241 protein-coding genes and 7 pseudogenes (2 of these 248 running past the window's edge) are annotated in these 227,710 nt (G+C 65.2%); 124 read left to right on the top strand and 124 right to left on the bottom strand.

Going from position 1 to position 227,710, the window contains the following annotated elements:
- The 3 genes from G6N47_RS27220 to G6N47_RS27210 all read right to left on the bottom strand — a co-directional run.
- Positions 1–1,066 carry the 5' portion of an RNA-guided endonuclease InsQ/TnpB family protein gene (locus G6N47_RS27220; RefSeq protein WP_083134011.1) on the bottom strand. It extends 164 nt beyond the left edge of the window, so the window shows 1,066 of its 1,230 coding nt (coding positions 1–1,066); its start codon is at positions 1,064–1,066; the stop codon falls past the left edge of the window.
- 2 nt (positions 1,067–1,068) lie between these two features.
- On the bottom strand, positions 1,069–1,482 hold the full coding sequence (gene tnpA, locus G6N47_RS27215; protein WP_083134010.1) for an IS200/IS605 family transposase: 414 nt from the start codon (positions 1,480–1,482) through the stop codon (positions 1,069–1,071).
- A gap of 297 nt (positions 1,483–1,779) precedes the next feature.
- The gene (locus G6N47_RS27210; protein ID WP_083134009.1) at positions 1,780–3,414 is read right to left on the bottom strand and encodes an outer membrane protein assembly factor BamB family protein; all 1,635 of its coding nucleotides are present in this window, start codon (positions 3,412–3,414) and stop codon (positions 1,780–1,782) included.
- Between the two features lie 102 nt (positions 3,415–3,516).
- On the opposite strand from G6N47_RS27210, the gene G6N47_RS27205 reads away from it, so the two are divergent.
- The 4 genes from G6N47_RS27205 (at position 3,517) to G6N47_RS27190 (ending at position 7,900) form a co-directional block, all read left to right on the top strand.
- The gene (locus tag G6N47_RS27205; protein ID WP_211281513.1) at positions 3,517–3,900 is read left to right on the top strand and encodes a hypothetical protein; all 384 of its coding nucleotides are present in this window, start codon (positions 3,517–3,519) and stop codon (positions 3,898–3,900) included.
- Between the two features lie 298 nt (positions 3,901–4,198).
- Complete coding sequence (locus tag G6N47_RS27200) at positions 4,199–5,422, top strand: DUF4878 domain-containing protein (protein WP_163659921.1); 1,224 nt, start codon at positions 4,199–4,201, stop codon at positions 5,420–5,422.
- Between the two features lie 126 nt (positions 5,423–5,548).
- Positions 5,549–5,782 (top strand): hypothetical protein, encoded by a 234-nt coding sequence (locus tag G6N47_RS27195; protein ID WP_139799688.1) that lies wholly within the window; start codon positions 5,549–5,551, stop codon positions 5,780–5,782.
- Between the two features lie 207 nt (positions 5,783–5,989).
- Positions 5,990–7,900, top strand: a complete 1,911-nt coding sequence (locus G6N47_RS27190; RefSeq protein WP_083134007.1) for a hypothetical protein — start codon at positions 5,990–5,992, stop codon at positions 7,898–7,900.
- 69 nt (positions 7,901–7,969) lie between these two features.
- Here G6N47_RS27190 and G6N47_RS27185 read toward each other — a convergent pair whose 3' ends face one another.
- The 5 genes from G6N47_RS27185 to G6N47_RS27165 form a co-directional block, all read right to left on the bottom strand.
- Positions 7,970–8,518 (bottom strand): lysophospholipid acyltransferase family protein, encoded by a 549-nt coding sequence (locus G6N47_RS27185; RefSeq protein ID WP_232080439.1) that lies wholly within the window; start codon positions 8,516–8,518, stop codon positions 7,970–7,972.
- A gap of 47 nt (positions 8,519–8,565) precedes the next feature.
- Complete coding sequence (locus tag G6N47_RS27180) at positions 8,566–9,471, bottom strand: phosphatidate cytidylyltransferase (RefSeq protein ID WP_083134006.1); 906 nt, start codon at positions 9,469–9,471, stop codon at positions 8,566–8,568.
- Between the two features lie 2 nt (positions 9,472–9,473).
- Positions 9,474–10,085: a CDP-alcohol phosphatidyltransferase family protein gene (locus G6N47_RS27175; protein ID WP_083134005.1), complete on the bottom strand. Its 612-nt coding sequence runs from the start codon at positions 10,083–10,085 to the stop codon at positions 9,474–9,476.
- 34 nt (positions 10,086–10,119) lie between these two features.
- Positions 10,120–10,905, bottom strand: a complete 786-nt coding sequence (locus G6N47_RS27170) for a sensor domain-containing protein (protein WP_083134004.1) — start codon at positions 10,903–10,905, stop codon at positions 10,120–10,122.
- Between the two features lie 252 nt (positions 10,906–11,157).
- The gene (locus G6N47_RS27165; RefSeq protein ID WP_139799687.1) at positions 11,158–12,666 is read right to left on the bottom strand and encodes a hypothetical protein; all 1,509 of its coding nucleotides are present in this window, start codon (positions 12,664–12,666) and stop codon (positions 11,158–11,160) included.
- Positions 12,667–12,881: 215 nt separating this feature from the next.
- On the opposite strand from G6N47_RS27165, the gene G6N47_RS27160 reads away from it, so the two are divergent.
- Both G6N47_RS27160 and G6N47_RS27155 read left to right on the top strand, forming a co-directional pair.
- A complete protein-coding gene (locus tag G6N47_RS27160; protein ID WP_083134002.1) occupies positions 12,882–14,681 on the top strand; it encodes an outer membrane protein assembly factor BamB family protein in 1,800 nt (599 codons plus the stop codon).
- A gap of 85 nt (positions 14,682–14,766) precedes the next feature.
- Positions 14,767–15,795 carry a hypothetical protein gene (locus G6N47_RS27155; protein ID WP_083134001.1) on the top strand — a complete coding sequence of 343 codons (1,029 nt, stop codon included), beginning with the start codon at positions 14,767–14,769 and terminating at the stop codon, positions 15,793–15,795.
- Between the two features lie 27 nt (positions 15,796–15,822).
- Here G6N47_RS27155 and G6N47_RS27150 read toward each other — a convergent pair whose 3' ends face one another.
- The 9 genes from G6N47_RS27150 to G6N47_RS27110 form a co-directional block, all read right to left on the bottom strand.
- Complete coding sequence (locus G6N47_RS27150; protein ID WP_083134000.1) at positions 15,823–16,164, bottom strand: GNAT family N-acetyltransferase; 342 nt, start codon at positions 16,162–16,164, stop codon at positions 15,823–15,825.
- Positions 16,161–17,150, bottom strand: a complete 990-nt coding sequence (locus G6N47_RS27145; RefSeq protein ID WP_083133999.1) for a pirin family protein — start codon at positions 17,148–17,150, stop codon at positions 16,161–16,163. The genes G6N47_RS27150 and G6N47_RS27145 overlap by 4 nt, the downstream gene beginning before the upstream one ends.
- Complete coding sequence (locus G6N47_RS27140; protein ID WP_083133998.1) at positions 17,147–18,526, bottom strand: acyl-CoA dehydrogenase family protein; 1,380 nt, start codon at positions 18,524–18,526, stop codon at positions 17,147–17,149. The genes G6N47_RS27145 and G6N47_RS27140 overlap by 4 nt, the downstream gene beginning before the upstream one ends.
- A 245-nt stretch (positions 18,527–18,771) precedes the next feature.
- Positions 18,772–19,056, bottom strand: coding sequence for a YgaP family membrane protein (locus tag G6N47_RS27135; protein ID WP_232080438.1), 285 nt, complete (start codon positions 19,054–19,056; stop codon positions 18,772–18,774).
- 6 nt (positions 19,057–19,062) lie between these two features.
- Positions 19,063–21,948, bottom strand: a complete 2,886-nt coding sequence (locus tag G6N47_RS27130; RefSeq protein ID WP_083133997.1) for an MMPL/RND family transporter — start codon at positions 21,946–21,948, stop codon at positions 19,063–19,065.
- Positions 21,945–22,373 (bottom strand): MmpS family transport accessory protein, encoded by a 429-nt coding sequence (locus G6N47_RS27125; protein ID WP_083133996.1) that lies wholly within the window; start codon positions 22,371–22,373, stop codon positions 21,945–21,947. Before G6N47_RS27125 ends, G6N47_RS27130 begins: the two co-directional genes overlap by 4 nt.
- A gap of 115 nt (positions 22,374–22,488) precedes the next feature.
- Positions 22,489–22,761, bottom strand: coding sequence for a metal-sensitive transcriptional regulator (locus G6N47_RS27120; RefSeq protein WP_083133995.1), 273 nt, complete (start codon positions 22,759–22,761; stop codon positions 22,489–22,491).
- A 93-nt stretch (positions 22,762–22,854) separates the two neighbouring features.
- Entirely contained in the window at positions 22,855–23,469 is a 615-nt protein-coding gene (locus tag G6N47_RS27115; protein ID WP_083133994.1) for a mycothiol-dependent nitroreductase Rv2466c family protein, read from the bottom strand.
- Positions 23,466–23,870, bottom strand: a complete 405-nt coding sequence (locus G6N47_RS27110; RefSeq protein ID WP_083133993.1) for a DUF302 domain-containing protein — start codon at positions 23,868–23,870, stop codon at positions 23,466–23,468. The genes G6N47_RS27115 and G6N47_RS27110 overlap by 4 nt, the downstream gene beginning before the upstream one ends.
- A 442-nt stretch (positions 23,871–24,312) precedes the next feature.
- Between G6N47_RS27110 and G6N47_RS27105 the strand changes: the two genes are divergently transcribed.
- The 3 genes and pseudogenes from G6N47_RS27105 (at position 24,313) to G6N47_RS27095 (ending at position 27,126) form a co-directional block, all read left to right on the top strand.
- Positions 24,313–25,206 carry an IclR family transcriptional regulator gene (locus G6N47_RS27105; protein ID WP_083133992.1) on the top strand — a complete coding sequence of 298 codons (894 nt, stop codon included), beginning with the start codon at positions 24,313–24,315 and terminating at the stop codon, positions 25,204–25,206.
- A 209-nt stretch (positions 25,207–25,415) separates the two neighbouring features.
- Positions 25,416–25,820, top strand: a pseudogene (locus G6N47_RS27100) (cytochrome P450); the annotation flags it as partial.
- A gap of 175 nt (positions 25,821–25,995) precedes the next feature.
- On the top strand, positions 25,996–27,126 hold the full coding sequence (locus G6N47_RS27095; RefSeq protein ID WP_083133991.1) for a tyrosine-type recombinase/integrase: 1,131 nt from the start codon (positions 25,996–25,998) through the stop codon (positions 27,124–27,126).
- Between the two features lie 86 nt (positions 27,127–27,212).
- On the opposite strand, the gene G6N47_RS27090 is transcribed toward G6N47_RS27095, so the two are convergent.
- Positions 27,213–27,755 (bottom strand): hypothetical protein, encoded by a 543-nt coding sequence (locus G6N47_RS27090; protein WP_139799686.1) that lies wholly within the window; start codon positions 27,753–27,755, stop codon positions 27,213–27,215.
- Positions 27,756–28,199: 444 nt separating this feature from the next.
- Here G6N47_RS27090 and G6N47_RS27085 point away from each other — a divergent pair, with 444 nt between their 5' ends.
- Entirely contained in the window at positions 28,200–28,394 is a 195-nt protein-coding gene (locus G6N47_RS27085) for a YegP family protein (RefSeq protein WP_083133989.1), read from the top strand.
- A gap of 414 nt (positions 28,395–28,808) precedes the next feature.
- Positions 28,809–30,659, top strand: a complete 1,851-nt coding sequence (locus G6N47_RS27080) for a serine/threonine-protein kinase PknH/PknJ (protein ID WP_163659919.1) — start codon at positions 28,809–28,811, stop codon at positions 30,657–30,659.
- Between the two features lie 28 nt (positions 30,660–30,687).
- On the opposite strand, the gene G6N47_RS27075 is transcribed toward G6N47_RS27080, so the two are convergent.
- From G6N47_RS27075 to G6N47_RS29980, 3 genes are read right to left on the bottom strand one after another with little or no spacing between them, the layout of a single operon-like run.
- Positions 30,688–30,888: a CGNR zinc finger domain-containing protein gene (locus G6N47_RS27075; RefSeq protein ID WP_083132796.1), complete on the bottom strand. Its 201-nt coding sequence runs from the start codon at positions 30,886–30,888 to the stop codon at positions 30,688–30,690.
- 34 nt (positions 30,889–30,922) lie between these two features.
- Entirely contained in the window at positions 30,923–31,363 is a 441-nt protein-coding gene (locus G6N47_RS29985) for a hypothetical protein (protein WP_232080437.1), read from the bottom strand.
- Between the two features lie 23 nt (positions 31,364–31,386).
- Complete coding sequence (locus tag G6N47_RS29980; RefSeq protein ID WP_232080436.1) at positions 31,387–31,845, bottom strand: hypothetical protein; 459 nt, start codon at positions 31,843–31,845, stop codon at positions 31,387–31,389.
- A 245-nt stretch (positions 31,846–32,090) separates the two neighbouring features.
- Between G6N47_RS29980 and G6N47_RS27065 the strand changes: the two genes are divergently transcribed.
- Positions 32,091–33,005 carry a hypothetical protein gene (locus G6N47_RS27065; protein WP_139799595.1) on the top strand — a complete coding sequence of 305 codons (915 nt, stop codon included), beginning with the start codon at positions 32,091–32,093 and terminating at the stop codon, positions 33,003–33,005.
- Entirely contained in the window at positions 33,002–33,604 is a 603-nt protein-coding gene (locus G6N47_RS27060; RefSeq protein WP_083132794.1) for a hypothetical protein, read from the top strand. Before G6N47_RS27065 ends, G6N47_RS27060 begins: the two co-directional genes overlap by 4 nt.
- On the opposite strand, the gene G6N47_RS27055 is transcribed toward G6N47_RS27060, so the two are convergent.
- Positions 33,601–34,131, bottom strand: coding sequence for a hypothetical protein (locus G6N47_RS27055; protein WP_139799594.1), 531 nt, complete (start codon positions 34,129–34,131; stop codon positions 33,601–33,603). The genes G6N47_RS27060 and G6N47_RS27055 overlap by 4 nt on opposite strands.
- Before the next feature lie 522 nt (positions 34,132–34,653).
- Here G6N47_RS27055 and G6N47_RS27050 point away from each other — a divergent pair.
- From G6N47_RS27050 to ald, 3 genes are all read left to right on the top strand, one after another.
- On the top strand, positions 34,654–35,739 hold the full coding sequence (locus tag G6N47_RS27050; protein WP_083132792.1) for an alpha/beta fold hydrolase: 1,086 nt from the start codon (positions 34,654–34,656) through the stop codon (positions 35,737–35,739).
- Entirely contained in the window at positions 35,739–35,909 is a 171-nt protein-coding gene (locus G6N47_RS27045; RefSeq protein WP_163659917.1) for a hypothetical protein, read from the top strand. The genes G6N47_RS27050 and G6N47_RS27045 overlap by 1 nt, the downstream gene beginning before the upstream one ends.
- 270 nt (positions 35,910–36,179) lie before the next feature.
- On the top strand, positions 36,180–37,295 hold the full coding sequence (gene ald, locus G6N47_RS27040) for an alanine dehydrogenase (RefSeq protein WP_083132791.1): 1,116 nt from the start codon (positions 36,180–36,182) through the stop codon (positions 37,293–37,295).
- Between the two features lie 121 nt (positions 37,296–37,416).
- Here ald and G6N47_RS27035 read toward each other — a convergent pair whose 3' ends face one another.
- The 4 genes from G6N47_RS27035 to G6N47_RS27020 all read right to left on the bottom strand — a co-directional run bounded on the left by G6N47_RS27035 (position 37,417) and on the right by G6N47_RS27020 (position 42,653).
- Positions 37,417–39,030, bottom strand: a complete 1,614-nt coding sequence (locus tag G6N47_RS27035; RefSeq protein WP_083132790.1) for an AMP-binding protein — start codon at positions 39,028–39,030, stop codon at positions 37,417–37,419.
- A gap of 130 nt (positions 39,031–39,160) precedes the next feature.
- Complete coding sequence (locus G6N47_RS27030) at positions 39,161–40,423, bottom strand: cytochrome P450 (protein WP_083132789.1); 1,263 nt, start codon at positions 40,421–40,423, stop codon at positions 39,161–39,163.
- A 320-nt stretch (positions 40,424–40,743) separates the two neighbouring features.
- Positions 40,744–41,793: an alcohol dehydrogenase catalytic domain-containing protein gene (locus G6N47_RS27025; protein WP_083132788.1), complete on the bottom strand. Its 1,050-nt coding sequence runs from the start codon at positions 41,791–41,793 to the stop codon at positions 40,744–40,746.
- Between the two features lie 14 nt (positions 41,794–41,807).
- Positions 41,808–42,653: a mycofactocin-coupled SDR family oxidoreductase gene (locus G6N47_RS27020; protein ID WP_083132787.1), complete on the bottom strand. Its 846-nt coding sequence runs from the start codon at positions 42,651–42,653 to the stop codon at positions 41,808–41,810.
- Between the two features lie 221 nt (positions 42,654–42,874).
- Between G6N47_RS27020 and G6N47_RS27015 the strand changes: the two genes are divergently transcribed.
- Entirely contained in the window at positions 42,875–43,873 is a 999-nt protein-coding gene (locus G6N47_RS27015) for an LLM class flavin-dependent oxidoreductase (protein ID WP_139799593.1), read from the top strand.
- Between the two features lie 20 nt (positions 43,874–43,893).
- On the opposite strand, the gene G6N47_RS27010 is transcribed toward G6N47_RS27015, so the two are convergent.
- Positions 43,894–46,095 carry an ATP-binding protein gene (locus tag G6N47_RS27010; protein WP_163659915.1) on the bottom strand — a complete coding sequence of 734 codons (2,202 nt, stop codon included), beginning with the start codon at positions 46,093–46,095 and terminating at the stop codon, positions 43,894–43,896.
- A gap of 196 nt (positions 46,096–46,291) precedes the next feature.
- Here G6N47_RS27010 and G6N47_RS27005 point away from each other — a divergent pair, with 196 nt between their 5' ends.
- The 10 genes from G6N47_RS27005 to G6N47_RS26960 all read left to right on the top strand — a co-directional run bounded on the left by G6N47_RS27005 (position 46,292) and on the right by G6N47_RS26960 (position 56,195).
- Positions 46,292–47,926, top strand: coding sequence for a PucR family transcriptional regulator (locus G6N47_RS27005; RefSeq protein WP_083132784.1), 1,635 nt, complete (start codon positions 46,292–46,294; stop codon positions 47,924–47,926).
- A gap of 158 nt (positions 47,927–48,084) precedes the next feature.
- On the top strand, positions 48,085–48,603 hold the full coding sequence (locus G6N47_RS27000; RefSeq protein ID WP_139799591.1) for a Cif family virulence factor: 519 nt from the start codon (positions 48,085–48,087) through the stop codon (positions 48,601–48,603).
- A 29-nt stretch (positions 48,604–48,632) separates the two neighbouring features.
- Positions 48,633–49,454 (top strand): alpha/beta fold hydrolase, encoded by an 822-nt coding sequence (locus tag G6N47_RS26995; protein WP_083132782.1) that lies wholly within the window; start codon positions 48,633–48,635, stop codon positions 49,452–49,454.
- Positions 49,451–50,416 (top strand): DUF1028 domain-containing protein, encoded by a 966-nt coding sequence (locus tag G6N47_RS26990; protein WP_083132781.1) that lies wholly within the window; start codon positions 49,451–49,453, stop codon positions 50,414–50,416. The genes G6N47_RS26995 and G6N47_RS26990 overlap by 4 nt, the downstream gene beginning before the upstream one ends.
- A gap of 121 nt (positions 50,417–50,537) precedes the next feature.
- Complete coding sequence (locus G6N47_RS26985; protein ID WP_083132780.1) at positions 50,538–51,773, top strand: LLM class flavin-dependent oxidoreductase; 1,236 nt, start codon at positions 50,538–50,540, stop codon at positions 51,771–51,773.
- Positions 51,770–52,558: an alpha/beta fold hydrolase gene (locus G6N47_RS26980; RefSeq protein WP_083132779.1), complete on the top strand. Its 789-nt coding sequence runs from the start codon at positions 51,770–51,772 to the stop codon at positions 52,556–52,558. The genes G6N47_RS26985 and G6N47_RS26980 overlap by 4 nt, the downstream gene beginning before the upstream one ends.
- A gap of 18 nt (positions 52,559–52,576) precedes the next feature.
- Entirely contained in the window at positions 52,577–53,524 is a 948-nt protein-coding gene (locus G6N47_RS26975; protein WP_083132778.1) for an alpha/beta hydrolase, read from the top strand.
- A 13-nt stretch (positions 53,525–53,537) separates the two neighbouring features.
- The gene (locus tag G6N47_RS26970; RefSeq protein WP_083132777.1) at positions 53,538–54,056 is read left to right on the top strand and encodes a flavin reductase family protein; all 519 of its coding nucleotides are present in this window, start codon (positions 53,538–53,540) and stop codon (positions 54,054–54,056) included.
- A gap of 23 nt (positions 54,057–54,079) precedes the next feature.
- Positions 54,080–55,330: a bifunctional 3,4-dihydroxy-2-butanone-4-phosphate synthase/GTP cyclohydrolase II gene (locus G6N47_RS26965; protein WP_083132776.1), complete on the top strand. Its 1,251-nt coding sequence runs from the start codon at positions 54,080–54,082 to the stop codon at positions 55,328–55,330.
- Positions 55,331–55,547: 217 nt separating this feature from the next.
- The gene (locus tag G6N47_RS26960) at positions 55,548–56,195 is read left to right on the top strand and encodes a TetR/AcrR family transcriptional regulator (protein ID WP_163659913.1); all 648 of its coding nucleotides are present in this window, start codon (positions 55,548–55,550) and stop codon (positions 56,193–56,195) included.
- Here the strand turns inward: G6N47_RS26960 and G6N47_RS26955 are convergent.
- Complete coding sequence (locus tag G6N47_RS26955; protein ID WP_083132774.1) at positions 56,192–57,403, bottom strand: M20 metallopeptidase family protein; 1,212 nt, start codon at positions 57,401–57,403, stop codon at positions 56,192–56,194. The genes G6N47_RS26960 and G6N47_RS26955 overlap by 4 nt on opposite strands.
- Before the next feature lie 345 nt (positions 57,404–57,748).
- Between G6N47_RS26955 and G6N47_RS26950 the strand changes: the two genes are divergently transcribed.
- The 11 genes from G6N47_RS26950 to G6N47_RS26900 all read left to right on the top strand — a co-directional run bounded on the left by G6N47_RS26950 (position 57,749) and on the right by G6N47_RS26900 (position 69,291).
- On the top strand, positions 57,749–58,507 hold the full coding sequence (locus tag G6N47_RS26950) for an MlaE family ABC transporter permease (RefSeq protein WP_372517561.1): 759 nt from the start codon (positions 57,749–57,751) through the stop codon (positions 58,505–58,507).
- The gene (locus tag G6N47_RS26945; RefSeq protein WP_083132773.1) at positions 58,504–59,358 is read left to right on the top strand and encodes an ABC transporter permease; all 855 of its coding nucleotides are present in this window, start codon (positions 58,504–58,506) and stop codon (positions 59,356–59,358) included. Before G6N47_RS26950 ends, G6N47_RS26945 begins: the two co-directional genes overlap by 4 nt.
- A 5-nt stretch (positions 59,359–59,363) precedes the next feature.
- Positions 59,364–60,818, top strand: coding sequence for an MCE family protein (locus G6N47_RS26940; RefSeq protein WP_083132772.1), 1,455 nt, complete (start codon positions 59,364–59,366; stop codon positions 60,816–60,818).
- Positions 60,819–60,856: 38 nt separating this feature from the next.
- A complete protein-coding gene (locus G6N47_RS26935; RefSeq protein ID WP_083132771.1) occupies positions 60,857–61,885 on the top strand; it encodes an MCE family protein in 1,029 nt (342 codons plus the stop codon).
- Positions 61,882–63,192, top strand: coding sequence for an MCE family protein (locus G6N47_RS26930; protein WP_083132770.1), 1,311 nt, complete (start codon positions 61,882–61,884; stop codon positions 63,190–63,192). Before G6N47_RS26935 ends, G6N47_RS26930 begins: the two co-directional genes overlap by 4 nt.
- Complete coding sequence (locus G6N47_RS26925; protein WP_083132769.1) at positions 63,189–64,523, top strand: MCE family protein; 1,335 nt, start codon at positions 63,189–63,191, stop codon at positions 64,521–64,523. The genes G6N47_RS26930 and G6N47_RS26925 overlap by 4 nt, the downstream gene beginning before the upstream one ends.
- The gene (locus tag G6N47_RS26920; protein WP_083132768.1) at positions 64,520–65,653 is read left to right on the top strand and encodes a virulence factor Mce family protein; all 1,134 of its coding nucleotides are present in this window, start codon (positions 64,520–64,522) and stop codon (positions 65,651–65,653) included. The genes G6N47_RS26925 and G6N47_RS26920 overlap by 4 nt, the downstream gene beginning before the upstream one ends.
- A gap of 1 nt (position 65,654) precedes the next feature.
- The gene (locus G6N47_RS26915) at positions 65,655–67,118 is read left to right on the top strand and encodes an MCE family protein (protein WP_083132767.1); all 1,464 of its coding nucleotides are present in this window, start codon (positions 65,655–65,657) and stop codon (positions 67,116–67,118) included.
- The gene (locus tag G6N47_RS26910) at positions 67,082–67,660 is read left to right on the top strand and encodes a mammalian cell entry protein (protein WP_139799590.1); all 579 of its coding nucleotides are present in this window, start codon (positions 67,082–67,084) and stop codon (positions 67,658–67,660) included. The genes G6N47_RS26915 and G6N47_RS26910 overlap by 37 nt, the downstream gene beginning before the upstream one ends.
- A gap of 83 nt (positions 67,661–67,743) precedes the next feature.
- Positions 67,744–68,451 carry a hypothetical protein gene (locus G6N47_RS26905; protein ID WP_139799589.1) on the top strand — a complete coding sequence of 236 codons (708 nt, stop codon included), beginning with the start codon at positions 67,744–67,746 and terminating at the stop codon, positions 68,449–68,451.
- Between the two features lie 171 nt (positions 68,452–68,622).
- Positions 68,623–69,291: a CAP domain-containing protein gene (locus G6N47_RS26900; RefSeq protein WP_083132765.1), complete on the top strand. Its 669-nt coding sequence runs from the start codon at positions 68,623–68,625 to the stop codon at positions 69,289–69,291.
- A gap of 219 nt (positions 69,292–69,510) precedes the next feature.
- Here G6N47_RS26900 and G6N47_RS26895 read toward each other — a convergent pair whose 3' ends face one another.
- Entirely contained in the window at positions 69,511–69,798 is a 288-nt protein-coding gene (locus G6N47_RS26895) for a HigA family addiction module antitoxin (RefSeq protein WP_083132764.1), read from the bottom strand.
- Between the two features lie 14 nt (positions 69,799–69,812).
- Positions 69,813–70,094, bottom strand: coding sequence for a type II toxin-antitoxin system RelE/ParE family toxin (locus G6N47_RS26890; protein ID WP_083132763.1), 282 nt, complete (start codon positions 70,092–70,094; stop codon positions 69,813–69,815).
- 647 nt (positions 70,095–70,741) lie between these two features.
- Between G6N47_RS26890 and G6N47_RS26885 the strand changes: the two genes are divergently transcribed.
- The 11 genes from G6N47_RS26885 to G6N47_RS26835 all read left to right on the top strand — a co-directional run bounded on the left by G6N47_RS26885 (position 70,742) and on the right by G6N47_RS26835 (position 81,176).
- Positions 70,742–70,894 (top strand): hypothetical protein, encoded by a 153-nt coding sequence (locus tag G6N47_RS26885; protein WP_163659911.1) that lies wholly within the window; start codon positions 70,742–70,744, stop codon positions 70,892–70,894.
- Between the two features lie 143 nt (positions 70,895–71,037).
- Complete coding sequence (locus tag G6N47_RS26880; protein ID WP_139799588.1) at positions 71,038–71,412, top strand: hypothetical protein; 375 nt, start codon at positions 71,038–71,040, stop codon at positions 71,410–71,412.
- Positions 71,409–72,707 carry a DUF7373 family lipoprotein gene (locus tag G6N47_RS26875; RefSeq protein WP_232080435.1) on the top strand — a complete coding sequence of 433 codons (1,299 nt, stop codon included), beginning with the start codon at positions 71,409–71,411 and terminating at the stop codon, positions 72,705–72,707. The genes G6N47_RS26880 and G6N47_RS26875 overlap by 4 nt, the downstream gene beginning before the upstream one ends.
- Positions 72,704–73,918, top strand: a complete 1,215-nt coding sequence (locus G6N47_RS26870) for a DUF7373 family lipoprotein (protein ID WP_232080434.1) — start codon at positions 72,704–72,706, stop codon at positions 73,916–73,918. Before G6N47_RS26875 ends, G6N47_RS26870 begins: the two co-directional genes overlap by 4 nt.
- Positions 73,919–73,925: 7 nt before the next feature.
- Complete coding sequence (locus G6N47_RS26865) at positions 73,926–75,953, top strand: serine/threonine-protein kinase (protein WP_083132761.1); 2,028 nt, start codon at positions 73,926–73,928, stop codon at positions 75,951–75,953.
- 144 nt (positions 75,954–76,097) lie between these two features.
- Positions 76,098–76,769 (top strand): hypothetical protein, encoded by a 672-nt coding sequence (locus G6N47_RS26860; RefSeq protein WP_083132760.1) that lies wholly within the window; start codon positions 76,098–76,100, stop codon positions 76,767–76,769.
- Positions 76,770–76,774: 5 nt separating this feature from the next.
- The gene (locus G6N47_RS26855; protein WP_083132759.1) at positions 76,775–77,299 is read left to right on the top strand and encodes a PIN-like domain-containing protein; all 525 of its coding nucleotides are present in this window, start codon (positions 76,775–76,777) and stop codon (positions 77,297–77,299) included.
- 150 nt (positions 77,300–77,449) lie between these two features.
- On the top strand, positions 77,450–77,896 hold the full coding sequence (locus G6N47_RS26850; RefSeq protein ID WP_083132758.1) for a DUF3887 domain-containing protein: 447 nt from the start codon (positions 77,450–77,452) through the stop codon (positions 77,894–77,896).
- 311 nt (positions 77,897–78,207) lie between these two features.
- Positions 78,208–78,732, top strand: a complete 525-nt coding sequence (locus tag G6N47_RS26845) for a hypothetical protein (RefSeq protein WP_083132807.1) — start codon at positions 78,208–78,210, stop codon at positions 78,730–78,732.
- 340 nt (positions 78,733–79,072) lie between these two features.
- Positions 79,073–80,584 (top strand): neutral zinc metallopeptidase, encoded by a 1,512-nt coding sequence (locus G6N47_RS26840; protein ID WP_083132757.1) that lies wholly within the window; start codon positions 79,073–79,075, stop codon positions 80,582–80,584.
- 376 nt (positions 80,585–80,960) lie between these two features.
- Positions 80,961–81,176, top strand: coding sequence for a hypothetical protein (locus G6N47_RS26835; protein WP_083132755.1), 216 nt, complete (start codon positions 80,961–80,963; stop codon positions 81,174–81,176).
- Positions 81,177–81,201: 25 nt separating this feature from the next.
- On the opposite strand, the gene G6N47_RS26830 is transcribed toward G6N47_RS26835, so the two are convergent.
- Positions 81,202–82,317, bottom strand: a complete 1,116-nt coding sequence (locus G6N47_RS26830; protein WP_139799587.1) for an FHA domain-containing protein — start codon at positions 82,315–82,317, stop codon at positions 81,202–81,204.
- Positions 82,318–82,681: 364 nt separating this feature from the next.
- On the opposite strand from G6N47_RS26830, the gene G6N47_RS26825 reads away from it, so the two are divergent.
- From G6N47_RS26825 to G6N47_RS26805, 5 genes are all read left to right on the top strand, one after another.
- Positions 82,682–83,002: a WhiB family transcriptional regulator gene (locus G6N47_RS26825; protein WP_083132753.1), complete on the top strand. Its 321-nt coding sequence runs from the start codon at positions 82,682–82,684 to the stop codon at positions 83,000–83,002.
- A gap of 205 nt (positions 83,003–83,207) precedes the next feature.
- Positions 83,208–86,486, top strand: a complete 3,279-nt coding sequence (locus G6N47_RS26820; RefSeq protein ID WP_083132752.1) for a sensor domain-containing protein — start codon at positions 83,208–83,210, stop codon at positions 86,484–86,486.
- Positions 86,487–86,640: 154 nt separating this feature from the next.
- Positions 86,641–87,393, top strand: a complete 753-nt coding sequence (locus G6N47_RS26815; protein WP_139799586.1) for a hypothetical protein — start codon at positions 86,641–86,643, stop codon at positions 87,391–87,393.
- Between the two features lie 427 nt (positions 87,394–87,820).
- Positions 87,821–88,198 carry a hypothetical protein gene (locus tag G6N47_RS26810; RefSeq protein WP_083132750.1) on the top strand — a complete coding sequence of 126 codons (378 nt, stop codon included), beginning with the start codon at positions 87,821–87,823 and terminating at the stop codon, positions 88,196–88,198.
- 386 nt (positions 88,199–88,584) lie between these two features.
- On the top strand, positions 88,585–89,001 hold the full coding sequence (locus G6N47_RS26805) for a hypothetical protein (protein WP_083132749.1): 417 nt from the start codon (positions 88,585–88,587) through the stop codon (positions 88,999–89,001).
- 270 nt (positions 89,002–89,271) lie between these two features.
- Here the strand turns inward: G6N47_RS26805 and G6N47_RS26800 are convergent, their stop codons facing one another.
- Together G6N47_RS26800 and G6N47_RS26795 are read right to left on the bottom strand one after the other, a co-directional pair.
- Positions 89,272–90,399: a WD40 repeat domain-containing protein gene (locus tag G6N47_RS26800; protein WP_083132748.1), complete on the bottom strand. Its 1,128-nt coding sequence runs from the start codon at positions 90,397–90,399 to the stop codon at positions 89,272–89,274.
- A 228-nt stretch (positions 90,400–90,627) separates the two neighbouring features.
- A complete protein-coding gene (locus G6N47_RS26795) occupies positions 90,628–91,041 on the bottom strand; it encodes a hypothetical protein (protein ID WP_083132747.1) in 414 nt (137 codons plus the stop codon).
- Positions 91,042–91,349: 308 nt separating this feature from the next.
- Here G6N47_RS26795 and G6N47_RS29970 point away from each other — a divergent pair.
- A pseudogene (locus G6N47_RS29970) lies at positions 91,350–91,638 on the top strand (recombinase family protein); the annotation flags it as partial.
- 272 nt (positions 91,639–91,910) lie between these two features.
- Here the strand turns inward: G6N47_RS29970 and G6N47_RS26785 are convergent.
- Together G6N47_RS26785 and G6N47_RS26780 are read right to left on the bottom strand one after the other, a co-directional pair.
- Complete coding sequence (locus tag G6N47_RS26785) at positions 91,911–92,636, bottom strand: sensor domain-containing protein (protein WP_083132746.1); 726 nt, start codon at positions 92,634–92,636, stop codon at positions 91,911–91,913.
- Positions 92,637–92,786: 150 nt separating this feature from the next.
- Positions 92,787–93,638 (bottom strand): sterol desaturase family protein, encoded by an 852-nt coding sequence (locus tag G6N47_RS26780; RefSeq protein ID WP_139799585.1) that lies wholly within the window; start codon positions 93,636–93,638, stop codon positions 92,787–92,789.
- Between the two features lie 501 nt (positions 93,639–94,139).
- Between G6N47_RS26780 and G6N47_RS26775 the strand changes: the two genes are divergently transcribed.
- The 4 genes from G6N47_RS26775 (at position 94,140) to G6N47_RS26760 (ending at position 97,137) form a co-directional block, all read left to right on the top strand.
- Complete coding sequence (locus tag G6N47_RS26775) at positions 94,140–94,895, top strand: nucleotidyltransferase domain-containing protein (RefSeq protein WP_083132744.1); 756 nt, start codon at positions 94,140–94,142, stop codon at positions 94,893–94,895.
- 146 nt (positions 94,896–95,041) lie between these two features.
- Entirely contained in the window at positions 95,042–95,575 is a 534-nt protein-coding gene (locus tag G6N47_RS29370) for a hypothetical protein (protein ID WP_179966478.1), read from the top strand.
- Between the two features lie 221 nt (positions 95,576–95,796).
- Positions 95,797–96,252: a hypothetical protein gene (locus G6N47_RS26765; protein ID WP_083132743.1), complete on the top strand. Its 456-nt coding sequence runs from the start codon at positions 95,797–95,799 to the stop codon at positions 96,250–96,252.
- A 129-nt stretch (positions 96,253–96,381) separates the two neighbouring features.
- A complete protein-coding gene (locus tag G6N47_RS26760) occupies positions 96,382–97,137 on the top strand; it encodes a sensor domain-containing protein (RefSeq protein ID WP_163659909.1) in 756 nt (251 codons plus the stop codon).
- A 46-nt stretch (positions 97,138–97,183) separates the two neighbouring features.
- On the opposite strand, the gene G6N47_RS26755 is transcribed toward G6N47_RS26760, so the two are convergent.
- The 12 genes from G6N47_RS26755 to G6N47_RS26700 all read right to left on the bottom strand — a co-directional run bounded on the left by G6N47_RS26755 (position 97,184) and on the right by G6N47_RS26700 (position 109,783).
- Positions 97,184–97,591, bottom strand: a complete 408-nt coding sequence (locus G6N47_RS26755; RefSeq protein ID WP_083132741.1) for a hypothetical protein — start codon at positions 97,589–97,591, stop codon at positions 97,184–97,186.
- Positions 97,592–97,771: 180 nt separating this feature from the next.
- Entirely contained in the window at positions 97,772–98,956 is a 1,185-nt protein-coding gene (locus tag G6N47_RS26750) for a DUF4878 domain-containing protein (RefSeq protein WP_083132740.1), read from the bottom strand.
- Positions 98,957–99,214: 258 nt separating this feature from the next.
- Positions 99,215–99,646, bottom strand: a complete 432-nt coding sequence (locus G6N47_RS26745) for a Clp protease N-terminal domain-containing protein (protein ID WP_083132739.1) — start codon at positions 99,644–99,646, stop codon at positions 99,215–99,217.
- Positions 99,647–99,835: 189 nt separating this feature from the next.
- Positions 99,836–101,158: a DUF7373 family lipoprotein gene (locus G6N47_RS26740; protein ID WP_139799584.1), complete on the bottom strand. Its 1,323-nt coding sequence runs from the start codon at positions 101,156–101,158 to the stop codon at positions 99,836–99,838.
- A gap of 139 nt (positions 101,159–101,297) precedes the next feature.
- Positions 101,298–101,432, bottom strand: a complete 135-nt coding sequence (locus G6N47_RS30115) for a hypothetical protein (protein ID WP_264007162.1) — start codon at positions 101,430–101,432, stop codon at positions 101,298–101,300.
- Between the two features lie 622 nt (positions 101,433–102,054).
- Entirely contained in the window at positions 102,055–102,993 is a 939-nt protein-coding gene (locus G6N47_RS26730; RefSeq protein WP_083132737.1) for a DUF4333 domain-containing protein, read from the bottom strand.
- A 163-nt stretch (positions 102,994–103,156) separates the two neighbouring features.
- Entirely contained in the window at positions 103,157–103,525 is a 369-nt protein-coding gene (locus G6N47_RS26725; protein WP_083132736.1) for a DUF4189 domain-containing protein, read from the bottom strand.
- A gap of 79 nt (positions 103,526–103,604) precedes the next feature.
- Positions 103,605–104,342: an LppX_LprAFG lipoprotein gene (locus G6N47_RS26720; RefSeq protein ID WP_083132735.1), complete on the bottom strand. Its 738-nt coding sequence runs from the start codon at positions 104,340–104,342 to the stop codon at positions 103,605–103,607.
- A 472-nt stretch (positions 104,343–104,814) separates the two neighbouring features.
- Entirely contained in the window at positions 104,815–105,033 is a 219-nt protein-coding gene (locus G6N47_RS26715; RefSeq protein WP_083132734.1) for a hypothetical protein, read from the bottom strand.
- 188 nt (positions 105,034–105,221) lie between these two features.
- Positions 105,222–107,240 (bottom strand): serine/threonine-protein kinase, encoded by a 2,019-nt coding sequence (locus G6N47_RS30110; protein ID WP_083132733.1) that lies wholly within the window; start codon positions 107,238–107,240, stop codon positions 105,222–105,224.
- A gap of 16 nt (positions 107,241–107,256) precedes the next feature.
- Positions 107,257–108,468, bottom strand: coding sequence for a DUF7373 family lipoprotein (locus tag G6N47_RS26705; protein ID WP_083132732.1), 1,212 nt, complete (start codon positions 108,466–108,468; stop codon positions 107,257–107,259).
- A 28-nt stretch (positions 108,469–108,496) separates the two neighbouring features.
- Positions 108,497–109,783: a DUF7373 family lipoprotein gene (locus G6N47_RS26700; protein ID WP_083132731.1), complete on the bottom strand. Its 1,287-nt coding sequence runs from the start codon at positions 109,781–109,783 to the stop codon at positions 108,497–108,499.
- Between the two features lie 310 nt (positions 109,784–110,093).
- Here G6N47_RS26700 and G6N47_RS26695 point away from each other — a divergent pair, with 310 nt between their 5' ends.
- The 5 genes from G6N47_RS26695 to G6N47_RS26675 all read left to right on the top strand — a co-directional run bounded on the left by G6N47_RS26695 (position 110,094) and on the right by G6N47_RS26675 (position 114,392).
- Positions 110,094–111,200, top strand: coding sequence for a hypothetical protein (locus G6N47_RS26695; protein WP_139799582.1), 1,107 nt, complete (start codon positions 110,094–110,096; stop codon positions 111,198–111,200).
- 327 nt (positions 111,201–111,527) lie between these two features.
- On the top strand, positions 111,528–112,241 hold the full coding sequence (locus G6N47_RS26690) for a sensor domain-containing protein (protein WP_083132729.1): 714 nt from the start codon (positions 111,528–111,530) through the stop codon (positions 112,239–112,241).
- 109 nt (positions 112,242–112,350) lie between these two features.
- Positions 112,351–112,755 carry a hypothetical protein gene (locus G6N47_RS26685; protein ID WP_083132728.1) on the top strand — a complete coding sequence of 135 codons (405 nt, stop codon included), beginning with the start codon at positions 112,351–112,353 and terminating at the stop codon, positions 112,753–112,755.
- 25 nt (positions 112,756–112,780) lie between these two features.
- Positions 112,781–113,872, top strand: a complete 1,092-nt coding sequence (locus tag G6N47_RS26680) for a hypothetical protein (RefSeq protein ID WP_083132727.1) — start codon at positions 112,781–112,783, stop codon at positions 113,870–113,872.
- A gap of 97 nt (positions 113,873–113,969) precedes the next feature.
- A complete protein-coding gene (locus G6N47_RS26675; RefSeq protein WP_139799581.1) occupies positions 113,970–114,392 on the top strand; it encodes a DUF2628 domain-containing protein in 423 nt (140 codons plus the stop codon).
- A gap of 75 nt (positions 114,393–114,467) precedes the next feature.
- Here G6N47_RS26675 and G6N47_RS26670 read toward each other — a convergent pair whose 3' ends face one another.
- Together G6N47_RS26670 and G6N47_RS26665 are read right to left on the bottom strand one after the other, a co-directional pair.
- Positions 114,468–114,869 (bottom strand): hypothetical protein, encoded by a 402-nt coding sequence (locus G6N47_RS26670; protein WP_083132726.1) that lies wholly within the window; start codon positions 114,867–114,869, stop codon positions 114,468–114,470.
- A gap of 293 nt (positions 114,870–115,162) precedes the next feature.
- A complete protein-coding gene (locus tag G6N47_RS26665; RefSeq protein WP_232080432.1) occupies positions 115,163–115,927 on the bottom strand; it encodes a class III extradiol ring-cleavage dioxygenase family protein in 765 nt (254 codons plus the stop codon).
- Between the two features lie 285 nt (positions 115,928–116,212).
- Here G6N47_RS26665 and G6N47_RS26660 point away from each other — a divergent pair, with 285 nt between their 5' ends.
- A complete protein-coding gene (locus G6N47_RS26660) occupies positions 116,213–117,499 on the top strand; it encodes a DUF7373 family lipoprotein (protein ID WP_139799580.1) in 1,287 nt (428 codons plus the stop codon).
- Positions 117,500–117,994: 495 nt separating this feature from the next.
- Entirely contained in the window at positions 117,995–118,633 is a 639-nt protein-coding gene (locus tag G6N47_RS26655) for a hypothetical protein (RefSeq protein ID WP_163659907.1), read from the top strand.
- Between the two features lie 88 nt (positions 118,634–118,721).
- Here G6N47_RS26655 and G6N47_RS30425 read toward each other — a convergent pair whose 3' ends face one another.
- Positions 118,722–119,021: an EspA/EspE family type VII secretion system effector gene (locus G6N47_RS30425; protein ID WP_372517558.1), complete on the bottom strand. Its 300-nt coding sequence runs from the start codon at positions 119,019–119,021 to the stop codon at positions 118,722–118,724.
- A 218-nt stretch (positions 119,022–119,239) separates the two neighbouring features.
- Here G6N47_RS30425 and G6N47_RS26650 point away from each other — a divergent pair, with 218 nt between their 5' ends.
- Positions 119,240–119,884, top strand: coding sequence for a hypothetical protein (locus G6N47_RS26650; protein ID WP_139799579.1), 645 nt, complete (start codon positions 119,240–119,242; stop codon positions 119,882–119,884).
- A 71-nt stretch (positions 119,885–119,955) separates the two neighbouring features.
- On the opposite strand, the gene G6N47_RS26645 is transcribed toward G6N47_RS26650, so the two are convergent.
- Entirely contained in the window at positions 119,956–120,993 is a 1,038-nt protein-coding gene (locus tag G6N47_RS26645) for a hypothetical protein (RefSeq protein ID WP_083132722.1), read from the bottom strand.
- A 166-nt stretch (positions 120,994–121,159) separates the two neighbouring features.
- Positions 121,160–121,774 (bottom strand): hypothetical protein, encoded by a 615-nt coding sequence (locus tag G6N47_RS26640; protein ID WP_083132721.1) that lies wholly within the window; start codon positions 121,772–121,774, stop codon positions 121,160–121,162.
- 117 nt (positions 121,775–121,891) lie between these two features.
- On the opposite strand from G6N47_RS26640, the gene G6N47_RS26635 reads away from it, so the two are divergent.
- The gene (locus G6N47_RS26635) at positions 121,892–122,314 is read left to right on the top strand and encodes a hypothetical protein (RefSeq protein WP_083132720.1); all 423 of its coding nucleotides are present in this window, start codon (positions 121,892–121,894) and stop codon (positions 122,312–122,314) included.
- Positions 122,315–122,535: 221 nt separating this feature from the next.
- The gene (locus tag G6N47_RS26630; protein ID WP_083132719.1) at positions 122,536–123,396 is read left to right on the top strand and encodes a DUF4349 domain-containing protein; all 861 of its coding nucleotides are present in this window, start codon (positions 122,536–122,538) and stop codon (positions 123,394–123,396) included.
- On the opposite strand, the gene G6N47_RS26625 is transcribed toward G6N47_RS26630, so the two are convergent.
- The gene (locus tag G6N47_RS26625; protein WP_083132718.1) at positions 123,393–123,839 is read right to left on the bottom strand and encodes a hypothetical protein; all 447 of its coding nucleotides are present in this window, start codon (positions 123,837–123,839) and stop codon (positions 123,393–123,395) included. The two genes, G6N47_RS26630 and G6N47_RS26625, sit on opposite strands and share 4 nt — an antisense overlap.
- Positions 123,840–124,502: 663 nt before the next feature.
- Positions 124,503–124,808, bottom strand: coding sequence for a hypothetical protein (locus G6N47_RS26620; RefSeq protein WP_163659905.1), 306 nt, complete (start codon positions 124,806–124,808; stop codon positions 124,503–124,505).
- Position 124,809: 1 nt separating this feature from the next.
- Between G6N47_RS26620 and G6N47_RS26615 the strand changes: the two genes are divergently transcribed.
- Positions 124,810–125,385: a sensor domain-containing protein gene (locus tag G6N47_RS26615; protein ID WP_163659903.1), complete on the top strand. Its 576-nt coding sequence runs from the start codon at positions 124,810–124,812 to the stop codon at positions 125,383–125,385.
- A 211-nt stretch (positions 125,386–125,596) separates the two neighbouring features.
- Here G6N47_RS26615 and G6N47_RS26610 read toward each other — a convergent pair whose 3' ends face one another.
- A complete protein-coding gene (locus G6N47_RS26610; protein WP_083132716.1) occupies positions 125,597–126,166 on the bottom strand; it encodes a hypothetical protein in 570 nt (189 codons plus the stop codon).
- A gap of 63 nt (positions 126,167–126,229) precedes the next feature.
- The gene (locus G6N47_RS26605) at positions 126,230–126,988 is read right to left on the bottom strand and encodes a hypothetical protein (RefSeq protein WP_083132715.1); all 759 of its coding nucleotides are present in this window, start codon (positions 126,986–126,988) and stop codon (positions 126,230–126,232) included.
- Positions 126,989–127,287: 299 nt separating this feature from the next.
- Between G6N47_RS26605 and G6N47_RS26600 the strand changes: the two genes are divergently transcribed.
- Positions 127,288–127,833, top strand: a complete 546-nt coding sequence (locus G6N47_RS26600) for a hypothetical protein (RefSeq protein WP_083132714.1) — start codon at positions 127,288–127,290, stop codon at positions 127,831–127,833.
- On the opposite strand, the gene G6N47_RS26595 is transcribed toward G6N47_RS26600, so the two are convergent.
- A complete protein-coding gene (locus G6N47_RS26595) occupies positions 127,797–128,312 on the bottom strand; it encodes a hypothetical protein (RefSeq protein WP_169717269.1) in 516 nt (171 codons plus the stop codon). The genes G6N47_RS26600 and G6N47_RS26595 overlap by 37 nt on opposite strands.
- A gap of 159 nt (positions 128,313–128,471) precedes the next feature.
- Here G6N47_RS26595 and G6N47_RS26590 point away from each other — a divergent pair, with 159 nt between their 5' ends.
- Entirely contained in the window at positions 128,472–128,975 is a 504-nt protein-coding gene (locus tag G6N47_RS26590) for a TrmH family RNA methyltransferase (RefSeq protein ID WP_211281508.1), read from the top strand.
- Between the two features lie 42 nt (positions 128,976–129,017).
- Here the strand turns inward: G6N47_RS26590 and G6N47_RS26585 are convergent, their stop codons facing one another.
- Positions 129,018–130,052, bottom strand: a complete 1,035-nt coding sequence (locus G6N47_RS26585; protein WP_232080431.1) for a sensor domain-containing protein — start codon at positions 130,050–130,052, stop codon at positions 129,018–129,020.
- A gap of 258 nt (positions 130,053–130,310) precedes the next feature.
- Here G6N47_RS26585 and G6N47_RS26580 point away from each other — a divergent pair, with 258 nt between their 5' ends.
- The 3 genes from G6N47_RS26580 to G6N47_RS26570 all read left to right on the top strand — a co-directional run bounded on the left by G6N47_RS26580 (position 130,311) and on the right by G6N47_RS26570 (position 132,448).
- Positions 130,311–131,513: a hypothetical protein gene (locus tag G6N47_RS26580; protein WP_232080430.1), complete on the top strand. Its 1,203-nt coding sequence runs from the start codon at positions 130,311–130,313 to the stop codon at positions 131,511–131,513.
- A gap of 11 nt (positions 131,514–131,524) precedes the next feature.
- Entirely contained in the window at positions 131,525–132,061 is a 537-nt protein-coding gene (locus G6N47_RS26575; protein WP_083132711.1) for a hypothetical protein, read from the top strand.
- 93 nt (positions 132,062–132,154) lie between these two features.
- Positions 132,155–132,448: a hypothetical protein gene (locus G6N47_RS26570; RefSeq protein WP_232080429.1), complete on the top strand. Its 294-nt coding sequence runs from the start codon at positions 132,155–132,157 to the stop codon at positions 132,446–132,448.
- Positions 132,449–132,623: 175 nt separating this feature from the next.
- On the opposite strand, the gene G6N47_RS26565 is transcribed toward G6N47_RS26570, so the two are convergent.
- From G6N47_RS26565 to G6N47_RS26545, 5 genes are all read right to left on the bottom strand, one after another.
- Positions 132,624–132,893: a hypothetical protein gene (locus tag G6N47_RS26565; protein WP_083132709.1), complete on the bottom strand. Its 270-nt coding sequence runs from the start codon at positions 132,891–132,893 to the stop codon at positions 132,624–132,626.
- Positions 132,894–132,902: 9 nt separating this feature from the next.
- On the bottom strand, positions 132,903–133,676 hold the full coding sequence (locus G6N47_RS26560) for a WD40 repeat domain-containing protein (RefSeq protein ID WP_139799577.1): 774 nt from the start codon (positions 133,674–133,676) through the stop codon (positions 132,903–132,905).
- Positions 133,677–133,837: 161 nt separating this feature from the next.
- Complete coding sequence (locus tag G6N47_RS26555; RefSeq protein ID WP_083132707.1) at positions 133,838–134,353, bottom strand: DUF4304 domain-containing protein; 516 nt, start codon at positions 134,351–134,353, stop codon at positions 133,838–133,840.
- A 288-nt stretch (positions 134,354–134,641) separates the two neighbouring features.
- Positions 134,642–135,106, bottom strand: a complete 465-nt coding sequence (locus G6N47_RS26550) for a YfbM family protein (RefSeq protein WP_083132706.1) — start codon at positions 135,104–135,106, stop codon at positions 134,642–134,644.
- A gap of 119 nt (positions 135,107–135,225) precedes the next feature.
- Positions 135,226–135,882, bottom strand: a complete 657-nt coding sequence (locus G6N47_RS26545) for a hypothetical protein (RefSeq protein WP_083132705.1) — start codon at positions 135,880–135,882, stop codon at positions 135,226–135,228.
- Between G6N47_RS26545 and G6N47_RS26540 the strand changes: the two genes are divergently transcribed.
- The 5 genes from G6N47_RS26540 to G6N47_RS26525 all read left to right on the top strand — a co-directional run bounded on the left by G6N47_RS26540 (position 135,881) and on the right by G6N47_RS26525 (position 139,989).
- The gene (locus G6N47_RS26540; protein ID WP_083132704.1) at positions 135,881–136,216 is read left to right on the top strand and encodes a hypothetical protein; all 336 of its coding nucleotides are present in this window, start codon (positions 135,881–135,883) and stop codon (positions 136,214–136,216) included. The two genes, G6N47_RS26545 and G6N47_RS26540, sit on opposite strands and share 2 nt — an antisense overlap.
- Positions 136,217–136,439: 223 nt before the next feature.
- Positions 136,440–137,243: an LppP/LprE family lipoprotein gene (locus G6N47_RS26535; RefSeq protein WP_083132703.1), complete on the top strand. Its 804-nt coding sequence runs from the start codon at positions 136,440–136,442 to the stop codon at positions 137,241–137,243.
- Between the two features lie 232 nt (positions 137,244–137,475).
- Entirely contained in the window at positions 137,476–137,625 is a 150-nt protein-coding gene (locus G6N47_RS29255) for a hypothetical protein (protein ID WP_169717268.1), read from the top strand.
- A gap of 14 nt (positions 137,626–137,639) precedes the next feature.
- Complete coding sequence (locus tag G6N47_RS26530) at positions 137,640–138,791, top strand: flotillin family protein (protein ID WP_083132702.1); 1,152 nt, start codon at positions 137,640–137,642, stop codon at positions 138,789–138,791.
- Positions 138,792–139,032: 241 nt separating this feature from the next.
- Positions 139,033–139,989: a DsbA family protein gene (locus tag G6N47_RS26525; protein WP_139799576.1), complete on the top strand. Its 957-nt coding sequence runs from the start codon at positions 139,033–139,035 to the stop codon at positions 139,987–139,989.
- Between the two features lie 225 nt (positions 139,990–140,214).
- Here the strand turns inward: G6N47_RS26525 and G6N47_RS26520 are convergent.
- From G6N47_RS26520 to G6N47_RS26500, 5 genes and pseudogenes are all read right to left on the bottom strand, one after another.
- A pseudogene (locus G6N47_RS26520) lies at positions 140,215–140,395 on the bottom strand (YegP family protein).
- 548 nt (positions 140,396–140,943) lie between these two features.
- Positions 140,944–141,339, bottom strand: a complete 396-nt coding sequence (locus G6N47_RS26515) for a DUF7832 domain-containing protein (RefSeq protein ID WP_083132700.1) — start codon at positions 141,337–141,339, stop codon at positions 140,944–140,946.
- 194 nt (positions 141,340–141,533) lie between these two features.
- Complete coding sequence (locus G6N47_RS26510) at positions 141,534–142,160, bottom strand: hypothetical protein (protein WP_083132699.1); 627 nt, start codon at positions 142,158–142,160, stop codon at positions 141,534–141,536.
- A 38-nt stretch (positions 142,161–142,198) separates the two neighbouring features.
- On the bottom strand, positions 142,199–142,633 hold the full coding sequence (locus G6N47_RS26505; protein ID WP_179966477.1) for a hypothetical protein: 435 nt from the start codon (positions 142,631–142,633) through the stop codon (positions 142,199–142,201).
- Between the two features lie 106 nt (positions 142,634–142,739).
- Positions 142,740–142,961, bottom strand: coding sequence for a DUF4926 domain-containing protein (locus G6N47_RS26500; protein ID WP_083132698.1), 222 nt, complete (start codon positions 142,959–142,961; stop codon positions 142,740–142,742).
- A gap of 253 nt (positions 142,962–143,214) precedes the next feature.
- On the opposite strand from G6N47_RS26500, the gene G6N47_RS26495 reads away from it, so the two are divergent.
- Entirely contained in the window at positions 143,215–143,688 is a 474-nt protein-coding gene (locus tag G6N47_RS26495; RefSeq protein WP_139799575.1) for a hypothetical protein, read from the top strand.
- Between the two features lie 66 nt (positions 143,689–143,754).
- Here G6N47_RS26495 and G6N47_RS26490 read toward each other — a convergent pair whose 3' ends face one another.
- A complete protein-coding gene (locus G6N47_RS26490) occupies positions 143,755–144,471 on the bottom strand; it encodes a hypothetical protein (protein ID WP_163659899.1) in 717 nt (238 codons plus the stop codon).
- A 477-nt stretch (positions 144,472–144,948) separates the two neighbouring features.
- On the opposite strand from G6N47_RS26490, the gene G6N47_RS26485 reads away from it, so the two are divergent.
- From G6N47_RS26485 to G6N47_RS26470, 4 genes are all read left to right on the top strand, one after another.
- Entirely contained in the window at positions 144,949–145,446 is a 498-nt protein-coding gene (locus G6N47_RS26485; RefSeq protein ID WP_083132695.1) for a hypothetical protein, read from the top strand.
- A 116-nt stretch (positions 145,447–145,562) separates the two neighbouring features.
- Positions 145,563–145,979 carry a hypothetical protein gene (locus tag G6N47_RS26480; protein WP_139799574.1) on the top strand — a complete coding sequence of 139 codons (417 nt, stop codon included), beginning with the start codon at positions 145,563–145,565 and terminating at the stop codon, positions 145,977–145,979.
- Between the two features lie 61 nt (positions 145,980–146,040).
- Positions 146,041–146,448 (top strand): hypothetical protein, encoded by a 408-nt coding sequence (locus tag G6N47_RS26475; RefSeq protein WP_083132693.1) that lies wholly within the window; start codon positions 146,041–146,043, stop codon positions 146,446–146,448.
- A 10-nt stretch (positions 146,449–146,458) separates the two neighbouring features.
- On the top strand, positions 146,459–146,890 hold the full coding sequence (locus G6N47_RS26470) for a hypothetical protein (protein WP_083132692.1): 432 nt from the start codon (positions 146,459–146,461) through the stop codon (positions 146,888–146,890).
- Positions 146,891–147,013: 123 nt separating this feature from the next.
- Here G6N47_RS26470 and G6N47_RS26465 read toward each other — a convergent pair whose 3' ends face one another.
- The 9 genes from G6N47_RS26465 to G6N47_RS26425 form a co-directional block, all read right to left on the bottom strand.
- Positions 147,014–147,427: a hypothetical protein gene (locus G6N47_RS26465; protein WP_139799573.1), complete on the bottom strand. Its 414-nt coding sequence runs from the start codon at positions 147,425–147,427 to the stop codon at positions 147,014–147,016.
- A 35-nt stretch (positions 147,428–147,462) separates the two neighbouring features.
- Entirely contained in the window at positions 147,463–148,692 is a 1,230-nt protein-coding gene (locus tag G6N47_RS26460; protein ID WP_083132690.1) for an RNA-guided endonuclease InsQ/TnpB family protein, read from the bottom strand.
- 2 nt (positions 148,693–148,694) lie between these two features.
- Complete coding sequence (gene tnpA / locus G6N47_RS26455) at positions 148,695–149,108, bottom strand: IS200/IS605 family transposase (RefSeq protein ID WP_083132689.1); 414 nt, start codon at positions 149,106–149,108, stop codon at positions 148,695–148,697.
- A gap of 188 nt (positions 149,109–149,296) precedes the next feature.
- On the bottom strand, positions 149,297–150,841 hold the full coding sequence (locus G6N47_RS26450; RefSeq protein WP_083132803.1) for a radical SAM protein: 1,545 nt from the start codon (positions 150,839–150,841) through the stop codon (positions 149,297–149,299).
- An 8-nt stretch (positions 150,842–150,849) separates the two neighbouring features.
- Positions 150,850–151,206: a hypothetical protein gene (locus G6N47_RS26445; protein WP_232080428.1), complete on the bottom strand. Its 357-nt coding sequence runs from the start codon at positions 151,204–151,206 to the stop codon at positions 150,850–150,852.
- Between the two features lie 46 nt (positions 151,207–151,252).
- Complete coding sequence (locus G6N47_RS26440; RefSeq protein ID WP_083132688.1) at positions 151,253–151,708, bottom strand: hypothetical protein; 456 nt, start codon at positions 151,706–151,708, stop codon at positions 151,253–151,255.
- Positions 151,705–152,490: a prolipoprotein diacylglyceryl transferase gene (locus G6N47_RS26435; protein ID WP_083132687.1), complete on the bottom strand. Its 786-nt coding sequence runs from the start codon at positions 152,488–152,490 to the stop codon at positions 151,705–151,707. Before G6N47_RS26435 ends, G6N47_RS26440 begins: the two co-directional genes overlap by 4 nt.
- A 60-nt stretch (positions 152,491–152,550) precedes the next feature.
- Entirely contained in the window at positions 152,551–153,102 is a 552-nt protein-coding gene (locus G6N47_RS26430; RefSeq protein WP_083132686.1) for a DUF3558 domain-containing protein, read from the bottom strand.
- A complete protein-coding gene (locus G6N47_RS26425) occupies positions 153,099–153,626 on the bottom strand; it encodes a DUF3558 domain-containing protein (protein WP_139799571.1) in 528 nt (175 codons plus the stop codon). Before G6N47_RS26425 ends, G6N47_RS26430 begins: the two co-directional genes overlap by 4 nt.
- A 152-nt stretch (positions 153,627–153,778) precedes the next feature.
- On the opposite strand from G6N47_RS26425, the gene G6N47_RS26420 reads away from it, so the two are divergent.
- Positions 153,779–154,489, top strand: coding sequence for a hypothetical protein (locus tag G6N47_RS26420; RefSeq protein ID WP_083132684.1), 711 nt, complete (start codon positions 153,779–153,781; stop codon positions 154,487–154,489).
- Positions 154,490–154,521: 32 nt separating this feature from the next.
- The gene (locus G6N47_RS26415) at positions 154,522–155,202 is read left to right on the top strand and encodes a hypothetical protein (protein WP_083132683.1); all 681 of its coding nucleotides are present in this window, start codon (positions 154,522–154,524) and stop codon (positions 155,200–155,202) included.
- Between the two features lie 163 nt (positions 155,203–155,365).
- Here the strand turns inward: G6N47_RS26415 and G6N47_RS26410 are convergent, their stop codons facing one another.
- On the bottom strand, positions 155,366–155,854 hold the full coding sequence (locus G6N47_RS26410) for an ankyrin repeat domain-containing protein (RefSeq protein WP_163659895.1): 489 nt from the start codon (positions 155,852–155,854) through the stop codon (positions 155,366–155,368).
- A 290-nt stretch (positions 155,855–156,144) separates the two neighbouring features.
- On the opposite strand from G6N47_RS26410, the gene G6N47_RS26405 reads away from it, so the two are divergent.
- The 3 genes from G6N47_RS26405 to G6N47_RS26395 all read left to right on the top strand — a co-directional run bounded on the left by G6N47_RS26405 (position 156,145) and on the right by G6N47_RS26395 (position 158,133).
- Positions 156,145–156,303: a hypothetical protein gene (locus tag G6N47_RS26405; protein WP_163659893.1), complete on the top strand. Its 159-nt coding sequence runs from the start codon at positions 156,145–156,147 to the stop codon at positions 156,301–156,303.
- Positions 156,304–156,704: 401 nt separating this feature from the next.
- Positions 156,705–157,655 (top strand): hypothetical protein, encoded by a 951-nt coding sequence (locus G6N47_RS26400; protein ID WP_083132681.1) that lies wholly within the window; start codon positions 156,705–156,707, stop codon positions 157,653–157,655.
- Between the two features lie 16 nt (positions 157,656–157,671).
- Positions 157,672–158,133 carry a hypothetical protein gene (locus tag G6N47_RS26395; RefSeq protein ID WP_083132680.1) on the top strand — a complete coding sequence of 154 codons (462 nt, stop codon included), beginning with the start codon at positions 157,672–157,674 and terminating at the stop codon, positions 158,131–158,133.
- 578 nt (positions 158,134–158,711) lie between these two features.
- On the opposite strand, the gene G6N47_RS26390 is transcribed toward G6N47_RS26395, so the two are convergent.
- The 4 genes from G6N47_RS26390 to G6N47_RS26375 all read right to left on the bottom strand — a co-directional run bounded on the left by G6N47_RS26390 (position 158,712) and on the right by G6N47_RS26375 (position 162,805).
- Entirely contained in the window at positions 158,712–159,278 is a 567-nt protein-coding gene (locus G6N47_RS26390) for a hypothetical protein (RefSeq protein ID WP_083132679.1), read from the bottom strand.
- 817 nt (positions 159,279–160,095) lie between these two features.
- Positions 160,096–161,262 (bottom strand): hypothetical protein, encoded by a 1,167-nt coding sequence (locus G6N47_RS26385; RefSeq protein ID WP_083132678.1) that lies wholly within the window; start codon positions 161,260–161,262, stop codon positions 160,096–160,098.
- 81 nt (positions 161,263–161,343) lie between these two features.
- Entirely contained in the window at positions 161,344–162,051 is a 708-nt protein-coding gene (locus tag G6N47_RS26380; protein WP_083132677.1) for a Clp protease N-terminal domain-containing protein, read from the bottom strand.
- A 52-nt stretch (positions 162,052–162,103) separates the two neighbouring features.
- Complete coding sequence (locus G6N47_RS26375) at positions 162,104–162,805, bottom strand: sensor domain-containing protein (protein WP_163659892.1); 702 nt, start codon at positions 162,803–162,805, stop codon at positions 162,104–162,106.
- Between the two features lie 468 nt (positions 162,806–163,273).
- Here G6N47_RS26375 and G6N47_RS26370 point away from each other — a divergent pair, with 468 nt between their 5' ends.
- From G6N47_RS26370 to G6N47_RS26360, 3 genes are all read left to right on the top strand, one after another.
- Positions 163,274–163,645 (top strand): hypothetical protein, encoded by a 372-nt coding sequence (locus G6N47_RS26370; protein WP_083132675.1) that lies wholly within the window; start codon positions 163,274–163,276, stop codon positions 163,643–163,645.
- Positions 163,646–163,754: 109 nt separating this feature from the next.
- Positions 163,755–164,138 carry a hypothetical protein gene (locus G6N47_RS26365; RefSeq protein WP_083132674.1) on the top strand — a complete coding sequence of 128 codons (384 nt, stop codon included), beginning with the start codon at positions 163,755–163,757 and terminating at the stop codon, positions 164,136–164,138.
- 78 nt (positions 164,139–164,216) lie between these two features.
- Positions 164,217–164,543 (top strand): hypothetical protein, encoded by a 327-nt coding sequence (locus tag G6N47_RS26360; protein ID WP_083132673.1) that lies wholly within the window; start codon positions 164,217–164,219, stop codon positions 164,541–164,543.
- 189 nt (positions 164,544–164,732) lie between these two features.
- On the opposite strand, the gene G6N47_RS26355 is transcribed toward G6N47_RS26360, so the two are convergent.
- Entirely contained in the window at positions 164,733–165,041 is a 309-nt protein-coding gene (locus G6N47_RS26355; protein ID WP_308206291.1) for a DUF732 domain-containing protein, read from the bottom strand.
- Positions 165,042–165,337: 296 nt separating this feature from the next.
- Between G6N47_RS26355 and G6N47_RS26350 the strand changes: the two genes are divergently transcribed.
- The 4 genes and pseudogenes from G6N47_RS26350 (at position 165,338) to G6N47_RS26335 (ending at position 169,646) form a co-directional block, all read left to right on the top strand.
- Complete coding sequence (locus G6N47_RS26350; RefSeq protein WP_083132801.1) at positions 165,338–166,855, top strand: hypothetical protein; 1,518 nt, start codon at positions 165,338–165,340, stop codon at positions 166,853–166,855.
- A gap of 424 nt (positions 166,856–167,279) precedes the next feature.
- Positions 167,280–168,305 (top strand): annotated as a pseudogene (locus G6N47_RS26345) (IS110 family RNA-guided transposase); the annotation flags it as partial.
- A 573-nt stretch (positions 168,306–168,878) separates the two neighbouring features.
- Complete coding sequence (locus tag G6N47_RS26340; RefSeq protein WP_083132671.1) at positions 168,879–169,076, top strand: hypothetical protein; 198 nt, start codon at positions 168,879–168,881, stop codon at positions 169,074–169,076.
- A 399-nt stretch (positions 169,077–169,475) separates the two neighbouring features.
- On the top strand, positions 169,476–169,646 hold the full coding sequence (locus G6N47_RS26335) for a hypothetical protein (RefSeq protein WP_062894593.1): 171 nt from the start codon (positions 169,476–169,478) through the stop codon (positions 169,644–169,646).
- A 1,135-nt stretch (positions 169,647–170,781) separates the two neighbouring features.
- On the opposite strand, the gene nuoI is transcribed toward G6N47_RS26335, so the two are convergent.
- The 3 genes from nuoI to G6N47_RS26315 form a co-directional block, all read right to left on the bottom strand.
- Complete coding sequence (gene nuoI, locus G6N47_RS26325) at positions 170,782–171,306, bottom strand: NADH-quinone oxidoreductase subunit NuoI (RefSeq protein WP_033725479.1); 525 nt, start codon at positions 171,304–171,306, stop codon at positions 170,782–170,784.
- A gap of 200 nt (positions 171,307–171,506) precedes the next feature.
- Positions 171,507–172,655, bottom strand: a complete 1,149-nt coding sequence (locus G6N47_RS26320) for a fatty acid desaturase family protein (protein ID WP_083132800.1) — start codon at positions 172,653–172,655, stop codon at positions 171,507–171,509.
- A gap of 94 nt (positions 172,656–172,749) precedes the next feature.
- On the bottom strand, positions 172,750–173,523 hold the full coding sequence (locus G6N47_RS26315) for a TetR/AcrR family transcriptional regulator (RefSeq protein WP_003876843.1): 774 nt from the start codon (positions 173,521–173,523) through the stop codon (positions 172,750–172,752).
- Between the two features lie 533 nt (positions 173,524–174,056).
- Here G6N47_RS26315 and G6N47_RS26310 point away from each other — a divergent pair.
- The 4 genes from G6N47_RS26310 (at position 174,057) to G6N47_RS26295 (ending at position 176,897) form a co-directional block, all read left to right on the top strand.
- Complete coding sequence (locus G6N47_RS26310) at positions 174,057–174,224, top strand: CsbD family protein (protein ID WP_179966488.1); 168 nt, start codon at positions 174,057–174,059, stop codon at positions 174,222–174,224.
- 49 nt (positions 174,225–174,273) lie between these two features.
- Positions 174,274–174,453: a DUF6131 family protein gene (locus G6N47_RS26305; protein WP_003874699.1), complete on the top strand. Its 180-nt coding sequence runs from the start codon at positions 174,274–174,276 to the stop codon at positions 174,451–174,453.
- A 584-nt stretch (positions 174,454–175,037) separates the two neighbouring features.
- The gene (locus tag G6N47_RS26300) at positions 175,038–176,177 is read left to right on the top strand and encodes a carboxylate-amine ligase (RefSeq protein WP_083132668.1); all 1,140 of its coding nucleotides are present in this window, start codon (positions 175,038–175,040) and stop codon (positions 176,175–176,177) included.
- A gap of 174 nt (positions 176,178–176,351) precedes the next feature.
- Positions 176,352–176,897, top strand: a complete 546-nt coding sequence (locus G6N47_RS26295; RefSeq protein ID WP_007172389.1) for a DUF5994 family protein — start codon at positions 176,352–176,354, stop codon at positions 176,895–176,897.
- A gap of 50 nt (positions 176,898–176,947) precedes the next feature.
- Here G6N47_RS26295 and G6N47_RS26290 read toward each other — a convergent pair whose 3' ends face one another.
- From G6N47_RS26290 to G6N47_RS26265, 7 genes are all read right to left on the bottom strand, one after another.
- Positions 176,948–177,151, bottom strand: coding sequence for a hypothetical protein (locus G6N47_RS26290; protein WP_003874696.1), 204 nt, complete (start codon positions 177,149–177,151; stop codon positions 176,948–176,950).
- 2 nt (positions 177,152–177,153) lie between these two features.
- The gene (locus G6N47_RS29955; RefSeq protein ID WP_081245406.1) at positions 177,154–177,744 is read right to left on the bottom strand and encodes a DUF5994 family protein; all 591 of its coding nucleotides are present in this window, start codon (positions 177,742–177,744) and stop codon (positions 177,154–177,156) included.
- A gap of 513 nt (positions 177,745–178,257) precedes the next feature.
- Positions 178,258–178,449: a hypothetical protein gene (locus G6N47_RS26280; RefSeq protein ID WP_007172387.1), complete on the bottom strand. Its 192-nt coding sequence runs from the start codon at positions 178,447–178,449 to the stop codon at positions 178,258–178,260.
- Between the two features lie 659 nt (positions 178,450–179,108).
- A complete protein-coding gene (locus tag G6N47_RS29250; protein ID WP_007172386.1) occupies positions 179,109–179,267 on the bottom strand; it encodes a DUF6307 family protein in 159 nt (52 codons plus the stop codon).
- 244 nt (positions 179,268–179,511) lie between these two features.
- A complete protein-coding gene (locus G6N47_RS30230; protein WP_083132667.1) occupies positions 179,512–182,016 on the bottom strand; it encodes a site-specific integrase in 2,505 nt (834 codons plus the stop codon).
- Positions 182,017–182,024: 8 nt separating this feature from the next.
- On the bottom strand, positions 182,025–182,369 hold the full coding sequence (locus G6N47_RS26270; protein ID WP_007172382.1) for a helix-turn-helix domain-containing protein: 345 nt from the start codon (positions 182,367–182,369) through the stop codon (positions 182,025–182,027).
- Positions 182,366–183,436 (bottom strand): tyrosine-type recombinase/integrase, encoded by a 1,071-nt coding sequence (locus G6N47_RS26265; protein ID WP_169717270.1) that lies wholly within the window; start codon positions 183,434–183,436, stop codon positions 182,366–182,368. Before G6N47_RS26265 ends, G6N47_RS26270 begins: the two co-directional genes overlap by 4 nt.
- A gap of 222 nt (positions 183,437–183,658) precedes the next feature.
- Here G6N47_RS26265 and G6N47_RS26260 point away from each other — a divergent pair, with 222 nt between their 5' ends.
- Positions 183,659–184,336: a DUF2637 domain-containing protein gene (locus G6N47_RS26260; RefSeq protein WP_083132666.1), complete on the top strand. Its 678-nt coding sequence runs from the start codon at positions 183,659–183,661 to the stop codon at positions 184,334–184,336.
- 12 nt (positions 184,337–184,348) lie between these two features.
- Here the strand turns inward: G6N47_RS26260 and G6N47_RS26255 are convergent, their stop codons facing one another.
- Positions 184,349–184,537, bottom strand: a complete 189-nt coding sequence (locus G6N47_RS26255; protein WP_083132665.1) for a plasmid mobilization protein — start codon at positions 184,535–184,537, stop codon at positions 184,349–184,351.
- 223 nt (positions 184,538–184,760) lie between these two features.
- On the opposite strand from G6N47_RS26255, the gene G6N47_RS26250 reads away from it, so the two are divergent.
- The gene (locus G6N47_RS26250) at positions 184,761–185,141 is read left to right on the top strand and encodes a hypothetical protein (protein ID WP_232080423.1); all 381 of its coding nucleotides are present in this window, start codon (positions 184,761–184,763) and stop codon (positions 185,139–185,141) included.
- A gap of 83 nt (positions 185,142–185,224) precedes the next feature.
- Here the strand turns inward: G6N47_RS26250 and G6N47_RS26245 are convergent.
- From G6N47_RS26245 to G6N47_RS29935, 5 genes and pseudogenes are all read right to left on the bottom strand, one after another.
- Positions 185,225–185,481: pseudogene (locus G6N47_RS26245) on the bottom strand (Txe/YoeB family addiction module toxin).
- Positions 185,427–185,762: a type II toxin-antitoxin system Phd/YefM family antitoxin gene (locus G6N47_RS26240; protein ID WP_083132663.1), complete on the bottom strand. Its 336-nt coding sequence runs from the start codon at positions 185,760–185,762 to the stop codon at positions 185,427–185,429. Before G6N47_RS26240 ends, G6N47_RS26245 begins: the two are co-directional and overlap by 55 nt.
- 112 nt (positions 185,763–185,874) lie before the next feature.
- Positions 185,875–186,507 (bottom strand): hypothetical protein, encoded by a 633-nt coding sequence (locus tag G6N47_RS26235; protein ID WP_083132662.1) that lies wholly within the window; start codon positions 186,505–186,507, stop codon positions 185,875–185,877.
- Positions 186,504–187,475 (bottom strand): ParA family protein, encoded by a 972-nt coding sequence (locus G6N47_RS26230; RefSeq protein ID WP_083132661.1) that lies wholly within the window; start codon positions 187,473–187,475, stop codon positions 186,504–186,506. The genes G6N47_RS26235 and G6N47_RS26230 overlap by 4 nt, the downstream gene beginning before the upstream one ends.
- 226 nt (positions 187,476–187,701) lie before the next feature.
- Complete coding sequence (locus G6N47_RS29935; protein ID WP_232080422.1) at positions 187,702–188,175, bottom strand: hypothetical protein; 474 nt, start codon at positions 188,173–188,175, stop codon at positions 187,702–187,704.
- A gap of 528 nt (positions 188,176–188,703) precedes the next feature.
- On the opposite strand from G6N47_RS29935, the gene G6N47_RS26225 reads away from it, so the two are divergent.
- Entirely contained in the window at positions 188,704–189,465 is a 762-nt protein-coding gene (locus tag G6N47_RS26225; RefSeq protein ID WP_083132659.1) for a hypothetical protein, read from the top strand.
- A 44-nt stretch (positions 189,466–189,509) separates the two neighbouring features.
- On the opposite strand, the gene G6N47_RS26220 is transcribed toward G6N47_RS26225, so the two are convergent.
- The 3 genes from G6N47_RS26220 to G6N47_RS26210 all read right to left on the bottom strand — a co-directional run bounded on the left by G6N47_RS26220 (position 189,510) and on the right by G6N47_RS26210 (position 192,594).
- The gene (locus tag G6N47_RS26220) at positions 189,510–190,187 is read right to left on the bottom strand and encodes a WhiB family transcriptional regulator (RefSeq protein WP_163659890.1); all 678 of its coding nucleotides are present in this window, start codon (positions 190,185–190,187) and stop codon (positions 189,510–189,512) included.
- Positions 190,184–191,404 carry a helix-turn-helix domain-containing protein gene (locus G6N47_RS26215; protein WP_083132657.1) on the bottom strand — a complete coding sequence of 407 codons (1,221 nt, stop codon included), beginning with the start codon at positions 191,402–191,404 and terminating at the stop codon, positions 190,184–190,186. Before G6N47_RS26215 ends, G6N47_RS26220 begins: the two co-directional genes overlap by 4 nt.
- 908 nt (positions 191,405–192,312) lie before the next feature.
- Complete coding sequence (locus G6N47_RS26210) at positions 192,313–192,594, bottom strand: WhiB family transcriptional regulator (protein WP_083132798.1); 282 nt, start codon at positions 192,592–192,594, stop codon at positions 192,313–192,315.
- Positions 192,595–192,779: 185 nt separating this feature from the next.
- On the opposite strand from G6N47_RS26210, the gene G6N47_RS26205 reads away from it, so the two are divergent.
- From G6N47_RS26205 to G6N47_RS26150, 12 genes are all read left to right on the top strand, one after another.
- The gene (locus G6N47_RS26205; RefSeq protein WP_083132655.1) at positions 192,780–193,481 is read left to right on the top strand and encodes a helix-turn-helix domain-containing protein; all 702 of its coding nucleotides are present in this window, start codon (positions 192,780–192,782) and stop codon (positions 193,479–193,481) included.
- Between the two features lie 92 nt (positions 193,482–193,573).
- Complete coding sequence (locus tag G6N47_RS26200) at positions 193,574–193,801, top strand: hypothetical protein (protein ID WP_083132654.1); 228 nt, start codon at positions 193,574–193,576, stop codon at positions 193,799–193,801.
- Between the two features lie 64 nt (positions 193,802–193,865).
- The gene (locus G6N47_RS26195) at positions 193,866–194,366 is read left to right on the top strand and encodes a hypothetical protein (protein ID WP_139799569.1); all 501 of its coding nucleotides are present in this window, start codon (positions 193,866–193,868) and stop codon (positions 194,364–194,366) included.
- 170 nt (positions 194,367–194,536) lie between these two features.
- Positions 194,537–195,004, top strand: coding sequence for a hypothetical protein (locus tag G6N47_RS26190; RefSeq protein WP_139799568.1), 468 nt, complete (start codon positions 194,537–194,539; stop codon positions 195,002–195,004).
- A gap of 69 nt (positions 195,005–195,073) precedes the next feature.
- Positions 195,074–196,165 carry a lysozyme family protein gene (locus G6N47_RS26185; protein ID WP_163659886.1) on the top strand — a complete coding sequence of 364 codons (1,092 nt, stop codon included), beginning with the start codon at positions 195,074–195,076 and terminating at the stop codon, positions 196,163–196,165.
- Positions 196,166–196,225: 60 nt separating this feature from the next.
- Complete coding sequence (locus G6N47_RS29245; RefSeq protein WP_232080421.1) at positions 196,226–197,242, top strand: C40 family peptidase; 1,017 nt, start codon at positions 196,226–196,228, stop codon at positions 197,240–197,242.
- 77 nt (positions 197,243–197,319) lie between these two features.
- Positions 197,320–197,472: a hypothetical protein gene (locus G6N47_RS26175; protein WP_163659884.1), complete on the top strand. Its 153-nt coding sequence runs from the start codon at positions 197,320–197,322 to the stop codon at positions 197,470–197,472.
- 15 nt (positions 197,473–197,487) lie between these two features.
- Entirely contained in the window at positions 197,488–199,431 is a 1,944-nt protein-coding gene (locus G6N47_RS26170; RefSeq protein ID WP_083134645.1) for a DUF4226 domain-containing protein, read from the top strand.
- 63 nt (positions 199,432–199,494) lie between these two features.
- Positions 199,495–199,794: a type VII secretion target gene (locus tag G6N47_RS26165; RefSeq protein ID WP_083134644.1), complete on the top strand. Its 300-nt coding sequence runs from the start codon at positions 199,495–199,497 to the stop codon at positions 199,792–199,794.
- Positions 199,791–200,099 (top strand): DUF2694 family protein, encoded by a 309-nt coding sequence (locus G6N47_RS26160; RefSeq protein ID WP_083134643.1) that lies wholly within the window; start codon positions 199,791–199,793, stop codon positions 200,097–200,099. Before G6N47_RS26165 ends, G6N47_RS26160 begins: the two co-directional genes overlap by 4 nt.
- Before the next feature lie 4 nt (positions 200,100–200,103).
- On the top strand, positions 200,104–201,732 hold the full coding sequence (locus G6N47_RS26155; RefSeq protein WP_083134642.1) for a PPE domain-containing protein: 1,629 nt from the start codon (positions 200,104–200,106) through the stop codon (positions 201,730–201,732).
- A complete protein-coding gene (locus G6N47_RS26150; protein WP_083134641.1) occupies positions 201,729–202,076 on the top strand; it encodes a YbaB/EbfC family nucleoid-associated protein in 348 nt (115 codons plus the stop codon). Before G6N47_RS26155 ends, G6N47_RS26150 begins: the two co-directional genes overlap by 4 nt.
- Before the next feature lie 290 nt (positions 202,077–202,366).
- Here the strand turns inward: G6N47_RS26150 and G6N47_RS26145 are convergent, their stop codons facing one another.
- The 14 genes and pseudogenes from G6N47_RS26145 to G6N47_RS26085 all read right to left on the bottom strand — a co-directional run bounded on the left by G6N47_RS26145 (position 202,367) and on the right by G6N47_RS26085 (position 216,145).
- Positions 202,367–202,885, bottom strand: coding sequence for a hypothetical protein (locus tag G6N47_RS26145; protein ID WP_139799758.1), 519 nt, complete (start codon positions 202,883–202,885; stop codon positions 202,367–202,369).
- Between the two features lie 523 nt (positions 202,886–203,408).
- On the bottom strand, positions 203,409–205,298 hold the full coding sequence (locus G6N47_RS26140) for a M48 family metallopeptidase (RefSeq protein WP_083134639.1): 1,890 nt from the start codon (positions 205,296–205,298) through the stop codon (positions 203,409–203,411).
- Positions 205,299–205,306: 8 nt separating this feature from the next.
- On the bottom strand, positions 205,307–205,897 hold the full coding sequence (locus G6N47_RS26135) for a LemA family protein (protein WP_083134649.1): 591 nt from the start codon (positions 205,895–205,897) through the stop codon (positions 205,307–205,309).
- A gap of 185 nt (positions 205,898–206,082) precedes the next feature.
- Positions 206,083–207,150 carry a GmrSD restriction endonuclease domain-containing protein gene (locus G6N47_RS26130; protein WP_083134638.1) on the bottom strand — a complete coding sequence of 356 codons (1,068 nt, stop codon included), beginning with the start codon at positions 207,148–207,150 and terminating at the stop codon, positions 206,083–206,085.
- Positions 207,151–207,344: 194 nt separating this feature from the next.
- Positions 207,345–207,521 (bottom strand): annotated as a pseudogene (locus G6N47_RS29930) (hypothetical protein); the annotation flags it as partial.
- A gap of 34 nt (positions 207,522–207,555) precedes the next feature.
- A complete protein-coding gene (locus tag G6N47_RS26125) occupies positions 207,556–208,308 on the bottom strand; it encodes a sensor domain-containing protein (RefSeq protein ID WP_163659882.1) in 753 nt (250 codons plus the stop codon).
- On the bottom strand, positions 208,295–209,089 hold the full coding sequence (locus tag G6N47_RS26120; RefSeq protein ID WP_139799757.1) for a hypothetical protein: 795 nt from the start codon (positions 209,087–209,089) through the stop codon (positions 208,295–208,297). The genes G6N47_RS26125 and G6N47_RS26120 overlap by 14 nt, the downstream gene beginning before the upstream one ends.
- A 45-nt stretch (positions 209,090–209,134) precedes the next feature.
- On the bottom strand, positions 209,135–210,673 hold the full coding sequence (locus G6N47_RS26115; RefSeq protein ID WP_083134635.1) for a putative alpha/beta hydrolase: 1,539 nt from the start codon (positions 210,671–210,673) through the stop codon (positions 209,135–209,137).
- Positions 210,674–210,676: 3 nt separating this feature from the next.
- Complete coding sequence (locus G6N47_RS26110) at positions 210,677–210,991, bottom strand: DUF2563 family protein (RefSeq protein WP_163659880.1); 315 nt, start codon at positions 210,989–210,991, stop codon at positions 210,677–210,679.
- Between the two features lie 118 nt (positions 210,992–211,109).
- A complete protein-coding gene (locus tag G6N47_RS26105) occupies positions 211,110–211,799 on the bottom strand; it encodes an LppA family lipoprotein (RefSeq protein ID WP_372517545.1) in 690 nt (229 codons plus the stop codon).
- Positions 211,796–212,785: pseudogene (locus G6N47_RS26100) on the bottom strand (alpha/beta hydrolase family protein); the annotation flags it as partial. The gene G6N47_RS26105 and the pseudogene G6N47_RS26100, both read right to left, overlap by 4 nt.
- Before the next feature lie 487 nt (positions 212,786–213,272).
- Positions 213,273–213,629 carry a PAS domain S-box protein gene (locus G6N47_RS26095; protein WP_139799756.1) on the bottom strand — a complete coding sequence of 119 codons (357 nt, stop codon included), beginning with the start codon at positions 213,627–213,629 and terminating at the stop codon, positions 213,273–213,275.
- A 346-nt stretch (positions 213,630–213,975) separates the two neighbouring features.
- A complete protein-coding gene (locus tag G6N47_RS26090) occupies positions 213,976–214,647 on the bottom strand; it encodes a hypothetical protein (protein WP_083134631.1) in 672 nt (223 codons plus the stop codon).
- A gap of 493 nt (positions 214,648–215,140) precedes the next feature.
- Positions 215,141–216,145 (bottom strand): hypothetical protein, encoded by a 1,005-nt coding sequence (locus tag G6N47_RS26085; protein WP_179966475.1) that lies wholly within the window; start codon positions 216,143–216,145, stop codon positions 215,141–215,143.
- A 328-nt stretch (positions 216,146–216,473) separates the two neighbouring features.
- On the opposite strand from G6N47_RS26085, the gene G6N47_RS26075 reads away from it, so the two are divergent.
- The 4 genes from G6N47_RS26075 (at position 216,474) to G6N47_RS26060 (ending at position 220,733) form a co-directional block, all read left to right on the top strand.
- Positions 216,474–216,980 (top strand): hypothetical protein, encoded by a 507-nt coding sequence (locus tag G6N47_RS26075; protein ID WP_139799755.1) that lies wholly within the window; start codon positions 216,474–216,476, stop codon positions 216,978–216,980.
- 1,592 nt (positions 216,981–218,572) lie between these two features.
- Positions 218,573–219,460 carry a hypothetical protein gene (locus G6N47_RS29925; RefSeq protein ID WP_232080419.1) on the top strand — a complete coding sequence of 296 codons (888 nt, stop codon included), beginning with the start codon at positions 218,573–218,575 and terminating at the stop codon, positions 219,458–219,460.
- A gap of 54 nt (positions 219,461–219,514) precedes the next feature.
- Positions 219,515–219,958: a hypothetical protein gene (locus G6N47_RS26065; RefSeq protein WP_139799754.1), complete on the top strand. Its 444-nt coding sequence runs from the start codon at positions 219,515–219,517 to the stop codon at positions 219,956–219,958.
- Positions 219,959–220,262: 304 nt separating this feature from the next.
- Entirely contained in the window at positions 220,263–220,733 is a 471-nt protein-coding gene (locus tag G6N47_RS26060; protein ID WP_083134625.1) for a DIP1984 family protein, read from the top strand.
- Positions 220,734–221,034: 301 nt separating this feature from the next.
- Here the strand turns inward: G6N47_RS26060 and G6N47_RS26055 are convergent, their stop codons facing one another.
- The 4 genes from G6N47_RS26055 to G6N47_RS26040 form a co-directional block, all read right to left on the bottom strand.
- Positions 221,035–221,358, bottom strand: a complete 324-nt coding sequence (locus tag G6N47_RS26055) for a hypothetical protein (protein WP_083134624.1) — start codon at positions 221,356–221,358, stop codon at positions 221,035–221,037.
- Positions 221,359–221,441: 83 nt separating this feature from the next.
- Positions 221,442–222,134 (bottom strand): hypothetical protein, encoded by a 693-nt coding sequence (locus tag G6N47_RS26050; protein ID WP_083134623.1) that lies wholly within the window; start codon positions 222,132–222,134, stop codon positions 221,442–221,444.
- A 24-nt stretch (positions 222,135–222,158) separates the two neighbouring features.
- Positions 222,159–222,473, bottom strand: a complete 315-nt coding sequence (locus G6N47_RS26045) for a hypothetical protein (protein ID WP_232080418.1) — start codon at positions 222,471–222,473, stop codon at positions 222,159–222,161.
- 413 nt (positions 222,474–222,886) lie between these two features.
- The gene (locus tag G6N47_RS26040; protein ID WP_139799753.1) at positions 222,887–224,206 is read right to left on the bottom strand and encodes a DUF7373 family lipoprotein; all 1,320 of its coding nucleotides are present in this window, start codon (positions 224,204–224,206) and stop codon (positions 222,887–222,889) included.
- A gap of 217 nt (positions 224,207–224,423) precedes the next feature.
- On the opposite strand from G6N47_RS26040, the gene G6N47_RS26035 reads away from it, so the two are divergent.
- Positions 224,424–224,792 (top strand): STAS domain-containing protein, encoded by a 369-nt coding sequence (locus G6N47_RS26035; RefSeq protein WP_372517544.1) that lies wholly within the window; start codon positions 224,424–224,426, stop codon positions 224,790–224,792.
- Between the two features lie 113 nt (positions 224,793–224,905).
- Entirely contained in the window at positions 224,906–225,037 is a 132-nt protein-coding gene (locus tag G6N47_RS30105; RefSeq protein ID WP_264007134.1) for a hypothetical protein, read from the top strand.
- Here the strand turns inward: G6N47_RS30105 and tnpA (G6N47_RS26030) are convergent, their stop codons facing one another.
- The 3 genes from tnpA (G6N47_RS26030) to G6N47_RS26020 all read right to left on the bottom strand — a co-directional run bounded on the left by tnpA (G6N47_RS26030) (position 225,038) and on the right by G6N47_RS26020 (position 226,141).
- Positions 225,038–225,328 carry an IS200/IS605 family transposase gene (gene tnpA / locus G6N47_RS26030; RefSeq protein ID WP_163659878.1) on the bottom strand — a complete coding sequence of 97 codons (291 nt, stop codon included), beginning with the start codon at positions 225,326–225,328 and terminating at the stop codon, positions 225,038–225,040.
- Between the two features lie 172 nt (positions 225,329–225,500).
- Entirely contained in the window at positions 225,501–225,923 is a 423-nt protein-coding gene (locus G6N47_RS26025) for a HicB family toxin-antitoxin system (protein WP_232080417.1), read from the bottom strand.
- Positions 225,923–226,141, bottom strand: coding sequence for a type II toxin-antitoxin system HicA family toxin (locus G6N47_RS26020; protein WP_083134619.1), 219 nt, complete (start codon positions 226,139–226,141; stop codon positions 225,923–225,925). Before G6N47_RS26020 ends, G6N47_RS26025 begins: the two co-directional genes overlap by 1 nt.
- Positions 226,142–226,295: 154 nt before the next feature.
- On the opposite strand from G6N47_RS26020, the gene G6N47_RS26015 reads away from it, so the two are divergent.
- Together G6N47_RS26015 and eccCa are read left to right on the top strand one after the other, a co-directional pair.
- Entirely contained in the window at positions 226,296–226,484 is a 189-nt protein-coding gene (locus tag G6N47_RS26015; protein ID WP_249025622.1) for a prolyl oligopeptidase family serine peptidase, read from the top strand.
- 102 nt (positions 226,485–226,586) lie between these two features.
- Positions 226,587–227,710, top strand: the 5' portion of a protein-coding gene (eccCa, locus tag G6N47_RS26010; protein ID WP_083134618.1) for a type VII secretion protein EccCa. 3,037 nt of this gene lie beyond the right edge of the window; only the first 1,124 of its 4,161 coding nucleotides appear in the window; it begins with the start codon at positions 226,587–226,589; its stop codon lies beyond the right edge, outside the window.

The following is a 227,710-nucleotide window of genomic DNA, read 5'->3' as shown; positions in this document are numbered from 1 at the left end:
GGAATTCCGCTTGGCTCTTACGGTTTTCCTTCACGCTGTGGCCACAGTTGCGGCACTCCAGACTGCTGTACGCGGCCGGCACCTCGATGAGGGTGGTGCCGGATGCGGACGTCTTGTGTTGCAAACGCTGGGCGATCACACCCCAGCAGTTGGCGTAGATACCTTTGTTTAAACCCGCTTTCGCGGCTTTCCCGTTCGGCAGGTAGCGGCCTTCGTTGTCCGGGTCGGGTTTGGGTTTCGGCGCGCGCACCATAGTGCGGGTTGGCAGTTTCTCCACCGCGATCACGCCATAGGTCGCGGTGATCCGCGTCGTGGTCTTCTCGACCCAGTCGCGACGCCGATCCGCCACCCTCGCGTGCAGTTTGGCGATACGGGCTTTCACCTTGCCACGCCGCATACTGCCTTTGCGGCAGTTGGCCAGCTGACGCTGTAGGCGCGCCAGCATCTTCTGCTCGCCGCGGCGCATGACCGGCGCCCGCAGCATCGTGGCGTCCGACAACGCCAGCGTTGTCTTCACGCCCCGGTCGATGCCGACCAGGCGTTCCTCACGCCCCGGCGTGCCCGGCACCTGTGGCTGAGCAGCCGGGAAGCTGACATGCCAGCGGCCCGCCTTATAAGTGATGCGGGCCATGCCGAGCTTGCCATCCGGCACCGGGCGGCAGAGCCGGAACTTCACCAGCCCCAGTTTCGGGACAAACACCTGCGCCCATTTACGATTCACCGTCTCCACACGGCTGTCGCGAACGCAGAATCCCTCGTCGAGATGTTTACGGCGCCATGTCGGCCGATCGTGGGTGTGATTGAAAAACGCCGCCGCCGCGCGGTCGAAATCCCGCAAAGCTTGCTGCTGCACCGCCGAGGATCCCGCCGCCAACCACCCGAACTCCTGCCGGGCTTCAGCAAGTTGTTTCTGCCGGGCCGCCGGACCCGGCCCGCGCCGCCCCCGCCCACCGCAATTGAATTGCTCGACCGCCAGATTCCACACAAAACGGGCATCGGCGCAATGCCGCTCCAACATGAACACCGCCTGCCGGGCAGTCGGATACATGCGGTAGCGGTGCGCCATCGCTACGCCGCCGTCGGCTTTCGGGCGCCGGCGAGTTTCTGGTTCTCCACATAGCAGCGCACCACATCCAGCGGCGCCCCTCCCACGGTGCAGACGAACCACGACGGCGACCACAAGCACCTCATCCGCGCCAGATACGGCAACTCCTGCCGCAGCCGCCGCGAGAAACGGCCTTTCAGGATCTGCACAAATTGCGATACCGCTACCCGCGGCGGCAACTCGACCAGCAGAGCCACGTGATCGGGCATCGTTTCAACCTCGATCACCCTGCCGCCGAACTCACAAACCACCTCGTCGATGATCTGCTCCAACCGCCGTTCGCCTGCGCCGCCCAGCACACGGCGGCGATACTTCGGACACCAAATCACATGGCACTTCACCGAAAACACCGCTATACGCCTCGACCGGTACCGCATGAACCTCACGCTAAACCACACCTACGACAACAACGGCCCGCTACGCAGACCAAAAACCGGGACCGGCTACCCCCCGACTGAAGTCGAGGGCTTGCGCCGAAGAACATTCCGGTCAACAGCAGGGCAACTCAGGGCGGTGGGGTCTATCGGTTGCCGACGCCGCCGCTGCCGCTGACCACTCTCGATGAGCTGCTCGCCGAGACGGTGCGCCGAACCAACGCGACCTAAGCGCCGGTGGCCCGGCGGTCTGAAACGACGGAAGCGATCCTGAAGTTTGATCACCGCCAAGTGCCGTGATCAACGGTGCTCGGGCACCATTCCGACCATATCGCTCGAGCTGCATTGCGCGACAACGGCACCGGCGACAGATTGAATGTCCGCCAGGTATTTGTCGTGGGCGCACGGTGATTCAATGATGCGCGGGCTGCCGCCGGGCCGATTCGGGTCCACGAGTTCGAAACGGCGCGGATGGTCGTATGGGTTGGTGATGAGCAGGCTGTTTCTGAGCCAGACCGTTTCGAGATCCTGCAGTCTGCCCGGGTTGGTGCGAATCAGTACCGGTGTCGATCGATGGTGGTGGTAGTCGCGCAACACCCAGGTGCTACCGCCACCGTAGACCAGTAGAAAACCGTTGTGGGGGACAGACACCGGGTAGGCGCCGGGAACTTCATCGATGATCTTTCCGGCCGGATCCATCACGCGGGTCGCATCCGCCGGTGCGCCGTCCTCTGGTGGCTGTTGTTCGATCACGTACGCGTCTGGGCCTGCTCTCGGGGTGTAGTTACCGGGCACGTCGATGGTGTTGCCGGTGTGAGCATCCACGATCGACGGTTTTGCGCAGCTGAACCCGAATTGGCCGGGCGTCCCGGGGCTCAGAGTCGGATTGCTGCAGGAGATGGGCCGGCTCCAGCGCAGTTCGCCGGTCGCTGGATCCAGTGAGTGAAGGCGAGTCCGGTCGGGGCCATCGCTGGTGGAATCCGCCGTGAATACGGCCATGCCGAGCGCGTCGACTGATCCGGTTGCTGCGGTCACTTCGCCACCGCCGTACTGGCGGCGCCACAGCACCTCGCCGGAGCTGCCGTCAAATGCAATCAGCCCGTAGTACAGGAACACGACGACAATCCCTGATGCGTCGTCGCGATCACGGCGCACCACCAGAAGCCGTCCGCTGGTCCCGTAATCGCCGATGTGCCAACGTTTGGCTCCGGTTGAGCCGTCGTAGGCGGTCAGCCCTTTGCGGGTGTCGATGATGAAACCGTTGCCTGCGGCATAGATGTCGGCGGTGTGGTCATTGGGGTCGAGGGGGATCCGGTAACGAACGGGCCCAATGGCATCGGGAATTGCGGCCGGCGTTGTGGCGGCGGCGGTGAGCTGGGGCCGCCAGACGCCGGCCCTGTAGTGGCGGACCGACCGGTAGGTGAGCGCCGGAATGGCCACGGCGACGACGAGGCAGGCGCACAACGCTGTTCGACTGCTCAGGTAGCGGGTGAAGGCGGCCGTGGCCACGCCCAACGTCGCCGCCGCGACGGCGGCAAGCATTGCGGCAGCCGCGATCACCGTGGCCCCGGTGGAATCCACGAAGGCGAGTGCGTCACGAGACTTGTACAGGCCGAAGACATTCCAGGCACTCCACCCGCCCAACCCCACGGCGACACAGCCAGCGGCTACGCCCATACGCTGCACAGACGGGTATCGCCGCACCAGCCGGCTGGCGACCAAGACAAGCACACACACTCCGGTCACGATGGCGGCAACGCCCATACGGGTCAGGGGCTTCGACATGAAGTCGTGCGGCGACCGCACAGCCCACATGGCGATCGGCGCGATGAACGCTGCCATTGCCGCCGCGATCGCCGCACCGACACCGACGCTGACCACCACCCGACGCACTCGACCGGGCCGCGAGTTGGTCGGGGGCGATTCCTCTGCCATGCGCTAATCGTATTGGCCACCAGCTCAACCGATTGGCGGCAATATTCGGGCCGTGCACGCCGTGTGCTCAGTTCACCGTGGTTGGACGCAACCGGCCGCCACATGGCCGGCGCCGGGCTATTGCAAAAACAGGGGATCGGAACGGTTGATGCACGGCTGTTTTGCTGCCGTCAATGCCGGCCAATTACCAGTGGATTGCCGGACCCTGGTGTTACAGAACGTATTTCAGGCATCGAACACATTAAGCATCGATTCGCTTACTGGGCGAAGGATCTGACGCAGATCTGCTACGTGACTTCCATGTCGCCGCGCTACGCGATCAACGCTTATCGACCGATGCGGGCAATGCATTTGAAGTGCGGTGGTGCTGCCCGATGCGTTGGCGCCTCGGAGGCCCGGCCGGCCGGTGGACCGTTCAAACCGTCGGGCCGCTGGAAGGCTGCGCACTGCGCCCGCCGCGACGTGACGCGGCTGGAAGCGGGTTAGCGCCGCCGACCGCTCCGCCGACCCGGGGTGGCCCCCAACAGCCCCGGGCTTGCTCCGTATACATGCGGTTCCGTGCTTCCCTGTGCCAGCCCCCGGCGGTGTAGCAGCCGCAACGGCAGTTTGCGCTGCCGGCGCCTCAGGGATCGGGTGCCGTCGTCGGCTGGCGATCAAGAAATAGTGCCGGGGTGCCGGTTTGCCGCGGCTTATGATGCCAATGCGTCACCGCAAAGGGTGGCGACATAGCGGTGCGCGGCGCCGCCACGTCGATGATGTGCCGCGTGCCCCCCAGGAGGTTGGTGTGACAGGTTGGTCCGATCCGCGCGGTGGCTACGGCGGCCCGGGTCCGAGCGGCGGTAGCTGGCCGGGTCCCGGTCGCCAGGTCGAACCCGAGGCTCCCACCCAGGCGGCAACACGGCCATGGCAGCAGCCACCGCCGCCGCCCCCGGCTGCGCCGCCACCCCCGGCTGCGCCGCCGCCTGCTGCGACACCACCGCCGGGTTGGTGGCAGGGGCCGCCGAGCACGTTCGGCCCGCCGCCCGGGGCGGCGCCACCTTTTGGCCCGCATCGCCGCAGCCGCAAGCCCTGGATCATCGGGGGTGCGGTAGCCGCGGCGATTATCGTCGTGATCGCGGTGGTGGCGGTGGTCATGTCGGGCGATGAAGGCTCGGGCGCGCGGTCGGGCGGCGATGCGGTAAAGGGCTATTTGGATGCGCTGGCCCGCGGCGACGCCGCCGCCGCCCTGTCCTACAGCCAGGATCAGCCCGCCTCAACGGACCTGCTCACCGACGAGATATTGAAAAAGCAGATCGCCAAATGGCCGATCAGCAACGTCAAGATCCTCGGTGATGATTCCAGCTTCGGCACCAGCAGGGTCCATGTGACGGCCAGCTTCGGCAGCCAATCCTCCGATACCACGCTGAGCGTCAAGAAAACCGAGCACGGGTGGAAATTGGAGCATGGCGCCATCAAGGTTGATCTCACCACCAACGTCGGCTCGGACAACAAGGCGCTGAAAACCGTGACGTTCTTCGGCCGGCCGGGCGCCCAGTCGGCGGTGTACGTGTTTCCCGGCTGGCAGGACGTCGGCTCATCCAACGACAATCTGGCTGTCACCACCAAACCGATGTTGCTTGACCGCCTTAGCTCCTACGGTGTCCCGGTTTTCAGCTCGGACTTCAAGTTCGAGCTCAGCGACGCCGGCAATAAGGCGGTGATGTCGGCGGTGGAGTCTGATCTCGAGCAGTGCACGAAGTCGAACTTGATGGACCCGCCGAATTGCCCGATACGGGTATACGATCCGACGATCGTGGACGGAACTGTGCAGTGGGGTAAACCCGACACCAGCGAACTCAAGATCAATTACGTTGACGCGTTTGCCTTGACCGCGTCGGTGGCCGGGAAGGTCACGTACCCGATTTCGGCCAAAGATGACAAAGGCGGAACAAAGACCGGTTCGGCCACCAGTTTCGTCAGCGCGAAAGCGGATATCTCGAAAAGCCCGCCGCCGATCGATTGGCAATAGCGGCTGCTCGGGCGCCGAACTCGATCACGGTGCGCGCCAACGGTACTGGGCTGGGGTCGGCACTGGCATCTCCCGTCGCGCAGCGCGCATGGATCGTTCGCCGACGATCACCGGTACGGTGATCGGATGCCCGATCATCGGCGCCGACTGCTCACCGTCCTTGCCGGCGCACCCGGCGGACCCCTCGCCTGGGCCACCGCCCTGCTGCGGGCCGCAACGGCCCGGCTTATTGCGGCGAGCCGGCATTCACCGGCACCGCTACGGCGAATCCTGTGGGGGACAGGGCGGCAACCACACAATCGCGACCCCGTGGGCAGCGCCGATCCGGAGTCCGGCGATGGTGCCCCGCCGCGACGGTAATCCAAAGACCCGCCACGCCGGGGCGGCTTAGTGCCGGCGAGGGCGGGCGGGAAGCCGCTGGCGCATGCGCCGCACCGCTGGGTGGGCGGCGGTAGAGTCCGGCAGGTGAGCGCTCCCGCCAACCCGACCACGCCGACGGCAAAGACGTGCGCGTCGGCAGTCAGGGGGGATGGTCGCGTTGGGTAGGCGGATCAGCATCGGAAACCGATGAGCCAACAACAGTTAGCCGATCCGGTGGCCGATGGGCAGGCCTGGGCCTTGCGGCAGCAGGAGGCGTTCCCGCAGTGGGTCGCACGTCACGGCGGAGGCGATCCGGATCGGTGGGATTTCGGGCTGGATTCGCTAAACGTGCTGTCTTACATCGTCTTTGACCGATTTCCGACCCGGGAGGCGATCGACGACCCGGGCAACGCCGAATTCAGCGAGCCCGCCACCTGGTATCTCGGTGAAATCGTGCGGCGCAGTGATCCGAAAAAGCTGCGTTGGTCGCGCCGGGACTTCGGCTTGGATGCCGGTCACTACGTGGTGGAGCCAACAGCCAGGACACAGGCGTGGGCCGCGGAAAACCCGCAAGGGCACCTGCGGTCGGTGGCCTACCGCGGTGATCCGATGTGGTTGCGCTCCTATTACACCCATTACGTTGCGCCGCTGTGGGGTAAGCCGTGGCCGGCCTGGATCCACTCCAGTGAGACCGGTGCGTGGTCGTGGGATGAGACAGCGCAGCGGTGGGTATCGCAGCGTGACCGGTGGCGTCATAGCATCGCGGGTCTGCTCACGGTGCTGGCTGCGCAGCTACCGGATATCGCCCTGGACTATTCGACGGTCTCGCTGCAAGCCGTCGAGATCTTCACCGTCGCCAACGCCGCAGCCCAGGAACCCACCGTGCGCGACGCCGTCATCGCCTACGTGGGCGAGTGCCTGTTGCGTTCGGGTGGCGGCAGATGGATCTGGGATGAGCACCCCGAGCACCTCACCAACGGGTTCCCGGTGGCGCAGCGTTCGTTGACGACCGTGTCGCCGGCCCACCTCATCGAATACGCCCGGGCCCGCCGCGACGGCCAAACCTTCGCCCGCGTGCACCGCGCCTGGATCGCCGACACCGAGGACAACCGCCGGCGCGGCGATCAGCACGCGCTGCAGCGTGAGCCGACGCCGGGGCTTGATCAGAGTTCAGAGCAGCCCACTCCCGCCGAACAATGGGCCAGCCAAAGGCGTAACCGGTTTGCGGACTGGATCGCTCGCTACGGCGCCGGACAGGCGTGGGACTTCACCACCGATTCCCTCGATGCGCTTGCCGAGGTGGTGCTCGAGCACTGCCCGGCCGGCACCTCGCTGCTCGACGCCGCGACCGGGCAGGATTTCGTGGACGGCGCCATCTGGTACCTCGGTGAGACCCTGCACCGGGCCAAGCCGTCGCGGTGGTCGTTCAGCGCTGAAGTCGCCGAGGTTACCGGCCGCGCGCCGACGGGCCTCAATATCTGCGCCAACGTGCCGTTCGACGGCTACCCGGCCGGCTTTCCCCTCGCGGTGTATCTGCTGGAGGAGCTCGACGGTGTCGTGCGGCCCACGTTGCTCTGGGAGCCCGACGTGCCGCAGACGAACCCGAAACGGTTGCGCGACACCTACGATCTGTGGGTCACCGCGTTGATCCGCGAACGAATCTCGCAATCGCAGAAGCGCCGTGAGCAAGCCAGGCGGCGCGCCGGCCGCAGGCGCTCCGACGAGGAAACGTTGTCGCGGTGGCTGACTGCCCGCACCGACGGGTTTCCCGGCTGGGTCGAGCGGTTCGGGTCGGCACAGGACTGGGATTTCAGCGTCGATAGCCTCGACGCGTTAGAAGCGCTCATCAGGCGGCGCGCCTCGGGTCCCGAAGAGTTACTCGAAGACAAGGTCAACGCCGACTTCGTCGAAGGCGCGGCATGGTATTTCGGCGAAGTGTTACGCCGCCACGATCCTGACGGGTCGCGCTGGTCTTTCGAACGCAGTTACCACCCGGAGCCTTACCTGTCCGGCGGGCGCGCGACCCATGTCGCCGAGCATCTGGCGACGGTGTATGCCGGCGACGGCGGTGTGTTGCGCCGCTGGTGGGAGGCTGCACGCACGCTCAGAGAGCGTTAACAGCGGGCGGGCAGTGATCATCCGTAGGAACTTTGCAGTCGGCAAGCCGGTCGCGTCGCGAGGCTGGGATCACTTGTCGCGCAGGGCGATTACCCGCTGTCGCAGCGCGCAGGCGTCGATGCTGCGCGGGTCGATGGGGTCACCGAAGTGGGCCAGCATGGCTCCCCGGCGGAAATGGCCGTTCTTGGGCAGCACCGCTGCGGTGCCCCGCAGCCCGACCGGGATCAGCGGGACGTTGCAGTCGCGGGCCAACCGCAGTGCCCCGGTTCGAAAGTCGCCGATGCTTCCGTCACGGCTGCGGGTGCCTTCCGGATAGATGACCACGGCGCGTCCGGCGGCCAGGGCGGGTTTGGCGGCAGCCAGCAGTGCGGCGTAGGCGCCGCCGGTGCTGCGGTGCACGGGCAGGGTACCGGCGAGGGTGGTTGCCAGAGCCCGCCGGATCGGCACGTCGAACCAGTAGTCGGCGGCGGCAGCGAACACCGGCCGCGTACTGGGCGGCAGCGCCGCCAGCAGGACCGCGGTGTCGGCGTGTGAGCTGTGGTTAGCGATCAGCACGCATCCGCCGGGGGCCGGCGGGCGCCCGCTGATGCGCAGGCCACCGGACAGTGTGCATATCACTCGCCAAAGACAGTGGCGTAGTAGGCAACCGATGATCATGGTGGTCTTCATGCCAGTAGGTGGGCCAGCGGAAGTACCAGTAGCAGCGAGTCGATGCGGTCGAGCAGCCCGCCGAAACCGGGCAGCCAGTCTCCGACGTCTTTGACCTGCGCCTGGCGTTTGACCATCGACTCCAGCAAATCGCCCAGCACGCCGCCGAACGCCACCGCGATCAGCCAGCCGACCGAGATGGTGCCCAGCAGCGTCAGCACAAGAAATGCCCCGATCACGGCGCCGGCCAGCCCGCCCACGGTCTTGTTGGGGCTCAGCGGCGACAGCGGGCGGCGGGCCCAGGCGAAGCGCCGCAGGCCTTTCCCGCCGCACCACGCGGCCACGTCGGTGGCCGCGGCGGCGAAGCAGACCAGAAATGCGTTCTCCCACAGCACCACCAGATGTGCCAGCGACCAGCAGATCCACACCGACCCGAAAGCGGTGAATGCGCTGCGCCGCCCGCCCTCGGCCGCGTCGCCGGCCAGCACGGCCGGCAGCGCGCAGGCCAGCACCACGATCGCGGCGAGCCCCAGCAGCTGCGGGCGCCACAGCGCCGCAACCGGATACAGCAACGCCAGCCCCAGCAGTACCGCGGTGTCGGTGCGACCCAGTTTGGTCAGTCGGGCATATTCCACGACGGCGATCACCGCCAATGCGGCGGCGAGCACGGTGGTTAAGCCGCGGCCCCACCAGATCGGGATCCCGACCACCGGCACGATGAGTACCCAGGTGGTCCACTTTTCGATGAGCTCTCGCCGCCGGGAGGCCAGCACCACGATGCCGGCTGCGGCCAAAATGATCAGGGTCACCCAGAAGAAGAACACCGAGCGGCCGACGATGTGGAAATGCAGTGGGCCCCAGTCGATGTGCATCGGCAGGTTGCGGTTGCGGTGCAGCAGGCGCAGATACTCGTCGACCAGCATCGCTACTGCTCTTCGGACAGTGCGCGGTGTGCGCCCGCCAGCCGGGTGCCGGCGGTGAGTAGCGATCCGGTGACGATCAGCGCCGAGATCCAGCCGATACCGGCCGGGACCGCGGTGGCAACCACGATCGCCAGGCAGCGCTCAGTCTTGCCCAGCGGGCCGCCGTTGGGCCGGGTCGCGCCGGCCGCCGCGCCGGCCAGCGCGGCGAAAGTCGGCAAGCTCGCCGCCAGCGCGGCGAGCAACGTGCCCAGCACCGGCCACGAAAGCCAGTGCAGTCCGGCGCCGCCCTGGCGTGCCGCCCACACCGCCAAACCGGCGAATGCCAGCAGATCGGCGCTGCGGTCACCGATTTCGTTGACGACGAAGCCCCACGGCCGGCTCACGTTGCGGGCCCGGGCGACCGCGCCGTCAAGGTTGGCGCCGGCCAGGCGGATCGCCAAAAAGACGGCGGCGAGCACCCACCAGCCCGCGCCGATCGCGGCGGCCGCGGCGCCGGCGGCCGCCACCCCCACCGCGGTGAACAGGTCGGGCGAAAGTCGGTGGGCGACCGCCATTGTCACGATCGAGGACAGCCGGCGGGTGTACCAGGGCTTGAGCCCGTACAGCCCGTTCATTGCCGGTCTTTCCCAAGGGCGGTGGCCGGGCCGGTCATGCTCGAGACACTTCGTCGGCGATCTTGGTGACCACCGCGGCTGCCTGGTTGGTCACGTCGAATCCGCACCACATCGCGTCGATGATCACGTTGTTGCGTGATCCCATCGCCCGCTGGCATCCCCAGCCGCCGGTGTCTTCTTCGGTTTGCATCATGGTGAGCGTGGTGGGAGTGCTCGCGACGTCGGCGAAATCCCAGGTGACCGGGTCGCGGTCGGGGCGGGTCACGGTGAGCGGCCTGTTGGCGCACTGCGACCAGCGCTGCTTGGCCTGCCCGAAGTACTGCTGGGCCGAATCAGCGTCGCGGAAGCCGACCACGGCCTGCAGGAGAGTGTGCTGGGCGGGGGTGTCATCGGCGGGGGCGTCGTTGAGAAGCTGGCCTCGCACCGCATTCCAGTTGCTGCCCTCATAGACGGCGTCTTCGATCGGCGCGTACGCGTCGAGGCAGTTGACGTCGGTGATGACGTCGTCGTCGCCCATCATCTGGGAGGTCGACTTACGCAGCACCAGCTTCGTTTCGCCGCCGATCGCGTTGACGTCGGCGCCGCTCAACAGCAGATCGTCCAGGCGGGTGGTGGGGATGGGCGGCGGCTGCCAATGACCGATGTCGGGGGCCGCCACCGGATGTCCCGGGGCGGTGACCGTGCAGCCCGCCAGCAGCACCGACATGCCGACTGTTACCAGCGCGATGCCGCGCGCCGCGGCGCCGCGTGTCGTTTTGTGGCCGGCGGAGCGCCGGGGCTCACCGCTAAGCGGTGTGCCCTTCATCGAAGCGATAGCCATGGTGGAACCTCTTAACTGTTGCGCTAACTGCTTCAGGATGGGCCGACCATACCATGCCTAACCGTAGCGTTGCAACACTTATATTTCGGTTTCCTGAGGGCGAGATGTTCCCAGCGCATGGGGGGCCTACTGCTCCGTGCCTGGTTGTGCCCGAGCTGGGGAGCAAAGGCCCGGGTGAATGCCGCTGCGCAGCTGGTCACAGCTTTTGTTGCGTTACTGTTGCGCTGCTACGTGATGCGCTTGGCTTGCCGCTTATCTCGCGGGCGGCACCAGGGAGGTGATTTCGGCGTTGTCGGGCGATGCCTGCACCAGGGTTTTGCCGATCGTCCACATCGGCGGCGAGTGGGGGATCTGCCAGACGACATCGCAGGTGTTGGTGTCGACCGCGATCAGCGGATCGGAGCCGGCGGAATGGTAGAACCGGCCGATCACGATGGTTCCGTCGGAACCCACGAAAGTCGTATCGTCCAGCGGCAGCCCATGACACGACGAGACCCGCGATCCGGTCTTGAGGTCGAATTTGTCCCAGACAGCATCCGGACTGTCGGGGTCGCCGGTGGTCCGCGCGTACAGGTACGGGCCCAGGAATCTGGCAGCGTGACCGGTTAACCGCGTTTGCACCACGGCCATTGGTGCGCCGCGGTGGTCGAACACCAGCTGCGTCTCATCGCGGCGATTCAGGTTGAAGGTCAGCACGGGTAGTTCACCCACATCTGATGCCGTGGCGATCGCATGGCCCGGTGTCCGGTATTGGCCGGCCTTCGCCCCGCGCTGGTCGTAGAACTCGAACAGCTCCGGGTCTTCCTTGCGGTTCACAACATAGCCGCCCATGAACAGCTTGACCCATCCGTCGATCGCCTCGGCCACCACGGTGCCGTCGGCCACGGAGAACACGCTTGGCGGTCGGTGCCCCTTGCTGGTCATCGCGAGGTTGGACGGCGGGTCGCCGGGGAAATCCTTCTTCGGGAACAGGTACAGGCCCGTACCTTGCCCGGCGACGAACCAGCTCCGCTGGCCCTGATCACCGATCCCGTAGGTGCCCACGTCGTATTGGGACGCTATTGCGTAGTCGCCTGCCTGCGTCACCTCGAAATGGGGCGGCTCTCCCTTGTTAGGACGCAGATCGGTGGGCCCGTGCGCGATGACCTTGCCCGCATCGGCGTCGATTACCCACACATCGCCCAAGTCGGCGCCCGAATCGATGTCGCCGATCTTAGTCAGGCAGACGACACGATGCGGGCCGTTGACGTAGCAGTCGGCGTAATCGCCGCCGATCTCCACAGGCGCGAATACTGTTGCGCCGCTGGAGACATCGACTCCCAGCACCCATGTCCTGGTCGGCAGGTCAGCGCGCTCGATTGCTTCGATGGTGAAGTAAGCCTTCTCAGCGACATTGCCGAAATACTCGATGCTCGATACGACCGCGTCCGCAGGCAGCATCGATTTCACGTCGACGCGCCAACCCCGCACGGGCTGTGATCGCAGCGGCGGCAGCAATACCTGGCCGGGCACGCCGGGCCGGCCAGCATAGTTGACCGGCGGCAGGTGCACCCCTGCGATTCGGGGCAAGAAGCCGGGCTGAATCCCGAACACCACGACCCCGACCATGAGCAGCACCACCACAGACGCGGCGCTCACCCCAAGCACCCAGTACCACCGGCGTCGCCGGCGCTGACGCGGATCGACCCCGGGTGGGGGCGCCCAGCCGTATCCGGGTGGCGGGCCCCAGCCGTACCCGCCCGGCCCGCCGCTTGTGTACACGCTGCCCCCTTGGCCCATTGCCGTTGCGACAAAATCTCGAACAGTAAACCAGCAAGTCAGCGCTGCTGATGAAGGAGCGGGGCAAGCCTCCGGCCAAATCCGAAGCGGCCCAGGGCCGAAGCGGTGGCAAACCGGGCGGCCACGGCGCTGTCACTGGGCCGGTGCGTGGGCAATTGGTGCCGGTGACGGTGCCGAACCGCGGTTAGGCTTTCGCAATGACCCAGGTGGAGGCACCGCCGGACGAAGCGCCGAGTGAGGCCGCGCGTGCCGTGGGGCGCGGCATCCGTTGGGCGGTCCTGGGATTCGGCATCGGCTCTCTGATCGCCGCGCTGGCCGTCGCGCTGTACACCGCGGCGGTCGCCACCCGGTCCGCCTGCGCCGACTCCGCCTGCACCAGGATCACACATCTGGCGACAACGCTGGCCTGGGTGGTGGTCGCGGGCAGCGCCGTGGTCCTGATCGGGCTGGCGGGAACGTCACGAACTCGCGGGCCGGTCCGCGTCGCGGGCAGGTGGGCGGTTCGCGTCGCGGCGGCCGCTTCCGGCGCGGCGCTGTGGGCCGGCTACTGGTGGAGCGACTTCCCGGCGCGCCGATCCGAGGCGGCGGGCTACCTGCCGGTGTCGATGCAGATGTGGACGCTTCCCCCCGCGGTGTGTCTGGGCGTGCTCGGATCGCTCGGCGTCGCGGTGGCGCTCAGCCCGGGTGTGCGCCGGCCCGATCGCCTCGGCGCCGTCGGAATCATCGTCGGTGTGGTGATCACCGCAGGCATCGCGGTCACGCTGATGGGACCGGCGCTGCCTAAAGGACGCGACAGCACCTACCTCGACGCGACCACCGCGGCCCCCGCACCCGTCCCCGCTACACCGGCGCGGCTGGGCCCGCAGCGCTTCGCGAAACAGCTGGACGGATCGGCGTGGAACCGGCCCTTTGAGAGTGCCGGCGCGGGATACGTTGTCCTGCAGCCCTATCACGACACTTCAACGCTGGCCGTGGTGGCCTATGACGCGGTAGGCCATGAGCGCTGGCACTTCCGCCGAGCCGGTCCGGGTCGCACACGCGTCACCGACATGGCGGTCTACGACCACGGCCGCGTCGTCGTGGCGGCCATCGAGGCCCCCAACACGATGCTGGTCGGCCTCGACGCGCTCACCGGCGCACAGCTGTGGACATCGAGCGACCCAACGGTGCGGGCCGCCTTCGGTACCCATGACAAAGGACGCTCCCTTTTTCTCGTCGCTCGAGACGACCAGCACTGGACGGCATTCAACGCCCACACCGGCCAACAAAGCTGGCAGATCCCCGATCCCGCGCACTGCGGCCCTGGCGCGCGGGAGCCGCTGGATCAACTCCGGATGCGCGGCGAGCCGAAATTGCGATGGCGCGTGGACACCGATACGCGGCTGGCCACCGTTGTCGACTGCTCGACCGCACAACAGGTGAATCTTCGGCTGTTCGCCGTCGACCCGACCACCGGTGCGGTCGTTACCGACCGGCCCGTCGACATCGCCAACGGGTTCACCCGCCGCGACATCCGCGCCTGGATGGCGAGCCCGGTCGGACAGCTTGGTGTTGCCGTCCAATTCGCTCTGCGGGACGCACCGGGCTGGGCTCTGGTGTACCTCAACTACGACACCGGGCGCCAGGTGGACCTCGGCAAAGACGAACCTGAGTACACCGTCACCTCGGGCGATTTCCTGACCCGATCCGCCGCCGACGGGGTCACAGTCACAGTCCGCGCTCCCGACGGGTCGCCGCGCTGCACCTTCAGGCTGCCGGGCCGCTACGGCGTTCCCCTGGCGTTTCTGAGCGATGAGATCCTCATGTGGGACGTCCCCAAACCGCAACAGCCGGTGATCCACGCGTTCGACCGCACCACCTGCCAAGAACTCGGGCGGCAGCCGACGCCCCTCCTTCCCGGCCAGCGCTTCGAGTTCTTGCGGGTCGTGGCGGGAGCGACGCTGATGGTGCTCACCGATGAAAGTCACCAGACGGCGATTGTGGGCTACGGTGCATAGCCATTCGGGGACCCGCGAGAAAGCCGACTTGCCGATGTATTGCGAGAACGGAACTGGATATCAAGCTGGGTCTGCCGATCACCGAATGCGCACTCTGATCCCGCGTGCTGCGGGTAGTCCCGCAGCACTGCGTCGCAGCGCCGCGCGCCTGATCGCGGGCGTAGCGGCTGCGGTGCTGGTGGCCGGTCTGGTCGGCTGCGGTGGTCCCCCCGACCGCCGGGCCGAAGCCGACCGGCTGCAAACGGCCATCGACGCCATGCCCGGTGTGAAAGTCGCGCACGTCAACTACGCCCACAGCTGGGACAGTGCCCTGCTCGACATCGACGTGTCGGTTCCCGACGCGACACCGCAACAAATCGCCGATGTGGTCAAGCGCATCAACACAATCCGCGGCGACGCGTTCAACGGATACGACCAGAGCGCCGAATTCGAGGTCATGGCCGACAAGCGTGGCACGATCCGCCGCGACGCCGAGCTCGACCCGGACAGCATCGCCGCCGACACCACGCAGGTGCGACGGCTGGCTTCGGCGGTGACCGGCACAGTCAGCCTCGCCCGCGGCGACAAGACGGGAACCTATCTGGGACTTGGGGGCGTCTCCACCCCGATCGATGACACCCTGGCCGCGGTGCGCGCCGAGTTCGGCGATTCGATCCCGAAGGTCGACATCCAGCCGCCCTCCGGCGGCTTCGGCACCGTCGGCGCACCCAAATGGACGGTGATGTTTCCGTTCAGCGCCGACGATCAACGCCGCATCGACCAACAGCTATCCGCAATTCCGTTGGGTGTCACCGACATTGAGGTTGGCCCCGGCGCGGTATTCACCAAACTGGTTGTCGAGGTGAGCAACCCTGCAAACGCTGACGCCGACCTCGCGGCCACCATCGAGGCGACCCGTGCGGGCCCCGCCCATCCGATGTGGCTGATGTTCCATCTCAGCGATGCGCAAAAACCCACCGACTGGCCGGGCAGCGTCGACGTGGGTGGCTGCAGCTACGCCAACAGTGGCTACACCGACAGTGAAAAAGAAAACCATCCTGAAAAGTTCCTGTCCGCACAGACAGTTGCTCTGCAGCAACGACTACGGTCACGGTTCGACACCTGCCGGCACTAAGGCTGCTCGGTTTGCGCCCGGGCATGGTTAGCCCATGGGCAGTGTTTGCGCCCAGCTGCGGATCTCGGGGGTAACCGGGTCAGCGATGTCGTTGAATTCGGGGTTCTTCTCCAGCACACCGGCCACCATCGGGCACACCGCGACGATCCGCTTGCCGTCGGCGCGGGTGGCCTCGAGCGCTTCGCGTACCAGGATGGTGGCCAGGCCGCGTCCACCGAACTCGTCGCTGACCTCGGTGTGGTAGAAGACGCGCTGGTCGCCGCGGTCGGCGACGGCGGCGTGCCCGACCGTCTTGCCCTCGACCGCAATGGTGTATTTGCCGTCTGCGGGGCTGACGGTGGTGGGGGCGCCGGTCTTGTCGGTGGTCATCGGGGGTCCTTTCGGCTGGGCTGCGGGCGGGGCCGCAGCGTGGCGGTCGGTAGCGGGGGAGCGGGCAAGCGTGCGGGCGAGCCGCGGTAGCCCTCGACGGCGCCGAAGCGTGCATCGGCGTCGCCCCACAGTCGACGGTATTCGACGATGTCGTCGTGGCTTCGCCCGACGAAGTTCCACCACATCACTAGCTGTTCGGTGAACGGGGCGCCGCCCAGCAGCAGCGCCCGGGCCGGTCGCTTATCGGTGTTGTGCAGCTGCAGTGACGAGCTGCCCGGGCCCTGGTAGGCCAGCTCGCCGGCGTCGAGTGCCATCCCGGCGATGCTCAGCGGGCCCTGATCGCACAGCACGCCGTGTTCGAACGCCGGGTCGACGTCGAGCACCAGCTGAGCGCCGGCGTCCAGGTCGATCTGTGCCCCGAGCAGCGGGGTGAAGGTGTGCACAGGGGAGTGGGCACCGGCCAGCTCGCCCAAGAACACCCGCAGCTGCGCGCCGGGCAGCGAAACCGGTTCGGGCACATAGTGAGTGAAGTCGCGGCCGGTGTCACGGTCGGAGTCAGGCAGCGCCACCCACAGCTGCGCGCCGTGCAGAATCGGTGCCACATCGGCATGGATCGACACCTCGGAGTGGCAGATCCCGGCGCCGGCGGTCATCAGGTTCAGCTCGCCCGGGCGAACCGTGGCGTGCACGCCGGCGCTGTCGCGGTGCTCAATCTGGCCGCTGAACAGCCAGCTGACGGTTTGCAGCCCGGTGTGCGGATGCGGCGGCACCACCATCCCGGGTGAGGTGCGCAGATCGTGCGGGCCGTAGTGGTCGGCGAAGCACCACGCGCCGATCAGCGAGCGTTGCCGCTGGGGCAGTGTGCGCCGGACCCGGATCGCGCGTGGCCCGCCCAGTGGCACGTCGCGTGGGCGCAGCACCTCTGTGCCCGCGACATGTGCAGTGGCGCAGGCGACTTCGGCCGGCGCGGTCTCCAGGTTGCTCATCGCGGTGGCCGCAATACTTTCATGGCGGCCCGCATGAGTGGCTGGGGGATGCGGTCCTGCACCGACAGCGCGGCGGTGGCCGCCCGGGAACGCAGCGGGGTGCCCCGGCCGAATATCCGGTTCAGCGGCCCGCCGGTCGGCTCGATCTCGATGTGCAGCGGGGGAGCACCTTCGGAGGCGCCCAGTGCCTGGGAGATGACGATGCGCTGGATTTCGCTGGTGCCCTCGAAGATGGTGTACAGCTTGGCATCTCGATACCACTTCTCCACCGGGTGGTCGGTGATGTAGCCCCACCCGCCCAGTGTCTGGATGGCGCGCTCGGTGGCTTTGACCGCGACCTCGCTGGCGGCCATCTTCGACATCGAACCCTCGCCGCGGTCGAATGCGATGCCGTTGGCGGCCATCCAGGAGGCCCGCCAGGTCAGCAGCCGGGCGGCATCGATCTGGGTGGCCAGTTCGGCCAGCGGAAACGCGATACCCTGATTGTCCAGGATCGGCCCGCCGAACGCTTCGCGCTGGGTGGCGTAGCTGGTGGCGTATTCCAGGGCGGCGCGGGCGATGCCGATCGCCTGCGCGGCCACCATCGGGCGGGTCTGCTCGAAGGTGCCCAGTGTGGCCGAGCCGGAATGCTTACCGCCGGCGACGGCCTCGCGGGCCTTGGCGAGCTTGTGTTCGAGTTTGTCTTGTCCGCCAAGTAGATTGGCTTCGGGCACCCTGACCCCCTCGAAGCGCAGCTCGGCGGTGTGGCTGGCCCGGCAGCCCAGCTTGTCGAGCTTGCGCACCAACTGAAGGCCGGCGGTGCCGCCGGGAATGACGAACAGCGCCTGGCCGCGGTGGCCGAGCTCTTCGTCGACAACCGCGTTGACCACGTGCACGTTGGCGATGCCGCCGTTGCCGATCCACATCTTGTGCCCGTCGATGATCCAGTCGCTTCCGTCGCGGCGGGCCCGGGTGCGCAGGTTGCGTACGTCGCTGCCGCCCTCGGGCTCGGAGATCGCCAGTGCGGCCAGTTTGAGGTCGCCCGGTGTGCCGAAGCACTCCGGCGCCCACTGCAGCATCTGCTCAGGCGAGGCGGCCTGGCCGATGGCCGAGAGCGCCAGCGCTGGCATGACGATCGCCAAACCGATTCCGGCGCAACCCCAAAACAGCTCCTCCATGAACATCGGTAGCGACAGCCCGGTCGAATCCCCGATCAGATCGCGGTAGAACAGCGGACTGTAGAAACCGCGCTGGGCGGCCTCCTCGAGCACCGGCCAGGGGAACTCCTGGCGCTGGTCGTAGTCGAGCGCGACCGGCCGGATCACCGTTTCGGCGAACTCGTGGGTGCGCCGCGCCAGGTCGTGCTGTGCTTGCGTCGGTGTCAGGTCGAAACTCATGAATGCGCCCTCGCAGTCACGGCGGTGGCTCCAAGTCGCCGATCGCCTGGTTTCCGACAGTGCAGTTGCCGGTTTACCGCTGCGTCAAACGCCGCCGGCTCGGCGCCGGCGGCGATCACGGTGTGAATCACGTTGAAACAGCCGGTGCGGCGGTGCGATCCCGCCCCGGCTGAGCGGGCAGAACATCGCGAATTGGCAGGTGCCCCTGGGGCGGCGCCGATCGCCGTTCGGGGTCCAGGACTCGCTTACCGGTCTGTGTCGGCGGCGCGTTCGGCCGCTGTGGGAACACCGACCCGATGCAGCACAACGCTCATCGGGCACCAGCCCGCTGCGGCGTTGAGCAGCAGGTTCGCTCCCACCAGAGCGGTCAAGATGCGCCAGCGGGCGCTGTGCCGGCGGCCCAGGGCCAGGCTCGCCAGCACCACCGTTCCGGCCATCAGCCCTACGACGCGCTCAAGCGGCCAGCCTTGCGGTCGGGGCATGCCGAACGCTGCAGTCTCGAGTGTGGCTTGGCCTTGGTCGGTATTCATCGAATTTCACCCTCTCCCTTGACGATTGCGTGCCGAGGCTAGTGCCGCGGGTGAAGCTGGGCGCAGTCGCGTTACCCGACGCGGATGACTGGCGGGGCGCGAGCGGATGATTCGCGGCCACCAGAACCATCGTCCCAGCAGCGCGGCGACCGCCGGTGTCATCAGCGAACGCACCACCAGGGTGTCGAAGAGCAGTCCCAGGCCAATCGTGCTGCCGGCCTGGCCGATCGAACGCACATCGCTGGCGACCATGGACATCATGGTGAAGGCGAACACCAGGCCCGCCGCGGTGACGACGGCGCCCGTTTCACCCATCGAGCGGATGATGCCGGTCTTCAGCCCGGCGCCGATTTCCTCCTGGAACCGCGAGACGAGCAGCAGGTTGTAGTCGGAGCCGACCGCCAACAAGATGATCACCCCGAACACCGGCGCGATCCAGTTCAGCTCCAGGCCGAAAATGTGTTGCCACACCAACACGGACAACCCGAAGGCCGCCGCAAGCGACAGCAGCACGGTGCCCACGATCACCACCGAGGCGACCAGGGCTCGTGTGATGATAAGCATCACAACGAATATCAGCGTCAGTGCCGCTACTCCGACGATCATGATGTCGTATTTCGCGCCGCTTTGGATGTCGTTGTACACCGCGGCCGTACCGGTGAGGTAGAACTTGGCGTTGGCCAGCGGTGTGCCTTTCACCGCCTCGTGCGCGGCCCACAGTGCCGGCTTGACGGCCGCAATGCCCTTCGGAGTTGCCGGGTCTGCGTCGTGGGTGATGATGAACCGCGCGGCCTTGCCGTCCGGCGATAAGAACAGCTTCAGCCCCCGGCGGAAGTCCGGATTGTCGAATGCTTCCGGGGGCAGATAGAAGTAGTCGTCGCTCTTGGACGAGTCGAACGCCTGGCCCATCGCGCCGGCTGTCTCGGTCATCCGCGACATCTGAGTCACCAGCCCCGAAAAGCTGCTGTGCAGGGTCAGAAGGGTGGCCCGCATTGACCTGGAAACCTCGATGATCGGCGGAAACTGCGCGAGCATGTGCGGCAGCACTCGGTCGATGTTGTCGATGTCGCTCAGCAGTGCGTTCATGTTGTCGCTGAAGTGGTCGATGCCGTCGATGGCCTCGAACAGTGATCGCACTGACCAGCAGGCCGGGATGTTGAAGCAGTGCTGTTCGGAGTACAAATAGCTGCGAACCGGACGTGCGAAATCGTCGAAATCCGCCAGATGGTCCCTGATGTCGTCCAGGGTGGCTTGGGTGTTCACCATGTCGCCGGCCATGTGATGAGTGGTGCCGGCCAGCTGTCCCAGCTGTTGATGCAACCGCTGCATCGACGCGATCATCGCGCCGAGGTCGTCGCTCATCGTGAGCAGGTCGGCCATCCGGTCCTTCATGAACTGCAGATTTTCTTGTACCGGAATCGATTGCGTGCTGACCTGAAAAGGGATCGACGTGTGCTCGATGGGACTGCCCAATGGCCGGGTGATGCCCTGTATCCTCTCGACACCGGGTGTGCGGAAGATGTGTTTGGCTATTCGATCCAGGATGATCATGTCGCCGGGATTGCGCATATCGTGATCGCCGTCGATCATGAGGATGTCGGGATTCATTCTCGCCGGGCTGAAATGGCGCTCTGCGGCGGCGTATCCGATGTTGGATGCGCGATGGTGGGGGATATAGAAGCGATCGTTGTAGCTGATCTTCATGCTCGGCACGATGAGCATGCCGACAACAACGCTCAGCAGTGATGCCACAAAGATCGGTCCGGGCCAGCGGACGGTGGCGGTGCCGATGCGCCTCCATCCGTGTACTTTGATCATTCGTTTCGGGTCGAGAAGGCCAAACCGGCCGGCCACGGCGACGACGGCCGGCCCGACGGTGAGCGCCCCGGCGATCACGATGAGCAATCCCAGCGCGGACGGAATGCCCAGCGCCCGGAAATAGGCCAGCCGCGCGAAATGCAGACAAAACGTCGCTCCGGCAATCGTCAGGCCGGAGCCCAAGATGACGTGATAGGTTCCGGCGAACATCGCGTAATAGGCGGCGTCGCGATTTTCGCCGGCCTGGCGTGCCTCTTGATAACGTCCGATCAGGAATATTGCGTAATCTGTTCCCGATGCGATCGCCAACGACGACAGCATCGCGACGACGAATGTCGAAAATCCTAAAAGGTTGTGGTAGCCCAGAACTGCGACGACCCCGCGGGCGGTGCCCATCTCGATGAAGACCACGAAGAGCACCAGAAGTACGGTGCTGACGCGGCGATAGACGACAAAGAGCATGATCATGATGACCATGCCGGTCACGCCCATCATCTTGAACATGCTTTTGTCGGCGCTTTCGGTCATGTCGGTGGACAGTGCTGCCGGGCCGGTGACGTAGGCCGTGATTCCAACCGGCGGCGATGACTCGTCGACGATCTTCTCGACCGCGTCGACGGACTCGTTTCCCAACGTGCTGCCCTGGTTGCCGGCCGTGTGGATTTGCACGTATGCGGCCTTGCCGTCGCCGCTCTGAGCGCCACCGGCGGTGATCGGGTCGCCCCACAAGTCGTGCACGTGCTGCACGTGCCTGGTGTCCGCCTCGAGTGTTTTCACCAGCCCGGCGTAATAGCGGTGCGCGTCAGTGCCGAGTCCGTGGTTGCTTTCCAGGACGACCATCACGATGCTGTCGGAGTCGAATTCCTGGAACTTCGCGCCGATCCGCTTCGCGGCGATCATTGACGGCGCATCGCGCGGCGACATCGTGATCGCATGGGTTCTCGCCACTGCCTCGATCGGCGGGACGAGAACGTTCACCGCGACCGCCAGGCCCAGCCACGCCAGGATGATCGGCACCGCGAACCGGTGAACCGCCCGCATCAGCAACGGGCGCGGCTCGTCGGGGCCGTTCATGCCGCCTTCACCAGACAAAAAGTCTGGGCATGGTGCCCGGTGGAGGTCTGCTCATCCTTGAGCTCACCGTTGACCATGATGCGGCATCCGATGGTGTCGCTGTCACCCTGTGCGACGACGTCGGCGATGACGGCCGGCGTCGTCGTGGTGACGGTGAATGTCCAGGGCAGGCTGGTGAAATCCGCCTTCTCCGGCTGGGCATCCTCATTCAGATAGCTCACCCGTCCCGCGGTGTCGCGCGGCCCGAAAACCTGGTAGGTAACCCGCTTTTCGTGCAGCGACACCAGCGTCTGCGCGCTGGGCGATGTCGAAAATATTTCATCGGAGCCGAAAACGCCGCGGAGCCGATCGACAGCAAGGCCGCCGCCGGTGATTGCCGCGATCACGACCAGCGGTACCCAGACTCGCTTGAGGATGCTGAACATCGAAGTCCCCCTTCGCTATGTGGGGGGTTGGTTGCCTGCACGGCTTTGGTCAGCGGATCGACTGCGGCACAGCGGTTTTCGCCGAGGCCCATTCCCTGGCGGCGTGGGGATCGCCTCAGGCCAAGGACAGGAACAGCTTTTCGAGCTCTTCCTCGGTGAGTATGGCGCCGCGTTCCGCGCCGGTTCCGGTGATGCAGTGGCGCATCCCGGTCGCGACGATCTTGAAGCCGGCGCGGTCGAGCGCACGCGACACCGCGGCCAGCTGGGTGACGACGTCCTTGCAGTCACGGCCGGCTTCGATCATCGCGATGACCCCGGCGAGCTGGCCTTGTGCGCGCCGTAACCGCTTGAGTACCAGATCCATTGCGTCGGCGTCGGTGGAAGCCATATCGGACCTTCTTTCTTTCTGTCGCAGAGGGTTATCGCCGGCGCCGCGGGCACGTCGTGAGCCCGCAGGTCCGGCATACAACGGCGTGGCACATCAGCTGCTCTTTGCAGTCGCGGTCGATGGCGGTCCCTTATAGGGGCGTTGCAGGACGGCGAACCCGGGGACCGACGCCGCGCTCAGCACGGCGTCGAGCAGCGCGGCGCCGGCCACTGGAGCGGGCAGGCTGGTCAGCACCGGCCCGAAGAATCCTTTGCCGTCCACCGCGAGGATCGGGCTGCCGCCATTGCCGCCGAGCGCATCCTGGCTGCGTTGGTGCGCCGCGCGCACGAGGTCATCCCATCCCGGGTCATCGAGTGCATCGAGCAGGGCCGGGCTGCAGTTCGTCGCCGCGAGCACCTCCTTGACCAGACTGTCGGTGGCGTCGGCCGCCCCGTCGTGTGCCCGGGCACCCCAGGCCTCGTAGAGATCGCCGAACGTGCCGGGCCCGCCCGGGTCGCTGACGGCGGCGAACACCCGCCCCACCCGACGCGACGAGTCGAGTTTGGCCCGCTGGGCGGGCGGCACATCGCGACCCTCGTTGAGCACAGCCAGGCTCATTTGCCGCAGTGCGACACGGCGCCCGGTCGCCGTGGCCGCGTCCAGCAACCAGCGCGAGGTCACCCAGGCGAATGGGCATATCGGGTCGACGTAGAGCTCGATCGAAGTCATTGCAGTTCCTTGGCGAGCGCACTGATCGCCGCCTGTAATTGGCGTGTCGCTTCTTCGGCGACGGGCAAGAGTGCCGACTCGTCGATGACCTGCACCATCACCTGGGGATTCATCGCTTCGACGTGCACCCGGTTCTCCGCGTCTTCGCGAACCACAACATTGCAGGGCAGCAGCAATCCGACCTGCTTGTCGGCTGTTAAAGCGCGATGCGCCAGCGGGGGGTTGCAGGCACCGAGAATCACATAGCGCTCCATCGACTCTCCGAGCTTCTCTTTCAGGGTCGCTTGGACATCGATCTCGGTCAGTACCCCGAAGCCCTTGTCCAGCAATACTTCCCGGGTCCTTGACACAACTTTGTCGAAGTCGGCGGCCTCGGCCGATGTGGCTATCGCGATGGACATGTTTCCCCTTCTCAGTGCCGATTGCGTGCTCATCGCACGCAAAGCGCTTGGCGGCCAACGGGTGTTGGCATTCATCGTGGTGAGCAGCCCGCCGCGTGAACCGGCGCACAGCCGTGCACGGCCGGAGCGCCTGCCACGATCCGGCGTGGCGGGCGCGGTGCTGCGAGTGGCAGGCGCCTGGTATTGCCGGCCGCTCTGCGGGCCGCTGACGCATATACCCATAGGGGTATACATGAGGACAGCATAGCGCATACCCGGGCGGGTATATAGGGGTTTAGGGCGACCAGGCGGTGACAAATTTCCGACCCGCCCACCGCATCTCCGGCAGGCGGCGCTTTGCGCCGCGCCGGAATGCGCGCAGGCCACGCGGTCCTGATCTGAGCCGATGTCAACTATTCGTCATAGGATCGGTAATCCGGCGGTAATCGACACCAGGAGCGGGATGGAACGCGGCAAAACCCACAATGCGGACGAGCGCTCCGAGTCGCCGCCGACTGATCGAGTGGTTGCCATCCTGGAGTTGCTGAGTCGGCAATCTGAGCCCAGTTCGGTGGCGTCGATTGTCTCGCGGCTCGAGTTGAACCGGTCCACGGTCACGTCGATCTTGGTGGCCCTGGAACGGGCCGGGTGGGTGGTTCGCCGACCCGATCTGCGCTATGTACTTGGTCCCGGGCTGCTGGGGGTCGCTGAGGCGGTCCGCGAATCGCTGCCGCTGCCGGCTCGCTTCGACGATGCGATCGCGGAGTTGGCGCAGCGCAGCGGATGTGGGGCGTCGCTGGCGCTGGTCGGGACCGGTGAGATGACCTTCCTGAGCGTGGTTCGCGGGCAGGGCCGGGTGCCGCCCGGTGTCGGTGCCGGAGTACGGCTGCCACTGACCGCGCCGGTGGGCGCCGCGGTGATCGCGCACCGAGATGCCCGGACACGCAAGAGGTGGCTCGCCTCGGCCCCCACGTCCCTTCGGCCGGCATTTGAAGACGTGCTCTCGCAGGTGCGCACCCGTGGCGTTGCCGTGTTCGGTCTTGGCGAATCGGACCCGAAAGTACTCGATGTGCTCGGTGAGGTGGCCGAACTGCTCGCCGAGCATCCACGCCGAGTTGCCTTGCGCCAGCAGGTGTTCGAGCTGTTGATCGGCCTGGGCGCAAACCCCTACACGGTAGATCAGCTCGCGACGCGCAAACGGTTGTCGGTGGGTTATCTCATCGCCCCGGTCTTCAATGCCGATGGGCAGGCGGCATATGAACTGCAGCTGGGGCCGCTGCAATCTTCGGCCAGCGCCGCTGAGCGCAAGCGTTACATCGACGAAGTTTGGGCGACCGCAGCCAAACTCAGCGCGTAATAGACCACGCCGCCCCGCCGGCTGAAATCAGAGATCGGGCGACCGGTCGCAAGCCATATCTTTTCCGGCCCGACCGGGGTGCGGCGACGTCGGCACTGCGGGGGTTGTGCTGACCGGGGCGGTCCTTGTGTGCGGTTTCGGCGCGACGTACGATCGTCGATGCACAATTATTCGTCGGTTGAGCGACAAATATTCGTCGGAGGTTGGTGATGAGTGCGACCATGCACGACCAGAGGGTGGCGTTCACGCCTCGCTCGGGCGCCTCGTGGCGTGATCCGTGGCCGATGTATGCGCAGTTGCGTGAGCACGACCCGGTACACCACGTGGTTCCCGCACATGCGCCGGAGAAGGACTATTGGGTGCTGTCTCGCTACGCCGATGTCAGCGCCGCCGCCCGCGACCACGAAACGTTCTCCTCCGCTCACGGTTTGACCGTCGACTACGGGGAGATGGAGCGGCTGGGCCTGACCGACAATCCTCCGCTGGTGATGCTCGATCCGCCGCAGCACACCACCTTCCGCCGGATGGTCGCGAAGGGATTCACCCCCAAGCAGATGGTGTCGATCGAGCCCGCGGTGCGCGACTTCGTGGTCGAGCGCATCGAGCGGCTGCGCACGCGCGCACTGCCCTGATGACCTCAAACCAGCTGCTCGAAGCCAGTTTTCGTGTGAGCTGATCGACTCAGCGGCCGTGCCGCGAAGAGGCGGGATTGATTCATCTGATGAAATATGCGGTACTTTTTGATGGATAAGCGTGATTATCCATCTTTTTTCGGTCAGACTGTGAGACATGGTGCGCAGCAACGACTTCGGCTCCACAGCGACGCCCGCTGGCGCGTCGGCCTGTGCCGAGGCCGCGGCGACCGGGCCAGATACCGATAGCGCCACCGCGGCCGCGATTCCGGACTGGTTCGCCGACTTCTTGATCGATCGGGCATCGCGTAAGCCCTCGGAGCACACGATGAAGGCCTACCGTCAGGACTTCGCCGCGGTGGCGGACCTGCTGACCGCCGGCAGGTCCGGTGACATCGCGCTAACTGACATAACGCGAAGCAAGCTGCGTGCGGCGTTCGCGGCCTATGCCTCGACACATGAGCCGGCCTCGATCCGGCGCTGCTGGTCGACGTGGAATGTGTTGTGCGACTTCCTCTATACCGCCGAACTGATACCGGCCAACCCGATGCCGTTCGTCGGCCGGCCCAAAGCGACCAAAACACTTCCCCGCGCCCTCCCCCAGCCTGCGGTCGGAGCGCTGCTCGAGGCGGTCGAGGCCGACCAGGGATCACCACGGCGCACCGACTGGGCCGAGCGAGACCTGGCGTTGATCCTGACCGGGCTGCTGGCCGGGCTGCGGGCCGACGAGCTGCGCCGGGCCGACGTCGGCGACATCCGCACGACCAGTGACGGCGGGGCGGTCATTCATGTTCGCGGCAAAGGCAGCAAGGACCGCTCCGTGCCGATCGAGGCCGAGCTGTTGGCGATCATCGAAGGCTACCTGGACAGTCGGGCGTCCCGCTTCCCCGCCACAACGAAATCCTCAGGGGCGACCGGGCTTTCGCGCTGGCCGTCGAACGCTCCACTGTTCGTGGGCCGCGACGGCGAACGCATCACCCGCGGCACCGTTCAGTCGCGTGTCCGGCGCGCTTTCCGCCGCGCCGGGCCGGGTGCCCAGCCGGTCCGCGGCGCGCTCATCCATGGGCTGCGCCACACCTACGCCACCGAGCTGGCCAACGCGGGGGTCAGCGTCTACACGCTGATGAAGCTGCTGGGCCACGAGTCGATGGCAACATCGCAGCGCTACGTCGCCGGCGCCGCCCGTGAAACCCGCACCGCCGCCGCACAAAACCCGCTTTACGGCATTGTTCACGACCGGCTGGGTCGACCGAAGCGGCTCGACGGGGAAACGACTGGTAGCCAATGAGATGCAAAACACCAGGCCTCATGCAAGGCAAGTGAGCGACACACTCGGTGAGCCGTTCCACACGCATGCTCATGGATAATTTGACATTATCCACGAAAAACGTCTCCATCTTCGCTATCATATTGGGCTAGCGTCGGGCGAACGACCAACTGGTCGTGGCGGACCCATGCTTGCTGGGCCGGTAGACCGGGCAGGCGCACCAGCACTCCACCAAAAACGGACGGTCCGCTGATGACAACCACTTCACCGGCATCTACCGGTAGCGGCGATCCATCGGGCAGTTCCGCGGGCAGTCCAGCGTCGGACCACAGCAGCCGAAAGCCATTCGGGTAGATTCTTGCAGACTTGCCCGCAAGGTTCGGCTCGTCGTAGCGCACGATCTGCCATTGCCCGGAAATACCGTTCTCATCGGCGATTTCGACAAATTCCGGCAATGACAGCGGGTACTCGATCGTCTCGTCCGGATCGGGCGGTCCCGTCCGAACAGGCGGCAGCGGAGGCAAGGGGCCGCGGATGTGCGGCGTGGTAACCGTGCGCAGGATCTCTTCGTGTAGCTCGTCGCCGGTGAGGCCGAGAGCCTCACATTTGGCCACGAGCACATCCCAATCAGCGTCCGGACCAGAAGTCACGTACCGAGCCTAGGCCGCCCGACCGACCACGAGAAGCGGTGAAGTCACGAGCGAACGAACCGGCCCACGGGCCCCACGACGATGGTCGGCTGCCGCGATCCATCGGGCCACCTGTGCGCCGGAACCCTCTGGACACCGGACGACCGTCCGCCGGGAGAGCGAAGGTGTGGGAGCCGACCGCGTGGCCGCATTTCGAAGTGGACCCCCGACAGGCGGCTGCCGTGTTCAGCGCCGCAGGTCTGAACTGGATGTCTCAGCGGTTCGGCACAGTCGACCCGGCCCGTGCCCGCGCCGGGTCAAGCCGCCTGGTGGACACGTTCGCGGCGGGTGCCGCTGGTTTGCCCGGCGTGGTAAGTGCTTGTCGGCCGCCGCAAACACCAGCGCATGCCCGCCGTCGTTGCTAGCGCGTGATTGCTGACAGTCTCCGACCGGAAGGCTAAGACGATGGCGGCTAAGTTCGAGATCAGCAAGGACCACGCGGGCAAGTTCCGGTTTCACCTCAAGGCGCCGAACGGCGAGATCATCGCCGCCAGCCAAGGCTATGAGACCAAAGCAAGCGCCGAGAAGGGTGTTGAGGCGGTCAAGACCCACGCCCCGACAGCTAAGGTCGAAGACCTCAGCGAGGCCAAATCCACCTAGCCCGTTACCAATTCACTGTCTCGGCGGTCTTGGGCGCCGTGACATTCTCACGCAACCGTGCATAACACACCTGAAAACCAGCATGTCGCATCGCGGGCGGCCGGCTCACCAACCGGGTGCCGCGCGCGTTCTGACCGTCGAGCGGCCACGCCTGGCACGTACTTGCTGATGCCCCAACCCTTCTGGCACTGAGACCCGGTCGATGTGGCACCGAGACGCGTCAGTGGCCGGCGTCGATCGCCGCACCACCGGGTGATCGCGGTCACCGGGTGATCGGCTGCGGGCGAAAGGCTGCGGCCGAAGTGTGTCCGCCGGCCCCGGGGTGGGCGATCACGTGACGGCGACGAGTGACACCGCCGGTGTGCGCGTGCGCGCCGGCACTGCATGGCATGCTGAGTTACCGGTGAGGAATCGATGACGAGCACGCCAGACGATCCACGGCCGGGCACGGGCCCCGGCACGTGGCACTCGGCTGTGCTGGGTGTCGGGTCGGTGGTGGCGGGCTATCGCGTGGAGCGCTTGCTCGGGGTGGGCGGCATGGGCGCGGTGTATCTGGTCGCCAACCCCGAGTTGCCGCGCCGGGACGCACTGAAAGTTCTTAGCGCCGAGTTGTCCTACAACGACGAGTTTCGGGCCCGCTTCACGCGGGAAGCCGAAGTTGCCTCGATGCTGGATCACCCCAACATTGTGTCGATCTATCGGCGCGGCCAGACCGACGACGGGCTGCTGTGGATCGCGATGCAGTTCGTCGATGGCACCGACGCCGACGGGGCGCTGCGGGCGGGGACGATGACCCCGGCGCGCGCGGTCCACATCGTCGGTGAGGTCGCCAAGGCGCTGGATTACGCGCACGCGCACCACGTGGTGCACCGTGATGTCAAGCCGGCCAACTTCTTGCTGTCGGGGCCCGTCGGCGCCGAGGAGCGGGTGCTGTTGGGCGATTTCGGGATCGCCCGCGCGCTCGACGACGTCGGTTTGACGGTGACCGGGTCGCTGGTGGCCACGCTCGCCTATGCCGCCCCCGAGGTGCTCGCCGGGGCCGGATTCGACGGCCGCGCGGACCTGTATTCGTTGGGCTGCACGCTGTTTCGGATGCTGACGGGTAAGACCCCGTACTCCACCGCGAACGGGCCGGGCGCGGTGATGATGGCCCACTTGCAAGCGCCGCCGCCGCGGATCACCGACCAGGTACCCGCATTGCCGCGCGCGCTGGACGCCGTGATCGCCAAGGCGATGGCCAAAGATCCCGCGCAACGGTTCTCCTCGGCGCGCGAACTGGCCGCGGCCGCGGCTTCGGTGCTGCACGACCGCACCACCTCGGTGACGGTGCCCTGGCAGCCGCTTGCGGGTGCTGAAGTGAGTTCCTATCCCGACGCGCACGGCACCGGCGCGCAGTGGTGGCAACACACCGGCGCGTTGCCCACCCATGCGGGCCCGGCCGCCGCACCCACTCAGTGGGGCGCACCGGGTTTCGTCTTCTCCCCCGTCCCGGTCAAGCAACGGCGGCGGCGCCGAACACTGATCCTGGCCACCGTGGCCGCGGTGGTCGTGCTGGCCGCTGCCGGGGTCGGCGCCACCGCCCTCAGCCGGCGCTCGGGTGAACATCCCGAGCCCCCTGCCCCGTCGGCCGCCCCTACCACCACAACCACCGCCCCGCCCACTCCAGTGCCCCCGCTGCCGCCCAAGGTGCTTGATGGCCTGCTGCCCAGCCCCGAACAAGTCGCGCAGATCATGGGCGCTTCTGAGTTGGCTCTTTTCGTATCGGGTGACAACTTGATCGACGACTCGTCGAAACTCGCCGAGAAAAACTGCATCGGCGCTTTCGCGCCGGCGCAGGCCATGGTCTATCTGCATAGTGGATGGAACGCCGCGCGCGTACAAGCCATCCACGAACCGGGCCCGGTCCCAAAGGCATTCGAAATCATCCAAACCGTGGTGCAATTCGCCACCGCCGCCGACGGGCAAAAGTTGCTCGCCGACCAAACAGCCCAGTGGTCGGCCTGCTCGGGAACCGATTTCACGGTGACCTACCCGGACATGGCCCCGCAGAAGTGGAAGTTCGGCCCGCTCACCAAGGCCGACGCGGCGATATCGATGAAGCAAATCTGGAACGGTCCCGCCAACGTCATGCCACAGGGCGGTACGTGTCAGCGCGCCTTACAGATCCACAACAATGTGGTCGCCGACATATGGGCCTGCCGCATCGACATCAACAACCAGGGCGTCGACCTCGCCAACGCCATCATCGCGAGAATCCCACATTGAACAACTCGGGTCGACGGATAGGGCTGTGCTAGCTGTCGGTGATGTCGCGTTGGCGGCTTCGGTAGGCGCGCATGCCGGCTTGCGATTTGCATTGGGTGCTGCCGAAGGTGGCTGAGGGGTTGCGGCTGGTGTCGATGAAGCCGTGATGGCAGTTTTTGCAGGCTTTGACCTTGACCCAGCTTCCGGTTTGCGACAGTGCGGTGACCTCGGCCAGGACGGTGCCGAGCACGCCGGCGAGCGCAGGCTAGCGGTGCGCCGTGCGGCTACATGGGACCGGGCAGCTCACCCAGAGCGGAGAGTTCTGCGTGGACAGGTTCGATGGCTGCCCGGTATTGCTCGTCAGTCAGAGATTTCGTGTAGTAGCGCTGTATGCGCAGCTGGTATTCCTGGTCGCGCAGGTACCGGATGCGGTCGAGCCTGGCGGAGTCGTCCCCCGAGAACTTCAATTGCTCGAGGCTGAGGTGGCCGGCCATGAACTGTTCGATCGGTGAGAGCCGATACCCGTGGTCGGCAAGGAATTCGAAGTACGGCTTGCAATAGGGACGTCCGCTGGCTCGCCAGCTGCGCTGGGCGGTGTTCCACTCGAAAGCTGCAAGCACCATCGCCAAAGTCACGGCGGCGGGGCGCTCATCGATATCGACTATCGCCGGAAGGTCTTCGTAACTGGCTTCGTCGGTTCCCAGCAGCTGTGCGGCAACATCCATGCTGGCGGGACAGTGCAGGTCCGTCAGAAAGTGAAAATTACGGGCGATGAACGTATTGGTCCCCGGCGGTGGCGTTTTCGCCGAGAAAATGTTCGTGCGAATCCAGTCAGCGCGAGCGGACGTCCCATGTCCCAGGTCAGATACCGCGCGTACACGTCAAGGTCCGGGACCTTCGCGCGGCGGGCCAGATCTCCCAAAGTTGTTCTGCCGCTCACCAATCTGCAGATGTGATCCTCTTGCCGGAGGTCATCGCGCGTGTAGATCAGCCCGAGATCGAGGCGGCGGACATAGTCATCGGTATTGACGTGCACGATCCACCCGGCCGGTCCGGCGATTCCGGGCACGTAGCGGGTGGAGATCTCGACCAGCAGGTCATCGACGGTGGCCGACTCGGGGAAGATCCAGAAAACACGATGGGACTCGACATCATCGCCCATCGCGACGCTGCTGCGGTCCAGCGTCACCTTCACCGTGTCGGTCATGCCCGTCATTGTCTCGCAAATCGCGTACTGCACCGGCGGGCCCTGCGGGTCCCGTGTAAGGCCTACCGCCCGAAGGCATTCGCGCCGGCCGCAGGGCCTTTGACCGCAGGGTCGCCCAGCCGTCCCAGTCGAGCCGCGAATGGCGGCCGGAGGATCTGCGATGGGCACAGCCCCGTAGCCAAGGCCATTGTGTCGATCCGCCCGCGGTGATCGGCGTGCGCGTCGGCGGTGCATACACTGCCCCCATGGCGCAGGTCTCAGGCCAGCCGATCAATGTTGATGCCGAAAATGTGATGCACGCCGCGGCGACGGTGGCCGGGCGTCTGGAGCGGGCCGCGCAGCCGGGTCCGACGCCGGTCGCCGCGACGTCGGGGTCGCCGGTCGATGCTGCCGCCCAGGCGTTGGCTACCAGCGTCCGCACGAAGATCGCGGCGATGTCAACTCAACTGGCCGGTAAGGGCCCCGAGCTGCAAGCCACGGCCCAGGCGGCACTGTCGAGGCTGCAGGCCCAAGACTCCGAGAACGCGGCCAAGATCGCGGAGGTAGGCGCCCGATCGCAGGTGTCAACCATCAATGGTGACGCGCGCCGTGGCATCCAAGCCGTCGACCGAACGTGGAAACAGGCGCCCGACCCGCAAGAACCTCAGCCCAAAGACAACCCCGACCCACCATGGAAAGACCAACCCCCACCCAAGAACTGGGAAGACATCAAAAAGATCTTGGATCAGCTGCAGAAAGGCGAAAACAAACCACACCGGCAACTGGACACACCCGAGGAAATCAAAGACTTCTGGGACTGGCTCAGCAAAGGGGCCAAGGGCGACCTGCCGTCGCCGGGCTTCCCCCGCAAGGTTTTTGACGACGGCACCGAGGTCGGTATGCGGCCCGACAGCAAATCCGGCGGCCCCACCGTCGAGTTCACGCCACCCGACTCCAAGCGCCTCCCCAAAGTCCACCTGCCGCTACCGCCACCGCCCGCAGCACCACCCGCGGCGGCACCGCCCGCGGCGGCACCGGAATCACCAGGCCCCTCGGTGGCATCGCAGATAGGACACGATCTGGAAAGCGCCGGCAAGGGCATCTGGACAGTCGTGGTCATTGCCGGCGGCCTGCTCAGCGGGATCTTCGGCGGCACCGGCGGAAGGGTTCCGACCCCATGACCTCTGCAGAATTACCGCCGATCATGCAGCCCATGGCGACGTCGGTACCCGACCTGCTCAGCGACGAAGAAGACGTGCAGGACATCGCCGCGCTGCCAGCTGACGCGACGCCCACCTGGTTGCAGCAACTGAGCGAGGTAACCACCTGGCAACCGGTCAGGCTGCCCCACAACCCGCAGCTGCGCCTTGCCGTCCACGGGACGCCTAGCGATGGCAGCTGGCAGGCTGCCGAGACGTTGAGCGTTTTCCGCTTCACCGGCTCGCCGCTGTTCGCCGATTTACTCAGCAACTCTGCGCGCACCCTGCGGAACCTGCACGCCGCCGAAATCACCACGAAGATGATGCGCGTTCCACCAGTTCAGGGTGTCGCCGCGTTGCGCAGCGCCGGCACCATCACGTTCGGCGAGCGCCGCGTTTGGGTGCAACTCAGCCATTACCTCATCGGCTCAGAGGAACCCCTGGCCGGCCGGCTAATCGTGCACGGCATGTTCGTCGACACTGCCTGGCGCGCCCAGCTGGCCGCCACTGTCACGGCACGCAGCGACGCGGTGCATCGCGGCTTCGTCGCGGCGGTGCGCGACGCACAGCGCAGCGGCTAATCGTCGCTGGCCACCACCAGCGCCACACTTGCGGTCGCGCGGTCGATCAACACGAACTCGTGAAAGCCAGTCGATGAACCGACAACCCCACCCCAGTCGTGCCAGGCACTCCTACCCAGATTGGCCAGCTGATAACAACTGCTCGCCGCCCTGATCCGTGAATACAGCTCACGTTCCAGTTCGTCGCGCTGAATATCCGGCAGCGGCACCTCGTATTCGGCCCAGGTGCGCAACAACGCCTCCGCGTCCTCGGCCGACACCGGCGAATACGCCGCCGAAGTGAGCACCTCCAACCGGTACGGACCGTGAATGGGTGCCTCGTGCTTCTCTTGACTGCCCAAGGCATAGCTGTCCCGATACAGACGGTGACCAATGAGCATCGCTAATACCGCGTCGTCGCCGGCGCCTTCCGGCAATGCGAACAATTTGATGTCCACCCACTGCCGGCTATGCCGGAAGTTGACGAACACCTCGCCGCGGAAGGCAAGCCCGTCATCAGAACTCGGCGTCGATTCTGCAGCGCTCACCGCACCCGCCTCATCCATCGCCGGCACCCCATCACCGGTCCGACCACGCCGAAACACCCGCCATTGTCTACCGCAGCGATCGGTACCCGACTGCGCGTTCACGCAGCGCTCGGGCCAACTTACCACCGCGAACACAGCGCTGATCGCCGATGCGCATAGCCTACGTAAGCACTAAGTAGCCTCCACACACAGTAGGTACTTTCCGCGATTGCCGGGACTTCTCGGGCGGCCTGACACTCGCAGCATGGCAGTGATCAGCCGGGACACCTCAGGTGTCGTCATACAGTTTCCGCCGATCCCTGCCGCCGGGCCAACGGCCCTGGTGTGGAGTCGGACGGCGACGGGTCTCAGTGCCGACTACACCTGTCTATTGCCGGATATCCAGCGCCCGAGCCGGTCAAGTGTGAAACCCGTTGACACGCGCCAAACTCGACAAGAGATCGTTGGCCAGACGGGTGTCGTCTGGCAATTCATGACGCGGCCGCTCTGCACAAATGTCCTCTGTTCCGGCTTGGTGTGGCGATGACGATTCCATTGATTGCGGCGGCTGCTGCGCGATCCGAGCCGAATCATGCTGTCAGCGCTCAGCCGCTAGATCCGTCGCTAGCGCAAAGGGGCCCGCGCACAGCAACGCTGCTGAGCGATCGCGGTAGCGACCCGGTTCGTGGCACCGGTTACACAGTAACGACCAGCGATGGGGTGCGATTGTCGGTCCGTGAATACGGCACTCGCCGCGCCGCCCACACCGTCGTGCTTCTTCATGGATGCTCTCTGAATAAAGACTCGTGGAACATCCAGATCACCGAGCTTCTCCGCCAATGGAATTCGGATATTCGCATCATCGCCTACGACCATCGCGGCCACGGCAAATCCGCGGGCGCGCCAATGCATACCTACCGAATTGAGCGGCTCGGCGCTGATCTCGGCGATGTCCTCACGTCCTTGCACGTGAAACCGCGGTTGACGCTTGTGGGACATTCCATGGGCGGCATGGCGAGCCTGGCCTACCTTGGTCTTCCCGCGAGCCTGCGGCCGGTCGATCCCCATGGGCTGGTATTGGTGGCGACCGCGGCGGGCCAGCTAACTGAGCGCGGCCTTGGCCGACTGCTGGCAACCCCAGCGATCGACATCCTCTACCTACTGGCACAGCACGTACCGCACTCGATCGCAGAGGGGGCCTTTCGGCTCCTCACTCGACCGTTATGCGGGGCATTGGTCAGCCAATGGGGGTACGGCACACGCCGTCACGACGCGCTCGCTGCTATCTCAGCCGCGGCGATCAACGCCACGCCGTTGGCAACCAAAGCCGCTGCGCTGCACGCGCTAAGGCACTACGACCAATATCGAACCCTCAAATCCGTCACCGCCACAACAGTTGTTCTTAGTGGTGGAGCCGACTTGCTAACCCCGCCGTCTCACGCGCGAGACATTGCTGCAGGCATTGCAGGTGCTATCCGCATTCACGAGCCGCAAGCTGGGCACATGCTCCTGCACGAGGCACTCCAGCTGGTCGCCACCGCAATTAACCATGTACTCCATCGCGGCAAACTCGCCTACTCGAGTCCAATCGGCAATGCCGCCTACACCGTCGATTCAGGAAATGGCTGATGGCCACGCATCGGCATCACTACGAGATCTGGGACAGCACCCCTACTGGCGCCGACATCGTCGGGGAGGTTGATACGTTGCGGGCAGCGCTGGCGCTCTACGTGCGTACCCGCAGAGCAACGCGAGGTCACACGATCGACCTGTTGGTCACCCCGATGGCCGAGGGCTAAGCGTCGAACGGACTTTGGTCGCGACCGAGATCTCGCCCATTGCGAAGCCCCGGAAGTGGCCGGGCAAGTCGGCCAGGTCATCCACGCGGTCAGACAGCGTCGGGCTTGGAACCCGAACGACAAAGCGCGCCGTCGAACTGACAACCGATATCGCAGGGTTGGTTGACCATTCGAACAAAACCGGCGCGCTCGAATTTAACGTAAGCGGATTGTAGTCAGCCTGAATGTTTTTCAGACTGTGCCGGTAGCCGCAATCAAGGAGGAGCGCTTATGCGGGTCGGCGTCCCGACTGAGATCAAGAATAACGAATACCGGGTAGCGATCACCCCCGCCGGTGTTGCCGAACTGGTCCGCCGGGGCCACCAGGTCTTAATCCAGGCAGGCGCCGGCGAGGGGTCGCAGATCAGCGACATCGAGTTCAAATCGGCTGGCGCCGAGATCATCCCAGACGCCGAGCAGGTCTGGGAGCAGGCCGACTTGTTGTTGAAGGTAAAGGAACCCGTCGAGGACGAGTTCCGACTGATGCGGCGCGACCAGATCCTGTTCACCTTTCTCCACCTCGCGGCATCCCCCGCGTGCACCGAGGCGCTGCTTAATGCAGGCACCACGTCGATTGCCTACGAAACTGTGCAGGCCGACGATGGCACATTGCCACTGCTGGCCCCGATGAGCGAGGTAGCGGGACGGCTGGCCTCACAGGTCGGGGCTTTCCACTTGATGAGACCGGTTGGCGGCTGTGGTGTGCTGATGGGTGGAGTTCCCGGCGCCCGGCCGGCCGACGTTGTAGTGATTGGGGGCGGCACGGCAGGGTACAACGCCGCATGGGTAGCTGCTGGAATGGGAGCGCACGTCACCATCCTCGATGTCAACCTCGCCAAGTTACGGGAACTAGACGCCAAGTTCGGCGGCCGCGCACAGACCCTGTACTCCTCGACGTTAGAACTGGAAACTGCGGTTAAGCGCGCGGACCTCGTCATCGGTGCCGTGCTGGTACCCGGCGCCAAAGCACCCAAGCTGGTCGCGAATTCCCTGGTGGAGCAAATGAAACCGGGCGCAGTACTAGTCGACATCGCGATCGATCAGGGGGGCTGTTTTGAGGACTCATGCGCAACCACGCACGAAGCCCCTACTTACGCCGTCCACGGAGCAATCTTCTACTGTGTGGCGAATATGCCCGGCTCGGTGCCGAGCACTTCGACGTTCGCGTTGACCAACGCGACCATCCCGTACGTAGTTGCACTGGCTGACCTGGGTTGGCGGGTGGCTTGCCAATCCGATCCGGTAATCGCGCGGGGGCTTACAACCCACGATGGCGCGTTGCTCAACCACCAAGTCGCGTCCGATCTGAGCCTTGCATTCACCGACCGAGAGTTGGTATTGGCATAGATTCGCCTGTGTGGCATCGTATTCCGTGCGGCGGCGACCTGCAGCCAGTTGCGCTGTCGCTGCACACCACATCTCCTCGAGACTGCTTCTCCCATGGCGTTTTGCCGGCCACAGTAGCCTGTTACAGACGAAGAAGTCTGATGCTTTCCTCGCGCATGTCACCTTTGCGGATCTTGCCGGTGACGGTCATCGGAAACTCGTCGACGACGTGGACGTAGCGCGGGATCTTGTAGTGCGCCAGCTTGCCGGTGGCGAAGGCGCGCACTGCCCCGGCGTCGAGCGGGCACCGCCCGGGCTTCATCCGAATCCACGCACAGATCTCTTCGCCGTAGCGCTCGTCGGGCACGCCGACCACTTGCGCCTCGTCGATGTCTGGATGGGTAAGCAGAAACTCCTCGATCTCTCGCGGGTACACGTTCTCCCCGCCGCGGATCACCATGTCCTTAAGGCGCCCAACGACGTTGCAGTAGCCGTCTTCTCGCATCACCGCAAGATCGCCGCTGTGCATCCACCCGTCGGCGTCGATCACTTCGCGGGTCTGGGCCTCGTCGCGCCAGTAGCCCAGCATCACCGAGTAGCCCCGAGTGCAGAACTCCCCCGGCTGCCCGCGCTCCACAACCTCGCCCGTATCCGGGTCGACGATCTTGATCTCCACATGCGGGTGCGCCCGGCCGACCGTCGCCGTGCGCCGCTCGAGATCGTCGTCGATGAGGGTTTGGCACGACACCGGCGACGTTTCCGTCATGCCGTAGGCGATGGCCACCTCGGTCATATTCATCTCGGCCACACAGCGTTTCATCACCTCGACCGGGCATACCGACCCGGCCATGATCCCGGTGCGCAGCGACGACAGGTCGAAAGCGGCGAAGTCGGGATGACCCAGCATCGCGATGAACATCGTCGGGACCCCGTAGACACCCGTGCAGCGCTCGGCCTCGATCGCCGCTAACGTGGCCCCCGCGTCGAACACCGGCGCAGGGATCACCATCGTGGCGCCATGCGCGGTACAACCCAGGTTGCCCAGCACCATGCCAAAGCAGTGGTAGAACGGCACCGGAATGCACACCCGATCATGAGACCCAAGGTTGAGCAGTTGTGTAGCAAAAAAGCCATTGTTGAGGATATTGCGATGCGACAGCGTCGCACCCTTGGGAAATCCCGTCGTCCCCGACGTGTACTGGATATTGATCGGATCGGTGTTGACCAAGGCAGCCGATCGAACCGAAAGCTCCTGTTCAGGCACGAATTCGGAAAGGCTCCGTAACGTTTCCCAGTCGTCAGTGTCGAGAAAGACAACGTCTTCCAGGTGCGAGCACTCCAGACGCGCTCGCTCAGCCAAACGGCGGTAGTCCGAAGACTTGAATACCGACGCCGAGATTAGTATTCGAACGCCTGATTGGTTGAGTGCATAGGCCAATTCGTGCGTGCGGTACGCGGGATTGATGTTGACCAAGATGGCACCGATTTTCGCCGTCGCGTACTGCACGATCGTCCACTCCGCGCAGTTCGGCGCCCAAATGCCAACCCCCTCACCGCGCTCGACCCCGAGCGCCATCAGCCCCCGCGCAATGAGATCGGCCTCGGCGTTAAGCTCGCCATAGGTCCAGCGGCGCCGCCGAGCAACCTCGACCAGAGCCTCGGCGTTCGGGTTTCTCGCCGCGATGCGCTCGAGGTTCGCCCCGATCGTCTCTTGCAGGAGCGGGGTGTCCGTCGGTCCGGCGTCGTAGGACTTCATCGCTCGATGCAGCCTGCTCCGTGCATCCTTTTAGGAGCGGGGCAGGTTGAGCCCGCCGTCCGCCCGCGGCCGCAGCGCGGCCAGCGCCCCGGCAGTGCATGAGCGCCTGCCTCAAGGACCATGCGACTCATTACACTGACGCTGCCGCCGCGTTCACAGCGGTGTCAAACGCGATGGGAACCGATGTCGGCCCGCTGATCCCCACCATCCTCGGTCGCCATTGGACGGGGGCCGCAAGGCGTAGATTGGGCAGTCGATGCGCCATGACGGTGAGCGCCTCGGCGAGCTCAAGTCTCGCAAGGTGTGTGCCCAGGCAATAATGCGCTCCGCCACCGAAGGTCAGTGCGGCCGGGGCACCTTCGCGGGTGATGTCCAAAGTGTCGGGATTCTCGAACACGGCCGGGTCACGGTTGGCGGCTGTAACGTTGGCAATGACGGTCGTGCCGGCGGGGATCACAACCCCGGCCAGTCCCACGTCGTCGACCGCTCTACGCACTATCCCCATCACGATTGGCGAGTGGCGCATGGCCTCTTCGACCGCTTTGGGTGCCAGCTCAGGATGTTCCGCCAGCAGCGTCCATTGATCCGGGTGTTCGAGGAGAGCCCCAACTGCCGCCGCAAGTTGATGACGCGTGGTGTCGGTGCCGGCCGTTAGCAGGGCCGCTGCCAACATCAGTAACTCATCGCGGGTCAGCCGATCACCCTCATCTTCTGCGCGGATCAGGTCTGAGAGCAGGTCGTCTGTAAGGTTTTCGCGCCTGCGAGTCACCATTGCGTCGACGTAGGCGTCAAGGTTCTCCCAGGCCGCGAGGATCGCCGGTCCATCATTGGCGACGTTCCAGCCAAAGATCTTCTCCAGGTCGTCGGCCCAAGCGGAGAAAAAGTGCCAATCCTCCTTGGGTGCACCGAAATACGCGCATATTACCGGTGTCGGAAATCCGCGAGCGATGTCTGCGACCACGTCGCAGACGCCGATGGAACTAACCGGTTCGACTAGGCCAGTGATGATCTCGTTGATCAGATCGCGTAGCCGTTCCACCGATCTCGGCGTGAACGCTTTCGCCACCAAGCGGCGCAGCCGGATATGCTCGGCACCATCGAGGCTCACGATGTACTTGGCGCTGCGTTCCCACAACGGACCAGAAGTGATGCCTTGGGCGTCCAGCCCAAGCCCTCGTGGGGAAACAAAACGCTCGTCGCGGAGCACAAATCGGGCCAGCTCGTAGCTGAGTGCTTCGGGTCCGTGCGGACCCAGTGCGATCGGCGCCCGCTGCTGTGCCTCCCGTAGGAGGCGGTATCCCTCATGGCTATTCTCGACGCGCTCGTAAGAGAGGGTCGGAAGCCCGGCCTGGAACACACTCGGGTGACCGGTGTGGGCTGTATCGACGTCCATGGCGGCTCCAACTGCTGTGACGGTGGAGTGGCGCTATTTGACAACACGCCTTGACACACCAACACTGCGCCGCGACAACGCAGTTGGCAATTGATGGTGCAGTCAAACCCGAGAGTCTGCGTTTGACAGATCAACCAATACGCGTGTCTGAATACCAAACTGTTGAGCACATGGGCGAGTTCGTGTGCGGTATGCCGGATCGAAGTCGACCACGATCTCACCTTCGCGCCGTCCGCATGCTGCTCGATGCTTCCTAGCAACGGGCATTGTGGTCGCGCCGATTCGACACTCATGTACCCAGACGCGAAGCGGTAGATAGTCTAGCGAGCTGGATCGAGAACCACCTTGAGGACATCGTCCTTGCGGTCGGCGAACAACCTGAAGGCCTGTTGGGCCTCAGTCAAACCCATCCGGTGGGTGACGAGTGATTCGATCGTCTTTGCGTTCAAGCGCCCGGTCTCGAGTGCGTCGAGCAGTTCCGGTAGTTGAGCCTGCACCGGGGTTGCACCGGTGTGGAACTCAAGCGATTTGAGAACGCTGGCGAAGACCGGGAAGTCCATCGTCAAAGATTCGGGGACGCCGATCATGGCGACGCGACCACCAAACCGCATCATGTCCAGCGCCATCGCCACGGTGGTCGGCCCGCCGTTCGCGTCGAGCACCACGTCGACACCAATGCCGGCGGTTGCCCCCAGAACGCCTTGCACCGCATCGCCATCATCGATTGGCTCGGCCCCCAAAGCGGCGGCGCGCTTCCGCCGTTCGGCGAGGAGGTCGATGGCGAAGATCCGTTCCGCGCCCAGCGCCGCTGCGGCCAACACGCATTGCTGGCCAACCGGTCCGAGCCCGATCACGGCAACGGATTCTCCCGGCGATACTCGCGCGCGCTTGGCGTGGTACCACGCCGTCGCGAGGTTGTCAGTCAGCATGATTCCGACGTCGTCAGAGATTGCCGACGGCAGTGCGGTCATATTGTGATCCGCTTCGGGTACGGCAACGAATTCCGCTTGGCATCCACCCAGGCCGTGCATACCCTGCCCGAAGATCCGCGGGCCGAAAACCTGGCAGAGTTGGACATTGCCCGTCGAGCACGATGCACACCGGCCACAGCTCAGGATGGCCGACACCAGCACCCGATCGCCTTTCTTGAAAGACGCTACGTTTGCGCCAGTTTCGACGACGATTCCGACGGCTTCGTGACCCATGCAGTACGATCCGACGCCAGGATCCACGTGGTACTGGTGCAGATCGCTGCCACAGATCCCCGACATCGTGACCCGAACGATCGCCCCGTCATCGCCGGGCAGGACCGGATCGTCCACGGTTTCGACCTCGACACGCGATATACCTTTGTAGATCAGCGCTTTCATGAATCGACCTTTGCTCAGGCGTGCGGAATCTTGAATGGGGCGGTGGCGCCGGCATCGACCACCTGGGTACTACCGGTGATGTAGCGCGCGTCATCTGACGCCAGGAACAGCACGACATTGCTGATGTCGATTTCGTCCACCCAGGGCACCTTCAGCGCATTCATGGCCACCAGCAGCTTGGCCGCGTCCTCTCGAGTCGCCCCGGGTACGCCGGTCCAGAACTCGTATCCGATCGGATTACTCAGCATCGGGCTGTCAACCGTGCCCGGATGCACGGAGTTGCAGCGGATCCGGTGCGGAGCGAGTTCCACAGCCAACGCTCGCATCAGGCCAGTCACGCCATGTTTTGCGGCCGTGTAATGACCGAGATGGGAGAAGCCGACTAATCCGCCGATGGAGCTGATGAGTATTACAGAGCCGCCCTCGCCCTTCTCGATCATGAGAGGAACCGCTGCGCGCGTGGTTTTCCATACGCCAGTCAGGTTGATGTCGATCATCTCCTGCCAGACGCGCTCGTCCATGGTGTGCAGCAGATCTGAACTGGCAATGCCGGCGTTGGCGACGACGATGTCAAGCCGGCCCAACTCGGCGACTCCTTCGGCCACGACATCCTGCAGCGCAGTCAGGTCACGCACGTCGGCCGTGCGTGCCACGATGCGCCGGCCCGTCTCCTCGACAAGCTTGACTGTGTGGGCGAGATCATCGGCGGTGGCTGTCGGCGTGATCGCCGTTTCGACTTGCTCGTCGATGTCGACGGCGATGATGTCGGCGCCTTCTTGTGCCAGGCGTAGCGCGTGCGACCGACCCTGACCGCGAGCTGCACCGGTAACAAACGCGACCTTGCGTTCCACGCGTCCCATAACCAGTAGAGTGCTCCGTCGCCACGCACCAAACCATTGATCGCGCCGTCAAACTGCCACACCGGCGTTTGACGGTTCGCCCAATACCGGACCGTGTGGATGGCGAATGTGTTGTGCGCGGTGACCAAGTCGATGCCCGCTGTTTGGCCGCAATTGTTCTGGCGGCGGGCGCCGCTCCGCACCAGAGTGGGGGCACACCGCATATCGCACAGGAGCCAGTCATGTCTATGATCCCCGTCGGCGTTTTCATCGCATCGGCGACCCCCCCGGAGCAAATCGCACCGATTGCCCGCCGCGCCGAACAGCTCGGCTATTCCGAGGTGTGGGTGGCTGAGGACTACTACTTTCACGGCGGACTGGCAGCGGCGGCCGTGGCGCTGGCGGCAACGGAGCGCGTCAAAGTCGGTGTCGGCGTGGTGTCATCGGTCGTCCGGCATCCGGCGGTCACGGCGATGGAGATCGCCACGCTGGTCCGCTGCTATCCCGGTCGGTTTCTGCCGGCAGTGGGACATGGCGCCCCGTTCTTGATCGACCAGATGGGGTTGGCCCCGAAATCTCGGTTGTCGGCGCTCAGCGAGTGCATCGGTAGCATTCGTGCGCTGTTGGCGGGTGAAACATTGAACACCGTCGGCAAGAGCTTCGCGTTTAACGCCGTGGCGTTAGCTCATCCGCCAAACGAGGAGGTGCCGATCCTGACTGGCGTGTTGGGCCCGAAATCATTGCAGCTGTCCGGGCGGATCGCCGACGGGACGGTGCTGAGCAGTATGTCGGGAAGCAAGTACGTCGAGGCGGCACTGGCGCACATCCGTAGTGGCATGGCCGAATCCGGCCGCACCACCCACCTGGTCCCCACGTTCGCGATGTTCAGCTGCCACACCGATCGGGCGGCTGCCAAGAAGGCGGTTCGTCCGCTACTAGCGCATTATCTTTCCGCTTTGGGCCCGCACAACTCCCTGACGAAGCCGTACGGCTACGGCGACGCGCTGGCCAACATGGCCAGCCGCGGCGGCGAAAAGACCGTCCTGCGAGAGGTGCCGGCGGAGTGGGTAGACGAGTTGACCGTCTCCGGAGATCCCGATGACGTCGCCGCGGCCATCCGCGCGTTACTCGGTGCAGGGTCCACCAGTGTGCTGCTCTCCCCCGCCAATTCCGCTACGGCACAACAGGAACTCGAGTTGGTCGCGAAGACGGTGTTGCCAGGCCTCACCGCGCTCGACTGAAGGTCCCCAGCACGCCGCGCTCAGTGCGCCGTCGCGTACCAGGTGGCGATCTGGACCCGACTGTTGACTTCGAGCTTGCGCATGATGTTGGCCACGTGGACTTCGACGGTCCGACGCGCGACGTGCAGGCGTGAGGCAATCTCCTTGTTGGCCAGTCCTTCAGCGATCAAGCGTGCCACCTGCCACTCTCGATCTGTGAGTGGTTGGGTGCCGGCAGCGTCGCCGGATGCGTCGGACTGCCGCGGCTCGTCTAAGTTCGCGTCGGCCAACGCCAGTTCGACGACTCGATCCAGGCTGATCCTGCTTGGACTTTCTGTCAGCCGCCGGTACTGCTGCTCCCCGAGCGCGGCACGGACCCGGTCACTACAGTGATCGCGCTGTTCGATGAGGCTCTTGAACCCCAAGAGCGGCGAGCAGGTGGTCGCCCACATCGGTTGGATAGCAGCTTCGAGTTCAGCGGCATGGCGGACATGGCCCTCGGCGGCGTACGCCCAGCACACTGCCTCGGCGGCAAGCAGCACGCCGGCGGTGTCGTGCAGAGGCTGTTTGGCCCGGATGCTTCGTTGGCCGAGCTCGATCGCCGCCGAGTACTTACCGCGCATGAACTGCGCCAGCGATTGCATCCACAGCCCGTACGATGCCGCCCACCGTTCGTTGAACTGGGCACACATCTGCTCGCACTCCAGCCCGCACTCGAAAGCACTGCCGAAATCTCCTTTACCCCAATCGATCTCAGCCTTGAGGTAAAGGGCGATCGCGATGCCCGGGATGTCGCCGGCGCGCCGTCGGCCGTCCAGGGCACGTCCGATATGGTCGCTTGCGGCATCCAATCGGTCCAGGAAGGCATGGCCGGCAGCCAGCAGCATGGTGGCATAGTCGAGGGCTTCGGCATCCTCGGCCGCCGCTGCATCCTCAGCGCAGCACTGCAGCAGCGACATGGCGTCATCGAGCTGCCCTTCCGCTAGCTCGATCCAGCCCAAAACCCACATCGCCTTGCGCCGCGCTGCCGGAGGCGGTTGTGCTTCCAGCGCCTGCCGCAGCCGCAGGTGCCCTTGACGCACCATGCCCTGCGCGGTCCACAACCGCCACAATTCGGCGGCCATCATTGTGCCAGCTGCCCCGTCGCGTGGACCATCAAGGTAGAAGTCCATGGCGGCGCGCAAGTTTGGCAGGTTCTCCAGCAAGCGCTGTGCCAACGTCGCCTGGTCCGGGCCGAACCAGTCTCGCGCGACAGCCATCACCAGGTCGCGGTAATAGGCGGCGTGGCGGGCCAATACCTCTGTGGTTTCGCCGTGCTCGGCCAGCTTGGCGCGGCCGTATTCCTGCACCAGGCTCAGCATCCGGTATGAGTTGCTGCTGCCGGCCGTGCGGATGAGGATCGACTTGGCGAGCAAGGAGTCGACCAAATCGGCGACCGCGTACACCTGCAGGTCGTCGCCGCAGCAGACCGTCTCGATCGCATCAAGATCAGCAGGGCCCGCGAAAGCACTCATCCGCTCCCAAAGCCTGCGCTCTGCGCCGCCGCACAAGTCGTAGCTCCAGCCGACCAGCGATTCCAAGTCGTAATGACGCGCGGGCGCGTCCCGCACCTGCGAGGTGAACAATCGATACCGGTTGTCCAGGCGGCGCACAATATCACCGGCCGACAGCGACCGCAGCCGCGCCGCGGCCAGCTCTATCGCCAGCGGCAGTCCGTCAAGTTGATGCACGAGCACCTTGACGGCTTCAACGTTATCGCGGTCCACGATGAACGCGGGCTCGACCGCCCGTGCGCGATCGAGTAACAACTGCACGGCTGGATACTGGGTGACCTGTTGCGGGGTGTCCGCCGATTCAAGCGAGGGGGTTTGCAGCGGATAGAGGGGCAACACTTGCTCGCCGGTCATGCGCAGCGGTTCGCGGCTGGTGGTCAGTATGTGTAAGTGAGGAGCAAGGTGCAGCAGTCGACCCGCCATCGCCGCGCAGGACTGGACGAGGTGTTCGCAGTTATCCAGGATGACCAGGGCCCGCCAGCCGGCAATCTTGTCGCCGAGGGAGGAACTCTCGCCGCGGGCCCGGCTGTCATCCACGCCGAGGGTCGAGGCTATTGCCGGCTCGAGCAGCCCGGCGTCGCGTATCGAAGCCAACTCGACGAACCACACGCCGTCCGGGAACCCGGAGAGCACGCTATGGCCAACGTGCAGGGACAGGCGCGTCTTGCCAACCCCGCCCGGGCCGGTCAAGGTCGTAAGCCTGGCCCGGCGGATCAGCGCTCGTAGCTGACGGACCTCGTCGTCGCGCCCAATAAGACTCGTTAAGTTCGGGGGCAAGTTGCCCGGTGTGCTCAACGGATTGCCTCCAAGCGACCGTCGGTCTACGTACACCCTAAGTACTTTCCGTGATTGTCGGAGACGTGCTCGTGCCCAAATACTCGCGATCATGGACGTGAGCACCGTCGATGCGATGGACCAACGTGGCTCTACCGGCATGCCGCTCAGCACTTTGCTCGCTGACCTGGCGCCAGGTGTTCTCGACGTAGTCGTGACGCCGCGGGAACCGCAGCAAGAGGTCACGACCGTTCAGATATGGGAACCCGAATGTGACACCGGCGTCGCGGCCGGTGCGATGGTGTTCGCGGTTGGGCCCTCCAGGCATGAAGTCGAGCGGTTGCTGTCGGCGTGCGAGAGCGCCAGCGCGGCGGCGATCGTTGTCCGCGCAACCGAAACCGGGCTGGCGCAACGTGCCGCCGAGTCCGGACTGTGGGTGCTCGCGCCGGGCTCGGGCATCACCTGGGATCGGGCAGCGGCGTTAGTCCGGGCAGCACTCGCCGCCAGCGGTGACCAGCAGGACGGACATCCATGGGACGGCGGCACAGACCTGTTTGAGCTTGCCGACGCCGCGGCGTTGGCCCTCGGCGCTCCGGTGGACGTGACCGACCACCGGCTGCGGTTGATGGCTTTCTCCTCGATGGATGAAGCCTGTGAGGAGCTTGATGACCAGCTGCGCGTGAAGACAATCCTGCACCGTCGAGTCCCCGAGGAGGTGGGCGCCTGGCTTCGCGCCAACGGGCAACTGACCCGGCTGATCAGAGCGACCGAACCGGTGCCGATTGTGCCGCCGGGGCACCGCCCACGGCTGGCAATGCCGCTGAGGGCGGGGCCCGAGGTGATCGGCTATCTCTGGCTGCTGCCGTTCTCCGGCTCCCTGGACGACTCCGCGACGGAGACCGCTCGCGATATTGCCCGCGTCTTCGCCGGCAGGCTGGCGCGCGCCGTCGTCGCCGACCGGCAACGACACGCCTCGGACCTTTTGCGCGGCGTGCTCGATGGCCGGCTGGTCGCAGACGCGCTCTCGACCGTCCTCGATGCCTCCGACACCACCCAGCTGCGGGTGATCGGGTTTGGTTCGCATGACGACGCTCCGCTGCATCACGTCGATCGCTGCCATCTGGAATCGCTGGTGGCAACGCGCATTCAGTCCCTCGGCAGCGTGTCGGTCACCGCAATGATCGGAAACACGGTCTATGCGTTGGTCGGCACGGGACACGGCCCGATGACGGGGCTGCGATCGCTCTCCGACGACATCGTGGTCAGGGCCGGACGCCAGCTCGGCGTGAAACTTGTCGCTGTCATCGGAGGCGTCAAGACCAAAATGTCCGAGCTGCGCCGAGCCGGCGCCGAGATCGACCGAGCGCTGCGGATCCATGCCCACGCGGGCGGCGGCAATGTCGTCACACTCGACGACATCAGCCTGCACTGCATCCTGCACGAGCTGGCCGAGGTAACCGAGGAACGACCGCACCTGCTCGCCGGCTCTCTTGAGGTGCTCGCGGAATTCGACCAAACCAAGAACACTGCCTACATCCCGACGCTGCTGGCGTATTTCGACGCCAATTGCGATCTGGCCGGTGCGGCCAACGCGATGTACCTGCACCGCAACACGATTCGGTATCGCTTGCAACGGATGCGAGACATCTGCGGATTGGACCTGGACGATCCCCTGGACCGCCTGGTAACCGAAATGCAGTTGCGGCTGTTGATGATCCGGAAAGCCACTGATGCCTCGGCGCACTGACGTTGCCTACTCAGACAAATCTCTGGTTGCGCTTTCAGCGTTCTGACCAATGAGATGCCGCAACGATACTGAAAAGCTGATGTACGTATAGAAATTCGACTACAGGAGAAATTCTCATGCCCGCAGTAGACAGGCAAATCGCCACACACAACCAACGGGTGAACTCTTCGACTCCCGACGCCGATATCGACGCGATATTGCATGCCCATCGGGAATGGTGGATATCCAATCAGGGCGGTGACATTCCGCGCATGGTGCCGAATTTCCCTGTCGGAGAGAACAACTACGTAATGTTCAACCTGCAGGGCCACCCCTACTACGGGATCGCCGAGAAGGTCAAGCTGTGGGAGCACTACAACCAGCAGGTCTTCTCACCCGACGTCCCGGTCAGTCGCATCGTCCAGTTTGTGCTTGAAGGCGACGTCGCCTGGATCGCCGCGGACGTGTTGTTCACCCTGACCGAAATCGGTGATGAGGGTCTGGCGGCCCCCAGCTCCGCATTTCACGTCGACACCAGCATGCGCGTCCGTTCCACCGAGTGCTACCTGCGCGACGACGGTGAGGGCGCGCCCAAGTGGACGATGTGGCATTTCCATTGCTCTCCCGCGCCGGACGCCGACGAGCCTCGGCCCGCTTTCGGCGATACCGCGCGCAGCCGCGGCGAACTCGTCCCCTAGCCCTCTGACACGCTGACAGGGACCGGCCCGTGGACCCCCAGACGGCACCCGAGCTGACGCCGTTCGAATTGACCACGCCGTCGCAGACGTTACGCGGCTGGACCGCCGGAGCGGTCACCGACAGCCCCCGCACCCCGGTGCTATTCGTGCACCCGATCAACCTGCAAGGGCTGGCCTGGGCGCAGGTGGCGACGGCACTGACCGGTGAACGGTTTTGTCTGCTGCCAGACATGCGCGGCCACGGTCGTTCGACCGCCAAGGGGCCGTTCGGAGTAGACGCCTGGGTCGAGGACCTGCTGGCGGTCCTCGACCACTTCGGCGTGACACGCTGCCATGTCGTGGGCGGGTCGCTCGGCGGCACGCTGGCCGTCGCCCTGGCCGACCGGGCACCTGAGCGAGTGGTGTCGATCGCCGCGTTCGGCAGCGCACTGGCCCTGGCGGGCCACGACCTGGAAGCCGTGCTCGACGCCCTGCGTGACAACGGCGTCCGCAGGACCTTCGAGCACGGCATCCCGGAGGTGACGGTCGCCCCCGGGACGCCGCAGCAAATCGTTTCGATGATCGTCGACATGACCAACCCGAACGATGTGCCTACCGTCAGCGCAATCTGGCGGGCAACCATCGACACCGACATCACCAACCTCGCCGAAAGTATCGCAGTACCCGCGCTCGTCGTCACCGGCGAGTGCGACCGCACCTGCCCACCCGACCAGGGCAAAGCGATGGCCGAACGGTTGGGTACCTCGTTCGCCTTGATGCCCGGCATCGGGCACCTGCCCATGCTGGAAGCACCGCAGCCGACCGCCGCATTGGTGCGCGACTTCCTCGACGCGCAGGAGGCGCCGCGATGACCTACTCGGTCCTTATCCGCGATCCGGTCACCGGCGACCTCGGTGTCGCCGTACAGTCACACTTCTTCGCTGTCGGCGCGGTGGTGCCCTGGGCTGAGGCCGGAGTCGGCGCAGTGGCAACACAATTCGTTCCCGACCCGCGCTATGGAGCGCGCGGTTTGGACGCCATGAGAGCCGGCACGAGCGCGGCCGACACGCTGCAGGCGCTGCTGGCCGTCGACAGCCGACCGCAATGGCGCCAAATCGCGATGCTCGACGCCCGGGGCAATGTCGCGGTGCACTCCGGTGCGCGGTGCATACCGGCCGCCGGCGGCCGCACCGGCGACGGGTGGAGCGTGCAAGGAAACCTCCTCGACTCCGAGCACGTCCTCGACGCGATGGCCGCAACCGTCGCCGATTCGGCCGCCAATCCTGCGCTGCCGCACCGGCTGCTGGCGGCACTGCAGGCGGCCGAGGACGGCGGCGGTGACGTCCGTGGCTCCCAGTCGGCGGCGATGCTCGTGGTCAGCGGTGCACGGCGCCCTCCGCCGGACAACGAGGTGCTGGTCAATCTGCGCGTGGACGACTCGCATAATCCGGTGGGCGAACTCGACCGCCTGCTGGGCGTGCACGAAGCCACCACGAAGCTGGGCGCCGCGGTCGGTCTGATCGTCAGCGGCGACCAGAACGCGTCCGCCGCGTTGCTCGACGACGCCCTCGCCGACGCGCACCAGTCCGCATCGGCGCTCGGACCGGATAATCCCGAAATCCACTTGTGGCGCGCGGTGTTGCTGGCACGCGGCGGACGCCTCGACGAGGCACATGCCGAGTTTCGCGCCATGGTCAACTGCCGGCCACAACTGCACGACATGGGGGCGCGCTTGGCCGCGGCGGGAATCGTGTCCGAGGCCACGGCCCGCGCGCTGGCCCACTCACCCAAAGTTACACGACGTGTCGTGGGTGACTCAACATCACGCTATTGACACGACATAGTGTCGTGCGAGATGCTGATGCGACCCGCATCACAGCAAGCCACTAAGAGCCCTGCTAACCGACCGGCCGGGACAGGCCCGCACCGGCCGTCGACAAGAGAGGACGTCATCCATGAAGACAATCTGGTTCCACATGCAGGGCTACCGGGACCTGCCCGACGATTTCGCCCAGCGGTACGAAAGCAGCTGGGTGACAGTGCCCAACCGGGAGTTATGCGATCCCGAGCAGGTGCACAAGTACATCAATTGGAACCTCGATGAGCTCGAATACGCCGATGATCTCGGGTTCGACGGCATCGGCACCAATGAGCACCACTCCAATATCTACGGCTTCCCGATGCCGCTAATCACCGCGGCGACGCTGGCTCGCCGCAAATCCGACGCCGCGATCTGCATACTCGGCTCGACGTTGGCGACGACCACACCGGTGCGGGTGGCCGAGGAGATGGCCTGGGTGGACTGCATGAGCGGCGGGCGACTCGTCGCGGGCATGCCGGTCGGTATCCCAATGGACACCTGCGGCGTCGCGGGTCTACCTCCGACTCACGTGCGCCCGCGCTGGTACGAGGGCATGGAGCTGATCCGGCAGGCCTGGACGCGACCTGGGCCGTTTCCGTTCAACGGGCGGTTCAACAAGGTCCGGTATGTCAACCCGTGGCCCGTGCCGTTGCAGAAGCCGCACCCGCCGATGTGGCTATTGGGCGGGGGATCGCTGGAGACCTACGACTACGCCGCCAAGTACGACCTGCCTTACAACTACCTCAGTTTCCAGGGGGCCAAGATAGCCAAGGCGCAGATGGATGGATTCTGGGAGGTGATCGAAAAAGCCGGCCTCGATGACAACCCGTACCGCGCGGGATTCGCGCAATTCCTCGCCGTCGCCGATACCGACAGCGAGGCGGAACGCTTGTACGGCAAGCACATCGAGAACTTCTTCAACAAGGCCTGGCACATCCCCCCGCACTACATCATGGTGCCCGGCTACATGAGCAAGAAGAGCCTGGCGGCCATAGCCGAGAAAGCGGGCGATGTGAATGCCTTCGCGAAGCTCGAGACCTCCTACGCCCACGCGATCGAATCGGGTTCGGTGATCGCCGGCAGCCCGGACACCGTCGCCGAACGGCTCATCCAGGCGGCGAAGGATCTACGCATCGGTCATCTCATCGCCCTCATGCAGATCCAATCCATGCCGACCGAGCTGACCAAGCACAGCACCAAACTGTATGCCGAAAAAGTCATGCCGAGACTGCGTGAGCTCTGGCCCGACTACGAAGACCGTTGGTGGCCGACCGGTGCAACCCGCAACCAATCCGCAGCCACCGCCCTCGCCACCAAGGAGGCGAAATGACCACCGCGCCCAACCCCGTCGCACTCAGCAGTCCCTTCTCGTCAAATCCGGTGATCGCCGAGGGACAGGGCGATCCAGTGGTGTTCTTGCACGGTCCGCTCGGCCAGGAATGGTCCGGATTCCTCGACGACTTGGCTGCGGACCACCGAGTCTTCGCGCCGGCCAACCCGGGCATCGACGAACCCGCCGAACTCGACCTGCTCGACGGTATGCATGACCTTGTTCTCTACTACGACGAGTTGTTCGACAACCTGGGCATCGGCGTCCCGTTCGATCTGGTCGGGCACTCCTACGGCGGGATGGTCGCGGCCGAATATGCCGCGACGTATCCCCGGAAAGTTCGCAAGCTGGTGCTGATCGACAGCATGGGCCTGTGGCTGGACGACGCACCGGTCGGTGACTTCGTCACCGTCGCCCCCGAGGCACTTGCCGCGCAGCTATGGTTGGACTTCGACAAACCGGAAGTCAAGGAGCGCACCACACTCAGCGACGACCCAGCCGAGGCTCAGGCGCAGGTGATCCACCGGTTCTCGACGATCGCGAGCGCTGCGCATTTCACCGCCCCGATCCCGGAGCGGGGGTTGTCCAAACGGCTGCGGCGCGTTACGGCGCCCACGCTGCTGGTCTGGGGCGCCGAAGATCTGTTGGTCCCGGCCGTGTATGCCGAGGAGTTCCGTTCCCGCATCGATGACGCCCAAGTCGAAATCATCGAGCACGCATGCCATTACCCGTATGTCGAGCAGCGGGAAGCGGTCAGCCGCCGCGTCCTTGAATTCCTCGGGTGAGCAGAAAGGAGTTTCGCGATGACACTCGATCCTGATGCTCAGCAGTTGACCGACGCGCTCGCGGGTCTGCTGCCCGGACCGTTGCACACGCTCGGCGTCGAAGGCGCACGCGCAGTCCTCGCCGGGCTCAGTGAGCAGAGCCCGCCACCGCCGCCACTACATTCGGTCGAAGACCACACCGTTGGCGGCCCAGCCGGCCCCTTGCAGACCCGGGTGTACCGCCCCGGCCCTGAGAACGATCTACCTGTTCTGATCCACCTGCACGGCGGCGGGTGGGCGATGGGCACACTCGACGCGAGCGAAGCACTTTGCCGTTCCCTGTCGGACAAGGCTGGCTGCGTGGTGGTTTCGGTCGACTACCGGCTCGCTCCGGAGCACAAATTCCCCGCGGCGGTCAACGACTGCTACGCCGCGGTGCAGTGGGTCGCGAACCATGCCGACGAAATCGGCGCAGACTCCAACCGGATCGCAATCGGCGGCGAGAGCGCCGGCGCCAACCTCGCGGCCGCCACCACCCTCCTGGCCCGCGATAGCGGCGGCCCACCGTTGGCCTTCCAACTTCTGGCATACCCGGTCACCGAATACGCGGTGGAGCGTCCGTCGTGGCGTGAGCACGCCTCCGCTCCCCTGCTGACCGTCGACGACGTCACCTGGTTCTGGGCACAGTATCTACGGGATCAGGCCGACCGCACCGATCCGCGCGCGACACCGTCGAATGCGTCGTCATTGGCCGGATTGCCGCCCGCGTACATCCTTACTGCCGAGCACGATCCCGTCCGCGACGACGGCGAGCAATACGGCCAACGGCTGCGTGACGCCGGCGTCGACGTGACCGTCAAACGTTACCCCGGTGTATTCCATGGATTCCTCTCAATGGTGGGGATGCTCAACCGCACCGCCGAGGCACTCGATGATGCGGCCGCACAGCTCGCGCATGCGTTCGCCACCGCGCCGGCCACGAACTGACGAGGACCCATCGATGACCGCTTCCACAGCCCAGACGATCGACGTCGACCCGGTTCCGACCGACCCGTCGAAACTCCGAAATGCTTACGGCTGCTTCCCATCCGGCGTGACCGCAGTATGTGCGCTCGTCGATGGCAAACCGGTGGGTATCGCCGCCAGTTCATTCACCCCGGTATCGGTCAGCCCGCCACTGGTATCAGTGTGCGTGCAAAACACCTCGACCACCTGGCCGAGGTTGCGTGGAAGACTTCGGCTGGGGTTGAGCGTCCTCGCCGAGGACCAGGATCTGCAATGCCGCGCCCTGGCTATGAAGAACGGCGATCGATTTGCCGACATCGACTGGGCCCCAACGTCGCAGGGTGCCGTATTGGTCCACGGCGCGGCCGCTTGGCTGGACTGCTCCGTCCACGCCGAGGTGCCCGCCGGTGACCATGTGATCGTCTTACTCGAGATTCACGGGGTGCGGTGCGACCCCGAAGCTGCCCCACTGGTATTCCATGCCAGCCAGTTCCGTCGGCTCGCGGCCGCGTGAGCCAACCGAAGGCGCTAGCGCAAATGTCGGAACAATCCCAGTACATCGGACCGGCGGCCACCGTCGACGACGCGGTCTCCGCACTCGCGCAGGGCCGCATGGTCGTCGTCGTCGACGACGAGAACCGCGAAAACGAAGGCGACCTCGTGGTGGCCGCCGACCTCGTGACGGCTGAGCAGATGGCCTTCCTGGTCGCGCATACCACAGGAATCGTATGCGTGCCAGTTGGCGAGGACCGAGCCGACCGGCTTGAGCTGCCGCTCATGGTTGCGCACAACGAGGACAGGCACGGAACAGCGTTTACGGTCTCGGTCGACCACGTCGAGACCGGGACCGGCGTGTCCGCGCGTGACCGCACCCGCACCGCGCGTGCGCTCGCCGATCCGAGCACGACCCCCACGGATCTACGCCGGCCGGGACATATCTTTCCGTTGCGTGCGCGAGCCGGAGGCGTGCTCGTGCGGCAAGGACACACCGAGGCCGCCATCGATCTCTTGCGGCTGGCAGGACGTCCCGAGGTGGCCGTGATCAGCGAAATCATCGATGACGACGGCTCGATGAGACGCGGTGCGAGCTTGCGAAACTTTGCCGCCGAGCACGGTTTGCCGCTCGTGGCTATCGCAGATCTGGTCCGCTACCGCAAAGCCACGGAGCGGACGATCGAACCGATCGCCGAGTCGGCCCTGCCTACCCGCGCGGGCTTGTTCCGGGCCGTGGCGTACCGAAGCGCTGTCGATGGTCTTGAGCATCTGGCCCTGGTGCTCGGCGACGTCGCCGCCGCCGGGCGGTCGCCTGAAGGTGTACTGGTACGGGTGCACAGCGAATGTCTCACCGGCGACGTCCTTGGCTCGCTTCGGTGCGACTGCGGAGACCAGCTGGAGTGTGCACTGCAAGCCATCACCGACGAAGGCTGCGGAGTCCTGGTGTATCTGCGTGGCCACGAGGGCCGCGGAATCGGGTTGGCGCACAAGATCCGCGCGTATGCCCTGCAGGATGGCGGGTTGGACACGGTCGAAGCCAACATCGCGCAGGGCCTGCCGGTGGATGCCCGCACATACGGAATCGGCGCTCAGATCCTGTCCGATCTCGGTGTCCGCCGGCTGCGGCTCATCACCAACAACCCGGCCAAGTACGGTGGCCTCGAAGGGTTCTCGCTCTCTATCGTCGGGCGCGTCGGCCTGCCCACCGCGGTAACAGACCACAACCTTCACTACCTTCGCACCAAGCGAGACCGGATGGGACACAACATGCCCTCAGCGTTGACGGCGCCGTGACGGGGGCGATTGTGCACGGTCGCGGATCGTCGACACACACTGGTCTCGGTGCTGTGATTGTGGCCCGGCACCGGTGTGGTCGGACAACGTTGGCGCGATCCTCGCCTGTACTGAAACGCAGGGCCGGCGGAGGACCAGGGGCAGGCCGGCGCTCTCGGCAAGCCGTATGTAGAGGAGTGAGCACGCTGCACCGCATTGAATTATCTAGGATATGAGGATGTCCGCCGACGATCTGGCAACCACCAGCCGACGTGGTTGGCAGGGCGGCTCGGTTCGCGCCGAACAGAAGCAGCGCACCCGCGAGCGGCTGGTCGAGGCCGCGCGAACGGTGTTCGAGACCCGCGGGTACGGTGCAGCGTCGATCGCCGATATCACCGCCGAATGCCAGATCCACCGCGCCACGTTTTACATCCACTTCACCGATAAGGCCGAGTGTTTCCTGGCCGTTCTCGACGGAGTGATCGCTCAATCGGCGGAATACTGGCGCGGACTCGACAAGGCACTACTGGCAGACACGCCGGCCGCCATGCGGGAGTGGCTGGCCCAGGCGGTGCATTGGTGGGAGCAGCATGCCGCGCTGCTACCGGCCTGGGAGGAGGCACTTGCCGTCGACCGCACGATCGCGGGTCGATTGGCATTCCAGTTGGGTGGCCTCGCCAACGAAATGCGTGGTTACCTAGCACGATTCGAGACGCCGCAGGAGCGCGAGGACGCCCGCCTAAGGGTCGTGCATCTAGTCCTCATGCTCGACAGTTTCTGGTTTCGGACCATCGTTCAGCAGGTTATGGACAGTGATCGCGAGCACGTCTTGGACCTGCTTACCGACATGTGGTGCGGCGCCCTGCATATCGGCGGATCCAGCTAACTCGAAGCTTCGACGTCGAGCCGTTCGACGGCGAGCGCCGCATACACGGCCGCTGCGTCGGCCAGAACGTCGTCGGAAAACCGCGCGCGCGGGGAGTGATTCATCGGCGCGGATACGGGATCCAGATCAGGCATGCATGCACCAAGGCCCACGAACGCGCCAGGAACGATGTCGAGCACTCTGGAGAAGTCTTCCGAACCGCTGAGCGGCCTATCCATTGGCGCATAGCGATCCTCGTCGATCATTTCCTGGACAACGCGCTGTGCAAACGCGACTTCGCCCGCGTTGTTGACGGTAAGTGGATATTCGACATGAAAATCGACGTCTACCTCGACGCCGTGGGCGGCAGCAACTCCTTGCAGAACCCGCGGGATTAAGGTCGCCAACCGTTCCGCATTCTCGGCCGAATACCGTCGCACGGTTGCCTCGAACGTCGCGATATCGGGAATGATGTTGGCGCGCGCCCCGGCCTGCACGACCCCGACGGTGACCACAACCGGATCGAAGGCATCGAACCCCCGGGTGACCATGGTCTGTAGTGAGGTGATCATTTCAGCGGCGGCAACCACCGGGTCCTTAGCCGAGTGGGGTGCAGAACCATGCCCGCCGGCACCGCGGACGGTGACCGACAGTGTGTGCGAGGCCGACAGCATCGGGCCGGGCTTGCTACAGAAAACTCCCGCAGGCATCGTGTTCGACAACACGTGCATCCCGTACGCGAAGTCCACTCGACGTCCGGCGGCGTCTAACACTCCTTCAGCAATCATCGCCTGTGCGCCGTCCCAGCCCTCCTCGCCTGGCTGGAACATGAAGACCACGTCGCCAGCGATGCCGTCACGATGCGCTGCTAGCAAGTGTGCGGCACCAACCAAGGCAGCCGTGTGCAAGTCGTGGCCGCAGGCATGCATCGCGCCGTTGCGCGATGCAAAGTCCTCGTCGGTCTGCTCGCCGATCGGCAGGGCGTCCATGTCGGCGCGCAACAACACAGTTTTAGGGCGATTTGCATCCCGTCGGCCTCCGCGCAAGACCCCCGTCACCGAAGACACCGTCTCGCCGACCCCGATCTCTAGAGGAAGACCCCCCACTGCACCCAGCACACGTTCCTGGGTGCGCGGCAGGTGTAGGCCGACCTCTGGTTCGCGATGCAGGTCGCGACGGAACGCGACAAGGTCATCTTGCAGCGCCCGAGCATCACTTCTCAGGTTCATGCGGCGATCCGTCCCGGGTTGGGCAGTGTTAATTCGTGTGCAACGGCACCGACCGCACCACGAAGCTTCGAGCTGAAAGTAGGTAGGTGGCTGGCGCAGCACGTTCGCAAGGCCCAGTGCACCAAACGATTACGCGAGGGCAATTGATAGCGCAGTCAAAGTCCGATGTCCGCTTTTGACGGATCAGCCAATGCTCGACCGATGAAGAGTGACCTACCGTTTTCGAAACTGACTGTGTCGCTATGTCACAGCGGACGACCACGAGCAATCGATTCAGCAATGAAGAGGAGCCAATTGTCCATCCCGGTTCGCAGCGAGTACGGCGGCTGGCTGCCCCTGGTGACGATGGACGCGGTCACCAAACCGGCCAATGCACTCGGCGCATTCTTCGCGATGTGCCTGGACACCGTTGTCCAGATGTTCCGGCCGCCATGGGCATGGCGAGAGTTCCTCTTCCAAATGTGGTTCGTGGCACGGGTCTCCATGCTTCCGACCGCCTTGTTGTGTATCCCGTTCGGCGTGCTGTTGACGTTTGACGTTGACGTACTCCTGGTTGAGATCGGCGCAGCGGATTTCTCAGGCGCCGGCACGGCACTGGGGACGGTTACCCAAAGTGGCCCAGTGGTGACCGTTCTCGTGATCACTGGCGCGGGCGCCACCGCGATGTGCGCAGATCTCGGGGCTCGGACGATCCGCGACGAACTGGATGCCCTGCGCGTGATGGGCATTGACCCGATTCAGGCGCTCGTGGTACCGCGGGTGCTGGCGGCCACACTCGTCTCGCTGCTGCTGTCGTCGGTGGTGACCGTCACGGGTGTTGTCGGCGGATTCTTCTTCGCCGTTTACTTCCAGCACGTCACTCCCGGTGCATTCGCGGCCGGCCTCACCCTGTTAGTCGGAACGCCCGAAGTGGTTGTGTCCCTGGCGAAGGCCGCCATTTTCGGCCTGGTCGCCGGTCTCATCGCCTGTTACAAAGGCACCCACGTCGGCGGCGGTCCGCAGGCTGTCGGCAACGCGGTCAACGAGACCGTTGTGTTTACTTTCCTAGCGCTCTTCGTCATCAATGTGATCGCCACCGCAGTCGGTGTGAAGGTGGCGACATGAACACCACCCAACCAAGCGGACTCCACCCCAGGCTTTACCGCACTGCTCACGGCGTGGTGAGCAGCTGGAATCGACTCGGTGCACAAGCACAGTTCTACGGACAGACTGTGCGAGGCATTGGAACTGTCTTCGCGCACTACAAAGTGGAGCTAGTTCGATTGATCGCCCAGATGAGCCTTGGCACCGGCGCATTGGTTCTTGTAGGCGGCTCAGTGGCCATCGTTGGCTTCCTGATGTTGTCGGGCGGCTCGCTCGTCGCAGTACAGGCGTATAGCTATCTCCAGCAGATCGGCGTTGGAGCACTGGCCGGGTTCGGATCGGCGTTCCTCAACGTGCGACTGATCGCACCGCTGGTCGCAGGTATCGGCCTGGCTGCCACCATCGGCGCCGGAGCCACCGCACAGCTGGGGGCCATGCGAATCAGCGAAGAAATCGATGCGCTTGAGGTGATGGCTATCCGTTCAGTGGCCTACCTTACGTCGACACGATTGGTCGCCGGCGTGATCGTGGTAATTCCGTTGTACTGCGTCGCCGTGCTGATGGCTTTTCTGGCCACACGTTTCGGCACCACAGCCATCTATGGCCAGTCGACCGGCGTCTACGATCACTACTTCAACACCTTCTTGAACCCCACCGACTTGATGTGGTCGTTCTTGCAGGCCATAGCAATGGCCGTCGTGGTCATGCTGATACACACCTACTACGGATTCACCGCCTCCGGGGGACCCGCCGGGGTCGGCGAGGCGGTCGGCCGAGCCGTACGGGCATCATTGGTCACCGCGGTGTTCGTCACCGTCTTTGTCTCCCTGGCCATTTACGGCCAGTCCGGAAACTTCCACCTGGCGGGATAGCGGCAATGGAAGCAAGACCAGGAGAAAGGCGACTCCACCCCGCACTGTGCACGCTGATCTTGCTCGCTGTCATCGGATTGTTCGCATTCGTCACGTTTTCGTTATTCGCCGGAACATTCGCCTCGTATGTTCCGGTCACGCTGACCGCAGACCGGTCGGGGCTGGTCATGGAGCTCGGGGCCAAGGTCAAGATGCGCGGCGTGCAGGTAGGTCGTGTCGGAACGATTCACGGAGGAAATAAGCCAGTCACGTTGACCTTGCAGCTCTACCCGGATCAGATCCGACACATTCCCGCCAATGTGCAGGCTCGGATCCGGGCCACCACCGTCTTCGGGGCGAAATATGTCGACCTCGTCTATCCCAAACACCCTAGCGCCAAACGGATCTCAGCGGGATCAGTGATTACTTCGGAGAATGTCAGCACCGAGGTAAACACGGTCTTTCAGAACCTTACTGATCTGTTGAACCGGATCGACCCGGCCAAGCTGAACAGCGTACTGACGGCGCTGTCGCAGGGTCTGCGGGGCGAGGGCCCCACCATCGGACAAGCGACCTCCGATGCCAACGAAGTACTGCTGGCACTCAATCCCCGCGCCGAAACAATGCGTAATGACTGGCAGTCGGTATCGGGATTCAGTGACACCTACAGTGCAGCAGCCCGCGACATCCTCGCCGTGCTCGATTCGGCGAGTACAACTAGTTCCGCCATCACAGACAACTCCCGGGATTTAGACGCCGCTCTGGTCAACGTCATCGGGTTGGCGCAAAGCGGCGTCAACCTAATCGCGTCCAGCAAGGACAATCTGGTGAATGCGGTCAATTCTCTTGAACCCACAACGAGCCTGCTCTTTAAGTACAACCCTGAATTGACCTGCCTGATCGTCGGCGGGAAATACTTCCTCGACCACGGTGGCTATGACGCCGCAGGCGGCGGGGATGGAAAGTCAACGATCGTCGACGCCGCGATTCTGCTCGGCGACGACCCTTACAGGTACCCCGACAATCTGCCTGTGGTCGGCGCCAAGGGCGGCCCAGGCGGCCAGCCGGGATGCGGCTCACTGCCCGACGTCGCAAAGAACTGGCCGCTCCGCCAACTCATCACCAACACCGGTTGGGGAACCGGTATCGATTGGCGCCCCAATCCCGGCATCGGCTTCCCCGGCTGGGCCGACTACTTCCCGGTCACGCGCGGAGCACCCAAACCGCCGAGCATCCGCCACCCCGGAGGTCCGGCCCCTGGCCCAATGCCCTACCCCGGGGCCCCGCCCTACGGGGCGCCGATGTACGCGCCCGATGGCACGCCGCTGTATCCCGGTCTGCCGCCCGCACCTGCGCCCGGTGCCCCGAAAGAACCTGGCCCGCCGCCCCCAGGTTCGGAGCCGTTCTCGGTGCCCGCACCAGCCTCCCAACAGCCGACTCCGCTGCCGCCGCTCCCCACGCCCGCCCTCCCATCACCCTGACCACTTCATAGCCCCTAGTAAGATCGAAAGGTCACCGCGTGAGAAGTAAACTGCCAGGCACCATCTGGCGTCTCACTGCATTCGTGGCTGTCTGCCTTTTCTTTATGTTCGCGATGTTCGCGATCTTCAGCCAGCTTCGGTTCCAGTCGGAGAAGGTCTATAACGCCGACTTCACCAACGTGACTGGATTGAAAGAAGGTCAGTTCGTCCGCATAGCCGGTGTGGAAGTCGGCAAGGTCAAAAGTATTGCGGTCCAGCCCGATACAACGGTGCGAGTCGCGTTCAGCGCCGACGATTCGGTCGTGTTGACGCAGGGCACCCGGGCCGTCATCCGCTACGACGACCTAATCGGCGGGCGCTACCTGGCACTCGAGGAAGGAGTAGGCGGAACCACGAAACTCCACCAAGGAGACACAATTGCGCTGTCCAACACCTCACCAGCGCTGGACCTCGATGCGCTGATCGGCGGTTTCCGACCCTTGTTCCGTGCACTCGACCCCGACCAGGTCAATGCGCTTACCGGACAGCTGATTAGCGCATTCGAAGGCCAGGGTGACACCATCGCCTCCTTTTTCGAACACACCGCGGCACTGACCCGCACCCTCGCCGACCGGGATCAGCTCGTCGGACAGGTCATCACCAACCTCAACACCGTCGTGGGTTCACTCGGCGAGCAACGGACTCAATTCCATAAAGCCATCGACTCTCTGTCCCAGCTGGTAACCACTCTGGCCGAACGCAAGCACGACATCAGCAATTCGGTCGCCTACACAAACGCGGCTACCTCCTCGCTCACCGACCTACTGGCCCAGGGACGTCCCCCGTTCCAAAAGATCGTTCGCGAGGCCGACCGCACAGCCGGTCTGATCGTGGCCGACCGGCCCTACATGGACAACTTGCTGCAAACCCTGCCCGACAAATTCCAGCTTCTCGCCCGGCAAGGCATCTACGGCGACTTCTTCAGCTTCTATCTGTGTGACGCAATCCTGAAAGTCAACGGCAAGGGCGGCCAGCCGGTTTACATCAAGCTGGCCGGTCAGGCCAGCGGAAGGTGCGCGCCCAAATGAAAACCTTCGCCGAACGCAAACCTCTCGTCCTCTGCGTCGTTGGCGTCGCCTTCACCGTGGCCATAGCGGCGGTTGCCCTCAACTACGACAAAGTGCCCTTCATCAATCAAAACAAACACTATTCGGCATACTTCGGTGATGCCGGCGGGCTGATAACCGGTGCCGCAGTGCAGGTTTCCGGCTACCAGGTGGGCAAAGTAGAAAGCCTCGGCTTAGACGGCCCCCGCGTCCTGGTGAAGTTCAACGTAGGCAAGAACATCCACTTGGGCGACCGCAGCGAGGCGGCGATCAAGACAAAAACTCTGTTGGGCGCAAAGATCCTTGAAGTCACCCCGCGCGGTGATGGCCAACAGCGCGGCCCCATCCCGATCGACCGCACCCGCTCGCCCTACCAGCTGCCCGATGCGCTCGGGGATCTCACGTCAACGATCAGCGGGCTCAACACCGATCAGCTGTCCCACTCGCTGGCCGTACTTTCAGACACCTTCAAGGACACCCCGCCAGCGCTGAGGCTGGCCATCGGCGGTGTAGGGCGATTCTCCGACACCTTGGACCAACGTGATGCACAGTTGCGCAACCTCTTAGCCAACGCCAACAAAGTGACCGGAATACTGGCCGAGGACAGCGACAAGATCGTCACCCTGCTCGCCAACACCAACGCTCTCCTGGCCCAACTGCAAAGTCAAAGCGGCGCTCTAGACCAGATCTCCCACAACATCACCTCGGCCGCCCGCCAGCTCGAGGGGTTCATCGCGGAAAACAGCGACACCTTTAAACCTATGTTGGACAAGCTCAATGGTGTGCTGGACATCCTGGATAACCACAAGGAGCGTGTCCAGCAGGCGATCAAGAAACTCAACGCCTACGTGATGTCGCTTGGTGAGTCCGTCGCCTCAGGACCGTTCTTCAAGGCCTATCTCGTTAACCTGTTGCCCGGCCAGTTCGTTCAGCCATTCATCGAAGCGGCGTTCTCCGATCTGGGACTGGATCCTGCCGTCCTGTTGCCGTCGCAGCGAACCGATCCACAAGTCGGACAACCAGGCACCCCGCCGCTGCCGGTTCCCTACCCACGTACCGGCCAGGGCGGTGAGCCCAACCGCACCCTCCCCGACGCCATCACGGGCAAACCCGGCGATCCGCGCTACCCGTATCGCGAACCGCTGCCTGCCCCGCCTCCGGGTGGTCCACCGCCCGGACCGCCGGCGCTGCCACCGCCCGGCCTGCACTCCCTTCCTGAGCCCACCCCATCCCCCATATACGTCCCCGCGCCGAGTGAAGCGTCGCCAGGCCCCAGAGGTGGTCAATGACCAAACGCACAACACGGATCGGACTGGCAGTCGCCCTGACCGCAACCTTGTTTGTCGGGTCATTCGTCGCATTGCGAACCACAGCTACGGTCCACCGCACACATGTGACCGCATACTTCGCCAGCAGCAACGGCATTTACGCCGGCGATGAGGTGCGGATCTTGGGTATCCCCGTCGGCAAGATCGACCGAATCGAACCGCAGCAGCAACGGGCAAAGATCTCGTTCTGGTACGACGACAAGTACCCGGTGCCGGCGAACGCCAACGCGGTGATCATCTCCCCTTCACTCGTCGCAGTCCGGGCGATCCAACTGACACCCGCCTACACTCAGGGACCCGCCATGCAAAACGGTGCTGTGATCCCACTGGAGCGCACCGCGGTTCCGGTCGAATGGGACGACCTGCGCGCGCAGCTGCAGAAACTCACCGAGATGCTGCAGCCAACGCAGCCCGGTGGAGTAAGCACGCTAGGGGTAGCCGTCAACACCGCTGCGGAAAATCTGCGCGGCGAAGGACCCAATATCCGCGACACGTTGATCAAACTGTCGCAAGCGTTTTCCGCACTCGGTGACCACAGCACCGATCTGTTCTCCACGGTCAAAAACGTCTCCACCCTGGTATCGGCCTTGCAAGACAGCAAGGACGTACTGCGTCAGCTAAACCAGAATCTAGCCGCAGTAACCGCTCTACTGTCGGACGACCCGAACGAAATCAGCAACGCAGTATCTGCCATCAACGATGTGGTCGACCATCTGAAAACCTTTGTGGCAGAAAACCGAGACGCAATGGGCACGACCTCCGACAAACTCGCGTCGGTTACGACGGCGCTGAACCAGAGCCTCGATGACGTCAAGCAGACGCTGCACATCCTGCCGAACGTCCTGCAAAACTTCACCAACATCTACCAGCCAGCCCAAGGGGCCCTAACCGGAGTTTTGGCGCTCAACAACTTCGCTAATCCCCTCACGTTTTTGTGCGGCGCAATCCAAGCCGCCTCTCGACTGGGCGGGAAGGACGCAGCCAAGCTCTGCGTGCAATATCTCGCCCCGATCATCAAGAACCGTCAGTACAACTTCTTGCCGCTGGGCGAAAACCTGTTCGTCGGGGCGGCGGCGCGCCCTAATGAGCTCACGTACAGCGAAGACTGGCTGCGCCCGGATTACGTTCCGCCGTCTGGTTCGGCAGCGGCTCCCCACCCTGCCGGTCCGGCCGCGTCTGTTGGCGAAAGGACGGCTGCTGAAGCGCCCGAGCCGACCCAGGTGGCGCCGGCGCCGACAAAGCCGGCGGACGGCCTACAGGGAATGATGTTGCCGCCCGGCGGTGGGACATGAAGTCGAAAAACCAGACGGCGGTCATCGCGGCGGTTTTGGGCATGGCCATTGCGATATCGGGCTGCGGATGGCGCGGTGCGAATTCCCTGCCGCTGCCCGGCACGCAAGGCCGTGGCCCGGGTTCGTTCACCATCCAGGCGCAATTGCCGGATGTGGACAACATAGAGCGAAACTCCCGGGTCCGAGTCGGTGACGTCACCGTCGGCACCGTCAGCAAGATAGAACGGCAAGGCTGGCACGCATTACTCACCATGACCATCAACGGCGACGTGGAATTGCCCGCCAACGCGACGGCCAAGGTTGGACAAACTAGCCTGCTCGGTTCCAAACACATCGAGCTGGCGCCGCCGAAAATGGTCGCGCCCGAGGGCAAATTACATGCCGGATCGTTGATTCCGTTGGCGTCGGGGAGCTCGTATCCCACTACGGAGAAGACGCTGGCCGCACTGTCGCTGGTTCTCAACGGTGGCGGGATCGGTCAGATCCAAGACATCACTCAGGCACTGAGCACCGCGTTGGCCGGCCGCGAGAACGATCTGCGAAGCCTCATCAAGCAGCTGGATAGGTTTATCGGCTACGTCAACAACCAGACCGAAGACATCATCGACGCCACCGAGAGTCTCAACAACTTTGCCGGCCAGGTCGCCGACCAGAAGCCGGTGCTCGACAAGGCTTTCAAGACTATCCCCGATGCACTGGCCGTCCTGAAAGACGAACGAAAGACGTTGGCCGACGCACTTGATTCACTGGGCAAGTTCAGCGCAGTGGCTGCCGATTCCGTGAACAAGACCAAGGATAACCTGGTCACGGAACTGAAAGGCATTGGGCCCGTGCTTGAATCGCTGGCCAATGCCGGCCCGGATCTGACTCGATCGCTGAGCTTCTTCGCCACGTTCCCGTGGCCAAACGAGACTTTGGAGAAGTGGTTCCGCGGTGACTACGCCAACCTCACCGCTATTTTCGACCTTACCCTGAGCCGCATCGACGCCGGGTTGTTCACCGGCACCCGCTGGGAAGGCAACCTGACCGAGCTCGAAATGCAGTGGGGCCGCACGATTGGACAAATGCCAAGCCCCTACACCGCCGGTAATCCGCTGGTCGTGCCATACCACCGGGACCAGGGCCGCTGACATGCGAATGAACAGACGGATTTGGACTCAACTCACCGTCCTGATCGCGATCACCGCGACCGCTTTCATGTTCATGGCGTTCGGTTACATGCGGCTGCCAACCCTGCTATTCGGTGTCGGCCACTATCGGGTCACGGTGCAATTGCCAGAAGCTGCAGGCCTCTACGAGCGAGCCAACGTGACCTATTTAGGCACCGAGGTAGGTCAGGTTAAGTCGGTCGAACTTACCGATAGCGGCATCAATGCGGTGCTCTCCCTGCGCTCCGACGTAAAAATACCCGCCAACCTCGACGCCCGAGTCCACAGCACCTCCGCTGTCGGAGAGCAGTACGTCGAGTTGCTACCGCGCGCAGGCGAATCCGCGCCCCTCAAAACTGGCGATGTCATCCCGCTCAGCCACTCATCTGTCCCACCCGATGTCAACGAACTTCTCAATGCCACCAACCGCGGTTTGCAGGCGATCCCAGGTGAGAACCTCAAGACCGTGATCGACGAGTCCTACACAGCGATAGGTGGCCTTGGACCGGAGCTCTCGCGCATCGTAAAGGGATCCACACGGCTGGCCATAGACGCACGCAAGAATTTGGACGAGCTGACCAATGTCATCGACAACGTCGCACCGGTGCTGAACACCCAAACCGACACGTCGGAATCCGTCCAGGCATGGGCGGCCCACATGGCCGATATCACTCGGCAGCTCAAGGACAACGACGTGGCAGTCCGAAATGTGCTGCACAAGGGCTCCGGAGCCATGGAGGAAGTACGGGATCTCTTCGACCGGCTGCAACCGACGCTGCCGATCGTGATGGCCAACCTGGCCAGCATCGCTCCAGTGCTGGTCACCTATCACGCCGGTCTCGAGCAAATCTTGGTGCTCGTCCCTCTGGGGACAGCGGCCATGCAAGCGGTGACCGTCGCCAACCAAAACACTAAGCAGGACTACAGGGGCGCCTATCTGAGCTTCAACCTCAATTTCAACCTCCCCCCGCCCTGCACGACCGGCTACCTGCCGATCCAGCAACAGCGGGTCCCCACCTACGAGGACTACCCGGACCGCCCGGCAGGCGATGTGTATTGCCGCGTGCCGCAGGACTCGATGTTCAACGTGCGCGGCGCCCGTAACTACCCCTGCGTGACCCGGCCCGGCAAACGAGCCCCAACCGTCAAGTTATGCGAAAGCGACGAGAGCTATGTCCCACTAAACGACGGCTTCAACTGGAAGGGCGACCCCAACGCCACGCTGTCCGGACAAGACATCCCGCAGTTGCCTCCGGGATCAACGCCCGCACAGCAACTTCCGCCCAACGGCCCGGCACCATCGCCGATCGCAGCAGCCGAATACGACCCCGCTACCGGCAGCTACGTCGGTCCGGACGGCAACGTGTACACCCAGTCCAACCTCGCCCAAACCGCACCGAAGGAGCAGACATGGCAGTCGATGCTGATACCTCCTACGGCCCGCTGACCGTCCTGGTGGAATCGGATGTGGACTGCACCGATACCGGCAGCGACATCGACCCGAACAGCCGAGCCAGCGTTCCCGATCCGGCTGAGGCCGAGGCTTGCGTCGATGAGCAGTCCGCGCTTCGCGCCACTTCCGAGGTTCGATCCGCGGTGACTTTAGGCGCCGCCATGGTTGTTGTGTTGGCAGTTGTCGTCGGTTGGCTCGGATTTCGCTTTTACCAATCTCATCGCGATCAAGCGCGGGACGCGCTACTTCTCCAGGCCGCCAGACAAGGGGCCCTGAACCTGACCACCATCAGCTACACCGAAGCAGACTCCGATGTGCAACGAATTCTCGATTCCTCGACCGGCGAATTCTACGACGACTTCCAAAGGCGCTCACAGTCGTTTATCGACGTGGTCAAAAAGGCGCAATCAAAATCGGAAGGCACGGTCACCGCAGCCGGGCTTGAGTCGGTGCAGAGCGACGAGGCCAAGGTGCTAGCGACCATATCGGTGAAAACCTCTAACGCTGGCGCCGCTGAACAACAACCGCGCCTGTGACGAATGCGTATCACCGTGCGGAAGGTCGGCAACACCGCCAAAGTGTCCAACGTCCAATTCGTGCCATGAGTACCCGACATCGCATGACGACGGGAGGAGTTGCGGTGCCTAAAAGCTCGGCGTTCGTCATCGACGGCGCTGCCGCCGATGCCGATCCAACCGGTCGGGCCGTCGAGACTCCGGTCGTTGACAGCGACGATAGCCACGAATCCGACTGCCATCGGCTTGAATCCACCCACGAGGCCGACGATGCTCACGCAGCGGCCGGCGAACCTGCCACGAACGAATCTCAACAAAAGACCCGCCGGCAGAAATGGAGTCGCGTGGTCGGCTTCGGTGCCCTACCAGCGCTTGCCCTGCTATTAGCGCTGGCAGCAGGATATCTGAAATGGCAGGATGGTGCAGTTCGTGAAACAGCGCTCGGCCGAAGCCAATCCGTGCATGCGGCCATTGACAGCACGATCGCGATGTTGTCCTACCGCCCCGATAGCGTGGACAAGGACCTGCACGCCGCTCAGGACCGTCTCACCGGCAACTTTCGGAACGCCTACTCCTCGCTGATCGATGACGTGGTGATCCCCGGTTCCAGGCAAAAGGACATCTCGGCGGTCGCCACCGTCCCAGCCGCCGCGTCGGTGTCGGCAACCGGCAATCACGCAGTCGTCATCGTTTTCGTAAACCAGACAACTGTTGTCGGCAACGATGCCCCGACCAATTCCGCCTCAAGCGTCCGAGTGACGTTGGAAAAGCTTGGTGGACAGTGGCTTATCTCGGACTTCACGCCGGTATGACTGGAAATGAGGGCATTCATGAATACCGGTAGCGGCGGCGGCGATCATCGCGTGGACGGCACGGCTGAGTGGCCCTATCACGGTGGGGGGCGTCCGGCGAACGCGCGCCGACCCGGTGGCGGATCTGTCCACGGGATCGTGGTAGACCCCGATCGAAGACAGCTCGCGTCCATGATTGTGCGACGTGGGATCCAGACAATCGCCTTGGCCGGGGTGATTGTCGCGTTCGTCGCGACGCCAGCCGCGCGCGCCGACAACAAGCGCCTCAACGATGCAGTAGTCGCGAACGTCTACACGGCCCAGCATCAAGCGGGCTGCACCAACGACGTCAAAATCAATCCCCAACTACAACTCGCCGCCGAGTGGCACGCGAAAGATGTGCTGAACAACCGCAACCTCGTTGATGACATTGGCTCAGATGGGTCGGGCCCGCAAGACCGCGCGAACGCAGCCGGCTTCCACGGTCAGGTGGGCGAAACAGTGGCGATCAACCCAGCGGCGGCAATCAGTGGCGTTGAGCTGATCAACCAGTGGTATTACAACCCAGCGCATTTCGCCATCATGTCTAACTGCGCTAACTCCCAGATCGGAGTGTGGTCAGAAAATAGTCCGGATCGCACGGTCGTGGTGGCCGTCTACGGACGGCCACAGCAACTCGTCGACCCGCCCAGAAGGAGAGCCGAAACTTCGCCTATGGCCGCCGCACCTGGCCAATCGGAAAACATTCCGCTCGATCCCAGCCCCGACTACGATGCCAGCGACGAACTCGAGTTCGGCATCAGCTGGTTTCCCTGGATCCTACGGGGCGTCTACCCACCGCCAGCCCATCCGCCGGAATAGCGTGGCTTCCAGGTACGGCAGCCCAACTAACCTTCGGAGGCCGTCTTTTCGCACCAACACTTCCGAGATTTGCTAAGGACTTGTACCCCCCGCGACCGGTAACGATTGGCGGATCCACACCGCCAGTTCACCATTCGACGGTTTTGGAGGTTGCTGCGCCAAGGGTAGACGTTTCCAGAAGCGTCCAGGTAACCGATCTGGGAACGAGATCGGAGCGACTCAAGCGATGCTTTCGATCCGGCTGAGTTGGTCGCCGAGGCCGAGCCGTGCTATGTCAGCGTCGTAGCGGGCCTGCATGTTGATCCAGAACATGTCAGTAAGCCCGAACGCGCGCGAAAGACGGAGCCCGGTGTCGGCAGTAATCGCTCGCCGGCCGTGCACGATCTCGTGGACCCGCGGCAGTGGCACGTCGATCGCCTTCGCCAGTCTGTACTGCGTGATCCCAAGTGGCTCCATGAACTCCGTCAGGAGGATCACGCCCGGGTGGGTCGGCATGAAATCTCCCATGGCTTTTCCCTCACTTAGTGGTAGTCGGTCAGTTCGACCTGCTCGGCACCGTCGTTGGCCCATACGAAGCACACCCGCCATTGGTCGTTGACGCGAATACTGTGTTGGCCTTCGCTGTCGCCTGCGAGCTTCTCCAAGCGATTTCCGGGAGGCACCCGCAGATCGTTGAGGTTTTCCGCCGCATCGATGAGCTGCATCTTTTCGCGAGCTTTCTTCGCGGTTTCTTTGCTGAAGCACTTCGCAAAGGTCAGGTTCCACACTTTCTCGCTATCCCTGTCCTTAAAGGAGCGGATCACCTCCCCAATGGTAACGTGGCTAGTTAGTAACGTCAAACGTAACCATCGGCTTATTGGGGGGTCCTAGATCCCGTCACCGGGACGGCGTGCAGCGGCGGGCAACGTGGGCCAGTCCGCTCTTGTCGGGTGCACCGGAGTCGCCGCCGAGCACGGCAACAGCGGCCTGGCATGAAATTCGGTTCTATCTCGATCTATTTTGCCGTCGCTCCGATGTTTACGCTCTGCCGTAACAGAGCCGCCGGGACCGTCGCTCCGGTTGGACGCGAGCCGTTCACGGCTGTTGGCGACGAAACATTAAGCGCACCGATGCTTAGCCAGGCATTTCGCGCATCGAGCGCCGTGACCGTTACTACGCTGGAGACTCAGCCTGACGGCTGTTGTACCGCAACGACTTACGAATAATATGCGGCTAATCCATCACTCCTGCAGTTCTCCCCAGCACCTGCCGAAATGGACCCGTGCTCACCTCGCGCGGCGAAGCGGGCGGTGTAGCAACTTGTCCGAGGTAACACGACATGCGATATCCGACCACGTCGCGAGGCTAAGGTGGTGTCGGGGCACATTGCTGATCACTAGTTGCCGCAGTACATTCCGGAATTCAATAATTGTTTGTTGGTGCCGCTCAGTGCCGTTCGTCGAGGTCAGACATGGCCGCAGCACCGACAGCCGACCCGGGCTTCCACAGTGAGATCAGCGATGTGGGCGTCGCCGGTTCCGTCCCGGAGGCCACCGTGGAACAACGGATGCAGGACATTCCGGTATTCGCCGGAATGGCGCGAACAACGTTGCCGGACAGATGACCGAGAAAACCCGTGAACGAAGCTGACGCCCTGGTAGCAGCGACTACCATCTTTCTGGTCTGGTCGGGATCGCCACAGGTACCGGCGCGGGGCACACAAAAAGAAGGATTGAACATGGGAACGCAGCCCGTCCCGAGGGGTCGGTGAGTGAACCGGTGGCCGGGCTCATGAGCCAACCGCGGGCCCGCCTGCAACGCGCGGCACGGGATGCAGCGCTGCCGTATCCGACAAATCCCGACTTGCAGCAGTGCGCCGTCGACGCCGCGATCCACCTTCTGTGCGACACAGCCGACTTGAACACCGCCGGGGCCGAATGGCGCCGAATTCAGCAAGAGGAGAAAAGAATTCGCGCCCGGGTACGACCGCTGGCGGTGATGTCAGTCGCCGACAAGATCTTCTCCGAACGGTGGGTCGCCCGCGCAACCTTCGTGGATCGCATGCGGTTGCGCCGCTGGTCGGGCAAAACAACCAGCGCGCGCCGAAGTCAATCAGTGCCGGCTCAGAGAGCCTCCCGGTGAAAACGGAACACCGACGCCTGCCTCGCGTTGGCGGCGTGTGTGCGCGCCGGACCTCGGCGGCGCTGCGGATCGCGGTCATCGCCGTGGCGATCGCGCTGAGCGGCGGCTGCTCGACGGTGGTAACCGGCAGCGCCATGAAGTCCGGCGGCCCGGGCCCGGAGGCGGCCAACGTGGCGCTGCTGGACCCCGGCAACTACCCGCGCCGACCCCGACCACCACTGGGAAACGTCGCCGACGAGGCCGCGGGGCGCCGCGTCGAAGCCCAGCGGATGGCCGAGATGGTGGCCGGACCCTGGGAGGTCGACGGGGCGTTGAAAAGCCCGACGCAGGCCGAAGTTGCACCCACGACCGCCTTCCCCGACCCCGGGCGGCTGTCGGTGCTGGTGCGGGGCGAGACCATCGCCACCCTGGCCGCTGATCATCACTTCGTCGCCGGCTTCGTCAGCGGGCGCGCCACCCCGCCACCACCTCGCGGGCAGCCCGGTTCCGCCGAGAGCCCCAAGGTTCTCGATAACGGGGTGTTTCGCTTTCCCAGCCCGCAAGAGGCCACCGACGCTGCCGCGGCCATGGCCGCATCCGACATGGCCACCATCCGCCCGGGCGACGTGCCGGCGACCCGGCTGCCCATCCCCCGCCACCCCGACACGGTGGCCAATGTGGCACCGCTGTCGGGAGGTTTTGAAGCCGAAGCCTTCACCGCCCACGGCCCCTACGTATTTTTCCAGTTCGCCGGCTCCAAGGAGAGCGCCGACGCGGTCGCCGACATGATCGCCAAAGCCCTTGACCTGCAAGGCCCGATGGCCGACCACTTCCAAGCCACGCCGTTGGACCATCTGGCCACCCTGCCCGCCGACCCGACCGGGCTGCTGGCCCGCACCGTGCCCGCCACCGACCCCGGCGTCAACCAGGCCGCGGTCTATGGTGCGCACGGCTCCCTGCACTTTCGGGCCGACCCGGTGGCCACCGTGGCGATGTACAACGACGCGGGCATCACCCACGTGGCCGCCGAACGCACCACCGTCTACGAGGCAGTCGACGCCACCGGCGCCCAGCGGGCCGCCGACGGGCTCGTACGCATGGACGTGCCCTTCTTGCGCTACCACTCCGCACCCGGCATCAACGGGCTGCCCTCGGCGCGCTGCTTTGACCGCGGACCCGACATCACCGACTTGGGAGCCGTACGCTACCTGTGCATCGCCACCGCCGACCGCTACGCATTCAAAGCCACTGCCGCCCAAGAGCTCGAAGCCCACCAGATCATCGCCGCCCAATACCTGATGCTGACCGCCCCATGACCCGCCACCCCCGCCGATGGGCCCTCGCCGCCGCGGCCGCCGCCGCGGCGGCGACGCTGGCGTGCAGTACCACAATCGCGGGCACCCCTGGCAAAGAGCCGGCGGCGGGTGGCTCCGACGGCGTCGATGTCGCCCTGCTCGATGCCGGCAACTTCCCCACCGCCCCGCGCCCGCCGCTGGGGGCGGCCGGCGACGCGGTGCGCGGCGGGTGGGCCGAGGCGCGCCGCCTGGCCAGCGCGCTACTGGGTCCCTGGGAGGCCGATGCCGACCTGATCGATTACTCCCAGTTCGAGTCCGGCGTGGTGAAAAACACCGACTCGGTGAACGCGCTGCTGGGCGCGCCGTTGGGCGCGGCCCTCGACGGACACCACTTTGTGGCCGGATTTTCCAGCTCGCGACACACCGAAAAAGGTACCTACAAAACGTTGCTCAACATGGTGCTGGAAATGGCCGGCCCGGCCGACGCCACCGAGGCGGTGGCCGCCATGGCCGCCAAAAGCGGCGCGTTGACACTGCCCCTCGACACCAACCCGGTGCCGACACAACAGTTTTCGATTCCCCGTTACCCCGCAACAACCGCGCTGACCTACAGCTGGACCGAACAATACCCCGCGCCGGGCGGCCCCCGCTTCGCGGTGACTGCCCTGACCGCGCACGGCCAATACGTGCTGGCGCAGACGGCGGTCTCGGCAGACAATGCCGACGCCGCGGCCCAATTGATCGCCACCACACTGGATCTGCAGCAGCCACTGATCGACACGTTCAAGCCCACCCCGGTCAATCAGTTGCCCCAGCTGCCGCTGGATCCCGACGGGCTGATGGCACGCACGATGGCGCCCAGAGCCGAAAACGAGACGGTCAGCGACGGGATCTATGACGCGCACGGGGCGCTGCACCTGGCCAGCGACGACCCGGTGCACCTGCAAGCGCTGTTCAAATCCACTGGTGTGCAGCAGGCTGCGGTGCTACTTGAAACCAGGGTGTACCGAACCCCCGACAGCGCCGCGGCGGCGCGCATTGTGGCCGACATGACCGGGCCGCACCAAGTGGCCGGGATCAGCGGCATGCCCCAGGCGAAATGCTTCAACGAAACATTGGCTTACTGGTGTGTGGCCAGCGCAGAGCGTTACGCCTACCAGATGCAAAACGAGCAAGAAAACGCTCTGCACCAAATGATGGCCGCCCAATACCGCATGCTGACCGGGAAATGAGCCACCGATGCCGCTGGCCGTAGGAACCATGATCGCGGGATACCGCATCGAAGGCGTGCTGGGTTCGGGCGGGATGGGCACGGTCTATCGGGCCCGCCACCCGACGCTGCCCCGCAGCGATGCGCTGAAAATTCTGTCCGCCGAGCTGTCGGTGGACCGCCAGTTCAGGACGCGTTTCACCCGCGAAGCCGACCTGGCCGCCACCCTGAACCACCCCAACATCGTGCGGGTGTACAACCGGGGCGAAACCGACGACGGGCACCTGTGGATCGCCATGGAGTACGTCGAGGGAACCGCAGCAATCGATTTGGCCCGCGCCGATCTCACTCCGGTGCGCATCGTGCGCATCATCACCGACGTCGCCGCCGCACTCGACTACGCGCACTCGCGGCGGGTGTTACACCGCGACATCAAACCCGGCAACTTCCTGGTGTCGGCGCCGGGCAGCGACCACGAACGAGTATTGTTGGCGGACTTCGGGATCGCGCGCGCGCTTGACGACGCCACCAGCCTCACGGCGACGGGCGCCATGGTCGGCACCGCCGCCTACACCGCACCGGAGACCATCGAGGGCCGACCGGCCGACCACCGCACCGACATCTACTCGCTGGGATGCGCGCTGTTTCGGCTACTGACCGACCGCGCCCCCTATGCGGATAATTCACTGTCTGCGGTGTTGGCCGGGCACCTGATGCGGCCTGTCCCCCGGCCCAGTGAGTTCAACCCCGCCCTGCCGGATGAGATCGACGACGTGATCGCCCACGCGATGGCCAAAGATCCCGCCGATCGCTTCCAAACCGCTAACGAACTCGCCGCCGCCACCCGCGCCGCGCTGACCGACGAGCATGCGCCGTCGACCACCACCGGTCCTGGCGAGCCGAAAGCAACCAACCCGACCAATCCCACCCTGACCTATCCACCAACCGTGCCGCCGGCGGGCCCTGCGGTGTGGCCGGGCTACGACCCGCGCGGCGGCGGCGCACCGCCGAACGGCGGTGCGCCGCAACAGGTCATCGGCGCGCCCCCTGCGCTGCCGCCGGGCGGCGTACCCCACGATGGGGCTAAACTTAAGCGCCGCAAGCGTATTCGCCTCATGGTAGGCATAACTGTTGGCGTGGCCGCGCTGGTCGCCGCGACGGTCGCGGGAATCCAGCTGGTCGGCCGCACCGGCGGCGGGCCGGGCCCCTACGAACCACAAACGCTGAGCACCAAATTCGGCACCATCAAACTTCAGCACCGGCCGGTGGCGATCGCTGCGCTCGGGCCCGGTGATGCCGACGCGGTGCTCTCACTGGGCACCCAACCGGTTCTCATCAACGCACCCAACGCGAGTGTGCCCACCTGGCTGCAGCCGTTAATCCACTCATCTCCACCGGTATTCGCCGCAGCCGACACCGGCGCGATCGCTGCCGCCAAACCTGACCTGATCATCGACACCGCAGACATCGACCAACACACCTACGACTCGTTGGCGGCGATCGCACCTACCCTCGCCCAGCCCGCCGACACCACCGAAGACTGGTCCTGGCAGACGCAGCTGAACTGGATCGCCACCGCCCTCGGGCGCACCGGTGCCGCCAAAACCCTCCTCGCTAAGGCGCAATCCGAGCAGGCGACGATCCGCTCCGAGCATCGCAGCTTCTCCGGGAAATCCATCATCGTGGTGAATTACACCGGCGACACCACAACCGCCGACGCGACTCCATCACCGCCGAGCAGCTACTTGCAAGGTATCGGCTTCACTTACAGCACCCACTTCAAACGCAGCCCCGGCGGCCCGCCGGCCGTGCCGTTCAACATCAACGACGTCGACTACGCCGTTCAGCGCACCGACATCATGCTGCTGCTGCGCACCGATCCCGCGGCCGGCGGCGGAGGCTATGCCGGCCTGCCCGCCAGATACAGCAGCTTCGGTGGCACCCTGGTCATCGTCGACGACCCCGCCACCATCACCGCGCTCAACACCGGCGGTCCGGCAGCCACCACCTACCTCAACACCGCGCTCATCGCCAAGCTCAGCAACCAAATCCATTGAAGCCGCCGAGATCGGCGTTACCACGCCTGACCGCCACTCAGACGGCGACGCGGTGACGGATTCGCCGGTGCGCCTACCTCGCAGGTCAGCATCGTTTTGACGAGCCTAGCTCCGAACGTCGCTACCCTCTGCGACAATCGCGACATGTCAACGGTCAGCCTGCTTGAGCGCGAGATGTACTCGGAAGCAGAAGCGGCGCGACTGCTTCGAGTTCACCAGCCGACGCTGCACTATTGGCTTGAGGGCAAGAAGTGGCGCGGGCGTGAGTATGCCCCTGTCATTCGTGAAGAGCCGACTGGCAAGAAGACCGTGACCTGGGCGGAGTTCGTAGAAGCCGGTCTGCTCGCTCAGTACCGCCGTCAAAGCGTGCCGCTTGACGAGGTGCGCCGATTTATCGCGATCCTGCGCGAGCAGACCGGCGTACCCTACCCGCTCGCCACAGCACGACCCTGGGTCATCAGTCGGCGATTGGTGATCGAGGCACAAAAGGCCGCCCATTTGCCCGCGCAGTACTGGCTGTACGCTCCGGTTGGCGACCAGCCGGTGATGCTTCCGCCCGCAAAGGACTTCCTCGATCGTGTGAAGTTCGAGAACGACGAAGCCGTCCTGTGGCGTCCTGAAGGAGAACGTTCACCGGTTGTGATCGATCCCCAGCAGCGATTCGGTCTGCCGTCCGTGGGCGGTATCAGCACGTCAGTCCTCAAGGAATACTCCGACGGTGGCTACAGCTATCAAGAGATCGCAGATGAGTTCGGCTTGACCGTGCGTGAGGTCGAGATGGCGGTGGCATACGAGTTGTCAAGTAAAGCTGCCTAACTCGCATGACGGCGACCGTCCGCTTCTACTTCGACGCGGACATCCTCGGCTTAGCGCACGTTATCTGCGCGCTCCGCCCCGACTGTAGCTATCCTGGCGACCCCGGCGCGACCATCAAACGCCGAACGCGACCCGCTTGTGTCGTCGAAACGCCGAAAGCCAAAGATCGCGAATGGATTCCGGTTGTTGCAGAGCAAGGCTGGATAGCGATAACCCGCGATAGCAACATCCTGGATCACCTGAGCTTGCTCGAAGCGGTGAAGACGCACCGTCTGCGACTGGTCACCCTAAGCGGTAGGGACGGTAGCGACAAGTGGGGCCAGCTAGAGATTGCCATGAGCCAATGGCGGCAGATCGAGGCTCTGCACGACCGGAATGGCCCATTGATCGTCTCCGCGACGCGGACCACGTTCCGCGAGATCGAGATAGACGAGCGTTTAGACGAACTTCGAGGGTTAGCAACCAAATCATCGAGGCGGCGGGTTCGAAAGCCTGCGCCGGGCACGGGCGAAACCGCGCCGCTGTGGTGAGTTGAAGTCACGAAAAGCTTCGTAGTGTCTTTTCGGAGGCCCGGCACGCAGCAGAGAAACCTCTATCGAACGGCCACCTGAAAACAGCTACCGCGCAGCGGATCTGCACAGCGCCGAATAAACGGCCAGGCATCCGACTATGATTTGCCCATGGGGCTACGTGATGGGGATGGATATCAGCGGAGCAGCGCACTTAGGCTGGCAGCCGGCGCTGTGGTGTTCGCCGGCGGCCTGACCTTGATCGGGATCAGCGCCGCACCGGTCGCGATCGCCTCCCCTACCCCAGATGAGCTCGCGCTGGCAACGTTGGACAACATCGTGCAGGGCGACGACACCGCGGCCACCGCCCATTTCGACCCGAGGATGCAAGCGGCTCTGCCGGCCCAGGCCCTCGGGCAGGCATGGACGAACTACCAACAAACGTTGGGTCCCTACCAATCCCACGGTGACCCCGAGGACCTTCAGCGCGGCGATCTGACCGTGGTCAACGTGCCCTTACAGATGGCACACGCACCCGGTCAATTCCGACTGACTGTGCACCCCGACGGCACCATCGCAGGCTTGTTCTTCCTCAGACAGGGAGTACCGGTCCCCTGACTCCGTAATCGCCCGACGTCATTGGAATGCTTCACCACGGCTGACATCGCTGGTGGTTCAACGAAGTTCGTGAATGCAGAGCCAGCAGTGGGCTGGCCAGTAGAAGTCTCTATCTTGGCTTTCTTTGCGGCAGAACACTTTTTCGACCGCGCGCGTGTTCGACTCTGGGTAACCTGAGCCTCGTGGAGCACCGCGATGGTCAGTGGCTTGGCGCCGAAGCCGCGCGCCGGCTCGCGAAATGCGATGGCCTCGAGGCTCGCCCGCCACGCGCTGACGTCGAGGGCACGCGTGCACAAACCCGGCTCACGAAACTGCGCGGCGTCGTGATTCAACCGGCGCTGACTGACGCGGAAATCCGGCGTACCGAAGACCGGTTCGGATTTGAGTTCGCTGATGACCATCGGGCGCTTTTGTCGGCCGGGTTGCCGACCGGTGAGCACTGGCCGGATTGGCGAGGCGGAAACGCTGACGACTTGCGCAAAGCACTGAGCTGGCCCGTCACCGGGGTGCTGTTCGATGTCGAGAACAACGCCTTCTGGGATTGCAGATGGGGCGAGCGACCCGCCGATAATGCCGGCGCGGTGAAGCTGGCGGCTGCCGCGCTTGCCGACGCCCCGCAAATGGTGCCGGTTTACTCACATCGGTACTTACCTGCAGGGCGCGAAACATTCGGTCATCCCGTCTTGTCGATCCACCAGACGGACGTCATCTGCTACGGCACCGACCTCGTCGACTACGTGTTCCAGGAATTCGGCGTCGGGCCGGGCATCGAGCGGAGCGATCCGCGCTGGCGTCCGCGACCGACCGTCGCGTTCTGGTCAGACTTGCTCGAATAGCGTGAACGACGCGTCTGCCAGCGGACGGCTTCATCGCTCATGAGGCTTCCCGGCATTGGAATGACCCGCACGGCTGCCAGTGCCCCAAGGCGGGCCGGTCGAACCGGTGCTGGAGCTGATCGAGATTGCCGATTGGGCCAGTACGTGAGCGACGGTGCAACACTGCCAGATCCGAGCACGACCGGTTAGGTCGGTCATAGCTGCGGCCGAAGGGATCCCGCTGCCAGGGGCCGTCGTCGGCGCGAAACTGATGCTCAGAAGCTCGGCGGTGTGACAGTATTCTGAGTCCGTTAGTTGGCGGTCACGGCGCTGTCCAGGCCGGTCGAGACGAGGTTGGCAGATGAATCATCGCCGTGAGCAGCGCGGCCCTGCACGCGATGCCCGGCCGCGCCGGCGGTTCGGCGTCATCACCGCAATAATCTGTTGCGCCTGTGCAGTACTCGTGCTGGCCGGTTGCCAGACCATGGTCGTGGGCCGGGCACTGTCGCCGCTGTATGACCCGTTCGAGGTTGGCGGATTGCCCGCGCAGGACGGGCCCAGCGGCGTCCGCGACAACGCTCCGCAACCAACCGGCGACGTGCGCAATACCGATCACGGTGACAACGACAAGCTAGCGGTGTTGGCGGTCAACGACGTTGCGGAGTTTTGGAAGCAGTACTACAGCGACTCGTTGAAGGGCAGCTTTTCTCCCGTTGCGAATTTGCTCTCCTATGACTCCAGGGTGAAAACCGGCAAGAAGGTCTGCGGCGAAGACACCTACAAGGAGCCCAATGCCTTCTACTGTCCTCCCGAAGACCTGATGGCGTGGGACCGCGGCGTGTTCGTGCCGATCGCACGTCGCTACTTCGGCGACATCACCGTCGCCGGTCTGATCGGGCACGAGTATGGCCACGCCGTACAGCACATGGCCAAGCTGGTCGGCAAAAAAACACCCGGCATCGTCTTCGAGGAGCAGGCCGACTGCTTCGGCGGCGTCTATCTGCGCTGGGTCGCCGAGGGGCAGTCCCCCCGCTTCATCGTGAGCACCGGCGACGGCCTCGATCACGTGCTCGCCGGCGTCATCAGCAGCCGTGACCCGGTGATCACTCCCAAGTACAAAGCCCTGATCAAACAGGGGCACGGAACGGCGCTTGATCGCGTCAGCGCCTTTCAGGTGGGCTTCGTCAACGGCGCCACGGCGTGTGCCGGCATCGACATGGACGAGATCAAGCAGCGACGCGGCGATCTGCCCTTGGCCCTGCAGCCCGACCCGGAAGGGTTCCTGCAGACCGGTGAGGTGCCGATCAACGAGGAGACCCTGTCGACTCTGCTGGAAGTGCTGAACAAGATCTTCTCTCCGGCCAAGCCGCCGACGCTGTCGCTCAAAGCGGCCGATTGCCCCGACGCGCACGGCGGGTCTCCGGCGGCGTACTGCCCGGCCACCAACACGATCACCGCCGACCTGCCGGCCCTGCAGAAGCTGGGCAAACCCGCCAATGAATCCGACTACGTCCTGGTTCAAGGTGATGACACCGCCTTATCTGTGGTCATGTCGCGCTATGTGCTGGCCCTGGAGCACGAGCGCGGTGTGCCGCTCGACTCGGCGACAGCAGCGCTGCGCACCGCATGCCTGACCGGGGTGGCGCACCGCAAAATGGCCGACAAAGTCGAGCTGCCGTCGGGCAAAAGCTTCGTGCTGACCGCGGGTGACCTCGACGAGGCGGTTGCCGGTCTGCTCACCAATCGGTTGGTCGCCAGCGACGTCAACGGGGCAACCGTGCCCGCCGGGTTCACCCGGATCACCGCCTTCCGTTCCGGCGTGACCGGTGATGAGCAGCTGTGCTACGCCCGCTTCCGTGACGACACCGGCTAACCCCGCGGTCGGGCCGGTGAGCCGCGGCATGGGTTGATCGGCGACACCCTGCGCGAGCGGGAGGAAACATATGAACTTCACCGACACTCATTTCTCGAGGGAAGGCAGGTACTGGCTTGGAAAGGAGACCGATTCGGGCCGGTCTTATCTGGGAATCCCGATCTCGAACAGGATGGTTGATTACATAGAGTTCTACTGGATCAACGACGCGCAATACCGAAGCTTTGCCGAAAACCAGGATTTAGCGTTCGAATTCGCTGAGGCCTGCCGTCGGCGTGAGCACGACGATCTACTGGTTTTCACGCCCGGAACGGATCGGGGAACCCCGAGGTAGCCTCGGTTGTGGCGCGGTGGGGCAAAACACACTGGAGTCGCCGTGAGTGAGAAGAAAGCCGGAAAGACTTTCTCAACACCGGAAGAGGCCGGTGTTCATCCGCCGACCGACGCGGAGCTGGCGCGGGCGCGAAGATTATTCGACCGATTCCAGCAGCGAATAGACGCTGTTTTTCCCGACGATCGTGCGAGCGAAGTCTCGCCGAAATTCTGGGACGATATTTCAGGCACCGAATACGAGCATCCGCGGCAAACCTGACCAGCGAACTATTCGTATGGTGACGTCAATTGATCGACAACTGCGCGATCAGGGTCTCCAGCGCCCTCGCGGCGTCGGGGGGAATCGGGCGCTCCGATTCGGCGTCTTGCAGGACGGCGACCGGTAAACCGGCGGCGTTGGCGGCCTCCTCGATGTTCAGCTCCGCGCTGTGCCGCGCCCCGTAGAGCCGCTGACCCAACGTGGCCGCCGGCGACCGCGCGGCGCGCAACATCAGCTCGTTGTAGGTGCGGCGCACGGTGCTCAACGCGAGCACCACCGACGGAGCCCCCTTGGCGCCCCGTGCAGCGTTGGCGGCCACCGTCTCGAGCTTGCGCAGGTCCGCCAGGATGGTGCTGGCTTTCGGCGTGAAGTCGGGGTCCGTCGGCTTCGGTAATGCGGCCAGAGCGGCGCTGATGGTGTGCATCGCCAAGTCCACCGCTTCGGCCATCAGCGGCGCCTGGACCGTGTCGGTCATCACCTCGGTGCTCTCAGGGTCCTGGGCGGCCGGCGGCGCCCCGTTTCTGATGCGCGCGATGGTGCCCGGCGGCCAATTCAGCACTTCTTCCAGCTTGGCCAGCGTCCCCCGGCGCGGCCAACTGCGACCCTTCTCGAACGCGATCAGGGTGCCGGCGTTAATGATCTTGTCCCTGGCCAGGCTGCGCTGGGTGATGTCGAGCTCCCGTCGCCGGGCGGCTACCGCGCGACCGGCCCGGGCAACGTCGGGATCGATCTCGCCCTGCTCGTCCCACCGTTCCTCTTCGTCGGCCTCGGGCGCCAGGCCCGGTGCCCCCGGTGCGAGCCCCGTCGCCTCGAGCGGATCACTGGGCGTCAGAGTCACCGGGATCCCGTCCGGGGCTCCCAGGTGGATGGTGGTGGCGGCGGTGACGAACACCGAGCTGCGCCGCACGCCGTCCACGAACATGCCGTTGCTGCTGGTGTCGATCACCTGCCAGCCGTCGCGGTATGGCTCCAGCCGAAGGTGCGAGCGCGAGATCCGGTCGTCGTTGAGCCGCACCGTGGCCGTGGCGTCCCGGCCCAGCACGGCCACGCCGGCCACCGGGTCGAGGGTCCGCGACTCGTGTCCGATGCGTACCGCCAATGTCGGCGCCGGCGCGGAAACGGGGTGATCAGTCGTCGTCACTGTGTGCTCCCTCAGCTATGCCATATCCGGTTCGTCGCTACAGCCCGGCTTACCCAAGTCCTCCTAGATGCTACATCTTCGGCACGGCATTTGGTGCGGCCGGCAGTCACGGATTCGCTTCGGTTTCCGCTCCGCCTGGAGGGACCGTGACGGCGGTGAAGCGTGGCGAGGTGGAGCCTCCGGGACCGGCACCCATCGCTCTTCGCAGCTATCGCCGCAGCTCATAGCCATGGAACCACGACTCACGCAGCGGCGCTCCCGTATCACCGTAGCGCGCTCCGCTTTAGTTGTTGCATTGCAGCGATGCTTTGGTTACAGTCGTCGCATACCGGTGCAAGTGCACCGAAAGCGAGAGGAAAGAGCTATGACTGCAAGTGTCGCGCTGCGATCGCGGCCGGTCGAGGAATACGTGCCTGCCTGCACGAGCGACCCGGAGCGCTGGACGACCACCGAGGCCGACGAAGAGGCCAAGGCGCTCTGCCGGGTCTGCCCGCTGCGCTGGTTGTGCGCCCGCGAGGCCTGGGAGACACCGGGTGCCTTCGGGCTGTGGGCGGGTGTGGTGATACCGGAGTCGGGGCGTCCGCGCGAATTCGCACTGCGCCGGTTGCGCACCCTGGCCGAACATGGCGGCTATCCGGTGCGGCCCTGGCGTCGCTCCCGGCGGCACCTGCCGATCGCCGACTAGTACGCCATCGGCCCGCACCGCGCCGGTACGCCGAACTCGGCGGCCCACGCACTACGTCGCGGTGCTCGATGTCAGGATGTGTTCGCCGCAACGCGTGGTCTGGCGAGCTTTGTCCGCCCGTGGATTTGGCGGGCGAAGCGGGCGCCGATGATGCAGAGTTGACGGGCGACCGGCCCCGCCCGGCGAAGAAAGGACGACGCACGACATGGTGACGGACACCACCGCGCCGCCGTTGACGGTGTGGCTGGGATCAGCGATGTACACCTTCCCGTCGGATCGGGAGGCCACCATCGGTCGCAGCCGCCAATGCGACATTTGCCTCGACGACCCGGAAGTCGCGGGATGGATATCGCGGGTACACGCCGAGCTGCGCGTTGAGGGCGCGCAGTGGGTGGCCGTCGACCGTAGTCGTAACGGCATCTTCGTCGACGGAAAGAAAGTGGACACCGCGCCGATCCGCGACGGCACACAGATCACCGTGGGCAACCCGGCCGGGCCGAAGCTGGCCTTCCGGATCGCGCCGCCGGCGGCAGCGGGCCGGCCCGCGCCCGCGGCACCGTCTCCTGCGGCGTCGCAGCCACGCCGCGCCGCGCCGCAGACTCCCCCACCGGCAGCACCCCCGGCGGGGACGTCCACCGGGCGGCCGGCCTCCGCGCCGCCACCCGCCGCCGGTGCACCGCCCGGCCGACCCCCGGCGCCGCCGGCACCGCCCGCGCCGATCGGACGAGCGCGACCGGTCCAACCGGCCCCGAGCGAACAGGATCTGGTGGAGCGGCTCAGCGGCGTCGTGAAAAAGATGGTGCCGCTCCGGCTGGCGCCGACGCCGTCGGGATTCACCACGATCGGGCGCGGCGAGTCCAACGCCATCGTGCTCGACGACGCCCTCGCGTCGCGGGTCCACGCACTGCTGCAGGTAACCCCCGCCGGTCTGGAAATCCGCGACAACCGCAGCAGCAACGGCACATTCGTCAACGGTCAGCGCATCACCAGCGCCCTGCTGCGCGAAGGAGACATCGTCACCGTCGGTAACACCGACCTGGCGGTGTCCGGCACCACCCTGGTGCCCCGCCCGGCCCCGCCGCGCATCGGCGGAGTGCAGGCATATGGCCTGGGCCTGGTGATCGACGGCCGCCCGCTGATGACCGACGTGACGTTCACCGCCCGGCCCGGAACCCTCACCGCGGTGATCGGCCCCTCCGGGGCCGGCAAGTCGACGCTGATCAAGCTGGTCGGCGGCTCCACCCCGCCCAGCACCGGAATGGTCACCTTCGACGGTCACGACGTGCACACCGAATACGCCTCGATGCGCTCCCGGATCGGCCTGGTGCCCCAGGACGACGTCGTGCACAGTTCGCTGACCGTCGATCAGGCGCTGCGCTACGCCGCGCAGCTGCGGCTACCGCCGGACACCTCGCGCGCCGATCGCCGCAATGTGGTCGAGCGGGTGCTGGCCGAGCTGGAACTCACCGAACACAAAAAGAAACGGATCGACAAGCTCTCCGGCGGGCAGCGCAAACGGGCGTCGGTGGCGATGGAACTGCTGACCGGCCCGTCGCTGCTGATCCTCGACGAACCCACCTCGGGCCTGGACCCGGCGCTGGACCGGCAGGTGATGACGATGCTGCGCCGCCTGGCCGACGCCGGGCGGGTGGTCATCGTGGTCACCCACTCGCTGACCTACCTAAACATGTGCGACCAGGTGCTATTGCTGGCGCCGGGCGGCAAGACCGCGTTCGCCGGGCCGCCCAACGGCATCGAAGCAGCGATGGGCACCACCGACTGGGCCGACATCTTCGCCCGGGTCAGCACCGATCCCGACGGGGTGCACCGCGAATACCTGGCGCGCCACCCGGCGCCCCCGCCGCCCGAGCAGCTGCCGCCGGGCAGCGCCGCGGTGGGCACCCCGCCGCACACCAGTCTGTGGCGTCAGTTCTTCACCGTGGCGCGCCGCCAGACCCGGTTGATCGCCGCGGACCGCGGCTACTTCGCGTTCCTGACGATCCTGCCGTTCCTGTTGGGCGCGCTGGCGTTGGTGGTGCCCGGCAGTGTGGGGCTCGGCCAGGCGGATCCGCACGGACGCTCCCCCAACGAGCCCCAACAGATCCTGGTGCTGCTCAACCTGGCGGCGGTGTTCTTGGGTGCGGCGCTGACGATCCGCGACCTGGTAGGTGAGCGCTCCATCTTCCGCCGTGAGCAGGCGGTGGGTCTGTCCGCCTCGGCGTATCTGGGCGCCAAGGTCGTCGTCTACAGCGTCGCCGCGGCCATTCAGACCGCGGTCGTGGTCGCCATCGCCATCGCCGGCAAGGGCGGGCCGGTGCGCGGTGCGGTGGTGCTCGGCAACGCCGACGCCGAGCTGTGGCTGACACTGGCACTGACCGCGATCGTCTCGGCCATGGTCGGGCTGGCGTTGTCCTCGCTGGCCCGCTCCAGCGAGCAGGTACTGCCGCTGCTGGTCGGGGTGATCATGATCTCGATGGTGTTCGCCGGCGGCCTGGTGCCGGTGACCGGGCGAACCGGGCTCGAACAGGTCTCCTGGCTGCTGCCGGCCCGCTGGGGGTTTGCGGCCTCGGCGTCGACCGTGGACCTGCGCAAGGTGGCGCCGCTGGTCAGCGCCGACAAGCTGTGGACACATTCGGCGCCGTGGTGGTGGACCGACGTCGCGGTGCTGCTGCTGCTGGGTGTACTGGTCACCGCCTTCGTGCGGTGGCGGCTGCGGCTCGCCGCTGCCGGTGACCGAACCCCGGCTGGCGGGGGCAGCCGGCTGCGCACCGCCCTTGTCACCGGTGTCGTCATCGTGGTGCTGGCGGGGCTGGCCGCCGCGGTGATCGTCACCAAGCATCCCAGCACCCAGGCCGCCGGCGGGCCGCCGGAAGTGCCGCGCGGTGGGCCGCCGCCGGTGCCGACGACCCAGAACACGGTCGCGCCCGCCGCGCTGGACGGTGCGCTGCTGCGACCCGACGCGGTCAACCCGATCGTGGGGGCCGACAATCTCGTCGCCACCTCGCTGGCCGCGCCGAACAAGGACGAAACATTCACCCCGGCGGAGTGCACCGGCGCCGTCCTACCCGCGCAGTCCGCCACCTACGACGGCAGCGCCAAGACGGCGATCTCCGCGCAGGTGCTGCACGAACCGGATCAGCCGTGGCAGCACTGGGTCATCGAAGCGGTCGCCAGCTTCCCGGGCAGCACCGACGCCGAGGACTTCCAGGACAGCCAGACCTCGGCGTGGACCAACTGCGAAGGAAAGACCGTCACCTCCGATAAATCCGACAGCATGGCCAGCCGCTCGGTGATCGGGTCGACCAACACCGACCACGGCATGCCGGGGTTGTCCTACACCAATCCGGACCGGCCGGGTTGGACTTGTCAGCGGGCGATGACTACCGCCGCCAACGCGGTGATCGACGTCAGCGTGTGCGGCACGTCGGTGCCCGCCGACTCCGCCGCCCAAGTCGCCGGCAAGGTCGCCGCCAACATGCACTGATCAGCGAACCCGAACGGCCCAGCGCCCCAACGCATGCCGCACCCCGGCCGGTCGGCACCGTGCACGTCGCCCCGGCTACCCGCGGCCGGGCATCGCATCGTGGCCGGCGGGTCGGGGCCGTACCGGATAGCGTGCACCGAGCACTCGAAGGCGGGTGATTGTCGAGAACATGGAAACAGCAAGGACATTCAGAATATTTGCCCGGACTTTCCTGGCCGGACTAGCTGCCTTATGCCTCTGGTGGATGATCCACTCGGTGAAGAATGGTGAATATCTCAGTGCGATCATGGCGCTCGGCCTGGCCGCGTGTTGTTGCGCTATTTTCGGCATCTGGCTGACCGTGGGGAACCCGGTTCCCCGCGGAACCTTCGATTCCGCGGGTACCACGATCCGCCCCGATCGCCGCATCGAATTGCTGATGATCACGGTGACGCTGACCGGCATCTTCGGTATGGGCATGTTCGGGGCTTTGCAGCTCACCGGCAAACTGGACATCCCGATACGCCGTGACGCCTACCCGCTCTTGGCAGCTTCGCTCGGCGCGGGGGCAGTAATCCTGCTGCTCTGGCTTGGTTGGGTGATCAAGCGCGGCGGCAATAGCTACCTGCGGCTGACTGTTGACGGGTTCGAATTTGCGAGCGGCTTTCGCTCACCAAAAGGCAAGTGGCACAAGGTGGTCGCAGTCACCGATGAAGTGCCCGACAAACCTAAGGTGTGGAGCCCGCTCGTTATGGTGATGGCGGACGGAACATTCCGGACTTTGGAGGCAGCGGGCACCTACACACCGGGTGGCCGGGCCTTACGCGAGATGGTGCGCTTTTATTGGCAGCATCCCGATTACCGCTTCGAACTGACCGACGGTCGAGCACTCGAGCGGCTGCGCAACGAGGAGTTCGAGGCCGTTTAGACATCCCGGGGCTGTAAGTCGTCAAGGCGCTGCGGGTAGGCGATGGACCACGTGCCGCGACTTTTGCCATCGGCTCGGCGGTAACCGGGGTAAAGCGGATCTAAAGGCCGTCAGATGACGCGAAACCCGGCCCGCCCACCGTCCGGAAGGCTGCCGGGTTCACTTCCTGAAGCTCACCGCAACAGGCTCCGTGATGATAGCTCATATGAACGATATCGGGCGATGAGTTCCATATGAGCTCATGAACGTCGCGCGAAGGTGCGGTTGTCACGACAACGAACGGCTTTTAGGGCTGCTGCATGCACGGTATTGACAGATGCAGGATCATCCCGGCTCGGGCCACCATTAGATTCTGAGGGTGCGGGATACCGAAGGTGGTGAACGTGGGTAGTTATTGTCCAGTGAACGTACGAGATTGGGTGGGCCGGTGACAGTGATCGTTTCTCGCGTGGCCAACGCGCTGATCGAGAATGTCGACGTCACCTTTCCGGCGGCGCCGGCCGCTAGGGGCGTCCTGGGTCGTTACCGGCGCCGCTACGGCGGCCTCTGGGTTGGTGGCCGGCTTACTGTTACCAGTACCGATGTTCAGTTCCACGCCAACGCCCTCAACCGGTCGATCCAGTCGGGCCAGCTGGACATCGTCGTCGACCTCCGCTCGATCGAATCGGTCGAACTGCTGCCGGGTGTCCTCACCAAGATCGTCGCCATACGCACCGATGAAGGGGTGACCAAATTCCGCTGCTTTGGCGCAGCGAAGATCGCTGAACAGATTCGCGCTGCAGCGAGCTCAGCTTCGCAGGCATAACGTGCGTCCGGTGAAGGGCACTCACTCAACCGGGCGATGAGATCTAAACCGCATCGTCGGTCACGGGAACCCCATCCAGATGAGCTCGCAACAACCGCTGCCCTGCTTGCCGGCGCAATATTTGAAAAACTGTCGAACTGACCGGCAATTCGATCGTGCTGCTCCTTGGCATCCGACATCTTGACCGAACCCGCAAAGTCGGGCGTCACCCGAACCATCGCCAAGGGACCGTTGGTCTTTCAGCAGCGGCGTCCACACTTGCCTTGGCGCGAGCCTCGCGCGCCCAAAACAATCGCTTTCCAGGCACGACTTCGTAGGACCACGGGAATCAGGCCAACAGCCAACGACTTTGGCCACTACCATTTATCTGAAGGTCAGAAAGCAGGGTGCTGATGAGCGTGATTCATGCCGAGTTGGCCGAAAAGTTGTACTTCGGCGATGACGGCGCGCTATTGGCTATGGACGACGCCGGCGTCAGCGAGGTGCTGACAGCGGTGACACAAGCAGTGCAGCTCGGATCGGCTCGCCTGAATCACGGCGCAACGACCCACCACTTCGTGATCGAAACGGGCACCGCAAACGTTGAATTCCACAACGGCGCCGTACTGTGGCGGCTCGACCGCGCCGTTGCCGCAGAAATCATCGAGCTGTTGACCGAGATGCACGATAACCCCGGCTCGGGCCACCACTATGTGGACCTCTCCAAGCCCTCCGGACTCGTCCTCTCGCTCAACGAATACCCACTCAACCTGCTACCGCCCGAGGCCGTATTCCCCCCTCCTCCCACCCCAACCGGGCATTGAGGGGACAGGGATCCCGCCGGATTTTCGACGACGGCCTCAGCCGCGCGAGGTAGCGGTTGGCGGTGGCACATTCGATGCTGAACTCAGCGGCGAATTCGCGGTGCGGGGACCAAGACCGCAACCGGCGCAAAATGCACGAATCATCAGGCCTACGACGGCTTTTCACGCCACTGGGCGGCGCTAAGATTCCGTCGGCCGCCACCGGTGGAGGATTCTTGCTGAGTTTGGTGTGTCGCATCTGCTGCCACTTCTGTGTCTGCTCATCGTCCCCTAGGTCGGTGCGACTGCGAGCGCAGTCGGCTCGACGTTGGCGATGTAGACTAGCCGCCCGTTGTCGCGAATGAATAGACTTGGGACGGTTGATCGTTCGTTCGGTTTTTGCTCATTAGGCGGCAGCTCCCGTTGAGCGATCACTGCGGCCCGGCCATGTGGCATTGGGAAGTCGCGGTAGGTTCCGGCCGGGTCGATCTGCGTCCATTGAGAGTCCTTCAGCTCCCACACGCCGCCATCGTTGGTGGGCTTGGACTGGTCCTTGGGGCAGCTGTCGGCGCTGCCAGTGGCGCGTAATTTCCCGTCCGGCGTCCACCACAAAGCAGCCTTGTCATTGCCATAGAAATATGGCCTGGGAGTGAGGTTGAACGGCCCGGGGGGAAAATCGGCTGCCGGTCGCCCTGTTACCGAGTCGAATACGGTGACCTGGTGTATGTCGCAGTGACCAGATTCGCCTGTCTTACCGGTCTCGTAGGCGAAATGGGTTCCGTCGGGGCTGAACACCGCGTTGGCCCAGGAGGTGGTGGGCAGGTGACCTAGGTCGCGGACTGCGCCATCAGTTTCGACGAGGAATAGGCGGTCAGCGGTGACGCCGACGTCGGCGCCGTCTTTGCGGGCGATCGCCACGCGTCCGTGACCGGCACCGACCACTTTTGCGGTGAAATCCCGATCGAGGATCGGCGGTGGTCGGTGTTCGCGGCTATGGGCGGGCAGCTGGATGGTGCGCCACGTGCTGGGGGCCGCCGTGGGTTGGCTGAGATCTAGTTGCATCACCGTTACGGGCCCATCAGCGGTGTCGGGCGTGACTGGGCCTTGCCAGACCACTGTGCTGCCCTGCAGCGCGTACGGGGCTCCCGGCCGGGACGGCTGCTGATCAGGTGTTCGGGATCGGGCCGGGATCGGCGACTCGTGCACTTTCGCGCTGGCCACCTCCACCCACACCAACTCGGCGTGGATATCTCCGCCGTCGTAAGGGGATCGGCCGGCCTGCTCATCGCTGTACTTGGCAAAGGCATACTTTCCGTCCGTCGTGAATGACGGGCTGCTGAGACCAACGAACCTGGACCCGCTGACCTGTTTGGTCCAGTTCGCGATTCGGGTCAAGCCCTGCGCCACAGTGAAACTCACCTCACCGGGCTGCCACCAAGGAGTTGACCTCGGACTCGTGTAGGCCATCAGCGAGTCATGCACCTTCGCCGGTGAAGTCGTGGCCGCGGGCGGGTTGTTCGCCTGGCACGCGGTAGCTGTCAAAACGAGTGCACCAAGTAACGCGACGAAGCGACCTACTCTGAGGGCTCGCGCGCAGTCATTCATGGCTCCTCCTGCGCCGCACTACCGGGAGATCCCTCCGCTCCCTCAACACGTTGGGGTGGGAGGGGGGAATACAGCGTCAGGCGGAAGCAGGTTCGGTGGGTGTTCATTTCGCGAGAGAACAACCGTCTCTGTTGGCGTGGACATACCTTCGAGGTAGTGGTGACCTTCGGGAATCCCGGAATCGACCATCGAATTCAGCAATTGGATGAGTTCTGCGGCTTTGGCGGAGTCGAGCCGCCACACTACGGCGCCGTCGTGGAACTCAACGCCTGCCGCGCCCGCTTCGATGCGGAATAGGTGAGTCGTTGCGCCGTGGTCCAGACGAGCTGATCCGTCCTGGGCCGCCTGCGTCACCGCAGCCAGCACCTCGTTGACCCCGGCGTCGTCCATAGCCAACAGCACTGCGTCATGACCGGAGTCGAGCTTTTCGGCCAGTTCGGCATGAATCAAACTCACAAGCACCTGCCTTCACCGTCAAATAAATGGTAATTGCCAAAAGCTGTTGGAGCGCCGCAAGCGCGCCGAGCGGGCGCTGAACCAGCGTGGGGGGTCGCCTGCCGAGGCTATCGACACGGCGGATGGAACGTCTTGTCGAAACACTCAGAGTGACAAGGCCTTCCAAGTCGCAGGCTGCCACCCTGATCGCCACCGGCGTCAACGCCGAGGGCTGCCGGGAGAAGATGGACTCTGCAGTCGGGTTGTGCTGCCAGATGAGCCAGTGCAGAGCAGAAGGTTCCCATAGTGATGCCCACCGATGGGACGCCGGCGACACCATCGTGGTTGCGGCAATCGATCGACTTGGCCGCTCCCTCGCCACGGTCGCGCGCACTATCGCCGAGCTCGGCGGAGCGGCGAATCCTGCTGCGCACCTTACGCGGAGGAATCGACGCCGCCACGCCCACGGGGGGCCATAGCCGCCATCATGGCCACCCTGGCCGAGCTCGAGCTGGAGCTCCGCCGTGAACGCCGCGCTGCATCACGCGAATCCGCCGCAGCAGACGACGACCAGCTACCAAGCCCCCCAAGCTCCCCGCTGACCGACAAGAGCAGGTATCTGGTGGAACGGAAACGGCCGACTAGAGAACAGGTTCACGCCCCGCTGCCGTGATCCCAAGCTCGGACTGCCCTGGAGTGCGGGTGTCATCGTCCTGGGCATGGCGGTCCTTGGGAATCCCGTCAAATGACGGCGCGCAGTCACGGCGAACTCATAGTCAGTGGCGCGTGGGTGACGTTCGCGCTTGGGCTCATCGCGCTGGGCCGTCGTCGTCTTTGCGATGGGCATCTGGGGTATCACGGTGGCGTTCAAGGAGCTCAAACGGGAAGGCTCACTGCGGGATTCGGTCGGTGATCGTCTGGACGATGGTCTGGGCGATGTCTTGCGAATTCGGGAACCCCAGCGCCCAGACCTGCATGAGCACTGAGGATTTCACCCGAAACATCGATGACGTTTCCGGATCCGGGTAGGTGAGTACCACCGTGTCGGGGTCCGGCATGTTCACCGTGTAGTCGTGATAGCGCACATGCAGCGCAGCGCAGGCTTTCAGCGTCGGAATCAAGCGTTCGAATGCGGCCCGCGCGGCCGCCGGCGAATAGACACCGACGCTCTGCACGACATCTAGCATCTTGTTGGCGCCCGGGTATAGCTTGCCGTCGACCACGGAGCTCGGCCCGGCCACGACCGCGGTGTAGGCGGCGGAGCGAAACTGCTGCCAGTCAGTGCCGAAGGTGGCTTGCTGGTCGTTGGCCGCCTGGCAGGGCGGCGGAGCATCCGAATCGAAATGCGCGGGCCGATGCGCCACGCCCGAGTCGGCCTGCTGCAGGCTGTCGTTGTTGGCGATGCGCCGCGTGTCCTCGACGCTGACCAGCAGCGTGTCGGCGTCGAGCTCCGGCGCAGGCGCTGCGGGCGTGCCGGCGCGCGTCGAGGGTGCGGGCGGGCTGGGGCTCGCCGACGTTGCTGCGGGTCGAGAGCACGCCGACATCGCGATCACGACACAGCACAGCACCGCGGCCGACTTGCTTACCGCGGACAAGGCACTTCGGAGCGCAGACATTCGCGCCACCTTTCCTCGACGTGACGGCGGCCCGCGAAGCCCCCGGTCACCGATCCGAACAGTACCGTTCGGCTGCTTCGCGCGGCGCAGAATCCGTCGCGCTCGCCCGCAGCAGGGCGCGGCGCCGTCGTCCGGCGCGCGCTGACGAGCTCAGGCGGCTGAAACGGGTTGCGGCGCGCTGCCTTTGAGGGGCGCGGGGATGAATGGCTGGATCAGCAGGCGGATGAAGCCGAGATCGTGCGAGTAGTCCAAGCCGATCCGCCAGCGCGGGGTACGCGAACGCGTGTTGTATGTCCCGAACATGCGGTCCCACCACGGGAAGACGAAGCCGAAATTGGTGTCGGTGTCGTGGATCTGATCGTGGTGGTGGGCCACGTGCAGTACCGGAGTGACGATCAGCCATCTCAGCGGTGTCTCGATGTTGGCTGCGATAGCGATGTCGGCGTGCAAAAACAACGACACAAAAAACGCCAGGGTTGAAAAGACTCCCAGGTAGGCGGCCGGGATCCCCAGCGCCGCGGCCAGTGCCACCAGCACAACCTGGTTGATCATCGAGTCCACGGCGTGGATCCGGAAACCCAGAGTGAAATCGAAATCCTCATCGAGATGGTGGACCTGGTGGAACCGCCACAGCAGCGTGCTTCGGTGGCTGAACCGATGCACCCAGTACCCGGCAAAATCAAAGACGACGATCGCCAACGGCACCCCGACGTAACCAGGGAGGGCGCCGACCCCGTGGCCGGGACTGCCCGCGGCGAGCCAGTGCACACACCACAAACCCACCGGCGGCACCAGCACATGGTTCACCAGGGCGAACGCCACGTTGCGCATCCGGCGCCGGGCGCCGGACATCCATGCCGCCCGGCTGCCGGTGAGCAGCTCCGCCATGCCCAGCACCGCCACCCAGCCCACCTGCAGGGCAACCCCTAGTGAGACGGTCCGGGCGACGATTGCGAGTAGGACCCCAACCACCAGAGCCGCCAGGGCGGCAGGCAGCGCCACCGCGCGGCAGCCACGGCGGTCCGGCGCCGGGCGTCCCGGGGCTGCCGGCAGCCGCCGGCCGCCGGGTCGCGATGGGCACCGCCGGCCAAACCGGCAGGGCGTCCAGTCGCCAGGGTCGCGGTCATCGGGTTCCTTTCATCGCGAAGCCGTCTCTATTGCGTTGCAGTGCGATATATAACTGTAGCAGCGCTACGATTCGGTCGGTGCGCGCGAATTTTGGACCGCGCCCTGCCGGACAGGCGCAGCCGTGGCGTGTCAAACGGCGTTTCCCCAGCTAAATGCGCATATCTCAGCGACGGGACGGGCTGCGGAGCGGATCTCCTCCCCACCCGGGACTCACGGGCCTGCTATGAGAGGGGCGCAGCTGATCTGGTGCTGTGCAACGATTTGATCGCGGGCCGAGTTGCCGACGGCCAGGGGTGGGTGGTAGGCCAAACCGGTGGTGGGTTACGCGCGGCACCGGCTCGACGGCTCCGCCTGCCGGGGCTGTCAGGGCGTGCGATGAAGCACGACACCCGCGAAAAGCGCGCTATCGCCGAGGCGAACACCGTGTTGCGTGTTCAGGTCGGGTCGGGACTGCACGGCGTCACCGTCGATAGCCAGGACGACCGCGACGAGATGGGCCTGTGCATTGAACCGCCCGAGTACGTGATCGGTCTGCGCCGCTTCGAGCAGTACGAATACCGCACCCAGCCCGAACACGTCCGGTCGGGTCCCGGCGACCTGGACCTGGTCGTCTATTCGCTGCGCAAGTGGGCCACACTGGCGGTCGCCGGCAATCCGACGGTGCTGCTGCCGCTGTTCGCGCCGGCCAGCGAGATCGTCGAGATCGCTTGGCCGGGAAGGGAACTGCGTGCTCAAGCGCATCTGTTCGTGTCTCGCCAGGCCGGCACCCGCTTCATCGGCTATCTACAGCGCCAGCGCGACCGTGCCTTCGGCGGCTCGGGGCGGCCGGAGCTGGTCGAAAAGTACGGCTACGACACAAAATTCGCATATCACGCGGTCCGGCTGGGAATGCAGGGCATCAAGCTGCTTAGCACCGGCCGCATCACGCTGCCGATTCCTGAGCCGTCGCGGTCGCGCCTGCTCGATATCCGGCATGGACGGCTCGCACAGCACACTGTTGTGGACGAAATCGAAGCTCTGCGTGGCGAATTGGCAGAGCTCACGATGGGCGCCGACCTGCCTGAGCGGGCCGATTACGATGCGGTGAACCGTTGGCTCACCCGCACGTATCGGGCCTGGTGGGGCGGCTAATGAGGTTCGACCAAGCTCACCAACGTGAAAGGGGCCCGGGCAAAGGTGCGCGTCGGGGCGCCGGCGGCGCGTTAGGCTGAGTGCGCGCAGCTCCCGAGCGGAAAGGCCAGGCGGACATGACCCCGAGCCCGTCTCAGAAGCACGCTATGCGACGGCGTCGCGGTAGTGGGCTCATTACCGGGATCTTGATCGTGGTCTTGTTCGGCCTGGTGCCGTTGGGCAGCTACGTCATACTGCCCAGCGACAGCGCCCTGTGCACCTATGTGGTGATCCATCCCGGTGACCATTGCAAACACGGTCGCGGTAGGGGGCCCGGTTCGACCTTCGAGCAGACGAGATCATGGAACCTGTGGTCGGGCATGGCTATTACGGTCGTCGGCTTCATCGTGATTGCGGGCATGGTCGCCTCGCGCCGGGCCGCCGCGCAGGATCCTGAAAGGTGGGGCGTACCCGAAGCCCCGGGGCCCCGACGTTACGGGCCTCCGCCGCCCGGCTATGGCCCTGTACCCCAACAGGTTCCATTCGGGCCGCAGTACGGGCCCCCGCCGATGGGTGCGCCTCCGCAGCCGTATCCGGATCCGCAGCGCTACGGCGCCCGCCCGCCGGGCCCTCCCCCCAATTTCTGGCCGGCACCGCCGACTTACCGGCCGCCCTCGCCGCAGGAGCCTCCCCGCTGGTAGCAGGCGTCTGGCGGTTGGGCTTCCCATCGCTGTAACGCTGCGCGCAGACACCCACCCGTACACCGTAATTCAGCGGCTGGGTCTGGGCGGACGCGATGTCGCCGCAATGCCGGCACCGGGCGCCGGTCGGGGCCGGCCGACCCTGCGGAAAAATTGGTGCAGCCCCGCACCTCAGGGGGCCGTTATCGTGTATGTGCCCAGCCGAACCCGGGAGAACCGCGATGACCGACCCCTACTACCCCCGACCGCCCTATCCTGGGCCGCCGCCCGGATATCCCGCGCCGCCGGGCCACTATGGGCCGTCCGCCTACCCGGCCCCTGCCGGCTACGGCACCGGCGTGCACTACCCCGCCCCGGCGGGCTACCCGGCTGCGGCGCCGCACTATCCGATGCCGCCGCAGGGCGGCGGTTCCGGCCCGTACTGGATCTCGCTGGTCAAGCACACCGGGATGCTGTTGCTGTGGCACAACCGGACCTACCGGGTGCACGGCACGCTGGCCGACTGTGAGCGCGCCTACCGCGACGCACAGACGCACAACCTGACGGCCGGCTGGTGGAGCCTGACGTCGGCGCTGCTGATGAACTGGATTTCCCTGGCGCAAAACGCATCCGCCATTCGCAAACTGCGCCGGATCGCCCGCCGGCAAGCCGAGCCGGCCCGGCCCGGGCAGGCGTGAGGTGTCCCACGAAGCCGAATGCCGTTGTCGCTTAACAACGGTAGCCACATCGCCGCCCGCAGAAGCCGCCTGCGGGCCGGTCGGCTGAGAGCGCCTCAGTCTGAACCCAGAACAACGGGAATCCACAAGGTGGTCAGTGCCGCCGGCCGGATGGTGTCGTCGATGCTGGTGGTGCTCGCGGTGGGGACCGGCTGCACGAACGTTGTCGCCGGCGCGGTGCGCCCGGCCCCGGGCATTACACCGCGCCCGCTCACCGGCGACACCGTCAAGCAGGTGCTTCTCGACAATCAGCAGCTGGGCAAGATGTTCGACCAGTCCTACAAAGACAATCCGAACCTGCCGCCCCGGTTCGGCGGCGCCAACCTGCTGTACGAATCGGCTGCTTCGCCGCCCGAATGCACCGGGGTGACCTCCATGCTGACCAAGGACGCCTACGCAGACGCAAAGGTTGAGCAGGTCGCCGACGAGAGCTGGTGGAATGCCAGCGGCTATGAGGAGAACCCGGCGATCATCGCCGTGCACGAAGCTGTCATCGCGCTACCGGGCGCCGGTGCCGCCGACACAGCCTTCGCGACAGCCAGTGAGCAGTGGCACCGCTGCGACGGCCGAAGCGTTCGTGACCGCAATTTTGATTACCAGGTCAGCAACGTGCGGGCGGTCAATTCCGTTGTGGCAGCGACCGTGGCGGATACCCACATCGTGTTGATCTGGAAGGCGCGTGCCGTCGGTGTGCGGGTGAACTGCCTCGTCGACGTCGAGGTGACCTTCTTCAGCGAAGGCCCCGGCAATGACAAGCAGCCCCGGCGCAGCAAGTCCGCCGACATCAACACCGCCGCCATCGACGTCGCGCACGCCATGATGAACAAGGTCAGCGCGCTGAGCTAAGGTCCCTGGGCGCCACCGTGCGGTGAGGGCCGCAAACGGTCGGGTGTCAGCTGCGCGGCGCCGCGTCGGGACAGGACTTGCGCAATGCTTCGGCGCTGCCGAACAGCAGGTGTCCCGCCTCGACGGCGTCGGCGAGTTCATCTGGTGGGAGCGTGATCTCGGCTGGCCGGTTGCCCGAATCGCGCTGCAGCCGAGACATGATTGCCATACCGTCCGCCCACTTGTTCAAGTGGTCTTTGATTGCGGGTGAGGAGACAGACTTTGCCATGGCGCGCACGTGGTCACCTATCGCCACATAACGGTCGGCGATAGTGAGCGGGTCGTCGGTGTTGTCCTCGGCATTGACCGCACCGACGGATTCCGTCCAGTAGCGGAAGAATTTCGCCACCACGGCACAGTCATGCCGCGGTCCGACCACCCCGAAGTGGTTGAGCGGCAACCAGGCTGATGCCATCAGGCCACATGCGAGGAGAATTACGCCGGCCAGCGCCCGGACGGCACGGCGGGAAGGCGGTCGGCTTGCGGTGCTTTGGCGGGGGCAGTCGCCGTGGTCGCGCCGCAAAGGCTCCACTATGGTGTGTGTATCGCTTGCACCGCTGGACATTTCGCCGCTATCTCCATCACTGTTGAGCGTCTACCGCGCCGTGATCTGCGGTGGACTCGTGGACACATCTGCCGTGGCCGAAATGAAACTGGTGGTAGTGGCCTGCTTGGTGCCGCCGGCGCGGGCCTGCGCGGTGAGCGGGAAGACGATCGGGCCGGCGATCGTCGCCTGCAGCCGGTACGGGTCGAAAAAGCCGACCTTGACGCCGCTTAGGTCCGGCGTGCCCCAGACCACGGTTCCGTCGACGATCGACGGGTCGTAGTCGTTCTGCGGGCAGTTCGGTGGTGCCAACATCGGCGATGCCGTGCATCCTTCAAGGCTTTTCGCCAGTGCGGACATCACCGCGGCCTTGCCGGCGTCACTCAACTCGAACGTGACATCGGAAAGGTACAGGCCCCCAGTACTACGAAGGCTGTCCAGCAGCATCGGTTTGGATTTGACGGCCAGGTTTGCGTTGGACGACCCGAGGTCGACCCAGCCGGGGAACACGTATGCGGCGGACTGGCCTGCGGGTCGGCCGAAGATGGTGAGAGTCTGCAGGGCCTGGTTGTCCATCCCGCCGGGATTGGACAGATCGAGCTTGATGGTGGCGCTGTCAAGCTTCCAGTGGCCGTCGACTTTCTTGACGCTCAACGTCGTATCCGACGTTTGGTCGCCGAAGGTTGCCACCGCGTGCACTTCTGCGAAGCCGAAGCTGTGATCGGCGTCGGCGGCGTTGAGGATTCGGATGTTGGTGATCGGCCACTTGGTGATCTGTCGTTTGAGCACGTCGTCGGTCAGGAACTCCTTCGACGCCGGCTGATCATTGCTGTAGGACAGGGCGGTGTCGGCATCGCCGCGCGACAGCGCCTCCAGATAGCCCTTCACCGTGTCGCTGGGCGATCCTTCACCACCGATGCCGAGGCCAATCGCACGGACCGCGATCACCGCTACCACCATCACGGTCACGGCCACCGCGATCACACCCAGCGTGATCACCAGTGGTGCGCGGGATTTGCGGGGCGGGCCATAGTGCGCCGGGGCGAATGGGGGCCAGCCGCCCTGCGTTGGAACAGCCTGCGGCACGACCGTCGGCTGCGGGGGCGCCCACCACTGATCGTGCGCGCGGTAGTGTTCGCTTGCTGCGAACTGCTGATCCGGCTGGGGCGCTGCGGCCAAATCCGTATCGGACGGGGCCGGCGCGTAACCATTGCCCTCATAAGACCATTCGGTCACCGCATTACCTCCCGTATGAATGGCGCCCGATGGCGGGCGCCGGTGGTGTCAGCCCGGTGGGCACTGACCAAAAATCGTAAGTCGCGCCGCAGCCGCGTCTCGGCACCAATTTCCATGCACTCGACGCGATTGCATCGCGGTCGGCGAAATCTCGGCAGCATCGCCGAGAAGCTGTGTATTAAAACGACTGGGCCGGAGTAGCTTTGGATAGCTGTCAGCAGATGCGCGGGCTCGCGCGATGACACCGTCATGTCCATCTCAGGTGGCCCATCGCTGGGACAGAAGTTGGCGCAATCGTTCCGGCTGCAAGCCCAGCTCCAGCAGCAAATGCCCTGCGGTGCCTTCGATTTCGATCAGCGCAAGCAGAAGGTGCTCGATGTCGACATGATAGTGGTCCCGCCGATTCGCTTGGGCAACACAGTTTTCCAGAACTGCTTTCATATTGGGCGTGAACGGGATGTAGCCCCGTCGTGTCCGCTGGCCGCGGCCCAATGCCGAGTCGACCCTGTCCCGCACGTCGTCGGAGGCCACACCCAGTGCGGCCAGCGTTTCGGCGGCGATGCTGTCTTCGTCGCGAAGCACCGCCGCGAGCAGATGGGCAGTGCCGATGTGGTCGTGGCCCCAGGCGCGAGCGGACTCCCCGGCCAACGCGACGGCCCGGCGCGCTCGAGGGACAAATCGCTCGAACATCGCCTATTCCTCCTCGCTGCGCGCAGGGGTCGCCGACACCTGGAAAGCCGAGTTATGTTGCATCACTACCGTAGCATCTCTACGGTTATATCGTAGCATATGCGCGTAGACCGTTGCACTGCGCCGGTAAGCGGGGTGGCGGCGTCGGCCGGCCTATCCCGTTGGCACAGGTGTGCGGTGAGCCAGGCTCTATTTGCCGGCCAGGATCCGATACTGCGCCGAGACTTGCTGTTTGACGTCGGTTTCGGTGTCGGAGTAGGCGATGTAGGCGTAGCGGTCGGCGCGGGCGACGCAGGCAAAATGCCACTTCGATGTCTTGTAGCCGCGTTCGGCAAGGTTGGTGATCGGCTCCCAGCCGACGGGCTGTTCGAAGCAGCTGGCCACCGGCAGGCCGGCAACCGGGGCGCTCGGTTCGACGCCGGGCAGCGCACTCAGATCGCCGGCGAAGCGGTCAACGATGCGGGCCGCCCCGGCGGCGTTGTGGGTTTGATACACCTCGACCAGCAGTTGAGATACCCATTCGACGCCGGCGGTCTCGAAGAGCCGGGCCGATTCGATCGGGTCGCGTTCGAAATGCAGGGCACCGCGCGGTGCATACACCCCGGTGTTGAGGACCGCGTACTTGCGGTCCGGCGCGGCCAGGGTGCGCGCTTCAAGGTATCCGCTTGGGTCGATCGGCAGATCGGCCAGCTTGGCCGGATCGGTCGGTTCGAAACGGTCGATCGCGGGTTCTTGCACATCGAGGGCGGATGCAGCCATCAGGGCCGCATGGTGCGGCTCGCGGGAAATCCGCACGAATTGGTAGAGCACAAACGGTCCGTGGGCGGTGAAGCTTTGCACCACTGACGATCCGGCCGCGTCGGTGTACGTCGATGCGGTCGACTCGGGGTGGCTGGGCACGGGAATGGGTTCTGCCGGGGCGGTGCCGCGTTGAGGATTTTTGGCGACCAGCTCGGCGGCAGCCGCCGCGGCAGCATCAGCGTCGGGGAACCGCAGCACCGCGTTGATCATTGCCTGCGGCGGGTCGGGAGGTTGCGAGCTGCGCGCGGTGGAAAACCCCGCGATAAACCCATGCGCCGCAGCGATATCCGGCAGCGGGCCGCCGTCGACCCGGTGGAAAGGATCACCGAGGACCAGCGTCAAACTTTTTGCATCGGGCAGCGGTCGGGTGGGCACGGCCTCCGGCTTGTTCAGCGCGCTGTCTACCACCCATGGGCCGGTGACATAGGGCGCCATGCGCATGGCTTCCAGGGCGGGCCCGGCAATGGCGTTCTTTCCCGCCTTCCCGATCGGGGGACCTGCGGTGGTGCGGTAGTTGCCGGTATCCATCAGCGCCACGTCGGCGTGATCGGCGCTCGGCGATTCGGTGAGCGCCACACCGGTCACCGTTGAGCTGCAGCCAACCAGAGCCGCTGCACACGCCGCCGCCAGCAGCGCCCGAGATGTCGACGTGGCCATGTTGGTTGCCGCGGTCTCCGATTCCAGCACTGAAGTGTTCGGTCTCTGCGTCAAATCAGCAGCGTAGTAACGGTAGCGCGCTGGGTTGGCGCTGGTGTGCCGAGCGGGTCGGCGGCGATGGTGGCCAGTCCGTCGGCGGGCCATGCTGGCTTAAGTCGATCAATGGATTGGGTTGTGGCGGGGCTAGCATCGATCAATCGGTCGCGGAACCGACCACCTCGATTCGGCAGGTCGGGCCGTGCGCGCGGGCAAGCCGCGCGTCCAACGTCAGCAGCGCCGCATCGAATGCCTCGGCCAGCGCGACGTAGAAAGCATCCCAACCTCGCACCGAGTCCCGTAATTGCCACGCCCGCCCGAGCAGCCACTGGTGTCCGAACCGCTCGCCCGGGCCACTCGCGCAGGTCGGTCACCGCTTGTCCGGCGGCAGTACCGTCCAGCTGGCCACGCAGATGCTGAGCGCGGATCACTCCCGTTACTTCCACGTCGATCACATGCGGCGCCGTATTAGTGTGGCGATCCCGACTGCCCAGGCGTGTCGGCTGCGCGACCGATGGTCGTGCCGCTAGCCGAGCGGCTTCACGGCGCAGCAGTTCAGGGACCGTGATCCCTTCCTCGCCGGCGCGACGCACAACCCTGCATACACATCGTCATCGATGCCACGGATCTGCACGGTCTTCGGCATATTTACATGGTGTCATGCAGAAACGCAGGGCCGGTGCAGTGTGCGATCGGTGCGTCTTTGCGAGGTCACGGCCCTTGCTATCTGCGGCTGGTCCGCCAGCCCCGGCCGGTGAGCACTATTCAGCCTGGAGCGTAGGTCTATTGCTATCGGTTGCGTCCTACCGAGGTATTCGCCAGTGAGGACCGGGCAAGCCGGGCTAAAGCCGGCGTGTCACAACACCTGAGCGGCAACGTGTTTCGTCACCTGCCGACAGCTGTCGAGCGGGTGGTCACTTGGGTCTGCCGACCTCGTAGGCACCTTTGTCGTCGTGGAACGTGACGGTCACTTGCCGCTTGGTGCCGTCGATGGTGACCTCGCAGTTGAAGGTGTCACCCTTTTTCACGGTCGGGTTCTGACCGTTGTTGCACTTGACGCCCTGGACGTTCTTGACCCCGTATCCGTTTGTCTGGTCGGTCAGAATCTGCTGAACGCCGTCCTGGGCCTTGCTGATGTCGAGCTTCTTGGTGAAGAAATAGTCGCGCATGAAGAAGCCCACAACCGCCGCCGCCACGACGACGATGAGCAGCAGCGCTCCGGCCACCGCGGCGATGCGGCCCTTGGAACGCTTGGAGCGCTTGGGAGCCCCGCCCGGTCCGAATGCGTCGCCGAACTGCGGAGCTCCTTGAGGCTGTGCGTTCCAACCGCCGTACTGGGCCTGCGGCTGGCCGTACTGCGGGGCGCCCTGGCCCGGCTGCTGCGGGTAGCCGGGTGGCTGCCCGTACTGCTGGTGCTGGCCTGCCGAAGGCGACGACTGCTGGTATTGCGCCGTTTGTTGCGACTCCGATTGGCTCTGCTGGTATGGCGCGGCCGGCGGCTGGTATGACGGCTGTGGCGGTGCCGGCTGCCCCCAGGCGCGGGTCGCGTCGGCGTTGCCGGGCTGCTGGCCCGCCGCTTGCTCTGAACCGGCCTGCTGCGGCGGAGCCGACGGGCCCCACGCCCGGGTCGCATCAGCGTTACCGGACTGCTGCCCGGCCTGCTCGGGCTGCTGCGGCTGGGCCGACGGCCCCCAGGCGCGGGTCGCATCGGCATTGTCGGACTGCTGGCCTGCCGCTTGCTCTGAACCGGCCTGCTCGGGCCGCTGCGCGGGCCTCGTCTCCTCCTCCGATGGACCACCCGACTGTGAAGGCGTCCACGGCCGGGTGTGTTCGGGTCCCTCCGGTGCGCTCATGGTCCCTCCGTTCCTCTGCGCTGCGCGCCATCGCCACATGCGCCGGTAGCGCCGGCGTTAGCGTACCGCCACCGGTTGGCGCGAAACCGGCGTTGGCGGCCATAGCAACTCCCGGTAAGGTCCGGGCGCCGTCGCACCCTTTCGCGGATCGGGACCCGCGCGCTCAGTTGCAGATCCAGGTATCGATCCAGCTGCCGGGAAGCCGCGATTTGGCGTCCGCCATGGCAGCGGTAATGGTGGGCCCAACCCCGCCCTGGTAGTAGCGACCGTCGTTTGCGACGGCGCCGCAGCCGGTGAAGCTGGACAGCACTTTGCAGTCGGTGTAGCCACACGCGCCGACGGCGAGCTGTTCGGCGGCCTGACGTGTTTCCCAGTCCGCCGTTCGGCCCCACGAGCCGTTGGAGGAGTACGCGATCGCGCCGTAGTAGATCGCCGCGTGCGCCGCGGGGCTCGCGGGGGTGATCGTCGCCCCCACCAGTGCGGCGCCGGCGACTGCGATGCAGACCGCAGCTCGTCGAGCGGTCATTGCCATGATGGTTCCTTTCCCCGGCCAGTGACCCGGTGAATACATGAAAACAGTTGTGATCCTTGCGATTTGGTCAGCACAAGAACTAGACCGGCTTGGTGGCGGTGACCTGCTTGCCCCACTCGGAAAGGTTCATCGTGATCGTCGAATTCGACACCGGAGTCAGCTCCGCCTTCACCAGGTGATACGAGCCGTCGGTGGCGATCCAGACCGCGACGGGCATCTGCGTTTCCTGCTCCGGCTTCTTGGGCGAGCCCGCCAGCAGCGCAATGTCGCTCGATGAGCAGGTTCCGGTGATCTTCGTCGTGGCGATGCCATTGACCTGCTCGTTGCCGGCGCTCTTCGGGTCCTTCATGTTGGCCAGCACATTGGCCAGTCCCTTGTCCGGGTCGAGGACCGCCCCGATGTTGTAGATCGACGCGCCGTTGCCGAAATCGGTGTACTTACCGGGCTCGCCGAGGTCGGAGTAGAAGTGGTCGTCGACGTAGACGAACTTCACGGTTTGATCGCCGCCCTCCTTGCCGAGGCTCACCTTCGCCGTACCGGTGGCTACCGGCTTGGGCTTGGTGGACATGTCGCCGTCGACTTCGGCGACCTTGAGGTTGGGGATGTCGCCCTGGGCGGTCAGGTTCATGTGGGCCCCGGAGACCTTGCGCATGGCGTCGGCGGCTTGCTTGACGATGTTCGCGGCATCCGACTGGTTCGCGCTCGTGGCGGGGCCCGACCCGGCATTCTTGCCGGAAGTCGAGCAGCCAGTGAGCGCCAGCATCACCGCGACGACGGCGGATACGGCGATTACACCGGCACGAGACCGGAAAGTCATAGAGATCTCCTCTTTCGTTGGGGCCGCAGCACGGTCGCCGCGAGCAAAATCTCAACCAAGCAGGCTTGCGAGCCAGGAGCATAGCTTAACTGCGACACCGCAGATGCGGCCGCACTTTTTCCAGACCCGCGCAAACCGGGTGAGCGTGAAAACCGGCCGGCCACGTCGCTGCTGAGAAGCGGTGCGCGCCACGGCCGGTGGCCATCTTGGGCGCCGGCGGCAAATACCACGGACCGTGCCACAGCGCCTGTGGCGGCGCGTGCGGTGTCATTCGCCTTGTGCCCCAGTATCTTTGCGGTGCGCTGTGATGATGCGCCGGTTCGGGGGGCGAATTTGCCCGTTACGGTGTCACCGAACTGCAAGCGCGCGGGCGGTTTTCGCGTCGCAAAATCGCTGAGGGCCTGTTGCGCAGCATCATCCGCGTACACCGAGCCCGCATCCCGGTGTGTACGGCGATTGGCCGGCTCGCCGCTCAGCATGCCGCCAGTGCCGTCCCGTGCATCATCGAGCGGCGGCGCGGCACGATCGAGCGGCGCAGCGCGGCGCTGCGGCCGCGCACCTGCGTGGCGTGCTCTTGCCAGCGCGGAGAGCCGGCCAAGGCGACGCGGGTCAGGGTGTTGGCGATGATGAGCCGATCGGGCGCCTGGGTGGCGGCCGTGAAGAGGAATTCGATCGCCATGGTCGCGGTCACGGGTGGGTCCTTCCGAACGGTGAAGCATCGTGTTGCTGCAACTGTAGCGCACTATTCGTAGCGCTGCAACAGTTTGTGCTACGGAATTTTCCGGGACGAACACAAAGCCGTAGCGGCACAGGTCTTGGGAGGTGTTCGTGCAGGTAGACGGGGCGTAAGCACCGCCGCGACCGGCCCGGCGGGCGGGGCTAGTGGACCTGCTGGGCCAGCAGACTGACCAGATGTGAGTTCAGGTATTCCGTAGCGGCGTAGCCGCCGGTGTTCAGCGCGGCGATCACGTTGGGATCGTCGACGATGACCATCGCACCGCGATACGTGGTGAACTGGTCGGGCAGACCGCCGTACCCGCCGCCGCCGGCGAGCTTGTCGGTGCGCACCACCACCAGGACATCGGCCTTGAAGATGTCGTAGAGGCTGGCGCCCGTCGTCTTGCGGGTGTCACCGGGATCGCTGGAGGTGCGCTTCAGCGTGTCGATGTAGCGAAATCCCAGCCCCTCCAGGTAATTGCTGGCGCTGCTGGGCCGCAGGGTCGCGGTGACCCCGTCGTCGCTGACGTTGACCGTGGCGATGCTCTTGCCGTCGAACGCGGGGTGCTTACCGCGCAGGTCGTCTTGCTGGGTGCGGGCCTTCTCGATGAGCTGCTTGGCTTTGTCGTCGTGACCCAGGATCCGTCCGATCCAGGTCAGCTGATCCTGCCAGCTCCATCCCGGGCCGGCATTCTGCGGCCGGGTCACGGTGGGGGCGATCGCGGCCAGGGCGTTGTAGGTGGCGTCGTCGATGCTGCCGGTGCCGATGATGACGTCGGGCTTGGCGGCGGCGATCGCCGCGGTGTCGATCCTGGTCGGCGTCGTCGGCGTGCCGGTGACCATTTGCTTTTCCCATTCGGGCAGGGCGCTCGGGGCGACCAGGGCCACCGGTTGCACTCCCAGCGAGAGCACCGCGTCGCCGTCGCCGGGCGTGAGCGCGGCTACCGCGTGCGGCTCGGCGTCGATGCGGACGCTTCCGTGCACGGTGTCGAACGATTGCGGCGAGTAGCCGTGGCCGGAACCGCCGGTGAAGAGCAGGGCGCCGATCGTGGCGGTGGCGATGAGCACCACCGCGGCGACGGCGGCGATGATCCACCCGCGCCGCGACCGCGGCGGCCGCGCGGCCTCGGGTGGGTGCGACGGTGGGCGCAGGTCGTGCCGCTGGCCGTGCACGGCGGGCGGCGCGGCCGGTGGTGCCCCGCTTGCAGCGTGCTGCGGTCCGCTGAAGTATCCGCTGGGATAGGTGTGCACATCGCCGGTCGGCGGGGGGCCCTGCGGTGGCCGCCCCGACCATTGGGTGCGCGGCGGTTCGGGCGGCGGCGCGGGCCGGCTCACCGGTCTGGTGGCCGGCTCTTCGAGCGCTTCAGCGGCCGCGAGCGCCAACTCGCGGGCTGTCTGGTAGCGCTGGTCGGGGTCTTTGGCCAGGGCCTTGGCGATCACCGCGTCGATGGCCGGTGGCAGGTGCCTGACCCGGTCGGTGACGCGGGGGGGCGGCTGGGATAGGTGGGCGGCCATCACCGCGGCCATCCCGCCGGATGACGAGAACGGCGCCTCACCGGCGAGCATCCGGTACAGCGAGCAACCCAGCGCGTAGATGTCGGCGCGCCCGTCGACGTGGCCGGTGCCCAGCGTCTCGGGGGCGGCGTAGGCGACGGTGGCCATCACCATCCCGGTTGCGGTCAGCCCGATGCTGTCGTCGAGTGCGCGGGCGATGCCGAAGTCGGCCAGCAGCACCCGCTCGTCGTCGGGTGCCAGCAGAAAGTTGGCCGGTTTGACGTCGCGGTGAATCAGGTTGCGCCGGTGCGCGTAGTCCAGCGCCTTGGCGACCTCGCCGGTGATGTGGACCGCGCGTTTGACGGTCATGCGGCCTTCATCGAGCTCGTTGTGCGCGTCGCTGCCGGCCACGTATTGCATAGCGATCCACAGCTGGCCGTCCTCGGTCTCGCCGCGGGTGTAGACGGTGACGATGTTGGGGTGGTCCAGGGTGGCGGCCAGGTCGGCTTCTCGGATGAACCGGGCGCGAAATGACGGGTCGCGCGACAGCTCGGAGCTGAGCACCTTGAGGGCGTCCTTGCGCGGCAGCACCGGGTTCGCCGCCAGATACACCGTGCCCATACCGCCGGAGCCGAGCACCTTCTCGATGCGGTAACCGGCGACCACCTCTCCCGGGCTTAGCACCATGTCGTCGTCCCCCGCCCTACTTACCGGCGAGGATGCGGTACTGGGCCGACGCAATCTGCTTCGCCTGGGCTTCCTGACCGGCCATCGCGATGTACGCGTACCGCTCGACGGCAGCCAGGCACGCAAAGCGCAACGGGCCGATGTTCTCGCCCTGGTCGAAGCACTTGGCGTCCGGCAGGCCGTTGATACCGGGCATCGGCTTAGCCGCGGTGTCGAGCACGAACCGGTTGACCACGCGGGCCGCCCCGGTGGCGTCGTGGGCCTGATACACCCGGGTGCGCCAGCGCTGGGTGACCACCTCGACACCGGCGGCGGTGAACAGCTGCCCCGCTTCGGCGGGGTCGTATTCGAAGTGCAGCTCGGCGCCGGGCTGGTAAACCCCTGCCGTGGGCAGCGGGTTTTCCCCCTGCGTCGGCGGCATCGTGCGGGCCAGCAGCTGGCCGGTCGGGTCGACCGGCAGATCGGCCAGCTTGTCCGGATCGGTGGGTTGGAAGTCGTCGATTCGGGATGCCTGTATGTCGAGGGCGGTGGCAACCAGCTGGTCGTCTATCTCGGGCCGGTCCTTGGTGTTGGCGAATTGATACAGGACGTAGGGGCCGTGCGCGGCGTAGCTGGCCACCACGTGGCCCCACACCTTGTTCTCGAACGACGCCGCGAACGCCTCCGGGTGGCGCGGAATCGTCACCGGCACGTGGGGCGTGGTGACCGACGATTCCATCCGCAGCTCTGCGGCCCCCATCTCCTTAGCGGCCGCGGCCGCCGCGTCGGCGTCGGGAAATCGCATCACCATATTCGACAAGCCCTTCGCCTCGCCGGGGCCCATCAGGTTGCGCGAGCTGACAAACGCGGTGATGAAGCTATGTGCGGCCGCCGCCTGGGAGGGCTCGTCGCCGATTTGCGCTTTGAGCGTCTTGAGGGTGGACAGCGACCCGTTGGGCAAGGCCTGCTTGCGCAGGGTGGCGTCGACTTCCCATGGCCCGGTGACGAATTCGGCCATCCGCACCGCCTCGAGATAGGCGCCGTTCTCGGGGGTATCGGCTTTGCCGAACGGGTGGGTGGCATGCGTCGGGTACGGGCCGGTGTCCAGCAGCGCCACGTCCACCGAATCGCTCGATCCGGGGGCCTTCATCGCCTCCCCGACCACGGTCGACGCACAGCCGGCCACAAACCCCGGACACAGCGTCGCGGCCAGCGCCGCCGTGGCCGCCCGGTGCCTCAGCGTCGGCATGATCGCCTCTCGGGGGTCGGCGCCGGGCTCATTTGGCCATCAGCATGCGGTATTGGGCGGCGGTTTGTTGCTGCGTATCAGACAGTTGGCCCGAGGATGCTTCGATCAGGTACCGATCGGCCACCGCATAACACGAGAAGGAAGCATTCGGGTCTTTGCCGGTGGGTGCAAAACACTTGCTGCCCGGCAGGTGCGGCACCGGCTCGGCGGGTTTGTCCGGCGGCTGCAGCAGCGTGGTCACTTCATCGGCGAATGCGTCGCGCAGCTGGCCGGCGGCCGTCTCATCGATGGTTTCATAGACATTGGTCTTTCCCGCTGCAACGTGTGCGACCCCGGCCTTGTTGAAATTCTCCGCGTCCTTGATCGGATCGAGCTGATAGTTCAGCGCGGCCCGCGGCTCGAAGACCGCCATCATGTTGGGGTTGTCGGCGTAGGTGCCGGTGCGCGGCAGGACGCGGGCCAGCAGCCCGGTCGGGTCGCGCGGCAGATCGGCGAACCCCGCCGGGTCGGCCGCATAGAACCGGTCGATGAGCGGCTTTTGGCGATCCAGGGTGCCCGAAATCAGTTGGGCGGCCGCATCGACGCCGTCTTTGGATGTCGCGTATTGATACAACACGTAGGTGCCGTGCGGGGTGAACGACATGACGGCACCGACCTTGCCATGTGTCTCATCGTCGGGCAGGTCGTAGGTGGATGCCTGCGCGTCGGAATGACCCGGGATCGGCATGGGCCGCTTCTGGTAGATGTCGACATTGACCGTGAGCGCCTTGGCCGACATGTCGGCGGCCGCCGCCGCGGCGGATGCCGGGTCGGCGAAGCGCAGCACCGCGTTGGTCAGCCTTCTTGCCAGCTCCGGACCTTCCATTCTCCTGGTGGAGGCGAACCCGAGGAGGAAGTGGTCCGGTTGCGCCGCCTCGGCGATCTTGGAGTCGGTGATGTTGCCGAAGCCCTTGTTGATGCCGGGCGACATGTCTTCGATCACCGACGTCTGGAACGAGATCCCCGTTACCAGGGCCGGATCGACCTCCCACGGGCCGACCACGTTGTTGGCCAACCGCTGGGCTTCCAGTACCCGGCCCTGCTCTTCGCTGCCGGCATTGCCCAGTGGCGGTGCCGGTGTGGTCGGGTAGTTGCCGGTATTCAGCGACGCGACGTCGACCTGCCCACCGCCCGGGTTCTGCCCCTGGGCGGCCCCGGGCGCCGTCATCGGCGAACCTGACACCACGCTGCTGCCACAGCCGGCCAGCATCGTCACCGCCGCGGCCGCGACGGCGACGCGGCGCACGAGCTGAACCGACCCGACGTCCTTAATCATCGCGCTGCTACTCCTTTGTGGCCCTCGGGAAATCTACCGCACCGCCTATCCCTGGCACGGCAAACTATGCGCGCCGCGCCTTGTCCTGGTCGCAGCGATCCGACCCTTGCCTCGGCGCGGCCGGGCAGGTGAAGCGTGCGATGAAAACGCTTCGCAGCCCGGCGCCTCGTGCCCACCCCGGCGGCGGCCGACTGCAATTGGCTGCCCCTGCCGCGGGCCGCGGCCACTTACTATGTTCGCGTCGGGCGTGGCGCCCCCCGCGCAGCAGTTGCCGATCGATGCGGACGCCCAGCTAAGGGGAGAACAGCTGATGAGTACTCCGTGGCCGCCCGGCAACGAGCCCAACCGATCCGATGCCAGGCCGGCGCAAGGCCGCAACCCGGCGCCGCGCGACCCTGACCAGACCGAAATCGTCGGCCGCGGCGGCCAGCAACGTTCGGGCGCCGATCACGGGGATCCAGCGGGCGAGGCGACGCGGGTATTGCCGCCGGGCGGACCCGAGCGCGGCCGTGAGCAGTACGATGCCGGGATGCAACCTCCCTCGGCAGGTTTCCCGCCGCCACCCGGCGGCCAGCCACGTGATCCACGGCAGCCGGGCACTCCCCGTTACGGCGGCCAACCCGCTGCCGGCGGCTACGGCCAGCAACCGCCCTACCCCTACGGCGCGCCACCCCCGTCCGGTCCTGCCCAACCCGGAACCAATTACGGCAACCAGCCCGGCTACGGCCAGGGCGGTTACGGCCAGCAGCCGGGATACGGTCGGCCGTCCTATCGTCCCGGCGGGTACGGCGCACCGGGCGCCGGGCCCGATTCGAAGCAGATCATCACCTGGATCGCGCTGGGCGCGATCGGACTATTGGGGCTGCTGGGCGCCATCTTGACCCTGACGCTGTGGATCAACGTGAGCAGCGCTGTCAGCCACGCATCGGATGCCTGCAACGAGATCACCGGCCAGTACTCCGACCTGTGCAAGCAGACCGTCAAGAGCAAGGCACCCGGCGTCCCCGCCGCCCTGGTGATCTACCTGGTGCTGATCATCCTGGGCAGTCTGGCGGCTCTCGGCGGTGCGATCAGCGTTTTCCTCAAGAAACCCGTCGGGCACTTCCTGCTCCTGGGCGGCGGCGCCGCCATGCTGTTGTTCGCGATCATCTGCGAAGCCCAGTACAGCGCCACCGGCCGAATCACCTACGACCTGATCGCGGGCCTGTTCATCGCCGTCGCCGGCGGCCTGATGTTCATCCCGGCCGTCCGGATGGCCCTGGGCCTGCCGGCCAGGCCGACCGGTGGTAGCTCCGGGCACGGCGGTCCGTGGCACGGCGGCGGTCAGCAGCCCTACGGCCAGCAGCCTTACGGCCAGCAGCACCCGGGCCAATACGGCCAGGCCGGCCCGGGTGGCTACCGGCCGCCCCAGTGGTAGCAACCGAGTCCTTGTAGCGGCGCCAGATCGCCTCGCCGTCGCGGCGAAACTGTGGCAGTGCTGCTACAGCTATGTGTGTGTTCACCGTAGCGCCGGCTTCGATATCGGCCGTGCCGCCGGCAACCTCGCGAGTCGCGACGAGGCGCCGAAAGGCCAGTTCAGCGGATTCATCTGCGCCGTGACGCACATCCATGGCAGGCCGCGTCACCACACCGCCCTCCACCCGCCACAAATTAATGGAACCAGACTGTTGCGTTGCTACGGTTTGTGGGTTACGGTCATAGCACCTGAAGCGCTCCGCTTCATCCGAGCCAACGAGGAGTAACCATGATCCGCAAATCCGCCGCCGTCAGCCTGACCGCCCTGGCTGTTGTCGCCGGGGCGGCGGCCGGGATGCCGACCGCCGCCGCGGCTCCGTCGGGCCCGATCCCGCAGTTCTGGGAAAGCGGAAACGGCAGCGACCTGGCGGGCCTGCTGCTCAAGGAGAACCAGGTCGCGCCGCTGGTCGGAGTGCCCAGCGTGAAGGTGCTCAACAAGTCCGCCAAGTTCTACGACGACAGTTCCGTGATCGACAACGCCGAGTGCCTCGGCGCCTGGGCGCCGGCGCAGGCCAAGTCCTACGACGGCAGCGGTGCCACCGACGTGCGCTCCGAAGTGATGGGTCACAACAAGCTGGTCATCCTGCGCGACCGGCTGGTGGTCGAATCGGTGGTCGGTTTCCCGACCGCGGATCAGGCGAGCAAGTATCTGGATCACGCGGCCGACAGCTGGAAGGGCTGCGCGAACCGGCAGGTGACGACCACACCCGACGCTTCCGACACGCCCCAGCAGTGGCAATTCGGTCAGCCCGCCGTGGAGAACAACGGCACGGTGATCACCCTGAAGCGAACCAGCACCGGGGAAGGCCTCGGGGCATGCGAACGCGCAATGGGCGGACGCTACAACGTTGCCATCGACGTCATGGTGTGCGGCGGCGACCCCACCGGCCAGGCCGCCAAGATCGTGCCGGAGATTGGCAAGAGCATTCCGAAGGCCGGCTGATGGGCCCGGGCACCACCTCGGCCGACAGTGCCCGTCAGTCGCGGCCAGCTGGTGCTCCGCTGCCCGTGCCGGTCCCTTACACTCGCTGACACTTTCACAGGAGAAACCGATGACCTTCCCGCACAACCCGATTCAGTACGACTCATCGCCGCCGCCGCAGCAAGCGCCCTACCGCAAACCAATTGTTTTGTGGACCATCTCCGCGCTGTGCTGGGTCCCCGCGGCGGTCCTGTTGTTGGGCCTCCACCAACGGCTACCCGGGACGCTGCTGATGGCGGTCTCGATACTCGCGGCCAGGCTCGCGCTGGCCAACCGCGCAAAGCCCTCCGGCGGAGGGCAATTCCCCGTTTCGCACAGTTATTCCCCGCCGCCGCAACAGTATCCGTACTCCGGCGGCTATGCCGCACCCCAGCAGCAGTACCCGTACCACGGGGCCTATCCCCCAGCGCCGCAGCAGTATCCCTACCCCGGCGCCTATCCCCCGCCGCCGCAGCGCTTCTCGCCGCCGCGGTAGTTGCAGTCTCGCGGATCGGGATCTGATGAACTCGCAAACCATGTGGGCACGGATGGTGGTGGCGCCGTGGTGGGCGCGCTGGCTGGTTAACGGGTTGGTGAGTGCGGTGATGCTCACCGCGATCGTGGCGGCACTGTTTCCGGGATTTGTCGGCAGGACCGGCTGGCTGTGGGCGCTGGTGTCGCTAGCCGGATTGAGCCTGGCCGTTGCCGGGCCGATGGTCTACTTGGAGAAGCCGGTACGACACCAATACGCCGCGGCCCTCACCGGGCTGAATCTCGAGCAGCGCAGTCAGGTCAGCAGGGCACTGCGGCGCGGTGAGGTTCCCTCCGATCCTCGCGTCCTGGCCTCAGCCATCCGGGTGGGCACCGTGAGCCTGGCCTACCTTCGTCGCGCGACCCGATGGCAGACAACGGCAAAGTGGTGGATGCCCGCGATGTACCTTGTGCTTGCCGTGCTGGCGTTCGTCGACAACGACATACGGCGCGGGCTGCTATGGACCGGATTCACAGTCTATTTCGCAACATATTTCGCATGGACCTCGTACAAGGCGCGGCGACTACCACAGAATGTTGAGCTGCTACGCGCAGCCGCCACCGATATTCCTGAAGCAGCGGCTGCAGCGAGCGAGACCGAGGATTCCGTCGTCTTGCCGCCGCGGCGAATCTTGGCGACGCTGCTGGTGATTGCAGTGGCTGGAATCGGTTTCGGGACAATAGGTTACCTATCGGGAGCATTCGAGAGCCACACGGCGGGTCTCACGCCGGAATGCCACACCGCCAGTGATGTCGTCGACTTCATCTACGCGCATCGCGACATGCTCGACCCCAATCTGATCACTGCCGGCGATCCGGACCTGAGCCGGTACCAGGACTGGTCAAATCAGCTGCAGAACTACGCGCGCCAACCGTCCACACCGGAGGTTTCCCGACACCTGCGTCGGATCGCTGAACTATCCGCACAGGCGGTGTCGCAGGTGCAGGACATACGAAAAGACCCGGGGGCCAGCCCATCGCCGGACGCCATCCATGACCAAAAAACCGCCTACCAGAACACTGTCAACGAGCTGGTCTCCGAAGAAAAGGACCTCGTATCAGCCTGCCATCCACATAGCTGAACCGCCGTCGCCACGCAGTTGATGTCCGGGTCTGATCGTGCCGGGCCGGTGCAGATTCATGCGGGTCCGCGACGCGGCGCGGCTGTAATGTCTGAGTGTGCCCGAAAGCTACGACATCAACGACGTCCCGCAGCGCTGGCAGCAGCGCTTCGCCTTCTTTGACGCCTACGGGTTGCCGTCGTCGTCACCGGCGGCGCGGGAAGCCTACAAGGCGCTGCCGTTTGGCGCCAGGTTCCGTCTCACCGGCAACTTCCCGGCATTCTTGTTCGGGCCGTTCTATTTCATGGCCAAAGGCATGTGGCGCAAAGGAATTACGCTGCTCGCGGCGGCGATCGCCCTCGCGGCGGCGATGGTTGTCCTCCCAGTACCGGATTCGATCGCTCGCCCGGTGGGTGTGGCATTCGCGGTGGCAGTGATGCTGACCGCGAACTACGCCTACTATCTGCACGTCGTCAAGCGCAGCCGGTCATGGAATCCGCTTGAAGGATGGAGTGGGCGCCGCGCCCGTACCGACAGTTGACCGAACCGCAACAACAGCCAGGCAACCGGTAACTGGGATGAGAGAACCACACCGGGCCATGCGTTGCCGCAATTATCAGCTGTGCGAGGTGACCGCGGCGATAAAGGCATCCGGTTCAGTGACGCTGATATAGACGGCGCGGGGCAATCCCCCGGGCCAATCCGCGCCGAGCCAATTCGCGCCTCGCAATGCTCTTTTCGGTTCGACAGGCCGGCTGAACCTGACTTCGACGATGCCGCGTCGTGAACCATTGACAAGCCAGCCGTCTTTGGCCGGATGCGCTCCCCACGCCCAGGGCCGCTCGGCCACCTGACTCGCGGACTCGATATCGGTGAGCGGGACATCCATCCGAAAGATCCAGCCGTGCTTGATGTGCAGCGTGCCGTCGAGCACCTGAATTTTCGTCCACCTGGGCCCTACGCCCAACAGCGATGCCAGTGGCCGATACCAGCGGTCGTAGCGCATTGCGAAGTCCATCCAGATATTCTCGCCTCTCCCCGCCTGCGTCACGGGCAATACTTCGACGGGACATCACCGCCCCCATCGGTGGACGCTGCCTACGCCGACAGTGATCTGGCGATTTCACAGCTTGTTGAGGCCGCGCAGAATCTTAGTAGGAGTCGACATTGGCGGCTGCCGCGGTCAACATGTCGGCGCGGGCAAGCGCAGTCGGCGAATACCGCGAGTTGAGAATCTGGCTGGTAAGGCCGACTCGGAACTGGCCCACACCTCATCTTCCGAACCCGTTGTGTTTCACATGTTCTGGTGAGTCAGCGAACGTCGCTGCGCTGAGCCCAGCTCGCCACGAAATATCCCAGGCCGCTAACGGCTGTATCACCATGCAATCGGCCGTGGAACCGTTGCCCACTGCCAGCTCCGCCTAAAACTTGCCATGCTGCTCGCCCGGTCGCCGTCTGTAGGAACTCGGTCGGATCGAGTCGAGCGAGCGCGTCAGCGTCTGCTTGTTCCAGGGCCCGCAACACCTTGGTGTCGCACAGCCTCGCCCGTTTGCCCCACCATTCCCGTCCGCTCGCCGTCATACACGTCGACCCTTCACCCATGACGAGCATCGCGACCCGCTCGGCCCGCCCGGCCAGATCCTGCCCCAGCGCAACGCACTCCTGCGGTGAGGCATCGAAATCGATCGCTTGAAAGGCGATGTCGGCCACAATCATTCCCGCGGGTTTGGCGGTCAACAGGAGCCAGTAGCCGAGGGTGAGAGACAGCGGCAGTGGCTGCGCGTCTTCGCTATCGCTGCCCCACCCGTACTCCCAGTAAATGCCGTTCGACAGGAGACTTCCATACGCACCGGACGGGTCGAAACTCCTGGTCGTGTCATCGCCGCCGACGATCACCACCAGGTGCGGCGCATCCGCGGCAGGCGCATGCTTGCCGTCGTAGACGGGAACATTCAGCTGACGAACCGCTTCCAGACAGGCTGCACGCAACCTGTCCCACCCTTCGCCAACCTCACCGACAACGTCCGGTATCAACATCATCGGGTGCGGGCATATCGCAGCCGAGACCAGCGGCATACGCTCTCCTCACGATCAGGGCCCACACCACCTTCACACAACCGCAGGAAAACGCAACCTTCGTCTCTCGACACCTCAGCGGTATGAACACGGTACCTGGGCCCGCGCACACGTTTGTGGCGCAATAACGTTGTGTTGGTGCATGTCTCACAGCTTTCCGGTCGGCCAAAGGCATCCGCCGGGCCCGACAGCGATGTGTGACTATCCGCGGCCCGACCACAGCTTCGTCTGTGCGATTTACCGGCTCGGCCGCAATGAGCCCTGGGATACGGCACGCTTAGCGGTGTGAGTGGCTTGCGGACATACATCGAACGTCTGGGCCGGGCACTTACGTTGACCCTGACAACCATGTCGGTGGCGATGCTGGTGGGCTGTGGAGGCACGGTTGCCGGCCAAGCGCTCATGGCACCGGCGTCAGATGATGCGAACGTGGCGCTGATGGACACCGGCGTCTATCCCACCGCGGCCGGCCATCCGATCGGCACGGCCGGCGACGATCAGGTGATGCAGGGAATTTTGGAGGCGCATCGGCTGGCCGACTTTGTGGTGGGCCCCTGGCAGGTCAAGGATTTTCTAAAGCGGCGCCCTAACCTTGATTCGGCCATTCGGACAGGGCCGATCGCCACGGCCGCCGACGTGCACGAAACGCTAGACCGCCCGTTTTCAGACATCGCCGCAAGCCACGGGTTCATCGCCGGCTTTTCCAGCATGCGGGTCGCATCCCCTGCTGGTGGGGCCGAGCAAGGGTTGACCAACGCGGTCCTACGGTTTCCGGACGCGGCCTCAGCAGCTGCTGCCGGAGCCGAAATGGCAGCGTCTAATCCGACGGTGCCCGGAGACTCACCGCATGAGCCGACGACCATTCGCGGGTACCAGGAAGCGATCGCGACACGGTATACCCGTGGCGGCATACCAATCGTTGAGAGTTTCACGCCGTATGGGCCCTACGTCCTGTACCAGTCGGCCTACAGCACCGCCGACCGCCGCGCCGACACTGCCCAGAGCTTCGTGGTAGCAAGCCTTACCCTGCAGAAACCGCTGATCGACCAGTTCATTCCGACGGATCCGGCCAGGCTCGGCTCATTGCCGAAAGACCCGTCGGGACGCATTCTGGCCGCCACCCTGGCAGGCGAAGGCGCCCCGATACCGTCACTAAACGCCGGGGTATGGCGCCCGGCCGGATGGCTGCACTTCGAGGCCGACCCGCTCCAGGCAGCTGCTGCGCTACGGACAGCGGGCGTGGACTACGTCAGTCAACGCTCGGCCACCGTCTACCAAACCCGCAACGCCGAGGCCGCCGAGCGCGTGGTCAACCATATCGGCACCGAGCTCACTCACGTCGCCGGCGTTGAGCCGCTTAATGATCACGTGCCGGGCCTTCCGGAAGCCCAGTGCTATCAGCGAATAGCCGGCGCACTACCACCCACCGCACCCGGGTCTTGGCTGTGGATCCAGTGGCATTTCAAATGTGTTGCCAGGGCCGATCGCTACGCATACACCGTCTTTTCCGATACCGAGAAAGACGCAATGCAGCAAACATCAGCCCAGTACCGCATGCTCGCGGGCAAGTAGCCGCATTCATCGCGCCGACTGCGGGCACGCGACCTCCGAACGCTTCCACCCGGCTCGCGCGCTTCACCCGGGGCAGCCCGCAAAACCTGCGCTGTTCGGGCGCCAGCGTTTCCAGTCTCACTTTGCCGCCGGTGCTGCTGCGGCGCCGACAATTTTCTGATGAGTGTCGCTGCGTGGGTGGGTGAGAATGGAACCAAGGCAGCAAGCCTGGAGCCCTAGCGGCGCCGGGTGCGGCGAATCGGGGAAGCAGTGATCAGTCCGTATGGCGAGGGCCCGCGCGCCGACGACGCGTACGGCGGCGATGCGGATGGTGTCCTGTCGGGCTGGTCGTGGCCGGCGCAGTACCCGTCGGCGAGGTTCGGCCCCGCGGCGGATCTGGGCGGTTTCAACCCGCCCGCCGCACCAGCGGCTGGCCGAGCGCTGCGGGTCGTGTCTGGCCACGCGAACCGCAGGGCGGGAGTTGTGGGCGGTGTCGCCGCGGCCATCGTCGTGGTGGTGGCCGTCGTGGTCGCGGTGGTCTTCTACGGCAAGGACCCCCCATCGGGGGCCGCCGCGGATGCAGCCTCACCCGCGGCCCCCAATGCGTGGTCGGCGACCGACTGCACGCACAGTGCGTCGAGTGGGCAGGTGCCGGTCAACGGGGTGGTGTCCGCGGGAGGTTTGTCCTTCCCGCAAAATGTGGCGCCGGGCTGGCGGCCCAAGGCCGAACACCGGTTACCAAATTCGATCGACGCGATCTCGCTGGATTACACGGTTAGCCGCGTGGGCGGCCGCACCTGGATTGCTCAGGTGACGGTGGGCATCACCAATTTCGACCAGTCCTTGAGCCTGGCAGCACAGGCCAAGCTGATGTTGAGATGTGTTGCCGCAAGCGACCTATACGAGCCGTACGAGCCTACGGTGCCGGCGGCAGCACCCAAATCCGGTCATATCGATGGCGTGCCGACCGCCGAGATCGACGCTACGTTCACGGTCACCTTCGCCGATCCGACCGTCAAAGGCGACGATGTGGTGATCATCGTCGTCGGCACTAGCCCCAGCACCTATTTCCTGGGCACATCGCCCACCGGCGATACGGCTCGCCGAGACGTGGTGCAGGCGGCGGTAAAAGCGTTGCACCTCGCCGCGAACTGAGGTCGGGCTTGACGCTCATGCGCTAGGCCGGTTTACCGAGTCGAACCATGCACGCGCCGAGCGCACAGGAGGGGTGGCGCTTTCCCGGTCAGAAGCTGTTGGGCGGCCCGGTGACCGCGGAGATTGTGCTTGGCGCCGAGGGTGACCCGGCAGTGGGCTGTCGGGCCTCATCCTGCACTATTCCGTGCATCACGTTGTTGACAGTCGCCGTTATTTCTGCCCGATCTTGTTGCCGGATGTCCTGCTTCGTATAGCCCTGTGAGCCTGCACCTTCCCAATCTTTCGGAAGTGCGGAATCGAGAAGCTTAGCGAATTCCTGAAATTCCGTTGACCCGTCGCCAAATCGGTCTCCTGCATCAGGATCGACAAATCCCAATTCTAAGCCCATCGGTGTCAGGGGAAGCAAGCCGCGTCGATAATTGGTGTCTCGGCATCTGCCACGCCCGCCACGTAACGGGGCCCCCTTTGGAGATGAGTTCCTTACCAGACCACTCGCTGGTGGAGATCGTGTCAAGGTTCCCCGAGATACAGGTGCCCACCGCGCCGAAGACGGAACTATGAGAGGCTACCCGTATGCCATGGTATCCAGGTTCTGATGGGCAATACGTGACCAACTTCTGGGATGGTCAGCAATGGCTTATATCATTGACCAACTCTCACCTAATTCTTCAAGGCCGGCCGATCGCACTCGACGAAATCATGCAAGTCGCTTATTGGCACAGAACGAAGATCGGTGTTCCTGGACCAGCTAACTCCTATGGAAGTGGTATGTACATTTACCGTGGCTTTTCGGTTGTGGATAGAGGCGGGCATACGAGTTCTCTTAATTTCGACAATCCGCTGGCACGGGATATTCCAGAAAACGAGATAGCCTGGCGGGGACTAGCTGATATTTCTAGACAGTATATTGAGCCACGAATCGCGGGGCGTATTCATGAAGCGGTGCGCGGCGGGGAAGAGTACACCATCGACGATGGCTGGTGTTTTATCACGCTAACGAATCGCGGATTCACAGGTAGAGCGATGCGCACAAGAACGTATTCGTGGGCGGATTTCTATCATGTCGAGGTCAACCCCGCCTTTAATAACCTATCTCCGTCTAAGCAGGGACAGACACGGATATGGGCGCTGACCGGAAAGAAGCGTAAACTGCGTTTTGTCACCGGGCTGGACACCACCGTGCCAAACGCCGTCGTGTTGGCGTCTCTAATGCCCATGTGCGCTCAGGCCTTAGCGACGAGAATTGTTTAGAGCTGCCCTCAACGCCAACAGATTTGGGCGTCACGCGATTCGAGCACGCCGAACACATCGCTTCCACCCGGTTAGCGGTGTGGGAAGCAGACTGCGGCCACCGCGGCGTCCTCGGTGTAGATGGCCTGCATGGTTGCACCAAAGGCTTTGTCGGGGCCCGGGAGGATGTCCTCGCGCGAGTCTCCGGCATCGGCACCTCGGGAGTGCTCGACCAGTGCCACCGCTTGAGCAGACAAATCGCCGATACGACGCAGTCGCGGCGCGATCCGCGGATCCGACACCTGGTCGGCATAGCTGCGCAATTGCTGGGACCACGCCCGGTAGGCCGGGAGGCTCGCTTCGCTATTGCGTGGGTCGGCCAGCTGCCTTTTGTCGTAAATCAGGTTCACCGCGGCGCCGGCGACGCGGCAGTCCCGATCCGAGAAACTCACAAACCAAACCAGGGTCATGAAGGCGATCACCGGGATCACGATCGCCGCGATGCCTAGCCCGTACCGAAGCGGCGGCAACGCCGACGCGTCGACGTCCGCTGCCTCCGGCATGCCGGGATCTGCGGCGGCGCGCAGCACTTGCAGGCTCTCGTCAGTGCGTCGGCGGCGGCGCGCATTGGTCACCAGCTGAACCACCCACAGCAGTCCGGCGCCTGTGAGCAGACCACCAAACGCAGGCGGCAGTCGGAAGAGTTCCACCACGCCGGCGGTGATCGCCACGACGGGTATGCACCACTGTGCTGCGCGCTGCGCGCGGGTCGTTTTGCGCCGATAGGCCTGCGCCAGAGTGCCGGCGCGGATCGCGGCGGCCAGGACCTCTGGATCGCTGGGCACCTCGCCGGTGCGCAATGCCTCGAGCGCGGTCAGGCTTCGCGGGCGGTCAAGTCCGCCCAGCGCCTGCACAGCACGTTGGCGGACCGGGCGCTGGATGTACAGCGTCGCGCCCATTGCGATCCCGCACAACGCAATAACGGACAGCGCGGACAGCAGCACGCCCATCCGGTAGATGAACGTCGGGTACAGCACGTACACCACGGCGCCGACCGCGAGCGCGAAGATCGCGGCGCGCACCAGCCCCTGCACCCATAACGGCAACAGCCAGAACCGGTTGGCGATCACGTGCGGCCCCAAGCGCCCACAGCGCGGCCGACCCTGTTCTCTCGGCCTGTTTTTTTGAAAACCAAAGCCGGTCTGCCGGCCCCGGTGTCGCGCCGGGTTCTTCCCGGCCACACTCGAGTTGACCTAATCCGGGACTGAAGTGCGATGCGTTCGCCCAAGGATCCGGTCAAAACGCGTGGCTCCCTTCGGGTGAGAGCACAAATCCGCGGCTCCAGTGGTCGTCGGTGGTGCTGTCGACGACGCAGATGGTGTCCGCGGCCTTGACGCCACACGTGACGTTCGCGTGGGGGCCTTTTTCGAAGATCTTGGACCCAGCGCCAAGCAAGTGATAGGAGTTGGGATCCACGTTGTCGACGACGTCACCGCCTCGGTGCTCGTAACTGCGGTAGGTCTCCATAACGGCGAGATCCGGCACATGTTTGAAACCCGAAAGCGCTTGCGAGCCATCGCGATCCGGCTCGAAGTTACCCGGCACATTGTCCCGGGCAAGCGCATATGCATAGTTCTCGCCTGACGCGACGCCGGGAAGCGTCCCCCAGCACGCGGCTTCGGGCGGACCTGACCAGCGCATGTAGGTCATGATTCGGCACCGCACACCGTCTGGCGTGACAAATTGCCAGCCGCCGGCCCCATAGGTCGCATAGGTGCCGTAGGTGGCGGCGGCAACCTCCGCCAGGCCGTCGAGCTCTGCTGTCCCGGGATCGCCAAAGGCGGGCGGGCCGGCCAGTATGCCCGCGCATAGCGCCAGCATCGCGGTAACGGCGCGACGCAGCTTGTGCATAGGTGAATACTAAGCAGGCTTTTCGGTGCGGCAATTCATCGATTTCAACGGCGATTCGACGCAGAGGTGGCCGCCCTGGCGCACGCCTGCCTGACCTGACGGCCAGATAATGGCGGGATGGCTCCACCGTTCCTTCGCATCCTCCTGGGTGTGGTGTCGCTGATTGGCGGCGCGCTGGTGGCCTACAACCCGGCGCCGCCCGGGTTCCGGCGGAGCCATTCCCTACCCGCCACCGGCGTCATCCTCATCGCCGGTGCCATCTGGATGATCGTGGCGGCGTGGCGCGACCACCGCGATGCGAAAACTGCAGGCAATGGGCGACACACCACCGGGCGCCCACCCCGCCATGCCGCGCACGAGAGCCGAACCAGCAAGATCCGCCTCTGGGCCGGCCTTGCCGTCGCCACCCCCGCCAGCTGCTGGATGCTGTGGTGGGGCATGGATTCCGGCTATCTGTCGCTGGTCGGGCTGGGGACCATCGGCATCGCGTTCAGCGTGGTCGCGCTCATCACCCTGCTCCTACATCCCGACTCCGGGTAGACTAGAACATCAAAACCGCTTAACCAGAACGCGATTCGCGGTCCTGCGGACGACGAACGGTGGTGATAGGCCCCAACCGATGAGCGCTCGCCGCTGACCCGTAGCCACCCCGTCGGGGGGCGCTAACGCCTACTAGTCGCGCTTCCGAACGCATGGCGGCGGGCGCCTGGACGCAATTTTGGTGCGTCTGACCCCGCTGAGGCAGCTTTAGGGTTGTCGTCATGGTCACCAACCGCAAGCCGGCGCACCTGGCGCTGTTGATCGGCCTGGCGACAGTGCTCATCGCCGTGCTCTGTGGTTGCGCCGGGAACCGGCCGGTGTCGGGTGCCGGCGACCCCGCGCCGGCGGCGCCATCAAGCCCGTCGAATCAACCACAGCGCGATATCGTGACGACCGGCAACATCAGCATCACTGCAGCCGACGTCGGCAAGGCCGCGGACCGGCTGGCTGATCTCACGACCGGGATGGGCGGGCGCGTCGATGACCGCACCGAACGCACGGCGTCCGGCCGATCCGGCAGCGCCGACCTGACATTGCGCATCCCATCACAGAAGGTCGACGAATTCGTCACGAGCGCAAAACACCTGGGGACCGTCACGTCGATATCCCTGAAGCACGAAGACGTCACCAGCGGACGCGTGGATCTCGATGCCCGGATCGCCGCTTTGCAGACGTCGGTGGACCGGTTGAACGCGCTGATGAAAAACGCCGGCAGCACAGGCGATCTGCTGCAGGCCGAGGAGGCGCTGTCAAAGCGGCAGGCGGACCTCGACAGCCTGCGCGCCCAGCGCGTACAGCTCGGCGAGCAGATCAGCTACGCGACGATCCGGGTCAGTGTGTCGTCCGAGTTCGCGCCCCCGGCACCTGGATTCGTCGCCTCCGTCAAGCGGGGCTGGCACGCACTGGTGTCGTTCAGCCACGGTCTGGTCACACTCGCCGGCTTCCTGCTGCCCTGGCTGCCGGTACTGCTGATCATCGCAGCGGCCGTGGTTCTCCTGCGCCGCAGGGCCCGCCGGCGGTCCCAGGCTTCCGTCGGCGTGCAGACCGCCGAGCCGGCCTGGCCAGACGAACTCGAAAGCTAGTGCGGTCCAGCAGGCGGCTCGTCGACGTCGTCGATGGTGGCCCACCCGATGGAATCGCACTTGCTGAACTCGAGCTGAGCGTCTCGCCCCACGGTTTGGTCGATCACGTAGGCCATCCGCACCGGAAAGCTTTTCATGCCGGCGTGGATCTGCGTCCCTGCCCTGAGGCTGGCGATGATGACCGCGTACACCCACAGGAACTGGCCATCGGCATCGGTGGCAATGAATTCGGACTGCGGCCGGGTCCAGTCGAACTGCGCTGAAGGATGGTATTTGATCGCATGCTCGAGCACCGCCAAAAAGTAATCGTCGCGGTCCGGACCGGCCAAGCGACGCATCAGCTTCGCGGCGAGCGGAAGTTGTTGCTGCAGCTCGGGTACCGCGTGTGCTTCACCGAAACCGCTTTGGTCGTAATCGACCGCCCGCACGATGACTGTCGCCACGCTGATCCCTTCGAACCGCTGAGCACCCCGCGGTTATCAAAAGCCGCCGCAGCCCTAACCTACTGCACGATCCCGGTCTGCCGGCCCACGAGCCGCAGCCGCCGGAAACTGGACGACGGGCGGCTTCCCGGGACTTGTCTGCGAATTGCGGTGCCGCGCAGGCCATTGCGCGGCAGCGCACGCGTTAAATTCCCGGCCCCACGCAATGCTGGGCACTGGGAGGCTGACCGTGCTCGCATCCGCATTTCCCGTGATCCTCGTCAACGCCCGGCTGTCGATCGCACACTTGCGCACACGCCGGTTACAGCGTCGCGGCCCGCGTCAGCGCACGAAACCGCCCGGGGCGGCGCAGAGGTCAGGACTGTCGTGGGGCCAGATGGCCGCGACCGCCAACGCCCCGGGCCCCTCATTCGCACATCCGCGTCGGCGCACCCGGCGCCTGTGCGACGATGTGGCCAATCGCCTGCCATCCTGAGACCGCGTGATGGTTTCATCCGACGAGAAAGGCCCGACGTCAATGAGCGTTCCTCCGTCCGGATATCCGCCTGCCGGGGGTTTCGGGCCCGGCGGGGAGCCTGGACCCCGCCGCACCCGACCTGATGAAGACACGATCATCGCCGGTGGGCCTGCCGGCCCGCAGGGCTACCCAGGGGGCCAGCAGCCTCAGGGCTCCCCTCCGCCGGGCTGGCAGCCCTGGGCGCCGTCGTGGACGCCGCCGACCGGCCCGCCGCCCGGCGGGCGGAGTAGCGGCCGGTGGTGGCTGATCGGGGCGGTCGTCGTGGTGGTCGCTGCCCTGGTCGGAACCGGGGTTTGGTTTGTTGCCGGCCGCGTCCATAAATCCGAGTCGTCCACGACGGCGTCGAGCAGCTCGGTGGCGCCGGCGTCGAGCTCAGCGCCGAAGCCGACTTCGACGGCGCCGAGCTCGGGCAGCGCCGCACCCTCGACGACCACGCCCGGCGCCGGGGCCAACGTGTCCGCTGATGCACTTCCCGGGCTGCTACTGGACCCCGAAGCCCTCGACTCGCTACTGGTCACCGATGGCCTCAAGGTCATCAAAGACACGTCGGACTTCCCGACGGGCACCGCCACGCCGGCGGATTGCCTGGGCACAGTGGCGCCGGTCGAGCAGCCGGTCTACGCCGGCTCCGGCTTTGGCGCCATGAGGCTCCAGCAGTTGCACCAGGCCGGTGAGCAGTTCCAAAACGACGTGGCCCAGGCGGTGGTGTCGTTCGGCAACGCCGGGCAGGCCAAAGCATTTGTCGATACCCAGTCGCGCAAGTGGTCGGGCTGCGCCTACAAGACCGTGAACGCGACACTGGGACACGGGCCCAATCAGGACTGGCACGTGGTGAATCCGTCAAGCAGTGCCGGTGTGCTCACCGTGTCAACGTCCGTGCAGGTCTCGGGGACCGGCACGTGGGGCTGCCAGCGCGCGCTCACCGCCAAGAGCAACGTGGTTATCGACGTGCGGCTGTGCTCGGCCAGCGGCAGCAGCCAGGCCCCCGACGTGACCAACGAAATCGCCAAACGGATCTCCGGGTCGTAGCGAGCGGGTGCGCTGCGGCGCGCCGTTGCGAGAGGTCGCCTCCTAAAGACCGGGTTGGTAGCCGCTCTCGGGCCTCGGGCCGAGAACCGTTGTAGGTGATCGACCGACGTCTGGTCGCGACGTGAAGCCGACGATCGGGACGGATTACCTTCTGCCACAGGAGGTCTCGACTGCAAGCTGCGGGCTTGGATGACGGCGGCTTTGGATAGATTCAGCGGGTCGGCGCGACCAGGGAGACGAGTTCTGTTCCGTCGTCGGACAACTGCACGAGTGTGGTGTTTATCCGCCACAACTGGTGAAGAGATCCGATCGGCGATCTGACCGTCCACAGGGTGTCGCAGGTAGCGAGATCGAATGCTTCGGTCACGCCGCCGACATTGGGGTTGCCGTACTCCGCCACTGCCGCGCTTCCGTCGGTGCCGATGTAGGAGGCGGAATCCAGATGGTAGTCACACCCCTTTCCCTCGACACCAGTTCGTAGGTTGTATTGATGCCATGCTGGGCCGTCTTCGTTTGCGGGCGCTCCAACGTAGAGCGTGGTGCCGATCAGTCGCGTTTCCACGGGCCGCCCGTCGGCCACTTCCAGAAGCTTGCCCCCGTCAGGGGTGTACACCGCCCAAGTGTTGCGAAGTGCCTCGACGAGCGGCAGGTCCAGTGCCGCCGTGTTGAGGCTGCCTTCAATGCTTTTCCGGCTCATCCGCTTGCCGGTGTCGTCGAAGAACTGAACGCGCGGAAGGTCTTGGCCGATACGGATTTCCGCGGCGAATCCGCCCGGATACAAGACGGTGGTCTGCTGTTCGGCGTTATCGGCCAGATCCGGTTTGACGACCTTGCCGTCGGTGAGTTAAAACACTACGCGCCCATCGGATCCGCGGCCTGGCGTGGTCTGGCTGGCCAGCGTCAAAGTTTCGGTGTCGTGGGGAGGCGCATAAAGCTGGTCGACATCTCCATCACCGGGTATGAACCATGTGGTTTCAGCCTTGGGCCCGATACCGTAAACGCCTTGAAACTGCGTCATGGCGACGGCGTAGATCCCGATCTGATGAACAGCGAGTTTCCCCGAGTATGTGCGGAGATCGGTCGGGCCGGTGTAGGATACCCGGCCGGTCTGAGCGTCGATCACCCAGGCGGTGACGTTGTCGATATCGCGCGTAAGGCACAGCACGGCATCGGGCCCGTTGAGGTAACAGCGAGGTGCGGGTTTTCCGGGGGACACCGGTAACGGCACCGCGGGAAACAAGCGGTGGCCGTCGCGGACATTGATCCCGGCCAGCCACCATTCCCGCCCGGGTCCGCCGGCGCTGCTGGCTCTGAAATATGCATCGTCGCCAAGGTTTCCGACGAACGGCCACGATTCGAACGCGTCTTCGTCGGTGGCAATTCTGCTCGGTCTGGCATCACCGGGTGTCAAAGCCGGCAAGCCGAGATCGGTGGCGGTGGTGCGCCAGCCTGGGCCGGGCTGCACGCGCATCGACGGGAGAAATGCCTGCGCCGGCGGTCGCCAGGTCAGCCGGGCGCTGAACTCCTCAGCGTGTTTTCGCCACAGGATCACGAGCGTGGCCGCGACGACCACGATGGTGGTCACGGCCAGTGCCGCCAGCACGATTGGCCATCGTCGACGTCGGCGCGGAGTCGGCGGATCTGGTTGGTTGAAGGTCACGCGGAGAACTCGCAGACAAGGGCGCGGTGGTGGCGCTCAGCAGGTCGGGTCATTGTGGTCGTCACGATAGTGGTGCCGAAGATGATTGCCTGTTCTGCGTTGCAGGTGTCCGACGATTGGCGCGGCACTCACTGGCTCGGTATGCGGACTGCCCTCCTTGGTCACGGCGATATGGTGTCTAACCGAAGGATTCAGGGTGTTCGTAGGGCTTTGATCCGAGTGGACGGGGTCGATAATCGGGCATGGCGTATTTCGGCATTCCGGGCTACCAACCGCAGTGGCTCAGCGACCGCAGCGCGGTGATCGCCGCCCACGGCGGGCGGCTTGCGTCACTCATCGGCCGCCGGCTCACCGACGGCTGGCTGGTGTGGGACCACCGCTACGCCGCGTGGCTGGCCGATTGCCCGGTAGTGCTGAACTTCGGCGGCGAGCAAATCGAGATCTGCCACCAGGAGTTCGATCAGTTATCCATCACCTGGAACATCATCATCCCCACTGCGCGCATCGAGTGGTCGGACGCTGATGACACCACTGGGTCCGCTCGCCTCGAATGGCGAAACGACGCAGACCCGAGGCTCGCCGCATTCAACGGCCGCCGACTGGTGAGTATCGACCTACTCGAATGGGATGGCCGCGCCGGCGATTTCGGTAACGGCACCCTGGCGGTCAGTTTCGGCTTCGGCCCCGAGCGGGTCACGATCGCCAACGGTCTCGACGAAAACATCCTCGAGTTCGGCCGGCCTCACTCGTGCTACCGCAGCCATCCCATCGCGTCGGCGCGACGGTAGTGCACCAGGGTTCGCTCGCTGTTGTCATCGACAAATACTGCACGGCACGCGAATTCCGCATGCGCTGTGGCGTCCGACCTGGTTTGTGATTCGGCATCGCCATAGACAGCCCAGACTGAGCGCACCCGGCGCGCATCGGATCTCAGCCACATGCGGTCATCCTCGGCCAATGGATCTTTACTCGCGCGCAACGCGCTAAACCGCGCCGTGGTGGGAGCAACGAGATCGTCGCGGACAGCCTTTTGGCAGTTTGCTTGCGCGAGCGCGCCCGGTGGGTCGGTGGGGCGCCAACCGAGCGGGTCGGTGAACATCGCGCATGGAGCCGCCACGCTCATCAGTACGGCTACCGGTGCAGCAATGGTGATGAGTCTGCTCAGCGCTGACGTTGCCCGCAGATGCGCTGAACGTACCTCGCGCGCTTCGGGCTTATCGGACACCCAAGGCATATCCTCCTGCTCGCCGGCCCTGAAGGCGGACACACTGTGAGAGCAAGCCTAACGGCGCTGCGCCCCACCGCCTCGATGATTGTCGGGTGATTGTGCGACGATGGTTGGCGTGACATCACCACAGCGCTGCGGGAAAGGCGTTCCCGCCCGGCTTTGACGCGCGGGCCCGGCGGTTCGCCGGGCGCGCCCCGCATACGGACCCGCTCGGAGATCCACCGTCAGCGAAGACCCCGCCGGCACCGGTGCTGGAACCATTTGATCGTGGCGCCGCTGTGGCCCCGGCACGGCGTCAACCTGGGCACGCTGCTGCGCACGTGCGATGCGGTCGGGGCATGCATGGCTGTGCCACACCTTCCCTGGGCGCCCGAGGCGCTGCGAAAGGGAAATACGTTGCGCCAAAGCTCTTGTGTGCACTGGATTTACGGTGGTGTGTCGCGGTGGCTAGTGCGACAGCGCGCCAATGGCACACAGATCGTGGGTGTCGAACTCACCGACGAGTCTATCCGGTTGGGCGACCTGCCCGCCGCGCGCGCCCGTACCGTGGTGGTGCTCGGCAACGAAGGCAGCGGGATACCGCCCGAGGCGTTGGAGGCACTCGACGTCGCGGTGGAGATACCGATGATCGGCAGCGGCCATAGCCTTAATGTCGCGGTGGCCGGATCACTGGTCCTCTATAAACTCGCCGGGTTCTTGTAGCGGCGTCCAGCCGGGATTGGCTGGCGGGGAGGGCTTTTCGCCTCAGCTCAGATCGCTGACCCGGTCTATCATCTGCCGGGCGAGGTCGATGCCGGCGGAGGAAGGCTGATCGGAGAAGAAGGTGACGTCGACCTCGACCAGGCAATTCACCCGGACACCGATGGCGCGCGCGTGGCGAAGCGGCGTTGTGACGCGGGTATGCATGGTGGCCGAGAGCACGGAATTGGCGACCCTCACCTCGCTGATCTGATGCGTCGAGAACAGCTTGCCCTCTGGGTCGTCCTCCGTCACCGTCGTCCCGTCACAGCGCTGCCACTGCTGCGAGAACTGCGCGAAGAGGCTGTCGGCGTCGGCCGGCGCACGCAGCGCGACGACGCTTTCGTCCACGCTGATCACCGCGGGGTCTTGCGAATAATCGGTGGCGTTCCACCACTGCTCAACGGCGACCTGCTTGACAGGACCGGATCGGTACGCGCTTTCTTCCGCTTCGACCACGACCCCGACGCACTCGTGCGGCGAGACATCGTCCGACGAGAACCCGGCGAATAGCTCATCGGAATCCCCGAAACGCGGCGGAGAATTGGGGTCCTCGCGGAAGGACTGGCCGAAGTACTTTGAAAGCTGTGCCTCATCGAGGAGGATTTTTTTGACGGTCTCACCGGTGAGCGGGCGCGGCGGCAGACCGGGTGCCGGCTTGACGGCGCCGTCCACGACGCGAGTACAGCCCACGGCCACCAGCGCGGCCGCCGTCACGGCCGCTACCCGCCCGATGAGCTTCACCACTGCCACCTTCTGCTGTTCGCTGAGGATTTGATCGTAAGGTTGCCGGTGGCCTCCAAACGGCACCAATTTCGCCGACCCACCTGCGGGGCCGACCGACGAGAGATGGCCCGGCTGGCGCTGCTCGCTGTTGCCAAGTTGTTCGCCGGCAAGTGGCCCATGGGCGGTTCGGGCCGGCGCGAACGGTCTCGCACCGCGGATCGGCCAGTCGGCACCCGACGAGCCCCAGACGGCTATGGCGGCGCGGGACCCGCCCGACAGCGGTTGCTGAAGCTGTTCAATCGCGCTGACTGCCAACCGATCTCGGCAACGGCGGCGCCGGTGGGTACTGATCTGATCACTACGATCAACGCGCCCGGCGCCACTGTCATCGTGTGCACCGACGACACCGGCAGCTACCTCGACGGCTACTCGCCCCGATCGGTGGGCCACTGGTGATGCCTTCTGGCCTGCGCATGCCGTGCAACGTCGAGGGGTCGCCCTGGCTGCAACGGCACCCCGGGCGGCGCGAAAACTCCGGCCATAACCGTGCGTAGCGCCTCTAGACTTTGTCGCATGCCCCAGGCCATCAATGTGCGGGAGGCTTCGGTGCTGTCGGCGGCGGCGACGGTGGCCGAGCACTTGGAGCGGGCTGCACAGCCCGGGCCCGTCCCGGTCGCCAGCGGCGCGTCCCCGGTCGATGCGGCCGCGGCGGCGGTGGCGACCACCGTGCGCACCAAGGTCACCGCGATGTCAGCGCAGCTAGCGGGCAAAGGACCGCAGATCCAGGCCACGGCCCAGCAAGCCGTTCAGGCCTTAGACGCTCAAGACTCCGACAACGCCGCCCAAATCGGGGCAGTGAAGCCCGACCCCACCGAGGAGCGCAAACCCACAATCCGGCCCGTCGACAACCAAACCGGTCCCGACGACCCCGCACCGCCGCCCAACGATCCCCACATCACCGGACCGGCTGCTCCGCCCCAGCATGAGCAGGACCAGTACGACTTACAGGACCAGTTCCAGGACGGCCAGGGACCCGTTTTCGGCGGCGATCCGCGAGCCGGTGTGCCCCGCAGCCCGGCTTCCGAGCTGGCGCAGGGCCCACCGGGCACCCGGCCGCTGCCGACGGGTACCGCGCTCGGCCCGGGGAACCACCGGTATGGCTTTTTCAGCAACGCACCCAATACCCCGCCGGCCGACAACACGATCAACCCGTTTGTGAGCAACGGTTCGGTGTGGGACTACACCGACCCCTTGCATCCGGTGAAAGTCGGTGACCTGCCGGGCATTTTCCAGGCAAGCGGCGCATACGATCCGGCCACCAACCAGATGGTGATCATCGGCAACACCAGCGACCGCATCGGCGACACCGCCCGCGGCCTCTGGGTGTCCGACCCGATCGACCCGGCCCATCCCAATAATTGGATCAACACTCTGCATCGCATCCCCGGCGACGTCGGCCTTGCCGGTGATCGGGAAAGTCAGCTGGTCGCACTCAAGGGCGGCGGATACATGTTTGTCGGCGCGACCAAGGACGGTCCGGTGTCGGCCATAACCGCCGCCACACCACAAGGGCTAATCGGCGCCACCCCGCAAACGCTGATAGATCAGGGCCAACTCCCAACCGTTTACGGGCCCACTGTCATGGGGACGTCGCTGGATCCGGCGAGCGGACTCGAAACCATTCAACTGCGGGTAAGCACCTGGCCCCCGAATCCGGCAGACCCGGACTTCTACGATCCCCATACGTGGACGACCACCTTCGGCGTCCAACACTGAGGCGACAACCCGTGCTGAACAGAACACCGATAGCTATCATCGCCAACACTTTTGCGGTTGCCTGGCTCGGTGTCGGTCTCGCCGCGTCCGGCGTCGCGTCGGCCGCCCCGCCGGGGTTTCCCGATCTGGGTGCATTCCAGCCGGTCGATCCCGCACGCTATACCGCCGCGCCCCGGGCCGGCGGCGCGGCCTATTTCGTTACCCCGGACGGAATCCAGTGCATCATGCCCACCCCCTACAAGCCGGGCGATCATGTCAGCGCCGGCTGTTCTGGGCCGCTGCCCGGGCTGCCTCCCGACGCTCCGGTGGGAAGCGACGGCTGCTCGGCGGTGGGATCACCGACCTCGCTGCCGACAGACCTCGGTCCCTACAGCTTTCAGAAAGGCACGGGCTGCCCGATCATCACCACGCCGCTGCTCGACGTCGGCCAGAAAATAACCAAAGGCGACATCACCTGCCTGGTGGGCGCTGACCGGCTGACCGCCTGTATCGACCCGATCCTCAACCGCGGTTTCGTCCTTCAACCCGCCGGGTCGTGGACCTTCTGAGCGCCGCGCCAACTGAACTCCGCTGCATCTGTGGGCGCACGGCGCTTGATTCTGTGGGCAAAATAGGCCCAGGCAGACGCGTATCATCGTCTCGTGAACGCGAATCGTGCAATGGCACTGGCAGTGGCGGTAAGCGCCGCCGCAGTGGTGTTCTCACCTGCCGCCGCGGCCGATCCCGGTTCACCGTCCTACGATCTTGGCAAACAAGCCATCGATGACGCGGCCCGTCAGAATCCCCTGCACGTCGCAAACGGTGATCTGGCGGGGTACTGCGACACGCTGCTCAAGTGGGAACTCAAAAGCGGGAAGCTTGCCAAGGTGGACTCGCGCGGCGATTTCATCGCCGGCTGTCAAGACGAGGGCCGGGCGATCCTGGGGTCGCAATAATCGCCACAGCCTGATTCGATACTGCAGGAGCTGGCAATCCACCGAAATCCCCGCGGTTTCTCGGTGGTGGAACCCTTCGCGGGAATCCGCGTATTATCAAAGCGCCTGTTGCGGTGAGCTTCAGGAAGTGAGCCCGGCTCCTCTCCGGACGGTGAGTGGCCGGGCTTCGCCGCGTTCAGGGTTTGCCCGACGGGTTCGACAATATCTTGGAGTTGAAAACTCCCCTGAACAATAACAACAGGCTGACTACGACGATCACTGCATTGACGTAGCTTCCGGGCGGATGCATGACCGGAATTAATAGAATAATCACGCAGTCGACTGCCAATGCTATTTTCGGCCACGTTCTTTCTACCGTTCCGCGGCGAGTTAAAACCACAAGCAGAATCACGAGCAGAATGATGTATAGCAGTGATGCCAGAATCCACCAATAATCCTTGAGCATGGTTAGGTTCTACCTATCATCATCGCAGCGAGCCGGCGACCCAAACGTCCTCATCGATATCTTCTTGGGAATCTGCGAGGCGATGTCCCATACTCCCAGCGCGCCGTCGTAGCTGACGCTGACCAGCAGGGCCTTACTCGGGTGGATAGCCAGCCGCTTCACCCCCGCATCGTGCGCCTTGACTCTGGTCATCTGGGCATGCCGCACAGCAACGATCGCTCCGCGCTCGTTGGCCCCATTCAGCGCGTCGTCGAAGGTGACCACCGCATTGTCGCGTTGTTCTTCGCTGCCCGGGCGAATGTCTTCGAAGAGCTGTTCGTCGGTCCAAGGCCAGCGCCTCATCTCGCCGTCATCGCTTAACGAGACCAATTTCTCGCCGTCTTCGGTCCAGTCCACCCATACGACGTCGGCGGTATGACCGGACAGTCTTGCCACCAGATTGCCGGTGAAGTCGTAAACCCGGACGTAGTAGTCGCGCGCGGCGGTGGCGATCAATTGCTTGACCGGATGGAATGCCGCTATTTCCACGTCGTCGTCCTGATTGCCGAATAGGGCTTTCAACGACAGCTCGGGCTCGCGTTGGGCATCGCGCCCTGGGTGGCTGCAGAGCCGCGTGGTTGCAATAGCGGTCCCGTCGGGTCCGCGGTGGCGGCTTGCCCGGTGCATGTCGGTGGGTCTCATCTGCAGCATTCCATGGGTCGTGGCGGGTGTCTGCGATGAGTATATCGGAAGGATCCGTAGCGGTGCGACGGTAATATTGAAGCGCGCTTTTAGCCCTTGCATTGTTCTCCTGCACTCACACGCACGACCGCCGCCGCACCGCAGGCCCGCTGCTGTTCTGGCCGTACGTCCGCGACGTCACTGGCCGGCGCGGGCGCCGGCCAGAAGGCCCGGATGGTTCCCGCGCGGACCCCACGCCGCGCGATCACCACGCAGCACCGCGGTCAGGAAAGTTCAGATACCTTCGATCGAAGCCATGGCACGGCATAAGTGATCAGGTCGGCCAGCACGTCGTCTCGAACTGGGGCGGGATCGGCGCCGCGGATCAACGACCACCACTTGTCGGCGCGCTGCGGGGTGAGCCAGCCGATCCGCTCCACCGTCTGGCCCAGCCAGTACCGCACTGTCGGGGCGGGCGCAGCAGGCAGATGCGGCAGCTCCGCGCGTTTGCGCTCCCATTCGTCTGTCGTGACGAACGAGAGATTGACGGTGAACCGCACCTCTTGCCGATCGCTGAACCAAGATTTCTGGAACCCCAACTGCGCCCAGCACACCGTGGAGGGCAATTTGAACCTGCCGTTGGAGCCCCGCAGCCCAACCGAACGTAATGCCGGTGCGAAATCCGACTTCACCAAGTCCCGGTACACCTCCCGCGGCGAGGTGAGCCCATCTTCGTCGGACACCGGTACCCGGCGGCGATATTTCCAGGCGAGGTAGCGGCGCAGCGTGCTGTCGTCCACTCAAGCAGTATGCCGAGAGGTGGCGCCTGTGCGATTTTCGTTTCCAGACAAGCGAGGCGGCCCCGTGGAGTCGCCGCCCCCTTGCCCCCTCGTCACCGGTCGCGAAGTCTCATTTCGTGTCTCATGTAAGGCGCCGTGGTTCCCGATTGTCAGCGGGCAAACAAAGCGGCGCCGGTCGCACCGGCTGGCCCGGCCGACCAGTACGCCGCAAGCACGACAGCACACCCGAGCGGGCGCTGGTCGCAGTCCTCGGTAGCCTGGAATTGCGCCGTGCTGCACCGAAATCCGCTATCCCGATGCCATCAACACGGCGCCGTTTCGGGCCGCCGCATCGGCGAAGAACCGCACCAGTTTCTCGTAGTTGTTTTGCAGATACTCCGTGTCATCGGCGTTCCAGGCCATCGGATATACCTGCTGTGCGTTCATCGCCTCGGCGTCGAAGTGCGCGGCCAATTCGTCGAACGGGGTGGCCGCCAAGTGCGCCGCGATCTCGGCGACCTGGGCGGTGGACAGACCGAAATAGATGTCGCCGCGGCCGTTTTCGATCGGTTCGCCCGGCATCTCCAGCGGCGCCAGGTACACCGGCACGCCGGCCGCCGACAGCAGGAACTGTATGCCGTCGATCGCTTTGTCGACATAGCCGCTGGGTTCCTCGCGGTCCCTCCACAGGAATTCGTCGAGCCCGGCGGGGTCATCGATCAGCTTTGCCAACTCTTCGCTGCGCAGCCTGATGAAGCTCGTGACCATTCCCATCTCGTCATCACCTTTCCCGTTCGCGGCGGCCGCGACGCAGATTCAGCCTAAGCGCGTCGTGCGGGACCACCCGGCACCAATTTCGTTGCGCGAGGACACCGCAACCGTTCAGGGCACCGTCAGCGATAAATGGTGGCCACCCAGGGCTGTGTGCAGAATCGCTGCGCTGCGGTCGCCGGATCGATCCCGGCTGCCCGCAGCGCCGCCATCCGCGCTTCCCGCGCGCCGGGCGGGTAATCGGCAGTGCTCAGCCGGCACTCGGTGTTTCCGTTTAGCACCCAGTCATGGTCATCGCCGGGCGCGTTTTCCCGGCCGGACACCTGCACGTCGAGCAGCGCCACCTCGACCAACTTGTTGTCCACCCACTGATACAGGGTGACGACTCCTGACGCCGCACTGCTGTGGGCATAGTTGCCGAAGAATCCCTCCGGCGTTTGGTAGAAGCGCCGGAACCCGAAGATTTCACCGGCGCGCACGAAAAGCGGCGGCGCGGTCAGCCGCCACACGGCCATCGGTTCGCCGCCGGTCCCGCCGATGTCGGTGACCACCAACAGCTCGGGTGTGCCGTCGCCGTCGATGTCCTGCAGAAGCGGCCCGGCACCGGTCTCCCCGATACGGTCCGCGGGCTCTTCGAACTGCTGAACCTGGGCGCCCTTGCTGTCGAGCACGAACGACCATGCGGGATCGCTCGACACGGCAAGTCTCAGCTCGGCGTTGATCGTCAGCACGCAGCGCACATGCTGGTCGGCCAGCTTCGGCTCGTATCCGATGCTCATGGCGTTGCAGTCCGGTGGCGATGCCGGTGGCGCGCCGGCCCCGGAGGATGCGGGTGTCACCCGGTTCGCCGGCGGGCTTGCAGATGTGAAGGCCGGACTATTTCCCGGCCCGCATCCGGCGGTCATCAACGCCAACGCGGCGACAAGCGCCATGGCGGCGGACCGGACCAGCGCCACCGCGCAAGCCGACCGACTGTTCACGCGCAGTCGGCGACTGTCCACCTGGTCAGCATACGGGCGCCCGCTATTGGTATCGCGCACCAACTTTGCGGATTTTGGCTGCGGTTGCGCCGGGCTTTGCAGCGGGCCGAACCTGGTTGGCCGCGGCCTGTGATGCCAAATAGGTTGCAACACTGGGCTAATCGTGCCCGTTCGGCGTCGGAGATCTGCTTCGCCCGTTGTGGGGCGCGGTGAACAACGCGGCGGCCCTTGGTATTCAGAAGCAGGATCGTTCGTCACTGCTGTCCCCGGGGTATCGCAATCCGACACCACCGCTGAAAGGAAGCGCAGGAAATTTGGTGCGGGAGGACCCCTGCGTGCGGCCCTATGCTGCTTGCATGAGGGCGGTAGGGCAACGCAACCGGGGGCACGACAGCACCCACGGCGCAGCGCTGCTGCGCCCCGATGAGCACGCCGCTCCCGGTCGCAAAATCCCGATCTCGCGGGGACCGTTCATAGGCGGGCTGGTGCTCGGGCCGGTGCTGCTGCTGGCGGGTTTTGTTGAGCTCGTTGGGATCAGGTCGCATCTCAGCGACGCGACAATGTGGGGCCTGCTCGCTTTTCCGACGGTGGTGTTGCTGCTCGCCGCCGCGGTGGCCGCCCTGCTCCGCCGAAACGCGGCCCGCTGGTTGTCGATTGCGATCGGCGCCGCTGTCGGATCGGTCGTGGCATCGGCCGTGGTGGTCGGGGGAATCACCGGCCTGGCGTACATGCTGTCCGACCCTGTGCCGCGTCACATGAAAATTCAGGCCGACTGTCCGCCCGGTTCTGGCCCCGACGAGGCGGCCATCCAAGCAGCGATCACGTCGATACCCAAGCTCCGAGAAGACCTTCCGTGGTATCCGGCCACCAGCGGGCACACGAACGACTGCCGGCTGTTTTGGACACTGCTAACAGCGCGCGAGCTTGGCCAGCCCAAGCAGCTGCTCTTCTTCAACGGACCGGCCTTCGTCGAAACGGCCACGCCCACTCCACGTCCCGGCATAGATGTCGCCGACTGGGACGGTGACACCGTCACAGTCCAATACATGTGGTTCGTGGGCGGCGAGCCGCCATGCTGCCCATCCGGCCAGACCCTGGTGAGGTTCCGGCTGACGCCGGACGGCCGCGTCGTGGCGCTCGATGCCCTCCCGCCCAAATAATGGCCTGTCTGCAACCACCGGGGATCGCGCAGACTGCCCGATGCACCGGCCACCGCTGCCGCGGCCGGCGGATGTGCGCCCAGATCCTGCCGACAGACCGATGCGAATGTGCGGAAACAGTTGCTGCGGCTCGGATTTGGCGCCGGAATTGTCGCCGGCAAATTGGTGCGCCGAGGGGCGCCGGATGGTCGTTAGGATCAGCGCATGCGGTCCATGACGCCACGGGGTTGGGGTGGCGGTTCGGGGCGACACGGAGGTCTATATCGCGTTTGCCGAGCAGCCGATCGCTGCGGGTGAGACGGTGTTGATCGTGGCGGTGCGTCCGGGTCGGCAGGTGCAGGTGGTGCCGTGGCCGGCAGCGCCCGTGGTGGTGACACTGTGAGAGGGGATTAGTTCATGTTGGGTTATCACGTTCCCGAGCCCGATGAGGCGATGCTGATCAGCGGGGCCCGCTCGCGCGGTGAGGAACCGTTCCGGGTGGTGATCGGGCACGGCAAGTGGGTGATGCCGTTTTTCCGGCGGGTCAGCTTTTTGTCGTTGGCGATGTATGAGGCCGAGATCGAGGAGCGCTGCGTGACCAGCCAGGGCATCTTGCTCGACGTGCGGGCGGTGATCGCGTTCAAGGTGGCCAACGACACCGCCTCGATCGTCAACGCCGCCCAGCGCTTCCTGTCCGAACAGGAACAGGAGATGTCGACGCTGACCGGGCGGATCTTCTCCGGTCATCTGCGTTCGATCGTGGGCTCGATGACAGTTGAGGAGATCATCCGGGAGCGCCAAAAACTGGCCGATGAGGTGCTGACCGCGTCCAAGATCGAGATGGGCAACATCGGGTTGTTGGTGGATTCGTTTCAGATCCAGTCCATCGACGACGGCAACCTGGGCTACATCGCCGCGCTGGCTGCGCCGCACAACGCCGCCGTACAGCGCGACGCCCAGATCGCCCAGGCCCAGGCCCGCCAGGCGGCCGCCGAGGCCGAGCAGGCCTCGGCCCGCGAGCAGGCCAAATATCAACGGGAAACCGAGATTTTGCAGGCCCAGTACAAAAAAGACATCGACCGCGCCAACGCCGAAGCCGCCCAGGCGGCCCCGCTGGCCCAGGCGCGCGCGCAGCAAGAGGTCCTCGCTGAGCAGCGGCTGCTGGCCCAGAAACGCGCCGAACTGCGTGAGCAGGAATTGCAGGCCGAGGTGGTCAAGCCCGCCGAGGCCGAAGCCGAGCGGGTGCGCATCCTTGCCCAGGCCGACGCCGACCGCACCACAATCGCGGCCGAGGCCGCGGCCTCCAACAACAGAATCGCCTTGGATCAACAACTCATCGAGCAGCTGCCGTTGCTGGTGTCCGAGGCGGCCAAGGGACTTTCGGGCGCCAGGCTGACGGTCCTCAACGGGCCGGAAGGCATCAACGAGATGATCACCGGCGTCGTCGCGCAGGGTCTGTCCATCCTGAACACCCTGCAAGACAACCTCGGCTCGGCCAGCAAACCCGCCGAAGACGGCCAAGGTGAAGCCCAGTCGCTGCAGCCAAATGTCCCCGCGCCGCTGAACTGACCACGGTGAGCGGCAGCCGGCTCGCCGGCCGCCGCGGGAGTCGTCGTTCGTGTTACCGCAGCCCGCCGGCATCGAGAGCAGCATCGGCTGCCGTGGTTGCCGGCTCGCCGTAGTGTCTGTCGTGAGAGGGCACGAACCACCGGGTGCTGACCTGGAATGCTGTCGGCAACCAGAGGACCCACTACCGCTGCTGCCGGCATCGGCCGGTTCAGGGTTCAGAGGGCAAGGAGTGTGAACGGCCATGAGCCACCCTGAGGGGCGCGGTTGGCAGCCGCCGCAGGGCGGGCAGCCGCACCACGGCGTCCCGCAGCCGTGGAGTCCACCGGGCGGCTGGAACTCGCCGCCGGTCACACCGCCGCACCCGCCGCCGGGCTCAGCGCCGTGGGCGCCGCCGGTGCCGCCTTGGCAGGCCTCGCCGGGCCAGGGCCTTTCTCCGGGCGGCCAATATCCCTTCACCGCCGCGCCGCCGTACCCGCCCGGGGTGCCGGGACCGCCGATGTGGCAGCCGCCCTATCGCCCGGCACGGCGGCGCACCGGCTGGATTTGGCTTGTAGCCGGCGCGGCCGTGATCGCGGCCATTGTGGGTCTGGTCGTCTGGCTGGCGGCCCCGACACCGGTGACACCGGCGGTGGCGCTGACTGAACTCGATGATGGCGTGCAGATCGGATATCCCACCGCTTCTCTGACGATAGACATCTTCGACGAGCCGATCTGCCCTCCCTGCAGCAAGTTCGTCACTTCGTCGGTGACCGATCTGCAGCGGGCGGTGAGCGAACACAAGATCGTGGTGCGCTACCACTTGCTGAACTTCCTCGATGATCGATCCGCGAGCGGCGACTACTCGACCCGCGCCGTCACGGCCAGTTATTGCGTGGCACAGACCAAAGATCCGCAGATGTACACCAACTTCTACGTCGACCTGTTCGCCTCCAACTTCCAGCCGGCGGAGGGGGCGGGAACCGATCGCACCGACGCCGAGTTGGCGCATCTGGCCACATCGGTCGGAGCGCCCCCAAGTGTGAGCGACTGCATCACCTCGCGGCGACTGGTCAGCGCGGCCCGCGCCAAGGCGGCCAACGCCGAAGCGACACTCAAGGGCCTTAATTCACAAATAGAGACACCGAACGTGTTCGACGGCGACACCAAAGTGGACGTATCGACACCGGGCTGGGTGGACGAGCTCGTCCAGAGCGCATAGGCGCTTCGCTCGGCCCGACACGCTTGGCTGAAACCGGCTTATCTCCACGGTCGTTGACGTCGTGAACCAAGCTGCGCCACGACGACTTCTTCCTCGAGCCGACGCATGCATCACGCGGAGAAGCGTTGAGCCGCTTCCGTTTTGCAGCATCGCCAGCGGAGCTCGCTCAGGTGGTCGGTCTGGACGTTGGCCGCGCTGCGAACGCCAACCCTGAAGCTGACCGCGTTAGCCGGTCAGGTCAACCACTGTCGCGCCGGGTGCGTTGGTCTGCACCGACTTGATGCCGTTCTCTGCGCCCGCTTTCGACTTGTAGCCTTCGCCCGTGGCGATCACTTCGCCGTTGGCTGCTTTGAGACGGAAGGAATTCTCCGCGTGAGTCCTTGTAAATCTCGAACTTGGCCGCCATCGTCATCCTCCTTCGGTTCGGGCCGATTCGGAAATCACCGTAGCGATGTTTCGTGCCTGCGGTGAGCGAGTCGTTTCTGGTGTCGGCGGGGGTGATGATGCCGGCTAGCCCGTGCACACAGAGCCCGCGGCGCCGGCACTGCAGCATGGGCATGGCGGTCGGGCTCGACTTCGCGAGCGTGGTATCGGAGAAGAGTCTGATGGCAGAGGTTGATGCCAGAGCACGCTGTTGGTACTTCAGTGATGTGGCGCCCTCGTCAACAACGCCTAACAGCGTCTTCATGACCCGAAATGATGATGTCTCTTCGCTGAGGGCTTGTGCTACTGATCGTGAATACCACTGCGTCGTCCAACGAGAGCCCTGCCTTGGTCAGGCTGGCATCTAATAGACCCCGGGTATCCGCCAAAGGCAGTCGCGGCTTCATTGTCATCACGAGATCGACCTCGACGTCGATCACTGCGGCGGACAAAGTTACCGAATCCTACTGAGCTCCAGCTAATCCCGTCGCTCCCAGCGCTCCCGCACCGGCCGTCCAACAAGGGATCGGCTCAACCGTTGAAGAGGCGGTAGGCCTCATCGATTTGTGGTGCCACTGCGTCGTAGAGTTCCCAGCTGTCGGGTGCTGCATAGCTCACATCATGTCGTGCAACCTCCGGAATCCTGTCGTACGCCTTGGCGTACGGTCCGTACGCGGCGGCGGTGAAGGCGGCGCCGCGCTTGGTCAGCATGAACTCGTCGATCTCGCCGCAGCAGTGGTCGATCAGGAATCGGCCGGGTGTCACGGTCCGGTCGATCAGGGGACTTACGTCCCGAAATGACGGGTCGACCATGTCGTGGTGAGCCAGCCATGCGAAGAACATGCCGATGTGGGTCGCCGCGTGGTGCGCCTCGAGTCCGTTCTCGATGACGGAGTCGTGGTGCCAGGAGGCGTCATCGTAGGTCACAGCTGCCAGTCTCCCATCAGTATTGAGCACCGCGTCGATCGCTGACCGGCTCAGCGTCCGGCCGTGAAGACTTGGTCAAGGCGTCGCTGCGTCCGCGACTGTATGCAGTCGTGGCGCCCCCCGGGCACCGACTTGGGTGGATTCGTCTTGCACTGCGAAAAAAATGAGTTCGGTTCCGCGGCTGCGGGATTGGCCTACGGCTCGGGATAAACGTAATGTTCGTGCACGCCCATCACCGAGGACCACTGTGGGAATCCGGCGATTATTTCAGCGTCGGACAACTCTGTCATGTCCGGTGGTGCCCCATCCATTCCGTCGACATGCCCGATGTAAATTTGGGCGCTCAATGCCGACACCGACAACCTTTCGAAATCCAAAATATATTCGTGGACCAGTTCATTCTCGTTGTCAGATCCCGTGGGCGCGCTGGCTGCCGACGGCTCCTCGGCATCGAGTGCCCACACATGGTCGCGACCGCCGAACCACGGCGGAAGTGGATGGCCGGTCCACGGATGTATTTCGGGTTGCCAACCCGCGTAGCGGGCATGCCAGGGGCACTGCCTGGTCCAGTCATCGTTGGCCCAGGTGATTTTTCCGACACCGGTTAACACCACCAGGGCGGTGTTGGATCCTTCGAAGCCGTAACAGAATCGAAGATCGCAGAGAATGCCGGCGCGTGAGCGCTGTGCGGAAATGCGCATATCGATGAACTCTGCCTCATCCAGAGCGTCTGCAAACAGCAGCGGGTTGCGCCCCGAGGTCGTCATCGATTCAATCTTCGGGGTGAACTCATAGAGCTGATTAATCGGATGAAAATCCATAGCGCCGATCTTTTCACGATTCAGCCGACAGGATGCCGTCAGCGGTCGCGACTCTCGCCAGGAGACGCGGGAGCGCGCTCGTAGGGGTCCCGCTCCGCGAATTCGCACAAGTCGCACGGATCATTCGACTGCGATCCGTGCACGACGAAGTCGGCCACCGCCGCCACGACCGCCTCGGCCAGCCCGGGAGCCATGGTCGGGACGCCGGCATCGACCCACGGCGTGATCGGGTGCAGGCCAGCGATACTGGCGATCAGCGGTCGTGGATCGTCAGGTGAGCCGGTGACGTCGGCGACGGCGCGACTGTCGATGAACAACGTGCACAAGTCGTGTTCGGGAAAGCAGTAGTTGGCGCGGAGCACCCACCATTGGCCGGCCAGCTCTGCGGCATAGGGAAAGAACTTGTATCCGGTGCGCTGCCAGTGAGGCTGAACGGTGGTGTCAACCGGTGTCGGGCCGGAACTGTGACTCATGTGCACCATCCTCAGACCGGTCTCGTAAGGCGCGGCGCGGGCTAAACCAACCCATCGCCCCCCATTCCCGGGACACCGCGACTTGCGGCCATGCGGGCTGTCGATCTCAACCTGATCGCCACACTACGTGGAGGTCCTCTTCGTAGAGCGTGACCATCGCTTGGGTGACGCCGTCGGAGTCCGAGAACTCCACTTCATAGGCGCGGGGCAGGCCCGTATCGGAGTACTTCGTATAGTCCATGACGACGGTGCCCCTCGAACCGGCCGGAAGGTTGTGCTCCGGCAGTGGCCGCAGCAATTCCACTACATCGAGTTCTTCCGGTTTCAAGCGTCGTTCCTCTCCGACAACATCGATCGGTAGCACCTATCTCATGCGCTGACACGCCACAAGACACTGGGCAGCGGTTACCCCAACGCACCAACTTGACGCGCCCGCCAAGAGGATTAAAACCCGTGGGTCCGCGACGCGACCTACCGGCGATCGCGTATGCCTGGCAGGGTTGGGCGATGAGCAGCGGATGGTCCATCACACCTGGATCGGCAGCGCTACCCGGGCCGAGACCAGATGATGGGAAACGTCATTGAGTGACACCTGGTTGGTGGTCTTCCCGGCCGAGCCGTCGTGGGTGCCCAACGTCGCGGCGGCCGACGCGGCGGTCAGAGTGTTCCGCCAAATGGTGCCTTTTGCTTCGTTTGTCAGCGGGGAGGGACAAATCGAGGCACGCACCACGCCCTATGTCGAGTTTGTTGATGCCGGTGGCTTGTTCGAGGCGATACGGTGTCCCGACTGCCACACTGAGCTGACGATCCCCTGGTGGCACGAGCAGATGGACGCCCAGTACAGCGATACCGGGTTTCACCTGGTGCCGGTCAGCACCCCGTGCTGCGGCGCCGTCACCACCTTGAACGACCTCGCCTACGAATGGCCCATGGGCTTCGCCCGGTGGACCATCAGTGCTTTGTATCCGGGCCGCGACTTGCTGACTGCCGCTGAATTGGCGCAACTGGGATCCGCGCTCGGTCACCCGGTACGGCAGACGTATCGACGCATCTGAGGTGATCCTCTCTATAACTTGCCGGAAAACGGCTGCGGCGCATGAGGATCCGATCAGGGGGTGTCTTTAGCGCCGCTCGCCGGCCTCCGCACCGCAGTGGGGAACGGCGCTGTCCGCGCAGCAGCCGGTGCTCGATTCGGCCAGCGGATGCGCGGGGTCGAGGGGGCGTAGATCGCAGCCCATCGCGGCGTCGAAGACTTTCAGCGCGCCGAAGGCGATCTCGATCGGGCGTTTCCAACTGGTCAGGTATGCCGGCGGATACACCCAGTGTTTGCCGGCAACCTCGGTGTGGCAGCAGTGCACTGGCCCATGTTGGGTGACGGTGCGCCAGTCCACGGATGCGGCACGGTCCGGGATTGCGTCGAAGACGGTCCGACAGGTGTGCTCTTCGCGGCGGATGTCGATCCCGGCGTGGTCCAGGAACGGCTTTGCGGGGCTCACCACAGCCGCTATCAGGTCATCGGCGGCAACCGGGATCGAGGAGAAGATCATGTTGAGGCCGCCGGGAAAGCTGTACTTGACATAGCCGGGATTCGCGTTCTGCGGGACTACACCCAATCGGTGAATCCGGTTGTGCGGCAAAGCGGCAACGTCGTCGACCTTGACGTGCACGTGCACGCTGTCGGCCACCCGGATGGCGTCGGCGAACGGGAAGTCGTCGTCGAGCAGCCGGCGGATCTGTTGTCGTTCGTCCGCGCTCAGCAGCGACTGGTCAACGAAGAATTGCGTCGTCGTCGCGAAGGCTTCTGGATCCAACACGGTCGACACGTTCTTAGCCCTCACCCGGGGCTGCCTGGACGCCAAGGCCTATCCGTGCCGCTTTGCCCGCCCTGCCCTGGTGAACGATGACCCGGATCAGGATGGCCCCACCGACTGTCCTCTCCCCCGCCCATCAGGTTGCTCAAGTGCTCGATCGCATCGGCGGCACCGTCGACTGCCTCACTGATGTGCTGTCGAAGCGCGCCCCTCACGTTCGACGCGGTGGCCGGGTCGGGCGCCGACGGGGTTCGCTCGATCAACGCTGCGCAGTCATTCGTAAGTTGCCTGATCTGCGCTACCGCCTCGGTGATCTCTGCCCGAGTCTGCATCTGGTTGACTGTCGCCGGGTCGTTGACAGGCTCACGCATCTAAGCGCCCCCTCTGCTGTCCTCGATGGGAGCAGTATCCCACGGTTACCGGTAGCCGTTTCGGCGTTCACACGCCCGCCGGCGGCTTAAGCCGGCGCGGCCCGCCCGCGTCTGCCGGCGTTAGGTTTGATGAGTGGTGGATTGGCCGAAAATTCAGCGCGCAGTTCATAAAGTCGCCACCGGCAACGTGCTGATCTCCACGGCGGTGGTGGGGGCGGTGTTGATTGTGGTGGGGGTCGGGCGCTTAGTGGTGGGCGGGCCGCCACATTTGTCCGACGCTTTGGTGGTGGCCGTACCCGGGGTAGTGCTGGCCGCGCTTGGCTACCTCGGTGAAAAGAAGCTGGATCCGGCTTCTCCCGCCCGCAGCGAGGTCTTCGGGCCCACCCAGCGGATGCAGCTGGGCGGCTTGATCGGTCTGGTCATCGGCGGGCTGTATCTGCTGCTGTTTAGTGCAGTATTGGGAATCCAGGCGTGGGGTCCCCACCACGGCTCGATGTGGAAGCCGGGCGCGGCATCACTGGGTTTGCTAGCCGGGGCGGTGCTGTGTTTCGTCGCTGTCGGGCGCGGACTTCGTCGCTATCTGAGTGCGCCTAAGCCGACCGGGGACAGCGCCACCGACAACAGGCCGTGACCGGCTGCGGGCGCGCACTCCGAGCGAAATCATCACGGCTGCCCACATCGCGACTACCGGGGTCAGGGCCGGACCGGCAGGGAGACGTAGGCCAATAGGGCCATAGGATTGTCCTGATGCCAGATTCTTCTGAGTTGGAAGCTGTCGAGCTGACCGCCGACCAACGCGAATTCGTTGCCAAGTCGCTGCGCCAATGGGCGCCGCAATGGGCATTGTCGGAATCCGGGAAGCCGTTCCCCTTCCAGGCGTTGGGGTTATCCACTGGCAAAGAGCTCAGCCAACTTGCCCTGCGCCTGGCAGACGCCGTCGAAGACGGCCGGCCGCTGACCGATTTGGACTGGGCGCGGGCACTGTTTTTGACGGAGTGTTGCTGGGCCAGCAGCCTTATCGGGTTGGGCCCAGACTGCGCGGCCGCCACGGGGCTCTCCGACGCCGACGCGCTGAGCATGCTGCGCCGCATCCAGCGCAAAATCGGCGGAGCCGAGCGGGCCAACCTGCTGTTCCCTCAACACCTGCCGTATCCGCAGGGCTAACCACCGATGTCATCGCCCACCGCCAGATGCCAGGGCCGACGTCAATCATAAGATTGCCTGGATGACAACGTCCCCGGAATTGCTGAGCGTCGAACTGACCGACGACGAGCGGAAGTTCATCTGGCAGGCGATGTACCAATGGCAGTTCTCCGCATCCGGCAAACCGTTTCCCTACCAGGTATTGGGTTTATCCACCAGGAAGGAGTTCGCCGAACTCACCTACCGCCTTGCCCACGCCGTCACCGCTGGCGAACCACTCAGTGACCTGGACTGGACGCGAGTGCTGTACCTGACCGAGTGTTCCTGGGCCAGCGATGTGGTCGGGTCGGGTCTGGACTTCGCGATCGTGACCGAGTTCTCCGATATCGACGGGCTGAGCTTGCTGCGCCGCCTACAGCGCAAAATCGGCCGCATCGCCCGCCCCGAACTACTCTTCCCCCACGGCGGCCAAACCCGCACTGCCGAATAACCTCTCGGACATGTACAGCGCTGCCGCCTATCTCGCCAACCGCAACGACGCCCTTGGAGACAAATCCTTCCCAGTATTTCTGGCCAGCATCGGGATCGCATTTGTCATCGTGAGCGTTAAAGCGTTGGTACGGCACCTGAGACGACCGGCCGACACAAGCCGGCAGACCGCCGAGCTACACCAGTTGTTGAGAGACTCGGCGGCCTTTGTTGAGCGCTGGCCCCGCGAGTGGCTTCCCTACGCACCGGCCAACGAATTGCGCACGGAGGTCGACCGAAGCGCCAGGGCCATCCAACTTTGGCAATACCTCCGCAGCGCTCCGAACGCGAACATCGGCTTCATCGATAGCCAGATCGCAATCTGCCAGGGACGGCTGGCCACTGTGCAAGCCACAATGAGCGCAGCAGCCCGGCGGGACTATCCGCCACAGAGCCAAGCGTGACGATTCGCCTGTAGCACTACGCCGCGGTGCCGTCGGGGCGTCGCCGGAGGTCCGAACGGGCGAGACGCGAAGGCGCCTGAGCTTGGTGCGCCTACCCCAGATTGCTGCGGGCTGTTGGTGTGCTCATTCAGGTTCGTCGCCGAAAATCGGTTCCTTGCCCGCGGTGAGCCAACTCGGCGATATGTACTGGTTGTGCGACAGCACAAGCGTGGGCGCCGGACTGAGCATGTCATCGACATAGTGGTGACCCGGGTGCTCGCTGTTGCTCGACACCTTCAATTTCTCGATGATCTCGGCCGCTTTGGTGTGATCGAGCCGCCAGCGCACGCGATCATCGCTGAGCTCGATGTCGGCCGCGCCTGCCTCGATGACGAACTCGTGAACCCTTCCGCGGCGTTGCAGTCGTGACGATCCGTGCTGCTGCGCCTGGATCAGGGCGGCCAGAAAGGTGTCGAGCCCGGCGTCGTCGACCGCCAGCAGCACAACGTCCTCGCCTTTGAAATCGGGGACGTGCTTGATGCGGATCGCGTTCATCATTGACCTTCTCCCGCGACTGCGGATCGCGGGATTCCCTATGCCGCTTGTGCGTCATCGGGTCTTCTCGCTTGCGCGAGCACACCCGTGGTGGCGGGTGTTGCCTCCGGCCCGGAGGTGTGCGCGGGCCATGTGGCCCGGGCGAGGATGGTGCTGGCTGCCTGGATGTCGGCGTGGTCTTGGTGGCCACATTTCACGCACCGGAATTCCGCTTGGCTCTTACGGTTTTCCTTCACGCTGTGGCCACAGTTGCGGCACTCCAGACTGCTGTACGCGGCCGGCACCTCGATGAGGGTGGTGCCTAATGCGGACGTCTTGTGTTGCAAACGCTGGGCGATCACACCCCAGCAGTTCGCGTAAATCCCTTTATTCAAGCCCGCTTTCGCGGCTTTCCCGTTCGGCAGGTAGCCGTCTTCGTTGTCGGGGTCGGGTTTGGGTTTCGGCGCCCGCACCATATTGCGGGTGGGCAGTTTCTCCACCGCGATCACGCCATAGGTCGCGGTGATACGCGTCGTGGTCTTCTCGACCCAGTCGCGACGCCGATCCGCCACCCTCGCGTGCAGTTTGGCGATACGGGCTTTCACCTTGCCACGCCGCACACTGCCTCTGCGGCAGCGGGCCAGCTGACGCTGTAGGCGCGCCAGCATCTTCTGCTCGCCGCGGCGCATGACCGGCGCCCGCAGCATCGTGGCGTCCGACAACGCCAGCGTTGTCTTCACGCCCCGGTCGATGCCGACCAGGCGTTCCTCACGCCCCGGCGTGGCCGGCACCTCTGGCTGGGGAGCCGGGAAGCTGACGTGCCAGCGGCCCGCCTTATAAGTGACGCGGGCCATGCCAAGCCTGCCATCCGGCACCGGGCGGGAGAGCCGGAACTTCACCAGCCCCAGTTTCGGAACAAACACCTGCGCCCATTTACGATTCACCGTCTCCACACGGCTGTCGCGAATGCAGAATCCCTCGTCGACGTGTTTACGCCGCCACGTCGGCCGCCGGTACACACCATCGAAGAATCCCGAAACGGCGCGATCGAAATCCCGCAGGGCCTGCTGCTGCACCGCCGATGACCCCGCCGCCAACCACTCACACGCCCGCCGGGCTTCAGCAAGTTGTTTCTGGCGGGCCGCCGGACCCGGCGCCGATCGACCAGACCGCCCCCAGTTGAACTGCTCGACGGCAAGATTCCACATGTAGCGGGCATCGGCACAGTGCCGTTCCAGCATGAACACCGCCTGCCGAGCAGTCGGATACATGCGGTAGCGGTGCGCCATCGCTACGCCGCCGTCGGCTTTCGGGCGCCCGCGAGTTTCTGGTTCTCCGCATAGCGGCGCACCACATCCAGCGGCGCCCCGCCCACGGTGCAGACCAACCACGACGGCGACCACAAGCACTTCATCCCCGCCAGACACGGGAACTCCTGCCGCAGCCGTCGCGACGACCGGCCTTTCAGGATTTGCACGAGTTTCGATACCGCTACCTGCGGTGGCAGCTCGACCAGCGCGTGTACGTGATCGGGCATCGTTTCGACCTCGATCACCCTGCCGCCGAACTCACAGACCACCTCGTCGATGATCTGCTTCAACCGCAGCTCAGCTGCGCCGCCCAGGACGCGGTGGCGGTACTTCGGACACCAAACCACGTGGTACTTCACCGAAAACACCGCTGTACGCGTCGACCGGTACTGCACGCACCTCACGCTAAACCACACCTACGACAACGACAGTCCGCTACGCGACCAAAAGACGGGATCGGCTATCCCCCGACCGCAGTCGAGGGCTTGCGCCGAAGAACATTTCGGTCATCCATTCTTGCCGCGATACCGCCGGCAGGTGGGCCGGGTTAGGAAGCTCGGGTGCGGCTATTCGGGCGCACGATTCAGGGCATCGTCACGACTGGCAGCAGCCGCTCAGCGGACACCGACAATCGTTGCCGGCTCAGCTGCGGCCAGGCCTGCACGGCGCAAAACGGGGCGCACTGGTCCTGTGAGGATCTGGTGCCCACGTGCACACAGCACTGCACCAGGCGCTCTTCGATCATCGTCGAGATGTCCATGAAGGGTTTGACACTGATCCGCACGATGCGCTCCCCGAACAGCCGTCGCAGCTTGTGTCGCCGCCCGGGGACGGCGGCAGAGGCCAGGGTCAGCAGCGTGGACATACCCAAATCGCAGTTTTCGCAGATGTTGCGCCAGACCTCGCCGATCTGCGGATGCGACAGGGAGGACTGCTCGGAAAGCAAACCCAGCAGCGATTCGCGCACCGCCAGCCGCAGCTCGCGCGGAAGCTCGCTGTCGGCGATGCGGTTGGCGACCAGTCCCAGCTTGTCTTTGAGGTTGTCGTGGCCGATGAGCGCGACCAGCGAACGCCACTGGCCGGCCTCGTCGCGCAACAGGTACCCGACCGAGCAGCAGTGCGGATGTGAGCAGGGCAGCGCGGTCAGATCGCGCCAGGTGACCAGACCGTTGGTTTGGGGCCCCAGCCGCTTGAGCACGCCGGTGTGGGTGAGCCGGTTGAGCGGGTCGAGGTAATCGGAGCGGCCCGAACCGAACTGCGGCTGGATCGACACCCCGCCGACGAACGGTGTGTCCAGCGCCACCCGCACGACGTCGCCGATCTCGCCGTCGTTGACGCCCAGCGCCGCTGTCATCACCAGGGTGGAAAAGATTTCCCGCTCGGACAGTCGGCACAGGGCATCATCCTTGATCCTGCGCAGGTCGCCGCCGCGGTGGTGGCGGTGGGCGGCCGGCGACAGGCCGTCGAATTGCAGATAGGTCTCGACGCGTTCGCGATATTCGGTGAGCAGGTCGAGCAGCTCGTCGTCGGTGGCGATGCGAACGCCGTTGGTGTTGATCAGGATTCGGGTGATCGGTCGCGCGGCGAGCTCGGCCAGCAGCTGCGGCAGCCGGGGATGCAGGGTGGGTTCGCCCCCGGACAGCATCAGCACGTCGATGTGCCCGTTTTCCCGGTCGAGCCGCTGATCGACGTTGGCCAGCACGTCGCCGACGGCCACCACGTTGCGCAGCTTGGGTGAGGAGTCGGCGAAACACGTGGGGCATCGCAGGTTGCACACCGCGGCGATGTCTTCGAGCAGGATGCAGGTGTGCTGGGTCTGCATCTCGGGCAGTCCCCGTAGATACGCGCCCGGGAGCGGGTCGAAGTTGCCGGCCACGTCCGGGGTGTGCGATTTGGTGGGGGCCGTCCACTCCTCAAGGTAGGCAAGGATTTCCGGGTCCTCGTCGTACAGAGTGCGCACCAGCCCGTGGGCGGGGCAGCCCCGCTCCAGCCATACCCGCTCGTCGCGTACGGCCAGCCAGCCGGCCAGCCGGGCGACGCCGCTCAGCGCAGCATCGGGCTGCTCGGCGTGACAGTGCGGGCAAAACGCGTTGACGTAGCGGTGGATACGGTCGCCCCGCAGCTCCATGCCCGCCATCATGCGCCCGTGTACATCGCAGGATTCAAACCGGTGCAGACGCCGACGGTGATGATCGACGTGAGCGCCCAGCCGATCATCAGCCCGATGCCCAGTGCCTTCGTCGAGGGCTTGCGCCGTGCGATCAGTGCGGCGCCCCCACCGAAGCTGATCAGGGCGAGCACCGCGGCGCCGATCCCTACCGCCGTGCCCATAGACAGATGCCCGCCGTTGCCGGCGTTGAGCACGCCGACCCCGACCGCAAAGTTGATCACGAAGTAAACGAACACTCCCGCAAGGACGTCACCGGCAGAGATCCGCGGCGCCGGCCACGGCTGCTGCGGCTCTTGGGGTTCGTCCGGTGGTGGAGCAGTCATGTGCGTGGTCCCTGTCGTTGAGTCAGTGGATAATTCGCGGTTGTCGCTATCCGGCGTAGTCCGCCGGGTTCAACCCGGTGCACAGGCCGCCGCTGAGGATGGACGCCAACGCCCAGCCGATTATCAGGCCCAGTCCCACCCCCACCGACCAAGGCTTGCGCATCACGATCAGCCCGAGGCCGCCCCCGAATGCGATGACCGCGAGCATCACGGCGGCTGTCACGATGACCGCGTGGTTGTGGCCCTTGTTGGAGGTGACCAGGAGCATGATGAAAGCGCAGAAGTTGATTCCCCACTGGATGACCGCGCCGGCCGCCGCCAAGCCCACGACATATCCGAGCGAGCTACGGCGCGGCGGGGAGTGCCAACCGGGATAGGTCGGCGGATCGTACGGGTGGCCGGGCGGATACGGCGGATACCCCGGTTGCTGATATGGCGGGTATCCCGGCGGCGGCCAGTTTTGATCGGGCGGCTCCGGCGCATCCGGTGGCGGGGTGGTCATGCGGGTGCTTCCTGCCGTGCGATCAGCCGGTCATAGTAGCCGCGCCGGTAGCCGTAGCGCAGCCGCAGGCCCACGACGACCAGTGACGGCAACAGAAACCATTGCGGCCGTGTCAATCCCAGCCACACCACCTCGTTGGCGCGGACGAATTCGACGAAGAACCGGAACGCCGCGTAGCCGGCGATGTAGATGACGAATAGCTCACCCGGTTGGCTGACCCGCTCGCGCAGCCACAGCAGAATGCCGAAAGCGGCCAGCTGGAACGCGATTTCGTAAAGAAACGACGGATGCATGGCCGCGCCGGTAAGGCAGCCCGGACATTTCGGTGTGGTGATAGGTGCATGTACTCCCCACGGCAGCGAAGTGGGCCGCCCCGGCGCTTCGGTCAGGTGACACCCGAGCCGGCCGACCGCCATGCCCAGCGCCACCGCCGGGGCGAACAAATCACCGGTCTTGCCCCGATAACCGCCGATGCGCTTGGCGACCAACACACCGACATAGGCGCCCAGCAGACCACCCAGAATGCTGCGCGACCCATACTCCCACGCCTGCGCCAGGCTGGGATTGAACTGAGGATCGAGGTGGCGGGCCCACCCGGACAGGCGCATGCCGATCGCGCCGCCGACCAGCGCACCGGTCACCGCGACCAGCGACTGGTCGTTGACCGCGTCGCGGCGGCGCGCCTCGGCGACGAAAACCACTCCGGCGGCCAGCACCCCCAGCCCGACGAACACCCCGTGCACGGGCACCACCAGCGGGCCTACCCGCCACTGCGGAACCACTCCGACAGCGTATCCGGCTGATAACCACATTCACTGTTGTCCGCAGGTGTCCGCGCGGAGTCAGTAATTGGTGGCCAGGCTCAGCTCCATCAACTTGACCGCCTGACGGCACGCATCGCCGCCCGGCCGTTGCGGATTGACCCACCACCCGACCACGCCCGCCGCATCGCTGGCCACCCCGCACGAGCCGCTGGGATCATCGGGTCGCATCACGATCGATGCCACGCCCGCGATCGACCGGGTCTCAACCCGATATTTCAGGTTCTCGGCGACCTTGCGCTCGCTGGCCAGGCTGCCCTGCTCGAACCAGAACCGGGTGATGTCAACCGGTCCGGCCGGGGTGGCGGCCTGCCAGCGGCAGATGGCGCCGACGAAACTGCGTTGGATATCGCGCGGGTCGGCGCCCACCGCCTTGGCGATGACATCGGTGGTGAGCACATCACACTCTTTGAACAGGTTGGGATACTGCTGCCGGGAACCGTTATGCGCTGTCTGACCGCCCGCGCCTGCTCTGACCGCGGTGCCGTCCACCGACCTGGTGCAGCCGCCCAACGCCGTCACTGCTGTGATGACCGCGCCGGCGAGGGCTCGCTGTGCAACGGACCGGCTCATTTCGCGTGAGCTATCGATTGATGGGTGAGTTCCCTGACCACCCCGCACGGATCAGGGAACGGTTTCTGCTGGAAGTCGACGGTCCACTCGATGAAGTCCCCGGCGAACCCGATCGCGATCTCACAGAAGTTGTCGCCCAACGCCTTTTGGCTGTCCTTGGCGATGACACCGTCGTGGCCGTCGATGCTGATGTCCTCGACGCTGGTGTGGTCCACGGCGATGATCCTGCGTTCGCGCCCGATCGGGCTGCCGCGATACCAGGAGAAGCTGAACTGTGAGCCGCGCACGTCCCCGCCCGCCAGCCACTGACAGCCCACCGAACTTTGGGCGGTGTTGATCAGGCCGCGCTGCTGAGTCACGGCGGTGACCACCTGGTCGCTGATGCCGCCGCATAGTGGAAAGAACGGTCCACCGCTGCCCTGCGCGGGTGCGGTCGGCGCCGATGGCTGCGCCGGCCGTTGTTCGACAGCACCCAGCGCCGAACACGCTGCCAGCAGCGGGATCATCGCCGCTGTGCACGCCATTCGACTATTGAGTCGTAGCATTGCTATGCTAATCTCCATCTGATCACAGTTCTACTGTAGCGCTGCCGTGCTCGGTGAACGATCAGCAGAATTCTGCGGGGACATCCCGTAGCGGTACCGGAGGATGAGCTCGTGTCGCAAGCAGGTGCCTGGTGAACGGCATCGCCGTACCGGTCTGGGCGGAGGCGCTGTTCGTGGCCGGTTTCGTCGTCGTCGTCGTGGGCTGCGTGCTGGCTGCCACCAGCCGCGACCGGCGCCAGGAGCGCCGCGTGTACTGGTACGGCTGGACGCTGACCGGGGCCCTGTTGGCCGCGGGCGCGTCGTTCCGCGGCTGGCAGATCTCGGCGATCGTCTTTTGCCTGGCGATGCTCATCGTCGTCGTGCGCGCCTACTTCCGGACGCCCTACATCAAAATCGGCGGGCGGATCTACGCGCTGCTGGACGCGGACAGCCGCCCCGATCCCGACGAAGGCGACACCCCCGCGCCGCGCGCCACCACCGCCGCCGAGGCCTACGCCGTCTCGCCGACGAAACGGTACTGGCTGCTGGTCACCATGATCGCCACGGTGGGCGTTGCTGTGCTGCTGGCGGGCTGGGCAGCACCGACCATCGGCGCCGCCGCCTTCCTGGCGGTGGCGATGCTGATCTACGGCGCGGGCGACGCCGCCGCCGGCGCGCCGGTCTTCCGCGGCCAATACGTCCAGGCCGTCTTGGCGCTGCTCATGTCAATCCCGGCGTGGGGGCTGCCGATAATCGCTTACGGCCTAGGCTATTTGGCCGCACGCAGCCGGCGGGCCGGGCATCAGATGCCCGCGGTGCCTGTGGGAACACCGACCGCCCACCCGCCGGCGACGGCGGACTGAGGAATACAGCCGCGCTATGGGAAGGTGGCGTCATGCCGTGGTATCCCGGTTCTGACGGGATCAGCACCGGCTTTTGGGACGGCCAGGGGTGGCTGGCATCGCTGACGGCGGATCATCTGATCCTCGCGGGCAGACCGATCCCGCTCGATGACATCGTGGAGGTCGCCTACTGGAACCACACGATCGTCGCCGTTCCCGGCCCGACAAACAACCATACCGGTGGAATCTATGTGTACCGGGGCTTTTCGGTTACCGATGTCACCGGGCAGACGAGTGCCCTCGATCTGGACAACCCGACCAGAACAAATGTGCCCGAGAACGAGGTGGCGTGGCAGGGGCTGGCCGGCATCTCCCAACGGTTCATCGAACCGCGCATAGCGCAACGCATCCTGGCGACGCTGCGCGCCGGACAGGAGTACTCGATCAAAGACGGCCGGTGTTTCCTCACGCTGTCCCGCGACGGGTTCACCGCACGATTCCTGCGCACAAAAACATACCCGTGGTCCGGCTTCGACGGTGTCGAGATCAACCCGGTCTTCAACAACCTGACGGTGCTATCGGGAAAGCACGGGCAGGCACGGGTGTGGGCACGCTCAGCACCGAATCGCAAAACGCACATCGTCACCGGGCTGGAAACCACCACGCCCAATGCAGTGGTGCTCTCGACGCTGATGCCTATGTGCGCGGCGGCATTTGGAGTGCGGGTCGTCTAGCGAACAAAACGACATGCGGCTCGGTGCGGGTGCCTCCGGATGCGCAATGCTGTGGCGTTGCGCGGCCGACTTGAGCCCGACACGGGTCTATCTCCGTTCATGAGCCCTCGCTGGCAGCTCTTTCCATACGGTCGCTCCCGGCCACCCACACGGCTGAGCTACATCACAGCAAGTCCGCGAACACCTCTCGCGTCTCAGGTGTGCCGAGGCGTTGTACGAATTCCACCGGGGTGGAGCCATTCGATGTTTGCGCATGAGGGTCGGCCCCATGTTCGCGCAGGAGACGTGCGATGGCGACGTCAGCTGGTGTTGTGTTGTTGTGCACAGTCTTGTAAAGCGCTGTTTCCCCGCGGTTATCAGCGGCGTTGGGGCCGGCTCCAGCTTCGAGCAGTATGCGCACAACATCTACGCTGTCTCGTATAGCGGCTGCGTGCAGCGGTGTGAGTCCTTCGAAGTCGGCGGCGTTGACGTCCGCACCTTCGTTGAGGAGCTTAGTGGTGTCCGCGATCTTGAATTCATTGTTCTTGCGGAAGTTCTCCGCGGCGAGTGTCGGATCGGTCTGCGCCGCAATGTATTGCAGATCATGCCGTGTGTCTCCGACGGCATAGTGCAATACCGTTCGGCCCGCCCGGTCACGCTGATTGATCTTCATCAGCCCTCCCTGGTAGTTCGTATTTGTGATTCTCGTTGCCGGGCGCATCTCGATCCGGTACAGCCCTGGCTGGTTGTAGTACTCGATCTCTTGTCGGCGGGTGCGGTGTTCCCGGATGGACCGTCTCGAATCTGGCTTGTCCTGCAGCGATCATCGCCGCAGAAGCCGACTCCATAACACCGCTGGCACCATCACGCCCCCACTCAAGAGGTCGTACTTCGCAGCCCAAGCATGCGCCCGGTTATCGGTGCCTGCCATTCCGGCTGAACCTTTGAGCACCCGGCCAACGGGTGGCCGTCCGCACCGGCGTCGTTGTGGACTTGCCGTCAGGCGTCGCCCGCCTGTTTGATGACCTGTGGGTCAACGTCTTGGGTGATGGCCGCATCGCGGTGTTGAGCGCGATCACCTCGCTGGGCGCGTGCAACGACACATCCGCCGAGTCCCTTTGAGGCGCGGACGGACCCGCCACCCCAGCAACCGGCACTACCGGCAAGTCAGAGCCAAGTGCCCCCACAACGGGTTAATTTCCGTACAGAGCGCGAATTGGCGCGAAAGGTGCTACACCTAACCCTCGAAGGGTGGCCGATGCAAGGGCCTACTTAACGAGTCCTTGCGGGACTGGCTCGGCTGATATCGCCCGAACCCGATCGCCACTGGCCCGGGACGTTTGGGGCATGGCGCATACACTGCCTGGCACGGCGCAGGTGTCCGGCGGTGGAATCAGTGTTCAGGCTGAACACTGATGCAGGTGGGGGCGGCTGTGGCTGAGCGCTTGGAGCGGGCCGCACAGCCCGGGCCCGTCCCCGTCGCCACTAGTGGGGCCTCACCGATCGACGCGGCAGCAGCCGGTGTGGCGCAGGCGGTTCAGACCAAGGTGGCGACGATGTCGGCGCAGCTGGCCGGAAAGGGACCACAACTGCAGACCACAGCGCAGGCAGCCGTCCAGGCATTGCAGGCCCAAGACACCGACAACGCGGCCCTGATAGCGGAAGTAGGCACCCAATCGCAGGCGTCAACCACCAACGGCCAAGGCCGCGACGACACGGTGCGGGCAGCCGACTATGGCACCAAGCCGGAGTCACCCGCCGGGCTAAGACCCGAAACTCCTCCACAGTCACCGAATCTCGACTTGCCGCCACCACCGGCCGACCCTCCCGTGCCCGATGACGTTGCAAAGTATGGCTCTCAGACCGGACCCTTCGATAAGTTCAAGGCGACAATGAATAAAGCAGAAGCCGAAGCACTGGTCAAAGGGTATTTCAATGCTCATGGTTATGAGCTTTCAAATTCCATGATGGACCACTACCTTGCCAACACCGGCAATCCGTTCACGCTGCCGGACTCATCGATGAACACGATTGTCAACGATGCGGGTGTGGTGCCGACTATCCGGCGTGACGTGAATAGCTCGGTGCAGCAGGCTGTTGCCAACGCTGCGAGTGATCCCACGTTGTACGGGAAACCGCAAGCCATCACGACTCCGTATTCCTCGGTGCTCGCGCAAGACCCGGACATCACTTGTGGAATCGGGCATTTCTCCGTATCGACCTCGGCGCTCGTGACAGTGAACCCGCCTGATGCCGAAGGTCGCGTCACCTATTCGATGAGTTATCGAACCAATGTCTATGACTATTACTACTTCCACCAGTCCGAAAATTGGGGCAGCGGCGACCCACTGCACGGGGCAAAGCAGTCCGTCGATTCCGATATGCGACAACTTGAATCCGCCGGCTGGGCGAAAAGCTACCGGGTGTATGGATCGTCGGGTGTCTCGTCACTGACGGGTACATATGGTGGTTAAACCCAGATATCTGTGGATGGCACCGGCGGTGGCTCTCACCGTTATCGGGACAGTGCTGGTCCTATGGCTGGCATTCGACCACAGCGGGATTCGCCACATCGCCGATGCGGGGAAAGTACGTGCCGCCGTTAGTCAAACGGGTGATGTCCACCTTCCCGCCGATGCGAAGATCACCATGGCCACGATGACTGAAGACCCACAGGGCGGTGTCGATATCAGCCTCGTCGCAACCTTTGGCACCCGTGCTACTGCCGCGTTCCTCACGGAATCCGAAATCGACCTCAACACCCCCAACCCGAGCCAGACCATGAGCACTTGCCGTGGGTTGGCGGCGGACTGGCCAGACCGCACGATCACCGAGACCGCAGAGTCGGTATGCGTGCGCGACCGTCGCCCGGGCGGCGTCCAACGTGACGTCATACTCCAACCGGACGGCGGCGGCACCACCACTGCATACATCAAACTCTCCAGACCTTAAGGGGCCGGTGGCGCCATGGATGCGATGACCAATCCGCACGATCGGGTCCTGGGCTACGACGGGCGCGGATTTCGGGGCCATCGTCGGCGTGGCGCCGCGCCCGCCTGCAGCAGTCAAAGTCGGCAGCCATGTCGGGATTCACCTGTACGGCCAATGCCGCGACACGTTCGACCACCGTTCCGACCATTCCATACTGTCGGTCGACATCAGCAACGAAGTTCGGTAACGGTCACTCTGCGAAAGAGTTGCGCGTGCCGTATTTTCAGCAATGACCCCCACGCGTCAAGCTTGAGATCTACAAGAAGCCAAGATGGAATCCCCGATGAGGTCGACGCCTTCGTGTCGACGTGGCCGACTGCCCAGTCGACGATGGGCGGGCACTCCCCAAGAGGGTGAGTAGTTCAACCGCAGCACTCAATTGCGCCAGGCACAAGCCGGTCGAGGCGCACCTCAGCCTCGTTTGGCTGGCCAGTAACCCGCGTCGAAAAATGACACCATCAGCACGCTCGACGGGCGTGCAGTGCGCTGGATGCAGCGTGGGTGTAAGGCTGTGGCGCCTGGCTTCGTGTGGTGCGGTTTCAGGGAATGACGAATTGCACGACGAAGCCCGTGGATTCGTCATCGTTTTTCGCGCCGGAGCCCACCTGGCGGTAAACACCGCCGCTTGCGCGTTCGCTTCTCAATTCAGAGCTGGGAATCTCCAAGTACTCGAGGGTGGTGCACTGCGCGAATACCCCAGAGTCATACCACATCTCAACAAAGGATGGGGATAGGTCGGCTACTGGTCCTTGCTGTGATGGCGGTGGTGGTGGACATCCCGCGGGCCGAAAAAACGGCACTCCGCCCTGAGCGTGGGCTTGGGCGACATATGTATTGACATCTCTTGTCGGAGCTTTGAACGCGCCGCTGATGCTGATGTTCGCTGAGCCGAGTGCTGTGTGTAGCTCGCAGGCCTTGATCGGCAGAAATGAGCTCGGTATCGAGAAGCCTTTCGTCTGCGCGTCGATCTTTTTCACAGCTTCGGCGGGCGGAATCACCTTCAGCGATTGCTTGCCGATGTCCGCGCACCCCGCAATTAACTGCAACGCCAGCAGTAGCGTCCCAACTTTGGATAAGGCATTGACCGAACCGTGGCGCAGGATCATGACTCGCCTTGAAACGGATCGGCACTTCCTGAGCCGGTTATGCGGAAATGCTGCGCCACAGCAGCTGCTTTCGAGGTCACGGCGAACGATGAAGCTAACATATTGCTACCATGCCTCGTGACAAAGGCTGACCTCCCGAGGCCGTGTTCCGGATTTTCAACGGGGCCTTCTGTACGCGGCAACGGTAGGCGGTGGCGCGTCTTATGCCAGGCTAGAGCGGCGAGCTGTGTTCTCGCACAACGGAGACAGCCTTCAAGGTATTTCTACTCGACTTCTCAACGGGTGCCGGCTCGACGCGCGGCGCAGCGGGCCGGGCCGGCGGTGCCTTCTCGCCGGGAGTTGCGGGCGAGGTACCGACCGTGCCCGAGCGCGGCGGTGCGGATCCTTCCCTGTGGGTTGGAAGTCGTTGATCCGGACGTTGTCCCAGTGGGGACCTGGTGGTTTCGCCGAGCACGGCGTGGATGGTGCCGGCGGTGACGCTCGGCCGGGCGCACGGTGACCGCCTACCCGTGGTGAATGTGGCGGTGGAGGTAGTCACCGGACAACACGGCGACTGCGCCATCCCGGTCGAGGCGCCGGCCGGCGATGGATCATTGCCTGGGTCGACGGCCAGTGCACGTGACTGGGTTGCCGTTGCGGATCGGATCCGCTGCAGGCCTGTGGATTTCGGTGGCTTCGCTGACCTCCAGGGTGGGGCCGTGGTGGCGGCTGATGGTCACATCGCCTTGGCGATGCGGTGTCTGCGGCGCTCACCGTGGGCGCGTGGGCATCGACACCGTTTTTCGGCTTCGGGCGCGTGCCCGAATTCTGGGGCGACTCACGTCAGCTGCCCGCCCTGGGATGGCGGTTGCACATAACCTCCGTCGCCGGCATAGCCCTCGATCGGCCGCAACGTGTAGTCATCGGAGACGACACCGGTCTGATAGTAGGTGTCGAACAGGCAAGCCGCCTCCTCGGCGGTGAAAACCTCGGACTGGCAGACCGTTTCGGTGCTTCGCGGCAGCACGATCGCCACATCGCGGGCCGCTCCGGGCGGCGCGGGGTGGCCCAGTGCTGAGCGGACCGAGACCGCGCCCCACTGCTGTCCGCCGGGCTGGCGGACTTCGACGGTCATCGCCTCGGCCGTGCCAGCGGCTTGTAAATATCGCACGGCGGCTTGGTCGTGTTCGGCGCCGTCCGGCGGGCATTGTTCGAGGACGATGGCCCACGTGTTGGTCCCGTCGAATTGCAGCAGATCGGCGGCGAAGTTGCCTCGGTGCCGGCCACGGACCAGTTCGACCCAGACCGAGGGCCGGTCTTCGCGGATCCACTGAAGGCGGTGGGTGGGTGTCAGGCTTTTCATGAACGCGGCGTAGGCGTCTGGGCCTTTGGCGTAGGCGGCGAGCAGTTCGAGCACGTTGGCCCGGCTGTTGGACATGGTGCCGTGTTCACCGCGGGCCAGGGCGGCCTCTGCGAGCTCGGCGGCACGCTGCCCGTTGCCAGCGGCGATCAGGGTGGTGATCTCGCGTTGCAGATGGATGGGGCGGGCCGGGTCATCGCCGGGGGCGTGGACGACGGTGAGGAAATCGGCGACCGTGGGGTGGCGTGTGATGAACTCGCTGCGCACCGCCAGGTAATGCTCAACGATCTCGTCGCATACCTGGTCGGGCTGATCTGCCTTCGACACCGAGCGATTACCGGTGTCAATGGTGCGCGCCCGAATCTGGAAGGCTCCGTTGATGCGGCGGTTGACCCGCATCCGCGGGCCCATCGACACCTCGGGCATGAACGCCGCCCACAGCACCTCATCAAGCGCGAGGGGTTTGATCTCGATCGTCCACCCCACTTCCTCCGGGTTCCAGCCGGCCTTCGCTGTGCGCAAGTACAGCCCGATGGAACTGATGTAAACGTCGTCGACGAGGAATCCTTCGTCGGACACGAAGCGCATCCCGTGCCGCCGGCACGCCCGTCGGAACGCCGCAGACCACTCCTTGGTGCCGATCATCAGACGCCAATCTTGCCGTGGGTGGCCGCAGGCACGCTCGGCGAAAGGCAAGGCTGATCCTCCACATCCAAAGCGGTCACGCTAGGCCGGGCCTGCCGCGCGGTGACGGATGTCGGCCAGGCTGTCGCGCAGCGCAAGCCACACCGCGGCCAGGCTGGCGGCGGCAGGCAGCTCACCGGGTATGGTGCCCGGCTCGTCGACCTGGTCGCCAAGGTCGGTGGCGGCGGCGCGCGCAAGCTCGACCAGCGTGGGGTCGGTGACCTCCAGCGTCAACAGGTCGCCGGCGGCGCGGATGCGCATGGTGCGCCGCCCCGCCTCCGCCTCCGGCACTGCCCGATCTTCCTCGGTTCGCGGCGCCGCCGTTAACCGGTCGAGCACCGCCGCACGCACCTCGAGCAGATCGTCGACCCGGTCGGCAAGAACTTGGGCGCCACGGGCGTCGGGCTGGCTGACCAAGGCGAGCAGCAGGTGCTCCGTGCCGATGTATGGGTGCTGCAGGGCGAGGGCTTCGCTGAGCGACTGCTCGAGCGTGCTCTTGGCGCGGGGTGTGAACGGGATGTGCCCGGTGACCGCGTTATGGCCTGTGCCGACCTGCTCGATGACATCGCGGCGTGCTGTGTCCTCCGAAACACCCAGGCCGGCCAGCGCCCGGGCGGCCTGCGTCTCGGGCCGGCGCAGCAGACCCAAAAGGATGTGCTCGGTGCCGATGTAATCGTGCCGCAGTTCGCGCGCAGCTTCGCTGGCCGCCACGACCGCGGCCCGCGCCTGGTCGGTGAACCGCTCGAACATCCACTCATCATGCGCCCCTGCTCAGGGGTGCAGCAGCACCAAATTCGGGGGCCTACCGGGTGGGGATTTTCGCAACGATCTGGTGGGCGATCTGTGGCGCCGCCCGGTCGGTCTTGTCGCCGCTGCACGTCTCGACGTCGGCAATGACGTTGTTGGCCACCATCATCGCCCGCTGGCAGAACCAGTCCGGTCCGGGCTCTTGGGTTTTCGACGTGGTCAAGGCGCCCTGGGTGGTGGCGACGGATCCCACACTCCATGCCAGATCGGGTTGGTTTTCCTTGGGATCGAAGAATCGCCGGTTCGCGCAACGACGCCAACTGTCGGTCGATGCGGTAAAAAACTCGGTCGCCAGCCGAGCCGATCGGAACGCGACGACCACCTGGATGGCGACGTGATCCCACTGGGCCACCTCGCCCGGCTCATTGAGTTGCCGGCCGCGGATGGCGCTCCATCCGGTGCCTGCATAGACCTTGCCCTCCCCCGGCATGGCCACCGCCCGGCAATCAATATCAGCGACATCTTCCTCGGTGGTGCTGTCGAAAGCCATCCAGACCGTCATGTCGGTCGCTTGCATGGCGGCATTGATCTGGTCGGCCCCCAGCAGCAGCCCATCGAGCGCGCTCGCCGCGACCGGAGGTGGCGGCAACGGGCCTAACGTGTCGGCGGGGACGGCCCTGCCCTGGACGGTCGAGGTGCACCCGGCGGCCAGCACGGCTACGAGCAGGCGTGTCAGAGCCGTTAGTGACCGACGCACCGTTGAGCCCACTGTGCTGTCATCGTCCCTCCCCCAACGAGTCGGCCGGGCCCGGTGGATCTGGCCCGGACACATGGTTTCACGGCCGGGTGCTTAGTCGGCGGCCATCAGCTGAGTTGGCAGTGACGGTGATCGGTGGTGCGCCGCCGGCGGGTTGACTGCGCGGCGCCGGCGTCGCCTCGTTGCCGGAACGGCCTTTTCGTCTCCGCCACAACGACACGATGCCTTCCTGTTCGCCCGCCGGGCCGCGGGCCGCCCCGGACACGGTTGCCTGCCACTGGCCAGACGCCGAACTCCGGGGCACGCGCCGCGGGCAGAATAAACAAGTAGGCATTGCCGCTTCCAAAATCCTCCGCTGACTGACCCCCTGCCCGAGCCGGCCAATCAACAGGAAACGCCCCTTGCTGCGGGCTTGCACCGCTATGGTCCTCCGTCAGCGCCAAAACCGGACACCGAGGGGATCAAGCCATGGCCGACCGCGACGCGGAGAGCGTCTTTTTCATGAATCCTCAGGAGGTGGTGTGGGAGCTGGCCCGCACACTGATCCGCGGCCAGCAAACGTTGGCCACGATGCGCCGCACCGTCGAAAGCGCCAAGAAGGTAGCCGCGGCCGCTCCGGCTGAGACCCAACAGGTAATAGATGCGTTCAACGAGTTCGAGCGCAACTGGTATGAGGCGGCGCTACCAAGCATGGTGGCCAGTTTCAAGCTGGCCGTCGAGGTCTATGACACCTTCGGTCCCGGCGACACCCGCATCACCGACCCTGTCGATGCCGCGATCTGGAACAACAAGCATCACGTGTGGACCGCCGAGCTTGGCGGGACGCCAACTACTGAATAGATGATGTGTCAACGATTTTCGTTGTTGGTGCTCAGGATTCGGCGCGTGCAATCGCCGGGGTCGCGCGATTCTCAGCACCCGAGGCCGGTAGCTGCTTACCCTTGTCTCTGTGGAGTCCCCCACCGATCGGCCCGGCGCGACGCCGCGGTCGGTGAACCGGTTCCAAAAGCATTGGATGTGGTTCATCGGCATCCTCGCCGCATTGGGGCTGCTCGGGTTCCTGTTCGCCGTCGTGGCGATGTTTCCCCTGGCCATGGCCACCGACGTATGCCATGAGGGCAGCACCGAGAAGGTGTGCGAGCTATCAGCGACCGGCCAGAACGTGCTGGTCATGATTCCGTGGGGGTGTCTGTTCGCCGGCGTTTGTGGCGCCGTCGCGGGCGCGGGCATCGCTGCACGCTTCCGCTGGACGCCTTTGCTCGGGATCCCGGTCGGCTTGGCCGTGTATTTCGCAATGATTCCGGTCGGCTATGCGATTGCCCTCCACACGTAGTACAGATAGAGCCATCCAGCTTCCCGGAGCGCAGGGCGCCGCAGATCGTCGGAAGCAACCGCCATTAAGGGAGACATCGTGAGCCTATTCAAAAGAAACAAGCAAACCGAACCAGCTGCCGGAGATACTAAGGTTTACTACTCCACCCCTTTCGGCGATACAAAAGACGGCAAACAAAAGCTTTTTCTGCTGGGGCGCGACGGTATGCAGTTCTTTCCTGTTTTTCGCAGCAGGGAGTCGATGATCGAATTTTACGAGCGAATGAACCGCGCCGGGTACATGATACTTGAGGGCGACATAGAGAGTGTGCTGGAGACGAATCGCTCAATTGAGTTGATGAAAAACGTGGGAATTGTAATTGAACCGTTGAGTGAACACCCGGTTGAGATCACGCCGACCGCTTGACGGACGCTGAGTGCCAAGGGGCGCTGTTGATCCGAGCGGCGAAAAAACTGTGAGCAGGCGCGTCGGCACTCGTGCCGCTCGCTCCGGGATCCACGTCTGAGCATTCGTCACAGTGACGCACGCGCCCCTGATAGCAAGACCCGCCCGACACTCGGCACGCGTCAATGCCGAGCGCAAACCGAGCCTACGTCACTTTCCGGCTACGTCGCCTTGAAGCCCGCTGGTCGGGCTCTCGGTTCCCGGCGGCGGTTGGTAGCCGGCCGCGGAGTTTCGCAGCTGCCAGATTTGCTCCGGACAGTACTGACTGACCGCGTAAGAGACCAAGTAGTTGGCCGAATACTCGTCGTTGGGGGTGACGTCGTTCTTCACATCCCCCATCACCTGGGCAAAACCCTCGCCGCCGGTGACCTTGTCGCAAATCGTGTGGCCGTAACCGATGGGGTCGTTATTCGGGAAGTTGTACGCGCGCCGCACCGTCACGTTGTAGAGGTAATCCACGTCCGGTGATGGAACGGCATGTGCCGGTGCAGGTACCAGCAGCCCGACTCCACTGATTGCAGCGGCGAAGGCGAGGGGTATCGCCGCGTGGCGGCAGTTCCTGCGACTGAAGTACCGGCGGCTCATAAGTTTCCCCAACGTGGACGTGGCTGGCTGTGCGCTGAGTCTAACGCCGGTCATGTCGCGATCAACCTTCCCGGGTGAAATGGCTGCTGACGCTGTCCGGAGCCGACCGCGCGATGGCCTGTTGCAGTTTGGCGCGGAACGCGCAGTGGAATCCGTGCGAGACTTCTGGGGTGCCGGATTGGACCTACCATCCGTTGCGCCCGATCTCCAATGCCGTTCTGGGCGAACGGCGCACCCAGTTACTGGCGTTGCGTTTCTTGGCTTTGCTGGTCACTCGTTTTGGCGGGCGGCGCTGGATCCCGCGGGTGTTTGACCATCCCCCCGTCCCGCCGCAGTTCATCGGCCGGTTCGGCGCGTCCGTGCCGGCGGCGGTGGCGCGGGAAGCCATCGCGGTGCTTCCCGTGCAGGGCGCCAGCGTGATCGAAATCGGCCCGGTGGGACCCGGCGAGGTCGAAGCGGTTCGCGCCGCGGCGGCTGATCGACGATGCCGAGTCATCGCGGCCGCAGCCACGGCGCAGGTGCGCGAGGCCATCGCGCCCTATGTCGACACGGTGACGGATGGGTCCGGCCCGGGCATTGTCCGTCTCGAGACCCCGCAGATCCGCATCGCGCTGGCTGCGCTGAGTGACGAGTCGGTAATCGTGCTGGCGCGTCCGTCAGTGTTGATCGCCGCGGGGCCCGGCTGGTTTAACCGGGTGATCGAAGCAGCCATCCCAACGTCGCCGCCGCCGCGGTGGCGCGACGTCCCAGTCAGACCGTGGCGGTGGCCGGCATGGGTGTGGGGCATCCTGGTGGGCCTGGGAATGATCGTCGCTGGCCTGGGCGCAGCTGCGATCGCGCTGGGGCCGGTGCTGTTGTGGTATGACCGCGACTACCTCGGGCGGTCGGTGGCGCAGCTGCATCACATCAATGAGCATCTGATCGGATTCCTGCAGCATGACCGGCTCACCATGGCCGGCAACATGATTGGCATCGGCGTGCTCTACCTCGGGCTGTCGTGGGGCGGCATCAGGCAGGGGCACCGCTGGGCGCGCAACGCGTTCCTTGTCTCCGGTCTGATCACGTTTCTCACGTTTTTCTATTTCCTGGCCACCGGTTTCATCGAACCGCTGCACACGCTGGTTGTCGCCGCCTTGTTGCCGATGTTCATGGGCGCTGTCTGGCGGGCGCCGTCGGGTGCGCACTGGCCACCGATCGCGGAGGGTCATGAGCTGCAACGGCGCCGGGCGTTGTGGGGACAGCTGCTGATGATCGGTGTCGGTGCGGGGTTAGCCGTGGCCGGGATCGTGATCTCGGCGGTGGGTCTGACAACTGTTTTCGTTCCCACCGATCTGGAATTCCTCGCCACCAGTTCCGCCGGCCTGCGATCGGTCGACACGCATCTGCTGCCGTTCATCGCGCACGATCGCGCCGGGTTCGGCGGCGCCCTGATCGGCGCCGGGCTGGCCGTGTCGCTGATCAGCCTGTGGGGGTGGCGCCGCGGGCAACGCTGGGTCTGGTGGTCGCTGCTCATTGGCTGCTTGTTCGGCACCGCACCCGCGCTGGCGATCCACTTTGCCATTGGTTACACCCATTTCGTCCACTTGCTGCCGGTGTATGTGCTGGTGCTCGTGGTGAGCTGCGCCCTCGCCTTGTCCAGGCCTTACCTCACGGCAGCGGTGGGTGACCGTGAACCGTCCCCGGTGTGATGCCAGCGTTCGGCATGTGTGCACCCCTTGCAATGGGTGTGTGCCGCCCATACCCGGCCATGGTGAGAGCCGCGGAATGCGCTGCACGACGTGCCGGATCGGGACAAATGTTCCGAAGGCTTCCGCTGCAGTCGCTTTGCGGATTACGCTGATAGCGCCCTGGTCGCCGCGCCTGGCTGTTGAACAATCTGGCTCATGCAGGAGCCCTCCGCAGATTTTGTCGGCGTTGGCGATTCGACGGGACTGGTGCGACCGCGAGGCAGCGCCGTGCCGTGTCGCCTGGGCTGCGCACCTTTTCCGGTGCCGCCAAGTGGCTGGCTAGATCATCATCGTGCCGGCCCAGGTGCAGGGACTCACGGTCATCCGATCGCGCCATCACGAGCCTCGGTCGTGATCGACGCACCGGCGAAGAGGAGCAGCGCTTGTGATCGTCATTGGGATCGACGCGCACAAACGCACCCACACGATGGTCGCCATAGACCATCGTGGCCGCAAGCTTGGCGAGAAGACTGTCGATGCGACGACCGCAGGCCACCTTGCCGCCATGCGCTGGGCGCACACCAACTTTGGCACCGATGTCGTGTGGGCTGTCGAGGATGTTCGCGCCATGACCGCCCGCCTGGAACGGGACCTGATGACCGCCGGTGGCCAACGCGTGATCCGGGTGCCGACGAAGTTGATGGCCGGAACCCGCAAGTCGGCGCGCACTTTCGGAAAATCTGATCCCATCGATGCTTTGGCGGTGGCCCGCGCCGCGCTGCAGGAACCCGACCTTCCGGTCGCCACCCATGATCCGTTGTCGCGTGAGCTACGGTTGCTCGCCGATCGACGAGACGACCTCGTGCACTACCGAACCGGGATGATCCAGCGGCTTTTGTGGCGGGTACACGAACTCGATCCAACACATCGACTTCGTCGGGGGGCGTTGATTTGGCGCACGCAGCAAGACGCGCTGGCACAGTGGCTGGACAACCAGCCCGGACTGGTGGCCGAGATTGCCCGCGACGAACTGGCCGATATCATCGCCGTGACCCCGACTATCAACGCCCTCGAGCGGCGGCTGGCCGCGACGATCCGGGAAACGGCGCCGTCACTGATCGCCTTATATGGATGCAGCACGCTGATGGCAGCCCGCATCATCGGAGAAGCGGCGGACCTCAACAGGTTTAAGAGCGAGGCGGCATTCGCCGCCTATTGTGGTCTGGCACCGAGCCCACATTGGTCCGGGTCGGGCCCCCGTCGGCTGCGGTCCTATAAGTCAGGCAACAGAGCGCTCAACGCCGCACTGCATCAGATAGGCATGATCCAAATCAAAAAGGGCGGGCCGGCGGAACCGTATTACCGACGGCGGCGCGATGATGAGCACGACACCCACGGTGCAGCGATGCAGAGGGTCAAACGGCGCATCGCTCGCACGGTTTACGCCCGGCTGCACGCGGACCGCAAGAATGCGCCGTCGGCGACGCCGGTCACCGACAGCACCGGCGACGGTGTCCAGGCCGGGGTCCAGCGCCGGGCGGCGCCGCGCACAGACACGCACGCACCGCCGACCCGATCGACCGTGACATCCCCGCGACCGGTGGGCGAACATGTAGGCATAGATGAGCTGGTTGCCATCAACGACAGGTGGGCGGCCGCCCTGGGATTGTAAGTCGTTCCAGATATACCTCCGGCGGCGTAGTCTGCCCGGGTCTGGCAGTGCTGAGGTCTCAGTGCCGCAGGCGATTTCGGCGGTCCGCCGCTTGTTGATGTTGTGAGAGCGCTTGTTTCGCCCGCCCTCGTTGTTCACCGTTTGGCGCCGGTGTGCCACGGTCTTGATTGGCTACACCGACCAGCTCGGCGCGGGTCGGGCGTGGCGGCGCGCACGACAATTTTGTGCACAAAGCATCCCGGGCGGGTGAATACGCTGAGGAAAGGCCGCTCGTGTGGGTGTGGTGCGCTAACGGGCCGCGGGTCGATGGCAGTGGCCGGCTGTGCAGATCGGTATTGCAGCAGGCGAATTCGGCAGGCGGGAAGGAGACTGATGAGCACGGCGACCGACGGCACGCGGGGGATCGACGCCACGACACGTGGTGCGGCGCGCTTTTTCTGGGCGTGGCTGATCCTGGCGGCGGGTGTCTCGGTGGCGGGCAATGTGGCGCATGCAATCTTGAACGCGCCGAGCGGAATGGTGAAGCTCGCGGCCGCCGCCGCGGTGGTAATTGGTAACTGGCGTTATTGAAATCGTCCGAATAGCGCGTTCGGGCAGATATCCCGGTACTGGCATGGCCGTGTCGGCGGACTCCGCCCTTCGTGTACAACCTGCTAACGGTGGGGCGTGCGGTTATGGCCATCGATGTTCTTGTTGCACAACGGATTCAGAGCACCGTTCGGCAGCCGGGTTACCTGAAGGCGTGGATCCGCGACAGCTGAGCGTGGAGCGTGTGTAGCGGCACCCGCGGTCCGAGGATCGGTCCGGGGCGGCGTTCCTTGTGACCTCGGCGCTCGAGTCGCGGCGCCACCCCGAACTCGTCGCCGCCGAGCACGGCCTGGTGGCCGGCCGCAGACGGTTCTTGTCGTGGGCGCTCACCGATGCCCTCGACACCGGTGAGCTGTCCTCGAAACCGAGCCTGCCACGATTGTGGAGATGCTGTTGGCAGCGCTGCTGGGGATGGCATTGTCGGCCAGCCATATCGATTTCGACCTGGGTTCCCGCGACTTCGCGGACACGTTCGGACAGCTGCTGTCCGCTCAATCGTGGCGATCCGAGACGGTGAGCTCCGACACGATTGTTGACCGTCCCTGTGTGTGACGACCACGGCGGGATATTTATCATTTGTCTTGCCGATAACCGATGTCGGGGCTGACCGTCGTCTGCATCATCACTGTGCCCACGATCGGCCCGGCTGACCGTCGTCTGCATCATCACTGTGCCCACGATCGGCCCGGCTGTCCGGCGGCGCCACCAACTTGCCGATTCGGTCTCGGCGCAGTGGAGATTCGTCTGGTCGTCGGCGGCAGTGACGGCGGCTGATCCAAATCTGGTGTCGTCCAACACGAACTGACCCCTGTACCCGCCCGCGGGCGATAGGCAAGGCTGATGTGTCATGGACTGGCTGCACGGTGATCGTTGCCCGCACCGCCGAACTCGCCGAGCACCTACTCGCCGACGGCGAACTACGCTGCCCGCGCTGCCGCCCCGGCCAGCTGGTCGCCTGGGGATACGGGCCGGCGGCGCACCGTGCGCGACCGCGACAGCACCACGGTGACGGTGCGACCCCCTCGCACCCGATGCGATCGTGCTCATCAACGCATAGCGTGATACCCGCAGCCCTGCAACCACGTCACGCCGACACCACCGCGGCGATCGGAACAGCATTGCTGCACAAGCCAAATGGACTTCGACACCCGGCGCATCGCGGTCGCCGTCGATCGGCCCGTGTCCACGGTGCGGCGCTGGCTGCGGCGCCTACCAGCGGCACACCTGGAACGCATCTACCAAGGCGCCACCCGACAGCCACTGGAACTGGACCCTGATGTTCGCTGCGCAACACCGCAACCTGCTGCATCACGCGTTGTCGATCCTGTCGGCAGCCGCCTACTGTGAACGCCACCGGTAGGGCATCGACGACCCGCCCTGGACCCTGATCGGGCCTACACCCGAGGTCGCCTCTTGTCGCCACCGGCCTGAGCCTCATCATGGCCCCCGCGAGCCATCGGGAGCGCCGTTCGGCACCCCGCCGGCGCCCGTCACCACGACGACCATCACGTCGCCGCGCCGACCAACCCGTCACTTTGCAGACCAACTCCCGATATCACGTCCGCACCGACAGTGACGGCATCATCTGCATACTCAGCGACGGCCAACAGAGCGCAACGCCCGACGCCAACAGCATCACTTCGTTTGGCGGAGGTACGGGTCCGCGTGTCCGCGGTCAACGACGTGGTCACCGGGCTTCCCTGTTCGCCGCGGCGATGTTGTCGAGGTAGTAGTCGCGTTCGGTGCTGCCAGGCGCCATCGGGTGCGGCGGGGCCGCCATACCGGGCTGCAGTGGCGCCAGCAGCTGGTCCTTGCCGTAGATCAGGTCGGCGCGGTTGTCGTCGGCCATTTCGTAGTCGTTGATCATCGTCAGGGCCCGCGTCGGGCAAGCCTCGATGCAGAACCCGCAGCCGATGCAGCGCAGGTAATTGATCTGATACACCCGCCCGTAGCGCTCGCCCGGCGAAAAACGTTCGGCCTCGGTGTTATCGGCGCCCTCCACGAAAATCGCGTCGGCCGGGCAGGCCCACGCGCACAGCTCACACCCGATGCACTTCTCCAACCCGTCGGGCCATCGGTTGAGCTGATGGCGGCCGTGGTAGCGCGGCGCCACCGGGCCCGGCTTCTCCGGATACCCCTCAGTGACTGGCTTCTTGAACATCGCCGAAAACGTCACGCGGAAACCCGCGATGGGTTTGAGGAATGTAAACATTTGTGCCCTCCTGGGATCGGGCCGACTTCGAGTGCGCCGGGCCTGCTGCGCTGCCTGCCTCCGAGCTTGGCCACGTCCACATGAACCTGAGACCCAGACTAGGCCGTGTCATCAAACGGCGTTCCTCGAAACAGCCCTGCCGCATCACCTCGACGAGCGGGAACATCAGTACGCACCCGAATCCGAGAGGCTGGGACTGTCTAAATAGCGGTGGATCCGACCTTCATTGTCTGGTGTGCGTCATCGAGGTGGTCAGGTTTGTGGGCGTCCATTCCGTCAGCATCGGGGGCGGGAAGCCGATCCGGGAGTGCGAGCTTGAAGATGGTGCGCACGGTCCCTAGGTATTGGCGTGCGAGCGGACCGGTCGTGTACGGCAGGTCGAAGCGTGCGCATATGGACCGCACTTGTGGTGCGATCTGCGCGTAGCGGTTGCTCGGGAGATCCGGAAAGAGGTGATGCTCAATCTGGTAGCAGAGGTTTCCGCTGAGGAATGCCAACACCGGCCCGGCGCGGAAGTTCGCAGTGCCAAGCATTTGTCGCAGATACCATTCGGATTTGGACTCATCGTTCAGTGCGTCGGGCGCGAACTTCTGTGTGTCCTCGCCGAGGTGTCCGCAGCAGATCACCACGTAGGCCCACACATTTCGCAGCAGGTTGGCGGCCGCGTTCGCGGTGAGCGTGCGGCGCCATCGTCGAAGACTCAGCGCGGGAAAGATCAGATAGTCCTTGCCGGCCTGGCACGCCACTTTCTGCACCAAGGCTCGGGTGAGCGCGGACTTGGCGGCGCGCTTCTGCTGCGACTCCCAACCCTGCAGCGCGATGCCCCACTCGAACATGATGGCCAGCAATACGCTTCGTAGCGGCTGCAATAGATTGCTGCACCGCCACTGCTGATCACGGGTGACCCGCATGATGCCGTATCCGAGGTCGTCGTCCTCGCCGATGACGTTCGTAAACACGTGGTGGCGGTAGTTGTGGGCATAGCGCCACTGTGAGGAGACGCCGACCATGTCCCACTCCCAGGTGCTGGAGTGGATTTCCGGGTCGTTCATCCAATCCCATTGACCGTGGCAGATGTTGTGACCGAGCTCCATGTTCTCGATGCTCTTCGCGGTGGCCAGCGCGGCGGTTCCCAGTGCCCAGCCGGGCCCGCTTCGGCTGGCGGCGATCACAAGCCGTGCCGCGAGGTCGAGGCCGCGCTGAAACGCGATGGCCCGCTGAATGTATGTCCGATCTTGTTCACCGCGCGAATTCTCGATGTCGCGACGGATTGCCTCCAGTGCGACACCAAGCGCCTCGAGGTCCACCTCCCGCAGGTGAGCGTATTCGGCTGCGTCTGTTATCGCCATCGTCGTCTTGCCCAAGTCTGCAAATAGTTTGGGGGTCATACCTATTCGCACAGAACGACGGTGAGTTTGGAAAGCTTGCTGCGTGTCATCGAGGTCACGTCCGTTCGTGGTCGCCTTGTTGAGGCTCGGTGGTGTCCGCGGGAGCGGCGCCGGGGATCGTGAGGCGCACGGCCAGTCCGCTGAGCAGAATGTCGAGTCCGCGGTCGAGTTCAGCCAGTGGGTCGTAGGAAGCCCAGACCGGTGCGAGTTCGCGTAGGTGCCCAAACTGGTCGATCGGAAGCCGGTGTAGACCCAGCCGCAAGACGTGGTCGGTTTCCTCCGGCCGCTCGACGATTTCCTGCAGTTCGGTAAGTACGTGCCCGTACAGGAACCCGAACAACGCCCGGTAGACGTGCAACGCGTCCTCCCCGGTGAACCCGGCCCCGATGAGCAGGGTCAGAACCTCTTCGAGATGCCGCAGGATTCCCGGTGGGCGCATCCCAAGCGGTGTGGCCAGCGGCCGGGTGACCAACAACGGCACCACGTTGGGGTGCGCACGTGCCAGATCTCGGAATTCGTGGCCGAGCTTGCGTAGTGCAGCGGCCCAGTCCGGCGTTGTGGTGTCCAGCGAAAGCCGTTCGAAGACCATCTCGACGACGCCGTCGAGCACCGCGGCCTTGTTCGGCACATGCCGATACAGTGCCATCGGGTCGCGCCCGACGGCCTCGCCGAGCCGCCGCATCGAGAGCCCGTCGACGCCGTCGCGGTCAATGATCTCCAGGGCGCTGGCCAGGACCGCCGCACGGGTGATCGGCCTGCTCTCACCGTCGGCCTCGTTGTTGCGGGATTCGGGCGCGGAACTTGCAAGGCCTGCTGGTGGTTGGGTCATGGATGCTGCCGCCTTCCGGGCGTATCTCCAGTGTTGATCTCCACCGTAGGCCTACACTGTAGACATCGCAATGCCGAGTCACCTCCAGGCTGTTGACACAGTATGTCTATGCCGTAGATATACACCGTTGACAAGCTCGACGATGTGGCGTGTACTGGACTTCTAAGCATCAGTAGAGGCGCCGCCATGATCGACATCGTTGGACCGGTTGCCTTGCTCGCCGGTGGTCGTGGGGTTCACCGGGGTGCTGACCAACACGGGCTCGCTGGCCTATCGGCCGCGAATGGCGCCGCATTCGGCGATGACATCACCGCGCCGACGCGCACCCCTCCGTCCTCGGGGTCTTCGTTGGCGCATTTCGACGCTCGGCTTGAGCGTGCAGCCAGCCGGTGTACGGCGTTCCGCGGGACAGGGCGAGCCGCCCGCCACGATCTGGAGATGTCGCTGGCTCGCCCGGCAACCAGTCTCGCCCATGTCTTCATCCCGCGTTCGCGGGTTATGAACACCGAGAACCCAAGGAGTCCGCAATGAGAGTGGCTGCAAAGATTGCCCACAAGTTCGAAGCCGCCAAGGGCAGCGCGAAGAAGGTCTTCGGCCGCGCCACCGGCAACACCGGCATGCGGGCCGAGGGACGCGCCGGCCATGTCAAAGGCAACGCCAAACAGGCAGGCGACAAGCTCAATGACGCTTTCAAACACTGATCCCGGGCACATCCGCCCCGATCATCTCCACGAGACTTAGGTAACTATCATGATCATCTTCGGAATTGTCCTTATTGTTTTGGGGCTGCTCCTCCCGAGCCTTGCCCCCACATTCGCGTTCGCCCATGTTGTCCTGGTCATCGGGGTCATCCTGCTGGTCGTGGGCCTGCTACTCATGCTGATGGGGCGCACCGGTCACGCCATCGGCGGCCGGCGTCACTACTACTGACCGGCCCGTGGGTCGGTGGCCGACGGCATCGAGTCGACGGCCACGATCGGCCCCGTGACCCGACAGTCGAGCACTACCACTTCGAGACTGCACAGCCGCAGATGGCACCGACCAAACCGCCACGCTGCGTGCAGAACTCATGCCTCACCAACTCGCAAGGAGCCGATATGTCCACCAGCAGTGCCGTTTTCGTCGTACTCGTCGTGTTCGCCACGACCGTGCCCATCGCAATCTTCGCATGGGTAGCGGGCAACAAACACCGCAAAGTTCGCCCCTGCGGCGCCCGACAACACCCACCAATCCGTCAAACAGGGAGACCCACCGCGATTTCGACAGCGCGAGGCGTGGGCTGACGAGGCCGCCGACCTCAGCACTGCGCGCGGTCAGAAGCCGACATCTGAGCGACCCCAGCATGGGGCCTGCCTCAACGGGACGGCGTCCGCCACAACGCGTCGCCGAACCTCCCTGAGCAGCTCGACGACCCAATGGGACCGAGCGGACACGATGGATACTTTCCGACATGCGCCCCATGAGCATGTGAATGCCGATCACAAGGAAAGCCAAGACAATTGACATTATCCACGATGCCCCGGACGGTCGGCATAGAGGAAGAGTTCCACCTTGTCGACCTCACCACCCGGCGGCTGGCACCGCGGGCACCAGAGCTGCTTGGACTGCTGTCTGACGGTTATGTGGCCGAATTGCAGAGCTGTGTCGTGGAGACCAACGGCAGTGTGGTCAGTACGCTTGCGGAACTGCGGGCCGATCTGACTGAGCGGCGTCGAGTCCTCGTCGATACCGCCGCTACGCTCGGGTTGGGCGTGGTTGCCGCTGGGGCGGTTCCGTTGTCGGTGCCCAGCGAGATGCACGTGACCCAGACTTCCCGTTATCAGCAGATGCTTGCCGACTATCAGCTGTTGGCACGCGAACAACTGATCTGTGGAACCCAGATACACGTGGGAATCGACGACCGTGATGAATCTGTCCTGGTGGCCGGTCGGGTAGCCGCCTATGTTCCCACTCTGCTTGCCTTGAGCGCGAGTTCGCCGTTCTGGTCCGACGGATCTGACACCGGCTACAGCAGCGTCCGAACATTGGTATGGCAGCGATGGCCGACCACCGGATTAGCGCCTCCGGCCACGTCAGCCGCGGAGTACGACACGTTGATCTCCAATCTCATTGCGACCGGAGTGATCACCGATGCGGGGATGTCGTATTTCGACGTTCGCCCCGCCCTGCGAACTCCCACCTTGGAACTGCGCGTGTGCGATAGCTGTCCACGCGCCGACACCATTGTGCTCATCACGGCGCTATTCCGCGCGCTCGTCGAACGCGAGATCCAGGGACTACGCACCGGAGTGCCTGCCGCCATAGTGGTGCCCCCGCTCGGCCGTGCCGCGCTGTGGCGAGCCGTCCGGTCAGGACTGGAAGGTGACCTGGTGGACTTGATACATCCGGCGAGTCGCCCCGCCGGCGATGTGGTTACCGACTTGGTCCAGATGCTCCGCCCACAGCTGGAGGCATCCGGGGATTGGCAGGCCGTTGAGGGCCTGGCGCGCAAGGCTCTTACGCAGGGCAGCTCGGCGGCCAGGCAGCGTCGCGCCATGCGCACGCGCAATGACCTGTTCGACGTCGTGGATCACCTCATCGCCGAGACCGCCGCCGTCGCGCCCGGCGCCCACGGTACGTTGGCAACCCGTCGTAATGGATCTGACGGGGGCTGAGAGCCACCGTCGGCACGGCGCAAACAAATCGCTAGACCGCGGCCTCCATTCGGAGCTGGACCGGCGTAGGATCAACACCATCGGTGGTATTTCGTACACACAGCCAGTTCGAGTGTGGCATCGCTGATTCGAAGTGATATGGCCGCATCACGCGGTCCAGATGGGAGCGTCGCCATGACGCCACAGCAGACACGCAGAAACGATCAGAACACCATCGTGCCGGCGCGCACGCCGCGCCTCCGGTTAAAACCCAAAGCACCCCAAAGCGGCTATGTCGATGGCGCCTGGTGGCCCCGCAGCGATGACCTCAGCGCAGAGCTGCCAGACCTGTTGGCAGTGCTCTCGGTGCGCCTGGGCCGCATCGACCGAGTGCTATACCACCTGAACGCCTGGGCGGACGCGCCACGAAAGCTCGCCACCGGAGGACGGGCGGTACGCCTAGACGGGTACCGGCTTCAGCCGATCAACACCATCGAAGTTCTCGGGCTCGAGGGTGACCGACTCACGCTATTGGTGATTCCGCCCGACACCGACGCGAACGACGCCCACCGCACCATGATGACCGCGGCACAACCTCGCAACGCCGCGACCGTCGACGGATTGCTCACGATCAGCCAGCGAGACCGGGACAGCCGCACCCAGGCCTCCACCGCACAAGAACGCTGGGAATCAGAAGGCGGAACTACAGCTTCCCCACGGCTGGCGCAGCTCCCCGGCTGACGCCGGAACCTCGCCCGCGGCCCCGCATCCGAGGGAGGACATGCCGGGCACTATGAGCGGTGACGAAACAGCCCGTGCCGCTTCCGCTTCTCGTCACCGGCCACCTCAGTCCAGCCGCCCACCGGATAGGTCACGGGCTGCATTGTTCCAGCACGGACAACCTCCAACGACCCGTCGGCGTGCTTGACGTAGCGGTCACCGAAGCGCGCAAACTCATCAGTGAGCCCATCGTTGCGGGTTACTTGCACAGTCATGGTCAAATCCGATCCCTGGCGATATCGCCAGCATCCCATTCTTCAGAAGCCTTCGCCGGATGGGAATTCGGGAAAGCACTGCGTGGTTTGGAGATCCCTGAAGCCCAGCGCTGCTGGGCAACGCCAGCCCGATCCAAGCTGATTCGGACGCGCGGTTGGATCCCCAGAAGCCGATCTACACACGTCTCGTCGCTGGGATGTGCGGCCCTCATCATCGTCGCATGCGCATCGGAGGCATCCGCGCACACAGCCACGACCAGCAGATCGAGTCGACGGAATCCTGATCCTAGCAGGCTGACGGTTGAGATAGGTTGGCGCTCATATCCATCCAACTTGACCGGACCGCCACCAGCGTCGAGTTTTCGCGGCGCAGACCGCCAGTCCGACAATCGATAGAGTACCCGTTCGATGCGGCCCAGGCGCACCGAGAGCACTGCCAACAGGTCTGGCAGCTCTGCGCTGAGGTCATCGCTGCGGGGCCACCAGGCCCCATCAACATAACCGCTTTGGGGTTCCGTGGGTTTCAACCGAAATCTCGGAGTACGGAACGGGCCCTGCTTCCGTTGCGGATTCTCGACCGCTCGTAGCGTCATATGAACGCTCCCGTCTATGGCCGAGCCAATCGATCTATGAATCGATGCTCCAAACCCCATGGGCAATCTGCACGACCGAACACCAACATGTTTAACGATACTCGCAGTCACACAAAATAGCGATAGGCGAGGACGCATATGACGGATTGTGCGAAGGAACCACGAAGGGCGCCTTACAAATAGCTGTTGGCGTCAGGCGGGCTTGACCCTTCGACTACCGCGACGCCGCCACCGTAGCCACCCCCCTCAACACCGCGTCGCGCTGGTGCCGGCCGCGGTGCACACCGACCGACCAGCCGACATCCACTTTGGCGCACGGCAGCTCACCCATCAAAGGCCACACTACGCCGACGCCGCCCTGCCGACTCCTCGACAACGGCCCACCCTGAGTGCGTCGCCGCAAGTGCCCAGGGAATTCAGATCACCCATCCACACAGGGAGAGTCCGATGAATACGGTGTCGGAGAACACCTTCCGTTAACACATCCAGAACAGCCGGCGGCGGATCACCGGTTCAGGACACGGGCGCCGGACTGGCGTCGCCGCTGCCCGTCCCCTCAACGTCGGGATCGGTCACCCGGGCATCAACACCGTAGGCCTCACGAAACTTCACTCCGAGAACGACCAGGCGCATCCACACCGCCGGCGGATCGGTCTCCTGGCCCTCGACCCGTTTTGAGTTGCCCCGCAAATTGATGCAAATCATCGATCCGAGCACCTGCTCCGCAGTAATGGTGGCCTCTGGTGCCGCCGCCTGCGAACCGCGCCGATAAATGCATCACTCGATGATAGGCGAGCAAACAGCTCCGACTGCACGTTGAACACACTGTTCAGTTGTTGCTGCCGTCAGCCAACACCCCAAATCTAGACGCCCAGCAAACTCCTGGACCTACTCGTCGAACAATCCCGGCAGCCCAACGTGAAACAGTGCGACATCGCGCGCAGTGTCCTGTTCTCCAAGATGTATTGCGAAGCAACGATTCCCAGTCATCGCCGGTACTATCCCCGGGCCCAGCCAGGCGCAACCAGTCAACCAACGGTCCGGCCCACCGGGGCCGACTCTTCTGGCACCGGCCCCGGTTGACTGACACGTTGTGCGACCGCGACCGCGACATTCAAGTGCGACGCCACAGAACCGCGCTGACTGCTTAACCCGAGGTCGCTTTTTTCTGTGACGCCTAACGGCGAACTTCGATTACGACCACTCATCCGCCGCTGCACCACGGGTTCCCGCCGACACCGGCCCCAAACCAATCCGTCGTGTCGGTCGTGCTCATGCCCTACACAGGCGGGTCAGGGCCGGACGCTGCGGACAGCGCTCAGCATCGCACCGCGTCGGATTCCCCTGGCATGTCGACGAATCGCCTAGCGGATCTTCTCAGGAATTGAGTCCAGCGCACGTAGCACCTGGACGGCGAGCTTGCCAGCACTATCGTCGTCGAATATCGCCGATGTGATCAGTGTTTGTTTGACGAGTTCAACGCGCTTTTCGTAGGGCGTGCGAAACGTCGTGGGGCCGTTCATGATTTTCCCATTCCGTCAAGCGTGTTCACTCAACCGAGATGCCGCTCAACACCCTCCACAGTACCCTGCGCGCTCCTCGGAGCGGTGCGGCCAGAGACGACGATCCCGAGGCTGCACTTCGTCGGGACTGTCGGAACAGAGCCATCCGCTTAGGAGGAGGTGGCTGATAATCGGCGCCTGCCTTGCGCAAGGGTTCCATTCCCGGGGACGAGGCCCAGTCCGTGGCGGCCTTGACATCGCGTCATCACGAGTTGCGGCGGGCGACCTCGGCGGCGTAGCGGGGGCGAGTGTTGCCAGCTTCTTCGCTCCAGGTGACGGCGCGTTTGACGCTGAACCCGAGGAGTTTCGCGAGCACGACAGCGGGCAGTTCACCGGCGAGGTCGATCAGCGCGGTGTTGCGGGCGATCCGGGGGGAGATGCCAATTCGTTTGAGCCGCAACCCCACTTGGTTGGCGGACAGGTGCCCACCGGAGCGTCCTCCGGGAAACAGCCATGGATTGGTGCCCACGGTGACCGCGGCGTATCCGCGGCGCTGCTGCACGAGATCGGCGAGCAGGCGGTCGACGGGGCTGGGCACGGTGAGCGGGACCGCGCCGAGGGTGAGTTGGACCGCGTCGTCGGTGATGGTGACGTCGGCAACCTTGAGGGTGACCAGGCGGGCTGCGGGTTGGCTGTAGAGCAGCACGAGCAGCCCGGCGACCCGATCGCGCGTCTCCAAATCGGGGTGTTCGATCAGGTATTGGATCAGGCGCCATCGTTCGTCGTCGCCGGGCAGGGTGTGGCGGGTGCGGCGGGTTTGCGGTACGGGAGCCGCGACGTCGTGGGCGTAGCCACGGTGGACCGCCCAGGCGAGGAATTGGTGGATCTGGCGGCGCGTGGGGTTGCGCACCAACCAGTCGTCGACAAACTCTTGCTGGCATGAGGCCAACGCCAGTCCGTGCGCGTTGAGTTCGGACACGAAGTCGACGATGGCGGCAGTCATGGCTTGGGCGGCCAGCCCGTGGTTGCGTTTGAGTGGTCCTTGGTCGGCGCGGGCCCGCAGTTTACGCAGGTGATTCCATTCGGTGAATGCGCGGACGGCTGCACGATCGTCGCGGTTGCTGATAGTGGCCAGCCGGGCGGCGATGTACTGCTCGGTGCGGTGCAGATAGGGGTCGCGGGGTGGCAGCACCTCGGCGTTCACCAGGATGTTGCGCAGCCATTCCACGGATTTGCTGGCCGGTAGGTCATCGAGGTCGTGGTGGCTGAGGGTGTCGCCGAGTTCGGCGAGCTGCGCGGGCAGTTCACTGTTCGATCGCATGCGCCTGACCCATCGCAGCACCGGCATGGCGTCACATTGCAGCAACGCCTCGACGATGCGGCTGGCGGCGCCGCTCAATTCGCCGTTCTTGGCGAACAATTCGCGGAGCTCACCGGGACAGGCGCAGGCCGGGCACAGCCCACGGTGGTACGTGCGTCCATGGGCGCCGCATTGCGCACAGTCGGTGAAGTAGGCGGGTTCACGTAGTAGGCAGGCCGAGCACAGCGGCCCGACCCCGGCAAGCCGCGCCGAGACCGCCAGGGTTTTGCCGCACCGCGCGCACGGTTCCCGACTTCGTGCGCACGGGTTACACACCGGCTCACCGGCGTCAGTCCGGGTGTGCACGGAGCGGATGTTGCCGCATACCGAACAGGGTTGGGGTGGGCGTTGTTTGGCGGAGCAGGTGCCGCAGATGGGCTTTCCCGTCCGGGTGCGGGTGCATGGGCGAGTACGTCCGCACGAGCTGCAGACCGCGGTGGGTGCCGGGTAGCAGCGCCGGCAGAGCTTCGCTTGGCCGTCATGGTGGTTGATGAAGTCCACCCGACCGCACCGTGTACACGGCTCATGATTGACCGGATCATGCTCGAAACAACGGTGACAGAGGCGCTCGCCGGCACCGTGATAATTGATGAGGTGACGCTGGCGACCGCAACGAGCGCAGGTGCCGCGGCTGAAGTGGTGACCCCAACAGGTATGGCAGCAGCGCAACCCGTCAATCTGGCTGCCGAGCTTCACGGTGCGAAAACACAACGGGCACTGCGGAAGGCGCACATTGTCGGCACCGGCAGCGACAAGTAGTTCGGCGAGCCGCACCGAGACCGCCGAGCGGTGGGCGATCTCACCGCGAAACACTCCGGGGGTGTCCTGCAAGATCCAGTTAAGCTCGCGCTGCGCGACCGCCGTGCCGAACACCGACGCCACCCGGTCAACCTCAGTGGCCGACAGCCCGGTCCGCAGTTGCGCGATACCGTCACGAACCTTGGCGGCGTGATCGACGTCGGGTTCGGGCTTGCACCTCCGACACAACAGGCCATCGCCGTGCCGCGGCCGGTAGATCAACTTGTCCACCGCGCCGCAGCCCGGGCATTCACCGACAGCCGGTTGCCAACCCTGCATCGAACAGGCTCGGCAGATGCGCTTCTTGAGCTTGCGCGAATAGATTTCCGAATCATTGCCGCACAGGGCACACCGCGGCGCTCGAACACGCATGGCGCCGAGTTGGCGCAGACACAGGATCAGCGGCTCGATGTCGGCGGCGCAGTCGCTGCCGCCGGGCCCGGTGAGCACGCTACCGTCGCGCCGCAGCGTTCTAGACAGCCTCTGCAACTGCGCGGCCGACAGGCCCATCCCCTCGATCGCGGTGCGGACATCGTCGTGGCTCAGGTGCGGCTCGATCGCGCCCACTGCCGTGACGATCACCGTCACGAACTCGCTGCGGTTTCCGCGCATCCGCCGGCCTAGGAATCCGCGTCGACGATCTTGGCCCGGACGGGGCGGTGGCCACCAAGTTCCCGCGTCCTGACCGGTTTGCTGCGCTCCGCTGCGCCCGCGGCCTTCTTCGCCGAGGCAGCTGTGGCGGGCACGATCTCGATCAACTCGTCCATCGCACACCCCAGAATGTCCACGAGGGCCACCAGGGTGGGCAGGCTCAACCGTTCCGGTTTCTCGGTCACGAGCCGGTAGACCTGGCTGGCCGACAGCTGCACCCCGCGTTCGGCCAGCAGTGGCCGCAACGCTGTCGTGTTGAACAGTCCGCGTTCGGCCATCAGCCTGCGCAGATGCCAGTGGTAATCGGCGGTCATTGGTGTCCCTCTCCAAAGCTGGACACCCGCCCCAGCGCGTCGGTGAGCATCTTGTTCATGAACTCGCCGGTGACATGGGTATAGATGCCGGTGGTACTGGCGAACCGGTGACCGGAAATTTCCTGCAGGAACCGTGGATCCACGCCGTCCTCGGTCATGTGGCTGATGAACGAATGCCGAAAACAGTGCGGGGTGAGCTTGCGATCCAAGCCCACCTCATCCCGGATGTCGTCGAAGGTGCCGGTCAACGTCCGCACCTTCACCTGCGAGCGCCGTTCGGTCAGCCACAGCGCCTGCTTCTGCCCAGGCTCATACAACGGTCGAATGTTGTTGACATAGTCCAACAGTGCCTCCGCCGCCCACGGCATCAACGTCGGCACCGTCCGCCTCTTGGGCGGCGACCCTCGCGAGGCCTTCCCGTACCGGACATGCAGAAACCCACACTGCCCCAATTCGGGAGCGTGCGGATTGCGATACATGTCGGCCAGATCGAGCCGACACAGCTCGTTGATCCGCAAACCCCAGCCGTACATCACCTTGAACATCGTCGTGTCCCGATAGGCGGCCAACGTGCCCTTACGCCGCGACCGGCGAGCCTTCTCGACCTGCGCGTCGGCGCAATCAAGGAAATCCTGAAGCTCCTTGCGGGTGAACGGCCGACGGCCCGGATCACCCTCGTAATCGACAAGATGCGCCGAGGTGTTCCACTCGTGACAGATCTGCGTCGGATGATCGCCGAACCACAGTTCACACTGCGTCGGCCAGTCGTAATAGGGCGAGGTGATGAAGCTACAGAACAGCCGGACCGCGCCCTGCTTCTGACGGATCGTGGACTTCGCCCGAGAAAGCGACCCCACCAGATGCGCGCTCCACTCATCCATCATCCGGGCCGTCCACTCCCACGGATACGCTCCCGAAAACTCGATGAACTCACCGACGCACGAGGCCCGTACCTTCACCGTGTTTTCCGCACACAACCGCCCACCCAACTGCTGCTTGGCCCACCCCGACAACATCGCCCGCACCATGTCGTCCTCGGGATGAAGATGCCGCACACCAGGCGCCAACTCCAGATGCGCCGAACCGGGCGCCGGCAATTCGCGTTTCCTGCCCACCACCCCCAACCTTCCAATGCACTAAACGTGCATCACATGCAATCTACGTCAGAAACCCGCAGTTCGGAAGCCCCCGTGCACATCACGCTGGAGTACGCTCCCTATGTCGAACATCGACTTCGCATCCCAAGCACATCATGCATCTGATGCAATTCCGCGTGGTTCCCGCCGGCGGTGCTGCTGGCCTCGACCCATTCGGTGGCTCTGCTGGTCAAGACTCGGCGAGCCGGCGTCATCTATTGGTGTGCGCTCGCGATGACGATCGCCTTGACGGGTTGTGCATTCGTGTTGTCGTTTGACGCGCTGCGCGACCTTGCGGTGGCGTTAGGGATGCTGCCGGATCGGGCATGGCTGGGGCCGGTTGCGATCGATGTGTCGATCGCCAACGCGACGTTGGGATTGTTGTCGCTCACTCCCCCGCGAAAAGCATCTGTCGACGCGCGCCGCGCGAAGCCGGCCGGCAGGCAGCGCAGTGGCGCGGGCGGCGACCGCAGGTCGACGATGTCGAAAGATGCGGACGCCGCTCCATCCGCGGGCCCGCAATCCCGCAGCGCCGGGCGCGAGGTTGCGCGCACCGAGCAGCCCGCATCGTCGAAGCCGGCTGAACGGCTGCTGGCCCCGGTTCCGGACACGGCCGGGGATTCGGTGGATTCAGCGGCGGTGGTGCGGTGGAGGCCCGCCGCCGACGAGCTGGTCCGCAGCGGGGTCACGTCGAAGGATCCAGCGATCGTCGCCGCGGTGCTGGCCGCACACGCCGCCGGGACACCGCCCAGCACCATCGGCCGGCGACTGGAAGTCCATCACAGCACAGTCGGGCGGATCTTGACCGCAGCCCGGCGCCTCACCGGCTGACCGGCACGGCCGTCACGATGCCGCGCGGGCACTGGTCAGGACGCTTTCGCGCAGCAGCTGTTGCACGGTGATGCCGCGTTGGCCAGCGACTTGTTCGAGTTCGAGCTTGTCCGCCGGGGTGAAGCGCACGGCAATCAGTTCGGTCAGCCGACGGGTCTCGGACTTGCGCCGGCTGACAGCCTCGGACTTCGATCGCCCCACATTCGCTCCTTCGCCGCGTTGATCTGGCCTATCCCGATTGGTGCTTGCCGCTAGTTTACGACATGAATGCCGTTAATTTGCGGCATCTGGGCCAATGCGTTTGTCGTGATGTCGCTAATATGTCCCTAGTGTGATGTTATGCGCGTGAGCTGGGCGGAGCCATATGTCCTCGGAGCCGAAGCGGCCGCCCCCCGGGGTTGAGACGACCCCGCAGGGTCGTGTGGTGCCGTTGTCCGAGGCTGCGGCCCGACTCAACAAAGACCCGCGCACGGTAATCCGGGCGATCACGACGGGCCGGATCCGCGGCGGCGCGCTACCGCGTCCCGAGCGCCTGCGCTGGTATGTCTATGAAGACGAGCTGCCGGGCCGCCCGGCGCCCACCCCTCCCCCGGTCTCGGACGCGCTCGTCGATGACCTTCGCGCCCAGCTCGTCAGTCAGATGGAAGCCAACCGTCTGCTGATCGCTGCGCAGCAGGAATTGCTGGCAGCCGACGAGAACACCCGTGGTGCCGCCGAACGGTACCGTGCCGCCGCCCAGCAATACCTGGATGCGTTATCGCAGTTCGTCACGCCCGGACACCTGGGAGACCTGGGTTTGAGCTAACCGGGCATCTGCCCATCCGGCCAATGCGGGTTCACTTGTCTGTTCTCATCGAATCTGGGGCAGCGGCAACGTGGCGGCACCCATTAGTAGCGGTATCGGGCTTTGAGATCTTGACTTCGTTGTCGTCTGCTCGGTACGCAAGCCGATGCTCGTCGTCAATCCGCCGGGACCAGTACCCGGACAGTTCCCCCCTGAGCGGTTCCGGTTTTCCAATCCCCATGAACGGTTCGCGCTGGATTTCGCCGATGAGTCGGGTGATGCGACGCGCCATCTTGCGGTCGGAGGCTAACCAAAACAGGAAATCGTCCCAGGCATCAGGATCGAAGTTGATACCCCGCACTCCTGGCCGCCGGCCAACTCCTTGAGTTCGTCGATCGACTTCGTATAGCCCGTCGGGCCGGCGCGGCCGGTCTTGTCCCGGGCTACAGCCTCCATGAGGCGGCGTGCATTTTCAGGTGAACGCAGTAAGTAGACCGTCTCTTGCCACGCGTCGTAGTCGGCGGCCGACATAAGCACCGCATCTCCAGCTCTGGATGTGATGCGCACGGGCTCATGGTCGGTGTTGACCTGTTCGAGGAGCGGAAAGAGGCGCTTCCGGGCTTCACTTGCACTAATCGTCATAAGCGGGCCCCACAATCCGCAATTTGCGGGGGCGGGTGCATGCTGCGGCGGTGCTGATTGCGCGCCTCTCCCCCGGCCGGTCGCCTGTGCGCGAGCGGCGGTTCGCCCGCCGCTACGGACGCTGCGGGTGCGAGTCCTTGCGGCCGGGCAGGAATGCGTTGAGGACCGGCGCTATCCAGGTGGACCGGGTGTCGAAACCCAACTCACGTCCGATCCGGTCGATCACTTCCTCTTGCTCGGGGGTCGGCGAAAAGCCGATTTGCACGCTGCCGCCGCCGACGTAGCGCACCGCCGCAGGGTCCGCCGGAAAAAGTGGATTGACCGGGGCGGTGTTGAAAGTGGCGTCGCGGATGATCTCGGCCAGCTGGTCGTGCTTGCTGCTGATCGCTTCCAGCACCACCTGAAGGTTGGTGGCCTTCTGCTTGTGGCGGTAGGCCTCGAACCGCTGTTTGACGCCGGGACTGACGTAGACGGCAGATGTCGGCCGCATCCGGGTACGGGGCCGGCCCGGTTTGCGGCCCCGGCGCGGGGCAGATTCCTCCGCGCGCGCCGACTCGGGGGGCGCCGGCGGCGGCGCGGTTTCCATGCTGTTGACCGGCACCCGGTTGGCGGCCGGCGCGTCGGTGCGCTCCGTCGCGGGCGGTGGCCCGCTCAGAAGTCCCGCCAGACCGGCGCCTCGCGGGGCGGGTGCGCCGAGGTCCGAAAGGTCCTCGGCCGGCACGTCTTGTTGCTTCAGATTGGTCACGGCCAGTCTCCTCGCTCAATCATTTCGGCCCGTCGTTTTCCGGCACGCGTGAAGATTTCGGTCGCCAATTTCGCGAAATCCTCGGCCACAGGGCGCGATGTGCTGCTGACAACAGTGGCGGTGCTTGCGGTGCCGCGACGCAGCTCCCAGTGCCTGGGATTGTTCTGGATTTCCTGCTCCAACTCATGCGCAAGCCGGCCGTACTTGACGATGTCTTTCGCGACAGCTTCGGACTGTCTGATGAAGCTCTTCAACATGAGATCGCTGTTACGGCCGAGGTCTTGCGAGACGGCCTCGCCTAGCTCACGCCGGATATTCCTCGCTCCTGTACCAGAGGCGAACACGAACACCGCGAGCAGCATCAGATACGGATTGTGTTCGCGCATCGCACGGATGTCGATTGCCAGTTCACGCAATCCATCGCGCGACGTCCCGTCAGTTCGCATCGGTACGATGACGAATCGAGCTGCGCATAGCGCGATTTGCAGCAACAACGGGTTCTCCGGCGGAGAGTCGACGATGATCAGCTGGTACTGACTGGCGACCGCCTGAAGGCAATCGGCCAGCGACAGCAAGACCCTTCTTGCGTCCTCTCGGCTGCCCATCTCGGCAGACAGTACCGAGCCGATCCTGCGCACATACTGGCCGCCGGGAACGACATCGAGATTCGGGCGTACGTTGCGCACCGGGGTCAGCGGGGCGCCGGCCGTCACCGCGCTGAACAGGTTGCGGCCCTTGTCGTCGTCGTCTGTGTTGGCAAATCCCAGGAGCCGGGCGATGTTGCCCTGCCCGTTGAGGTCGATGATCAGTGTGCGCACGCCGTCCGACGCCACGAGCGCCCCCAGGTGAGCACTCGTCGTCGTCTTGCCCACTCCGCCCTTTCCATTGCCCACCACATAAACATGGCCGAGACGCGACCAATCGATAGCGGGCTCGGTGGGGGCCCATGCGGCTATGCTGTCCGACATACTAGGCCCTCCACCAGCTGGAATGAGAACGGACTAAGCCATGGCAGGCAATACGCCGTATGGCGTTCTGCTACATAGTCGTTCATGGCCACCCCAGCGTAGCGGGCCACGCGCGGTGCGCAATTCGGCGACACACTGTTGCCGCAACGTTCACCAAACTGAGACACGCAATGGCGACGCAGGTTCGCGCACCCATTCCTGGGTCTGGCGCGGCCTGGCTACTCCCCTACGTACGGCTCCACACCTCCCGCAAAGTGGCATTACGGGCTCCGTGCCGAGTGCTCCCCGGTGCGTGGTAGCCGGCTGTGAAGGCAGCTGCGCACCGCGTTTCGCCGGTTGTGGAGGTGTCCACCCCGTCCCGCCCGGCGGCGTTAATCTGCGGTATGACCTCGGACTCAATGGCATCCAACGCCTTAGCCATCACTGCGATACACACCTGGTCCGATACCTGATCGAATACCTGATCCGATACCATGGCTGCAATGGCGGCCGATGCCAGGTATGCAACCATGGAGCAGACCTGCACCATCATGACAGAGCAAACTGCATTGGACATCCGCTTGTCGGCGTTGCGCCGCACTTGCACGCATGCTGCCAGCCCGATTGGCGGCACCATTTTCCCGACAACCCAATCGCGTGCGATGGCAGTTACAGCGTGTCGACTTTGGGCCCACGTAACAACCACCATCGCGGCCGCCACCGTCGGCTCCGTAATCCTCGCCACACAGTACGTAGCCGCGCATGCCATGCTGGGATCGGTTGCGACCCAAGTACACACCGGAGTCGGCCACTCTGTTGCGTTAGCGGCGGTGGCCGGAATGTGCTCGCATGCAGGGTAGGCCATTGCAGCGAGTGGTCGCGCATCGGCACTGTAGTCCATAGGCGCTGTTGCAATGGTCACTGTCTGGCCCCGGACCCGCGCCGAAATTGCGGTGAGAGCACGCGACGCAATCGTCTGCCGCGCAACCCCGTAAACCCGCACCGAACCGGTGGTCGGTATGGCTCTACGGATGTCACCCATGGTAACTTCAGAGCGGTGCGGCAGGGCGTCACCAGCGCAAACAATGCGTCACGTGACGAAAGAAGGGGAGCGGCAAGGGCATTCAGGCACGTTCTATGCGCCCACCAAGCCGATGCCGGCCGCCCTGAGAGCCCCATTTGTGGCGGCGCCCAACGCATTCCGGCGCAATTGACGGAGGTTTCTATCCGTCAGTGAAATACTGACGGCGTGGCAACGCGACCCAGGATCCATCGCTGCGAGGTCGAGCGAACGATCGCCAGGATCGCCGGCCGGCGCACGAAAATCGACGACCCGCACCGGGAAATGCTTCCCGACGCGCCCGATTCCGATCCCCGCGAAATCCTGGACTACCTGCGCACTTACAGCGGACCGCAGATCCCGACATGGGTACTGCAGGCCGAGGTGTGCGATGCGCTGATCCTGCTCACCTGGCTTTGGTGGGAGGACCGGCGGCGCGAATTGCAACTGCTGAAGGCGGGCCGCGCGCGGGGCCTGCCCCTTGCCCAGCTCGGCGCTCAGATCGGCGTCGGCAAGCAGGGAGTCCTGGACCGCATCGACCGGCTCGAGGCGCTGCTGCGCTACGACCGCCCCGACGAGAAGATCACGCGCGCAGCGCGACATGCGAATCGCGACGGCCAGGAGCGCGCCGCCGCCGAGCATGCGTGGATAGATCACAACCGGGCGGAGCTGAGCGAGGCGATCAGCAGCCTGACCGCCGCCGCCGACCGCTACGAACTGGAGGGGGAGGGCCGGGAGTGGCTCGACGAGCTGGCGGTCGACGCTCGCGACGGCGAGCTGACGCCGGCCACCATGGTGATTCTCGGCCTGGCGGCCGCTGAATTGCGCACGGCGCCGGCTGTCATCGCACTGCAGGGTCCGCGACCGCATGCGGTGCATCACCTGCTGGCACGAATCGACAAGTTGCGTAACCAATTCGCCGAGCTGGGCCGCACAACTTCTCCGCGTTGACGGGCCGTCGAGTCCCATCGTTGGCTGTGTCGGGCCGAACTGCATCAAGCCGCCGCCGCGGTCTTCGCGAGGGTGCCGTTGGGCTTCAGCAGCCTCCAGTGCGTCTGCCGCCAAAAGAACGGGACGTCGGCCGCATCGGACCCCGAATCGACCAGATAGCCCAGTCGCCGTGCCTGCGCGCGGTCCAGTCCGGCCAGCTCTGCGTCGCATTCGACGCACACCGCGTAGGCCAGCGACGCATCGCCTGCCTGCCGCCACTCGCAATCCGTTATCCGGGAACGGATCCGGTCGTGGGTGTAGCGGCAGCGCGATGCCATGACTTCGCAGTGCCCGGCGCAACGCATTTCGACCAGGGCGGCCACCGATACCGGCGGGGCGATCTCCAGCGAACTGACCCCCAGGAGTGGGGGAGTGGGGGAGTGCGCTGCATCACCTGCATGGCGCGGGTCGGTGCCGGGATTGGCGATCGCGCGCAGGCGATCCGCCACCGCGCGGTGCTTGCCGACGTCGATCCAGATCCCGGCCCACATGCCCCAATTGCGTTTGTCGGCGAGGGCCTGGCCGGCACACCAACTTCGCCACGGGCAATACAGGCACTGTTCGAGTGCGTAGCGTCGGTTGCGCTTGTCGAACCAGCGATCGGGGTCGCGCCGGCACGCGGGCTCATCGCGCCACGACGGCCCCGGCAGTGAACCAGCAGCCGTCTCGTCCGCCGCGGTCACGGCGTGTGCTCCCGTCCACAACCGCCGGATCGGCGCCTTTTGGCTCGCTGTGCGATCTGGGCGAGCGCCTCGCGGGCGGCGGCATGCCCCGGCCCGTTGAGCGCCTCGCGGCCCGCTTCACGCGCTCGCTCGGCTTGCTCGCGCCGGGCGATCTGCTCGGCGACGCGAGCACGCGCCGCTGCCAATTCCGCCAGCTCGCGGGCCACATCGGCCGCCGCCGGACGTTCATCGAGGTTGTCGTGCCAGGCCAAGATCGCACCCAACAGGCCGATCGGCTTGTGAGGGCTATCGGGCATCCAGTGCCCGGTACCGATCCAGTCCGTGATCAGCTGATTGATGTCCCGCGGCGACCAGCCGTGCCGTGCCGGACCAGCCAGGATCCGGGCCCACGGTCGGCCCGTGTGGTACCGCCGGGCCCAGGGCGGGCTTTGCTGGTCGTTGACCCATCGGTTTGCCAGGGCGAGGCCAGGGCCGTCTGGGTTAGGGCGCCGCTTGGCGGCGCCCCGACCGGCGCCGGGGCGCCGGGGTGCGGTAGTGATTTTTGTTTTACGAGAGGGTTTTTTCTTAACTGATGACCCTCCGGGATGGGGTGACAGCACCCGAAATCGCAAGTCGTGCAACGCCCACACCGACGCCCAGCCGCGCCCGCTATCACCGACCCGCCAGCTGGCGTAGCGCTCCGCCCGCGTCCGCTGACGACCCCGCAGCACCTCCGTGGCCACGCCAAGCAGCCGCAGCGCCGTGGAGGCTCGCTGAACGGTGCGGACCGAAACCCCGGTGATTTCGGCCAATGTGGCATTGGTGGGCCGGCATTGCCGCCCGGTGCGATGATCGGCGAATCGTGCGCGCGCCGCCGCGACTTTGACCAGCGTTTCCAGACTGATGGGGTTACCCGGCATCTGGGGCCGCACGAGCGTGTCGTAGTGCTGCAGATAGGCATGCGTGACGGTGGTGCGCGCCCACTCGTCAGCGCCGCCGCTCCAGCACGGGATCGCCGCCCAGGGCGCCTCGGTGTCGAGCGTGATCGCCGGAACCCGATCGGCACAGCTCGCGCTGATTCGCCGGATCCACACCGGTGCGGTGTGGGCGGTACCGCGGCGCCGGGTGTGCCGGCTCGAGCCCCGGTAGGGGTGGATGATCGTGGTGGGCGTGGATTCACGGTGTGTGGTGACTAGACCCGGTGCAGGGCGTGCGCTACCGTGGAATCTGCCTTTCATGCGATTCCCTTCAGGCGTGGGGGGTGTCCGCGAAAGCACCTGTCGTCGAGCTGCAACTCGACACGGTGGACCCTCGGTCAATGGCCGAGGGTTTTGCCGTTCTTAAGGGCGCTAACGCCGCGTTGTCAGATGAACCTCTGGAGTGGGTTTCGGTATGCAGCCGCTCCGGTGGGCTGTTGTGGTGGACCTCCTTTCGTGGCGCTGCGTGCCATCAGACGGATATCCGTCATGTCCGGCCGGGGACGGATATCCGTCACCCTGTGGGGGAGCATGCCTTAGCGGCAGCACTTTTCGTTGATGACACGCCGCAGAGCATCGCGGGCGGTCTTCGCGCCCGAAACGCCATGCCGGCGCAGAACCGCCGGTGACGTCATGCTCACCCGGGGCCAAATTCCGTACCAATGCTGGGGTTTTGGTGCGCCGGCAACGCGCTGCCGGCCGCCTGCCGCACCGAATCGCGTCCGGTTGGTCGTCAACCGATGCCGGCAAAGCGCAGCCTTCGGAACCGGACGCACCACCGCGCGCACGTGGTGGTGGTGCATGGTGCAGCCGTGCCCGCAATCGTGGTCGGCGGCCCGGAACACCGTGGACGGTCAATTCGGCTGATACACGGGATGGTTCGCTGCGCCACCGCGGGGTGAGCGCCGGACCGGGGCGTGAACTTGTGCGGCATCGTTGGGTCATGCTCCAGGGCGATGGCGGATGAGTGCTCGGCGGCGCACAAGCGCGAAGCCCGGACGCCGCGCTCGTCCGGCCGCGCCCGGGCCTGACGTCCCGGGCCTCAGCACAACCGCTATCAGTGACTAAACGCCTGTGCGCTGGGCATGGTGAATGGTTGGGCGCGGGGTGAGCGCCCAGCGGTGGCGCCGTCATCGGCTGCCAATTCGGGTAAGCCACGCCGGGCGGGGCTAGGCGCTGTCGTCGAGTTGGTATCCGCCGTGGGCGGCCAGGGAGCGCAGCTGTCGCAGCGCGAAAGTGCGCCCGCGGCCGGCTTTGGGGATGTGCACCGCCGACCACATGCCCTGAGCGCCCGGTGTCTTCAGGGCCTCTCTGGCGCACAGCCAGCGCCTCGGGCAGGCCCGGCACAGCGCCTTGAGTTCGGGGTCGTCTCCGCCGGCGGCCCACCGGTCGGGATCGGACAAGCATGGCGGGCTGGTCAGCCCCCGGGGCGCATCCAGTGTCACTGCCACGTGCCGCTCCTCCCACTGAGCCGGTGCTACCAACGCACCAAACAATAGCACCATTCTTTAGCACCGCAATAGTTAGCGATAAATTCCGCCGACTGCGGCACTTACGTTGCTATTGCGCCCGCCGGCGCACCAGACACCGCCTTGAACGAAGCTGTAGGCGCGGCGTTGCTGGCTACACTGACGCGGTGGGCGAGGGCGCGGTCGACCCCGGGATAGCCCGGGCGGGAGCCGCCGTGGCTGCTCGCCGCAATGAATTGGGCATCTCGCAGCGTGAGCTCGCCCGACGCAAGGTGATCACGGCCGCGGCCCTGATCGCGTTCGAGAAGGGGCGTGCCTGGCCGCGGGAGCGCACCCGGCACACCCTCGAGGAACTTTTGCAGTGGCCGGCCGGAACTATAGCGCGGATCCGGGCAGGCGCCGAGGTGGGGGAGCCGCCCACCCCGGGGGGCGACGGCGCTGACGCGTCCGTGGTGGCCGACGCTGTCGAATTGGCGCTGGCCCGCGTCGATGACGCGATCGAGGAACTGCCGCCCCCGGCGGATGCCGCCTGGCCGCGACGCATCGCAATCGTGTTGGCGGATCTGCGACGGCTGGAAGGGATCACCGCGCGGGCGGTGCGCCACAGCGGCGGGTCGACGCCGGTGGTCAAAGCGCTCGGTGTGGTACGCAGCCGCTATGACGAGTTGATGCGGCGCGCCGCGAGCGCCCCGGGCGCCACGCTCGGGCAGCGGCTGTATGCCGCGCGCCGCGCGGCCAACCTGACGCTGGCCGACATTGCCGCCGCGCTGGGTATGACAACCGAATTCGTCGAGGCCGTCGAGGCGGACCAAGCACTCGATCCCGCCACCGCGCACCGGATCGAGGCGCTGATCGACGAACTCGGGTGAGGCGCCGACGACGGCTCGACGCGGCACTCATATCCGCAGGGGCCCAACTTTTCCTGCCCTGCGAGCGGTTCAACACGCTTTACAGTGAGAAAATGACTTGGTGGCAAGCCGGGCTGATCCTCTTCATCGTGGGCGGTCTCGCAACGGTCGTGCTGACCGGCGCTCGGCGCTGGTATGTCACTCGCAGAAGCCCCGATTTCCACGAGCCGTTCGATGCCAGGTACGGCCGCGTCATGGCGGGCAACTGGACGCCGCCGATAGAGCAGCCTCCCGCCATCGTCGCAGAGGAAAACATCGAACCGCCCGACGGCCTCGATTAGAAACTGCTTGTGGCCCAAGTACTCTGCGGCTGCCGATGCGGTCCGCTGCCCTTTAGGAGAGCCGATGACACAGGCTGACCAGCCTCCCGCTGCAGTGCCGCCGGTACAGCATCGCTGGACCGCGCGCAAAGGTGACGCTCACCATTTCGCCCGGGTACTGGCACTCCAAACGATCCTCTCCACGACGATCCTGCTGTACGCCGTGATGCCCGTGGCAGCCGCCGCGGCGGGGATCGTGATGGGCAAAATCTATTTGGTGCTCATTGGTGTCATCACATTGCTCACCGTGCTGGCGATGGTCTACGGCATGGCCTATTTCGTGCTCCACGCCAAGATGGGTGACGGCGCGATGTGGGTCAGCGGTCTCAACGAGCACGGATTGACCGTGGGTCCAACGGGAGAGCCCACCTTTTGGCCCTACAGCAATATCGCCGCGGTCATACCTCGAGGCGACGCCGTTGTGCTCAAAACACGCAACACCAAACAGAAGAAGGTGCTGAGCGTGCTGCCATCGGCGCTACTTCCGCCCGAGGCCATCGACTACATCCGCGCACACCAGCGCTGATGAACAGAACACGGCGACCGTGGTGGCCGCGGCCGTGATCACTACTCAGCCGCTCTCAAGTAAGGACATCGCGGTGGCGGACCAACGACGAGCTGTGGTGATCCGCGGGCCGATCAGTGATCATCGGCGCCTGCACCGTGGCGGATAATGCAGCTATGTCGGTGGCGCTGGTGAGGGCCCGTGTGGTGGAGGTGCTCGCGCGCGCCGAGTCGCTGTTCACCACTCCGGCCGAGGCGGCGACCACCGCGCAGCTGGATGCAGCCGCCGAGGCCAGCCGTGGGCTCGCCGCGCGCAGCGCGGAATTATCCGGTGCCGCCATCACCGCACATCGAGACCTGGCGACGTCCGCCACCCAGCGCCTCGAACACGCCGCCGACACCGACGCGCACCTCGCCGAGCAGGTGGCGCGGGCGGGCCAAACTCATGCCGAGGCGCGATCGCAGGCCAGCGCGCTGCGCGCCGAGGCCGCCGAGGTGGGCCCGCGGCTCGATGCCTGGGCCGGGCTGCCGGCCAGCGAAATCACCGGCCTGAAGGCCTTACGCGACCGGGTGGCCCGCATGCAGCAACTCCTGGCCCAGCACCGGCAGGAGGCGGTGCGCACCGCGAGCCAGATCCGCAGCCTGGGCTACGGGCAATAGCCGTCACACAGCCGGCGCCGGCGAAATTTAGCGGCCCGAACGGCCTTGCAGCACCTTGATACTGGGTGGGTGTCGGTGGGTGTGGTGGTGGCGCGGGTGGGCCGGGTGTTGGGGCGCGCGCATGCGTTGTTTGGTGATCCGCCGTCATCGGGGGCCTCGGCGGCGTCAGGCTCCGGTGCACGGCTGGCCGACGCGGGAGACGTGGTGGGTTCGGGGCGGGTGCGGATGGCGGGATCCTCGGGGCGGCTGGCCGGCGAGTATGGGGTGTTCGCGGCGGGGTCGGGGCAGGCGTTGGATCGCTGGGCCGGTGCCGATGAGGGTCTGGGTGCGCGCCTGGGGGAGGCGGCGGGTGCCGATCGTGGTGGGCGGTCGGCGTCGGGGGCGGTGGTGGATGCGGCAGCCGGCGATGCAGCGGGGTTGGCACCGCTGGCCAATACCCCGGCCGGGCAGCGGGCGTTGTTGGTGGCGTTGCGGGCCCGGGTGGCCCAGCAGCACAAGGTGGTGGCCGCCTACCGGGCCCGCGATGCCCGGTTGGCGGCGCTGCTGCGCACCATGACCTACCCCGCCCAAGTGGGTGCGCCGACACCGCCCGGCGGCACCGCTCGCGGATTCCTACCGTCATCGGGTGGCCTGGCGGGACTGACTCATCCGGGCCACCCGCACACCATGCTCACCGCGCACCACGGCCGCGCCCCAGTGTCGAACGTATCCGCCATCGACCTCCGTGACGTGCGGTTCGATAAGACTGCGGCCCAACGAGGTCCACGCGCCGCAAAAGGCGCGATCGGTGCGGCGCTGGATGTGCGTGGAGTCAACGAGCCCGCGGCACGGCGCAATTGGATGCGGGGCTATCTGACCTTGATGCGACGCGAATCGGGGTTCGACCCGAACGCGGTCAACACAGACGACATCAATAATCGCGGCCCGGTTGTCGCCGACGGTGCCAGGCTGGGGTGTTCGCGCGGCTGGACCCAGATGACCCCCGGGGCGTTCGCCGAAAATCATCAGTCGGGCACGTCGACCAACATCTATGACCAGGTGGCCAACATCGCCGCATCCATGAACCGCATGCTGACCCACTACGGCGTTAGCCCGGACGCCTCGGATCTTCAGGCCAAGGTGCAGCAGACCGACCCAGGGCGCCCACCACACGGCTACTAACCGGCGTTGGCGCCGAAATCTGCGGTCAAGCAGCGTTCCGGCTGCCCTGATACTGGGTGGGTGTCGGTGGGTGTGGTGGTGGCGCGGGTGGGCCGGGTGTTGGGGCGCGCGCATGCGTTGTTTGGTGATCCGCCGTCATCGGGGGCCTCGGCGGCGTCAGGCTCCGGTGCACGGCTGGCCGACGCGGGAGACGTGGTGGGTTCGGGGCGGGTGCGGATGGCGGGATCCTCGGGGCGGCTGGCCGGCGAGTATGGGGTGTTCGCGGCGGGGTCGGGGCAGGCGTTGGATCGCTGGGCCGGTGCCGATGAGGGTCTGGGTGCGCGCCTGGGGGAGGCGGCGGGTGCCGATCGTGGTGGGCGGTCGGCGTCGGGGGCGGTGGTGGATGCGGCAGCCGGCGATGCAGCGGGGTTGGCACCGCTGGCCAATACCCCGGCCGGGCAGCGGGCGTTGTTGGTGGCGTTGCGGGCCCGGGTGGCCCAGCAGCACAAGGTGGTGGCCGCCTACCGGGCCCGCGATGCCCGGTTGGCGGCGCTGCTGCGCACCATGACCTACCCGGGCCACAGCGGCGTGTCGACAGCGCACGGCAGGGGATTTTCGCTCTCGCCGCCGGGCCTACCCGGCTTGCCTGCCCTTAGCCGGCCGACACACCGTCCGCCCACCACTCTCACCAGTCGGGGCTATGCGCACCAGCGCGCCGCGGCACTGCCGGCCGGGCCCGGCGGGATGGCGGCACACGCAGCGCTGAGCCGCCAAGGGGCCCCGTATGTGTGGGGAGCGAAGGGCCCCAACCGATTTGACTGCTCCGGATTGACCGAATGGGCGTGGCGCCAAGCCGGTGTGCAGCTCGGCCCGGACACCTACACGCAGTTCCGCCAAGGGATTCCGGTGCCGCCGGGCCAGATCCGCGCAGGGGACCTGATCTTCCCGAAATACTCGTTCGACGGGCGCGGACCGGGCCATGTGCAGCTGGCGATATCACCCACCGAGGTGGTGCACGCCCCCCAATCCGGTGATGTGGTGCGCGTGGCGCCGATGCCGTCCTCGTATGTGGCGCTCCGCCCGGTGCCGCTTCGGTGAGCCGCCGAAAAATCGTGCAAAAACCGCTATTCGGGCGGCGTTAGGCTCGAATCCGATCCCAGGAAGGGGCTGCGATTGTGGACAGCGCGCTGCAACGGCAGGCAAGCGAAGTGCTCAACGTTCTCTCGCGGGCACAGAAGGTTTTCGGCGGCGATACTGCGCCCGCGGACCCGCCGGCGTTTGCGCCGCCCCCCGATCTCGAACACAACCTGGGCCTGGGCCGGTTCTGACGCAGCGCGGGCACGATGACGGGCAAGGCGCGCACATTCGACGAACTCACCCACTGGGACGTCTGGGACCGCCGCCACGGCACGGAGGGCTGGTCACAACCGGGGTGGGCATTGCCCTCCGACAACTCCAAATACATCAGCCGCGATGACACCTACTGGAATCACGTGCTCGACAAGGCACGCACGGCCTACGGCGATCCCAACATCCACTACAACACCGACACCAACGTCGGCCAGCAGCGCAGCCTGGTCTTCGGTGACGGCACCCCGCTGCCGAGCAACGGCACGATCGTCTACCACGATTCGGTCAACCACACGAACTGGATCCAAAACGTCGACGGCACGGTATCGCGGCAAAACTTCGACGGCACAGCGGGTCCCGCAATCAAGCCAGCAGGCTACCGGCCGACCTCGCAGGGCAGCTACGCCCCGCTCGACGCCCACGGCAACCAGGTCGCCCCGCTCACCGGCGGCATGCCAACCAGCGACCATGGCTTTTACACCGACCCGAAAACCGGGATCCTGACACCGAAAAACGCTGCGGGCGACTATTACACGTTCGACCCGGCGACCGGCACCAAACAATACTTCCGCTCCGACGGGCAGCCGATCAGCGAACAGCAATTCAACAACGCCGAGAGCTCTCGCTCGCCGAAACCGCCCGGCGGGCAAGCCTTGCCGACCGATGAGCAGCAATCCGGGCGCGCAGCCGACGCGGTGAAAAAGCTGCACGGGGAACTGCAGAACCGCTACAGCCAGCTCAGCGAGGCCGAAGAAAAACTGTCCGAGGCCTTGCTGAATGCGCACGCCACCACCACCGACGGACAGCAAAAACTCAACGCGATTCAGCAAAAGATCATCGAGGCGATCAACAATCCGTCGCTATCGCTGGACAGCCCGCCCGGGGAGCAAGCGTTCCTGAAGTTCCTGCGTGGCCAGGTCGCTGCGATCGCCGACGTGGTGCAGTCCGGGTCACTGGCGGCCGACGATCAGTCCAAAACGATTGCGGCACTTGCCGGCCTGTACGCAATGGCCCCCGACAACCCGGCCGCGGCGGGGCCGGCTCAGCCCTCGCAACAATCCGGCCCGGCACCGCTCGAGCCCGCCGCGGCTGCACCGGTGGACGACGCCGGGTCCTGGCCGGGGGAGCAGCTGCCCGATCCCGCACTATCAGATCCGGGACTCGGCGGCTCCGGCGTGCCGGTGGGCGCCGACCCGTTGGGGACGCTGGCGTCGGCGCTGCCGGCGGCAATGGGGGCGGTTCCCGCGATGAGCGGATTGGGTTCGGCCCCACTGGATTCGCTGCCCGGTATGGCGGGTCTGCCCGCATCGCTGGCCGGCCTGGGCGGCCCGCTGGGCGATTCCGCCCGCCACGACGAACCCCAGGACAGCACGGACAAGCCCGCCGACAAGAACAACGACGAGCCAGACCACGCCACGAAAGACGAACAGCACCAACACAAACCCGACACCGACCCGCCGTCGCAGCCTCCCGGTGCACCGCAGCCCGGCGGCAACCCCGGCGACGGCGTCCCGGAGGCCGCGCCGGTGCCGGCACCTGCGCACACGACCGTGGCGTTGCCCGACGGTTCGACGGCCAATGCGCGGACCCCGACGCTGGCCCAGGCCGTCAAGGCCTACCTGGCCGGCAACCCGGTGGATGCCGCCTACCGGCAGGCCGGCATCGAACTGCCCCCGCCGGGCACCCCGGTGACCAATCCGGTCAATCCCTCGCAGCTGTCGTGCGGGCTGATCGGCATGTTCAAAGACCACTACGTGGTGGCGTTGAGCTCGGTGAAAGCACTACAGGACGGCCAGGTCGTGCCGCTGTCGTCGGTGGCCTCCAGCCCGGACTTTCTGGGCTGGGTCGATCCGACCGCACAGCAGAGCACCGCACAGCCACCACCGGGTACGCCCCTACCGCCCGCACAACAACCGGCGCCCGCCCCGACCGGCTAACTATTGCGCTGACGCAAACCGCGCCTGCGTGCACAATTGCCCTAAATCCGGAGGAGAGATGTGATGAGCGAGCCGATCCAGATCAGCCCCCAGGTGCTGCGGGAGGTCGCCGACCAGCACGACGACGTCGCCGAGATGATCACCCAGGCCCGGCTGGCCGGCGAGGTCATCCACGCCGCGGTCAGCACCTACGGGGCGATCATGCACCAGGTCAAGGCCGCGGTGTCCGATCTGCTGGCGCAACGCGAGCAAGCGCTGCTCGAGCACGGCGAAACCCACCGTGCCGCGGCGGCGGCGCTCCGCCGGGAGGCCACCAACTACGCCACCGCGGATGAGATCAACGCCGAGCGGCTGCGGTTTTGAGCACCGACCCCACCGTTCCGCTCAGCGAGCAGTCGTTCACCGCCTCCACCCCGGACGGATCGGTGTTCGTGCGGGTCGCCGTGCGCGGGCATGTGCTGGGGGTTCAGCTCGAGCCCGTGGTGATGCGCCGACCCGGCCATCAGATCGCCGAGCGGATCATGGCCTGCGCCGACGTCGCATACCTTCAAGGGCAAGTGGCGGTGCGATCCGAGTGGGAGCGCGCCAACCTCTCGCCGGAAAGCTTCGAGGACATGCCCACCGAGCAAGACCTGGCCGCAGCACGGGAACGATTGAGGCGGTTGTAAAGCAATGAAAGTCGATCCGTCGGGGCTGGTGTCGGCCGCGCAGCGGATCACCGCGGCCCTGGCCGACCTCGCCGGCGGTGACCCGGTGCATCCGCCGCTGGGCGCCGACCCCGCCTCCGTCGGTGGCGCCGCCCGGTTGTCGGCCGCGGGCTCGACACTGGCGGCCGCGCTCGCGCAGCAAGCGGCCGGCCTGGCCGCCACCGCCGAGCAACTCCAAACCGTGGCAACGGGATTCGCCGCCACCGACGAAGCCAACGCGGCGAAAATCTCCTCCCTCAACCCGCTCGGCGGCACACCGCAGGTCACGGGCTGGGCGCCGCCCTCGGTGCCGCCCCCGCCGGATGTCCGCCCGCCGCTGGGGCCGCCGCCGACGCTGCCGGGGGAGGCGATCGCGGCCGCGGTGCACTCCGGGGATCCGAATGTGGGCGAGCCGTTCATCACCACATGGGCGCGGGTCGCGGCCGCCGCCGAGGAGGCCGCCGGGGTGGTGCGCACGATCGCCGCCCACCTGCCGGCCACCTGGGACAGCCCGATATCGACACCGGTCGTGCGGGCCCACCTGATGCGCTATGCCGCTGCGCTGGACACGTCGGCGGCCCGGGCCAACACGCTGGTCGAACAAGCCAACCGCCACGTCGAGCAGGCGGTGCAGGCCCGCTCCGACATCCCCACGCCGCAGACATTTACCGCCGTCAACAACCAGTTGCGGGTGCTGGGGGTGGCCAACGCCCAGTCCGGGGGCGCCTACGCGGTCCGGTTGGCGGAGTTGAACGCCCGCAAGGCCGAGCTGGATGCGCGGGCGGCGCAGGGCTACGGCGCCTATCACATGGCCACCGATGCCACCACCGCCGGCGATGCCGACCCAGCGGATGGGTCCGCCGGCGATGCGGGCAGTGATCCGGCCGGAGCAGACCCTGACCTTGCCGGCGCCGATGCGCCGGGCGCGGCCGTGCCGCCGGAAGCGGCGGGCGAGCTCGCGGGTCAACTGCCGGGCATGCTTCCTTCGGTGCTCGGTGCTGCGGGCGGGCTGGTGGGCGGCGCGCTGGCGACGGTCGGCCGGGTTCCGGCGGCGCTCATGCAGGCCGGTTCGCAGGCGGCCAGCGCGGCCACCCAGGGGTTGTCGGGGTTGAGCTCGCCGAAGCCGCACGACGGCTCAGGTGACCCCGGGAAGGGACAGCCGGTCGGTGACGTGCCCGGCGAGGCCGGGGAGGGCGACACCGGCGGAGCTGACACGACCCCGGCGGCGGGTGGGCCGACGTCGCCGCTTTTACCGGTCATGCCGTCGACCGGCGGGTCGCCCACCCCGCCGACCGTCCCGCCGGGCGGACCGCCCGACCCGGCGCAGCCGGCGGGCGCGGCGTCAGGGGTCGTGCCGATGGGCATGCCACTGGGCGGCATGATGCCCGGCGGGCGTGGCACCGGCGCCAAAGACGGGCCGACACGGCCGAAGACGCTTGTGGTGCCCCCCACCCCGCATACCGAGTCGGTGACCGGCAAGATGAGCCCCGACCGCATCGCGGTGTCGACGACCTCACCCAAGCCGCCCGATCCGCCGGGCGACGATCAGGCCCCGCGCGGGCCGGCCCCCATCGTCCGCCGCATCACCACAGCGCGGCCCAGGGACGAGGAATGACAAGCGATTTCGGGTTCGACGACCTCGATGACAGCGACAAAGTCAAATTCTGCGAGGCCGAGCTCTCCGCCACACTGGGAAAACTCGACGACATGATCGCGCGGCTGGCAGCGCTGCGAACAGAGGTCGAAGACCCCGACGGCCTGGTGCGATTCACCCTCGGCGAGGACGGGCGGCTGCTGAGCCTGTTCATCGACGACTCGGTCGGCACGAGGCTGACCAACCTCGCACTGGAGAAGAAACTCAACGACCTCTTCGAGGCAGGCAACCGGGCCATGCGCCTGTCGCGCCGCGAATTCTGGGAAAACATAGGCGATTTCGTTGACGATGGACCTGAAACCTGAACACGGGTCGGTGCCGGAGCCGGCGCGCCGACGCATCGGGCCGATTCAAACCACTTCACGACTGTCTGGTCGGCGAAATGGGGAAAGGCCCTCGTCGAATGCGTAGACTGGCGAGAGGCTGATCCGTGTCAGCGCCGTGCCCACCGCCCCTCGACGGCAGTCGCACGGTTCAGCCTTTTCCGCCCAAAGCGCGCAGGCCGCAACCGGTGTCGGCCTGCACCGGCCGGAAGCCACGGCACCTTGGTGAGTTTGCGCCACCCGTCTTAATCACCTTGGCACGGAGCCGACTTTCACATGCCGTCCTGCATGGTGGCGATGCGTTGCGCGTGGCGCATGATTTTCGCTGCCGTGCAGCTGGCCACAGTATTTGCGCGGGCGCGAGCGCGAGCAACAATCCCGGTGATGAGGTCCATGAGAATGCTTGCGCCCAAAGCGCGCAGACCGCAACCGGCGTTGGCCGCGTACAGCAACTCAATTTGCTCATTCGCTGCCCGATCGATGTCATCGAGCCGTGCGCATGTGTGCGAAATCAGGTGCGCCACTTCGTCGGCCGTGTCAGCCATGCTCCGATACTGCACGGATTGGTCCAACATGATCTGCGCTTGTCGCCTGCACGCGGCGTCAGCGGCGGTCCCCTGAACTGCGCCGTGCGGGGGGAGATCGTCGCGGGAGGACCGGATCTCAGCCGCCTCGTTTTCCAGCTGCCGGGATTGGTCACGGAGGTGCTGTGCCAGCTCCGACCAGGTATCGGGATCGGTTTGCGGCCACAACTCGCTGAGGATTTGCGATGAATACAGCCGCGCCGGCATCTCCCAGCCTGCGCCGCCCGCTACCATGTGGCCCCGAATTCCTGGCAAATCGCTGACGGGGCAACGTAAGTCACCTCGCTATCCGTCCTTGCGGGGGCATGTGCGCCGAGTTGAGCGCTTGCCACATGAATTCGCATACCATTGCAGCCTGTTCGCAACGCACCGGCCGAAAACCGCGGGGCCATCCGATGGGCACCCACTGCCGGTCGACAGTATTGACCTCCTACTCGATTGCCGGATAAGAAAATTCGAAACCGTGCCTGATCATCTCCAGTGGTCGAATCCATCCGTCTAGCGTAAGGGGGTGCGCTGAGGGGTATCTGCACAAAATGTCTCGCGCGGCGATATCGGAATCCCTTCTGCTGCTCTTGATTTCGCGAACCGTCCAGCTAATCGGAGCGGGGTGGAATTTGATGGCCCGAAAGTGCCCGGCAGCGGAAACGTTTGAGCGGTCGGGTGATTGGGGATTCGACTCCCACCCGCACTGACACCACCTGCAGTGATCCCGGACGGGCTTTGGCTTTTAGAGCGCAGGTGGCACGGGACAGTGCAGCACAGCGCACACGGTTCGGGCCAGCTCCGACTCTTCGACGGTGACAACTCTGTCGGCGGTTACCGTGGTCATCACAGCCGCGACAACAGTGGCCTTGTCGGTGCCCTCCAGCCCGTCGATCACCGGCCACACCTGCTCGAGCGCCAATACGCCATCGACTGGCAGGAACGGGATCCGCGCCTGCGGGTAGGCCACGCGGATGCCCGCCTGGAATGCCGCAGCCGCTTGCCGGGGATCACTGTTACCCGCTTGCGCCAGCACCGCAAGAAGGCAGCAGATGGCATTTTGGGCGCTGGTAAGGGTCTGGCGTCGGCTTTTCCACGGCGCCGCCGAGGTCAGTGTCTCGTTCAGGCCGACGAAAACGAGTGTGCCAAGGCAATATTCGAACACCTCGATCTGACCGTCGGCGTTGATCAGCTGGCCGAGAACCGACATCATCAGCCGCTTTGGCGGCTCGGGCAGGGCACGCAGCGCGGGAAATGCGATAGATGCTACGGGCAAACGCAAACTCGGGTCGAGGCGCGCGAGCTCCGCGCCGCACCGCCACGCCTCATCTGCGATTTGCGGGCCGTGACACCGGGCGACGATTCCGTGCTGGATTTGCCGGATGTTCTGCTTGCGGTCGAAAACGAGACCATAGATCAGCGGTACCGCGGCGGCGGGATCGTGGGCACGACGGGCCACCTCAGGCGGGATCGCTTCGCGCATCCGCACCCCGGCCTGATACGAAGCGACACTCGGATTGCCAACAGCCGCGGTGTATTCGCGTGGATCGAAGCGGCGCGGGGCGACGTGTGGCCCTCGAGCTTCGGCAAAACCCAACCGGGAATCTTCGGCCAAACCGTCCGGCGGCTGATAGGACCAGCGGTGCCGCAGCTCCTCGAGATTGGTGGGTGTGAAACCGGGTTCGAGCGCCCGGATGCGATCGATCAGCGGCGGGTGAGTGGCATACAGCGCAGACAATTTCATGCCTTCGCCGAAGAGCATGTGGCTGACGTTTTCGGCCTTGGGGGTATGCAGCCGAGAGCCCGCCTCGAGGCCGCCGATCTTCTTCAGTGCGCCGGCCAGCCCGCTCGTCTGCCGGGTAAATTGCACGGCCGACGCATCCGCGAGATACTCCCGCTGCCGGGAGACCGCTGCCTTGATCAACCGCCCGAAGAAGACCCCGATCCAGCCCGCCGCCAAAACAACCAGCCCCAGGGCCCACAACGGCAGGCTGTTGCCGCGGTCGCGACCGCGTCCACCACCCGAGTACCACAGCATCCGGCCGATGACCGACAATGCCGTGATCCCGGCCAGCACGCCGATCAGCTTGAGGCTCAACCGCATATCGCCATTGACGATGTGGCTGAACTCGTGGGCGATCACGCCCTGCAGTTCGTCGCGGTTGAGCCGCTCGAGGGAGCCGCCGGTGACGCACACGGCCGCGTCGGCCGGGGTGTACCCGGCTGCGAACGCGTTGATGCCGCTCTCGTCGGGCAGGTAGTACAGCACCGGCACCGGGGTGCTCGATGCGATGGCGATCTCTTCGACGACGTTGCGGTACCGCTTGAGCCGCGGGTCTGTCGGCATATCCGGTACCCGGATCGCGCCGAGACTCTCGGCGACCTTGACACCGCCGCCCTGGCGCAGCATCAGCGTCTTGACGGTCGACACCGCGGCGATCATCAGCAGCACCGCGCCGCTGACGAGCACCGATTCCGCGATCAACTGCGCCGGTGTGGCCGGTTCGCGCAACGTTGTTGCGCCGATGACGGCGACGTTCACCATCGCGGTGATGCCGAGTACCGCCAAAACGAAAAGGAACACGAGCCTTTTCGACGCCGCACGTACCTGGCGCTGGCGCTCGAAGAAATCCATGACCTAGGTCAGAACTGAATACGCGGCACTTCACGCGCCTCCGGGCCCGCCGCCTCCAGCGGGGCCGCAGGGGTGAAGCCGAACATTCCCGCAACCATTGCGGCCGGGAATACTTCGCGCTTGTTGTTGTAGGACATCACCGCGTCGTTGTAGGCCTGGCGGGCAAAAGCAACGCGGTTCTCGGTGGAGGTCAGCTCCTCGGAGAGCTGCATCATGTTCTGGTTGGCCTTGAGGTCCGGGTACGCCTCGCTGAGCGCAAACAGCCTTCCCAGCGCCCCGGTCAGGGCACCTTCGGTGGCCGCCAACTGTCCCATTGCGCGCGGGTCGCCGGGGCTGGCGCTGGCTGCGGCCTGTGCGCTGATGGCGGAGTTGCGCGCCTGGATGACCGCTTCGAGGGTGCCGCGCTCATGGGCCAGATAGGCCCTGACGGTTTCGACCAGGTTGGGGATCAGGTCGTGCCGGCGGGTCAGCTGGACGTCGATCTGCGCGAAAGCATTCTTGTAGCCGTTGCGCGCACGGACGAGCGAGTTGTACAGGCTCACCAGCAATACCACGAGGAGTGCCAGCACTACGACGATGACGATTACGGCGACGACCACGTGCTCCACCTTTGCTTGACAGGGCCAGTCTGGCCATGATTGCACAGGTTTCCGACGCGCTCCCGCGCGTATTTTCCGGGCGGGATCGCGCCAGCGCCTGTGCCTGAGGGGCCGGCGCAGGTAGCCGATTCACCATCTTGACCGCCCCGTTGTACACGCTTGTCGACTCGCCCGCCCGGCGATCCCTATTCGCAGGCAACGCCGTCGCCGTCGCGGTCTAACCCGGGCCGGTATCCGGGCTGCCCGGCGTAGATCGGCGTCGCGCCGGCAGCCCGGGCTGCTTTGCAATTCGGGTAGTAGACCGACGATCCGGCATCGGGCAGCGGGGCAGGAGGCGGCGGAACGTATTCGGAACTGGTTTCCGGCGGCGGTGGCGCCAAGGGGAGCGGCGCCGGGGCGGCGGCGGGTGCTCCGCAATTGCTGAGGATCCGGGCGATCGCATCGTGCTCGGCCTGCGTCACCCACAGCCCATAGGTGGCCTTCACATCGACGATGCGGGAAACATAGGTGCACCGGTAGGACTTGTTGGGCGGCAACCACGTTGCGGCGTCGCCGTCACCCTTCTGCTCGTTGATGGCCCCGGTGGTGGCTTGCAGGTTGGCCGGGTCGTTGGCGAAGTTGCGGCGTTTGTCGGCGTCCCACTGCTGCGCCCCCTTCTGCCACGCATCCGACAACGCGACCACATGGTCGATCTGCACCTGCGAGGACGTGCCCTGCCCGCGGTGGAACTCGACCGTGGTACCGGTGTAGGGATCGTTTAGTACCCCGGTGAGCACGGTGCATCCGTGCGATCCGGGTTTGAGTTCGACCTCGACAAGGTCACGCCGCAGGATGTCGTTGCGTGTGTCGCAGCCGTTATGCCCGTCGGGCACCGTCACGTCGTCGCTCCACGGCTGCCCGAACAGGCTGCGCTCATACCCGGTTTTCGGCGCGCGTCCCTTGATGGGCAGCGCGGCGAGCTTCGCCGATGCGGACCCGGCGTCAACCGCGAACTCTGGCTGTGCCGGGGGGCTGGACGCGACCGATAACGGCGCGGGAGGCGATGCAGAGACCGCCTCCGGCGGCATCGTCCACGCGGGTGTCGAGGAAGGGTAGGCCGTCGTGCGGGACGTGGACGACGCGGTGGACACCGAATCCGCGTGGTCGGTATGAGCCAGCCCGCTGATCAATAACAGCGCGCCGATGACGGCTGCGGCGGTTAGAACCGGCCGCTTCTTACCGAATTCCGTCACAGTGGCGAAGGGGCCGCTCATGCTGCTGGGGGCAGAGTCAGGCTGCGGCAAGGCCTTGTGGCCGATGCGCGAGTGGCTATGGCTGTGCGCATTTTTCCTGTTATCCGTATGGCCGGTATTCAACTGCCCGGCGCCGATCCGGGAGCCAGCAGAGCGTAGCCCGGCGGCGCTCCTGCCCGCAGCGATTTAGTGAACTAACGTACGATTACGTGTACTTAGGTCCGGTTGTCGGACTCAGCCGTCGCCCCGGTGGTGGCGAAACCGGTGCGTGTCTCGCGCTCCACGAACCCGTCGAGTACGGGGCGCAGCAGCGTGGACAAGCTCACCTTGCAGCGGCGGGCGAGCTCCTCGAGCTTGGCATGTGTGGCGTTGGAGACGACTACCTGGACGGCGTCCCTTGGTCGGTCCCGAAAATCGTGGCTGTGCTTAGCATTTCGCGTTGGGCGCTTTGGACTGCATCAATTTGGCAATGCTCACACCCAGTTTCTCTCCGGCCAGGTAATTGCCTGCCCTTTGATCACCCGTCACACCGACGTCGATGACGCAGCTGCCGGCCAGTGCCAGGGCCCGCTGCTCCGGCACCGGCGGGTTCGGCGGCGAGGTGGTGGTGACGTCGGCAGTCAGCAAGGTGTCGGTGGCGTCCACGTCCGTGATCTCGTCGGTGATGGTGTCGCCGCCTACGTGGTGCTCCACGGTTTTGCCGCGGCACTGCTGCCATTGGTCGGCGAATCTGCCGAACAAGGCTTGCGCGTCGGCGCTTGAGGCAAGCTGCACCGCCCCGTACTGCATGTCGCCCTGCCATACACCGACGACGCCGCGCACCGGCGCGCCGGTGTACACCGATTTCAGCGCCGGCAACACGACGCCCAGGCATTGCCGCTCGGTCCACTCGCCCAACTGATCCTGCAAGCCCAGTTGCTCGACGCCGCCGACCGGCGGCGGTGCGTAGTCGGGCGGGCGATACCCGAGCAGGCGCTTGAGCTCATCGGCATCCGGAAGAATCGCGTTCAGCGAGGAGTGTGGCGGCGCACTGGTGGCCGAGCTGGTCGGCGACGCCGTCTGGCCGGCCCGGGGCGTTCCCGGAACGCTGGCCGCGCAGCCCCCGATCAGAACGGCAGCCGACGCGGTTGCCGCCGCCCGCCCAAATACCTTGCGGCGGTGGCGGTTAGCGGTCGTCACGGTTGGTTGCTTCACTATCGCGGCGGCGCCCATCGAGGTCGCAGTAGTGGCGGGCCGCCGCGTCGTGGCGTCCGCGGCCCATCGGGCGGCGCCGGCCGATCAGATACCCCAGTCCGTAGGCGAGCGCAGGCAGCCCGAACGCCGGGATCGAGCACACCATCGCGATGAACCCCTGCACGTACTGGCCCCGCACCACCGGCAGCCGGCGAGTCGCGTCGTCGATACCGCAGATCGCCCCCAGTACGACCAGGAAAGCGGCAAACGCGAACGGCTGCCAGGCTGTCCAACCGCCAAGCACAACCCCCACGGCCAGGCCGGCCATCAGCAGGGCAATCACCCACCACACCCTCGATGCCGGAATATCGCCGGGGTACGCGTCGCGATCGCGGATCCGCGGTGGCTGGGCAGTACTGCCATCGCGCGGCGGGTCGGGGCGGGTGTTGCGGTTGGAAAACGCGACAATGCGCCGGCCGATTTTGAGGTATCCGGTGAGGAAATAGGCATACACGAGGGCGGCGAACACTGCCAGGGCGAACGCCGCGACCATGACAGCCCAGCCGCGAAAGGCCAGCGCCACCGCGAACAACACGCCGGCCAGCGTCCACGCCGCCCAGTAGATGCGGCGCTGCGCCCGCCGGTCCTCGACACGATCGGTCGCGACGAACCCCACACCGATCACCGCCATGCCGGCGATCAGCAGCGGTTCAGTCCACGAAGGCTTGGGGTGAGCCTGAGCCGAGCCGGCGGCTTGCATGATCACCAGATCGATCGGTGGTAGCACGTCCTCATTCTCCCGAACCTGGCCGCCGGCTGGTTGTGCGTGGAGTTAATGCGCCAGCTCATCGATCAGCTCGCCGACGTGCTCGCCAACCCATTTTCCGCCGGCACTGCCGGCTGCCGCAAACAGGATGCCGCCGAGAAGCGCGCCTTCGGGCCCGGCGAATGACCCAAGTGCCGCACCGCCGACCCAGCCGCCGCCCAAGCCGCCCGCGATGGAACCGCCGGCGCCACCGAAGGTTTTTCCGGCCGGCGCGCCGTTGCTCCATTCCTGCAGCGCCGTCCACACCTCGAGTGCGTCGCCGGCACGGCTGACCCGCTTGCCGATGGTCTCCAGCGCCCGGACGTCACCTTCGCTGAACCGCACCCAGTCGTGCGCACCGGTGGGCAAGGACTTGGCCGCGCCTTCGAGGCCGGCCCCGACGGGGCCGATGCCCTTTTGGCCCATCTTGGTCAGGTCCTCCCAGCTGATGCCGCGTGAGAGACCGTCGACTGCGGCGATCGCGCCCTGGGGTGACATACCCTGCCTTTCCAGGGCACCGATAGCCTTCTGCGTGACCATGACACGGGCCTGCTCCTCGGATTGGTCCAGCATCGCCGTCGCCTGATCCGGCGTCATCGGGCCCCCACCCAGCAGGCCCTGCTCGAGTTTGCTCTGCAATTCCAGCCGGGTACGGGCGCGGCTAGCCGGATCGGTACCCAGCACCGGATCGCGCTGCGCCGCCGACCAGGGACCGTTGAGCCCGGCTTTGTTGAAGTCGTCGAGGCGCTCACCGGCCAGAAATCGCGCCTGCGGACTGGCCTTCGGGTCGTTGACCGTGGCCAAGTCGCGCAGCCGCGCCAGCGCCTGCTGCTTTTCGGGGGTCATCGGGCCGCCGCTGTTGACCAGGGCCTCGTCGGCGGCACGCCGAGTCGAGTTGTACCGGTCGGCGGCCTGCAGCGTCTGGTCACCGACGGTGGGTTTGCCGTCGGCGTCGTAGCCCTGAAGAATCATCGGGTCATAACCGTCCAGACCCCGCATCCGCGTCATCGCGTCGGTGAGCGTGCTCTCGTAGCCCTCGCGGATGGACTGCAGCTCGCCCAAGGCCTGGCGGGTGGTCGCAACGGCCGAGTTGCGCAGCGAATCGATGTTGGCCTGGTTGGCGTGGTTGGCGATGGCCACCCCGATCTGGTTGTCGATGGAGGTCAGCGCGGTGTTCAACCCGGTGATCACCGGTGCGGCGACGGCTTGCGCCTCGGCCAGCGACGCCGCGATCTGTTCCATGTCGGCACCGACGGCGGAGAGCTGAGTCTTCTGTAGGTGCATCTGGTCGGTGGCGCGCTGCACTTCGCGGGAATCGTTGATCGGGTGCTCCGGCTGCTCGTGATTCCAGGCATGCTGGAAGCGCAGCTTCGCCGAGGTGAATTGGTCATCGGTTTGCTCGGTGCACACCCCGGCCAGGTAGAAAGCCTCCGCCAGACTGGCGATCTGGCCGGGGTCGCCGCTCTGCAAACTCGCGTTGACCTGCCACGGGTCACCGCCCGCGCCGGCGACAAGTTCCCCGACACTGAGGTATCGCAGCGACGGGGGGCCTTCTGCCTTCGACACCGCCTACACCGCGTCGCGGCCGACGGATCTGATCGACGCCGCGTTTTCGTCGTCGGTGCGCACGAAGCCGGTGGCGGCCGCGTGCGCCTTGTCGCCGACGTTAGCCAGAACCGCATGGTGCTGGCGCATCAGCGCGACGTGCTCCTGGTGGTGCACGGTGAGCCGTGCGTGAAAATTTTCCGCGGCGGGGAAATCGCCGAAGATGCCGGACGGAACCGATGTGCCGGCCAGCTGGTCGGCCCCCGACGCGACATGTTTGGCGGCCCCGTGCGTCATCTTGGCGCCGGAGTGCAGCAGTTCGGGATCGACTTCTACCATCGCGGAACCTCCCCGGTCGATCATGTTTGCGGGCGGAATCAGCCTACCGCGTCGCCACTGGGGGCTAATGCGCAATTTTTCCCGGCCCCGTGGTCGGGGCCGGCGGCAGGCGTGCGGCTCAGCGGCCCGGCGGTATCGGCGGCGCGGTGGTCGAGCCGGGCGGCAGTTGCCCGGGTGGCGAATCAATCACCTTCTGCAGCAAAAAACAGTCGCCGGTGATGAACAGCGCCGCGAATTTCATCTGCATGAACCGGAACTCATAGCCCTTGCCCTGCACCCGGTATTCGCGTTTAGCCGGCTCGTCGAACAGCGAAGACTCGTCGGTCGCACCGTATTTGGCGGCCTCTTCGCGCACAATGGCCGCCGCGGTGCGGAAACCCTCCGCCGAGAAGGTGGCCCCGAATCCCACCCGTTTGGCCTCCGGTCGCCGCGCGACATCGGCGTCGAGCTTCTCGCACAGCGACCCATCCCGGTAGGCCTCCTGCGCGTAGGGATCATCGTCGAATGTCCAGGTTTGGCCCGGCACGGCGTCGCTGACCCGCTCGCCGATCACCCGGGCAGTGTCGGTGAGGCGCTCGCGCGCGGCCTCATAGGACCCCTTGGCGCGCATGCTGTCGATGAGCTGGATCTCCTGCTCGCCGTGCAGAGTCTGCGATTGATGCGGGTTGTCCAATTCCCGGTGCATGTTTCCGATTTTGTCGAACATGGCGCAGCCACCCATCAATACGGTGAACACCCCGATCACCGCCAGCGCGACGATACGCCGACCGATCGTGACGGCTCGCGGGCCTCGGTGTGGTCTCATCAGTGGTAGGGGCCGACCCGCACCGCCAGGTCGGGCCGGTTGAGCAGGATGGTCGCCAGGTTGAAACCGGTCATTTGCTGCATCGGATCATGCGGATATCCCGAATGCCCGTGGGAGCCGGTCTTGTAAATCTGCTGGCCGCCGAGGTCTACCCAGCCGGCGTCGGTGTCCAGATGGGTGAACCGGTAGCGCGGCCCGGGACCAAAAATGACCTCGTTGGGGTCTGATCCCCAGCCGTGCAGCGGCGCGAGGTTGGCGACGTAGCGGATCGGGTCATCGGGCGCCGTCATGACGAAGAAGTTGTGATCGTTCATGCCCAGCTTGGCCGGTGAGGTCGCCTCGAAGCCCGGCGAGCCGTACATCACCGCGTTGTCGACCACCGAACTAGCCCCGTCCTTCAATGCGATCCCGGATACCAGCGAGCCGTAGGAGTGGCCGAACAGTGCGGTGGTGTGGCCCGGGTTGTGCGAGGCGCTGTTCAGGTTCTGCAGGAACGACTCCAGCTTCGGCGCGCCGGCCTTCGCCAAATCGTCGAATGGCGTCTGCAGCGACCCGAGGTTGGGCGGGGGCTGATATCCCACCCACGCGATCGTCGAGACATTTTGGCTGTCGCCGGTGACACGGGCGATTTCCTGTGCCTCTCTTCGCAATCCGTAGGCCTCCCGGGTCATCGTGGCGATGCTGTGGCGGGTGGCCCCGGACACCCCGGGAACCGTCACCGACACGTGGTCGGCGTTGAACGGATCTCCGATCGCGGTAGCCGCCGGGATCATGTCGGCGGGATTGTCCGGCCTGGCCAAATAGACCAGATGTGACTCGGGGACCTTCAGCGCTTCCCGGATCCCGGCGATATCGGCCAGCCGGTCCGTCTTGACCTGCCCGTCCGGCAGCGCCCGGTACTCCTGCTCCATGCTGTCCAGCAGCGCGCGGTTGGCCTTGTCGATGGCATCGATGTCGCCCGAGGACATGTCGCCCGGAGCCGAGGGCGGGCCGGTCTTCCATCCGTTGTCGAGCGGCTGGGTGCCCGCCACGGCGCGGATCTGGTCCGCATTGGCCTTGTCCTGGGCCTGTAACTGGCGCACCGCAGCAGCCGAAATCCCCAGCAGCTCAGCACTTTTCGGCCCGACTTGGGCCGACAGCGTTGCCACCTTCGCCCCCACCGCCTCGGCCAGCGCAGTCGCCGCGGCATCGATCGGCGATCCGCCCCCTGCGGCCGGTATCGGTCCGGGCCGCGCCGCCCGGGTGAGCGCCGCAGCCACCGTCTGCGCGGTTTGCTCCACCGCACCCGAATCAACCCTGATCGGCTGCATGGTCGACGCCATGCGATGAGTCTAAGGAGCGCGGCGGCGGGCCTTGAGCGCAAAATTGCGGCGCTGCGTGCCGCGGCGACCTCTGTATTCGCCGACGACCAGTGGACCGTGGCGGGCTATTGACCGTTGCGGCACCCCCGTCGAACCTTTGGCTAGTCGGCAGGGCTTAGCGCTTCTCGTCGTGCCACAACTGCTCGGTCAGGTCGTGAAAAGCCGCCAGCGCGACGGTGTCGTCGGCGCGAATCATTGCCGACTTGCTCATGCGAGCGTGCACGATGGAGCCGTCACGGTGTGCCAGCTCGACAAGCTCATCTGCGTAAGCACGCATCGTCACTACCGGCTCATCAAGGGGGAGATTGCGGAAAATGCTCTGGAACGTGAGGTGGACAATCGTTTGTTGGGTGTGACCCAACATGGCGGCAAACGCCGGATTGGCGAACAAGATTGCGCCGTCCGGGCCGATGGCCAGCAGCGGAATGGGCATCCGCTCAAGTATCACCAGGGCGGGTAATTCGCGGAGCATGTCAGCAGGCGACTCGCCGGCACACCTGGGGCGCCTGCGCTCGACCTGCGGATAATCGCCTCGGTTGCCCGACGGGTGACATACATCGTGCATTGGATCTCCCCAGCCGAAAGTTGCGTCACGACTCGCGCCTGCGCCCCGGTGGTTAGCGGCCCAGCGGCGTTGCGCGCTCCGGGGCGGGATCGGCGGCCAGGGAAACGGAGGGCCTACCCGTTGGTAACAAGATAAGGCATAAAGCATCGGCGCGCCTTGTCAGAATTTCCAACGGTCGGCACTGTTGCGTCGTGCTGTTACCCAAGAGGTGGGGTGGGGCTGTCGGAGACGATGTGGACGGGTACGTCCTGGGTCAGTCCCACCCCGCAAGCGGTGCAGGACCGTCGTTGCCGAGAGTGAAGAGACCCGCGGTCAGTGGCTTAGCGGCGCGGCGGAATTCCTCGTCGATGACATCCGTCATAGCGGTGGTGGTCTCGGTGCCAAACAGAAAAAGTAATTCTCGGTGCGGGGCTGCCGCGACAATCTCATCGCCAAGCAATGTGCTCATGCGATCACGCAGACCTGATGCCACCAAAGTGGTTGCAGCAAGCCAATGTCCACTGATAACTACTGCGGGAGCTCCTGCCGGCCCGCGCTCGAAGAATTCCAAGGTGATCTGCCGATTTGACAGCGCCAAAGAAAGATTGCGGTCTGCGTGGGTGTACGCGGTGACCAAATCAATGCCCGCGGCTTTGAGGTCCGCGGCCCCGATTGCACCGACAACCTGGGCGGAGGGTGGTCCCATCGGCGAGACCAGCGCCACCGACAAGCCGTGACCAATCCGCCGTTGGGCCTGCGCCGGGGTGGACAGCACGTCGGGGTATTCATCGGTCACCAGATACGGATAAACCTTGTCGGACAGCGATCCGGGAGCCGAAGACTGCCGACGGCGCCGCCAAAGACGGCCCCCTTCCGGGCCTTGAGCCATCTGCCGATCGTAGTCAGCAGCTGCACCGATGGCTGATGTCGCGATCGGGGCGGGCACCCTGGCGGGCGCCGAGCGTAGTAGGTGCCCGGCCCCGCGCCTGCCCGCAGAGAGGAATAAGAAACGGGTGGCGCAGGGCCGTGGCTGGCCGGCCCCGGCGCACCTGTAAAGGAGTGGAAACAGGTTGCCCCGGGGCCGGTGGTCTGGGAGGCCAAACTCGTCGCTATGTCCGCGTCGGCGCAGCTGTCACGACTGAGCGTTGGTATCTCTAGGTTGGCATACAGGTTTGCCCGAAACGGCTCTTCTCATTGAATTCTTATGGGGCGGGAATGGCCCGACGTGCCAAACCTGCTCGTTCTGGCTGTCGGGGGTGCGGCCGTCGACATCGTCTCGCCGCCAGGCGATTCCACTTCCGTCGACGGGGAGCCGGGTTTGCCGCCGGCGCCGTCGCTCGTCGGAGACCGCGTCTTGGCGGGCTACGCGGCGATACGTCCAAGGCCTCGCCGGCAGCACGCGCAGCAATCTTGGGTAATCTGCTGGCCGCATGCGGCGGCTAATAAATCCTTGTGGCAAACGCCGCGGCACACATCGGCATCAGTGACGCCAACACGACGGCGTTCGGAACCCTGGTGTCCAGCCCGGTGACGAGGCGTGTCTTGCGCTTTTCTCCGGACTGCGCCCAGATCCGTGCCTGGCCGTGGTTCGTCGATACATTGACACCCTGGAAGGGGTTGACCTCGACGTGATAGAAGTCGGACCAGGGATACGTCGTCGTGCGGAACGTTCTACCAGTGAATCCGCTCGGGGACAGGGTGACAAAGCAGCGCCCGTCCTTGACCGAGTATTCCGCTCCGGCACGTATCGACGCGAAGATCCTCTGCGAAATCCGGGGCTCGATGGTCCTTCGGGAAATATCGACCAGGCCTCGCCAGGCTATCTCGTTCTCGGGCACATCTCTGAGCAGCTTGTTGTTAAACTCGAGCGTGGCGGTGTATCCCCGGAAGTCCGTAACCGTAAATCCCCGATAAACATATGACGGCCCTTTATCAAGCATGGTTGCGGTAGGGAAATGAAGCGTTGTCCGGTGCCAATAACTGACTCCGGCGATGTCATTGAGCGCGATCCATTTGCCCTCGATGACCAGGTAATCGCTGGTGAGCCCGATCTGCCATTGCCGTGCGTCCCAAAACCTGGTGACGAACCCCTCCGATCCCGGATACCAAGGCATGGTCGGTACTCTTTCACGCTGCAATCCCTTGTGTGCAGCGAAGGGTTCGCGACGGCGTCCCATTTGCCGCGATGGGCAGCAACCCGCCGCGGCCAGAATCGCGACCAAGGCTCGACTGCGAACCATCGCGCTTGACCACCGGCTGTTCGGCACCAACACGCGACTGGACGATCGCGCCCCGATCGAAGTGCTCGGTTCCGTCACCGACACCGCCCCGAAAGTGGCCCACGTTCGGCGAGCAGCCGAGGGCCGCGACCACAAGCTCGTGATGCGGTCGTCGAGCCGGACCAGCCAGTCAGTGACGTAGTCGACGTTGGCCGTCCAGCCCACGGCCACCGCTCTACAACCGAGATGTTGTAAACCGCTGTCGTTTTAGTCGGAGGCTCAGGTAGGTCCATTCGGTTACGACGGCGGCGGAATCAAATGCTTCCGCGCTGGTGCAGTGGCCAGTCCTGCGTTACCGCCCGGAATTGGTGCACTTCCATGCAACAACACCCTTTAAGCTGGGCTAATGAGCACGGGTGGGATCCCACAAGGCAATTTGCCCAACGGCGGCGCCGCTGCCCCGCTGGGGTCCGGCCCGCCGATGCCTGCCCCGCCTCCGCTCTACGGGGCGGACCCGCGCTATCCCCCTGGTCGTCGCCCGATCCACGGAGTCTTGACCGCTGTCGCGATCCTGATGGCAACTGCCGCACTGGTGGTTGCGGTGATAAGCCTTGTCACTAAGCATGAGCCGGACGCGGCGCCAGGCAAGCCGTCGACCTCTGTGAGCCCTACATCGTCCGCAGCGACCAACACAGAAGCCGCTGACCGGGCATTATGCGAAGCGATTAGCCCATTGATGAAAGAAAGCATCGATATCGGTAAGAGTTTTGTAAACCTCGGCCATAGCGGCACACCTGAGCGGGACGCGGGTGTCCCGGGATTCCAGGCGGCAGTGGAGAATTGGGCCGGTCGCATCCAGCCAGTAGCGGACGCCCATGCTGATCCGCCGCGGTTCCTGACACGGACACTTCAACGCTACATCGATGACTTTCGGCTCTACGCGGCAAATTTTCGGCCCGGGCCAGCAACCGACGCTGACAACGCCGCATGGAACGACGGAACCGTCGCGCTAGGTGGCCCGATGGCCGTCTGCGGCCAGCTAGGGGTGCGATGGTGGTAGCTGTTGGCGCGCCTTCGACAATGCCTTCGCGGCCGTATTCATCGGCGATCTTGGGTGGGCTGTGGCCGACGACTGACCCTGATGCTTGGTCTGATGCAGGGGAGGGCTTGCAGCACAAGGCCAATGAACTAGAAGACGACGCCGCGACGATCAGGCGGTCCGCGGAAGGCCTCTACACAGACGGATCCGGCGAGATGATCGACGGGATGCATGGCGCGTGCATCCGCCAGTCGCACACTGTGATGGACATGCACGACTCGTACGCCTCGATGGCTAAGTCCGTCAACGAGACCGCGCGGGTGATCTACAGCACCCGCAGCGCCCTGGATGCGATTGATGAGAAGGCGAACGAGGAGATCAAGCGCCTCAAAGAGGCCAACAAAGGGCGCGGTCTGAGCGCGGCGGGTATGAGCATGCTGCTCAACGCCATCGCAGAAATCGTGGCCCAAGCGCGCGCCGAAGCCCAAGCGAAAGCTGCCACCGCCGCGGGCGAAATCGCAAAGTGCAGCGCACAAATCGGTGGCGGCGCCGGGAATGGCCAGGGGGCGGCGAACAACGGGGCTGGCTCAGATGACCCACCCGTCGATCCGGAACTGCAAGCAATGGTCAACGCCCAGGCCGGTCCCGGCGGCGGTCGTGGAATCGGGAATATGCCGCGAGGTCGCCTGGGGGAAATTCCGCAAACCCCACCAGACGGGCCACTGCCAGCTAGTCCCGGCAGTAGTAGGGGTGGACAAGAGCCAAGCGTGTACGGCCAAGACCCAATGAGCAACAGAGGCGGACAAGAGCCAAGCGTGAACGGCACGAATCCGAGTGAAGTGCCGGGGGGTCGGGAGTCCAACGTTCGGCCTGGGTCCACGCGTGGCGGCCAAGAGCCTGGTATTCCCTCGGTGCCGCAGATGCCACAACTACCAACGCCCGGTGGTGCCGGTGGTGGCGGTGGCGGTGGTAGTCCGATGGGTGGTCTCGGCGGCCTGGGGAAGCTGTCGGGCGGAATGCCTGGAGGGCTTGGATCGGGAGCAACACCACCGCTGAATGCGGGCGGCTTGCCGAACGCATCTGGTTTGACGCCGCCCGCGACACCGGGTATGCCGTCGGCGACGCCCGCCGATTTCTCTCGGGGATTTGATGCCGGGCTGGGTGCCGCGGGCGGCGCGGGACCGTCTGCGGCGTCGGCGCTTCCGCCTCCGGTGTCGTCGGCTCCACCTCCGGTGGCCTCCACGGCTGGCGCGGCGGGGGCTCCGCCGCCGGTGACGCCTGCGGCTGGTCCACCGACGGCGGCTGCCCCGCCTGCAGCGGCACCCGTGTCTACGCCCACGCCCACTGGAGGCGGCGGTATGGGCGGTGCGATGATTCCGCCGGCGGTTGGCGGTGGCGGCCCGTTGCCGCCGCTGGGCTCGGATGTGCCTGCGCGCCAGGTGGTTTCGCCAGCGGCTGGTCCACCACCACCGGCTGCAGGCCCGCCTCCTTCGGCGCCTGCGACTCCGGCGGCTGCACCTGCCGCCCCGCTGCCGCCGGGCGTGGTGGCTTCAGGCGTGGGTGCCACCGCAGCCGGGGCGGGCGTGGGTTTGCGATCCAACGCGCCGGATCCGTTGTTGGAGGAGGCTTCTAGCCTCGTGTATGAGTTGATGCACGCATCCCGTGTGTACGGATGCATCGACTGGTGTGTCGGTGTGTTCAAGACTCCTTCGGGCACCCAGAAGGTGATCGTGAGCAACGAAGGAGTCGGCTACATCCCGCCCGGGGTGTTCGTTCCGCGCTCAGCTCAGATGCTGTTCTCAGATGCCGGACTTCCCAGCTCTTTCCGGGCGCGCTGGTTCGCGTGGGTGAATCCGGCGCAGACGATGCTGGCGTACGCGGAGCTGTGCGCCGAAAGCAATCCCAACATCGAGCTATATGCGCTGGCGGTGTCGACGGATCATGGCGGGTCGGCGATCCCCGCGCGTGAGGCGGGTATCCGCCATTACGAGGATTGCTCATTAGCCGTTTCGCCGATTGACGCCGATTCCTCACCGCCGTCGTTGGATGAATCCCGGATGCATCGGCTGGAGACGCTGGATCGTGCTGAGTACGTGCGCCTTACGAGCGTGAGCCGTCCGGATCGATCAATGGTGTGGCCATTGACCGAATCGGTGGTGCGTTCGGTGCTGGTGCGCGCATCCGGTCTACTGGGTCTGTCGGTGCCGCCGGTGATCAGACAAGTTGCGACAGCACTGAGCGAGAGCCAGCCGATCACCGATGAGCAGTGGGACGAATTGGAAGTCGCCGGCCGCGACGCAACATTCGACAGCGCCAGTCAACGGCCCGGAAGGGTGAACAACGATATGGCTTCACCGTACGCGCGGGCCTATTACAGCCTGGCCCGCGCGGCGGAGCTATTGCTGATGTGGCGTGGCTCGGAACCGGAGTACGCTGAAATCGCCTATGTAGCAAGGCAGATCAGTGTCGAAGCGCAGTTGTGGCCCAGTGGGGCAGAGTAGGAGCGTCCGAGATTGGCTAAGCCGATTGACATACCCGCGGCACACGTTATGCAGGTGGCTAGGCAGGTAGGGGCATCGCTGGCCCGCGCGGCCCAGCCTGGGCCGGTGCCGACCGCCGGCGCAGGCTCGCCCGTCGATGGCGCCGCCGCAGGTGTAGCGGCTGCGGTGTCCACGAACGTGGCCGCCGCGTCAGCGGATCTGGCGCCGAAAAGCGCGCAGATTGAGGCGACAGCGCAGGCCGCGGTGGCCGCGATGAAGGCCAAGGATGCAGAAAATGCATCGCGGATCCAGGCGGTACCGGCGGATTTGCAGGAGCACACATCGGATGCGGGTGGTCGCGGTGTTGCGACGATGTCGTCGGCCGGCTGGGAAGACGATGACTGGGAAAACTTCAGCGAGGGCAGCTTCGAGCCCAAGCCCGTTGGCCCGTCGGGCGCCGGACCCGGACCTAACGTCGGCCCGGGAATACCGCCGTCGCTGATTCATCGACCCCGCTGACGCCATGCGTATCCTGTCCACACGGGTTGTCGGGGACAATCGTAGTAAGGCCAGAAGCGAATAAGCCTGCTATGCAAGGCATCCAAACTTGTTTCTTGCTGGGCCAGATTCTGCTGTCCACCATCAGACCCTGAGCCTCTTCTATCGCGCGCTGCGCCGTCTGAGCGCCGACTAATAGACCCTGGCGGCTGAATTTGGTGCGGCTGGGGTGGATCGACCTCGGTTACGATCGTATCGACTGCGCCCGTGGTGCGCGGGCGGTTTCGAGGAGGCAGGACATGATGTTTGCGATGGTGCGGGGGCGGTGAAACTCGCGGAGGCATTAGCTATGCGGGCAGATTCGGTGCGCCGGATCGAGCAGCTGCGCAGTCGCATCGTGGCCAATGCGCGTTTTCAGGAGGGCGAGGACCCTGCCGAGGACGCCGCAGCTTTGCTGGTCGAGGCCAACGAGGTGCTCGATGTGTACGAAACGCTCATCCGGCGGATCAATCGCACCAACGCTGCCACTGCTATCGGTGCGGACGGCACCCTGACCGACGCCCTGGCCCGCCGGGATGCGTTGCGGCTGCGTCACTCTGTGGTAACGGCTGCGGCAGACGCGGCGGTCGGAAATAACCAGCCCGGGTATGCGCGCCAACTGCGGTCCGAGCTGAAGATGCTTCCCGCCTTGCCGGTGTCCGAGTTACGCGCCCGCGCCGACGAGCTCGCCCGCGAGTGGCGCGACCTCGACGTGCGAATCCAGCGCGCCAACTGGGAGGTAGAGCTGCTGGACTGACCGACAGAGTTGTGCAGGTAGTTGTCGCGGAGGCGTGCACAAAGCCCCCGGCGGGGTAAAACGCCGGTCTCTGGCGCGCGAAGGGCAGCGCAGGGGTTCGACTCCCTTTTTCACAGTGCAGCCCAGCACCGCGCACAGGTGAGCGAGCACGGCACACAGCACACCACCACGTGCAGATTCGCGACGACGAGGGTGGGCACGGGGCACACGTATCTACTTGTTTCCGAACAACTTTCAGCCGCCGCGATCGATAGCTGAGCCTCCGCGGCCGACGGGAGCGCTCGGGGTCCGGGAGCCCCGATCATGTCGGCCAGAATGGAATCATCTGCGGAGTCGTCGCGGCAATCCCGATGCACACAAAGACGAGCGTGGCGAACGTTCCCACCCAGAACGCCAACCGGTGTCGCTCGGCCCACGCGGGAGCCCTACAGGGGCGAGAAGCCGTGAGCGCTGCCGTGGTGCCGGCAATGAGCAGCGCGACAAACGGCGCAGCGCCCATTGCTGCGAACAAAAGGAACGGGATCAAGACGTACATTGTCGCTACCCACAGCAAAAGTCCGACCATGACGCCGAACGCAGTCATGGTGGCGGTCGCGACCGACCTCTTGACGAAAGCCGAGTTCATACGTTGGCGCTCACCCGTTTCCGGCTCATGTCACGATTATGCTGCTGGCGGTGTGGACGCAACCACGCTCATTTGCGGCGACTTCAGGCATCGGGGTAGCCGAGTGCGCGGCGGACGAGCAGGACGCTGTAGAGCTCCGGGTCGGTCGGGCTGCCGGACAGGGTGAGGTAGCGGCCATCGTCGGCCTCAGTGACGGTGATCTGCTCACCGAGCATCATTGTGTCCAATGTGGTGGCGTCGCGGATATAGGTGAGCCAGCCGACTCGCACCTGGGGCGGTTTGTGGCGCTGCTCCTTCAAAGTGGTGTCGCCGACAACCGCCAAATGCTCTGGGCGCCAGGCACGAACGAGTGCGATCAGGTAAGTGCGCGCCTGGTCGGGCTGGGTATCGGCGTCGAGCTCCATTAGCAGATGGTTCATCGGGCGGGCGCTTTCGACGAAGCCGGCGCGCGCGTAATACTGGAAGTAGCGAGGGCTGGTTTCGGGCCGCTCGCCAAGCACTTCTCGGGTGAACTCGATGTAGTGGCCTGGCGCCGTGCGGGGCCCTTCGTTGACGCGTTCGGTTTCGGCGACGATGGCCGCCTCGATGGCTTCGGGGTCGGCGTCGTTGATGGGCACCAAAACTCGGCGTTGGCGATCTTCACCGGAAACCCAAACGCCCCACGGCCCGTACGTGTCGGGTTGAGACGGCATCAGCTGCCACGACAGCTGCACACGCTCCGCGCACGAGCGTGGGGTCTCTGCCCGATCGCCCCAGCCGCCGATCAGCTTCAGCACACCGTTTGTCCTATCATGTTCGTCTTAACTTGCGGGTGGGACCACGACGACGTTGATCAGATCGCCGTAACCGCGTTGCTCGATAATGGCTTCTATGGCCGCTGCCACCCGCGGCTCGGCAACTCGCCACTCCACTGGGATGCCTCCGGCGGCTACAGCCGCCTCGTATTGGCGGTCCAGCTGGGACGGGATCGACTGTGCCAGACCGAAGGTCGGGTTAAAGGGGCCTTGGCGTCTTCTTTGGGTAGGAACCGCCTGGCCGTCGATCAGCGGTGGGGCGACGATGACGTGTCCGAATGAGTTGACCGCGGCCGTGGCCGAGGAGTGGTATGTCGTCATTGTCCGGACTGCTTTGGCCTGTAGCCGGGCTCCAGCCCCGCCGCTCAACGACATGCAGGCCGGGGCCCGCCGTGCAGTTGGCCACCGTGATGCACGATGCTTTGGTCGCCTCGGGTCTTCCTGACTCCAATTACGTTGGCGCGCAGGGACTGCATGGACAGGCCGACCTCGCAGGGGCTGAACCTGGCTCAACTCTGCAATCCTGGCGGAGCTCTGCAACATGAAACGCCTGGCGAGTCGGTACTGATGGAAAGTGGCGACGGCCGCGCGAAGTATGCCGCTGCCGCAACGCAGGGAAACGTCAGCTATCTGAGCGCCAGAGGTCCCGCACGCCAGCGCACCGCACAGCGTAAGATCGCCTTCGTAGTAGGCCGAGAAAGGTCCGGGCTCCAACGCGATCGGGCTCGTCAGCGCTACTTGCCAGCCAGGACCCTGTATTGGGCCGAGATCTGCTGCTTGGCGTCCTTCTCGTCGCCGGAGAAGGAGATGAATGCGTAGCGGTCTGTCTGAGCGATGCACTTGAAATGCCACAGCGCCTGCCTGAGCGTCATAGCCGTGCGCGCAACCGGCAGCGGTATCGGCTTCGTCCGCTCGAAACAGGTGGCGCCAGGAAAACCTGGGACCCCAGTCTGGGTGGGCTTGACGTCGGGCAAAGCACGGGTGTCGGCAAGGAACCGGTCTACCAGACGGGCTGATCCCGCGGAGTTACGAGCCTGATACACCCGTGTCGAGCGCTGCACCACCCAGTCGACACCGGCATCCTGGAACAGGGTGGCGGCTTCGACGGGATTGTCTTCAAAGTGCAGCCACGAATTCGGTTGCCACACACCGGCGCTGAACGGCTCGCCGCCGTCGGGAGCCGGGATCGTGCGCGCCCAGAGGCGCCCGGTCGGGTCCAGTGGCAGATCAGCCATTTCCTCGCGGTCGGTGGGCGGGAAGCGGTCGATCAGGCGGGCCTGTTCTTTCAAAACGTCGATGATCGCATCGCAGCCGGGATTGGTGGTCATCGCAATCACGAACTGGTACAACACATATAGCCCGTGGTTGGTGAAACTGCGGATGGCGATCCGCCCCCCGGCAGAAGCCGATGCGGCAAAGTCGGGTTTGACCGGTTCGGAGTCATATCCCGTGCACGCGCCGGTTTGCCACGAATCGAATGGTTCGGTGGAGGTAGTCGGCCTGGGAAAGTTCCAGGTCATCTTCAGCAGCGCGGGCGGCGGATTGACGGCCACCATTTCGCGGGCGGCCGCGGCCGCGGCGTCGGCGTCGGCAAACCGCATCACCACGTTGTACAACTTCTGGACCTCACCGGTGCCCGCGCGGCCGCTTTCGAATCCCGCGATGAACGAGTGGGCTTTGGCGATGTCGCCGAACGCATTCCCCCACGAGATGGGTGTGAAAGGCAAGCTCAACGTCATCATCACTTTGGCGGTATCCGGTATGGGCGCGGTGGCGTAGAAATCGAGGTCGCGCAGTGACGCCTCGACCTGCCACGGCCCGACCACGTAGCCGGCCATCCGCCGTGCCTCGGCAGCGGCGGCCTGCGGATCGTCGGCTGCACTGCCGATCGGCGGGCCCGCCGTGGTCGGATAGCTTCCGGTGTCCATCTGTGCGACGCTCGCGTCGCCCGCGCCGCCGGGCGCCTTCACCGCGGTGCCGGTCGCGATTTCGGTACAGCCCGCTGCCACCGCAGCACACACCATTGCCAGTGCGCTCAACGCCCGAGCTGTCATCCGCTCAATCATGCCTGCAGTTTGAGTCTTTCAGTCCGGCGCCGTCGTGGCGGTTCAGGCAATCCTAAGTCCGCTCGAAACGGGCGGCCGGCACCGATTGCCGGTCAGCTCCGCCGAAATCGGCCCCAAGAGCAGATGGGCGATCTGCAGTCGCGCGGTGCCGGCCGGTCTAAGCTCAGGCCAGATATAGGGGAGGACTAAGGGTTGACCAGTGTTGGTGGAGGATCCGATCAGCTACTCCGTTGAGCATCTTGGCGGTGTCACGGTGCTCGCGGTCGGCGGCGAAATCGACCGAGCCAGCGCGCCGATGCTCAAAAGGGCGGTGGAAGCCGTTTTGGCCGAGCACCCATGCGCGCTTGTGATCGACTTGTCGCAGGTCCGATTTCTGGCCTCAGCGGGACTGCAGGTTCTCGTGGACGCGCGCGAGAAGATGGATGGATCAGTTCGCTTCGCCGTGGCGGCGCAAGGCGCGATGACCAGTCGGATTATCCGGCTGGTCCAGCTCGACGAGTTCCTGTCACTGCACGACACCCTTGGGGACGCGTTGCTGGCAGTGAAGGGTGCCGACGCAACCGAGACGACGTAGCTGGCGGGCCCGCCGGGCATGAAGGGCTGTCAACTGTTGCGTTCTGAGTGGTCGTCAGTTGTCGGTGGGGTGCTGTAGGAACGGGTGTATGAGTCTGGCGGTGTGATCGCGGCGTGTATGTCTACGCCTTCGCCTACGACGACCGCAGCCAGCTCTACCTGCAAGACACCGGCGGCGACGAGAACTGGCGGCTGTATGTGCTCGATCTGAAATCGGGAAAATCCCGGGCTGTCACGCCTCCGTAGCTACGGAAACTCGTGCCGCAGCACCCTTGCGGTGTGGCCCTTGAACGCACGCACCACCGACGCTGGCGCGTCAGCCGGGCCGACCCGCACCAACAGGTCCACGTGATCGGGCATCACGTCTTTGGCCACGATCTGCCAGCCGTGCTCGTCGGCGATCCCCACCAGCAGTTCCCCGCAGCGGGCCGCTACCCGGCCACCCAAAATCGCGCGCCGATACTTCAGAGACCACACCAGATGCAGCCCCAGCGACCACACCCCACCCGGAGTACGGCGAAACCGGCGCTGCGACACACCACGCACGTTATGCAACGACACCGACAACTACCGGATGCGACGCTGTTCGTCTGACCGGATTCCCCCAACGGCTAAAGCCGCCGGTCCCCTCCGGCCGCAACTGATGGTCAACGGCTGGAAATTCCCGAGCCTTGGTCTAGTGCGCTGGTTGTGTGTGACACGCCGGCTGCTATCGAGTAGCGGATATCAGCTGTTGTGCGCGTTGGAATGACATCTCGAGTACCTCGCCGACATCGCGGACCGCGACGCCGTGCGCGGCGAGGTCGCGAGCGAGCTCTTTGGCTTCGGCTTGGGCGATTGCCGCGTAGCGGTCGGCCAGTTCTCGGTCGTGGCGCATTTTGTTGGCGCGTGCGGTGACGTCGATTCCGTCGACTTCGATGGTGATGTTCAGGGCGACTTCGGAGGGTGCTTTGTCGGTGACTGTGCAGATGAAGTCGCGGGCCTGGGCAGGTACTTCGGAGAGTCGGCGCGCTTGGGTGGTATCGCTGAGGTTGATCGAACCGTCCGGCGTGACGTACCGGCGGAGTTCGGGAACGGTGATCATCCACCATTTGCCGTCGCGGGTGACGTTGACCTGGTAGGTGTGCATCATCATCCCTCCTTCTTGCAGTTGGTATCGCATTCGTTGATCGCAGTGTCGATTTGGCGGCGTACGCCTGGGCTGATAGTTCGGTGGCCGGTGTCCACTGAGACGCTGTAGCGGCCGTGCTTGCAGGTCCAGATGGTGTGGCTGCCTTTTCCGTCGCGTTTGGTGAAGCCAGCCTTTTTGAGCTGCTTGACGACCTCTCGAGTGGGCGCCGGTGCGATCATAAGTGTAGTCTAGCGCGCTAGACAATTTCTAGTCTAGAGGTGTAGACAAAAATTTAGCAACTCAGCTGCGGTATCTGATCGAGTGCAGGACGCGGGCCCGCGGATCCTCGGCCTGCTAGTCGTATACATGGACGTTGACTGTGGTCGGGCCTTGGTGGCGGCCCTGACCGATAAGGGGATCGCGCACCAATACCCGCAGTTTCCCGACGAGGGACACGGACTGGCCAGGCCGCAGAACCGGGAGAAGTTCTACGCCGCGGCTGAGGCGTTCCTGGCCGAGCACCTCGGCGGGCGCAGCGAAGACAGCCCCCGGCCCGACTTCGCCGCGGAGCCGAGCGGCTAGCTCAGTGCGCTCGGCCCATAGGTGACGGGGCGTCGATGTGGCGATGTCGGGGGGCCCGAATTTGGTGCCGAAATCGCCTCAGACGCGGGTTAGGGTGGTCCGGTGACGACTCAGCCGTTTGTGCGTCCCGGTGAACTGGAGCGTCCCCCGGCCACCGGTGGGGGCAAGATCGCAGTGGAGCCGCCGTTGGTGGCGCCGATCCCGCCCCCGCGCAGCGTGTGGGGCATCGTGTTGCCGATCGCCCTGGTGGTGGGGGTGGTCGGCTTCATCATCTCCATGTACGTGACCGGGATGCGCACATTCGCATCGGGTTTCGGCATTTTCGGCTTCATGATGCTGATCGGCATGGGCGGCATGCTGTTCCGTGGCCGTGGTGCGGCGCAGAAGATGTCGTGGGGCGAGCTGACCCTGTATCGCCGCAAATACTTTGCCCGCCTTGACGAGGTGCGCGACGAGGTGGATGTTCAGCGGCGCGCGCAGTGGCAGCATCGGGCGCACTTCCATTGGGAGCCACAACAATTGGTGGGTGCGGTCGGTTCGGCGCGGATGTGGGAGCGGATCCCGGGCAGCGACGAATTCGCCGTGGTGCGGGTCGGGGTGGGCAAGGTGGCCTTGGCGATGCAGATCGACAAGCCGAAGATCGCCGAGTCCGCCGACCTGGAGCCGGCGACCGCGCACGCGCTGCGCAAGTTCCTGATCGAGCAGGAATACATCGACAACACCGCGAAAGCCATTTGGCTTCAGCGCTTCCCGGGCCTTTCGGTCGTCGGCGACATGAGCCAGGTGCGGGCGTTGGCGCGCGCGATGATCTGCCAGCTGGCGGCGTTTCACTCCCCGGCCGACGTGCAGATCATCGTCGTCAGCGCCGCGCCGACCCAGTGGGAGTGGACCAAGTGGCTGCCGCACATGCAGCACCGCAGCCAACGCGACGGGTGCGGGGAGCGCCGCCTGCTGTTCTCGTCGCCGGCCAAACTGGAAAGCTTCTTGGATGAGGCCGAGACGCCGCGCCCGCAGTGGAGCCCGCCGGCCAGCGGCCTGCACGCCGCCGACACCAGCACGGTGTTGCCGCTGCGGGTGATCGTCGACGACGGCTGCGGCACCCCGGAGGACTGGGCCGGGCTGACCGGCAGCGCCGGCTACGGCGGCACCTGCTTTATCCGGCTGGCGGCGGCCATGCCCGTGCCGCCCCCGGACAGTTTCGGCGGCAGGCATTGGGTCGGCTTCGA

Origin of the sequence: Mycobacterium branderi (assembly GCF_010728725.1) — a bacterium.
Taxonomy (GTDB): Bacteria; Actinomycetota; Actinomycetes; order Mycobacteriales; family Mycobacteriaceae; genus Mycobacterium; species Mycobacterium branderi.
Note: the sequence above shows the minus strand (reverse complement) of the source record. Positions and strands in the feature narration are given on the sequence as shown.

Bases quoted from the DNA above. Each gene is read 5' to 3' on its own strand.
- tnpA (WP_083134010.1), bottom strand. From the start codon at position 1,482: ATGCGGTACCGGTCGAGGCGTATAGCGGTGTTTTCGGTGAAGTGCCAT.
- G6N47_RS27210 (WP_083134009.1), bottom strand. From the start codon at position 3,414: ATGGCAGAGGAATCGCCCCCGACCAACTCGCGGCCCGGTCGAGTGCGT.
- G6N47_RS27205 (WP_211281513.1), top strand. From the start codon at position 3,517: ATGGCCGGCGCCGGGCTATTGCAAAAACAGGGGATCGGAACGGTTGAT.
- G6N47_RS27195 (WP_139799688.1), top strand. From the start codon at position 5,549: ATGCCCGATCATCGGCGCCGACTGCTCACCGTCCTTGCCGGCGCACCC.
- G6N47_RS27190 (WP_083134007.1), top strand. From the start codon at position 5,990: ATGAGCCAACAACAGTTAGCCGATCCGGTGGCCGATGGGCAGGCCTGG.
- G6N47_RS27180 (WP_083134006.1), bottom strand. From the start codon at position 9,471: ATGCTGGTCGACGAGTATCTGCGCCTGCTGCACCGCAACCGCAACCTG.
- G6N47_RS27175 (WP_083134005.1), bottom strand. From the start codon at position 10,085: ATGAACGGGCTGTACGGGCTCAAGCCCTGGTACACCCGCCGGCTGTCC.
- G6N47_RS27170 (WP_083134004.1), bottom strand. From the start codon at position 10,905: ATGGCTATCGCTTCGATGAAGGGCACACCGCTTAGCGGTGAGCCCCGG.
- G6N47_RS27160 (WP_083134002.1), top strand. From the start codon at position 12,882: ATGACCCAGGTGGAGGCACCGCCGGACGAAGCGCCGAGTGAGGCCGCG.
- G6N47_RS27155 (WP_083134001.1), top strand. From the start codon at position 14,767: ATGCGCACTCTGATCCCGCGTGCTGCGGGTAGTCCCGCAGCACTGCGT.
- G6N47_RS27150 (WP_083134000.1), bottom strand. From the start codon at position 16,164: ATGACCACCGACAAGACCGGCGCCCCCACCACCGTCAGCCCCGCAGAC.
- G6N47_RS27145 (WP_083133999.1), bottom strand. From the start codon at position 17,150: ATGAGCAACCTGGAGACCGCGCCGGCCGAAGTCGCCTGCGCCACTGCA.
- G6N47_RS27140 (WP_083133998.1), bottom strand. From the start codon at position 18,526: ATGAGTTTCGACCTGACACCGACGCAAGCACAGCACGACCTGGCGCGG.
- G6N47_RS27135 (WP_232080438.1), bottom strand. From the start codon at position 19,056: ATGAATACCGACCAAGGCCAAGCCACACTCGAGACTGCAGCGTTCGGC.
- G6N47_RS27130 (WP_083133997.1), bottom strand. From the start codon at position 21,948: ATGAACGGCCCCGACGAGCCGCGCCCGTTGCTGATGCGGGCGGTTCAC.
- G6N47_RS27125 (WP_083133996.1), bottom strand. From the start codon at position 22,373: ATGTTCAGCATCCTCAAGCGAGTCTGGGTACCGCTGGTCGTGATCGCG.
- G6N47_RS27120 (WP_083133995.1), bottom strand. From the start codon at position 22,761: ATGGCTTCCACCGACGCCGACGCAATGGATCTGGTACTCAAGCGGTTA.
- G6N47_RS27115 (WP_083133994.1), bottom strand. From the start codon at position 23,469: ATGACTTCGATCGAGCTCTACGTCGACCCGATATGCCCATTCGCCTGG.
- G6N47_RS27110 (WP_083133993.1), bottom strand. From the start codon at position 23,870: ATGTCCATCGCGATAGCCACATCGGCCGAGGCCGCCGACTTCGACAAA.
- G6N47_RS27105 (WP_083133992.1), top strand. From the start codon at position 24,313: ATGGAACGCGGCAAAACCCACAATGCGGACGAGCGCTCCGAGTCGCCG.
- G6N47_RS27095 (WP_083133991.1), top strand. From the start codon at position 25,996: ATGGTGCGCAGCAACGACTTCGGCTCCACAGCGACGCCCGCTGGCGCG.
- G6N47_RS27085 (WP_083133989.1), top strand. From the start codon at position 28,200: ATGGCGGCTAAGTTCGAGATCAGCAAGGACCACGCGGGCAAGTTCCGG.
- G6N47_RS27080 (WP_163659919.1), top strand. From the start codon at position 28,809: ATGACGAGCACGCCAGACGATCCACGGCCGGGCACGGGCCCCGGCACG.
- G6N47_RS29985 (WP_232080437.1), bottom strand. From the start codon at position 31,363: ATGGATGTTGCCGCACAGCTGCTGGGAACCGACGAAGCCAGTTACGAA.
- G6N47_RS29980 (WP_232080436.1), bottom strand. From the start codon at position 31,845: ATGACCGACACGGTGAAGGTGACGCTGGACCGCAGCAGCGTCGCGATG.
- G6N47_RS27065 (WP_139799595.1), top strand. From the start codon at position 32,091: ATGGCGCAGGTCTCAGGCCAGCCGATCAATGTTGATGCCGAAAATGTG.
- G6N47_RS27060 (WP_083132794.1), top strand. From the start codon at position 33,002: ATGACCTCTGCAGAATTACCGCCGATCATGCAGCCCATGGCGACGTCG.
- G6N47_RS27050 (WP_083132792.1), top strand. From the start codon at position 34,654: ATGACGATTCCATTGATTGCGGCGGCTGCTGCGCGATCCGAGCCGAAT.
- G6N47_RS27045 (WP_163659917.1), top strand. From the start codon at position 35,739: ATGGCCACGCATCGGCATCACTACGAGATCTGGGACAGCACCCCTACT.
- ald (WP_083132791.1), top strand. From the start codon at position 36,180: ATGCGGGTCGGCGTCCCGACTGAGATCAAGAATAACGAATACCGGGTA.
- G6N47_RS27035 (WP_083132790.1), bottom strand. From the start codon at position 39,030: ATGAAGTCCTACGACGCCGGACCGACGGACACCCCGCTCCTGCAAGAG.
- G6N47_RS27030 (WP_083132789.1), bottom strand. From the start codon at position 40,423: ATGGACGTCGATACAGCCCACACCGGTCACCCGAGTGTGTTCCAGGCC.
- G6N47_RS27025 (WP_083132788.1), bottom strand. From the start codon at position 41,793: ATGAAAGCGCTGATCTACAAAGGTATATCGCGTGTCGAGGTCGAAACC.
- G6N47_RS27020 (WP_083132787.1), bottom strand. From the start codon at position 42,653: ATGGGACGCGTGGAACGCAAGGTCGCGTTTGTTACCGGTGCAGCTCGC.
- G6N47_RS27015 (WP_139799593.1), top strand. From the start codon at position 42,875: ATGTCTATGATCCCCGTCGGCGTTTTCATCGCATCGGCGACCCCCCCG.
- G6N47_RS27005 (WP_083132784.1), top strand. From the start codon at position 46,292: ATGGACGTGAGCACCGTCGATGCGATGGACCAACGTGGCTCTACCGGC.
- G6N47_RS26990 (WP_083132781.1), top strand. From the start codon at position 49,451: ATGACCTACTCGGTCCTTATCCGCGATCCGGTCACCGGCGACCTCGGT.
- G6N47_RS26985 (WP_083132780.1), top strand. From the start codon at position 50,538: ATGAAGACAATCTGGTTCCACATGCAGGGCTACCGGGACCTGCCCGAC.
- G6N47_RS26980 (WP_083132779.1), top strand. From the start codon at position 51,770: ATGACCACCGCGCCCAACCCCGTCGCACTCAGCAGTCCCTTCTCGTCA.
- G6N47_RS26975 (WP_083132778.1), top strand. From the start codon at position 52,577: ATGACACTCGATCCTGATGCTCAGCAGTTGACCGACGCGCTCGCGGGT.
- G6N47_RS26970 (WP_083132777.1), top strand. From the start codon at position 53,538: ATGACCGCTTCCACAGCCCAGACGATCGACGTCGACCCGGTTCCGACC.
- G6N47_RS26965 (WP_083132776.1), top strand. From the start codon at position 54,080: ATGTCGGAACAATCCCAGTACATCGGACCGGCGGCCACCGTCGACGAC.
- G6N47_RS26960 (WP_163659913.1), top strand. From the start codon at position 55,548: ATGTCCGCCGACGATCTGGCAACCACCAGCCGACGTGGTTGGCAGGGC.
- G6N47_RS26955 (WP_083132774.1), bottom strand. From the start codon at position 57,403: ATGAACCTGAGAAGTGATGCTCGGGCGCTGCAAGATGACCTTGTCGCG.
- G6N47_RS26950 (WP_372517561.1), top strand. From the start codon at position 57,749: ATGGACGCGGTCACCAAACCGGCCAATGCACTCGGCGCATTCTTCGCG.
- G6N47_RS26945 (WP_083132773.1), top strand. From the start codon at position 58,504: ATGAACACCACCCAACCAAGCGGACTCCACCCCAGGCTTTACCGCACT.
- G6N47_RS26940 (WP_083132772.1), top strand. From the start codon at position 59,364: ATGGAAGCAAGACCAGGAGAAAGGCGACTCCACCCCGCACTGTGCACG.
- G6N47_RS26930 (WP_083132770.1), top strand. From the start codon at position 61,882: ATGAAAACCTTCGCCGAACGCAAACCTCTCGTCCTCTGCGTCGTTGGC.
- G6N47_RS26925 (WP_083132769.1), top strand. From the start codon at position 63,189: ATGACCAAACGCACAACACGGATCGGACTGGCAGTCGCCCTGACCGCA.
- G6N47_RS26920 (WP_083132768.1), top strand. From the start codon at position 64,520: ATGAAGTCGAAAAACCAGACGGCGGTCATCGCGGCGGTTTTGGGCATG.
- G6N47_RS26915 (WP_083132767.1), top strand. From the start codon at position 65,655: ATGCGAATGAACAGACGGATTTGGACTCAACTCACCGTCCTGATCGCG.
- G6N47_RS26910 (WP_139799590.1), top strand. From the start codon at position 67,082: ATGGCAGTCGATGCTGATACCTCCTACGGCCCGCTGACCGTCCTGGTG.
- G6N47_RS26905 (WP_139799589.1), top strand. From the start codon at position 67,744: ATGACGACGGGAGGAGTTGCGGTGCCTAAAAGCTCGGCGTTCGTCATC.
- G6N47_RS26900 (WP_083132765.1), top strand. From the start codon at position 68,623: ATGATTGTGCGACGTGGGATCCAGACAATCGCCTTGGCCGGGGTGATT.
- G6N47_RS26895 (WP_083132764.1), bottom strand. From the start codon at position 69,798: ATGGGAGATTTCATGCCGACCCACCCGGGCGTGATCCTCCTGACGGAG.
- G6N47_RS26885 (WP_163659911.1), top strand. From the start codon at position 70,742: ATGGCCGCAGCACCGACAGCCGACCCGGGCTTCCACAGTGAGATCAGC.
- G6N47_RS26870 (WP_232080434.1), top strand. From the start codon at position 72,704: ATGACCCGCCACCCCCGCCGATGGGCCCTCGCCGCCGCGGCCGCCGCC.
- G6N47_RS26865 (WP_083132761.1), top strand. From the start codon at position 73,926: ATGCCGCTGGCCGTAGGAACCATGATCGCGGGATACCGCATCGAAGGC.
- G6N47_RS26860 (WP_083132760.1), top strand. From the start codon at position 76,098: ATGTCAACGGTCAGCCTGCTTGAGCGCGAGATGTACTCGGAAGCAGAA.
- G6N47_RS26855 (WP_083132759.1), top strand. From the start codon at position 76,775: ATGACGGCGACCGTCCGCTTCTACTTCGACGCGGACATCCTCGGCTTA.
- G6N47_RS26850 (WP_083132758.1), top strand. From the start codon at position 77,450: ATGGGGCTACGTGATGGGGATGGATATCAGCGGAGCAGCGCACTTAGG.
- G6N47_RS26840 (WP_083132757.1), top strand. From the start codon at position 79,073: ATGAATCATCGCCGTGAGCAGCGCGGCCCTGCACGCGATGCCCGGCCG.
- G6N47_RS26825 (WP_083132753.1), top strand. From the start codon at position 82,682: ATGACTGCAAGTGTCGCGCTGCGATCGCGGCCGGTCGAGGAATACGTG.
- G6N47_RS26820 (WP_083132752.1), top strand. From the start codon at position 83,208: ATGGTGACGGACACCACCGCGCCGCCGTTGACGGTGTGGCTGGGATCA.
- G6N47_RS26785 (WP_083132746.1), bottom strand. From the start codon at position 92,636: ATGTCTGCGCTCCGAAGTGCCTTGTCCGCGGTAAGCAAGTCGGCCGCG.
- G6N47_RS26775 (WP_083132744.1), top strand. From the start codon at position 94,140: ATGAAGCACGACACCCGCGAAAAGCGCGCTATCGCCGAGGCGAACACC.
- G6N47_RS29370 (WP_179966478.1), top strand. From the start codon at position 95,042: ATGCGACGGCGTCGCGGTAGTGGGCTCATTACCGGGATCTTGATCGTG.
- G6N47_RS26765 (WP_083132743.1), top strand. From the start codon at position 95,797: ATGACCGACCCCTACTACCCCCGACCGCCCTATCCTGGGCCGCCGCCC.
- G6N47_RS26755 (WP_083132741.1), bottom strand. From the start codon at position 97,591: ATGGCATCAGCCTGGTTGCCGCTCAACCACTTCGGGGTGGTCGGACCG.
- G6N47_RS26745 (WP_083132739.1), bottom strand. From the start codon at position 99,646: ATGTTCGAGCGATTTGTCCCTCGAGCGCGCCGGGCCGTCGCGTTGGCC.
- G6N47_RS26730 (WP_083132737.1), bottom strand. From the start codon at position 102,993: ATGAGCGCACCGGAGGGACCCGAACACACCCGGCCGTGGACGCCTTCA.
- G6N47_RS26725 (WP_083132736.1), bottom strand. From the start codon at position 103,525: ATGGCAATGACCGCTCGACGAGCTGCGGTCTGCATCGCAGTCGCCGGC.
- G6N47_RS26720 (WP_083132735.1), bottom strand. From the start codon at position 104,342: ATGACTTTCCGGTCTCGTGCCGGTGTAATCGCCGTATCCGCCGTCGTC.
- G6N47_RS30110 (WP_083132733.1), bottom strand. From the start codon at position 107,240: ATGGTGCTAAGCCCGGGAGAGGTGGTCGCCGGTTACCGCATCGAGAAG.
- G6N47_RS26705 (WP_083132732.1), bottom strand. From the start codon at position 108,468: ATGCCGACGCTGAGGCACCGGGCGGCCACGGCGGCGCTGGCCGCGACG.
- G6N47_RS26700 (WP_083132731.1), bottom strand. From the start codon at position 109,783: ATGATTAAGGACGTCGGGTCGGTTCAGCTCGTGCGCCGCGTCGCCGTC.
- G6N47_RS26695 (WP_139799582.1), top strand. From the start codon at position 110,094: ATGAGTACTCCGTGGCCGCCCGGCAACGAGCCCAACCGATCCGATGCC.
- G6N47_RS26690 (WP_083132729.1), top strand. From the start codon at position 111,528: ATGATCCGCAAATCCGCCGCCGTCAGCCTGACCGCCCTGGCTGTTGTC.
- G6N47_RS26685 (WP_083132728.1), top strand. From the start codon at position 112,351: ATGACCTTCCCGCACAACCCGATTCAGTACGACTCATCGCCGCCGCCG.
- G6N47_RS26680 (WP_083132727.1), top strand. From the start codon at position 112,781: ATGAACTCGCAAACCATGTGGGCACGGATGGTGGTGGCGCCGTGGTGG.
- G6N47_RS26670 (WP_083132726.1), bottom strand. From the start codon at position 114,869: ATGGACTTCGCAATGCGCTACGACCGCTGGTATCGGCCACTGGCATCG.
- G6N47_RS26665 (WP_232080432.1), bottom strand. From the start codon at position 115,927: ATGCCGCTGGTCTCGGCTGCGATATGCCCGCACCCGATGATGTTGATA.
- G6N47_RS30425 (WP_372517558.1), bottom strand. From the start codon at position 119,021: ATGGGCTTAGAATTGGGATTTGTCGATCCTGATGCAGGAGACCGATTT.
- G6N47_RS26640 (WP_083132721.1), bottom strand. From the start codon at position 121,774: ATGCACAAGCTGCGTCGCGCCGTTACCGCGATGCTGGCGCTATGCGCG.
- G6N47_RS26635 (WP_083132720.1), top strand. From the start codon at position 121,892: ATGGCTCCACCGTTCCTTCGCATCCTCCTGGGTGTGGTGTCGCTGATT.
- G6N47_RS26630 (WP_083132719.1), top strand. From the start codon at position 122,536: ATGGTCACCAACCGCAAGCCGGCGCACCTGGCGCTGTTGATCGGCCTG.
- G6N47_RS26600 (WP_083132714.1), top strand. From the start codon at position 127,288: ATGGCGTATTTCGGCATTCCGGGCTACCAACCGCAGTGGCTCAGCGAC.
- G6N47_RS26580 (WP_232080430.1), top strand. From the start codon at position 130,311: ATGCCCCAGGCCATCAATGTGCGGGAGGCTTCGGTGCTGTCGGCGGCG.
- G6N47_RS26565 (WP_083132709.1), bottom strand. From the start codon at position 132,893: ATGCTCAAGGATTATTGGTGGATTCTGGCATCACTGCTATACATCATT.
- G6N47_RS26560 (WP_139799577.1), bottom strand. From the start codon at position 133,676: ATGCAAGGGCTAAAAGCGCGCTTCAATATTACCGTCGCACCGCTACGG.
- G6N47_RS26550 (WP_083132706.1), bottom strand. From the start codon at position 135,106: ATGGGAATGGTCACGAGCTTCATCAGGCTGCGCAGCGAAGAGTTGGCA.
- G6N47_RS26540 (WP_083132704.1), top strand. From the start codon at position 135,881: ATGGCGTTGCAGTCCGGTGGCGATGCCGGTGGCGCGCCGGCCCCGGAG.
- G6N47_RS26545 (WP_083132705.1), bottom strand. From the start codon at position 135,882: ATGAGCATCGGATACGAGCCGAAGCTGGCCGACCAGCATGTGCGCTGC.
- G6N47_RS26535 (WP_083132703.1), top strand. From the start codon at position 136,440: ATGAGGGCGGTAGGGCAACGCAACCGGGGGCACGACAGCACCCACGGC.
- G6N47_RS26530 (WP_083132702.1), top strand. From the start codon at position 137,640: ATGTTGGGTTATCACGTTCCCGAGCCCGATGAGGCGATGCTGATCAGC.
- G6N47_RS26525 (WP_139799576.1), top strand. From the start codon at position 139,033: ATGAGCCACCCTGAGGGGCGCGGTTGGCAGCCGCCGCAGGGCGGGCAG.
- G6N47_RS26510 (WP_083132699.1), bottom strand. From the start codon at position 142,160: ATGGATTTTCATCCGATTAATCAGCTCTATGAGTTCACCCCGAAGATT.
- G6N47_RS26505 (WP_179966477.1), bottom strand. From the start codon at position 142,633: ATGAGTCACAGTTCCGGCCCGACACCGGTTGACACCACCGTTCAGCCT.
- G6N47_RS26480 (WP_139799574.1), top strand. From the start codon at position 145,563: ATGCCAGATTCTTCTGAGTTGGAAGCTGTCGAGCTGACCGCCGACCAA.
- G6N47_RS26475 (WP_083132693.1), top strand. From the start codon at position 146,041: ATGACAACGTCCCCGGAATTGCTGAGCGTCGAACTGACCGACGACGAG.
- G6N47_RS26470 (WP_083132692.1), top strand. From the start codon at position 146,459: ATGTACAGCGCTGCCGCCTATCTCGCCAACCGCAACGACGCCCTTGGA.
- G6N47_RS26465 (WP_139799573.1), bottom strand. From the start codon at position 147,427: ATGATGAACGCGATCCGCATCAAGCACGTCCCCGATTTCAAAGGCGAG.
- G6N47_RS26460 (WP_083132690.1), bottom strand. From the start codon at position 148,692: ATGGCGCACCGCTACCGCATGTATCCGACTGCTCGGCAGGCGGTGTTC.
- G6N47_RS26450 (WP_083132803.1), bottom strand. From the start codon at position 150,841: ATGGAGCTGCGGGGCGACCGTATCCACCGCTACGTCAACGCGTTTTGC.
- G6N47_RS26445 (WP_232080428.1), bottom strand. From the start codon at position 151,206: ATGACTGCTCCACCACCGGACGAACCCCAAGAGCCGCAGCAGCCGTGG.
- G6N47_RS26440 (WP_083132688.1), bottom strand. From the start codon at position 151,708: ATGACCACCCCGCCACCGGATGCGCCGGAGCCGCCCGATCAAAACTGG.
- G6N47_RS26430 (WP_083132686.1), bottom strand. From the start codon at position 153,102: ATGAGCCGGTCCGTTGCACAGCGAGCCCTCGCCGGCGCGGTCATCACA.
- G6N47_RS26425 (WP_139799571.1), bottom strand. From the start codon at position 153,626: ATGGCGTGCACAGCGGCGATGATCCCGCTGCTGGCAGCGTGTTCGGCG.
- G6N47_RS26415 (WP_083132683.1), top strand. From the start codon at position 154,522: ATGCCGTGGTATCCCGGTTCTGACGGGATCAGCACCGGCTTTTGGGAC.
- G6N47_RS26410 (WP_163659895.1), bottom strand. From the start codon at position 155,854: ATGAAGATCAATCAGCGTGACCGGGCGGGCCGAACGGTATTGCACTAT.
- G6N47_RS26395 (WP_083132680.1), top strand. From the start codon at position 157,672: ATGGCACCGGCGGTGGCTCTCACCGTTATCGGGACAGTGCTGGTCCTA.
- G6N47_RS26390 (WP_083132679.1), bottom strand. From the start codon at position 159,278: ATGATCCTGCGCCACGGTTCGGTCAATGCCTTATCCAAAGTTGGGACG.
- G6N47_RS26385 (WP_083132678.1), bottom strand. From the start codon at position 161,262: ATGATCGGCACCAAGGAGTGGTCTGCGGCGTTCCGACGGGCGTGCCGG.
- G6N47_RS26380 (WP_083132677.1), bottom strand. From the start codon at position 162,051: ATGTTCGAGCGGTTCACCGACCAGGCGCGGGCCGCGGTCGTGGCGGCC.
- G6N47_RS26370 (WP_083132675.1), top strand. From the start codon at position 163,274: ATGGCCGACCGCGACGCGGAGAGCGTCTTTTTCATGAATCCTCAGGAG.
- G6N47_RS26340 (WP_083132671.1), top strand. From the start codon at position 168,879: ATGAGCACGGCGACCGACGGCACGCGGGGGATCGACGCCACGACACGT.
- nuoI (WP_033725479.1), bottom strand. From the start codon at position 171,306: ATGTTTACATTCCTCAAACCCATCGCGGGTTTCCGCGTGACGTTTTCG.
- G6N47_RS26320 (WP_083132800.1), bottom strand. From the start codon at position 172,655: ATGGCGATAACAGACGCAGCCGAATACGCTCACCTGCGGGAGGTGGAC.
- G6N47_RS26315 (WP_003876843.1), bottom strand. From the start codon at position 173,523: ATGACCCAACCACCAGCAGGCCTTGCAAGTTCCGCGCCCGAATCCCGC.
- G6N47_RS26305 (WP_003874699.1), top strand. From the start codon at position 174,274: ATGATCATCTTCGGAATTGTCCTTATTGTTTTGGGGCTGCTCCTCCCG.
- G6N47_RS26300 (WP_083132668.1), top strand. From the start codon at position 175,038: ATGCCCCGGACGGTCGGCATAGAGGAAGAGTTCCACCTTGTCGACCTC.
- G6N47_RS26295 (WP_007172389.1), top strand. From the start codon at position 176,352: ATGACGCCACAGCAGACACGCAGAAACGATCAGAACACCATCGTGCCG.
- G6N47_RS26290 (WP_003874696.1), bottom strand. From the start codon at position 177,151: ATGACTGTGCAAGTAACCCGCAACGATGGGCTCACTGATGAGTTTGCG.
- G6N47_RS29955 (WP_081245406.1), bottom strand. From the start codon at position 177,744: ATGACGCTACGAGCGGTCGAGAATCCGCAACGGAAGCAGGGCCCGTTC.
- G6N47_RS26280 (WP_007172387.1), bottom strand. From the start codon at position 178,449: ATGATTTGCATCAATTTGCGGGGCAACTCAAAACGGGTCGAGGGCCAG.
- G6N47_RS29250 (WP_007172386.1), bottom strand. From the start codon at position 179,267: ATGAACGGCCCCACGACGTTTCGCACGCCCTACGAAAAGCGCGTTGAA.
- G6N47_RS30230 (WP_083132667.1), bottom strand. From the start codon at position 182,016: ATGCGCGGAAACCGCAGCGAGTTCGTGACGGTGATCGTCACGGCAGTG.
- G6N47_RS26270 (WP_007172382.1), bottom strand. From the start codon at position 182,369: ATGACCGCCGATTACCACTGGCATCTGCGCAGGCTGATGGCCGAACGC.
- G6N47_RS26240 (WP_083132663.1), bottom strand. From the start codon at position 185,762: ATGACGATTAGTGCAAGTGAAGCCCGGAAGCGCCTCTTTCCGCTCCTC.
- G6N47_RS26230 (WP_083132661.1), bottom strand. From the start codon at position 187,475: ATGTCGGACAGCATAGCCGCATGGGCCCCCACCGAGCCCGCTATCGAT.
- G6N47_RS26215 (WP_083132657.1), bottom strand. From the start codon at position 191,404: ATGAAAGGCAGATTCCACGGTAGCGCACGCCCTGCACCGGGTCTAGTC.
- G6N47_RS26200 (WP_083132654.1), top strand. From the start codon at position 193,574: ATGACTTGGTGGCAAGCCGGGCTGATCCTCTTCATCGTGGGCGGTCTC.
- G6N47_RS26195 (WP_139799569.1), top strand. From the start codon at position 193,866: ATGACACAGGCTGACCAGCCTCCCGCTGCAGTGCCGCCGGTACAGCAT.
- G6N47_RS26170 (WP_083134645.1), top strand. From the start codon at position 197,488: ATGACGGGCAAGGCGCGCACATTCGACGAACTCACCCACTGGGACGTC.
- G6N47_RS26165 (WP_083134644.1), top strand. From the start codon at position 199,495: ATGAGCGAGCCGATCCAGATCAGCCCCCAGGTGCTGCGGGAGGTCGCC.
- G6N47_RS26155 (WP_083134642.1), top strand. From the start codon at position 200,104: ATGAAAGTCGATCCGTCGGGGCTGGTGTCGGCCGCGCAGCGGATCACC.
- G6N47_RS26150 (WP_083134641.1), top strand. From the start codon at position 201,729: ATGACAAGCGATTTCGGGTTCGACGACCTCGATGACAGCGACAAAGTC.
- G6N47_RS26145 (WP_139799758.1), bottom strand. From the start codon at position 202,885: ATGCCGGCGCGGCTGTATTCATCGCAAATCCTCAGCGAGTTGTGGCCG.
- G6N47_RS26140 (WP_083134639.1), bottom strand. From the start codon at position 205,298: ATGGATTTCTTCGAGCGCCAGCGCCAGGTACGTGCGGCGTCGAAAAGG.
- G6N47_RS26130 (WP_083134638.1), bottom strand. From the start codon at position 207,150: ATGAGCGGCCCCTTCGCCACTGTGACGGAATTCGGTAAGAAGCGGCCG.
- G6N47_RS26110 (WP_163659880.1), bottom strand. From the start codon at position 210,991: ATGGTAGAAGTCGATCCCGAACTGCTGCACTCCGGCGCCAAGATGACG.
- G6N47_RS26095 (WP_139799756.1), bottom strand. From the start codon at position 213,629: ATGCTCCGCGAATTACCCGCCCTGGTGATACTTGAGCGGATGCCCATT.
- G6N47_RS26055 (WP_083134624.1), bottom strand. From the start codon at position 221,358: ATGAACTCGGCTTTCGTCAAGAGGTCGGTCGCGACCGCCACCATGACT.
- G6N47_RS26045 (WP_232080418.1), bottom strand. From the start codon at position 222,473: ATGACGACATACCACTCCTCGGCCACGGCCGCGGTCAACTCATTCGGA.
- G6N47_RS26040 (WP_139799753.1), bottom strand. From the start codon at position 224,206: ATGACAGCTCGGGCGTTGAGCGCACTGGCAATGGTGTGTGCTGCGGTG.
- G6N47_RS26025 (WP_232080417.1), bottom strand. From the start codon at position 225,923: ATGATGCACACCTACCAGGTCAACGTCACCCGCGACGGCAAATGGTGG.
- G6N47_RS26020 (WP_083134619.1), bottom strand. From the start codon at position 226,141: ATGATCGCACCGGCGCCCACTCGAGAGGTCGTCAAGCAGCTCAAAAAG.